This is a genomic window from Streptomyces saintjeani, assembly GCF_055409605.1.
On the sequence record NZ_CP189624.1, the window covers coordinates 8,455,551 to 8,686,236 of the forward strand.

The window sequence follows — 230,686 nt, forward strand, 5'->3', positions numbered from 1 at the left end:
CGTCAACGCCGAGCACGCCGAAGCCGTACGGGAAGCGCTGGAGCGGGGCTGGCACGTCGTCGTCGACAAGCCCGCGCTCTACGACCCTTACGGCGTCGCGGAGTTGGTGGAGCTGGCGCGGCGGTCGTCGCTCGTGCTGGCCGAGGCGACCTGTTACGCGTTCCACCCGATGTTCTCCGTCGTCCGGGAGTTCGCGGCGGACGCGACCAAGGCGGTGGCCGTCTTCACGCCGCCGGTGCCGGCGGGGGACTTCCGGCACGATGCCGTGCGCGGTGGCGGGGCGCTGCTCGACACCGGGCCCTATCTCGCGTCTCTGGGACGGGTGTTGTGGGGGCTGGAGCCGCAGGAGCTGAGCGTCGTGGTGGGGGACCGGGCGGGGGACGGGGCGGTGTTGTCGTACAGCGTGCTCGGCCGGTACGCGGGCGGGCGGACCCTCGTCGGGCACTTCGGGTTCACCAGCGTCTACCGGAACACGCTCCAACTCCTCAGTGCGCGGGCGGCAGTTGACGTCGAGCGGCCCTTCTCGATGCCGCCGGGACCGGAGACGGCGGTCTCGGTGCGGGACGGTGACGGGGAACGGGTGCTGCGGGTGCCGCCCGCCGACAGCATGGCGCTGTTCCTGGACGCGGTCCTGGGCGCCGTCCGCACGGGGTCCAGGGAGTTCGACGCTGCCGTGCTGAGCGACGCGCGTGCGCTTGAGCGGCTCGTGCGCGCCGCCGTGCTCTAGGGCCGGTAGTTGGGCGGGTAGACCTTGAAGCCCGGGTCGGCGCTGGCGGGCCAGTCGCAGTACCGGGTGTGCGCGTTGAAGTCCAGGCCCGCCGGACAGGAGTGGACCACGGCCACCCCCGCGTTGCACTCGACGTACAACTGCGTGCTTTCGGGGTGGGAGTAGTTGGCGTCCGGGGCGCCGTAGCAGTAGTCGCTCGGCAGCGCGGACGACGGCGAGGCGGCTCCCAGTACGAACGCGAGGGCGCCGGCCGTCGCGGCGACTGTGGCACAGAAGGCACGGATCTTCATGCCGGGACAACGAACCGCCCGCACCGGGCGACACGCCCTTTGCGGCTGTGCGAATCCTGTGTCTGCTCCTGTCGATCGGCAGGCAATGAAATTCCCCGCACAGGTTGAAAAGCGTCCCCCGTAATTAAAGTGCCGTCCTCCAGACGATGAGAATTCTCTTGGAGGGTGCTGATTCGGGAGGGTCGGCGTGGCGCGTGACGAACACTGCTGTGCATGGCTACGACAGTCCCCGCGCCGACCGCGCCCTCATGGCGAGCTCCCTGGCGCTCCCCCTCCGACCAGCCCGCCTACGCGCGACCGGCGCTGCTGGGCCTCCTCGCGCTCGCCGCCGTGCTCTACACGTGGGGAATCGACCACAGTTCGTACCACGCGTTCTACGCCGACGCCGCGCGCAGCATGTCGGAGAACTGGAAAGCGTTCTTCTACGGCTCTTTCGACCCCGGGAATTCGATCACGCTCGACAAACTCCCCGGATTCCTCTGGCCACAGGCGCTGTCCGCACGCGTCTTCGGATTCCATCCGTGGGCGCTGGTCCTTCCCCAGGTGATCGAGGGCATGGCGAGCGTGCTCGTGCTGCACCGGCTCGTCTCCCGCTGGGCGGGCGCGAACGCGGCACTCGTCGCCTGCGCGGCCTTCCTGCTGACGCCGGTCTCGGTCGGGTTGTTCCGTACGGCTGTCGAGGACCCGGCGTTCACGCTGTGCGTGCTGCTCGCGGCGGAGGCGACGCAGCGGGCCGCGCGGGACGGGCGGGTGCGGACGCTGGTCGTCGCGGGGGTGTGGGTCGGGGTCGGGTTCCAGAGCAAGATGCTGGAGGCGTGGGCGGTGCTGCCCGCGCTGGCCGTCGTGTATCTGGTGTCGGCGCCGATTCCCTTGCGGCGCAGGGTCGTTCACCTCGGGGTGTCCGGCGTGGTGATGGCCGCCGTGTCGCTGTCGTGGATGGTGGCGGTGACGTTGGTGCCGGCGAAGGACCGGCCCTATGTGGACGGGACGACCGACAACTCCGCGTTCAGCATGGTGGTCGGGTACAACTTCCTGAACCGGTTCTCCTCGTTGGGGGTCAGTGCGGCCTCTACGGGGAGTGTGAGCGGGACTCAGGGGGGTGGGCATCGGGAGGGGGGTGCTCGGCGGGGCGATGAGGCAATGGCGTCTGCGGGTGCGCGTGCAGATGCCGGTGCTTTCGGCGGTGGCGCTCAGGGGAGGGGGCAGGGGCAGGGCCCGGGTCAGGGGCAGGACGGCTGGGCGAAGATGTTCGGGACCTCGCTCGCCTCGCAGACCGGGTGGCTGTATCCGTTCGCCGCCGTGTGTGCCGTGTGCGGGCTGGTGTGGAGCCGGCGACGGCCGCGTACCGACGGGCTGCGTGCCGGGTTCCTGCTCTGGGGGACCTGGCTGGCGACGTTCTTCCTGGTCTTCAGCGCGGGGAGCGTGGGGGGCCACACGTACTACATGGGCGTGATCGCGGTACCGCTGGCCGCGTTGACGGGCGGCGGGACCGTCGTGATGTGGCGGGCGTACCGGGCCGGTGGGCGGCGGGCCTGGGCGCTGCCGGGGGCGGTGGCGGCCACGACGGTGTGGAGTACGTATCTCGCGGGGGAGTTCAGCTCGTTCCTGCCGTGGCTGGCGCCGGTCGTGGCGATGCTGGGTGCGGCGGCCGTCCTCCTGCTGGCGGTGGCGCGTCCTGGTGGGAGGCCGGGGAGGTTCGGGGGGCTGTCGAGTGTGCGGTTCGGCGGGCGCCTCGCTCTCGCCGGGCTCGCCACCGCCCTCGCCGCCGTACTGATCGCGCCGGGCGCGTGGGTGGCGCAGGTGTTCAACCCCTCGTACCGCAGTACCGGTATGGGTGCGGTGGGGCCGTCCGACACGCGGGGTGGACGCGGGGCGGCGGGGACCTTCGTGTCGGCGGGCGGCCGGACGGACCGGCTGCGGTGGGGCGGAGGTGGACGTACGGGTGGGCGTACGGGCGGACTGATGGAGGACGCCGGACGTGCCGGAGGTACCGGCTTCTCCTTCGGCGGCTTCGGGTCGAACGGTGGACTCGCCGCCTCCCAGCGGGAGTTGCTCGCCTACACGACCGCCCGTCAGGGCTCCGCGTCGTACGTCTTCGCCACCACGAACTGGAGCACCGCGTCCCCGTACATCCTCGCCACCGGCGCCCACGTCCTGCCGGTCGGCGGGTTCAGCGGCCGGGTGCCGTTCCCGACCGAGGCGGGGTTCGAGCGGCTCGTCGGGGCGGGTGAGCTGAGGTACGTCCTGGTGGGCGGCGGTCGAGGCTTTGGCGGGGCCGGGTCCGGTACGACGAGCGCCACCCGGATCACCACGTGGGTACGGTCCGCCTGCACCCCCGTACCGGCCTCCGCCTACGGGGGCACGGACACCGGTGAGACGCTGTACCGCTGCGGCGACTGAGGCCGGGCCAGGGCGAGTTCAGGTGGCCGGCATCCCGCCGTCGAGTTCGTCGACGGCGCGGTTGACGAGGGCGGGGGCGCCGCGCCGTACGCTCGCCAACTCGGCGTCGGTGATTCCGAGTCGGCGGGCTGTCAGGGTGTGATGGGCCCACTCGTACCGGCACCGCCGCCGCCAGGCGACGCGCAGGACGGCGAGTTCGGGAGCGTGCCCCGGTGGACGAGGGGAGCGCTGAAGCCGAGGAACGCCTTCGCGGCGACGTAGTGCGCCATGAACGGCTGGCCCGAATGCGCGCTGGACGACGAGACGTTGACGAGCACGGACACCGGCCCGAACCGCTCCTGTACGGCGTCCATCGCCAAGGGTGTCGCCGAGGTCCGCAAGGCCGTCCGTCATCAGATCAAGTACGGCGCGCAGCGGACGGGGGGATCACGGAGAAGGTGGTGTTCGTGATGAAGGGCGGGACGGTCCACCGGGACGACGCGTGACGTGCCGCCGGGACCCGGGAGCTGGCCCATCACGTCATCGCAGGGAGCGCGCCTCCGTCAGGAACGTGTCCAGGACGCCGTCCGCGACCCGTACCGGGCCCTGTGGGCGGGTCTCGCCGGGGATCGTCTGGATGGCGCCGGCGCGCGTGGCGAGGCTGGACGCCTCGGTGAACAGGCGTTGCGCTTCAGGCTCGTTGCCGGAGAGGCGGGCCGTCAGTGCGTCCAGGGTTCGTTCGAAGGCCGGGCCCCAGAGGCGGAGGGCGTTCAGCCAAGGGGTGCAGTCGGCGACAAAACCCGGGTCTGTCACGCCTGTTGTGATGCGGTCCGGGGTGGCGGTGAGGAGTCGGGCGTACGGGCGGAGGCTGCGCAGGGCGGAGCCCTTGGCACCGGATGCCCAGGTTGCGCGGAACTCGCCCAGTCTTGCCGCCAGTTGGGGGGCTTGGGGTTGCCAGGGTGACGCGCCGAACGTTGGCGCCAGGTGTTCTACGTCGAAGAACGCCAGCAGCGCCTCGACGGTCGTCGGGTCGTTGCCCGACAGGTAGGACGCCGCTGCCCGCCACGCTCGTTGGGCGTCGTACGCCGTGTCGTTCCAGGCGAAGTCGGCGCCCCCGAAGAGAGCCACCTTGCTGGCCGCCGCCTGGTTCATGGGGTTGAGGACCAGGCCCGAGAGCTGGGCGTGCAGGCCCGGTTCGCGCGCGGAGTAGGGAGCCAGGAGGAGGCGGCCCTCCGCCTGGCCGTAGTCGTTGACGGGGTAGTTGTCCCACAGGAACACCTTGCGGCCCCACACCGCCGCCGCGCGCGACGCGTCCTGGACGGTGATGCGGGGCGGGACGGTGTCGGTGCCCGTCCACATCACCTCGACGCGGGGGTCCAGTTGCTCGCGGATCGTCTTCTTGTAGGGGGTGTCCGTGACGTCCCCGTACTCGGTCGGGACCATCTGGAGCGGTTGGGTTCCGGGGCGGGTGGCGAGGAACTGCCGTTGCAGGGAGTTGAGCAGACCGGCCTGCGCCTGCGCCGCCGACTGCTGCGAGGGCGCTCCGTACGCCGTCCGGTCGGCCGTGCAGTTCCAGCGCGTGTAGCTGATGTCGTCGAGCGGGACGGAGAAACTGCGCACTCCGAGGTCGTACACGGCCTGGAGCTTGGCCTCCAGGGCCGTGCGGTCGGCGGCCGAGCTGTAGCAGATGGAGACGCCGGGGGAGAGGGCGAAGGTGAAGCGGACATGGTGGTCGGTTGCCTGGCGTACCAACTCGCCGAGCTGGGCGAGGAGTTGGGGAGGGTACGGGTCGCGCCAGCGCTCGCGGTGGTACGGGTCGTCCTTCGGGGCGTACAGGTACGTGTTCATCTTCAGCGCGCCGTAGAAGGCGAGTTGGTCGAGGCGCTCCGCGTGGGTCCAGGGACTGCCGTAGAAGCCCTCGATCGCGCCGCGCAGCGCCATGAGCGGATGGTCGACGACGGAGACGGCCGCGAGGCTTGTGTCGGAGGCGAGTTGGCGCAGGGTCTGCGCGGCGTAGTACATGCCGCTCGCGTCGGCGCCCGCGAGGACCACCGAACCGCCGCCGGGCGCCGCGCGGGAGGCGAGCGCGTAGCCCTCGGCGGGGAGGGTGGTCGGGACCTGTCCGCCGGCCGCGCGCAGGGCGTCGGCGATCCGGGTGTCCTGGATGCCGCCGATCACCACGGTGAGGTCGGCCGGGTCAACTCCCGTTGCGGGCAAGGGGGCTTCGTCGATGTCCGTGGCGCCTGCGGCGCGGAGGGTGGAGACGACGAGGTCGTGGGTGGGGCGGTCCTGTTGTCCGGCGGTGCGGATGTGGACCCGGGGCGGGACGGTGAGGGGGGTGCCGTTCGCTGCCAACTGCTGGGGTTGCGGGGTGACTTGGGGGAGTGCGGGATCGGTTGCGGACGCGGTGTTGGTCGGGGGCGTCGGCGAGGGCGTGGTGTCGGTCGCGGGTGGGGGCGTGGCGAACACGCAGGACACGACGAGCGCGGCGACGGTCAGCCTGAGGCCCATGTCGTTCCCTTCTACCAGGCCAGCGAGGTCGAGGCGGCACAGCTGCGGCGCCCGGTCACGGACACCGCCTCCAGTTCGAGCGTCGTCACCGAGTCACCGCCCCGGTCCAACGGCGACACGCAGTACGCGCCGTCGTACGTCCGCCCCAGCCACCGCCGCCCCTCGGAAGTGCGCCGGAAAATGTCGTACCGAGCCACCTCGGACGGCACGAAATCCCAGGTCAGATAGACACTCGCGGCGTCCCCGGACGTCACCGCCCGCTCGACGGCGAACCCGGTCGGACACCCCGGCGCCGGATCGGGCCCCGAGTCCGCGATCCGCAACTCGCCCAGGTTCACGGCGATCCCGGAGGCGCCCCCGGTCCCGGCCAGCAGGGAGACGTGTACGGCGACGACCGTACGGCCCGCCCATGCACCGAGGTTGCCGGTCCACCGCGTCCAACTCCCGGACACCGAACCGGCGTTGATCCACACCACCTCGGTGGGAGCGTCCTCGAACACCAACCCCAGCCGCAGCGCCGCCGTCCCGGTCGAACCCCGGTGCACCAGCGAGGCGGTCGACGCCGAGGTCAGCGGCAGCCGCGTCTTGTAGAGGCGCACGACAGCCGACGCGGACGCCCCGAGCGCGCCGGTCAGCCGTAGGGAGTTGCCGCCGTCGTACGCGATCGTGTGGTCGTAGTCCGCGCGGACCGCCGTACTCGCAGCGCCCGCGCCGTCGCGGACCCACCACTGCCAGGTCGGCAACAGGTCCTGGACGCCGATGTCGAACCACGGCCGGTCGCCGACCTGCGCGCCGTCCACGAAGAACCGCTCGCCCGTGCCGGTGCAGAACCTTGTGACGAACGGGAGTTGGCCGATCACCGACTTCTCGACGATGTTGTGGGCGGTGCCGTCCCAGCCCGCCGGGTCGAGCGGGCTGCCGCTGCTGGGCTGCCGGGTGCGGCCGGTGCGCGAGGGGTCCTCGGCGGGTCCGCACCACAGTTGGCGTTCACGGGCGTAGACCGGCGCCTGCCTCGCCAGCGTGCTCTTGTCGCCGTCGACCGTGTACCAGACCATCTCGGAGCCGAGGAACGCCCAACTCGTACGCGGCTCACCGCCGTCGGGGAAGATCGCGCGCGGGTCGTAGGGCTGGGCGAAGCGGTACATGCCGATCTCGCTGCCCGCGTACACGACGTGGAACGGGTCGAGGCCCAGGGACTGCGCGTGGGCGCGGGACGCCTGGATCTTGGCCGAACTCCACCAGTAGTTGAGGAACACGCTGCTGTTGACGGGCTGTCCGCCGGACACGATCCAGGGGGAGTTCACCGAGTTGAACTCGTTCTGGTAGGAGATCCGGCCGTCGACCGTGAGGGAGTCGTACCACTGGAGATGGAAGCCGGCCGGGGCCTTGCGGGCGAGGTAGGCGAGCATCTCCATCAGGAGCTTCGCCTGGGCCGCCGTGATGGTGGCCTCCTGGTTGACGAAGTACCCGTCGAAGCCGAAGTAGCCTGCCATCGCGATGAGTTGGTCCGCGAGGGGGAACGTGCCCTGCGGGGTCTTCTCGACGATGTCCGCGAAGTTCTCCGGGCGCGGCCAGAACCAACACCCCAGGCTCAGCACGCCGTTGCGGTGCGCGGCGTCCGTGTAGCCCGGGTTGGGGAGGTTCAACAGGCCGTAGGGCGGGTTGGGTTCGGTGTGGCGGCCGTCCAGCGGGAGGCCGTGCCAGGAGGCGTACAGGTCGGGGTACTGCCAGAAGCGCAGCGCGTACGCCTCGGCGACCGGGCCGTACGGGTAGCCCTCGGTCTCCCAGCTCGGCTGGACGTAGTCGTTGGCGAGCACCGCCAGCCGAGGGCGGGGGTCCAGGCCCCGGCGGGACTGGGTCGGCTCGAAGGGGGCGATGCGCGTCGCGAGGGGGACGCGGGAGCGCAGGTAGCGGGCGTGGCGGTCGGTGTCCGGGTGCCACGACTTGATCTGCGGACCGGAGTAGCCGTGCATCAATGGAGGTTCGGGGCCGAAGCCCGCCGCCGCGAGGGACTGCGCGTGTACGGCTGTCGCGGGGAGGGCGGTGGCCAGCAGTCCGGCACCGGCAGCTTGCAGAAGGCTGCGGCGCCGCAGGGCTCTGGATAACGGGCCTGACGCGTCGACGGGCATGGAATCCCCTCTCCTCGGTAAGGCGAGAGCCGACACTAAAGCGCTAAAGTCGGTGTCGCAAGAGGGAGTTGACGACGTATCAGGCCAATGGGGCGAGGGAGTGCTCGTCGACGTCAGGTTCCCGTGCGAGGGAGCGCCGTACCGACCATCGAGGTTCGCCATGGCCGCCGAAGGCCGCCGTCCCACCCTCCGTGACATCGCCCGGCGCTGCGGTATATCCGAAGCCGCCGCCTCCTTCGCCCTGAACGGCCGCCCCGGCGTCTCCGAGGCCACCCGCAGGCGCGTCCTCGATGTCGTCGAGGAACTGAACTGGACCCCGCACCCGGCCGCCCGCGCCCTCACCGGCGCCGGGTCCTCGACCGTCGGGTTCGTCGTCGCCCGCGACGCCCGGGACGTCGGCACCGAACTCTTCTTCCACCGCCTGATGACCGGCATGCAGACCGTGCTGAGCGGACGCCACTACGGACTGTTGTTCCAGGTGGTGGCCCATGTCGAAGAGGAGATCGCGACCTATCGCCGGTGGCGGCACGAGGGAAGAGTCGACGGCGTCGTCCTGGTCGACCTGCGGCGGGACGACCCGCGCCCGGCGGCCGTCGCCGCCCTCGGCCTGCCCGGCGTCGTCGCGGGCGGCCCCGACCCCGGCGGCCACCTGTCCTCCGTACCCGTCGACGACGCCGCCGCGATGCGCGCCGTCATGAGCCACCTGCGCGAACGCGGCCACGACCACGTCGCCTACCTGTCCGGCACCGCCGCGATGCTGCACGTGCACCGCCGCATCGAATCCTTCCGACGCACCGGCCGTGACCTGGGGTTCACCGGCCTCAGGACCCTGTCCACCGACTTCTCGGCGGCGGCCGGCGAGACCGCGACCGAGACCGCCCTCACCGGCACACATCGCCCCACCGCGCTGATCTACGACAACGAGGTGCTCGCCGTCGCCGGTCTGGACGTCGTCCGCCACCACGCCCTGCGCATCCCGGACGACGTCGCGGTGGTCGTCTGGGAGGACACCCCGGTCTGCACGGCACTCAGGCCCGCGCTCACCGCGCTGCGCCGGGACGCGGTCGGGTTCGGCGCGGACGTGGCCCGGCGGCTGCTGAACCTGCTCGACGGGGAGCCGGTGACGGACCCGGCGGAACTGGTGCCCACGCTGGTCGCCCGCGCCAGCACAGACGTCAACTCACCTGAAGATCAGGAGGATTGACGGACCATCAGCCACATGTACCCACCCTGCCCCGGCCGTTGACACCCTCAACTTAAGCGCCTTAGTGTCGGCTCTCGCCGTCCCCGGCACGACCCGCCGGGGCAGTGAACGCACGGGAACTCGCCGAACCGACCGACCGACGCGAGGGAGTTCACGATGAGACGTCTCGGCATCGCAGGAGCGATCCTGGTACTGGCAGGGTGCGGAGTGGGCGGCGGGGACGACTCCGGCGGCGGCACCGACGGACCGGTCGACGGCAAGGTCACCGGCTCGATCACCTTCCAGACCTGGAACCTCAAGGGCAACTACGCCGGCTACTTCACCGGCCTCGTCGCCGCCTTCGAGAAGGAACACCCCGGCACGAAGGTCAAGTGGATCGACCAGCCCGCCGACGGCTACTCCGAGAAACTCTCCGCCGACGCCGCGGCCGGCACCCTCCCCGACGTCATGGACCTCGGCCCCGAGGCCGGCTACACCCTGGCCGGCGCCGGGAAACTCCTCGACATCGCCAAGGCCGACCCCACCGCGAAGGCCGGCTTCCTCCCCGCCGCCTGGAACGCCATGACCTGGGCGGGCATCGACGGCGGCACCTACGGCTACCCCTTCTACCTCAACACCGGCCCCTCCTTCTTCAACACCGCCCTCCTGACCAAGGCGGGCCTCGACCCGAAGAACCTGCCCAAGACCTACGACGAACTCTTCACCCAGGCCGAGAAGATGGCCGGTTCCGCGAAGGGCGCCTACTCGATGCTCGGCCGCACCCCGGTCATCGAGACCTTCGGGACGTACGGCGTCGAGCTGATGAACAAGGACGCCACCGCGTTCACCTTCAACAGCGCCAAGGGCATCGAACTCCTCACCCGCTACAAGGAGTTGTACGACGCCGGTGCGCTCACCGAGGACATCCTCAACGAGAAGCAGGTCGGCGAGGTCGACAAGTTCAAGGCGGGGGAGCTGGGTTGGCTGCCCGGCAGCGCCTACAACCTCGCCGACTTCAAGAAGAACGCCCCCGACGTCTACCGGAGCGTCGCCATCGGGCCGATCGTCGCGAACGCCGCGCCGAACATGTACATCGAGTCCCTCGCGGTGAGTTCGAGGACCGGCAACGCCGCCACGGCCGTCGCCTTCGCCAAGTTCGCGACGAACAGGGCGAACCAACTCGCCTTCGCCCACAAGGCGGCGATCTTCCCGGCCACGCAACACACCCTGGACGACCCGTACTTCACGAAGGACGACGGCACCGACGAGGGCCGGGTCCGTGTCGAGGCCGCCGCGCAGATCGGGCGGGCCGTCGTGTACTGGCCGCCCGCCTTCTCCCAGGCCATGGTCGACGAGCTGCGCGAACAGGTCGCCCTGGCGCTCAAGGGGGACAAGTCGCCGAAGAAGGCCCTCGACGACACGGTGGCGTTCTGCAACGAGAAGCTCCGCCGGGCGTGACGGCCTCTGTCACCCGTACCCACCGCTGGTGGACCGCCCCCTGGCTCTTCCTCGCCCTCGGGCTCACCGTCACCGCCGTCTTCGTCCTGTTCCCGTTCCTCAACACCGTCGTCCTGTCCTTCACCGACGCGACGATGGTGCGCGGCGGGAGGTTCGTCGGACTCGACAACTACCGCCGCCTGAGCGACGATCCGCGGTTCTGGACGGCGCTGCTCAACTCCAGTCTGTACGTCGTCTGCGTCGTCCCGTTCATGGTCGTGCTCCCGCTGCTGCTGGCGAGCCTCGTCAGCGGGCCCGGCCGGCTCATCGGGGTGTTCCGCAGTGCCTTCTACACGCCGGTCGTCATGTCCGCCGTCGCCGTCGGGCTGATCTGGACCAACCTCCTCGACAGCCGGGGACTCGTCAACGAGGCCCTGTCGTGGCTGGAGTTGGTGTCGAAACCGGTGCCGTTCATCGCGGACCGCTGGCTGCTGCTGATCAGCGCGATGTTCGTGACCGTGTGGACCGGCGTCGGCTACTACATGGTCATCTACCTCGCCGCCCTCGCGCACATCCCGACGGCCCTGTACGACGCCGCGTCCGTCGACGGGGCCGGACCCGTACGGAAGTTCCTGTCGGTGACCGTCCCCGGGCTGCGCTCCACGATGGCGCTGGTCGGGGTGCTGTCGTCGGTCGCCGCGTTCCGGGTGTTCAGCGAGGTGTACGTGCTGTCCGGGAACACGGGCGGTACCGGCGGCAAGGACATGACCATGACCATGCTCATCCAGCGGGAGGGGACGGGGCTCTCGGCGGACACCGGGTACGCGACGGCGATCAGCGTCGTCATGTTCGTGATCACGCTCGCGCTGCTGATCGTGCAACTGCGCATGCGGCGGCGGGACGGGGACGCGGAGTGAGACGCGGGGTGCGGTACGCGCTGCTGGTGCTGGTCTTCGTGATCCTCGTCGGGCCGTTCCTGTGGCAACTGTCCTTGTCCTTCAAGGGCGCTGGGGACGATCTGTACACGCGTCCGCCCCAACTTCTGCCGAGTGATCCGACGTTCGGGAACTACCAGGAGGTCGTGCGCAGGGTCCCCGTACCGGGCTACCTCCTCAACTCCACGATCGTCGCCCTGATCTCGGTCGCCGGGAACGTCGCCGGGGCGACCTGCGCGGGGTTCGCGCTCGCGCGGCTGCGGTTTCGGGGGCGGGGGCTCGCGCTGTCCGTGTTCGTCGCCGCGCTGCTGGTGCCTGGGGAGACCGTCATCGTCGCGCAGTTCCTGCTGATGCGGTCGCTCGGGCTCAACGACACGCTGCTCGGCGTGGCCCTGCCGACAGCGGTCGCCGCCCTCAACGTCCTCCTCATGCGCAACGCGTTCCTCGCGCTGCCGGTCGCGCTGGAGGAGGCCGCCGTCATCGACGGGGCGAACGTGTGGAAACGGTTCGTCCTCATCTGCGTACCGCAGGTCAAGGGTGCGATGGCCGTCGTCGCGATCTTCGCGTTCGTCGGGGCGTGGAACGACTTCCTGTGGCCGCTGATCGTCCTGTCGGACCAGGACAAGTACACGCTGACCGTCGGCCTCAACGCGCTGCGGGGCACGTTCTTCGACAACCCCCGGGTGGTGGCGGCCGGCACGATCGTCGCGGTGGCGCCGGTGCTGGTGTTCTTCTTCGGGTTGCAGCGGTTCTTCTTCCGGGGGGTCGAGGAGGGCGGGGTGAAGGGGTGAGCGGGCGTACGGGGAGTATGGGGTGGGCTGTCCGGCTGGACCGGCGGAAGACCGTGCGGGTTGCCGTGCAGGGGGCTGAGCGGCGGGTCGGTGAGGGAGGCCGTGCCGATGTACGCCAGGGCGCGCAGCCTCAGCGGCAACGCGGCGGCCGACGTCCCGCCGAGCCGCTTGCCCACGAGCGCCACAGGCCCTCGCGCCGCGTACCCATCGGCCACGGCCTCCGGCGCGCCTCCGGCCCGAACGGCCCTTCCTCCACGCGTACTTCACCTGCCACAGGACATCACCTTCTTTGCCGCTTCCCAGTGTTCCTCCGCCACCCACAGCTCCGCGAAGGCGCCGGCTGCCTCGCGCGGCGTAGGCCTCCCGGTCGTCAGCCGTTTGACCTCCTCCGCCTGCCGGTTGGCCGGCGAGAGCGTCAACTCCCGCCATCCACCGGCGAATTCACCGCGAGGTCCACGAGCCCGAACGGCTCCGCCTCCGCCGCACCCAGCCCTCCTCGACCTCGTCGGCGTCCAGCGTGCCCGCATCTTGATCTCTCCCGCCGTGAGCCGCGCCATACAGGTCGCGCAGTCCCCGGCCTCGCAGGAGAACGGCGGCATGAACCCGGCCCGCCGCGCGCTCCGGAGCGGCGTCTCGCCGGGGCGTTGACACGCCAGGCCGGGGACGGCCGCTTCGAGAGCGGCGACCGCCTCGGCCGGGGTGCTGCGTGCCGATGAGGTCTTCCACGCGGTCACGACGCCAGACGGGTACGGGATGATCGTCGGCGTCTCACGAAGGTGAAGGTGACACCCACGAGGACCAGTTGAGCATCCACACCTGCACCCTCGCGTCCTGGGCCGCCGTCGTCAGTGCGCTGCCGTCCGTGCTGAAGTCGACCGTCTGGGTCTTTCCCGAGGTGCTGCTCGGCGGCATGAGGGTCTTCGCCGGGGTGGAACTCGTGTAGTCGAGCAGGCTGACCGTGCCGGTTTCGGAGATGAGGGCCAGGCGTTCGCCGGACGGGCCGAACTCTGCCGTGGTCATGCCGGGGAAGGCGCGTTCGCGTGCGTGGCCGGAGATCCGCCACAGCTGTACGGTGCTGCCGCTGTCCATGAGCGCGAGCAGTTCGCCGTCGCCGCTGAAGCCGAGGGGACGGCCTTCGGCGAGTGCGGCGACGCGTTTTCCGGTCGTGACGTCCCACAGGCTCGCCTTGTGGTCGGCGGCGAACTCGCTGCTCGTGGCGAGCGTCCTGCCGTCCGGGCTGAGGGCGATCACGTAACCGGTGGCGAGCGTGGCGGTGACCTTGCCGGTCGTCACGTTCCAGAGCTTGACCGTGCCGGGACTGCCCGCCGCACCTGCCGCGAGCGTCTTGCCGTCCGGCGTGAACACCATGCTCTGGACGCCGTTGTCGAAGCCGGTGAGGGTGGTGACGAGCTTGCCCGTGCTGGTGTTCCACAGGCGGATCGGGTTGCCGTAGTCCTGGTTGGCGGCGAGACCGGCGGCCGTCGCGAGGAGGTCGCCGCGCGGACTGAACGCCATCGTGACGCTCGACGGAGCGCCGGTGGCGATGTCGGTCCTGCTGTTCGCGGTCAGGTTCCACAGGCGGACCGTCTTCTTCGCGGCGTTGTCCGTCTGCACCGTGGCCAGGAGGCCACCGGCCGGGCTGAACAGGGGGTACGCCTGACCGGGGAACGTGTTGACGGTCCCGGCGTCCGTCGCACGCAGCAGCTGTACGCCTTTGCTGCCGGTCGCCGCGATGAGTTTGCCGTCCGGACTGAACGCCGCTGAACTGCCGACGTCGGACGCAGCCGCGCGGAGGACGGGACCGGGTGCGGGTCTGGATCCGCCTGACGAGGCGGACGAGTTCGAGTCGTCACCCTTGTCCTGGAGGAGGGCCAGGGTCACCGGGACGGACACACCGATCACCAGCACCACGACGGCGGCGAGGATCTTGGCGCGGGTGGAGAGAGCGAGTCTGCGGGGGCGCGAGGGGGATGCGGTGGCTCGGGAGCGGGCGGGCGAGGGGTCGGCGGGCCGGGGAGGGACGGAGGGGAGCGGCGGGATCAGGACAGGTGCCTCGCTCGCGGGTGTGGGTGTGGGTGTGGGTGCGGGTGCGACGGGTGCGTCTGCCGGTGCCGGTGCGGATGTGGATTCGGGTGCCGATGCACGTGCGGCAGCGGACCCCAAAGCCTCAGTGCCCGTCCCCGCCCTGGCCTCCGACCTGGTCTCCGGCTCCGTCCCCGCCACCGTCCCGGTCCCAGCCACCGTCTCGATCCCCGGCTCCGTTCCGGTCACCGTCTCCGTCCCGGTCTCCGTCCTGGCCACCGTCCCCGTCTCGACCTCCGGCTCCCTTTCCACAAGCCCACCAACCACCCCCGCAACCGCTCCCGAAGCCACTTCCGGAGCCACCGGAGCCACAGGAACCTCCGGAACCACCGGCCGAGGCATCAGCGACGTCAGTCGGATCGTCGCCGCCGCAGACACCTGCTTGCTGTCGTCCTCCTCCAGCCGCCGCACCTCCTCCAGCACCGCCGCCCGCACCTGCGCGTTCCCGATCCGGTGCAGATGCATCAGCCCCTCCAGCGCCCCCAGCCGATCACCGACCATCGGACTCGCGAGAGCGTTGCGCAGGTGCAGCGGAAGGCGCCAGTTGATGTTGTGCGCGATGACGATCCGGCCCTCGACGTCGTCCTGCTTCTTGGGCCGCTGCTGAGGCATCGCCTCCACGACCCGGTCATGGACGTACCCGTACAGCTCGTCGAGCGTGATGTCGCCGTCCCCGTCGAGATCCGCGCTCCCGTCGCGCAGGCCCTCCACGAGGTACCGGGTGAACACCGACTGCGCGGCCTGCCCCTGCGCGCGCTCGCCGTCGAAGGAGTACTGCGTGGAGTCCGAGGCGGTGAGGACCGTACGGCCGCGCCCCTGGAACCGCTCCAGCGCGTGCACCTCGGTGTCACCCTTCGTACGCGCCGGGAACGCGCCGCTGTAGCAGCAGTCGAGGATCAGCACCATCCGCCGGGACGCGCACCCCTCCATGGCCTGGTCGATCTGCTCGGCGGACAGCGCGGTGAACAGGAGGCTGTCGTGGCGGGTGTCGGTGGTCGCGAGGTAGAGCCGGCCGTGGTCGTCCTTGAGACCGTGGCCGGTGAAGTACAGCAGGGTGAGGTCGTCGCGGCGCCGGTCGCGGTACAGCTCGCTGATCGCCGAACCGACGCGGTGGTACGGCTCGTTGACGAGGGTGGTGACCTCGAACCCGGCGATGTCCGGGTCCCGCAGCACCGCCGCCAGCGCCTCCGTGTCGTGCGCGGGTGAGGTCAACTGCCGCAGCGTGGCGTCCTGATGGTCGTACGTCGCGACGAGCAGCGCGAGCCGGCGCCCCACGGCCCGCTCACCGGCCTTCGCCGGAGTGGCGGCGCACGAACGCCTCGACCAGCGCCCGCCGTTCGGCGTCCGTCGCGGCCTCCAGCTCGATCGTGTCACCGTCGACGGTGACCGACACCCGGTGCCGTGCGGAGGAGCGGCCGAGCCAGTCCCGTACGGCACCGATGAGCGAGGTGAACACGCCGCCGGACGCGCTGAGCGCCACCACGATCGCGCCGAGCGTCACCGCGTCCGGCCCCTTCGCTCCCCCGGGAGCGGCGGCGCCGGGTGCGAACCGGGCCGACTCGACGTCCAGCGCGGCGAGTTCGGCCCGCAGTCGGCGCAGCAGCCGTTCGGCGGCCTCCGGGTCGAGTTCGGGGTCGGGTGTGACGTCCAGCCGTACGTCCCGCACCCGCTCCGGAGCCGAAGCGTTCTCCCACATGCCGTCCCCCGATGCAGCCGTTTTGCCCCCTTCAGTGTGGCCGTCCACAGGGCTTTGCGGGAGTCTCCGGGGAAACTTCGGGCGGGAAGCCTTCCGGGGTGCTAAGGCGTGTTGCGGAAGTCCCGCCTGCCGCCCGACGCCTGGCACGCACTCTCGCCGCACCGGGCGAAACCCCACGTACAACCAGTACGAGGGCTTCCGCCCGGCACTCCCCCAAGCTCTTCGAGCAGGGGGGACCCCCAGAGCACGCACCAGACGCCGCTCGGCCCGCCCTCCGGGCGGACGACGGGACTTCCGCAACACGCCCTAGAGGTAGTCCTCCAGCCGAGCCACCGTGAAGCCCTGCTCCTCGATGTGCCGCAGCATGTTCACCGTCATCTGTGTGATCGTCCGGCCCTTCAGCTCCGACGGCCCCCGGAAGTGCGCCAGGATGATGTCGCCGGGCCGCAGCTTCTTGCCGGGGAGCTGGTACTGCATGTTCTTGATCTGCATGGACTCGCGCCACAGGATGATCGCCTGGAGTCCGCAGGACGCGGCGGCGCTGCGGGTGGCCTCGTTCCAGTTGCCGTAGGGCGGGCGGAAGAGGCGGGGCGCGGTGCCGTAATGGTCCGTCAACTTCTTCTGCTGGCCGCAGATTTCCCGCTTCTGGGCGTCCGCGCCCAGCGTGGGGAGGTTGGGGTGGGACAGGGTGTGGTTCTCGACGGGGTTGCCGAGGGCCTGGAGCTTCGTGAAGTAGCCGTAGTCCGAGCGGATCGCCGCGTCCGTGAGGAACATGGTGATCGGAAGCTTCAACTCCCGCATCATCGTGATGAATTGGGGGTCCTGCTCGGTCCCGTCGTCGAAGGTGAGGAAGACGATCTTCTCCTTCGTGGGTATCTCGCTGATCACCGGTATCTCGCCGCCGGACTTCAGCGTGACCGGCTTCACGGCGGGCGGCTCCGGCGCCTCGGCGAGCGGCTTCAGCCCCCACTTGCGGTACGCGGCCTCGACGGCGGCCCGGGGATTCACGGAGGGTGCGGCGCTCGACGCGGACGGCGACGCCGACGGCCGGGACACCGCCGAGGACTCGGTCGTACACCCTGTCGCCAGACCCGCGACGAGAAGGGCGCAGACCGCCACCGCTCCCTTGATCCGCCAGTGCATCGCGCTGCTCCCTGAAACCGTGTGATCCGTACGCCGTCCCCGTTCACCTGTTGTGATGTCGAACAGGCGTCCACGGTTCCGTGATCACACGATCGCACAACCCGCTGACTAGGGCATTCCCCCGTCCACCCGCAGCGTCGCCCCGGTCGTGTACGACGACGCGTCGGACAGCGCGGCCCCCACGACCTCGCGCGGCTCCCCGATCCGCCCGTCACCCCCTTGTCCGCCGACCCCGCGGGCGCCTGAGCCCCCACCGGCGTCGTCGTCCTCGGACGTGCCGAGCGACATCCGGTCGACGGTCTGGTCCACGGCGGGCGGCACCTCAACCGCCCTGATCCACGCGACCATCGGCGAACACGAGTTGGCCACCTTCGAGGTGAACGTCAGCAGCGACTCGTCCTCGGATGCCGTGAAGCCGTACGCCCGCTGAGCCCAACGCCCGCTCCCCGGCGTCCCTTTGACCCGCCCGGAATCCCCGGCGGGCCTGTCCTCGCACGACACCGTGCCCCGAGCCCCGGCGCGCACCCCGCGCAGCTCGGGGGCGGTACGGTCGTCAGCCCGCCGGGCAGCGGCGTCACCCCCACGTCACCGCGACGAAGGCCGGCAAGTCCGGGTCCGCGTACCGACATGCCGGGGCGGGGCCGGACAGACTCCGACCCCGCCCGTGAAAAGCCTTACCCGGTAAGGGAGTTCACGCCTTGCGCGCGACCGCCCCGTACGCGTCCACGTACACCCGCTGCGTGTCCTCGGTCGGCCGCCACTCGGTGACCTGCACGACCCCGGGCTCCAGCAGATCGAGGCCGTCGAAGAACCCGCCGATCTCCTCGACGCTGCGCACGTAGTACGGCACGGCCCCGCTCTTGTTGTACGCGTCGGACGCCGCGATCATCCCCTCGCTCGTCGCCGTCGAGTCGCTGATGACGAGGTGGCTCCCGGACGGCAGCCCGGCGACCAGGTCGCGGACCAGCTGACGCGCCTGCTCGTACTCGCCGACGTGCCCGAGCGTGTTGAGGATCATCAGGGCGACCGGCTGCGAGAGGTCCAGCGTCCCGGACGCCTTCTCCAGGATCGCCGCCGGGTCGTACATGTCCGCGTCGAGGTACGCGGTCTCGCCCTCCTTCGTGCTGGTCAGCAGCGCGTTGGCGTGGGCGAGGACGATCGGGTCGTTGTCGACGTACACGATCTTCGTCTCGGGGGCGACGCGCTGGGCGACCTCGTGCGTGTTGTCGGCGGTCGGCAGACCCGTGCCGATGTCCAGGAACTGCCGGATCCCGACCTCACCGGCGAGGTGGGTGACCGCACGCCCGAGGAAGTGGCGGCTCGTCACCGCGACGTCGACCAGCCCGGGGAAGATCTCCTTGATCTGGTCCCCGATCTGCCGGTCGACCTCGTAGTTGTCCTTACCCCCGACGAAGTAGTTCCAGAACCGCGCCGAGTGAGGCGTGGACGTGTCGATCCGCGAGCGGGCCTCCTGGGCCTTGCCCGCGGGGGAGTGGGTGTCCTGGGTGTCCGACACGGCAAAGCCTCCTGCGACTGATGAACAACGCTGATCAGAACGCCACCCTAGGCGAACACCCTTTGGCCGAAAGCCACTTGAGCCCACCGGACGCTACGGACCGTAAGGTTTTGGCCATGAGGCAAGGCTGGGGTCCAACTGGCTTGCAGGCAGGGCGTGTTCGCAATCCGGAGGCACCCCGACCGGCATATGGGCAGGCCAGAATCGGATGCGGGCGGCCCGAGTTCGCGACCGCACCCGACGCGGCACACCCCGGCGCCGCCGTACGGCCGCCGGCACTGGCGAGCGACCCCGGCCCGAACTCGCCGCTACGCGCGGGTAGTCAGACGACCCCTCGCCGGCCGCGCCCCGACACCGACACCGCGAGCACCGCCAGCAGTACCAGCGCCCCCGCAGGCCCCAGCACCGTCCACGGCGCCAGTTCCAGATACGGCTGGTTCTCCGACATCAGGCGCCCCCACTCCGGCGTCGGCGGCTGCTCCCCGAGCCCCAGGAAGCCCAGCGACGCGAGGACGAGGACCGTCGTCGGCAGCCGCAGCAGCGCGTTGCGGATCACGGCGGGCAGGACCGCCGGGATGTGGTGGCGGCGCAGCAGGTACGCGGACCCCGCACCCAGCGAGCGGGACGCCAGCGTGTGCCCGGCGGCCCGTTCCTGGGCCAGCAGCGCCGCCGTCTGGGCCGCGTACGGCGCCCAGCCCACCAGGCACACGGCCAGCGCCGCTCCCCATACCGACGGCCCGGTCACCGCCGTCGTCAGCAACCCGGCGAGCACGGCCGGCAGCGTCGACACGACCTCCGTCAGTCCCGCCCCCACCCGCCCGGCGACCCCCAGCAGCAGCCCCACGAGCACGCTCACCCCCGTCACGGCGAACGCCACAAAAGCCGTCCGCAGCGCCCCGTGCCCCAGGCGTGCCAGCATGTCCCGCCCCAACGAGTCCGTGCCCAGGGGGTGTTGGAACGACGGCGACAGCAGCCGCGCCCCCGTGTCCACCTGCGCCGGATCCCGCAGCAACCCGGCGACGACCAGCGAGACCAGCACGACGCCGCAGACCACCGCGAGCCACCCCCGGGCCCGCACCCCCACCACCGGCACCGCGGGCAACGCCCCGTCCCGCAGCGCGGGCCCGAGCAGCACCCGGCAGACACCCCGGATCGCCAGCCCCGCCCCCACACCCAGCAGCACCAGCACCAGCGTCACCGTCTGGAGCGGCGGCAGATCCTGGGCCAGCGCCGTGTCCAGCGCGAGCCGCCCGAGCCCGGGAATGTTGAAGATCTTCTCGACGGCGACCGACCCGCCCACCAACCCCACGACGGTCGGCAGGAGTTGTGGCAGCACCCCGGGCAGCGCCCGCCGCAGCGCGTTCCGCGCGACATACCCGCGCGACAGCCCGAACGCGCGAGCCGTACGCACCCACGGCTCCCGGAACACCCCCGGCAACGCCTGCTGCAACAACCCCCCGATCATCGCCCCCGACGGCACCCCCAGCGCCAGCGCGGGCAGCACCATCGACTGCGGCCCCTCCCACCCACTGGACGGCAGCCACCCCAGCCACACCCCGCACACCGTCGCGAGCAGCGAGGCCAGCAGGAACTTCGGCAGCGCGGCGAGCACGGCCGCGAACACCCCGCCCCCGGCTCGCCTCAGCCGCCCGCGCGACCCCAGCCACAGGGTCCGCGCACACACCAGCCCGACCACGGCGACGGTCACGACGAGCGCGCCCAGCATCATCGTCACCGACACCGCGAACGCGTCGGAGACCTGCGGCCACACCGCCTCCCCGGACACCCACGAGGTCCCCGCGTCCCCGCCGAGCCACCGCACGAGGTGCGCCAACGGGCCTTCGTCGAGCCCGAGTTGCTCCCGCACGGCCGCCAACTGGCCCGGCGTCGGGTCCTGGTCGCCGGAGCGGGCGCGAAGTACCGTCAGCGCGGGGTCGGTTCCGGAGAGCCAGGGCAGCGAGGTGACGGCGGCGAGGAGAGCGGCGCCGGCCAGGACACGGCCGGCGACCGTACGGGAATCGGTCACTTCAGGTGCGTACCGACGGTGATCAGCGAGCGTTCACGCGGGTCGAGGACGACGCCCTCGACGTCCGCCGAGATCCCCTGCACGACCTTCTCGTGCACGAGCGGCACCACGGCGTCCGTCCGCAGGACCTCCGCCTCGGCCCGCATGATCTTCTTGTGCCGGGCGGCCGAATTCCCTTCCTCGGCGGCGGACTTGATCGCCGCGTCGACCTTCGCGTCCTTCAGCCCGGCGATGTTGTACACCCCGTCGCTCGTGAAGTCGCTCGCGAGGTACGCCACCGCGTCCCCCGTGTCGAGCAGCGTCACCCGCGAGAACACGAGCGCGTCGTACTTCCCGGCGAGGAGGTCGGCCTCCATCTGCGTGTACTCGCGCACGTCCTGCTTCACCGTGAACCCGGCCTTCTCCAGCTGCTGTTGGAGCACGGTCGCGGCCTCGGGCAGCTCGGTACGGTTGGTGTACGTGGCGAGCCGCACGGTGGTTCCCTGGGGGACCTTCACCGCAGCCGCCCGCCCGGTCACCGGGACCCGGTCGGCGGCGGCCCAGGACACGGCGGGCCCGAACAACCCCTGCCCGGCGTCCGCGTACCCGCCGAACACCGACCCGACCAGCGCGGAACCGTCCACGGACTCACGCGCGGCGGCCCGCAGCCCGGCGTTCACGAACGTGCCGGAGCGGGTGTTGAGGACGAGGCTGTCGGTCCGCACCGACGGCACCTCGTGCCGGGTGCCCGCGTCGAGGAGCTTCGCCTGCGAGGTCGGTATCCACTCCGCGACGTCGACGTCCTTGCTGCGCAGGGCGTTCGCGCGGGCCGTGCCGTCCGCGATCCAGGTGACGTCGACGCCGGGCGCCTTCGCCTTGCCGCCCCAGTAGCCGTCGTACCGGTCGAGCGTGGCGCTCGTCTTGCCGGTCAGCTTGGTGATTTCGAAGGGGCCGGTGCCGGTGCCGACCGGGGTGACGGCGCCGTTCGCGCCGTACGCCTTCGCGGAGAGGATGCCGAGCGCGGGGCTCGCCAGACGCAGGGGGAGGACCGGGTCGGGGGTCTTCGTCGTGAGGGTGACGGTGTCGGGGTCGTCGGCCTTCGCGGTGAGGGTGACGTCGCTCAGGACACGCGGCTTGGTCGCGGCCGAGTTGGCGTGGTCGAGGGCGTTCACGACCGAGGCGGCGGTCACCGAAGTGCCGTCCTGGAAGGTCGCCTTGCGCAGGTCGAACGTCCAGGTCGTGGGCGCGGTCTGCTTCCAGGACGTGGCTAGTGCGGGCGCGGCGGCGCCGTTCTTGTCCAGCGCGGTCAGCCCCTCGGTCACCGAGAGCTTGCTCAGGACGGTCGCGTCGTTGCTGTACGGCGACAGCGCCTGCGCCGGCGGCACCGCGAGGGCGACCCGCAGCCGTCCGCCGTCGGAACCCTGCGCGGAACCGGACCCGCCCGAGGAGAAACAGCCGGCCAGCAGCGGGGTGAGAGCGAGCGCCGCGAGCAGACCGCGGGAGGTGGTGCGCATGGATGTCCTGTCGACGGGGAACGAACGCGCCCCCGGCGTACGGACATATGCCTGTACGACGACCGAGGACATGTACACCTTATAAGGCAAGCCTTACCAAGCTCCACCACGGGGCCCCGGACCCGGGACACCCGGCCGTCCCCCGAGCGGAACTCGGTCGTTGACCAGGGCGAGTCGACCCTCCGCAGGAAGGAACCCGCCGTGGACGAGACCGTCACCGTCGAGAACCCGCAGGCATGGCTGCCGAGAGCGGAGTGGGTGAAGACCCAGCCGCAGACCCTGCTGGCGTCCTGCGTCCTCCTCCTGGACGGCGCGGGCCGCGTCCTGCTCCTGCGCTACGCCCCCGGCCAGCCCGCCGCCGGGAACTGGTGGCTAACTGGAGTGCGAGCGGGTTCGTCTGAGCTGCTGGACGACACGTCATCCCATTTCAGCAGGTAGGAGCGTCGTCAGGCTCCGCGAGCCTTCGTCCTGGATTGTAGGTAGTTCGCCTGAATTTCAGGAGTCACTGCTGTAATTTCTTTGTTCGTGGCAGATCCCAGGACTCGCGTGCTATCCCTCGTGCCGCCGCCCGGCGAGCCACCGTCCGCAAGTTCGGTGCTGCTGGACGGCGAGCCGGAACCGAGCGACGTGCTGTTGTTGCAGCGTCGGTACGGCGGTGGCGCGTGCGAGGAAGACGAGCAGTTGTTCTTCATGGACACGCTGGTGGAGTACCAGTGGGCGCGGGATGTGGCGGGGCTGGCGTCCTCCGGGCGTAGGTCGCAGAGCCGTCGCGGCACACGACTTCAACGGCCCGATGTTCGCGTAACCATGCCTCCAGGGTGTCGGCCGTGCGGTCGGGCAGTACGTCGATCCGCTCATGCGTCTCGGCATCGATGATCACGGTGGCGTAGCGGTGCCGCCGGCGCAGAGCGAAGTCGTCGACGCCTATCACTCGAGGCGTGCGTCCTGCGGGCAGCGGGATGCGCAACAGGGTGCGCAGAGCCGTGTGACGCGAGACGCCTGCCGCGAGTATCGCCAGCAGACGTGCCCCCGCCCGGCCCGCTAACTCCTTGACTACGGCCTTGACTTGCCTGGTCAGGCGGGTGGTGCGTCGCTGGTATCGGTCCAGGACTCCGGGCACCTGCCCGCGGAAGGTGCGGTGGCAGCCGCGGGTGGGGCACACCAGGCGCCGCACCCGCACACGGACCACCAACCCGGCGCCCGTCGACCGGCACGTCAGCCACAGTCCGCCAGTGATAGCCGTGCACCCGCCCCGACTGCACACCGCACATCGGACACGGCGCCATGTCCTGCGGCGTCCGCGCCCGCACCACGATCCGCTCACCCTCGTCGACCACGTCATCTATGGCCAGCGGGAACAGACCCGAAAACACCGTCTGCACAAGCTCGTTGACATCCTTCACGCGAAGTTCAACGACCCTCACGACTCTCCGTCACCACCGGAAGCGAGACAGGGCCGTTAAATTGACACACCCGTTCCAGGCGTCGAAGCCGGACCGGAGTTCGTTGCACCAGCCTGTGGCCTGTCGGCACAAACGGTGCCAGCTCTTCGGACGCCTACGTCGCCCGCCTTCGCATCGGACGGCTGGGAGGATCTCCCGCACCACATGATCCATTCTGCGGATCTCGACAGCCCTCTTGCCTAGTCGCTGTTTCTTGAAATACGCTACGCATGCTCTTAAAAGATACAGACATGGCGTTCGCGCCGAGCGCACACCTCCCCTCAGGGCCTCGGAAGGCCCACCCCCGGCCCAGGAGGCCCGTCATGAGGATGTCTCGATCTGTCCGGCGCTCACGAGCCATCGCCGCCGTGGGAACAACGCTGAGCGCGCTCCTGGTGGGCGCTTGCGGTGGGGCGGCGAACGGAGCGGCCGACGGCTCCGTCACCCTCACCTTCGCCACCTACGGCGGCCCCTACGAGGCCGCGCAGCAGAAAGCCTGGATCGACGGCTTCCAGGCGGCCAACCCCGGCATCAAGGTGCTCGTCACCGGCCCCGTGGACTACGGCAAGATCAAGGCGATGACGGAAGCCGGGAACGTCGGCTGGGACGTCGTGGACGTCAACGGCGACTACGGCATGGAAAGCCAGTCGAAGTACCTGACCCCCATCGACTGCGCCCGGGTGACGGCCTGTGCCACTCCGCTGCGCGGCCTGACCAACACCCGGTGGCGGATCGCGGAGAACACCAGCGCGCTCACGCTCGCCTACAACACCGACAAGGTCTCCGGGACGCCCGAGGACTGGGCCGACTTCTTCGACACCGCCAAGTTCCCCGGCAAGCGCGCGCTGCCCAAGTCCGTGGGCTCCGGAGCACTGGAAGCGGCGCTGCTCGCCGACGGAGTGCCCGCGGATCAGCTGTATCCGCTGGACGTGGACAGGGCTCTGAAGAAACTGGACACGATCAAGAAGGACATCGTGTGGTGGGAGACCGGCACACAGTCCGAGCAACTGCTGAGCAGCGGCGAGGTGGTCATGGGCGGCATCTGGTCCCCGCGTGCCTACAACCTCGCCGTGACCTCGAAGAAGCCGGTCGCGATCCAGTGGAACCAGCAAATGGTCTTCGGCAGCTACCTGGTCGTACCGAAGGGCGGCAGGCACACCGCCGAGGCGATGAAACTGATCGACTGGATCACCTCGCCGAAACGCAACGGTGCCATCTCCGCCTACTACCCGGTGGGTCCGGGCACCGCCGACGCGAAGGCCGCCGCGGACTCGACGCTGGTCTCCTGGCTGCCGTCCAGCCATCTGCAAGGATCTGCGGCCCAGAACGACACGTGGTGGGACAAGAACCTCGACGAGGTCGGCGACGGGTTCCAGACCTGGCTGCAGTCATGAGCGCGCAGCAGACCGTCATTCCGGCCGAGCCGGCGATCGAGACGCCCGCCCCGGCCGGCCGTCGACCGCGGCGCCGTATCGACGGATGGCTGTGGGTGGCGCTGCCCGGAGCGCTGTTCCTGCTGGTCATGTTCGGCTTCCCGCTCATCGAGATCGTCCGGCGGAGCCTCACCGACCCCTCGCCCCAGGTGTACCGGGTGTTCATCGACACCCCCCTCTACTGGCAGACCCTGCTGCGCACCTTCCGGGTCGCGGCGCTGGTGACCCTCACGTCGGTGCTGCTGGGCTACCCGTTCGCCTACGTCATGGCTCGGGCCAGACCGGCCTTGCAGGCACTGCTGATCGCGGTCGTCCTGCTGCCCGTCTGGACGAGCTTCCTCGTACGCACCTTCGCCCTGCAGATCTGGCTCCAGGACAGCGGCCTGATCAACAAGCTGCTGATGCGCGTGCATCTGATCGACGATCCCGTCCCACTGATCAGAACCAGTTTCGGGGTCACGGTGGGCATGTCCCAGATCCTGCTTCCCTTCATGATCCTCCCGCTGTACTCGGCCATGCGCCGCGTAGATCCGGAACTCGTCCGGGCCGCGACCGGACTGGGCGCCTCCCCCGTGCGAGCGTTCGTCCGGGTCTTCCTGCCACTCACCCTGTCCGGCGTGTACGCCGGCTGCCTGCTCGTGTTCGTCCTGTCGCTGGGCTTCTACATCGCGCCGGCCATCCTCGGCGGGCCGGAGTCGACGATGATCAGCACTCTCATCGTGGACCTCGTCCAGACGCGGTCCGACTTCGGCACGGCCAGCGCCGTGGCGGTGGTGCTGCTCCTGGCCACGTTCGCCGTCCTTGCCGTGGGCAGCAGATTCGTCCGCATCCGTGACCTCGTCTCGACGGAGGTGGAGCGATGAACGCGCTGCGCAAGGCTCCGCTGGCCGTCGTCACCTTTGGTGTGGCAGCGCTGCTGGCGGCCCCGAGCCTGGTCCTGGTCCCCATGTCGTTCACGTCGGGCGCCCTGCTGGAGTTCCCGCCGCCGGGCTACGACACCCAGTGGTACGAGCGGTATTTCGCCGACGTGCAGTGGCAGCAGGCGACACTGCACAGTCTCTGGATCGCGCTGTGGACAGTACTGCTGTCGGTCGTCCTCGGAACGGCGACCGGACTGGCCCTGGTGCGTGGCAGGTTCCGCGGTGTCGGTCTGCTCAACGCCCTCATCCTGGGGCCCGCGATCGTCCCCACGGTGATCACCGCGATCGCGCTCTATTCCGTGATGGCCAGGTCGGGGCTGACCGGAACGCTGACCGGGCTCGTCCTGGGCCATACCGTCCTGGCCTTCCCCCTGGTCGTGGTGACAGTGTCGGCGAGCGCGCGCACCCTGGACCCGGCGCTCGAACTGGCGGCCGCGAGCCTGGGTGCGGGGCGGCTGGCGACCTTCTGGCACGTCATCCTGCCGGGCCTCGCCCCGGGCATCACGATCGGTGCCGTCTACGCCTTCGTGACCTCCTGGGACGAGCTCATCGTCTCGATCTTCCTGACCAGTCCGATGTACACCACCCTGCCCGTGCAGATGTGGTCGCGGATCCGGCTGGAGAGCGATCCGACCGTCGCGGCGGTCTCCACCCTGCTGGTGGCGCTGAGCACGCTGGGCCTGCTCTTCATCATGTTGTTCCGCTGGATCGACTCCCGGAGGACGAGGACGTGACCATGTTGTCCCTCACTCAGGTCAGGAAGACCTACCACGACTTCGTCGCGGTGGAATCGGTGTCGCTGGACGTGGCAGAAGGCGAGTTCGTCTCGTTTCTGGGGCCGTCGGGTTCGGGCAAGACCACGACACTCCGCATGATCGCCGGGTTCACCGAGCCGGACGCGGGCTCGGTGGTCCTCTCGGGCCGGGAACTCACCAGGGTTCCGGCGTTCCGGCGGGACATCGGCATGGTCTTCCAGCACTACGCCCTGTTCCCCCACATGACGGTGGCCGAGAACGTGGCCTTCTCACTGAAGATGCGGAAGGTCGACCGCACCGCCACCCGCCGACGCGTGGAGGCGGCGCTGGAGCGGGTTCAGCTGGCCGAGCTGGGCGACCGCAAGCCGGCCCAGTTGTCCGGTGGCCAGCAGCAGCGGGTGGCACTGGCCCGGGCCATCGTGTTCGAGCCCAAGCTGCTGCTCATGGACGAGCCGCTCGGTGCGCTGGACAAGAAGCTGCGCGAAGCGCTCCAGGTCGAGATCACCCGGATCAGCCGTGAACTCGGCATGACCGTGGTGTACGTGACGCACGACCAGGACGAGGCGCTGGCCATGAGCGACCGCATCGCGATCTACAACCATGGCCGGATCGAGCAACTCGGCACCGGTCGCGATCTCTACGACCGGCCGACGTCGCTCTTCGTCGCCACCTTCATGGGCGACTCCAACGTCCTCACCGGGACCCTGGACAAGGACGAGGTCTCCTGTCCCAGCGGTCGTATCCAGGTGGATCGGGCGCATGTGGCAGCGCGTTCGCTGCGCGACGGTGACCGCGTCTCGGTGGTCGTCCGGCCGGAGAAACTGTCGGTGTCCACGGCCGCGTCGGAGCGCAACCGGGTGAAGGGGACCGTGGCCGAGGTCGTCTACCTCGGGGCATCGCAGCGTGTACTCGTGGACGTTCCCGGCTGCACCCTCACGGTCAGACAGCCCGCCGCGACTGCCGACGGCGGCCTGCGGCCGGGCGACGTCGTCCAGGTCGGCTGGCCCGCCGACCACGGTGTGGTGGTCGCGGCGGAGGCGTCGTCATGAGGGTGCTCGCGGTGTGCGGCTCCCTCCGGGCCGACAGCCTCAACGCCCGGCTGCTACGGGCGTGCGGGGAGATGTTCCCCCCACAGGTCCGGGTCGAGTACTACGACGGGCTGCGGGACATCCCGCCGTACGACGCCGATCACGACGGGGAAGCCCCTCCGGACGCGGTCGCCCGCCTGCGCCGCGAAATCACCGACGCGGACGCGCTGTTCATCGCCACGCCCGAGTACAACTGGTCGGTCCCCGGCGTACTCAAGAACGCCTTGGACTGGGCCTCCCGGCCGGCCGGCGCCTCCAGTCTGCGAGGAAAACCGGTGGGCATCGTCGGTGCCTCGACGGGTCCCCTGCGGACCGTGCGCGGGCAGATCGTCCTGCGGCAGGTGCTGGCCTGCGCGGACAGCCGTACGCTGACCAAGCCGGAGCTGCTGGTCTTCAACGCCCACGAACGTTTCACCGGCGGGTGCCTGACGGACCCGCGCGCCGAGGCGCTGGCTGCCGCGTACGTCAAGGCGTTCCTCGCCCACGTACGCGCCGGAACTCAGGTGACGATGTGACCGGCGGGGTGCGGAATGGTGTGCACGATCCACACCTCGGCGTCGCGCTTGCCCTGCACCACCCAACGGTGCGGCTCGTCAGCGGCGTAGTTGGCGTAGTCACCCGCCGAAATGATGGCCGGCTGTTCCATCGGGCCGACCTGAATGCTCCCCGACCGCACGAAGACGTGTTCCCTGGCCCCCTGGCCATGGGACATCGAGGTCTCGGTGTGGCCCGACCGGAAGATCTGATGGTGAATCTCGATGAAGACGGAACCCACCAGGGTGCTCTTGACCACCCGACCGATGGAGGCGGAGTCGGATATGTCCAACCCCTCGTTGGCACGCACGACCTCCACGCCGCTCGGCTCCTCGGACCGCAGAAGGCTGATCGGGTCCACCCCGAGCGCTTCCCCGATCGCCGTGATCGTGTCCAACGTGGGGTTGGTGTTCTCACGCTCCACCTTGGAAAGCGTCGCCTTGGCCACGCCGGAACGCTCGGCGAGCTGATTCAGCGATAGGCCGCGGGCCTCGCGAAGGCGCCGCACGTTCTCCGCGAGAGTCGTACCGAGCTTGGTCACGCAAGCACGGTACCCCATACCTACGCCGTCCCTTTTACGAACACGAACGTTCCACTTCAGTAACCAACGAGCGAGAAGGAGAGCTGCGATGGGCGAGATCGTCGGAGCCGGGCTGCTGGCACACGTGCCGTTGATCATGCTCCCTCACGAGGCGCGACTTGAGGAGAACGACGGCAAGGAGATCACTCTTGTCACCGGGCTCCAGGCGCTGCGCCGGGATGTTTTCGAGGTCGCCGACTACGACACCGTCGTGGTCATGGACAGCCACTGGGCCACCACGGTGGAGTTCGTGGTCACCGCCCATGACCGCCGCGCGGGGCTGTTCACCTCCGACGAGCTGCCCCGTGGCATGTGCCGCGTCCCCTACGACTGGCCCGGGGACCCGGAGCTGGCGGGCGAACTGGTCCGCGCGGGCAAGGAACAGGACGCCTGGATCACCGGCATCGACGACCCCTACCTGCCCACCCACTACGCCACGGTGAACCTCTGGCACTACCTGGGCCGCGGCCTGGCCGACAAGCGGTGGGTCTCCATCGGGGTGTGCCAGACCGGCGAGGCCGAGGACCACCTCCGGGTCGGTCGAGCGCTGGCGACAGCCGTGGAGCGCACCGACCGCAAGGTCCTTGTGATCGCCTCAGGCGCGCTCTCCCACGCCTTCTGGCCGCTGCGGCAGACGCCGCTGCACACCGCCGCGGCGATCGAGCACATCAGGACGCCGCAGGCCGCCCGGGCCGACCTCGAACGGATCGCCTGGTTCCAGGAGGGAAACCACGGGAAGGTGCTCGCCACGATGGACGAGTTCCGCGCCTTCAAACCTGAGGCGGGCTTCGCGCACTACCTCATGCTGGCGGGGGCGCTGGGTGGAGCGGAATGCACGGCTGCGGCCCGGCAGTTCGGCGAGTACGAGAACGCGCTCGGCACCGGGCAGGTGCACCTGTGGTTCGACCGGCCCGAGTCGGGCTGGACCGGCCGCTCATGACCATCCCCCTGCCCCGGGACCGGGCCGCGCTGGGGTCGTTCATACTGCTGCCCTCGCCCGAGAGCGCCGAACTGCACGCCCGCTGCGGCTACGACTTCCTGCTGATCGACGCCCAGCACGGGCTGTTCGCGGAGAGTGCCCTGCACGGTCTGATCACCGCGGTCGAACTCGCCGGCGCTCTGCCGATCGTACGGGTCGCCTCCGGGGACCACGCCTGCATCGGCCGGGCCCTCGACCTCGGTGCCCGGGCGGTAGTCGTCCCCATGGTGTCGACGGCCGCCGAGGCCGCCTCGGCGGTGGCCGGCTGTCTCTATCCGCCGCACGGCAGGCGCAGTTACGGGCCGATCCGTCTGCTCCACACCGGCCGCGCCGCCGAACCCGTCGGCTGCTTCGCCATGGTGGAGACCGCCGAAGGAGTGGCCGAGGTGGACGCCATCGCGGCCACCCCCGGGCTGACCGGCGTCTTCGTCGGACCCACCGACCTGGCGATCAGTCTCGGGCTGCCCGCCGACTACCGGGTGGAGGACCCGGTGCACGACGGCGCGATCCAGCGCGTGGCGGACGCGTGCCGTCGCCACGGCATCACGGCCGCCGTTCAGACCTCTTCGGCCGCCGAGGCACAGCACCGGATCTCCCAGGGCTACACCCTGGTCAGCCTGCGCAGCGACGTGGCCCTTCTCACGAGCGCGAGCAAGGACATCGCCAGCAGCGTCCGCACGGCAACCGAGCACACCCGACTCCCGCACAGGAAGAGCGCCCATGTCACGTGACCCGGCCAACGAGCCACCCCCGTCCGATCCACGGGTGCTCCGGCTGATCCACCCGGACCTCTTCGGCCGGGAGCGCTCGAAGCAGTTCCCCGCCTCTCTCCTGCCCTCCCTGCTCCACGGGGTGGCGTACTCCAAGGTGAGCCTGATCGAAGGACTCACCGGAACTCCTCTGGAGGGCGAGGAGTTCCCCGACCAGAAGACGCACCCCGATCTGCTCGCCGTCCCCGACCAGGCCACGGCACGCCGGCCGCCCTGGGAGCCGGACGCCGTCTGGTTCCTGGCCGACCTGGTCGAGGAGGGTCCGTCACGGTTGTGCTCCCGTACCGTGCTGCGCGACGCCTGCACGGCGCTGAAGGAGCGCGGCCTCGACGCCGTGGCAGCCCCGGAGCCGGAGTTCTACCTCCTCCACGGGGCCGACGGGCGGACGCCGTACTCGATGCACGGAACGTCGTACATGATCGGGCGGGAGGTCGACCCGGACGGCGCGTTCGGGCGCCTCCACCGCTCCCTGATGGACTTCGGTGTCGCCGTCACCTGCGCCAACCGGGAGTTCACGCCGGGACAGTTCGAGATCAACATGCATCACGCGGACGCGCTGACCGCGGCCGACAACATGTTCCTGCTGAAGATCGCGGTCAAGGAACTCGCCCTGGGAGAAGGACTCACCGCGACCTTCATGCCCAAGCCCTTCACCGACGGAGAGGGCAGCGGCATGCACGTCCACCTGTCGCTGTGGCGGGACGGTGTCAACGCCTTCGCCTCCGACGACGGCGGCGTCTCGGACCTCTGCCGCGCCTTCATCGGCGGTGTCCAGGCGCACGCCCGGGCCATCAGCGCGTTCGCCTCCCCGACCGTCAACTCCTACAAGCGGTTCGTCCCGGGCAGCCTGACCCCGGCCACCGCCTCCTGGGGCGACGACAACCGCTTCTGCTACCTCCGCATCCCCAGGGAACGGGGAGCGGCGACCCGTGTGGAGGTCCGCGGCGGCGACGCGAGCGCCAACCCCTACCTCCTGCTGGCCGCGATCATCCAGGCCGGCATCGACGGCATCGACAACGACCTGCGACCGCGCGAGAACCCCGACCCCCTGCCCCGCTCCCTGCGCGAGTCACTGGACGCGCTCGCCGACGACGACGTGCTCGCCAAGGCCCTGGCCCCCGAGCTCGTCAGCGTCTTCATCGGACTCAAGAACGACGAGATCGAACGCTCCGAGCGCACCGTGACCGACTGGGAATGGGACCACTACCTCCGCAGGGCCTGACCTGCACCGAGAAAGGACACCGCAATGAAACTGGCGAACGTCAACGGCCGAGCCGCGATCATCGTCGACAACCGGGTGCTCGACATCGAGACCGCCACGAACGGCCGGCTCACGTCGGATCCGGCCATCCTGAGCAACCTGGCGTACCACGCGGAGCTCCGTGCCCTCACCGCCACGGCCACGGCCACGCTGCCGGTGCTGGACGAGGCCCTGCTCGGGCCGCCCGTGCCCAAGCCCGGCAAGGTCATCGCCCTCGCGCTCAACTACCGCACCCACGCCGAGGAGTCCGGAAAGGCCATCCCGGACGAGCCGCACGTGATGGTGAAGTTCCCCAGCAGCATCACCGGCCCGTACGACGAGATCGTCGTCCCCTCCGGGCGCGAGATGATCGACTACGAGGCCGAGATCGTGCTCGTCATCGGCCGCCGGTGCACCAGGCTCACCGAGGAGGAGGCATGGGACGTGGTGGCCGGGATCACGGCCGGCCAGGACATCTCCGACCGTGAGGAGCAGTTCCGCCCACCGATCAAGCAGTTCTCCATGGCCAAGTCGTACGACACCTTCGGGCCCACCGGACCGTACCTGGTCACCCCGGACGAACTGTCCGACCGTGACGACATCGGACTGGTCGGCCGGGTGGACGGCCAGGAGACGCAGCGCACCAGGTCCAGCGACTTCATCTTCTCCGTCCCGCGCCTGCTCGTCTGGCTGACCCGGTTCGTCACCCTGGAGCCCGGCGACCATGTGTGGACGGGCACGCCCGGCGGCGTCGGTGAGGCCCGGACGCCGCCGCTCTACCTGCGCGACGGCACCCTCGTCGAGACCGAGGTCGAAGGCGTCGGTGTCATGCGCAACCGTGCGGTGGTGAAGTGATGCGCATCATCGGCGAGAGCGAACCCACCGGCGTGTACGGCGGGCACTTCATCGGAGACGTCCGGCTCAGCATGCTGCGCGCGGCGCCCGCGGACGGCGAGCCCGACGTCGCCCTGGTGGCCTTCAGTGACGGCGCCGTCACCTGCTGGCACGCCCACCCGGGAGGACAGCTCATCTACGTGGTCCGCGGAACGGGCGTCGTCGGAACCGACGACCAGTCCGGCGTCGTACTGGCCCCGGGCACGCTGGTCGAGGCCCCGGCAGGTGAACGGCACTGGCACGGGGCCGCGCCGGGCCAGGACGCCACGCTGCTCTGCTTCACCTGGGGAGCGACGGAATGGACCGACGAGGCACCACATTCATGACAGAACTCATGCCAGACCTCATACCGGACGCCACGGCCGCAGGAATGACGCACACGGACTGGAAAGCCCTGGCCTCGGCCCTCAGCCCACCGACACGGCACCACGTCGACGGCGGCGAACTGTTCCTCTCCGGGCGGACGTACCCGGTGATCTCCCCACGCGACGAGTCAGTGCTCGCCGAGGTCGCCGACGCCGGACAGGAGGACGTCGACCGGGCGGTGGCGGCCGCCCGGCGGGCGTTCGACCATGGCCCGTGGCCCCGGCTCGACCCACTCGAACGCGGCGGCGTCCTGCTCAGACTGGCCGAACTGGTGGAGACCCACCGCTGCGAACTGGCGCTGCTCATCAGCCTGGAAATGGGCAAACCGATCTCCGACGCGTACGGCATCGAACTGCGCGCGGTCGTCAACACGCTGCGGTACTACGGCTCTCTGGTCGGCCAGCCGGCCGGCGAGATCCCGCAGGCCGGTGCCGACGCACTTGCCCTGGTGACCCGTGAGCCTATCGGCGTGGTGGCCGCGATCGTGCCGTGGAACTTCCCCCTCACCCTCGGCACTTGGAAGATCGCCCCGGCCCTGGCGGCGGGCTGCACGGTGGTGCTGCGGCCCTCCGAGCAGACGCCCCTGTCCGCGCTCCGCCTGGCCGAGCTGGCGTCCGAGGCCGGAGTGCCGCCGGGTGTCCTCAACGTCGTCACGGGTCAGGGCAAGCTCGCCGGCACGGCCCTCGGCCTGCACCCGGACGTCGACGTCGTGGCGTTCACCGGGTCCACCGAGGTCGGCCGCCACTACCTGCGCTACTCGGCCGACTCCAACCTCAAGCGCGTCTGGCTGGAGCTGGGCGGCAAGTCGCCCAACATCGTCTTCCCGGACGCGCCCTCGCTCGATACGGCGGCGGCCACCGCGGCCTGGGGCATCTTCTTCAACTCCGGGGAGATGTGCACCGCACCCTCCCGGCTGCTCGTCCACACCTCCGTCGCCGAGCGGGTCGTGTCGGCCGTCGTGGAACGGGCGCGGTCGCTGCGGATCGGCGACCCGCTGGACCCGGCCACCGAGATGGGCCCGATCGCCACCGCCCGCCAGTTCGCCACGATCAGCACATACCTCTCCGATCCCGAAGGCGCCCGGCTGCGCACCGGCGGGCTCTCACCGGGCGGCCTCTACCTGGAACCCACCGTCTTCGACCAGGTCGCTCCCGCCTCCCGGCTCAGCCGGGAGGAGATCTTCGGCCCCGTCCTGTCGGTGCTGACCTTCGACACGACCGACGAGGCGGTGGCCCTGGCGAACGACACCGACTACGGCCTGGCCGCCGGGCTCTGGACCTCGGACCTGTCCACCGCGCACCTGGTCGGGCGGCAGCTCAAGGCGGGAACCGTCTGGATCAACTGCTACGAGGAAGGCGGCCTCGACGTGCCCTTCGGCGGCTACAAGCAATCGGGCAACGGCCGGGACAAGTCATTGCACGCCCTGGAGAAGTACACCGAGCTCAAGACCACCTGGATTCGGCTGTGAGACCACTCGTCGCCATCCCCGCCCGCGTGGCCGCCACCACCTCGGCCCTGCGGTACTCCGCCGAGGTCGCCGCGCAGGCCCTCGTCGAGGCCGTCTACCGGGCGGGCGGGGAACCGTTCATCATGCATCCCGCCGACAAGGACCGGATCGGAGCACGGATGAGCCGGTGCGACGCCGTGCTGCTGCCCGGCGGCGGCGATCTGGCACCGCACCGTTACGGTGCGCGCACCGTACACGAAGCCGTCTACGACGTGAGTGAAGAATTAGACGCCTTCGACCTGGCCGTGGCCAGGCACGCGCTGGGAGCCGGGATGCCACTGCTGGCGATCTGCCGTGGCCTGCACGTGGTCAACGTGGCCCTCGGCGGCACGCTGCAACAGCATATGGAGCCCGACCACCGGCACCTCGTGCACCCGGTCGTGTTCCGGGGCGAGAAGGTGGTCGTCTCCTGCTACCACCACCAGCGGATCGACGAGCTGGGCACCGGTCTGCGCGTCGTCGCCGGGGCCGAGGACGGCACGATCGAGGCCGTAGAGCTGCGCGGTGCCGAGGGCTGGTTCCTCGGTGTTCAGTGGCACCCCGAGGACACGGCCGCGGACGACCCCGCGAACCAAGCCCTGTTCGAAGAGCTGATCAGGGCCGCTTGAGCCTCTCCACGCGCGCCTCGGACAGGCGGTGAGGCCAAAGGAGACCCGTTGTCCGACCCGGCCCGGCCATGGACTCCTCCCGCCCCGCTGCGGTGAAACCAACGGTGGTGCGGGAGCCGGTCATGCCGTTGGCACCGATCAGGAAGATCTTCCCGGAGGTGCTCCGTTTCCGGGGGTCTTCGCGGCGAAGGGCCGGTCACGGCCCAGCAGGCGTGGCGACCGTGCCGCGCGCGGAGTGGGCGAGCAGCTTGGTCACCAGCGCGCGCAGGATCAACCGCTCGACGACGGTGAGCGGTTCCATCAGGTCGGCGGTCATCTGCGGGACGTGCGCGGCGAGGGCGCGCTCCAGCAGGTCGTTGCCCTTCTCGGTGGCCTCCAGGAGGGAGGCCCTGCGGTCCTCGGGGTGAGGATGCCGGGCGATCAGCCCGGCCTCCTCCATACGGGCGATCAGCCGGGTCAGACCGCCGGAGGTGAAGGAGAGGTCCTCGGCGAGGCGGGCGCTGGTGGTACGGCGTTGCGGATGCCGCGCCAGACGCAGCAGCACCTCGAACTCGGACCCGCCGAGCCCGGCGGCCTCGCGGATCGTGTGCTCGGCCCGTCCACCGAAGGCGTCGGTCAGGCGCAGTATGTCGCCGTACAGGACGACTGCCTCATCGTTCACAAGCTCACTCATAAACCTGACAGTACAGCAATATTCTAGCCCGCCATATGGGTGTTTATGCGGATAATAGACGACCCTTCTGTTCTTGAAGCTTGTAATATCGCTGCCTTTGCAGATACTTTCCCTGTGTCGATCACCCCGCATCACACCGAAGGGACCCCCCCATGTCACTCGGACGACGTCAGGTACTCGTCGCAGGCTCACTCACCGCCGCCGCAGGTGCTCTGGGTGCCGGAACGGCGCACGCCACGGGACGCGGAGAGGAGACGAAGGGCCTGGAGCAGCTGTACCGCGAGGCGAAGGCGGAAGGCGGCGCACTGACCGTCTACGCGGGCGGCGACACCGCGACCCAGCAGGACGGCAACAAGGCCGCCTTCGAGAAGGCGTTCCCCGGCATCACGCTCGACATCGTCGTGGACTACAGCAAGTTCCACGACGCCCGCATCGACAACCAGCTCGCCACCGGCACCCTCGTCCCCGACGTCGTCCAGCTGCAGACGCTGCAGGACTTCCCGCGATGGAAGAGGGAAGGGGTACTGCGCTGCTACAAGCCGGCCGGCTTCTCGCGCGTACACCCCGCCTTCAAGGACCCCGACGGCGCCTGGACCGGCATCTTCGTCGACGCGTTCTCCACGATCTACAACGTCGACAAGGCCGGGGCCGCTGCGCCCGCCTCCGCCCGGGACCTCCTCGACCCCCGCTGGAAGGGGAAGATCGTCTCGACGTTCCCGAACGACGACGACGCCGTCCTCTACCTCTACAAGGTCATCGTCGACACGTACGGCTGGGACTGGCTGCGCCGCTTCGTCGCCCAGGACATCGCCTGGGTACGCGGCACCCAGGAACCCGCCGACCGGGTCGAGGCCGGCACCGCGGCCGTCGCCCTCGGCACCGACGGCATGCTGACCCCGGCTGCCGGAGTCAAGACCCGCTTCGTCCTGCCGAAGAGCGATCCCTTCATGGCCTGGGCCCAGCGCGCAGCCATCTTCAAGGACGCCAAGCACCCGGCCGCCGCCAAGCTGTACCTGAACTGGTGGATCGACAAGCAGACCCAGTCCGACTTCTACATGTGGTCCGTCCGCACCGACGTCGCCCCCCACGCCGGCTACCGCCCCATCTGGGACTACCCCAACGCCAACCTGGACGGCTTCGACACGTTCATGGCCGACCGCGCCCTCGTCGAACGCTTCCGACAGCAGCTGACCCTCTACGTCGGCGAGGTCACCGGAGCACCGTCCCCGGGCTGGCTGGGACTGCACCCCGGACGCCGCTGACATCTAGTCCTAATACTGGGACTCTGTTGGCGTGACGGTGAGCGAGAGCGTCGGCACGCTCCGGGCTATTTCGTGCGGCGCGCGGAGCCTCAGGGGCGGTGGTCGATGCTCACGTCCACCGCCACGTGACAAGGGTGCCTGACGTTAAGACAAGTCACCTTTACGTTTGCCGCATGGAGGAATCGCAGGAGAACCGCCAGAGCCGAAGCGACATAGTCCGCGCCCGCGCCTGGTTCCTCGACTGGTTGCCGGCGGTCATCGGCCTCGTGTTGCTCAGCCTGATCTCGGAGTTCGGCCTCTTCGGTTCGGCGGGCTCATGGAAACTGTTCTGGTCGCTGCTGAATCTCGCGCCGGCGCTGTGGGTCGTCCGGGCCGTGATCAGGAGCCTGCGCCGCGCCGACGAGTACCAGCGCCGTTGCCGGCTCGAGGCCCTGGCGATCGGGTTCGGCGTGCTGGTCGTGTCGATCCACACCGTCGGGCTTCTCCCGGCAGCCGGCGTGGGCGACCTGCGGCAGCTGGTCCAGATCAGCTTCATCGTGAGCATCCTGATCTGGATCGCAGCCCTGCTGTTCAAGACCCCGCGAACCCGATGAAGAACCGGCTCAGGGAACTGCGGGCGATGCGTCGTTGGAGCCAGGCTGACCTCGCCGACCGCCTCGGCGTCTCCCGGCAAACGGTCTACGCCATCGAAACGGGCCGCTACGACCCGAGCCTGCCGCTCGCGTTCAAGATCGCCGTCGTGTTCGGCGAACCGATCGAGGATCTTTTCTCCCCGGACGAGGACACGGACTCCAAGCCGTGAACGCCGGGACGCGTGCAACCCGGGCAGCTGAGGCTGCGGTCTGCGGCTCCTGACACGTCCCTCAGGAACACCAGCAACCCTCATGTGATCGTTTGCCGTCCAATCCAGTCGATGCAGGGCAGTGCGACCCGAGCGACTGACTTCGCTGTCAAAGGACACCGAGCCGTGTTCTCGTACAGCTGCCGCCACCCGTCATGTAGCAGAACGTGATGGTCCTGGGGTGCGGTTCAGCGCTTCCTTACTCTCCCCCGTCGGTGGAATGGAGCTGGAAGTCGACGACGACGCAACCAACCTGTCCGTCATCGGCGCGGCCGATCCAGACGGGGTAGGCTCCGTCGCCCCGGCCGGCACGGAAGGCGATGAGGTTCGGCTCGGGCTCCGTGCTGGGCAGTTCGACGCTGAATTGGCTGTCGAGGGGTATGAACAGGTCCTCGTCCAGCTGGTCTTCGATCACCGTCCGAGTCGCATCCATGAAAGCCGCTGTGCCGGTATCCATGCCAACCCCGTAGAACTGGCCCTCGCCGAGCAGCCCGAGGTCCTCGTCGGGCCGGAGGACCATTTCCCACTCGCGGGGCGGGATGTCCACGAACGTCACCCTGGCCGCGGCGACGCAGCCCCCGCGTGTCGTGCGCAATAGCGACAGCGTGACCGGGAACTCGCCCGGTGGCACAGTGACGGTCCGCGGGTCTCTGGTCCAGCCGGGGTCCGAGACCGCCAGCTGCCCTGACGTGATCCGCAGCACGCCGGCGTCAACGAGCTCGACGACGGCCGGCCCATCCGGGGTGTCACACGCACCCGGGCTGAACAGTTGCTCGATTCCGGTGGCGCGCAGTGGTCCCGACCCTTCGTCCACCGACACGTCGTTCAGGACTACAGTCATGGCGGGCTCGTGGCCCTGCTGGGCGAGGAACGGCGCGAACACCTGCCAGTCGCCGAATTCCGGTACGGGACAGAGGAAGCCTTCGACGGGCGCCGCGAACCGCCGCACGGGGACACTCGACGGGCCGGATGTTCGAGCGTGCAGTGGCTCCGTCGACGCTCCCCTCGGCCCGGCGAACTCGGACCTCACCTCGACCTGCCCATCGGCCGAGACGGTCGTGGTCTCCTGAACATCCCACTTCGAGGACGAGTACTCCTGCTCGTTGGAAAACTGCCATCGGGTGTTCCGCTGAGCCAGCAACATCCCCGTGCTGTGCGGCTTGAGGTCGATCATCTGCATGCACCAGGACCTGTCGTCGAACAGATACACACGCCACATCCGGCGCGGCCAGTATTCGACCAGTGCCAGCGGTCGCTCCCGCGCGGACAGCAGAACCGCGTAATCCATCCCGGCAGCATGCTTGCGTGCCGCGAGCGCGCGCGACATCGGGTCAGGATGGGTCATTCCCCGATAGGAACCCCACATCTCGCCGTACGACACATCAAGACTGTCGAAGATCACAGCCGCACATCTCCCCCTGTGGCACCAGCCACCCCCGAGCAGTGACGCTCGACGGGTGACCCCTGCCGCAACGCCCTGCCCCTCCCAAGCTTCGTTGTGGCGCAGTCTGCCACTGAGGTGTGACACAGAGGACTGTGGGAGGCCTGCAACCTGGGGTTACCGACGCAATGGGCCACCCCAGGTGACGAAACACAGTCGGTTCGGCGGGCCATCGGTGATGCGTGCGTTCGCGCCAGCGCCGACGCTCAGGAGCGGGAACGTGGGCACTCCTGCGCGGGAATCCAACCCGGCGGAAGCCACGTTACGGCTGGTCAACGAATTCCGTCGGTTGCCCCAAAGAGGCGGAGCGACTGACCGCCTGGCTCGCAGGCTGGAAGAGGGCGGCGCCTCCATCCGCTGGAGCGCCCGAAGTTCGGCGACCTGCTGACGTACGCGCGGCCGGGCGACACCGTGCACATCTCCGAGATGTTCCGCCTCGTACGCGGCACCCAGCACATCCTCGACGTGCTCGACGTCCTGCACCAGAGCCGCCTCGCCCTGCGCATCCACGATGGCGCGTTCTCCGCCATGGACCTCACCGCCCGCCACCCGTTGTCACTGACACGTCCAACGGACTACTCGCCCAGCCTGCTCGACCACGAACCCACCACGCTCAGAGCTGCCTATGACGCACTCACGCGCGGGTTCCTACGACCTCTGGTCCAGAAAACAGCGAACCCGCCTGCTTCCCCCGGCGGCATGCTCGACCACGGCGAGGACCCCTGGACGGCGGCCCGCCGCGAACTGCGCGAGGAGGCGGGCCTGACGATCCCCGCCGTGCCCCGCCTGATCGGCATCGACCACCGCGCGGACGTCGAGGACTGCGGCCCCGTCCTCGACTGCTACTTCTACGGCGGCACGCTCCCCGAAGACACCCTCATCGGCCTCAGCGAGGAGCACGACCGCTACGCCTTCCACCACCCCGCCGACCTCGACGGCCTGCTCACCCCGCCCCACCTGCGCACCCTGCGCGCGCTGTACGAGGCGGCGGCGAGCGGCGCGACGCTCTGCCTGCGGGAGGGGACCCCGCTCTAGACGGCCGTCGCGGGGAACGTCGGGTACTCGACGCCCGACACGTGCTGCACGACCCGCACCACCTGGCAGGAGTACCCGAACTCGTTGTCGTACCAGAGGTAGAGGATCGCGTTGTCGCCCTCCACCTTCAGCGCGCCCGCGTCGACGATCGAGGCGTGCCGGGAGCCGATGAAGTCGCTGGAGACGGCGTCGGGCGCGGTCGTGAAGTCGATCTGCCGCCGCAGCGGGGAGGTCAGCGACACCTCACGCAGGTAGTCGTGGACCTCCTCGCGGGTGGTCTCGCGGGCCAGTTGGAGGTTGAGGATCGCGATGGAGACGTCCGGGACGGGCACCCGGATCGAGCTGCCGGTGATCCTCGCCTTCAGGTCCGGCAGCGCCTTCGTGACGGCGGAGGCGGCGCCCGTCTCCGTGATCACCATGTTGAGCGGTGCGGAGCGGCCCCGGCGCTCGGACTTGTGGAAGTTGTCCAGCAGGTTCTGGTCGTTGGTGAACGAGTGCACCGTCTCGACGTGCCCGCGCTCGACGCCGAACGCGTCGTCCATCGCCTTCAGCGGCGGCACGATCGCGTTCGTCGTGCAGGACGCGCAGGACAGGATCCGCTCGTCCGGCTTGATCGTGTGGTGGTTCACGCCGTGCACGATGTTCGGTACGTCGCCCTTGCCGGGCGCGGTCAGCAGCACCTTGTCGATGCCGGGCCGCAGATGCTCGCTCAGCCCCGCGCGGTCGCGCCACTTGCCGGTGTTGTCGATGAGGATCGCGTTGGAGACGCCGTACGCGGTGTAGTCGATCTCGGCGGGGTCGTCCGCGTAGATCACCTTGATCTCGTTGCCGTTGGCGGTGATCGTGCCGGCCGCCTCGTCGACGGTGATCGTGCCGTGGAACTGGCCGTGGATCGAGTCCCGGCGCAGCAGGGAGGCCCGCTTGACGAGGTCGCCGGGGCCGCCGCCGCGTACGACGATCGCGCGCAGGCGCAGGCCGTTGCCGGAGCCGGACTTCTCGATCAGCAGGCGGGCCACGAGCCGTCCGATACGGCCGAAGCCGTACAGGACGACGTCCCGTCCCGAGCCCCGCTGGATCTTGTTTGCGCCGGTCGCCCCGGCCACCGTCTCGGCCGTGAACTCCTCGACGCTCAGGCCGCGTTCGTCGGCGCGGTGGCTCTCGGCGAGCAGCCCGAGGTCGATCTGCGAGGGGCCGAGGTCGAGCGCGGTGAGCGCCTGGAGGAAGGGCATCGTCTCGGTGACCGACAGCTCCTCGCCCGCGATCTGGCGGGCGAACCGGTGGGTCTTCAGGATGCTGACGACCGACTTGTTCACCAGGGAGCGGCTGTGCACGAGGACGGTCACGTCCCGTTCACGGTGCAGCTTCCCGATGACCGGGATCATCGACTCCGCGGTCTCCTCGCGGTTCATCCAGTGGGTGAACGAGTCCTCGTTGAGGGTCACAACGCTCTCTTTCGAGCTAGGCGGCGCTCATGTGCACGAGCGGACGGCGCTCAAATGGTAACCCGGCGTTCATATGAGCGGTCTAGTGGGCCTGGACGTGATCTCGTACACGCTCGGGCCGCTCTTTCGTGCGCTCCGGCCGCGGAATCCCGAGCGCGCACACCGCCCCCGCGAACACCACGACGACCCCGGCCCACACGGCCGGCCTCAGCCCGTCCACGAACCCCTGCGTACTCCCGCTGTCCCCGTGCGCCACGAACACCGTGCCGAGTACGGCGATCCCGAGCGCGCCCCCGACCTCGCGGACCGTGCTGTTCGCACCCGAAGCCTTCCCCGCGTGCTCCTTGGCCACCGAGCCGAGCACCACGGCCGCCGTCGGCGCGAACACGAACCCCATCCCGATCCCGGCGACGACCATCGGCCCCACGAGCGCCGCGTACGCCGTGCCGGTCCCGGCGACGAGGTCGATCCAGCCGAGCCCGACGCCCTGGAGGAACAGCCCGAGCGCCATCAGCCGTCCGCCGCCGACCCGGTCCGTGAGGATCCCGGCGACCGGTGCGACGAACATCGGCATCAGCGTCCACGGCAGCGTGCGGACCCCCGCTTCCAGCGGCGTGCGCGGCGGCGCGATCTGGAGGTACTGGGAGAGCAGGAAGAGGGAGCCGAACACCCCGAAGTACATCGCCGCCGAGACGACGTTGGCCAGCGTGAACGCCCGCACCCGGTAGAACGGCAGCGGCAGCATCGGCTGCGGCGCGCGCGCCTCCCAGGCGACGAACGCCGCGAGCAGGGCGACACCCGCCGCGAACGCGCCCAGCACCGTCCCCGAGGTCCAGCCGTCGGTCTCGCCGTGCACGATCCCCCACACCACCGCGCACAGACCGGTCGCCGCGAGCACCATCCCGCCCAGGTCGAGGCGGGTGCCCGGCAGCCGGCTCTCCTTGAGGGCGACGTACACGAGCGGGATCGCGATCACGCACACCGGCACGTTGACCCAGAAGATCCACCGCCAGTCCAGCCCCTCGACGACCGCCCCGCCGACCACGGGACCCATCGCCACGGCCAGCCCGCTCACCCCGGACCACACACCGAGCGCGAGCCCCCGCAGCCGGTCCGGGACCGCCTGCGACAACAGGGTCAGCGACAGGGGCATCACCGCCGCCGCGCCGAACCCCTGTATCGCCCGGAACGCGATCAACTGCCCACTGGTGCCGGCGAGTCCGCACCCCATCGAGGCGAGCGTGAACAACGCGATCCCGGCGACGAAGACCCGCCGCCGCCCGAAGCGGTCACCGAGCGCGGCGCCGGTCATCAGGAGGCAGGCGAAGCCCAGGACGTACGCGTTGACGAACCACTGGAGTTCCTGGGTGCTCGCCCGGAGGTCGACGGCCAGGGTGCGCAGGGCCGTGGAGACGACCAGGTTGTCGAGGGCGACCATGAACATGGGGACGCTCGCGGCGACGATCGCGAGCCACAGGGGGACGCGGCGGGTCTCGGCGCGCGTCACTTCGCCGCCTCCTCGGCCAGGCGGTTCTTTGCGTCGGTCCAGTCGATCGCGGGCGGGCCCGTCCAGTAGGTGAAGGTGGCGGACTTCATCGTCGACCGCAGGCCGGTCATCGCCGACCTGTGCGGCTCGGCGCGGGCGTACGCGTACAGCGCCTCCTCGCTCTCCCAGGCCGACAGGGTCCAGAACGTGCGCTTCAGGGGCTCGGCGATCAGCGAGGCGCCGTACGCGCCCGGCGCGCCCTTGGCCTGCTTCCAGACCGAGGGGGTCTTCAGCAGGAAGCGCAGGGCGTCGGCGAGGGTGCGGACCTCGAAGCGGGAGGCCATGAGGTGGGCGCCGGTGTCCGGCGGGGTCGGGGTGGTCCAGCGGAGCGTGGGCATGGCTGCGCCCTTCCAGTATTAGATACCTTCACTATCTATGTTAGACAGTAGAGGTATCCAATCGAGAGTCGCAAGACCGTACGGCCGCGAGGCAGAGCGGAGCACCACCGATGCGCATGTCCGAACTGAGCCGCAGCAGTGGCGTCTCCGTCACGACGATCAAGTACTACCTGCGCGAGGGCCTGCTCCCGCCGGGCCGTCAGACCTCCGCCACCCAGGCCGAGTACGACGAACAGCACCTGCGGCGGCTGCGTCTGATCCGTGCGCTCACCGGCGTGCGCGGACTGCCGGTCAGCACCGCCCGCCACGTCATCGACGCCGTCGCCGAGTACGGCGGCGACCCGCACATCCTGCTCGGCCTCGTCATCGGCGCGATCAGCGTCACCGACGAACCGGCCGGGTCGCCCGCGCCCGACGGGGCCGCCGAAGTCGACGCCCTCATCGCCGAGTTGGGCTGGAACGTGCACGCCGGGGCTCCTGCCCGCACCGCCCTCGCCGAGACGATCGCCTCACTGCGCTCGCTCGGCGCCCCTGTCGACCGCCACACCCTCCTGCCGTACGCCCGCCTCGCGGAGCGCACCGCGGAACTCGACCTCGATCAACTCGACGGCATCGACGACCCGTTGGAGAGTGCCGAGCGCGCCCTCCTGCTGACCGTCCTCCTCGAACCGGCGCTCCTCTCGCTCAGGCGCCTGGCGCAGCAGAACGAGTCGGCGCGCAGGCACGGGCACAACTGACAGCAGGCCAACTCCCCTCTCGGTGAGGGGAGCTGACCTGTCGTCAGAGGAATTGCGTCACGGCGTCCGGAACGCCAGCACCACGTTGTGCCCGCCGAAGCCGAACGAGTTGTTCAGCGCCGCGATCCGCCCGTCCGGCAGCGCGCGCGGCTCGTCGCGCACGATGTCGGCCTCCACCTCCGGGTCCAGGTTCTCGATGTTGATCGTCGGCGGGGCGAGCCGGTGGTGCAGCGCCAGCACCGCCGCGACCGTCTCCACGCCGCCCGCGCCGCCGAGCAGATGCCCGGTCATCGACTTGGTCGCGGAGACCGCGAAGTGGTCGGTGGCGTCGCCGAACACCTTCCGCAGCGCCTTGATCTCGGCCACGTCGCCCTTCGGGGTGGACGTCGCGTGCGCGTTGACGTGCACGATCTGCGCGGGCGTGAGGTCCGTCGTGTCGAGCAGCGTGCACAGCGCCGCCGCGATGCCCCGGCCCGACGGCTCGGGCTGCGTGATGTGGTGGCTGTCCGAGGACATCGCCTGTCCCACCGCCTCCGCGTACACCCGCGCGCCGCGCCGCTCGGCGTGCTCCGCCGACTCCAGGACGACGACTCCGCAGCCCTCCGCGATCACGAACCCGTCGCGGTCCGTGTCGTAGGGGCGCGAGGCCCGCTCGGGCGCGTCGTTGCGCTTGGACATCGCCATCATGTTGCCGAACGCGGCCATGTTCAGAGCGCAGATCGCGGCCTCGGTGCCGCCCGCCACCACCACGTCGGCCCGGCCGGTGCGGATCATCTCGATCGCGTAGGCGATGGACTCGGCGCCGGAGGCACAGGCGCTCGAGGCGGAGTGAACCCCGGCACGGGCGTTGAGCTCCAGGCCGACGTTGGCGGCCTGCGTGTTGGACAGCATCATCGGGATCGTGTGCGGGGAGACCTTGCGGAAGCCCTGCTCCTTGAGGATGTCGTACTGGTGGAGCATGGAGGTCACGCCGCCGACGCTGGCCGAGAGCGCGACGCCGACCCGGTCGGGGTCGGCCTCGCCGCCGTCACCGGCGGGGCCGGTGAAACCGGCGTCCGCCCACGCCTCGCGGGCCGCGATCAGCGCGAACTGCGCGGAGCGGTCCAGCTTGCGCAGCTCGGTGCGGGGCAGCACCTTCTCCGGTTCGACGGCGATCTCGGCGCCGATGCGCACGACGACGTCCTCTGTCCAGGCGTGGTCCAGGAGACGGATGGCGCAGCGGCCTTCGATCAGCCCCTGCCAGGTGTCGGAGGCGGTGCCGCCCAGCGGCGTGGTGGCTCCGAGCCCGGTGACGACCACACGACGATCTGACGAGTTCATTGCGAATCACTCCACAGCGGGGAAGGGACGTACGGGTCCGTCAGCGGCTGGCGAGGATGTACTCGATGGTGTCGCCCACCGTCCTGAGGTCGGTGGCGGCCTCGTCGGGGATGGCGACCCCGAAACGCTCCTCGGCGGCGACGACGACCTCGACCAGGGAGAGCGAGTCGACGTCGAGGTCGTCGCGGAACGACTTCTCGCCGAGGACGTCGGCGAGCGGGACTCCGGAGATCTCGCTGACGATGTCGGCGAGGCCGGCGTGGATCTCGTCGCGGGTGGCGATCACGTGGTGCTCCTGTTCCGGGGGACGTGCTCGGTGGGGAGGAGAGCGGGGGAGTGGTGTGCGGGCGATGCCGGCCGGGGTCCGGTTCCGGCGGGCCGGCGTGAGGCGGGTTCCGTTCGGGCGGGGCCTGTCGGGTGACACGTGTGGTCAGGCGCAGCTGGGGCGCGTGATCCTGCGTCCGCGTCCGCCCCGGGAGGCGGTGGCGGGGGCCGGCTCGCTCTCGGGGGAGCGCGGGGCGAGGGCCCGGGTGATGCGGCGGGACGTTTCGAGGGTCAGGGTGATGTGCCGGGGGGTGAGGGCGGCCGAGGAGTCCGTGACGAGTCCGAGGGCTCCGATGCCCACGCCGTTCCCGTCGAGGACGGGCACCGAGATCCCGGCGACGCCCTCGGTCAACTGCTCGCCGCAGACGGCGTATCCGCGCTTCTGGTTCTTGTCGAGCAGGCCCCGCAGGACGTCCGGGTCGGTGACCGTGCTGTCCGTGTACGTGGGGAGTCCGGCGGCGAAGATCTCCTCCCGCACGGTGGCCGGGGCCTGGGCGAGGAGCACCAGACCACAGGCCGTCGCGTGCAGCGGGAAGCGGTTTCCCGCCGACCAGGTCTTGTGTCGCGCGCCGCTCTTGCCCGAGACGGACTCCAGCCAAACGCCCTCACGGCGGTCCCGGACGGAAATCATCACCACGGAATGAGTTTTCGCGTGCAGATCAAGCATAGGCGATATCGCGGCCCCGCGTAAAGCCGCGTGCCTCGGTGCGAGCGAGGCGACCTCCCATAACCGGAGGCCGATGCTGTACCTGTTCGCGCCGATCCGCTCCAGCGCTCCCCAGTCGAGCAGCTTGGAGACTATTCGGTAGGTAGTGGCGACCGGTATTCCGGCGCGCCTGCTTATTTCACTGGCTGAAAGACTCACGTTCCCCGAGTCGAATGCACCGAGGACGTCGAAGGTGCGCTCGATGACCGAGCGTCCTTCGGGGGTGAGGGGTGGTTCCATTGGGCATTTCCCTTCCACGGAAACACCTTGATAATTGCACTTTCAAGGAGCTTAGGGAAGAGCTTGTGAAGGTTGTTCTTCGCGTGTTCACATTTTCCGTGTCCACGGGCGCGTGAATCCAATACGACAGGTAATCGTCGTACGGTGAGGGCGCGAAAGGGACGGGACGTGCCCGTCCCTTTCGCCGCGCACAGCCGCTCAGCGCCGGGGGTGCCGGGGCCGCAGCGCCGGGTCGCTCGCCGGATGGCCGACCCGGAAGAACACCAGCGGACGCTCACCCGGCTCGGCCGCGCACACCCGCGCCAGGTCGTCGTGCGTGCCGGGGCAGTCGATGACATGGCTCTGCGGATGGACGTACACACCCTGCCGGTACAGGTCCAGCCACAGCCGGGTCACCAGCCGGCCCGCCTCGACCTCGTCCGCCGGACCGGCGTCGCGGCCGAGGATCACCAGGACGTCCCCGTCGCCGCTCGTCGCGCTCGACGTCAGCGACGTCAGCAGCTTGACCAGGCCCAGCGGGCGCAGCGCGCGGTAGACGGGACGGGAGAAGAGGAGGCCCATCACCGAGCGCTCCGCCTTGTTGAGGACGAGCATCACGTCGTTCAGCCCGTCCTCGGCGTACGCCGGGTGCTTCGGCGAGAGGCGGGTCCAGGCGAGGAGTTCCGCCGCGATCCCCTCGTGGCCGAAGAACCAGTGGTACGCGCGGATCAGCAGCGGACGCGCGGTCGCCGTCGGCACCACGGCGATCCGGAAACCGGCTTCGAGCGCGGTGGACTGGGCCTGTTCCAGCAGCTCGGGGGCGACCCGGTCCGGCTTCCAGGGGCCGCGCCAGACGCGCCTGCGCTCCACGTCGGCGGCCCGGTCGACGTCCGGTACGGCGCGCTCGGCGGGCACGATCCGGCCCACGCGCTTCGCGCCCGCGTCGTAGTCGGGCACGAAGCGCACGGCCGTGCCCTCGGTGTTCGCGCAGATCAGGAACGTCTCGATGTACGTGCCGAGGGAGAGCCTGAGGTCGCGGTGGGAGGGGTCGCTCGGGCCGAGCGCGTAGCGCGTGTCCCAGCCGACCTCGATGTGGTCGCCCCGGTGGCGCAGCTCCCAGGGCTGGGTGTTGTGCGCGTTGGCGGCGCGGGCGGCGGCTGCCGCCGCGTTGTGCAGCTGGGGCAGGGTGTCGGTCATCGCGCGCTTCCCGTCGGCTCGGGTTCGGGAGCCGCCGTCGCCGTACCGGCGTCCGGGGCTGCTTCGTGCTCCTCTTCCAGCGACTCCTTGATGCCGAAGCGCCGGTGCACGGCCTTGAGGGGCGCCGGGGCCCACCAGTTGTAGTTGCCGGCCGCCCGCATGAAGGCCGGGACCAGCACCCCGCGCACCAGGAACGCGTCGACCACGATCGCGAGGCCCGTCGCCAGGCCGTACATCTTGATCAGGGACACGCCCGAGGTCAGCATCGCGAAGAAGGACACGGCGAGGATGGCCGCCGCGGCGGTGATCACCGGCCCGCTCGCGCCCAGGCCCTCGCGCACCGAGCCCTCCAGCTCGCCGGTGCGGTCGTAGCGCTCCTTGATGCGGGCGACCAGGAACACCTCGTAGTCCATCGACAGGCCGAAGGCGATGCAGAACATCAGCACCGGCATCGACACGGCCAGCGGGGACGCCGTGAAGTCGAGGGCGCCGGAGAGGTGGCCGTCCTGGAAGATCCAGACGGCGACGCCCAGGATGCCCACCAGGCTCAGTGTGTTGAAGACGAGCGCCTTGATCGGCATCAGCACGCTGCCCGTCAGCAGGAACAGGAACAGCAGGCTGAAGACGCTGATCAGGACGATCGCCAGCGGCAGCTTGCCCGCGATGGAGTGCGTGATGTCGACGAGCTGCGCCGCCTGCCCGCCGACCAGGACCTTCCCGCCCTCGGGATCGACCCCCCGGACCGCGCGCGCGAGGTCGCCGCCCTTCTCCGAGTACGGCACGACGTCCGACTGCACCTGGATGCGGACGGCGTCGCCCTTCTGGTACCCGGCGGCAGCGGCGGCCGGCAGCACGGTCACCCGGGCCCCGTCCTTGTACACCCCGGCCGCCCCGATCACCTGCGTCACGCCGGAGACCTTCGACAGCGCGGCCGAGTACTGCTGGAGCTGCGCCTCCGTACCCTTCCAGTCCTCCGAGACGACGTTCAGCGCACGGTCGTCGCCCGCGCCGAAGTCGTTGCGTACGGCCTCGGTGACCACACGGCTCTCGGTCGCCGCCGGGAGCACCCGCTCGTCCGGCACGCCGAACTGGGCGTTCGCGAACGGCACCGCCATGAGCAGCAGCAGCGCGATGACCGGGGTGGCCAGCAGCGCCGGGCGCTTGAAGGCGAGGCCCGCCATCCGGCCCCAGAACGTCTCGGCCGGCTCCTGTCGCGGGCGGGGGCCGCGGCGCTTGAAGGCCAGCTTGTCGATGCGGTCGCCCAGCAGGACGAGGGCCGCGGGAAGGAGGTACAGCGAACCCAGCACCGCGAACAGCACCACGGCGATGCCGGCCAGCGCGAACGAGCGCAGGAAGTACTGGTCGAAGACGAACAGGGTGGCCAGCGCCGCGCCGACCACGCCGCCGCTGACCGCGACCGTACGGCCCGCCGTCACGCGGGTGATCCGCAGGGCCTCGGCGTTGGTGCGGCCGGCCGCGCGCTCCTCGCGGTAGCGGGTGACGATCAGGAGGCTGTAGTCGACCGAGAGGCCGAGGCCCAGCGCCGTGATCAGGTTGACGGCGAACACCGAGAGCGAGGTGAACTGGGCGCCGACGTTCACCGCCGCCAGCGCGCCGACGATCGTCAGGACCGAGAGCAGCATCGGCAGCAGCGCCGCGACCAGGCCCCGGAAGACGAAGACGAGCAGCAGCAGGGTGATCGGGATCGCGATCGTCTCCGCCGCGATGATGTCCTTCTCCACCTGGCTGTTCATGTCGTTGTTGATGGCGGTGATGCCGCCGAAGGAGACCGCGACCGCGCCCTTGGGGTCCGAGAGCTCCTCGTGGAGCTTCTTGGCGGTGCGGATCGACGCGTTCTCGTCGCCGTCCACGCGGACGAGGACCAGGCCCGCGTCCTTCGCGCGCAGGGACGCGTCGCCGGTCGTCCAGTAGGAGGCGACGACGCGCGCGCCGTCCGTCCCCTTGACCGTCGTGGCGATCTCACCGGCCTTGGTGCGGGCGGCGGCCGAGTCGACACCTCCCTTCGCGTCCTTCACCAGGACGACCAGGTTGGGCTGGCTGTCCGGGAAGGAGCGCTCCAGGGCCTCGGCGGCGGCCACCGAGTCCGAGCCGGGGTCGTCGAAGCCGCCCGACTTGAGGTTGTCCAGCACTCCGGCGCTCGCGGCGGCGGTGATGAGCAGGAAAAGCATTCCGGCGAGAAGGGTGAACCACGGCCCGCGGCGGTTCGTCCTGTCGTTCCCGGATGGCACCGAGGTGACCATCACGTGGGTCCTTTCTTCCTCTACGGCTACGGCCTGGAAGGGGTGGGGGAGCCGGGTGCGGGCGGCTGACCTGCGAGGACGCCACGCTGCGAGACCCGGGGAGAAAACGTAGGGAGGCGCTCCCATTCCGGAGCGCTGCTCTTTTCCTGGAGCAGTGTTGCAGTGAGCACCGCCTCAAAGCAAGAGCGCTGCTCTCACTCTTGGTCGGTGCTTCGCGGGATGGCAGACTGCTCGGTATGGACGTGATCCAAGGAGCCAAGGAGCGGGCCCGTGCGGAAGTCGCCCAGGCCATCAAGGAACAGGCCCGCGTGCACCTCGCCACGGAGGGGCCCGGCCGGCTCTCCCTGCGCGCCGTCGCGCGCGAGCTGGGGATGGTGTCGTCGGCCCTCTACCGGTACTTCCCGAGCCGCGACGAGCTGCTGACAGCGCTGATCGTCGACGCGTACGACGCGATCGGAGGCGCCGCGGAGTCCGCGTACGCGCAGGCCGCCGGCTCCTCCCCGTGGGACGCCTGGCACGCCACCTGCAAGGCCGTCCGCGCCTGGGCCCTCGCCCATCCCCACGAGTACGCCCTCATCTACGGCTCGCCCGTCCCCGGGTACGACGCCCCCCAGGACACCGTCGCACCCGCGTCCCGGGTCGCCCTCGTCCTGCTGAGCGTCCTGGAGAAGGCGCACACCGCGGGAGCACTGGCCGTCACCGCGTCGGCCGCCGACGCCGAGGCCGTCCTCAGCCCCGACGTCCTTCCCCTCCTCGCCGCCCGCTCGCTGCCCGCCTGCACGGTGGCCTCCGCCGCAGCCGCCTGGGCCCAGCTCTTCGGGCTCATCAGCTTCGAGGTGCTGGGGCAGTTCAACAGGGTCATCGACGATCGGGAGGCGCTGTTCACGCAGGGCGTCGCGGCGCTGGCGCGGCAGGTGGGACTGTCCGCGGAGAGGTAGGAGAAGGCGGCGGTACGGCTCGGCCGGAGGGGGTGGTCCTGGACGGGGCCACCCCCTCACCGGTTCCGGCATGCGGGCAGGTTTCCTTCGTGCGTGAAGTGGTTTTCGCCCCTCCCGTACCCATTCCCCGGTGGTGCGCGCCGGTTTCTTTTCCGCTCGATGAGAAGGCGGGTTGTGTGCGCTCCAGGGTCGGATGCAAGCTCTGCGTGTCGACGTCGGGAGACCGGGGCGCGGTAATCCTGGTGTTTCTCATGATGTCGCCCGGTGTTTTCCCGCATTTCCCGAGGGACGGGTCTGTCTGTGGCCCGGGGGCATCCGGCGTCGGCTTCTAGGGCATTTACAGAATCGACGCTGGATCGAGGTACCGGTCAATGGCTGGAATGGCTGTCGTCGGCATGTCGTGCCGATTCCCTGGAGCCGCCAATATCGACGAGTTCTGGCAGATCCTGGTGAAAGCGGAACCACAGTTCGCGGCTGTTCCGGCATCTCGCTGGGACCACTCCGTGTATCACCGCCCGGGTGATTTCCGAGATCCGCACTCCGTGTACACGGACCAGGTCGCGTTCCTGGACGAGGTGGACCGCTTCGCCCCCGCGCATTACGGAATCCCGCCGCGCCGGGCGAGAGTGATGGACCCGCAGGCGAAACTGTTCGTCGACCTCTCGCGGGAGGCGCTCCAGGACACCGGCTGGGAGCAGGACGGGTTCGACAGGTCGCGGACCGGGGTCTTCTGCGGCGTCACCTCGCTCGACCACCGGGACATCAGCGTCTCCCGGATCACCGCGAACCTCCTCGCGGACGGCTCCCTGCACGACGGCGAGGGCGACCCGGAGCTGATGGGCCGCCTCCACGAGGCGCTCGGCTCCTCGCTGATGCCGATGAACCCGTTCACGATCCCGGGCTGCCTCGCGAACATGGTCCCGTGCACGGTCAGCGAGGTCCTCGACCTCGGCGGCCCGTCGATGTCCCTGGACGCGGCGTGCTCCTCGGCCCTCGTCGCCCTCGACACGGCGGTCAAGAGCCTCACCACGGGCGCCTGCGACATCGCCCTCGTCGGCGGGGTCTACCTGAGCTTCAGCCCGACGCCCCTGGTCGGCTTCGCACGGGCCGGCGCCGTCTCCCGCGCGGGCCACTGCCGCCCCTTCGACGAACGCGCCGACGGATTCGTCCTCGGAGAGGGCGGCGCCACCCTCGTCCTGCGCCCCGTCGAGGACGCGATCGCGGCCGGCGACCGCATCTACGCCGTCATCACCGGCGTCGGCTCCGCCAACGACGGGCGCGGCGGCGGGCCCATGACCCCGCAGGCCCAGGGACAGCTGGCGGCTCTGCGCGCCGCCTACAAGGACGCCGGGATCGGCATCGGTGACGTCGACCTGCTGGAGGCCCACGGCACCGGCACGCCCGTCGGCGACCGTACCGAGGTCGAGGCGATCGGCATGCTGCGCGCCGAGGAGGGCGCCGACCGGCCCTGCTACCTCGGCTCCTCGAAGGCGCTGATCGGCCACAGCCTCTCCGCCGCGGGCGCGGCCGGCCTCGTCAAGGCGGCCCTCGCCGTCCACCACGGCGTCGTGCCCCCGCAGCCGGCGGAGATGCGCGTCAACCCCGACATCCCCGTCGACCAGGCCGGGCTGAGCCTGACGGTGACCGCGAAGGAATGGCCGCACGACGGCGTCCGCCGGGCCGGCGTCAGCTCCTTCGGCTTCGGCGGCACCAACGTGCACGCCGTCCTGGAGAGCGCCCCGCAGACCGCCAAGACGCAGGACGAACGCCCCGACGAGCCCTGGCTGTTCCTGCTCTCCGCCGGTGACCCGAAGGTCCTCGCCGAGTACGCCGACACCCTGCACGACGCCCTCGTCCGCGACCCGTCCGCCACCCCCGAGGAGGTCGCCCGCACCCTCGCGACGCGTGAACTCCTCACCGCCCGCCTGTCGTTCGTCGCCGCGAACCGCGAGGAACTCCTCGACAAGCTCCGCCAGTCCGCGAGCCGCCTCGCGGACGGCGTCCTCGGGGAACTCGCCCCCGGCATCCACGCCTCGGCGAAGCCGCTGCCGCCGCAGGAGCGCCGGATCGCGTTCGCCTTCCCCGGCCAGGGCTCCCAGCGCCCCGGGATGCTCGCCGACCTCGCCCGCCGCTTCCCGTCCGTCGCCGCCCGGGCCGCCGAACTCGCCGCCGCCACCGCCGAGGACGCCCCGACCGTCGCCGAGTTCCTCCCGGGGCTGTTGTGGGAGGCCCACGGCGAGGACGACACCGAGGCGCAGGCCGCCCTCACCGTCACCGACATGTGCCAGCCCGGCCTCGGCATCACCGGCGTCACCACCGTGGAACTCCTCGCCGCCTGCGGCATCGAACCCGACCTCGCGGTGGGCCACAGCGTCGGCGAGTTCCCCGCCGCCGTCGCCGCCGGCGCCTTCGCGCCCGAGGACGCCGTCCGGTTCATGGCCGTGCGCGGCGCCGCCCTCGCCGCCGCCGTCCCCTCCGGCACCGGCGCCATGCTCGCCGTCCAGGCCCCCGTCGCCGACGCCGAACGCCTCGCCGAAGCCGTCGAGGGCGTCTGGCCCGCCTGCTACAACCACGAGGGCCAGGTCGTGTTCAGCGGCAGCGCCGAGGCCGCCGACGCCCTGCGCGAACACTGCGCCGCGAACGGCACCGCCGCCGTCCTGCTGCGCGTCTCCCACGCCTTCCACTCGCCCCTCGTCGCCGCCGCCGACGAGGTCATGGCCGACACCATCGCCGCCCTCCCGCTCACCGGCCCCGCCCGCCCCTTCGTCTCCGGCGTCAGCGGCGCCGCCGCCGAACACCCCGACGGCATCAAGGAGTTGTGGGCCCGCCACAACACCGCGCCGGTCCGCTTCACCGACGCCGTCCGCACCGTCGCCGACTCCGGCGCGGCCTTCCTCGTGCAGATCTACGGCGGCGACACGCTGCTGCGGATGGCCCGCCGTACGCAGGCGGGCGCCGGGCTCGGCCTCGTACCGCTCACCGTGTCCCGCGCCGACGACGGGCGCGCGCTGCTCACCGGACTCGGGCGGCTCGCCGTCGCGGGGGTCCCGGTGAACACGGCGCCGCTGTTCGCCGGGAGCGCCGGGCGACTGCTGTCGCTGCCGCCGTCGCCGCTCGCGACCGGCGTCTACACCATCCGCACGGGGGCCGGGCGGCCCCGGCGCGAGGCGGCCGGGCAGGTCGCCGTGGCCGCTCAGACCGCCGGGTCCGTCGAGTCTGTCGCGGCGCCGCTGCGCGCTGTCATTCCTTCCCCCGTCCCCGCCACGTCCCACCAGAACGGAGAGCCTCGGATGAGCGGACTCATCGAGTTCCTGCACGCCCAGGTGTCCCTGCTCCAGTCCTTCGACCCGGCCGCCGCGCGCGTCCTGCCGCTCCCGGCGGTCCCGGCGGCGCCCGCGCCCGTCCAGGAGGCCGCGCCCGTCGCCGCCCTCGCTCCGGCCGTCGCGCCGGCCGTCGCACCGGCCGCCCCTTCGGCCGCTGTTCCGGCAGCCCCTCCGGTGCCCGAGGACGTCTTCGGCACCGTCATCGACACGATCACCAAGGTCAGCGCCTACCCGCAGGACTTCCTGCGCTCCGAGCACGTCTTCGCCACCGACCTCGGCTTCGACTCGATCATGCTCGCCGAGCTCGCCACGCGGCTGCGCAAGCAGTGGCCGCACCTGGAGGTCAAGGCCGCCGAGATGATGGAGATCGCGTCCGTCGGCGACCTGGTGCGGACCGTGGAGAGCCGGCTCGGTACGCCGTCCGCCACGCCGTCCGTGCAGCGGACGGTCATCCCGAGCCCCAAGGCGGCGCCCGCGCCCGCCGCGCCCGCGCCCGCTCCGGTGTCCGCCCCGGACCGCCGGGAGTCCGCCGACGTACGGCTCTTCCCCGAGGTCCGCGCCTCCCTGGAGCGCAAGGCGGGACTGGAGGCGGCGGCGACCGTCAACCCGTACTTCCTGCGCCACGAGGGCACCATCCGCGACACCAGCCGGGTCGGTGACCACGAGCTGATCTCCTTCTCCAGCTACAACTACCTCGGCCTGTCCGGGCACCCCGAGGTCGCCGACGCGATCCAGGAGGCCGTGGCCCGCTACGGCTCCTCCGTCTCCGCCGCGCGCATCCTGTCCGGCAACCGGCCCCTGCACGACGAACTCGACCAGGGCCTCGCCGAACTCGTCGGCGCGCAGGACGCGTTGAGCCTCGTCAGCGGACACGCGACCAACGTCACCGTCATCGGGCACCTCATGGGCTCCGAGGACCTGATCCTGCACGACGCGCTCGCGCACGACAGCATCATCCAGGGGTGCCGGCAGTCCGGCGCCGCACGCCAGCCGTTCCCGCACAACGACCTCGTCGCCCTCGACCGGATCCTCGGCCACGTCCGCGGCAACTACCGGCGCGTGCTGATCGTCGTCGAAGGCGTCTACAGCATGGACGGTGACACCGCCGACCTGCCCGCCCTCGTCGCCATCAAGCAGAAGCACGACGCGCTCCTCATGGTCGACGAGGCGCACAGCATCGGCGTCATGGGCAAGACCGGCGGCGGCATGGCCCAGTACTCCGGCGTCCACCCCGACGACGTCGACGTGTGGATGGGCACGCTCTCCAAGTCCCTGGCGAGCTGCGGCGGTTACATCGCCGGACGCCACGAGCTCATCGAGCACTTCCGGTACACGCTCCCCGGCTTCGTCTTCAGCGCGGGGCTGCCGCCGGCGTCCACCGCCGCCGCGCTCACCGCACTGCGCCTGATGCGCAAGGAGCCCGAGCGCGTCACCCGCCTCCACGACAACGCGGCGCTCTTCCTCAAGCTCGCGGGGGAGGCGGGGGTGGACGTCGGCACCAGCTCCGGAACGCCGATCGTCCCGGCCATCACCGGCGACTCGACCAAGGCCCTCCTGCTCGCCGACCGCCTCTACGCCCGCGGCATCAGCGCCAACCCGATCCTCCACCCCGCCGTCGAGGAACGCCTCGCCCGCCTGCGCTTCTTCATCACCTCCGAGCACACGGAGGCGCAGATCACGGAGTCGGTACGGATCCTCGCCGAGGAGCTGTCGGCGCTGTCCTGAGCCGACGGGAGCGCCCCCGGAGGGGTGCCGTCGTGAGGCCGGTCCGGCCGAGCACCGCCACCCGGCACCCCTCCACCGCTCCTCGCCGTCCCCCTCCGCACCCCCCAGACCGGCACCGGGGCAGCCCCACGGGTTCCCCCGCCCCTGGCCCTCGCCCCGGTGCCCCCTCCCTCGTCCGCACCTCCTCCCCAGGAAGCAGCCATGACCGAACCGATCCGCGTGGGCGTCATCGGAGCCTCCCCCGAGCGGGGCTGGGCCACGATGTCCCACCTGCCGGCCCTCACCGCGCTGCCGGACTACGAGATCACCGCCGTGGCCACGACCCGTACGGGCAGCGCCCGCCGGGCGGCCGAACGCTGCGGCGCCGCCCACGCGTTCACCGACCCGGCGCGCCTCAGCGGGCATCCGGACGTCGACCTCGTGGTCGTCGCCGTGAAGACCCCGGACCACGCCGACCTGGTCCTGCCGGCGCTGGACGCGGGCAAGCACGTCTACTGCGAGTGGCCGCTCGCCCGGACCACGAAGGAGGCGGAGGTGATGGCCGGGGCGGCGGCGCGGGCCGGCGTCCACCACGCCGTCGGCCTCCAGGCCCGCCACGCGCCCGCCGTACGGCACGCCCGCGCCCTGCTCACCGGGGGCGCGATCGGCAGGGTCACCGGCGTGAACGTGTACGCGGCGCGCGCCAAGGGCGTCGGCGGCACGATCACCTCCGACGCCGTGTACACCCTGGACCGCAGGAACGGCGCGGGCACCCTGGAGGTGGCCGGCGGCCACACCCTGGACCTCCTGGAGTTCCTGGCCGGACCGGTCACCCGCCTGTCCGCCGACCTGTGCGTGCGCCAGCCCCGGCTGACCGTCTCCGACACCGCCGAGAGCGTCGGCGTCACCAGCCCCGACCACGTCATGGTGCAGGGCCTGCTCGGCACCGGCGTGCCCGTCAGCGTCCACATCCACGACGGCAAGAGCGGCGACGCCCGCACCCGCCTGGAGTTCTCCGGCACCCGCGGCAGCCTCGCCGTCGTCTCCGAGGGCCCCGCAGCAGGGCACGGCATCCAGGTCAGCGACGTCCACCTGTACGAGGCGACCGCGACGGACACCACCTGGCGCCCCGTCGGCACGCCCCCGGAGCACCGCGCCCCCGTCGACGTCCCCGCCACCGCCGTACGCAACGTCGCCGAGCTGTACACCGCCCTCGCCGCCGACATCCGCACCGGCACCCGCACGGTCCCCGACTTCGAGACGGGCCTGCGCCTGCACGGCCTCCTCGACACGGTCCGCACGGCCGACGAGACGGTCTCGGGACAGGTCAGGGGGCTGTAGATGACCACCGCCGGCACCTTCCTCACCGCCCTCCTCGACGGCCGCCCCGACTGGGCCGACTGGACCACCCCGCCCCGCCTCGACCGCGCCGCACAGCTCCGCGCCGACGCCGCCGCCACCCGCCTCCTCACCTTCCTCGACACCGACGCCGACCTCGAAGCCGTCGAGCGGGACGGCGAGTTGCCCGAGGGGTTCCTCAAGGCGCTGCACGACGTGGGGGCGTTCACCCTGGGCGCGGGTGTAGACCTCGGCGGCCTCGGGCTCGGCGCGTACGACGTGTTCCGCGTCGTCGAGGCGGCAGCCACCCGCTCGGCCGCCGTCGGCTTCCTCCTGGGCGTGCACAACGGCATCGGTGTCGGCGCCTCCCTCCTGCCCGCCCTCCCCGAGGGGCCCCTGCGCGACCTGATCCGCCGGCACACCGCAGGCGGCATGATCTCCGGCTGGGCCGACACCGACCCGGAGGGCCAGGGCAACCAGTGGCCGACGGTCACGGCGACCCCCGCGTTCGACGGCGACGGCTACGTCCTGGACGGCGAGAAGCTGTTCATCAGCAACGGCCCCGTCGCGACCCTCCTCGGCGTCACCGTGACGGTCCGGGGCGCCGCGGAGGCGCCGCGCGTGGGCCTCGCGGTCGTCGACACCTCCGACCCCGGCTTCCGCGTCGAGGACGAGCTGGAGCACCTCGGCGTACGGGGCCTGCCGAACGGACGGCTGACCCTGAACGGCGTCCGCGTCCCCGACGCGCATCTCGTGACCGTCCCGGAGGGCGACCCCCGCCGCACCCCGGTGTTCGCGTCGGCGGTGATGACAGCGCGCCTGCTCATCCAGGCGGCCCCCGCGCTGGCGATCGCCCGCAACTGCCTGCGCTGGTCGGTGGAGTTCACCGCGCGCCGCCGGATCGACGGGGCGGGCCTGGGGGAGTACGACCTGACCCGCCGCACCCTCGCGCAGAACGCCGCCGACGTCCGGCTCATGGAGAGCACCACCCGCTGGGCGCTCACCGGACCCGCCCCGCAGGACCGCTTCTTCGAACGCCAGCTGGCCCGCAACATCTGTACGGACGCCTGCACGCGGGTGGTCGACCGCACCCTGTCCCTGATGGGCGGCGAGGGCATGGAGACCGCCCGCTCCAAGCGGGCCCGGGGCGCTCTCCCGGTCCCGGTGGAGCGCGCCTACCGCGACGCCCGCGTCCTGCGCACGGCGGGCGGCGTCGACTCCCTGGCCGACGTACAGACGGCGAGCGCGCTGCTGGCGCGCCGGACACCCGGCACGGCGGAACCGGCCCCCCACCAGGCCCCGGCGCGGGGCGAACTCTCCCCGCGCAACCGGCACCACTTCGACACCCTCACCGACCGCCTCGCCCGCTTCCCGGCCACCGTCGAGGCGGTCGCCGGGGCCGTCGCCGCCGACCCGCGCGCCCGCCAGTACCCGCTGCTGCTCCTCGGCCGCATCGCCCGCGAACTCTTCGGCACCGCCGCCGTCCTGGCCGCCGCCGCGCACGACGGCGAGCAGGCCCTCACGGACGCGCACTGCACCGCCGCCGAGGCCCGCCTGCGCGACCTGACCGCCCGCCTCGACGACCCGGAGGGCCCCGACCACGCGGGGATCGCCGCCGCCCTGCTGGCCGGCTCCGGACCGACGCCCGCGCCCTGACACCCGGCGACCCGCACCCGCCACCCCACCCCCGCAGGAGCCCGCCATGCCCACCTCACCCGCAGCCGAGGTATCACCGCTCCTCCCCGCCCCGCCGCCCCCGGAGCCCGAACTCCGCCCCGCGCACGAGATGTTCCTGGCGGTGATGGCCGCGCCGTACCTGAACCGCCCCGCTCCCACTTCGGGGAGGCATCGGTGACCGTCGGCAGGCTGACCGGCGGGGACGTCGAGGACTACCTGGGCCCCGCCGAGGGCCGCTACTTCGGCAGCGGCTTCCGGCGCGTGCGCCAGCGGCTGACCGCCATCGCCCTGACCGGCGGCCCGGAGGCCACGCGGGCGATGGCGACCGCGTCGGTCGGCTACCCGGGCGACTGGTCCGCGAAGGGCACCGGCGGGCTCGTCCCGCACCTCAGCACCATCGACGCCCTGGTCCTGGCCGCCCGCACCGCCGAACTCCTCCTCACCCACGCCTACGGCCTCGACACGGGCGCCCGCTCCCGGATGTGGCTGCGCCGGGTCGTGATCCGGGCCGGCGACCACCCGCAGGAGGACCTCGCCCGGCTCCCCGTGCACGGCACGGCCCGCCCCGCCGAGTCGGTCGCCGTCGCCGACGGCCTGCGCACCTCCGCCGTAGGCGTCACCATCGGCTCGATGCACGTGCGCTGCGAGGTCCAGCACGAGGACCAAGGCGGCTACCGCCCCTCCCCGAGCGCGCTGTACGAGGACGCCGACACGGCGCTGGGCGCGCCGGACGGCCAGTACTACGCCGAGCTGTTCCGGCGGCGCGGACAGCGCGTCACCCACCTCGCCGTCGACGCCCCGGCGGGAAGCGCGGACGCCGAGGTCACCCTCACGCCCGCGCCCGGCGAGAGCGCCGGCACCGGCCTTGAGGCCGCGTACGCGCCGAGCGCCTCGATGGTCGACGCGATCGCCGTCATGGGCCAGCTCGCCCAGATCCTGATGTACGAACTCGACGGCCTCACCCGCGGGGGCAGCGACACGCTCTGGCTGCGCCGCGCGGAACTCGCCACCGACCTGCCGCTGCGCGCCGTGGACCGCGCCTTCCCCGTGCACGCGCGGGTCGCCGACTCCCGGCTCGTCGACCTCGGCGACCACCAGTGGCGCGTCTGCGACCTGTCCTACGGCTTCCACGGCATCACCGGCACCTTCTCGGTGACCCACCGACTCCCCGACCGAGGAACGCGATGACTCCTCCCGCACGGCCGCGCAGGATCGCCGTCTCCGGCACCTACTGCACCGGCAAGACCACCACCACGATCGCCCTGGCCCACCTCACCGGCATACCCCGCACGCACGCGCGCACGATGCGCGAGATCCTCGCCGACGCCCTGCCCGGCAGGCGACTCGAGGAGTGCACGGCGCCGGAGCTGATCCAGCTCGGCATCCAGCGCTACACCGAACGCGCCGTCCACGAGTCCCGCCTCACCGGCGGCTTCCTCTCCGACGGCTCCTCGCTGCACGAGTGGGTCTACGGCAAGGTCCGCGTCCGCGCCGGCATCCACCCCACCGACGGCTACGACGCGAGCGACACGCCGCCCGACTTCTACGAGGAGGTCGTCGACTCCCTGGGCGCCGTGTTCCGGCGGCACGCGCGCACCGCGTACGACGTCTTCGTGCACCTGCCCGTCGAGTTCGACCTCGTCGAGGACGGCCACCGGCCCGTCTCGGAGCGGTTCCGCCGCATGTCCGACGAACTGCTGCGCACGACCCTGGACGACCTCGCGATCCCCTACCACGTCGTCGGCGGGCCGATCGAGGAGCGCCTCGCGACCATCGTCGACATCTTCGGCCTGCCGACCCGCATGGGTCTCACGCACGCCGTCGACCTCGCCTACGAGCAGACCGCTCGCACCGCCGCTCTCGCCTGACACCACCCGCCGCACCGCCCTCCCCAGGAGCACCCTTATGTCCGAAACGACTGACACCTCCGCGTTGTTCCGGCCTTTTTCCATCGGCTCCCTGAATCTGCCGAACCGGATCGTGATGTCACCGATGACCCGCGACTTCTCGCCCGGCGGCGTGCCCGGCCCGGACGTCGCCGCCTACTACGCGCGCCGCGCCCGGGGCGGGGTCGGCCTGATCGTCACCGAGGGCACGGTCGTCGGCCACCCGGCGTCCGCACCGACCCCGACCGTGCCCCGCTTCCACGGCGAGGACGCCCTCGCGGGCTGGGCGCGGGTCGTCGAGGAGGTCCACGCGGCGGGCGGCCGGATCGTCCCCCAGCTGTGGCACGCGGGCCTGGAACGCAAGGGCGACGGCGTCCCCGACCCGCACGTCCCCGCCGTCGGCCCCGACACGCTCACCGAGCCGGAGATCGCCGAGATCGTCGCCGCCTTCGGCCGGGCCGCCGCCGACGCCCGCCGCCTCGGCTTCGACGGCGTCGCCCTGCACGGCGGCCACGGCTACCTGATCGACCAGTTCCTGCGCCCCGGGACCAACCACCGCACCGACGCGTACGGCGGCGACCTGAAGCGCCGTACCCGGTTCGCCGCCGAGGTCGTCGCCGCCTGCCGCGCCGCCGTCGGCCCCGACTTCCCGGTGATCCTGCGGATCTCGCACTGGACGGTGACCGACTTCGACGCCCAACTCGCCTCAGGACCCGAGGAGTTGGCGGAACTGCTCGACCCGCTGGTACGCGCCGGGGTGGACGTCCTCGACTGCTCGGCCCGCCGCTTCTGGCTGCCCGGCTTCCCCGCCACCGGCTCCGAACTGAGCCTCGCCGGCTGGGTCCGCAAACTCACCGGCCTGCCCACGGTCGCCGTCGGCTCGGTGGGCCTGACCGGCAGCGAGTTCCTCACCACCCTCATCGAGGGCAAGGGCGCCGACAACGCCTCCCTCGGCGGCCTCCTGGAGCGCCTGGAACGCGACGAGTTCGACCTCGTCGCCCTCGGCCGGCTGCTCCTGTCCGACCCCGGCTGGCCGGCCAAGATCCAGGGCGGCCGGCACGACGAACTGCGCCCGTTCACCGCCCAGAGCCTCCTGAGCCTCGACTGACGCCCCCTCACCCGACCGGAGACCTGTCATGCGCGTCCTGTTCACGCTGTTCCCCGCGACCTCCCACCTGCACACGATGGCACCCCTCGCCTGGGCGCTGCACGGCGCCGGCCACGAGGTCGTCGTCGCCTGCGAGGCAGGCGCCCTCGACCCGGAGATCATCAGCAACATCACCGCGGCGGGCCTCACCGCCGTACCGCTCGGCGCCGCCACCGCCGGGCCGCCCCCGGAGGCCATGCAGCAGGGCCTGATGGCCTTCGCCGACGCCTGGCGCTTCGACCCGTCCCACCCCGGCGAGACGGCCGACTGGCACGCCGCGCGCGCCCTGCTCGGCGGGATGTTCTCGTTCGCCTACCCGGAGCCCGGCGAGGACGGCTCGTTCCTGGACGAGCTGATCGCGTTCACCCGCTCCTGGCAGCCCGACCTGATCCTGTGGGACACGCTGATGATCCCGGCGTCGATCGCCGCGCGCGTGACGGGCACCCCGCACGCCCGCATCGTCTGGGGCCTCGACAGCATCGCCGCCCTGCACGAACTCACCGAGGCCGAGACCCCCGGCCGCCACGACTGGCTGAAGTGGCTCGACCCGCTGCTCTCCCGCCACGGCCTCGCCTTCAGCGACGACACCCTCCTCGGCCAGTGGAGCCTCGACCTCGTCCCGCCCGCCATGCGGCCCCCGCTGAAGCTCCCCGCGATCCCCGTGCGCCGCCTGCCCTTCAACGGCTCCTCCGAGCTCCCCGACTGGCTGTACGGCGAACCGGAGCGCCCGCGCGTGGTGCTCACCCTCGGCGTCAGCCGCCGGATGATCGGCGGCGGCACCGTCTTCCCCGCGCCGGAGTTCCTGGAGCGCGTCGCCGAACTCGACGTGGAGGTCGTCGCGACCCTCGGCAGGGGCCAGATCGCCCCCGACGTGACGCTCCCCGCCAACGTCCGCACGGTCGAGTACATCCCCCTCAACCAGGTCCTGCCGACCACGTCCGTGATCGTCCACCAGGGCGGCACCGGGACGTTCACCGCCGCCGTCGCCCACCAGGTGCCCCAGCTCGTCGTCCCGGTCGTCGCCTGGGACGAGCCGCAGAACGCGCGGCACGTCGAGAAGACCGGCGCGGGCCTCGTCGCCGACACCGACGCCCTCGACCCCGACACCCTGAGCAAGCAGGTCGTCCGCCTCCTCGAAGAGCCGTCCTTCAAGGAGGGCGCGCGCCGCCTGTACGAGCAGACGCTCGCCGCGCCGGCCCCCACCGACGTCGTGCCCGTCCTGGAGAAGCTCGTCGCCCGGCACCGGGAGGAGGCCCGCGCGTGAGGATCCTCGTCACCGGAGCCGCCGGGTTCGCCGGCTCCCACTTCGTCCGCTCCCTCCTGGCCGGCGCCTACCGCGGCTGGGAGGGGGCCCGGGTCACCGCCCTCGACAAACGATCCGTACCCGAGCGCCACGCGCGCGTGGAGGCCGTCCGCGGCGACGTCGGCGACCCGTTCCTGCTGCGCGACCTGCTCCCCGGCCACGACGCCGTCGTCCACTTCGCGGACGCCACGCGCGCGGACACCGGGGAACTCGTCCGCACCAACGTCCTGGGCACCCACACCCTCCTCGACGCCGTCCGGGGCAGCGGCGTGGAACGCACGGTGGTCGTCTCCAGCGCCGACGTGTACGGCCCTCCCGAGGGCGACGGCGCCCCGTGGACCGAGGAACACCCCGTGCGCCCCGTCACCCCGTACGCGACCTCCCGGGCCGCCGCCGACCTCGTCGCCCGCTCCGCCTGGCACACCCACGGCGTCGACCTGTCCATCACCCGCTCCGCCGCCTGCTACGGCCCCCGCCAGCAGCCGGACCGCCCGCTCCCGCGCCGCCTCACGGCCCTCCTGGAAGGCACCCGCCCACGCCCGTACGACGACGCGCCGGACGTCACCGAATGGCTGCACGTCGACGACCACTGCCGCGCCGTCCACCTGGTCCTCAACCGGGGCCGCGCGGGCGAGACCTACCACGTCGGAGGCGAGGCGGTCGCCCCCGCCGCCCTCGCCGGACAACTGCACACTTTCACCGGCACGCGCGCGGTGGCGCACGACAGCGCCGTACCCGCGCGCACAGCGCTCGACGACAGCCGTATCCGCGACGAACTCGGGTGGGCGCCCGCCGTCCCCTTCGAGCAGGGGCTCGCGGACACGGTCGACTGGTACCGCGACCACCCCGGCTGGTGGACCGCCGCGCGCCACGCGCGCGAGACGACGACGGCAGCCGCCTGACACGCGAGGCCGAGGGCATGGGGACCCCTCGGCCACGCGCGCATTGCACCGCGCCATTGCCGAAGGTTCGGACTAATGGCACGGACCTTGTTCCCGTGCAACGGAAGGTCGCCCGAAGCACGCAGAGCACAGTCTTGCCACTTCCGGTAATCAGGAACAACCGTTCTTCCGAACAGTGGAAAGAAATCCAGGTTTACGGGCGTAGATCTCCGCCCTTAATAGAGCGACTCAACGACTAAGCGAGTCCGAGGTGCCCGAATCACGCCTGGTGCCCCCCTTTTGACTCACGCCGGAACGCACCCGGTGTCATATTCACGCGGCGCACGAAGAACTTGCCGAAGTTGGTCACCTCGGAGAATCCGAGCTGACGCGCGATCGCGTTGATCGGCAGGTCCGTGTGGACCAGCAGCCGGCGCGCCTCCAGCGCAACCCGCGCGTCGATCACGTCTTTCGTCGACGTCCCCGCGACCGCCCGGCAGGCCCGCGACAGCGCGCGCGTGGAGCAGCGCAGCGCCGCCGCGTACTCCTCGACCAGCCGGGTCGCCGCGAACGAACGGTCCAGCTCGCGGCGGAAACGCAGGAACAACTCGCCGTGCTCGCCGCTGAACGCGGACGCCTTCTCCCTGTGCCGCAGCCGGCACATCTGGTCGATGTGCAGCAGGGCGACGGCCAGCAGATGCTTCAGCAACTCCTCGCCGAGCCCCTGGTCGGGCCGCGTGAACTCCTCTCCCAGCAGGTCGAGGACCCGCCGGAACGCGGCCAGTTCACCCTCCCGCAGACGCCAGTGCGAAGGCCGCAGGACGTCGTCGAGCATTCCCATGTGCGCACTCATGTGCAGCGGGAACGCCTCCGTGAACATGATGACGTCCGCATCCAGCTCCGGGTCCGCGGTGAACTGCACGACCTGATTGGGGCGCGTCCACAACAGCGTTCCCGGCCGGATCGCGAACCGGTCGGAGTCGATGGAATAGTTTCCTCCGCCTTCCGTCACGAGCAGGATCTGATGGAAGTCCAGACGGTGCGGACGGGAGAGGAACTCCACGTCTGCGAAGGTGCACAGCGTGCTCAGCGAGGTGACCGCGAGACCGAGTCCGGGCCGGCAGACGGGCGAGAAGGGGACGACGGGGATCGCTAACGATGCGAAATCGACCATGGGCGTTCCGGAATCGACCTTTCTCACTGCTCTTGAGGGTTCAATCATAGACATGGTCGCCCGATGCCGGATCACTTCTGGTTCCCTCACGTGCTGTCAGGTGCCCGCACGTGTCAACACGCATCCCCGTAAGCACCCTTGTCATGAAGGTGAAAGGAACCTGAACGGGATGACCACTCCCCACTCCTCCCCGGAGCGTTCGGTCGTCGACCGGACGCTGAGCATCCTTGCCGCCTTCGACCCGGACAGCCGGACCCTGTCCCTCAGCGACATCAGCCGGCGCTGCGGCCTGCCCGTCGCCACGGTCTACCGCATCGTGAACAAACTCCACAGCTGGGGCGCCCTCGAACGCTCCCCCGACGGCGGCTACAGCATCGGCCTGCGCCTGTGGGAGACCGCCTGCCTCGCCCCGCGCGTCTCCCACTTCGTCGAGGCCGCCCACCCCCATCTCGTCGCCCTGGCCCAGCAGACCTCGGCCGCCGCGACCATCGCCATCCGCGACGGCCGCGAGAGCCTCTGCCTCGCCTTCGTCTCCGACGACCCCCACCACGCCGCCGGCGGCAACCTGGAGCGCCGCCGCGTCCCCCTGCACGCCACCGCCGTCGGCCTGGTCCTGCTCGCCCACGCCGACGAGACCGTCCAGCAGGAGGCCCTGGCGCCACCCCTGCGCGCGTACACGCAGGCCACCGTCACCGACGCCGGCGAAGTGCGCCGCGGCCTCGTCCGCGTGCGCAGGGAGGGACACGCGTTCCTCCACGGCGCGTACGCGCCGGGCCGCAGCAGCCACGCCGTACCCGTGCGCGACGCGCGCGGGACCGTCGTCGCGGCCCTCGGCGTGATCGGACCGCCCGAGACCGTCCAGCCCGCGCGCACCGCACCCCATCTGCACGCGGCGGCGGGCGCGATCGCCCGGGGGCTGCGCGCGGACGGCTTCACCTGGACCGAGATGGGAGCCTGACATCAGCGCGGTGCGCGAGGGGCTCCGGCCGGGTAGGACTGATCCGGACGACCCCTCGCGCCCGCCCCGGAAGACAGGCAGACAGCAGACGATGACGGACCCTCAGGACTCAAGCACCGCCTCGGCCCGCGTGCGCGCCCGGAAGGACGCGATATGACCCACCTCGCCGTCATCGACATGCAGCACGTCTTCGCCGATCCCACCAGCCCCTGGGCCGCACCCCGCTACCGCGAGGCCGCGACCGGCGTACGGCGCCTGCTGCCGGCCTTCGAGGGCGGGGACGACGTCACGTTCACCCGCTTCGTCGCCCCCGGGGAGCCGGCCGGCGCCTGGCGCGCGTACTACGCGCAGTGGCCGTTCGCCCTCCAGCCGGCGGACGCCGCCCTATGGCATCTGACGGATGGTTTCTGCGCCTTCGCGCCGCAGGTCCTGGACGTCTCCGCCTTCGGCAAGTGGACCCCCGCACTCGCCGCCCGCGTCGCCCCGCACGGCCGCCTCGTCCTCGCCGGCGTCAGCACCGACCGCTCCGTCCTGTCCACCGCGCTCGCCGCGGCCGACGCGGGCGTCGAGGTCCTCGTCGCGGCGGACGCGTGCGCGGGGGCCAACGACACGGCACACGCGAAGGCGCTCGACGTGATGGACCTCTACCAGCCGCTGATCAAGGTGACGACGGTGGCGGGCGTGAGGGCACTGCTGGGACGCTGAGGGGCCGACGGGGCGTCAGGAAGGGTGCTGCTGGGCGGAGGAGGGGGCGCCGCGGGTCGGGACGGAAGAACACGGGGTCTCCCGAGGTTCTTCAGGGGCGCGGGGAACTGCGCGGGCAACCACGACCAACCGGTGGTCACCCGGCGACAGTTCACCCCCTTCGCTCAGGCGGCCTGCGAAGCCGAACCCGCCCGATGGGCCAACTCCTGCCGCACCAGCGGCAATACGAACCGCGCATAGTCGATCGCATCGTTCAGCGGGTCGTACCCCCTGATGGACAGCAGGTCGCACCCGATGTCCACGTAGTCCAACAGCGCCTTGGCGACCGTCTCCGGCGACCCCACCAGCGCGGTGGACGCCCCCGCCGCATTCGTCGCCACCGCCGGTGCGGTCCACAGGCAGCGGTCGTGGACCTCCCCTCGTCCCGCGATGTCGAGAAGCCGCTGCGACCCCACATTCGCAGGCCGCCCCCCGGTCTTGTCATGCCGCGGCAACTCCGTGTTCCTGGCCTGCTCCTTCAGCACCCCGAGTGTCCGGTACGCCTTCTCCCAGGCGAGTTCATCGGTAGCCGCGATGATCGGCCGGAAGGACACCCAGATCCGGGGCCGGGCCCGCCCCGCCGCATCGGCAACGGCATTCACGGAAGCGATCTGCTCGGCGGTCTCCTTCAGCGGCTCACCCCACAACCCGAAGATGTCCCCCTGCTGTCCGCCGACCCGGTACGCATCCCGCGAGGACCCCCCGACAGAGATCGGAATCAGCCCGTTCACCGGCTTGACGTCGGAGTGGTACCCCTCGAACCGGAAGTACTTCCCCTCGTGGGAGACAGGCCCCTCGGCCTCCCACACCTTCCGCAGGATCCGGATGTACTCGTCCGACCGCTCGTACCGCTCGACCTTGCCGAGGTAGTCCCCCTCCCGACGCTGCTCCTCTTCACTCCCCCCGGAAATGATGTGCACGGTCAACCGCCCCCGGCTGATCCGGTCCAGCGTGGCGAGAGCCCGGGACGCGTGGGTCGGGAAGATCACGCCGGGCCGGTGGGCCAGAATGGGCCGCACCCGCTCCGTGTGCGTCGCGACGAACTGCGCGATCTGGAACGCGTCCGGCGAAGCCGAGTGGTACGCGACGAGCGTGTGGTCGAACCCCCCGTCGTCCAACGCCCGCGCGTACCTGCGGAGATGGCCGACATCGAGGCCGGTCCGGCTCGCGGCGGCCGGTCCGGTGGCCCCCGCGTCGGTGTGGACCGCGCTGATGAACTCGACAGGCATGATGGTCAACTCCCTGGAGCGAGAAGGTCACTTGAGGACGGACGTGTCGGCCGCCGAGGCCACCTCGACGTTGGGCTCCAGCACCCCGATCCCGTTCATGAGGTCGGCGACGCCCTGCACGGTCGCGTCGATCTCCGGTGTCACCGGCAGGACTTGGCTGTACGCCGCCGACGCGAGCGTCCTCGCGACCGCCGCGTCCGCGCCGTTGCGGTCCTGGATCGCCCGCGCGTACGCGTCCTGGTGCGTGCTCGTCCACTTCAGCGCCGTACCGAGCCGCTTGAGGAAGTCGCCCAGCGCCGCCTTCTTCGCCGGGTCCGCGAGCGTTTTCTCCGCCGCTCCGATGAAGCCGTAGCCGCTGACCCTGCCGTCCGCGCCGTCGACGATCAGCCTGCCGCCCTGGTCCAGCGCCACCGCCTGGTAGACGCCGAAGATTGCCCAGACCTTGATCTTCCCCGACGCGAACGCCGCCTGCGCGTCCGTCGGCAGGAGGTACTGCACCTGGACGTCCGCGTACCTGAGGCCCGCCTGGCGCAGCGCGTTCGCCAGGAGGTACTCCGCGATGCTGCCCTTCGCCGAGGAGACGACGACCTTCCGCCCCTTCAGGTCCGCGACGCTGGTGATCCCGGAGTCCTTGCGTACGACGATCCCCACGTGCCGGCCGTCGTTCTTCAGCGCGGCGACGTTCTTGAACTTCACACCCCCGCTGAGCGCTTGGAGCGTCGGCAGGTCCGCCGCGTACGTCGTGTCGGCAGCGCCCGCCTGAACCGCCTGGAAGAGCGGGGCCGCGCCCTCGAACTGAGCCCACTTCACCGTGTAGTCCGCGCCCTTGAGCGCGCCCGACGCGGCGGCGATCGTCTGGAGCGTCTTCGCCTGGTCCCCGATCGTCAGGGTGACCTGGCCCTTCGACGAGGACGCGTCCGCGTCCCCGCCGCACGCGGTCAGGGACAGCAGGGCGGTGAACGTCAGAGCGGCGGCTGCGAGTCGGCGGATCACGAGGGGGTTCCTTCCGGAGTGCGGGTGACGCCGAGCCGGCCCAGGAGGCGGGCGCGCAGCGATACGAAGCCGGGGGCCATGAGGTCGCGCGGGCGGGGGAGGTCCACCGTCACCTCGTGCGCCATACGGCCCTCGTCCATCACGAGGACGCGGTCCGCCAGGAGCAGCGCCTCCTCCACGTCGTGCGTGACCAGGAGGATCGCGCAGCCGTGGGAGTGCCAGAGGTCCGCGACCAGTCGCTGCGCCTTGCCGCGCGTCAGCGCGTCCAGCGCGCCGAACGGCTCGTCCAGCAGCAGGAGTTCGGGTTCGCGCACCAACGCCCTTGCCAGCGAAACCCGTTGGGCCTGGCCGCCCGAGAGGGTCTTCGGCCAGACGTCCGCCCGCTCCGCGATCCCGACCTCGCCCAGTGCCCGCAGCGCCAGGTCGCGGTCCGCCCTTCCCGGCAGGCCGAGGACCACGTTGCGCCACACCTTCAACCACGGGAGCAGACGCGGCGACTGGAACGCCGCACTGCGCTTCAGCGGGACCGTCACCTCGCCGTCGATCTCCTCGTCGAGCCCGGCGAGGATCCGCAGCAACGTCGACTTCCCGCACCCGCTGTGCCCGAGCAGCGCCACGAACTCGCCGTCCCGGACGTCGAGTCGCAGGTCGTGCAGGACCGTGTTGCCGTCGAACGACTTCGAAAGCCCCCTGATCTCAACGCTGTTGCCCATCTCTACTCCTCCCCCTCGAAGTTGGCCCGCCACCGCAGCAGCCGCCTCGACAGCACCCGCACCGCGAAGTCGCAGGCGAGCCCCAGCAGCGCGTACACGGCGAGACACAGCACGATCACGTCCGTACGGAAGTACTGCTGCGCGTCGCTCATCAGGTGGCCGAGCCCGGCGTCCGCGTTGACCTGTTCGGCGAAGACCAGCGCCAGCCATGCCGTCGACAGGGCGTACCGGAGCCCCACGAGGGCACCGGGCAGCGCGCTCGGCAGGATCACGTACCGGATCAGCCCCAGCCGCCCGAGCCCCGTCATCCGCGCGGCCTCCACGAGCCCCGCGTCCGTCGAGCGGATGCCGCCGTAGAGGTTGAAGTACAGCGGGTACGTCACACCGAGCGCGACCAGCGCGATCTTCGGGGTCTCCTCGATGCCGAACCACACGATGAACAGCGGGATCAGACCCACCCACGGGATCGCCCGGAACATCCCCATGGAGGAGTCGATGACGTCCTCCCCGAGCCGGAACAGCCCCGCCAGCAGCGCCAGCGTGAGCGCGACCACGGCACCGATCACGAACCCGGTCGCCGCGCGCCGCCCCGACGCCGCGATGGCGCTGGGGAGTTCACCCGACCTGGTCAACTCGACGGCCTGCCCGAGGACATCGACCGGCGACGCCAGCACCGACTCCGGCAGCAGCCCCGTCGCCGACGTGAGGAACCACAGCAGCACGAGCCCGACCGGCCCCGCCGAACGCCGCACGGAACGCGGCACCTTGAACCGCCGCCCCGACCTCGCCGACCCGCGCAGCGTCACGCGGGACGCGGCGGGGGAGGGCACGTCCGAAGCCGCCCCGGCCGTGACCGTCACACTCATGCCAACCCCTCAGCGATCGGGGCGAGTTCGGGGGAGAGGCGCAGGCGTTCCAGGAAGAGGACGACCGTCGCGGCGGCCGTGCGGTGCGGCGCGTCGTTCAGGACGTCGTGCCGCCCGCCCCGGAAGGTCACCAACCGCACGGCGTGGTCGGCGTACACGGCGCGCGCCGACTCCAGCGGGCTCACCGTGTCGTCCGCGCCGTGCAGTGCCAGCACCGGGACGCGCACCAGGTCGAGGCGCGGGGTGTCCGGGGCCTCGCCGAGAGCGCCCCGGCGGAAGTCCGGGTCGTTCGTGAGGCGGCCCCGGTGCGTCGGGCAGGCCGTGCGCGCCTCGGCCTCCTCCTCCCAACTCCCCGCGCTCCAGGGGCGGGTGGGCAGACCCGAGAGGATCAGCGCGGCCACGCCCGGGTGGCCGGCGGCGAGCTGTACGGCGTACGAAGCGCCCGTGTCCGAGCCGACCAGGACCTTCGGGCCCGGCAGCGACTCGTCCGCGAGCAGCTTCGCCGCCTCGTCGAGGACCGCCGGGTCGGTGGAGGCGTCGCCGAGGGCGCGGACCCGGTACGCGTCGAAAGCCAGGCGGCGGCCGAACCGCTCGTACACACCGCCGTGTTCACCACGGCCCGCCAGCATGATCAGCGTGCCGCGCGCCGCGAGACCTTCGGGCTCGTCCCAGGAGAAGGGGGTAGCAGAGGGCATGGGTGGACCACTCCCGTGAAGAAGGAAGAAGGCAGGAGGAAGCGGCCGTCACGCGCCGGTCGGCGCGTACGGATCAGCCGCGGGGGAGAAAGAGGTTCAGCGACAGCGCGCGCTGCACGCGACGCCGAAGTCGATGACTCGGCGCTGCGTCAGAAGGGCAGCGGAAGGGGCCGTGAACAGCATGCGTTCATGATGACCGGACGTGACCGGATGCGTCCAACGACGATTCGATATCGAAACCGATCAGTCATCGCGATCGATCACGTCGAGCGGTTACGGTCACGGCATGTCCCGACCCGTGCTCGACATCGTGGCCCTGCGCAGCCTCACCGCGATCGCCGACCACGGCGGCTTCCACCGCGCGGCCGAGACGCTCGCGCTGAGCCAGTCCGCCGTCAGCCAGCACGTCCGGAAACTGGAGAAGGCCCTCGGCCGGCCGGTCGTCGAACGCGCGGGCCGGGGCACGCGGTTCACCCCGGCCGGGCGCGCCCTCGTCGAACAGGCCCGGCGGATCCTCGCCGTCCACGACGAAGCCGTCCGCACGCTCCTCGACGTCGAGAGCGACACCATCACCATCGGCTCCACCGAACACGCCGCCGACCAGTTCCTGCCCCGCCTCACCGCCGCCGTCCGGGCGATCCGCCCCGGCTGCCGCGTCCGCTACCGCATCGACCGCTCGGCCCGCCTCGTGGAGGCGGTGGAGCGGGGGACGGCCGACGTCGCCGTGTACGTCACGGAGGCGGCGGCGACCGAGGGCACCCCGGTCGGCCGCCTCCCCCTGGCCTGGTACGCCCGCCCCGGCTGGCAACGCCCCCCGGCCCCCGCCCCGATCCCCCTCGTCGCCATCGAGGACCCCTGCGCGATCCGCCGCCGAGCGATCGCGACCCTGGCGGCCCACGGCGTCCCGTCGACGGTGGTCGGCGACGCCGGCTACCTGGCGGGCGTCCTGGACATCGCCCGCACGGGCCAGGGCGTGGCCCTCCTCGCGGCAGTGGGCCAGCCCCCGGACGGCCTCACCCCCTGCCCCGGCCTCCCTCCGGTCCCCCCGATCCCGATGAGCGCCCTCGCGAGCCCCGGCACGGACCCGGCGACGGCACAGGCGGCGTTCGAGGCGGTGCGGGGGCTGCTCACGTGAACCGGCCCATGCCTCCTGCCCCTGCGGAAAACCTCACCCCTGGTCCGGCGCCTGCCCCAACCCCCGCGCCAACGCCGCCCGCTGCAACGGCAGCACCTCCGCATGCACCCCCCGCCCCTTCGCCGTCAGCGACACATACACCCCCCGCCGGTCCTCGGCGCACACCGACCGCTCGACGAGCCCGTCCTTCTCCAGCCGCCCGATGAGCCGCGACAGCGCGCTCTGGCTGAGGTGGATGCGGCCGACGAGGTTCTGTACGCGGCACTGGTCGCCGTGGCGCGGCGTCTCGGCGGCGAGGAGGTCGAGGACCTCGAAGTCGCTGGCGCCGAGGCCGTGGGGGTGCAGGGCGCGGTCGATCTCGCAGAGCGTGCGGGCATGCACCGTCAGGATGTCCCGCCACCGGTCCTCAAGGTCCGCCGCGGTCGCGTTCGCTGCCATGAACCGACCGTAACACCGAAACGAACGGTCAATGATCGTGCAACTTGTGCGGATGCATGTAGTGGTCAGGCAACCGGGTCCTGGAGGAGTCCGACGAGGTTTCCGTCCGCGTCCTTCACCGACGCGACGAGCCGCCCGTTGCCGACGTCCTGCGCGTCCTGGAGGAGTTCGGCGCCCGCGTCCAGCAGGGCGGCGAGGCGCTCGCGCAGGTCGGTGACGTGCCAGTAGGGGACCGGCCCGGTCATGCCCTTGCCGTGGCCGCCCGGGTCGAGGCCGACGTCCTGGCCGACGGCCTTGTACCCGACGTAGTACGGCGTGTCCGCGTACGGCTCGACGCCGAGCAGCGCGCCGAACACGGCCTTCGCGCTGGTCAGGTCCTTGACGGGGTAGATGATCGTCTGGAGTCCGGCGGACATGGGGTGCTCCTCGTGGGTCTGGGCTCGTGCTGTGCCCACCACGCTAGGCCGGGCGCCGGAGATCCGCTTCTCCGATCCTGACCGGTCGTACGGAACACGAAGAAGGGGGTGCGAGCTCCCCCGCGGCCCGCACCCCCTTCCCCCGTCCTGCGGCAGGCGCGTCCCACCCTCCCGGCGGACACGCCCACCCGTCTCACGTCACGTCGAGTCCCGCTTCACCAGCTCCGTCGGCAGGATCACCGCCGCCGGGTCCTCCCCGCCGATCTGCGCGAGCAGCACCCGCACCATCTCGCCGCTGATCCGGTCCCACGGCTGGCGGATCGTCGTCAGCGCCGGGCTGGAGGCGACCGCTGCGGGCGAGTCGTCGAACCCGCCGACCGCGACGTCCTGAGGCACCCGCCGTCCCGCGTCCCGCAGCACGGACAGCACGCCCTGCGCCATGAGGTCGGACGCGACGAACACGGCGTCGAGGTCGGGCGCCCGGTCGAGCAGCGCCCGCGCCCCCGCCTCCCCGCTCGTCCGGCTGTAGTCCCCGGACACGACGAGCCGCTCGTCGTACGCGATGTCCGCCTGCGCGAGCACCTCCCGGTACCCGGCGAGCCGCTCCACACCGCCCGGCGTGTCCAGCGGCCCGGTGACGACACCGATGCGCCGGCGACCGAGGGACAGGAGATGGCGGACCATGTCGCGCGCGCCGTCACGGTCGTCGGCGGCGACGTACGAGACCTTCGAGCCGATCCCGATCGGTTTGCCGCAGGCGACGAGGGGTACGCCGGCCTCCCGCAGCTCCTGCGCGATCGGATCGCCGGAGTGGCTGGAGACGAGGAGCACCCCGTCGACGTGCCCGGCGGTGATGTACCGCGTTATGCGCCGCCGCTCGTCCTCGGTCGCGGCCAGCATCAGCAGCAGCGGCACGTCGTGCGTGGCCAGCGCCTGGGTGCAACCCCGCAGCAGGACATTGAAGTTGGGGTCCTCGAAGAACCGTTCCTGAGGCTCCGTCAGCAGGAAGCCGACGGAGTCGGAGCGGCCGGTGATCAGCGAGCGCGCGTGCCGGTTGACGACGTAACCGGTCCTGCGGATCGCGGCGTTGACCGCCTCCTGTGCCGAAGGGCTCACGTAGTGACCGCCGTTGAGGACCCGCGAGACGGTGCCCCGGGAGACACCGGCCTCGCGCGCCACGTCGTGGATGGTCGGCGGCTTGCGCCTGCCCCCCGGAGTGCTCATGGTCATGACTTTACGGCCCCGGACAGCAGATCCAGGCTCCAGAACCGCTGGATGACCAGGAACAGCGCCACCAGCGGGATCACCGCGAGGAACGCGCCGGTGATCACCAGCGTGTACAGCGCGGGAGCCGCCGCGCCCTGCTTCAGGAGCGTGAACAACCCGAGCGTGATGGGGAACTTGGTGTCGTCGCTGAGCATGATGTACGGCAGCAGGAAGTTGTTCCAGATCGCGACGAACTGGAACAGGAACACCGTCACCAGACCGGGGACCATCATCGGCAGCGCGATCCGCGTGAAGATCCGCCACTCGCTCGCGCCGTCCATCCGCCCGGCCTCGACGACGTCCGCCGGGACGGCCGCGCTCGCGTAGATGCGCGCCAGGTAGACGCCGTACGGGGAGAGGATCTGCGGCAGCATCACCGAGATGTACGAGTCGGTGACACCGGCCTTCGCCATCAGCAGGTACTGCGGGATGGCGAGGATGATCGGCGGCATCAGCACGCCCGCGAGCAGGATGCTGAACATCGACTCGCGGCCCCGGAACCGGTAGACCGCGAGCGCGTACCCGCTGAACGCGGACACGGCCGTCGACAGCAGCGCGCCGACCCCGGCGTAGAGGGCCGAGTTGGCCATCCACTGCCAGTAGACGCCGTCCCGGTAGGCGTTGAGCTCCTTGACGTTGTCGACGAAGCCCGAACCCGGCCAGAACGTGAACGTGGAGAAGAGTTCGCCGCCGGACTTGGTGGACGCGATGACCACCCAGGCGACGGGCAGCAGACAGTAGACCGCCCCGATCAGCAGAGCGACCGTCGGGACCAGCGCGATACGGCTGCGCAGCGGCGGCTTCTTGTGCGCCGTACCCGTCGCGTCGGCGGCCGAGGGGACCTTCTGGACGGCAAGAGAACTCATCGGGCTCCCTCCTCCTGCTTGGAACGGCGGTTCGCGGCGCGCAGGAAGCCGAAGGAGAGCACCAGCGTGGCGAACGCGATGATCACGGCCTGGGCGGCGGCCCGGTAGATGTCACCGTTGCCGAAGGCGTCCTGGTAGACCTTCATCAGCGGACTCCACGTCGTGGACACGGAGTTGGTGAGCGGTTTGAGGGTCGTCGGCTCGTTGAACACCTGGAGCGTGGCGATGATCGAGAAGAAGAACGTCAGCACCAGCGACGGCGCCACCATCGGGATCTTGATCCTCAGCGCGATCTGGAGCGGCGTCGCCCCGTCGAGTTTCGCGGCCTCGTACACCTCGGCCGGGATCGCCTGGAGCGCGGTGTAGATGACGATCATGTTGAAGCCGGTGCCGCCCCACACCGCGATGTTCGACAGCGCGAGGTACAGCGGCCCGCCGTCCAGCAGGTCCGGCTGCGGCATCCCGAGCCTGTCGAGGATCCAGTAGAACGGGCTGACGTCCGGCAGGTACAGGAAGCCCCACAGCAGGGCGGCGACCACACCGGGAATGGCGTACGGCAGGAAGATCGCGAGCCGCGTGAACGGCGTGAACCGCACCTTGTCCGCGTCCAGCATCAGCGCGAACAGCAGCGCGAGGCCCAGCATCACGGGGACGACGATCATACCGTACCCGACGACGCGCAGCGCGCCGTGCAGCAGTTCGCTGTCGGAGAGCGCGTCGGTGTAGTTCTCCAGTCCCGCCCACACCTCTCTCCGCGCACCGGACCCGAGGCCGAGGCCCGAGACGTGCACCTTGCGGAAGCTGAGGTAGACCGCGTACCCGATGGGCAGCGCGAAGAACAGGGCGAACAGGACGATTCCGGGAAGGAGGAAGGCGTACGGGGCCGACTTGACCCCGTACGACTGCCGGCGTGCGGTTTTCACTCGGAGACCTCGAAGCCCTGCTTCTTCATGTCGGCGACGGTGTCGGACTGCATCTTCGCCAGCGCGGCGGAGAAGTCCGACTTGTTCTTGGCGGCGGCGGCGAACGCGTCCTTGAACGTGGTGTACGCGACGTTGACGTTCGGACCCCACGCGGAGGGCGCCGTGGTCTTGGCGACGTTCGCCGCGACCTTGTAGAAGTCGGGCTGGTTCGCGAAGTACTCCGGCGGGGTGGTGAAGGCGCCGGAGAGCTGCGCGGAGGTGGACGCCGGGTAGATGCCGCCCTCCTTGGCGAGCGCGTTGAGGGCGTCGCCGTCCGTGTTCAGCCAGGCGGCGAACTTCGCGGCGGCCGACTTGTGCTTCGAGTCGGTCGTCACGCCGGTCGAGGAACCGCCCCAGCTGCCGGTGGTGTTGTCGCTCGCCGACCACTGGGGGAGCGGGGCCACGGCCCACTTGCCCTTCGTGGAGGGCGCGGCGGAGGCCAGCGTGCCGGGCGCCCACACGGCGGAGACCCAGGCGATCTGCTTGCCGGTGTCGAGCGCCTTGTTCCAGGCGGGCGTGTACATCGGCTGGTTGTCGATCGCGCCCTCCTTGACGAGGCCGCCCCAGAAGTCGGCGACCTTCTTCGTCGCCGCGTCGTCGATGCCGACCTTCCACTTGTTCCCGGAGGTCGTCCACCACTTGGCGCCGGCCTGTTGGGCGAGGCCCGCGAAGAGGCCCGAGTCGTTCGCGGAGAACGTCGTCAGGTCGGTGTCCGGGGACTTCTTCTTCAGCGCGCGGGCCGTCTCGGCGAACTGCTCCCAGGTGGTGGGGACGGTGAGGCCGTACTGCTTGAAGAGGTCCTGGCGGTAGTAGAACATCATCGGGCCGATGTCCTGCGGGATCGCGTAGACCGCGTCCGTGCCCAGCGTCGTCTGCTGCCAGACGCCCTCGGCGAACTTGGACTTCGCGTCGCCGACGTTCTTCGCGATGTCCGCGAGCGCGTCGTTGGAGACCAGCGTGGGCAGCGCCTGGTACTCGGCCTGCACCAGGTCGGGGCCGTTGCCCGCCTTGTGCGCGGTGAGGATCTTGGCGACGAGGTCGTCGCCGGACGCCTGCTTCTGGACGGTGACCTTGATCTGGTCGGCCTTGCCGGGACCGTCGTTCCACAGTTTGACGACCTTGTCCATGCCGGGCGTCCAGGTCCAGTACGTCAGCGAGACCGGACCGGAGGACTCGGATCCACCGTCGTCGTCGGACGATCCGCACGCGGCGAGCGCGGTGGCGCCGAGCGTGACGGCGATGGCGGTTGCCACGAGGCGACGGCGCTTCGTGTTCGGCATGGAACTCTCCCCTGACCTGGGCCCCACGCCTCACGCGGGGGCCTGCCATGCGATGGCACGACCTCGGACACTGCCCGTCGCAGTGCCCCGTCATGCTTCTGTGAGCGTTCACAGTAGAGAAACATCCCGGACACTTGTCAATGGTTGTTGCTGTGCGGTTATGTTGGGCTTCGAACGCCGCAGCGGTCTGTGCACGTTCCCAAATGATCGATTAACCGGGAGAGATCCATGCCGGACACCAGCCCCCAGGGCCTCACCAGGCTCGCCTTCGGCGGGGACTACAACCCCGAGCAGTGGCCGGAGAGCGTCTGGCAGGAGGACGTCCGGCTGATGCGCGAGGCCGGCGTCACCATGGTGAGCGTCGGGATCTTCTCCTGGGCCCTGCTGGAGCCCGCGCGCGGGCAGTACGACTTCGGCTGGCTCGACCGGATCATCGGCCTGCTCCACGACAACGGCATCCGTGTCGACCTCGGCACCCCCACCGTCGTCCCCCCGGTCTGGTTCTACCGCGAGCACCCGGGCGCCCTCCCGGTCGCCGCCGACGGCACCCGCTACGCCTTCGGCTCACGCGGCGCCATCTGCCACAGCAACGCCGACTACCGCGCCGCCGCCGCGAACATCACCACCCGGCTCGCCGAGCGCTACGCCGACCACCCGGCGCTCGCGATGTGGCACGTCCACAACGAGTACGGCGTCCCCGTCTCCGCGTGCTACTGCGACTCCTGCGCCGCCCACTTCCGCCGCTGGCTGGAGACGACGTACGGCGGCATCGAAGCCGTCAACGCCGCCTGGGGCACGGCCTTCTGGGGCCAGCGCTACGCGAGCTTCGAGGACATCACCCCGCCGCGCACCGCGCCGACCGTCGGCAACCCGGGGCAGGCCCTGGACTTCAAGCGGTTCGCGGACGCCACGATGCGCGAGAACTTCACCGCCGAGCGCGACATCCTGCACCGCCTCGCGCCGGGCGTGCCCGTGACGACGAACTTCATGACCGCCCTCAGCCAGTGCGACTCCGTCGACTACTGGGCCTGGGGCCGCGAGGTCGACATCGTCACCAACGACCACTACCTGATCACCGACGGCCGCCGCACCCACGTCAACCTCGCGATGGCCGCCGACCTCACCCGCTCCGTCGGCGGCGGCGCCCCCTGGATCCTCCTGGAGCACTCCACCTCGGGCATCAACTGGCAGCCCCGCAACCCCGCGAAGGCGCCCGGCGAGATGGCCCGCAACTCCCTCGCGCACGTCGCGCGCGGCTCCGAGGGCGCCATGTTCTTCCAGTGGCGCCAGTCCCGGCGCGGCGCCGAGAAGTTCCACTCCGCGATGGTCCCGCACGGCGGCACCGACACGCGCGTGTGGCGCGAGGTCGTCGAACTCGGCGCGTCCCTCGACGCGCTGAACCCGATCCGCGGCTCCCGCACCGAGGCCGACGTCGCCGTCCTGTGGGACTGGCAGTCCTGGTGGGCGCAGAACCTCGCCTGGCGCCCCAGCCAGGACGCCGACCCGCGCGAGCGCGCCGACGCGTTCTACGAGGCCCTCTACGACCGGCACCTCACCGTCGACTTCGCCCACCCGGAGTCCGACCTGTCGACGTACCCGCTGGTCGTCGTCCCCGCCCTCTACCTGATGACCGAGGCCGCCGGGAACAACCTCCGCGCGTACGTCGCCGGCGGCGGCACCCTCGTCGTGTCGTTCTTCTCCGGCATCGTCGACGAGCACGACGCCGTCCACGACGGCGCCTACCCCGGCGCCCTGCGCGACGTCCTCGGCCTCACCGTCGAGGAGTTCTCGCCGCTGCTGGCCGGAGAAACGGTACGGCTGACCGGTGCGGACGGCGCCGAGCTGACCGGCGACGTGTGGAGCGAGTTCGTCGTCCCGCGCGGCGCCGAGACCGTGTGGTCCTTCGCCGACGGCCTCGCCGCCGGCCGGCCCGCCGTCACCCGGCACCGGCTCGGCGAGGGCACCGCCTGGTACGTCTCCACCCGCCTCGGCGCCGAGGGCCTCGACACGGTGCTGGCGCGCGCCGCCGACGACGCCGGGATCACGCCGCGCGACCTGCCCCGGGACATCGAGGTCGTGCGCCGGTCCGGGGAGAACGCGGACTACCTGTTCGCCATCAACCACACCGCCTGTGACGTCAAGGTGCCGCTGGAGTCCGCCGGCACCGAACTCCTCACCGGCGAGAACGCCTCCGGTCACCTCGCCGTTCCGGCGGGCGCCGTGCGCGTCGTACGGCTCGACGGCTGAGCCGGCCACCGACTCCCCCTTCGCCCGTGGAGCCGCGAGCCGCGGGCGGAGGGGGTCCCTCGCACCTGTACGGTCCCGCAAGGGGCTTGAGCCTCGTGAGGGGCTTGAGGTTGTCAGGTGCGGGACACTCCACCCCCATCACGTCGAAGGGACGACGGACGACGATGTTCCATCCCAGACGCACTCTCCAGGCCCTCATGCTGCCGCTGGCCGCGGGCCTCGCCCTCACCGCCCTGCCCGCGCAGACTGCTGCCGCCGCCTCCACGCTCACCAACGGCGGCTTCGAGTCCGACGGCACCGGCACCGCGACCCCCGCCGGGTGGTCCACCTACTCGGCCGGCGGCCAGAACTCCGCCTCCTTCACCGAGTCCGGTGGCCACGGCGGCAGTTACCGGCTCACCCAGTGGGCGTCCAGCGCCTACAAGGTGGAGACGTACCAGTACCTGTCGGGGTTGACCAACGGGAACTACACGTTGACCGCGTGGGTCCGCTCCGGTGGCGGGCAGAACGCGGCGTACATAGCGCTCAAGGGGTGCGGGAGCGCCGAGCAGCGTACCGACATACCGGTGTCGTCCAGTGGTTGGATCCGCATTGTCACGCCGGTCAACGTGACGAACAACCAGTGCACCATCAGCATCAACAGTGACGCCAACGCCGGTAACTGGATCAATGTTGACGACCTGTCGTTCAGTGCAGGGACCACCGGTACATCGATCCATGGTGCCGACATCTCCTCCCTCGCCAAGAGCGAGGCCAAGGGCGGCGTCTACAAGAACGCCTCCGGCACCAGCGGCGACGCCCTCGGCATCCTCCGCGACGCCGGCATGAACTACGCGCGCCTCAAGGTCTGGGTCAACCCCGCCGACGGCTACAACGACAAGGCGCACGTCCTGGCGATGGCCAAGCGGATCAAGGCGTCCGGCATGAAACTGCTGGTCGACTTCCACTACTCGGACACGTGGGCCGACCCGGGCGCGCAGTCCAAGCCGGCCGCATGGGTGGGCCATACATACAGTCAACTCAAGACGGACGTGTACAACCACACGTACGACGTGTTGAACGCGTTGAAGGCTCAAGGCACCACCGCCGACATGGTCCAGGTGGGCAACGAGATCAACGGCGGCATGCTGTGGAACGAGGGATCGACCAGCAACTGGTCCCAGCTCGCCGGACTGCTCAACAGTGGATACGACGCCGTCAAGGCGGTCAACTCGTCCACCACCGTCGCCCTGCACCTCGCCAAGGGCGGCGACCTGTCCGGCACCCGCTGGTGGTTCGACAACGCCGTCTCGGGCGGCGTCAAGTTCGACGTGATCGGCCTGTCGTACTACGGCTACTGGCACGGCCCGCTGTCCGACTTCCAGACGACCCTGGACGACGCGGCGGCGCGGTACGGCAAGCCGGTGTTCGTGGCGGAGACGGCGTACCCGTTCACGCTCGCCCAGGACGACTCGCTGGAGAACCAGATCGACCTGAGCAGCGAGCTGGTGAGCGGCTACCCGGCCACGGTCGCGGGCCAGACGAAGTGGATGAACGACGTCGCCAGTATCGTCGAGGCGGTCCCGAACGGCCGTGGCCTGGGTGTCTTCTACTGGGAGGCCACCTGGACCGCCGTCACCGGCAACGGCTGGGACCCCAAGGACGCCGCCTCGGGCAACGGCTGGGAGAACCAGGCGCTGTTCGGCTACGACGACAAGGCGCTCGGCTCGATGACGTGGTTCAAGCACCGGTAGCCCCTCTTCGGGTACCAGCGGTCACCGGCTGAACCGGTGACGAGCACGCAGGCCCGGCCGCGCACACCCCGCGCGGCCGGGCCTACCGCGTCTGCATCAGCTGGATCAGGTTGCCGCAGGTGTCGTCGAGGACCGCGACGACGACCGGCCCCGCGTCCACCGGCTCCCGCGTGAACCGCACCCCGAGCCCGGAGAGCCGCTCGAACTCGGCGCGCACGTCGTCCACGGCGAACGAGGCCGCCGGGATGCCGTCCGCGAACAGCGCGGCCTTGTACGGGCCCACGGCGGGGTGTCCGGAGGGCTCCAGCAGCAGCTCGGGACCGTCGGGGTCGCCGGCCGCGACGACGGTCAGCCAGCGGTCCGTCCCCACGGGCACGTCGTGCTTCGTCACGAAGCCGAGGACATCGGTGTAGAAGCGCCGGGCCTTCTCCTGGTCGTCGACGAAGACGTTGGTCAGACGGATCCGCACGGGGGCTCCCTGGGGCGTGGACGGGCGTTGGTCCTCTCACCGTAGGACCCCGGCGTCCCCGGGCCGAACGGGCGCGCCCGCAGGTCGGGGCACCGTCGCCGGACGATCTCCGCGCCGATCCGGAACCGTGCCGCACGCCCCGCGCGCGTGCGGCGTCCGTGCAGGCCGGACGGTGTGTCACGGACGGGCACGGCGGAGTCCGGGACGGGGAGGCGTCGACTGCGGGAGAGTGGACAGACGCGGTAGGAGGAGGCCCCGACGCGAGGACGGAGGGACAGGTTCAGATGCTGAGGACTCCCGTGGCCGGGCGGCGCCTGGAGATTCTGGAATGGCTCAAGGAGCCCGCCCTGCACTTTTCCGCGCGGCGGCGCGCCGCGTCCCCCGGGCACGGCGTCACCGCCGACGCGCTCGCCCACAAGCTCGGCATGCGCCGCAAGGCCGCCGAGGCCCATCTCGACCTCCTCGCGCGCGTGGGCCTGCTGCGGGCCGAGAAGGTCGGCCGGCGCACCTACTACCGGCGCGACGAGATCCGTATCGCGGAGGTCGCCCGGATGTTCGAGAAGGGCTGGCAGAGGTAGCGCGGGAGGGCTGCTGGGGCGGGGGAGACGGGCCCGGGGAAAGCCCCGGCAAAGCACCCCGCCCGCGCGCATGGAGACGGGTACCGGCTGAAAGGATTACCCGACTCCGACAGGAAGGGCTCACGTTCATGCACCGTCGCGCGGCTCTCGTCCCCCTCCGGTACGTCACCCTTCCGGGCCACGGCCCCGAGGACGTCGTGGCGGACGGGCACGGCAGAGTCCTGACCGGTGTCGCGGACGGGAGGATCTTCCGGGTATCCGGCCTCGACGACCCGCGCGCGGCCCGCGTCGAGCACGTGGGGGAGATCGGCGGCCGTCCCCTCGGTCTCGAACTCCTCCCGGACGGCGGCCTGCTGGTGTGCGACGCGGAAGGTGCCCTGCTGCGCGTGGACACCGGCGACGGCAGCGTGCGCGTGCTGACCGAGTCGGCCAAGGGCGAGCCGCTGAGGTTCTGTAGCAACGCTGTCGCCGTACCCGACGGGACGGTCTACTTCACCGTCTCCAGCCGGGAGTTCGCGCTGGGGGAGTGGCTCGGCGACCTCGTCGGCCACACCGGCACCGGACGTCTCCTGCGGCTCTCGCCGGGCGCCGACACGCCCGAAGTGCTCCTGGAGGGGCTCCAGTTCGCCAACGGGCTCGCGGTGAGCGGCTGCGGCGCGTTCCTGATCGTCGCCGAGACCGGCGCCCGCCGCCTGACCCGGTACTGGCTCACCGGACCCCGTACGGGCGTCGCCGAGCCCTTCCTGGAGGACCTCCCGGGCTACCCGGACAACCTGTGGCGCGAGGGCCCCGACGGCCCCGTGTGGGTCGCCCTCGCGGGCCCCCGCGTCCCCGCGCTGGACCTCCTGCACCGCGCGTCCCCCACCGTCCGCCGCAGGGCCGCACGCCTCGCCCTGCACGCCCCCTACCGCCCCTCCGGCACGATCGGCGTCCTCGCGGTCGACGACACCGGCCGCACCGTCCACCACCTCACCCGCCGCCGCTCCGGCTTCCGCATGGTCACCAGCGTCTGCCGCACAACGGACGGCCTCCTGGTCCTCGGCGGCCTGAACGAGCCCGGCATCGCCGTCTGCGCGCCCGTATAGGACCTCACCAGCGGCGTTACGCTGAGGCCCGGCCGTGATCACGGCGGCCGGGCAGGAGACGTACGACATGACAGCGCCGAAGGCACAGCGCGTGCGCGGGGGACAGCTTCCGGTGGTCGCGGTGGTGGCCGTCGGAGGCGCCGCCGGGTCCCTGATCCGGTACGGGGCGGGCCAGCTGTGGCCCGCGCGTGCGGGCGGGTTCCCGTGGGCGACCTTCGGGATCAACGTCGTCGGGTGCGCGGTGATCGGCGCGTTCCTGGTCCTCGTGACCGAGATCCTCACCGTGCACCGGCTGGTGCGGCCGTTCTTCGGGACCGGGGTCCTCGGCGGGTTCACGACGTTCTCGACGTACGCCGTCGACGTCCGGAAACTGGTGGGAGAGGGGCATCCCGTCACCGGCTTCGCCTATCTGGCGGGCACCCTGTGCGCGGCCCTGGCCGCCGTATGGCTCGCGGCCGGCACGACACGCCGTCTCTTCGCGAGGAGGCAGACATGACGAGGTTGACCGGCAGCGCTCTGAGATTGACCGTGTTGATCGGGGAGAACGACACCGTCAACCATCGACCGCTGTATGCGGAGATCGTGCACCGCGCGCACGCGGCGGGTCTCGCCGGGGCGAGCGTGTTCCGGGGCATCGAGGGCTTCGGCGCGTCCTCGCGCGTGCACACGACACGGCTGCTGTCCCTCAGCGAGGACCTGCCGGTCGCGGTGGTGGTCGTCGACGCGGAGGAACGGGTCCGCGCCTTCCTGCCGCAGCTCGACGGACTGGTCACCGAGGGGCTGGTGACGCTGGAGCCGTGCGAGATCGTCACGTACACCGGCCGCCCGGCTGAATCGGGTGAATCAGGCAAAGCCGACAAGAAGGGTAAGAACTCGTTGTGAACTGGCTGCTGGTCGCCGTCGGCGGCATGGTCGGGGCGCCCCTGCGCTACCTGACCGACCGCGCGGTGCAGTCCCGGCACGACTCGGTGTTCCCGTGGGGGACGTTCACCGTCAACGTCGTCGGGTGCCTGATCCTCGGCACGCTGACGGGGGCCGCGTCCGCCGGGCCCGATCTGCGGCTGTTGCTGGGCACCGGCCTGTGCGGCGCGCTGACGACGTACTCGACGTTCTCCTACGAGACGCTCAGGCTGGCCGAGACGGGTGCGGGACTGTACGCGCTCGCCAACGTCGCGGGCAGTCTCCTGGCGGGGCTGGGGGCCGCCTTCGGGGGCGTGTGGATCGGGCAGACGTTCTGGTCGTAGCGGGGAAACGGGAGGAACGGCGCCCTACCCGGGGCTGGTAGGACTGTCCCCCACAGTCGTCCCCCCTTCCCGCAGAACTGGATCCCATGAGCGTCACCATCTCTGTCGGCCAAGCCGTCGTCCTCGGAGTCGTCGAGGGAGTGACGGAGTTCCTCCCCGTCTCCTCCACCGGCCATCTGAAGATCACCGAGGGCCTGATGGGCATCTCCGTCGACAACCCGGCGGTCGTCGGCTTCTCGGCCGTGATCCAGGTCGGCGCGATCGCGGCCGTGTTCGTGTACTTCTTCAAGGACATCGTGCGGATCGTCTCCGCGTGGGGCCGGGGGATCGCGAACAAGGAGGAGCGCCACCACCACGACTACAAGTTCGCCTGGTGGGTCATCTACGCGACGATCCCGATCGTGATCGTCGGCCTCGCCGCGAAGCCGCTGATCGACGGCGCCCTCGGCTCGCTGTGGGTGGTCGCCGCCTCCCTGATCGTCGGCAGCGGCGTGATGTGGGCCGCCGACCAGATGGGGCGCCACAAGCGCGGCGAGGACGACACCTCGTTCAAGGACGCGATGCTGGTGGGGAGTTCGCAGATTCTCGCGTTGCTCTTCCCCGGTTTCTCTCGCTCCGGCGCCACCATGTCGACCGCGCTCATCCTCGACCTCGACCGGGTCGCGGCCACCCGCCTGTCGTTCTTCCTGGGCATTCCGGCGCTGACCGGAGCGGGTCTGTACGAGCTGAAGGACGCGCTCGGCGCGGGGGTCGGCGCCGCTCCGCTGGCCGTCGGCACGGTGGTGTCGTTCGCGGTCGCGTACGTCTCGATCGCCTGGCTGCTGAAGTTCGTCGCCAAGCACTCGTTCAACGCGTTCGTCGTCTACCGCATCATCGTCGGCGTCCTGCTCTTCGGCCTGCTCGCGACGGGTGCGCTGAGCGCCTGATCAGATCACCGGGCGTGCGACCGGCTTTCAGCCGGCACGCCCGGTGAATTTTTCTTTTCGTTCGTCTTGACACCACCTGGCGCGCAGCCGCACCATCACTCCCGTGAACCTGTCAGACAGCCAGACAGGTGGTTCGGGGCCCCGTCGCGTGAGCGCGATGGAGGCGGTCCTCACCCACCTCCGCCGCGCCATCGAACGCGGCCAGTACGCCATCGGCGACAAGCTCCCCTCCGAGGCGGAGCTCTGCCGCACCCTGGAGGTGTCCAGGCCCGTGCTCCGCGAGGCCCTGCGCGCCCTCCAGACGATGGGCCTGACGGTCGCCAAGACCGGCAAGGGTACCTTCGTGGTCGCCAACACCGTCGAGGACCCCACCTTCGGCGACTACGCGGCCAGCGACCTCCTCGAAGTGCGCCGCCACATCGAGATCCCGGTCGCCGGGTACGCGGCCCTGCGCCGCACCCCGGAGAACCTGGACCACCTCGCCCACCTCCTGGACCGCATGGAGCGGGAGACGGACACCACCGCGTGGGTCGCGATGGACACCCTCTTCCACCTGGCCGTCGCCGAAGCCGCCCAGAACCCGGTCTTCCGCCGGGTCATCGAGGAGATCCGCGACGCGCTGGCGCGTCAGTCGGCCTTCCTCAACGAACTGGGCGGACGCCGCGAGCAGTCCAACCGCGAGCACCGGGCCATCGTCGAGGCCCTCATGGACGGTTCCGAGTCCGACGCGGTGGAGGCCATGAGCCACCACCTCGACCGCGTCGAGACGACCCTCACCGACATCGTGCGCACCCCGCGCGCGGAAACTCCCCTGGAAGGCGGACCCGAGGCGTGAGCGAACAGCACCTCAAAGACGAGACGCGCCCCTCGTCCCCGCACGTCGACGCCGGAGACGAGGGATACAGCAAGTCCCTCAAGCACCGGCACGTCAACATGATCGCCATCGGCGGCGCCATCGGCACCGGCCTCTTCCTCGGCGCCGGCGGACGCCTCGCCGACGCCGGACCCTCCCTCTTCATCGCCTACGCCGTCTGCGGGATCTTCGCCTTCCTCGTCGTACGAGCCCTCGGCGAACTCGTCCTGTACCGGCCCTCCTCCGGCGCCTTCGTGTCGTACGCCCGCGAGTTCCTCGGCGAGAAGGGCGCCTACACGGCCGGCTGGATGTACTTCCTCAACTGGGCGACGACCGGCATCGCCGACATCACGGCGGTCGCCACCTACACGCACTACTGGGGCATGTTCTCCGACATCCCCCAATGGGTGCTCGCATTGATCGCCCTCGCCGTCGTGCTGACCGTCAACCTCATCTCCGTCAAGATCTTCGGCGAGCTGGAGTTCTGGTTCGCGATCGTCAAGGTGAGCGCGCTCGTCGTCTTCATGCTGATCGGGATCTTCCTGCTGGTCACCCAGCACCAGGTCGACGGCCACACCCCGGGACCGTCCCTGATCACCGACAACGGCGGCGTCTTCCCCAACGGCCTGCTGCCCATGCTGCTGATCATCCAGGGCGTCGTCTTCGCCTACGCCTCCGTCGAACTCGTCGGGGTCGCGGCGGGCGAGACCGAGAACCCCGAGCAGATCATGCCGAAGGCGATCAACGCGATCATGTGGCGCGTCGGCCTCTTCTACGTCGGCTCCGTCGTCCTGCTGTCGATGCTGCTCCCCTGGAACGTCTACAAGGCGGGCGAGTCCCCCTTCGTGACCGTCCTGTCCAACATCGGCATCCCGGCCGCCGGTGGCGTCATGAACCTCGTCGTCCTCACCGCCGCCATGTCCTCCCTCAACTCCGGCCTCTACTCCACCGGCCGCATCCTGCGCTCGATGGCCGTCAACGGCTCCGCCCCCGCCTTCACCGCGAAGATGAGCCGCACCCAGGTCCCCTACGGCGGCATCCTGCTCACCAGCGGCGTCTGCGTCCTCGGCGTCGGCCTCAACTTCGTCGTCCCCGCCGACGCCTTCGAGATCGTCCTCAACTTCGCGGCGATCGGCATCCTCGCCACCTGGGGCATGATCATGATCTGCCACCTGATGTTCTGGCAGAAGACCCAGAAGGGCGAGCTGACCCGCCCGAGCTACCGGCTGCCGGGCTCCCCCTGGACCGAACTCGTGACGCTGGCGTTCCTCGCCTCCGTCCTGGTCCTCATGTACGCCGACGGCGGCGCCGGACGCACCACCGTGCTGTGCCTGCCGCTGATCGTCGGAGCGCTCGTCGCCGGCTGGTACGCCATCCGGGGGCGCATCGCGCGCATCTCCGCCAAGACCGACGCGTGACCCCTGCGCCGGCCCACGACAACCCGCAGGCAGAGTGATGTTCAGCAGCACCCCCACCGACGCCCCCCTCGTCCGCGAACCCCTCCACGCCCCCGTCGCCCACCTGGTGCGCGGCGGGGTCACCGAGGGCGTCCACTACGGCTCCGTCGTCGTCCTCGGCGCGGGCGGCGAGGTCACCCTCCAGCTCGGCGACATCGAGGCCGCCTTCTACCCCCGCTCCGCCCTCAAGCCCGTCCAGGCCGTCGCCATGGTCCGCGCCGGGCTCCCCCTGGACGGCGGACTCCTCGCCCTCGCCGCCGCCAGCCACTCCGGCGAGGAACGCCACCTCGCCGGAACCCGGCGGATCCTGGAGCAGGCCGGCGTCTCCGAGGACGACCTGCGCAACGTCGAGGACATGCCGTACGGCGCCGCCCAGCGCGACCAGTGGATCCGCGAGGGGCGGGGGCCGTCGCGGCTCGCGCAGAACTGCTCCGGGAAGCACGCGGCGATGCTCTACACCTGCAAGCTCAACGGCTGGTCCCTGGAGGGCTACCTCGACCCCGGCCACCCCCTCCAGCAGGCCATCGCCGAGATCGTCGAGGACCTCACCGGGCAGCGCATCGCCCAGGTCACCGTCGACGGGTGCGGAGCGCCCCTGTTCTCCGTCTCCCTGCACGGCCTCGCCCGCGCCGCCGCCCGCATCACCACGGCCGTCCCGGGCACCCCCGAGGCGAAGGTCGCCGCCGCCATGCGGGACTTCCCCGAGATGGCCTCCGGCACCGACCGCGACGTCGCCGCCCTCATGCGAGCCGTCCCCGGACTGCTCGCCAAGGACGGCTTCGAGGGCGTCGAGGTCGCCGCCCTGCCCGACGGGCGCGCCGTCGCCGTCAAGATCTCCGACGGCGCCAACCGCGCGCGCGTACCGGTCACCGCCGCCGCCCTCGCGCGCGCGGGCGTCGACCCGGCCCGCCTCACCGCGTTCGCGGGCGAGCCGCTCCTCGGCGGCGGCGAACCCGTCGGCGAGATCCGCGCGGTGCGCGCGCTGGATCCCGTCGCCTTCCCCGCCTGCGCGTAGGCCCCACCGGACGCCGCGCCCGCCTGTGCGGGGCGCGCGCGGCGTCGGGACAGGGGTACGGCGAGTGTGCGCGCCGTACCCCTGTCCAGCTCCTCCACACCCTCACCCACCCGAAAGAGGACACCCCTCACCATGACCGCCGTCACCCGCAGCGAGCACGACCTCCTCGGCTTCCGTGACATCCCCGCCGACGCCTACTGGGGCGTCCACACCCTGCGCGCCACCGAGAACTTCCCCATCACCGGTACGGCCATCTCCGCCTACCCGCACCTCATCGACGCCCTCGCCGCCGTCAAGGAGGCCGCCGCCCTCGCCAACGAGGAACTCGGGCTGCTCACGCCCGACAAGGCCGCCGCGATCGTCGCCGCGTGCCGGGAGATCCGCGCGGGCAAGCTGCACGAGCAGTTCGTCGTCGACGTCGTCCAGGGGGGCGCCGGGACCTCCACGAACATGAACGCCAACGAGGTCATCGCCAACCGGGCGCTCGAACTGCTGGGGCACGCCAAGGGGGAGTACCAGTTCCTGCACCCCAACGAGGACGTCAACCTCGGCCAGTCGACCAATGACGTCTACCCGACCGCCGTCAAGGTGGCGACGGTCTTCGCGGTACGTGGACTGCTCAAGGCGATGGCCGTGCTCCAGGACGCGTTCGGCCGCAAAGCCGTCGAGTTCCGTGACGTGCTCAAGATGGGCCGTACACAGTTGCAGGACGCGGTTCCCATGACGCTCGGTCAAGAGTTCTCCGCTTATGCCGTCATGATTGACGAGGATCGCAGCCGTCTTGACGAGGCCGTCGAGTTGATCCATGAAATCAACCTGGGCGCCACGGCCATCGGCACGGGCCTCAACGCCCCCGCCGGGTACGCCGAGGCCGCCCGCCGCCACCTCGCCGGCATCACCGGCCTCCCGCTCGTCACCGCCGCCAACCTCGTCGAGGCCACCCAGGACTGCGGCGCGTTCGTCCAGATGTCCGGCGTCCTCAAGCGGATCGCCGTCAAGCTCTCCAAGAGCTGCAACGACCTGCGCCTGCTCTCCTCCGGCCCGCGCGCGGGGCTCGGCGAGATCAACCTGCCGCCCGTCCAGGCCGGTTCGTCGATCATGCCGGGGAAGGTCAACCCGGTCATCCCCGAGGTCGTCAACCAGGTCGCCTTCGAGGTCATCGGCAACGACGTCACCATCACCATGGCGGCGGAGGCGGGACAGCTCCAGCTGAACGCGTTCGAGCCGATCATCCTGCACTCCCTCTCCGAGTCGATCACCCACCTCCGCGCGGCCTGCCTCACCCTCGCCGAGCGCTGCGTGGACGGCATCACCGCGAACACCGAACGCCTGCGCGCGAACGTCGAGAACTCCATCGGCCTCGTCACCGCGCTCAACCCGCACATCGGCTACGAGGCGGCCACCGACATCGCCAAGGAGGCGCTGGAGACCGGCCGGGGCGTCGCCGAACTCGTCCTGGAGAAGGGCCTGTTGCCGGCGGAGTCCCTCGCTGCGCTGCTGCGCCCCGAGGTGGTCGCGGGGAGCGGATCGCCGCTCGCGTAGCCGTGGGGGGTGGTACTGGTGCCACCCCCAAGACGGGTATCAGCGTGATCGATTCAGCACGGTGCCGAACCTGAACATCGACTCAGACGCCGCGCGGCCTCGCGCGGCAGTGAGGGGATTCGATGTCCAGATTTTCGGCGTTCTCGGCGTTCACGGCAGTCGTGCCGTCACCATCAGGCGTCCGCAGGGGAGCCGCTGTCTCCGGAGCCGTGGCCGCGGCCGTAGCGCTGGCGGCAACATGCCTGACCACGGCACAAGCCGCCCCACAGGCGCCGATCCCGCCCCGCTACACCGCCCAGCGCCTCGACTGGCAGCCCTGCCCCGGCACCCCGACCCTGGAGTGCGCCCCGATGACCGTCCCCCGCGACTGGCACCACCCGGGCACCGGCGCCGACCTCACCGTCGAGGTGTCCCGCCACCGCGCACCCGACCCCGCGCAACGACGCGGAGTACTGGTCATGGCCGCCGGCGGACCCGGCGCGTCGGGCCTGAACCGCCCCGCAGGGTTCGTGAAGGCGTCACCGGCGGTCGGCGCCGCGTACGACGTCGTCGGCTTCGACCAGCGCGGCGTCGGCAGCAGCACGCACGCCACCTGCCAGACGGACGCCGAGTTCCAGGACTTCTACGCCGGCGACTTCCGCGACCGCACGCCCGCCGCCCTCCAGGGCGTGATCAACCGTTCCCGTCAATTCGTCAAGAGTTGTCTTGATCGCAGCGGTGATCTCGTCAAGTACTTGACCACCGATCAAGCTGTCCACGACATCGACCTGCTGCGCACCCTGCTCGGCGTACAGAAGATCTCGTACTACGGCCCCTCGTACGCCACCTGGCTGGGCGCGTACTACGCGACCGAGTACCCGCAGCACGTCGAACGCGCCGTCCTGGACAGCAACCTGGCCTTCGACGGGACCTGGGAACAGGCCGAGCTGGGGCAGCCGATGAGCTTCCAGCGCCGCTTCGAGCAGGACTTCCTGCCCTGGCTCGCGCAGCACGACGCGGTCTACCACTACGGGCGTACGGCGGCCGAGGCGAAGGCCACCTGGGAGGCGCGCCGGGCCGCGCTGCACGACCGCCCCCTGACCGCCGGCGCGGTGACGGTCGGGCCCAACCAGCTCGACAACGCCACGATCCAGGGCATGTACAACGCGGGCCTGTGGCCGTCCCTGGCGTCCGTGCTGGCCTCCCTGGAGCACTGGGACACGGCGACGGCGGCCGAGCGGCAGACGGCCGGAAGCACCTTCGCGAACTACCTCTCGCCCGGCTTCGCCGCCACCTACTTCCCGGTCACCTGCAACGACACGCCGTGGAACCGCGACCTCGGCCACTGGCTGCGGCAGAGCGCGGCGGACACACGCAAGCACCCCCTGGTGGGCGCGCGGGAACTCGCGTACGCGACGGTCTGCGCGTTCTGGCCGCAGGCGGACGCCCCGCACGTCAAGGTCACCGGCGAGGGCCTGCCGCCGACCCTGATGCTCAACTCCGTGCACGACCCGGCGACGTACTACGAAGGCGCGCTGCGGGCGCACCGCGCGCTGAAGGGCTCGCGGCTGGTCACGGTCACCGGCGCCGGTGACCACGGCCAGTACCGGAACGGCAACGCGTGCGTGGACGCGGTCGTCGACGCCTACCTGCTCGACGGGAAGGTCCCGGCGCACGACATGACCTGCGCCGCCGCACCCGCGCGCCCCTAACGCGCCGTCACCGTCAGGTACGCCGTCCTCTTCACCCGGCCGTGATGCGCGACGACCGTCACCGGATAGCGGCCGGGCGCGAGAGAGGGCCGGACGGTGGCGGTGCCGAGGAAGCGCGGGTCGTCCCCGTCGGCGCCCTTGCTGTCGTCGTGCCGCAGCCGGACCGTCCCGGTGAACGCCGGGGAGGTGGCGGTCAGCCGCGTCTCCTCGCCCGGGTCCGGGTACACGTCGTGCCACATGACGGCGACCTGCCCTCCGGCGACGGCCCGGAACGTGCTGGGGGCGCCGCCGGAGTAGCCCGCCCCCGGGTCGAAGAACTCGGGGCCGGACGGCTTCCCCCGGTAGTCGCGGTCGCCCGGCCGGGACGCACGGACCGTCAGCCGCTTCTCGGCGATACGGCGGCCGTCCGCGCCGTACAGGGTGAAGGTGTACGTGCCGTCCGCCAGGCGGGTCCTGAGCTCCGGACGCGCCGAGAACGCGCGCGGGTTGTAGAAGTCGGTGTCGTCGTCGTGGACCAGGCGCGCGGGCGCGGGAAGGGCGGCGGACCGTACGGTGAAGCCGGTGCCCCGCTCGCCCGGGTACAGGTCGTCGAAGCCCAGCCACACGGGTTCGCCGGGGCGGGTCGCCTCCTGGGACGCGGAGAGGGTGAAGGAGGGCCGCTGGGAGGCGACGACCTTGACCGTGTCGTGGGCCACGTCGCGGCCGTGGACCGCCACCGTCAGGGGGTACGAGCCGGGCTGGTCCGTCATCTTGAGGGTCGCCACGGCCCAGTAGTGGTCGTCCTCCCAGCTCAGACGCACCGGCTCGGCCAACGCGGCCGACCGCGCGGTCACCGCGTCGCCGCCCCGCGCGCGGGTGACGCCGTAGAGCATCATGTGGACGCGCTCCCCGGGGCGGGCGTCGGTCTGGCCGTTGAGGATCAGCGAGGGCGCGGGAGACGGCGAGGGCGCGGGAGGCGTGGGCTTGGCCGCCGTACGCGAGGGCGGGGCAGCCTTCGGCGTCGCGCTGCCGCCCGTGCCGGTGCACCCGCACAGGACGAGGCCGGCAGCCGCTGCGGCCACGGTCCTGGACCACTTCATCGTTCCCCCAGTAGATCGGTCACAGGGGAAGAGGGAGAAACCGCGCCATCGGTCACAGCCCGCCGGAAATCCGGTTGAGGACCCCCGCCGCCCTCGGGGAGAATCGCACGCATGTTCTCCCGCAAGCCGCGCCGCCCCAAGTCCCCCGACACCCTGAAGGCATGGGAATGCCTGGACCAGGGCGACGTCCCCGGCGCGCTGAGGCTCCTGCGGGCCGCCGCCGGGAGCGCGCCGCTCGCCGAGGTCGCCCTGGTCGCCGGGCGGGCGGCCGAGACGGCCGGGTTCGACGATCTGCGCGAGGCCGCGAAGGCGGTCGTCGCCGGTCCCGGACAGCCGCGCGCGCTCTACGACTTCGGGTACGTGTGCATCGAGCGCGGCGTCGCCGACCTGGCGATCCCCGCGCTGCGCGAGGCGCTGCGGCTGGCACCCGGCGCGAAGCCCCTGCTGCGCGAGCTGGTCGCCGCCTACGAGGACCGCTCGCGCCACCGAGAGGCGGCGGACGTCCTGCTCGCGCACGAGACGGAGCTGGACGACTGGCCCGACCGCTACCTCCTCGTGTTCAACGCCGTCCTCGCGGGCGACCTGCCCCTGGCCCGGCGTCAGCACGCGCTCCTCGGCGACCCCGAGGACGACATGTGGACCTCCGCGCAGGCGCGCCAGCGCGGAGTCCTCAAGCGCGCCGACGCCGCCGGGGCGGTGAGCCCGCTGGACCGCGGCGACCTGCGCGGCTGGCAGTACGTGATGGGCGGGATCGTCCTCGGCACGCTCTCGCCGTACGGCTACGACGCGGGCATGAACGGGCGCTACGCCTGGCTCCAGGACACGTACGACCAGTGCCTGCGCGGCCTGCTGCGGCTCCGGGCGGCGCTGGAGGCGGCCCAGGTGCGCCCGGCGTCCGTGTCGCTGCTCCCGGACCGGTCGAGCCGCGTCCTGGGGCTCGCGGCGGCGCAGGTGCTGGGGCTGCCCGCGGTGCCGTTCGAGGCGGGACGCGAGGACACCGTCGTGATCGCGTACGACCTCAACGAGACCGCCGAGGCCGAGCGGGGCCCCGAGATCCTGGGCGAGCTGTTCGGCCGGACGCCGGGACAGGTCCTCCACGAGCACGCGAGCTGCTGGACCGACCCGCCCGCCGTCACCCCGGACAGCGTGACCCTGCTGCACCAGTCGGTCGTCGCGCCCTGGGGCGACGCCCTGCGCGTGGGCGAGGACGGCGAGGTCGAGCGCGGCGGCCCCGACCCGCGCGCGGAGACCGAACTCGCCGCGGAGATCGTCGCGGCCGATCCCACGCCCGACGAGGGCGACGGCACGACCCCGGACGACCCGCAGGAGCGGTTCACGGAGTTCGTGGCGGCCGTACGCGGGACCTGGCTCACGGGCGACCGCGCGCGGGTACGGAGCACGGGCCCCGTACCGAGCACCCGGTTCGCCTGACTCCCATGAACCCGGGGTGAACTCCCGGCTCCCGTACGGCTCTCCGCGCCGCGATCACGCTCCGGTCATGCACAGACCACCGCCCCGAAGGCGGAACGTCGCCCACCGGCCACCCGGCGTCGCCACGCTGGCAGAGTGCTGGCCAAGGCTTTCCCCGTCGCTCTCCGCCGCTGCCAGGTGCTCGGCCTGGCCGGTACCTCCTGCCTGGCGCTCGGCGGCGAGAGTGCCGGCGCCCTGCCCGCGCGCGAGCTGCTCGCGCCCTCCTCCCCGCACGCCGTGCTCGGCCTGGTCGGCGTCTACTTCGGGCTGGTGCTGCTGACCGCCGCCTGGGTGCTCCTGGGCCGCAGGGTGCGCGGCGACGAACCGCCCTCCCCGCGCGCGCTGGTCCTCGTCCTCGCCGTCTGGGCGGCCCCCCTGATCGTCGCGCCGCCCCTGTTCAGCCGGGACGTCTACAGCTACCTCGCGCAAGGCGCGATGGTCGACGCCCACATCGACGTCTACTCCTACGGCCCCGCCAGCCTCGGCGGGCCGCTCGCCGACGAGGTCGCGCCCCTGTGGCAGCACACCGGGGCGCCGTACGGACCGGCCTTCATGGGCCTCGCCGGGGTCCTCGCGGGCCTCACGCGCGGGGAGCTGCCCGCCGGGCTGTACGGGATGCGGTGCGTGGCCCTCCTCGGCGTCGCGCTGATGGCCGCCGCGCTGCCCCGCCTCGCCCGGCACTGCGGCGCCGACCCGGCGCGCGCGCTCTGGCTGGGGGTGCTGAACCCGCTGGTGCTGCTGCACCTCGTCGCGGGCGCCCACAACGACGCGATCATGCTGGGCCTGCTCGGCATCGGCCTGGTCGCCGCCCTCGGCGGACGCTTCACCCTCGGCGCCGTCCTGGTCACCCTCGCGGCCCTCGTCAAGGCGCCGGCGGCGCTCGGCCTCGCGGTGATCGTGCTGCTCCACTACAGAGAGCACGGCCGGTCCGGCCAGTACGGCGCTCTGCGCGCGTGCGCGACGGCCCTCGCCCCGGCCGCCGTGACAACCGTCGCCGTCACCGCCGCCACCGGCACCGGATACGGCTGGATCCGGGCCCTCAGCACCCCCGTGTCCCCCCAGAACTGGGCCCTCACGAGCCTCCTCGGCCGCGCCACCGGCGCCCTCCTCGAACGCGCCGGGAGCGACCTCGCGCCGCTCGCCGTGCCCGTCTGGCACGCCCTGGGCCTCGCGATCACGGCGGGGCTCGTCGCGGCCATCTGGTGGCGCCTGCGCCCGCGCCCGGTGTACGCGCTCGGCCTCAGCCTCGCCGCCGTCGCCGCCTTCGGCCCCGCGATCCGCCCCTGGTACGCGCTGTGGGGCCTCTTCCTGATCGCCGCCGCCGCACCCGACACGTCGGTACGGCACCGTACCGCCGTCGCCGTGGCCGGGGTGCTCGCCCTCGCCGTCCTGCCCGACGGAGGACCCGCCGACGCCGGACAGGTCCTGCTGGCCGTCTCCGGCGGCGCCCTCGCCGTCGTCGTCCTGTGGCAGGCCCGCCTCGCCACCCGCGCCACCGGCCTCCAGCACGGCCGTACGGCATGACCCCACGAACCCCGAGGACCATGAGACTCCCCGAGACCGACCGCGGTCGCCTGTACCTGTTCCTCGCGCTCGCCGCCGCCGTGACGGCGTTCACCGCGACCGTGCCGCTCCTGCGGGACTGGTTCGACCTGCGCGTCTACTGGGGGACCATCGACCACTGGGTCCACCACGGCGGACGCGTCTACGACTACCGCGTCCCCGACACCCCGTACGGCTTCACCTACCCGCCCTTCGCGGCCGTCGCGATGCTCCCCCTGTCGCTGATGAGCCTGCACACGGCGATCGCCGCCGCCCTCCTGCTCAACCTCGCCGCCCTCGCGCTGGTCCTGCGCCTCCTCGCGGGCCGCGAGTGGAAGCGGCACGGCTGGTACGGCGTCGGCCTCACCCTGTGCGTCCTGGCCCTCTTCGAACCCCTGCGGGACACGATCAGCTTCGGCCAGGTCAACATCCTGCTGCTCGCGCTCGTCCTGGTCGACGCCCACCTCCTCGCGACCGGCCGCGAACGCTGGGCCGGCATCGGCATCGGCCTCGCGGCGGCCGTCAAACTCACGCCCGCGCTGTTCATCGGGCTGCTCCTGGTGACCCGCCGATGGCGCGCGGCCGGGGTCGCCACGGCCGTCGCCGTCGGTGCCACCGGGCTCGCCGGGTTGGTCGCCCCCGGCGCGTCACGGTTCTACTGGACGACCGCCCTGTGGGACACCACGCGCGTGGGACGCCTCGACTACGTCTCCAACCAGTCCCTGCAAGGGGTCCTCGCGCGCCTGGGGGTGGAGAGCAAGGCCGTGTGGGCGCTGGTCGTGCTGGTGGTGCTCGCCGTGTGGGTGTGGCGGGTGCGGCGCGCGGGGGAGTGGCGAACGGCGTTCGCATTGACCGGGTTGACCGCTTGTCTGGTCAGTCCTGTCACTTGGGTGCATCACTTGATCTGGTTGATTCCGTCGTTCGTCGTGTTGATCCGATCCGGGTATGTGCGGATCGCGTCAACTCTGTACGCCGTCATGTGCACCAGTGTTGTATGGATCTGGTTCCATGACGCGTCCGGCCTCGACGGGTTCCTCGGCAGCAACATGTACGTGTGGATCACCCTCGGCCTCCTCCTGTGGCTGCCGACCGGTCAACGCCGCCTCCCCGCGCGCAGCACGAACGACACCCCGCCCGCCCCCAGCGCCGCCGCCCCGGCGACCATCGCCGCCTCCGGCCAGCCGGGCCCGTCGTCCCCCGCCGGGACGGCCGCCGCGACCGCCGGACGCACGTCGGGACCCGGCCTAGGCCGCACCCTCAGCGCGTCCAGCGAACCCACCGGATCCACCCGCCCCGCCGCCGCGAACCCCCAGTCGAGCAGGTCACGCGCCTCCTCGTAGACCGCGAACCCCCCGCCCGCCTGCGGGTTCATCACCGTCACCACCAGCGTCCGGCCACCCCTGCGGGCCGCGGCGACCAGCGTGTTCCCGGCGTTGGTGGTGTAACCGTTCTTCACGCCGACGAGCCCCGGATACGCCGCGACCCCGTCCTCCCCGGTCAGCAGCCGGTTCGTGTTCTCGATCTCGTACGACCAGCCGCCGCCCCCGGGGAACCGGGCCCGCGCGAGCCCGCAGTACCGCGCGAAGTCCGCGTTGCGCAGTCCCGCGCGGCCGAACACGGCGAGGTCGTACGCCGACGACACCTGGCCCGGCGTGTCGTACCCGTCCGGGGACAGCACGTGCGTGTCCAGCGCGCCCAGTGCCCGTGCCTTGGCCTGCATGCGGGTCGCCGTCGTCTCCCAGCCGCCGTTGAGCGAGGCCAGGACGTGCACGGCGTCGTTGCCCGAGTTCAGGAACACGCCGCGCCACAGGTCGGCGACCGTGTACGTACGGCCCTCCGCGACGCCGACCATGCTGCTGCCCGCACCGATGCCCTCCAGCTCCCGGGGGGTGACCCGGTGCCGGGTGCCGGCGGGGAGGACCGGCAGGACGGTCAGCGCGAACAGGGTCTTCAGGGTGCTCGCCGGGGGCAGCTTGCGGTGCGCGTCGGAGGCGGCGAGGACCGCGCCGCTGTCCACGTCGGCGACGACCCAGGAGAGGGCCGAGACGCCGGGGAGCGCGGGGGCGCCGGGGCGGGGGCGGACGTGGGGGCCGGGGCGGTGCAGGAGAGCGGGGGAGAGGGCGCCGGACGTCCGGGGACGATCGGGGGACGACGTCCGGTGCGGATCGGGGGCGCCCGGTCCGGCCGACGCGAACGCCAGCGGTCCCGCCGCCAGGGACACCACGGCACACAGCGCGCAGGCCGACACGGCGGCCCGGGAGGAAAATCCGATCGTCATACGGTCAACGTAGAAACGATCATGCGGATCGGCGTGCTGCCCGTGCCGATCGGGGGGCGGCGAGCACTCGGATGCCGTACGCGCGGGCGGGGGCCGGACGCCGGGGGTGTGCCGCACGACGCAGAGCGCCACCCCTACTCACCCGGCAGCGTCGGCTGTACCTGCCGCAGGAACGTCGCGTTGTCCGGTGTCTTGCGCATCCGCTCCAGCAGGGTCTCCAGGCCCGTGCTGGTGTCCCGGGAGGCCAGTGCCCGGCGCAGGCCGCGCGTTGCCGTCAACTCGGCCGGGGTCAGGAGGAGTTCCTCGCGGCGGGTGCCGGAGGCGTACAGGTCGACGGCGGGGAACAGACGCCGGGACGCGGATTCGCGGTCGAGGCGCAGCTCCATGTTGCCGGTGCCCTTCAGCTCCTCGAAGTAGTAGTCGTCCGCCCGCGACCCCGTCTCGACCAGCGCGGTCGCCAGGATCGTCAGGGAGCCGCCCTCCTCCAGGGCGCGCGCGGCGCCGAAGAACCGCTTCGGGCCGAGCAGGGCGGCGGCGTCGACGCCGCCGCTGAGGGTACGGCCGTTGCCGGGGGCCGCGTTGTTGTGGGCGCGGCACAGGCGGGTCAGGGAGTCGAGGAGGATCACGACGTCCTCGCCGGCCTCGACGAGCCGCTTCGCGCGTTCGACGACCAGCTCGGCGAGCGCCGTGTGCTGGCGGGCCGCCCGGTCGAACGTCGAGGCGTACACCTCGCCGCGCACCGAGCGGCGCATGTCGGTGACCTCCTCGGGGCGCTCGTCGAGCAGGAGGACCATCAGGCGGGCGTCCGGGTGGTTGCCGGCGACGGCCGCCGCGAGCTGCTGGAGCAGGACCGTCTTGCCGGTCTTCGGCGGGGCGACGAGCAGGCCGCGCTGGCCCTTGCCGACGGGGGCGAACAGGTCGGTGACCCGGCCGGCGAGCCCCGAGGCGGGGTGTTCCAGGCGCAGCCGCTCGTACGGGTGCAGAGGCGTCAGCTCGGCGAACGTGCGGCGCCGGGGCGCCACTTCGGGCGTACGGCCCTCCACCGAGGTGACCTCGGTCAGGCCGCGCCGGTCGCGCAGGCCCTCCACGAGGTCGCCGCGGCGCAGGCCGTGACGGCGGATCAGCGCGGCCGGGACCTGCGGATCGTCCGGTTCGGCCAGCAGGCCGGGGCCGCGCAGGTGGCCCTTCCCGCCGCCGTCGACGTCGAGGACGCCGGCCACGAGCCGGGTCGGGGGCTGCTGCTGGGTCGGGGGGTGTTCGAGAGTGGTGGTCATGGGGGTCGGTCCTTTCGCGGACGGACGGGCATGTGGCATGCGGTGGGGAAGGAGAACGCCGCGAAGAATTAGGGAGGCGACACGCGCTCCCGGCGGCTGAGACACCCCGGCTTTCACAGGGTGGAGAAGAAGGGAATTCGCACCGGCGTCCACGACGGGACGTACACAAGTGCTCTCCGCAATATAACACCGGAAGTACCCGGGTCTGTCAACCCCGAACCTTCCCCCGCTATTCCCGGGCCTCCCCGGCCCCCACCCTCTCGGGCTTCGCCGCGTGCCGCACGAGCTTCTCCTCGAACGGCACGGCGAGGTAGGAGCGGCGCGTCGTCCCCCGGCGGTCCGCGACGAGCCGCCCGAACCGCTCCCGGACCGCCGCCGCGACGGACGGCTTCCCCGACGCGGAGTTGCCCCGCGGGACGACGAGCCGGGTCCCGGGTGTGCCCGTCCGTACGCCTACCGCGCCGCGTCCGCCGCGATCTCCGCGAACTTGGCCTCCATCGCGGCCTGGAGAGCCTGGGCCGCCGACAACGGGCGTACCATCACCATGAGTTCGTCGATCCGGCCCGTCCCGTCGACGTGGATGAAGTCGCAGCCGGTCAGGTCGCGGTCGCCGACACGGGCCGTGAAGATGAGGGCGTGGTCGGGGCCGTCGGTCAACTCGCGCTGGTAGTGGAGGTCTTGGAAGACCTGGGCCACGGCGCGGAGGATCGCGGCGGTGATGGGCTTGCCCCGGTAGGGCTTGTGGACGACCGGGCTGGTGAAGACGACGTCCTCGGACAGCAGCGCGACGGCGGCCTCCATGTCGCCGGACTCGACTGCCTCACGAAACGCGCGCACGGGTATCCCCCTCAGGTCAGGACAAGGACCGCCAGGATAGCTACGCTGACCCGGATGTTCAGTCCCGAAGGCCCCAGTCTGCGTGAACTCGCCGTCCAGGCGCTGTCGTCCGTCGAGCACGGCTACGACCTGCTCGCGCCGAAGTTCGACCACACCCCGTTCCGTACGCCCGACTCCGTGCTCGACGCGACCGTCGAGGCGCTGAAGGGGATGGGCCCGTACGGCGACGGCCTCGACCTGTGCTGCGGGACGGGCGCCGGGCTCGGGGTGCTCGGCGAGGTGTGCGGGAGCGTGACCGGCGTCGACTTCAGCGCGGGGATGCTGGAGTGGGCGAAGGAACAGGGCGCCCGGCTCGTACGGGCCGACGCGAGGGCGCTGCCGTTCACCGCCGCGTTCGATCTCGTCGTCAGTTTCGGGGCGTTCGGGCATTTCCTGCCCGGGGAGCTGCCGGGCCTGTTCCGCCAGGTGCACACCGCGCTGCGGCCCGGCGGAACGTTCGCGTTCCCCGTCGGCGCCCCGCCCAAGGCGTCGACTCCCGCGTACTGGGCGCTCCTTGGCTTCGACGGCGTCATGCGGGTCCGCAACGCCCTGTGGCGTCCCCCGTTCGTGATGTACTACCGGACCTTCCGACTCGCCGACGTACGACGGGAGTTGGAGCACGCGGGGTTCGCGGTGAGCCTGCGCGCGCTGCCGGAGTTCGGGACGAGGGGCGACGGGAGCCCGAGGGCGCGGCTGGTCGTCGGCCGCAGACCGGAGCGGACGGCCCCTCACAAGGCCGCGTAAACCGCCTCCACCAACGCCGACTTGCGCGGATCGTCCGCGATCCGGGACCCCATCCGGTTCATCACGTACCCCAGCGACACCCCCGCCTCCGGGTCCGCGAGCCCGCAGGACCCGCCGAACCCGTCGTGCCCGAACGCCCGCGGGTTCGGCCCGTACGACCCGTGCGCCCCGCTCAGCCACAGCCCGAGCCCGATCTCCGTGTCCCGCCCGAACTGCGCCCCGAGGACCAGGTCACGGCACGCGCCCTGCCCCTCGCGGACCCGCTCGACGGACGAGGGGGAGAGGAGCCCCCGGTCACCGGCGAGCAGGCCGTACAGCTCGGCGACGGCCCGCGCGGTGCCGTGGCCACCGGCCGCCGGGATCTCGGCGGCGCGCCAGGCGGGGGAGTTGGCGGCGGGCGCGCCGACGGGCGGGTTGGCGAGCGCGGCGACGGCGATCGGCGTCAACGAGGCGAGCATCGCGGCCTGTTGGGTGCTCGTCAGGGCGGGCGGCGCGACGAGTTCGGCGGCGCGGTCGGCGTCCTTCTCGGGCAGGCCGATCGTGAAGTCGATGCCGAGCGGGCCGGTGATCTCCTGTTCCAGGAAGGCGCTGGGGAGAAGGCCGGTGACGCGCCGGATGACCTCGCCGGTCAAGTGGCCGAAGAGCAGGGCGTGGTACCCGGAGGCGGTGCCGGGCTCCCACAGCGGGGAGGCCGCCGCGAGCCGGGAGACGGTCAGCTCCCAGTCGTACAACTCGGCGACACTGTGCGGGACTTGGAGACCCGAGAGGCCCGAGCGGTGGGACAGCAGATGCCGTACGAGGACGTGTTCCTTGCCGTTCGCCGCGAACTCGGGCCAGTAGTGGGCGACTTCGGCGTCCAGGTCGAGGAGGCCGCGGTCGGCGAGGAGGTGGGCGCACAGGGAGGTGACGCCCTTGGTGGTGGACCAGACGTTGACGACGGTGTCCCGCTCCCAGGGCCGGGTGCGGGCGGCGTCGGCCCAGCCGCCCCAGAGGTCGGCGACCGGTTGCCCGGCCACGAACACGGTGACGGCGGCGCCGAGTTCGCCGCGCTCACGGAAGTTCTCCTCGAACGCCGCGCGCACTCCGGCGAACCGGTCGTCGCAGTGGCCGTGCACCTCGGTCATGGGTCCTCCGCAGGGGGGTCGGGAAGCCGGGCACCCAGAACGTACCGACCGGTCGGACGGAGGGGAAGGGGAGGCTCCGGGGAGACGCGCTGGAAGGAGGCCGAGGACGAGACCAGCCGGGCGCCGTCGCCGACGGCCCGGTGGCCCACGGGGCGGAGCCGCTCAGCGTGCCGTGAGTGCGCGCAGCCAGCGGAGCTTGGTCTCCTCCTGGTACGGGCCGCCGCCCTCGTGGTCGTTGAAGTCGTACACCTCGATCTGCTTGTCGTCGTGCGCCCACGCGTTGAACGCGGCGAAGACCGTCGACGGCGGGCACGTCTGGTCCTCCAGGGCCGCCGAGAACAGGGCGGGCGCATTCGCGCGGGCCGCGAAGTGGACGCCGTCGAAGTAGGCGAGGGTGCGCTGGACGTCGGCCGCGCGGCCCCGGTGCGTCTTCAGGAACAGGCCGATCTCGCGGTACGGGTGCCGGTCCGTGAGGATCGTGGCGCGCGGGAAGTCGCACAGGAACGGTACGTCCGGGGCGGCGCCCGCGAGGTCCGGTACCAGGCCCGCGACCGCGATGCTGATGCCGCCGCCCTGGCTGCCGCCGAGGACCACCGTGCGGGACGCGTCGGCCAGCGGGTGCGCGCGGGCCGCCTCCACCGCGCGCACGCCGTCCGTGAACACGCGCCGGTAGTAGTAGTTCTCCGGTGCGTCGATCCCGCGCGTCATGAACCCCGGGTACGCGGGCGCGGCGCCCACCGGGTCCGCCGTACCGCCACCGCCGCCCCAGGCGCTGCCCTGGCCCCGGGTGTCCATGATCAGGTGGGCGCGGCCCGTCGACGCCCACAGGAGGTGCTCGTGGGGGAGGCCCCGGCCGCCGCCGTAGCCCACGAACTCCACGACCAGCGGCAGGGGGCCGGTCGCGCCGGCGGGGACGGTGAACCACGCCTTCACCGGGTGGCCGCCGTAGCCCGCGAACGTCACGTCGTACACGTCGACCGTCGTCAGGCCCGTGTCGACCGGCTCGAAACGGGCGTCCAGGTCGTGCTCCCGCGCTTCCTGGAGGGTCTTCGTCCAGAACGCGTCGAAGTCCTCCGGGGCCACCGACTCGCTGCGGTACTCCTGGAGTTCTTCGGGGGACAGGTCGAACAGGGGCATCGGGAAACCGCCTTCGGGGAAGTGGCCGGACGATCTCACCGTACGTGGCGTGCGGGAGGGCCACCAGAGGCCGAAAGTTTTCGGTTCCCGCAGGTCATGTGGGGGTGCGACACAGGCTCTCAGGCGCGGCGGCGGGTCCAGCGGGGTTCCGTCAGGGCCCAGTCGCGCTCCCACTCCGCCAGGCGGTGCCGCAGCGCCGTGCGGCGGAAGGCGGCGTACCCGACGACGACCGTCCCGGCCGTGGCGCCGCCCGCGCAGAACGCGACCGAGAGGGACTGCTGCCACACCATCGCCGAGCTGGGCGGCGGGCGCACCCCCCGGCCCCGGGCGTCGAGCCATACGTCGACCCTGTCGCCGGTGCGGGTACCGGCGTCGACGGGTGCCGTCGTCGTACGGGGCTGCCCGCCCGGCGGGGTCCAGCGGACCGTCACCCGGTACGACTGGTCGCGCCCGCCCACCGACGCCGGGGTCTCGGGGATACGGCCGACGACCTCGGCCCGCACCTCGTGGCGCTCGGCCCGCAGCCGGTCGGCGACCGTCTGTCCCTCCCGCTGCGCCCACATCCCCGCCAGCACCCCCACCAGCGGCGCCGCGACCAGCAGCAGGACCGCCAGCGCGAGCACCGTCCACCCCTCGACGACGTCCGACGGACGGCGCAGCGCATTGCTCCGCCACCGCCAGCCGCGCACCCGGGTCCGTGTACGAGCGCCCATACCTTTCTCGTACCCAGTTCGGGGGGTCTTCCCGCACGAAACGGGCGGTATGGCGCGAATCAACCGCCGAAGGGGCCGTCGAGGGCGGCCCACTGGAGCAGCATGATCGTCTTGCCGTCCGCGATCCGGCCGTCGCGGATCATGGCCAGGGCCTCCTTGAAGGGGAGTTCCAGCACGTCGATGTCCTCGCCCTCCTCCTCCAGGCCGCCGCCGGGGCCGGTGCGGTCGGCGGGCGTGTAGGGGGCCGCGTAGAAATGCAGGCGTTCGGTGATCGAGCCGGGGCTCATGTAGGCGTCGAAGACGTGGGTGAGGTGGCCGAGGGTGACGCCGAGTTCCTCCGCGGCCTCGCGGCGGATCGCGGTCAGGGGGGTGTCGTCGTCCAGGAGGCCGGCCGCGGCCTCGACGAGCATGCCGTCGGGGTGGTCGTTGACGTACGCGGGGTAGCGGAACTGGCGGACCAGCAGGACCTGTTGGCGCTCGGGGTCGTAGGGGAGGACCACGGCGCCGTTGCCCCGGTCGTACGTCTCGCGCTGCTGGGTGACCCAACTGCCGTCGCGGCGGCGGTAGTCGTACGTGGTGCGGCGCAGGACGTGCCAGCCCCGGGAGGTCAACTCCACGTCGCGGACGCGGACATCGGGGTTGCGGGTCAGGTCGCGTCCGGCGCGGTCGAGGTGCGTGCGGCCCCGGTGGTCGGGGGTGTCGACGCCGGGAAGGGGGAGGTCGGTGGTCATGGTGCGTTACCGTACACGCAGAAACATGCAAGAACGGGAGAGAGTGTGCATGCTGGCTGCTGAACGGCGGGATCATCTGCTGGGTCTGCTCGCGCGGGAGGGGAAGGTCGTCGCCAAGGAGGTGGCCGCCGGCCTGGGGATCTCCGAGGACAGCGTGCGGCGGGACCTGCGGGATCTCGCGGCGGAGGGGTTGTGCCAGCGGGTGTACGGCGGGGCGCTGCCGGTCTCCCCGGCCGTCGTGGACTACGCCGCCCGGCAGGGCGTCACGCCTGAGGGGAAGCGGAAGGTCGCCGCTGTGGCCGCGGGGCTGGTGCGGCCGGGGGGCGCCGTGATCCTGGACGGGGGGACCACCGCGCTGGCCGTCGCGCGCGCTCTTCCGGCGGACCTGGAGTGCACCGTCATCACGCACAGCCCGACCGTCGCGTCCGCCCTGCTGGAGCATCCTGCCGCCGAGGTGTTCCTCCTCGGGGGACGGCTCTTCAAGCACTCGGCGGTGGCCTGTGGGGCCGCCGCCGTGGAGGCGGCGCAGAACGTCTCGGCCGATCTGTGTCTGCTCGGGGTGACCGGGGTGCATCCCGAGGCGGGGCTGACCACCGGGGACGCCGAAGAGGCAGCCATGAAGCGGGCGTTGGCGGGGCGGGCGGCGGAGACGTACATCCTCGCGTCGTCCGAGAAGATCGGAGCGGCGTCGCGGTTCCGGGTGCTGCCGTGGGAGAACGTGAGCGGGGTGGTGACCGATGCGGATCCGCGGCACGCCGTTCTTGGACAACTCGCGGCGCGCGGGGTGGAAGTGCTGGCGGCGGGCTGAAGCTAGGCTTCCGAACTCCGGTGGCCCAGGCGGGACTTGAGGAGTACCCGCAGCGCTCCCGCCGGCGACGGCTCCGCCGAGCCCTTCAGGAGTCCCGCGCCCCGGGCGAACGCCGCGTCGGAGGTGAGGAGTTCGATGTCGATGAGGGCCAGGAGGAGGGGGCGGTAGGGGGCGGGGGCGAGGTGGGGGAGGCGGGCGGCCCGGTGGAGGTCGGCCCGGGCCCTGGTGATCTCGTGGGTCACCAACTCCCGTACCGCATCCGTCTCCCGGCCCGCCCTCAGGTCGTCCTCCGTCAGCGAGAACCGCTTCAGGGTCTCCGACGGGATGCCCGGGCGTCCCTCGCGCAGGTCCTCCGCGAGGTCGTTGGTGAAGTCGAGGCGCTGGCTGCCGTCGATGTAGGTGCGGCAGGCGGCGCGGAAGTCCCCGTCGTCCTCCTCGGGACCGACCAGGGTGGCGATCAGCATGAAGGCGGGGAACGTGTAGGCGTCGACGTACGCCTGGTAGTCGGCCTCGGTGGTGAAGCCGGCGAAGTCGAGTTCGGCCGTGGCGGTGGCGAGGTACGTCTCCAGGACGCCGCGCAGCCGGGGGCGGGCGGCGACCGTGTGGACCAGCGCGCGCAGGACCGCGTCGGAACTCGTCCCCGTCCGCAGGGCCTCGCGGACCCGCCGCTCCCACTCGGCCCACGCCGCCGCGCGCCGCGCGTGGGGGCCGGTGTCGAGGAGGCCGTCGCTGTGGTGCATGAACGCGGTGGCGGCCAGGACGTGCGGGAGGGCCGGGGCGGGGAGCAGGAGGCGGACGGCGACGTACGAGGCCCGGCGGTACCGGGCCACCGTCCGCCGCTGCGCGCCGTAGTCCCGCCGCAACCCGGGCTCCCGTACACCTGCCGCGTCCAGACTCCGCTTCCACGTGCTCACGCGGTGATCGTAGGGCAGCAGCCGTACGGCCCGGACCGGGGGCCGGGCGAGAGTGAGCGCCGGCAGGGTCAGCCGGTGAAGACCGCTTCGGACCGGTCGCGCTTCTCGTGCGCCTCCCGGTACAGCGGCGAGATCTCCCCCGGCACGGCCACGCTCTCCCGCCGTTCCGCCTCCCGTGGGGACTTCCTCCGGCGTCTGCGCGTTACGTACGGCCGGTGACCGACGTACGGAACCCGACCCCCCGTACCGACTCGATGCGCAGCGCGGCGCCGAGCTTGCGGCGCAGTACCGACACGTGTGTGTCGAGTGTCTTCGTCGAGCCGTACCAGTGGGTGTCCCAGACCGCGGACATGATCGTCTCGCGGGGGACGAGTTCCTCCAGGCGGTCCGTGAGGAAGGCCAGGAGGGTGAACTCCTTGGGGCGCAGAGGGACTTCGGTGCCGTCCAGGTAGACGCGGCGGGCGGGGCGGTGGACGGTGAGGCGGCCGTAGACGTCGGGGGCCGCGCGGGACCGGTCCGGGCGGTGGCGTCTGCGGTCCACCGCCCGCATCCGGGCGACGAGTTCGCGGATCCGGAACGGCTTCACCACGTAGTCGTCCGCGCCGAGTTCGAGGCCCACCACCTTGTCGGTCTCGCTGTCGCGTCCGCTGACGACGACGATCGGTACGTCGCCGCGCGCCCGCAGCTCCTGGCAGACGTCCAGCCCGTCCATGTCGGGCAGGCCGAGGTCCAGCAGGACGATGTCCGCTTCCACGGCCGTCAGGGCGGCGTGCCCGGTGGACGCCCAGGTGACGTGGTAGCCCTGCCGGGTCAGGCCGCGCCGTACGGCGTCGGCGGTGTCCTGGTCGTCCTCGACGAGCAGTACGCGCACGGGGTTCTCCTCGAAGGGGGCCGCGGTGACGGTCACCCGAGGACACCAACCGAGTGTGTCGACGGACCGGCGATCACGTCACAGGTTGCCGAAGGAAACGACGTGCGGTCCCGCTCTCAGCCCCGTACCCCCTCCCACGCCCGCTCGATCGCGGCGGTGTACTGGCTCCTGCTCACCGCGCCGGGGATGCCGAGGCGGCCACCGAGCACGGTGAACGGGACGCCGGTCGCGCCGAGGGCCACGGCCTCCGCGTGGTCCGCGCGTACCGTGTCCGTGTGACGGCCGGTGGAAAGGGTCTCGCGGATCTCCTCGCCGGGAATCCCGAGCCGCTCGCCGAGCCGGACCAGCGTGTCGTGCTCGAAGGCGTCCTCGTTGCCGGTGAACACCTCGGTCTGCATCGCCCGCAGGTACTCCCACGCGAGCCCGTGCTCCTTGCCGAGGTGGACCAGCCGCAGCATGTCCGACGTGTTGCTCACCGGCCGGTCGATCTCGTACCGCAGCCCTTCGACGGCGGCCCGCTGCGCCAGCCCCGCCTCCGTGGCCCTGGCCTGCGCCGGGGAGATGCCGTACGTCCGCGACAGGTGCTCCAGCGTCCGGGAGACGGTGGCGGGCGCGGCCGGGTCGAGCTGGAAGGTGCGGATCCGCAGGTCGACGGCGTCGGCGTGCGAGGAGGTCCGGACGGCCCTGACCAGCCGGTGTCCGCCGATGTAGCACCAGGGGCAGAGGACGTCCGCCCACAGGTCGACCGTCAGCCGGGTCGTGGCGGGGGCTGTTGTCGAGTCCATCGGGGGACCGCCTTCCAGTAACTTGATGTCACCCTCAAGATGAGACTCTAGCACTCAAGTTGAGGGTGCTATCAAGTTGTGCCGACCCTGCCGATCCCGCCGACCCGGCCGACCCCACCAACCCCGCCGGCGCAACGAAAAAGGGGCGGGCACCGGGCCCACCCCTTCTCCGTTTCCGTACGGCTCAGCCGAGCAGCTTCGCCGCCAGCGTCCCCGCGTTGTACGACCCCCACCCGGTCGTGAAGTCCCAGCCGGACCCCGCCGAGTACGCACCGTTGCTGCCGCTGGTCACGTCGTGGAAACCGGTGCCGTTCGCCGCGTACAGGGACGGGTTGGCGAACCCGAGGTTGCCCTTGCCCGCAGCCGCCGCCTGCTGGTTGTAGAGCGCCGCGAAGGCCGCCCACTCCGGCGCCGCCGCGCTGGTGCCGCCGACCGAGGACCAGGAGCCCTGCGAGTAGATGGACAGACCGGGCGTCGGGTTGGCGTGCGCGGCGACGTCCGGGACCTGGCGGAAGCCGCCGCCCGCGCTCTTCTGGACGGAGGTCTGCCAGCTCGGGATCTTGAAGACGGAGGACTTGCCGCCACCGCCGCCGGACCAGGCGACCTCCTTGCTGAAGGCGTTGCCGGAGGTGACCGTCAGCCGCGTGCCGCCGACCCCCGTGACGAACGGGTCGCTCGCCGGGAAGTCGACGGACGTACCGCCGTCCTTCGCGTCGTCGGAGCCGTCGTCACCGGAGGCGGCGTAGAAGCCGAGCCCCTGCGCGGCGCCCGCCTTGAACACGGCGTCCACGGCGTTCATGTTGGACGTGGTGCGCGCCGACTCCGCCGCGCCCCAGCTGATGGAGGTGGTCGGGATGCCGCTGTCGACGATCGCCTGGTACGTGTCGACCTCCCCGGCGTCCGAGTTGGGCCCCTCGAAGACCGTCACGTTCGCCTTGGGCGCGATCGCGTGCAGCACCTCGATGTCCAGCTCGACCTCGACCTGCCCGTCACCGAGCGCCCCGGACCCACCGTCGACCTTCTGCACGGTCGGCGTGGGGGAACCCAGGCTGTAGTTCGTGTCGTACTTCGTGATGTTGGACTGCTGGAACCCGTCGAACTCCAGCAGCGCGATCTTCTGCCCGCTGCCGGTGTACGTGCCGGACACGTTGTAGCCGCCCTTGAGCTGGGCCGGGGTGTAGCCGCCGCCGGGGCCGTCGTGAGGGGAGACCGTCCGCGAGATCGCCTGGTGGTGCAGCTGGGCGCGGTTGTTGAGGCCGGCGACGTCGCTCACGAGGGAGGCGATGGCGGAAGGCAGCGTCGGCGCCGAGGAGTTGGCGTAGAAGGTCCGGCCGGTCGCCGCGTCCTTGTACGTCGCCAGCTCCGTGCCGAACGCCTTCTGCAACTGGGCGGCGGTGCCGCTCGCGTCGACGAGGAGGTTGCCCGCGTGGACCTTGTCCACGGTCAGGCCCTGCCCGCGGAGATAGTCCTTGACCTGCTTGACCTCGGCGTCGCTGCGCCCGAAGCGGGCGGCGAACTGGGCCTTGGTGAGGTAGTGGCGGTACGAACTCGACTTGGGGTCACTGACCTTGGCGACGAACGTGTCCAGCGCCGAGCCGCCTCTGGGCGTCAGGCTCACGGCCACGGATATGCGCTTGCCGGAGGCGACCCGACCCGTACGGGCCGCGTCGTGGCCGAGGCCGTGGACGACGTCACCGGCGATCGCGGCGCGGGCCGTGTGCGGGGCGTCGGACGCGTACGCGGCGGGGATCGCGGCGGTGAGGAGAGCCGGTACGGCGACCAGACCGAGCAGTTTCAGGCGTGACTTCACCGAGTCCTCCGGGGAGTGGGGGGCGTCGTTCCGGAAGCGGAACGGCTTCACCGTAGGAAGATCCGGCCACCCCTCATAAGCGGGGGAACCCTTGCGTCACGTGTTAACAGCGCATGTCATGTCATCGCCGTGTGTCGAAACGCCGGTTGTAGGAGCGGCTCGGCTGACCGACCGTCACCGCCGGTACGACCCGCTCGTCGTCGGGGGCGTCCACCGCCGCGCCCGAGGCCAGCACGGCAACCGCCATCGCGTGCGCGAGCGCCGTCCGCGACCGCACCCCCACCTTCCGGTAGACCCGCGACAGCGCCCCCTCCACGGTCTTGACGCTGATGAACAGCTTCGCGGCGACCTCCCGGTTGGTGGCCCCGCCTCCGACCAGCTCCGCGATCCGCGCCTCCGTCGGCGTCAGCCCGGGACCCTCGCCGCGCTCCCCGGCGTCCAGCCGCGCCAGCTCCGCCCCGGCCCGCACCGCGAGCGCGGCGGCCCCGATCCGGTCCGCCGTCTCCAGCGCCTCCCCGAGCACCGCCCGCGCCGCGCTCCGGTGCCGGGCCCGCCGCTCGACCGTCCCCAGCGCGATCAGCGTCCGCACGAGGTCCACCGGCAACGGCAGCCGCCGCAGCCGCTCGACGGCCGTCCGCAGCCGTACGACCCCCTCCTTCGCGTCGCCGAGGCCCGCCGCGTGCAGCCCCTCCGCCCGCTCCAGGGCCGCCAGCGCACTGCCCGGTACATCACCCGACATGCGTGCGCGGGCCTCGCGCAGCACCGCACCGGCCTCGTCGCTCTCGCCGAGGACCACCAGCGCCTCCGCGAGATCCGCGTACCAGTGCAGCAGCGGCGGATCGGCGGCGCCCATCGCGGCGCCGAGGTCCCGCACCCGCTGGAGTGCCTCGACCGCCGTCGCCGCGCCGCGCGGGTCGCCGGTGAGGAGTTCGGCCTGTCCGAGGACCGCGAGCGCGCGCACCAGGAACAGCCGGTCGCCGTCGGCCTCCGAGGCGCGGACCGCGTCCCCGGCGAGCCGGCGGGCCTCGTCGGCGGTGCCGCCCACGGTCGCCGCGAGGGCCCGCGCGTACAGCACGGGCGCCGTCCCCGCGCCCGCCTCGCAGCGCGCGGCGGTGGCCAGGGCCTCGCGGCAGTCCCCGGCGCGCACCTGGATGCGGGTCAGCGCGACCAGGGTGGCCGTCGTCTCCTCGACCCCGGCGACCTCGCCGATCACCGCGAGGAGCCCGGCGACCTGCGCGCGGGCCTCGCCGACCCGGTCCGAGTCGAGCGCGAGGACGGCCCGCATCCGGATCAGCCCCCAGCCGTCGGGACCGCTGTGACCGCCCGTCAGCGCGAGCGCCTCCGCCAGGGCGGCACCGGCCGCGTCCGGCTCCCCGGCCAGCGACAGCACCCGGCCGAGCGTGGCCAGCGCGCCGACGCGGGTGTCCGTGTCGCCGAGCACGGCGGCCCGGCGCGCGTGGCGGGCCGCCTCGGTCAACTCCCCGCACAGCAGGCCCCGTACGGCGGCCCAGTAGTGCAACCAGCCCTCGGCCTCCGCGTCCCCGGCCGCGTCCCGCAGCCCCTCCGCGATCAGATCGTGCGCCCCCTCCAGCGCCTGCCCCGCGTTGCGCAGCAGCACCACCCGCGCCCGCACCCGCTGCCGGGCGTGCCCCGACCCGGCCAGCACCGCCTCGGCGGCCTCGCCCGCCTCCTCCTGCCGCCCGGCGTCACAGGCGTACCCGGCGGCGGCCAGCAGCCGTTCGGCGCGCGCGTGTTCCCCCGGGGTACGGCGGGCCGCGAGCCGCGCCAGCTCGAACGCGGCGTCGGGCTCCCCGCGCCCGCGCGCGTGCTCCGCCGCCGACTCCAGCGTGCGCGCGGTGTCCTCGGCCTCGTACGGGCGCGCGTACGCGAGATGCCGGGCCCGCTCCACCGGGTCGGCGACCGCGTCCGCCAACAGGGCGTGCGCCTCCCGGCGTTCGTGCGCCGACGCGTCGGCGTAGACGGCGGCCCGTACGGCGGGATGCGCGAACCGGACGACCCCGTCGCCGCCGGCCGCCGCGAGACCGCAGGCCGGGTCGTCGAGCCCGGCGGCCCGCAGCACGGTGAGGCTCGGGTGCTCGGCGGCGCTCGCGACGAGCAGCGTGCGCCGTACGCCTTCCGGCATCCCCGCCAGCAGCCGGGTACGCAGGCCCCGGGGGACGTCCAGTACCGGTCCGAGCAGGGGGGAGTGCTGCAACTCCAGTGCGTACGACGGATTTCCGGCGGCGGCCTCCTGGAGCGCACGCAGCACGTCAGGTGGCAGGTCGGCGCGCACGATCCGCGCCACCTCGTCGTACGACAAAGGCGGCACCCGCAGCACGGCCGTACCCGGCGGACAGCACCCCGCCCGCTCGGGCCGCTCCCCGTCCGCGACCCGCTCGGCGGCCACCACCCGCAGATCGAGCCCGCCCACCCGGCGCACCACGAACGCCAGCACCTCCGCGCTCTCCGCGTCGAGCCACTGCACCCCGTCGACGACCAGCAGCACGGGCCCCTCGCACGCGAGCCCCCGCAGCACGTCGAGCACGGCGACGCGTACGGCGAGCCTGCCTCGGCCGTCGTCCGGTGCCTCGCCCCGCAGCAGCGCGCCCCGCAACGCCTCCCGGAGCGGGGGTGCGAGGGAGTCCAGGCGGCTGTCCGGCACCTGCGCGAACAGGTCGACGAGCCCGGCGTACGGGAGTCCGGCGTCCTCTTCGCCGGGGGAGCAGCGCAGGACCGTCGCGGCCGGGGTGGTCGTCAGGAGCGCGTCCACCAGCGTGGACTTGCCGATTCCGGCGGGCCCGTGGAACAACACCCCGGGGGCGGCGGCCAGTTCGGCCCGTGCGGTGTCGAGCAGGTCCCGGCGGCAGGTCAGGAGCACAGGGGGCGGTGGCCTTCGGCGCCGGGGACGGGTCTGCGGTCGGGGCGGATCATGTGCTCATGACAACCTGACCGGATTCCGCTTGTCAATGACTGTCCACGGCACCGCGCGCGTCCCGTACGGCCGGTTCGAGCAGCGACAGCGTCCGCGCCCCCGCGTCCAGCCCCGCCCGCACCCCCACCGGCATCGGCAGGTTCGCCCCCGCGTGCCCGAAGCCGACGTTGCCGAGCACCGGGACGTCCCGGTCGCCGAGGGCGTCGAGGACGAGGTCGCGCAGGGTCGGGTCCGGCGTACCCGTACCGAGGCCGGCGATGCCGTCCGGGACGCCGACGACCATGCCCGCGATCCGGTCGAGGATGCCGCAGTGCCGCATGACCTGGAGATACGTCCACACGTGCGCCGCGAGGCCGCCCGCCTCCTCCCAGAACAGGACCGCGCCGTCGAACCGTTCGAGGGGGAGCGCGTACGGCGTCGCCTGGTTGAGGGCGATGCGGTTGATCACGCCGCCGACGAGAGGGCCCTCGGCGCGGCCGGGGCGCCAGCACTCCCAGGCCGGCGCGGACGGCAGCGCGCCGATCGGCTCCGTACCGGTCAGCAGCGTCGTGTACAGCCGCTCCAGCTCCGCCCGGCGGGCCGGGGACGTCCGCTGCCAGTGGCCGCCGAGGCCGGGGGTGGCCAGGTCGGTGTGGAAGCCGACCAGGCCCGTGCGGGCGTACAGCACCAGGTGCAGGAGGGAGATGTCGCTGAGGCCGAGGACCGGCTTGGGGTCGGCGGCGACGGCGTCGTAGTCGATGAGGTCGAGGTAGCCGAACACGGTCTGGCCCCCGTCGTGCGCGACGATCGCCCGCACCTCGGGGTCCCGCAGCAGCCCGTTGAACTCCTCGGCGATCTCCGCCGGCCGCGCCGCGCTCCACCAGCGCCGCCGCCCGGCTTCGAGAAGCGGCGCCCGGCGCACCCGGAACCCCATCCCCTCCAGTACGGCCACGGCCCGGCCGAGGTCGGGCTCGTACTCGGCGTGGAGCGGACCGGACAGCGAGGCGACGACGACGAGGTCCCCGGGCGCCAGGGCACGGGGACGCAGCAGTGTGGGACTGATCATCGACGCAGTCTCGCCGTCCTCGTGATCACCCGCCAGCCGATTACCGACCGGCCCCGCTCCTGCCGAGATCGCTCAGCCGTACCGTTCGATCCTGATCCGGTCGACCGGCTGGCCCGCGTCGACCAGCAGGCGGGAGGCGTGCTCGGCGAAGGCGTTGGAGCCGCAGACGTACGCCTCCCAGGCGGTGCCGGTGGCGAAGAGGGGTTCCAGGTGGGACGGGTCGAGGCGGCCCACCGGGGACCCCTCGGGCGCGCTGCGGGTGAACACCGGCGTCGTCTCCGCGCCGTACTCGTCCGCGTAGATCAGGTCCTCGGGGCTGCGCGCGGAGACCAACAGGCGCAGCGGTACGTCGAGTCGGTGCGCCCGGTGGTGGCGGACCATCGACATCAGCGGGACGACCCCGGAGCCCGCGCCGATCAGCAGCGCGGGGCGGTCGCCGGGCCAGGCGAAGAAACCGGAGAGCGGGCCGCGCACCTCGACCTGGTCGCCGGGTTTCGCGACCGTGTGGAACCAGCCCGAGACCTCGCCGTCCTCGACGTGGTCGAGGGTCAGCTCGATGTGGCCCGAGGCGTCCGGCGCGGAGGCGAGCGAGTAGTGGCGCTGCGCGGTGTAGCCGTCCTCGGCGGTGAGGCGGAGCATCAGGTGCTGGCCGGGGAGATGGCCCGGCCAGGCGGGCACGGCGAACCGGAAAGTCGACGCGTACGGGGTCTCCCGGCGTACCTCGGTCAGCGTCGCCGGCTGCCAGACGGCCGCCGCCCGGTTGGACACGGCGATGCGGCCGGGCACGGCGAACCGGGTCTCGAACGGTGTCTCAGTCACCGGAGTACCTCTGCTCCTCCCACGGGTTCCCCCGCGCGTGGTACCCGTTCTGCTCCCAGAACCCCGGCTCGTCGTGGTCGAGGAGCCTGATGCCCGCGACCCACTTCGCGCTCTTCCAGAAGTACAGGTGCGGCACCAGCAGCCGCGCGGGCCCGCCGTGCTCGGCCGCGAGCGGCAGCCCGTCGTACGTGAAGGCGATCCACGCCTTGCCGCCGGTCAGGTCCGCGAGGGGCAGGTTCGTCGTGTAGCCGGTGTGCGAGTAGGCGACCGCGTGCGTGGCGGCCCTGTCCGGGTGTACGGCGGCGAGGAACGCGTCCAGCGAGATCCCGCCGAAGCGGACGCCGAACTTGGACCAGCTCGTCACGCAGTGGATGTCGCCCCGGTACTCGGACCCGGGCAGCGCCCGCGCCTCCTGCCAGGTCCAGGTGCGCGGCTTCGCCACCAGGCCGTCGACGCGGAACGTCCAGTCGGCGGGCGCGAGGTCGGGCGTGACCTCGGCGGACAGGACGGGCCAGTCGTCGCCCGCGTCGTACTGGCCGGGCGGCAGCCCCGGGTTGTGGACGCGGGGACGCCCGGCGAAGCCTCGGGTGACGTTCATGGGTGCCTGTCTCGGAGAAACGTTCGTGCGGCCTCCACGATACGCGGCGCGCGCGGCGGCCGATCATTACGTCCGTATGAACGCTCGCGGTGGCCGGGAATACCCTCCCACCTGGGGTTCTTGGTGACGGATGACACAGCCGAGCCGTAGAGAGGGAGCCATGTCCAAGGCATACGTCTTCACCCGCGACGGAGGTCCGGAGACCCAGGCGCTCATCGACGTCGAGCGCCCGAGCCCCGGCCCCGGGGAGCTGCTGATCGCCGTGCGCGCGGCCGGGGTGAACCCCGTCGACTGGAAGCTGCGCTCGGGCTTCCGGCGGCCCGGCGACACCGGCGAGCGGGTCTTCCCGTCGGTCTTCGGGAGCGAGGCGGCCGGTGAGGTCGTCGCGCTCGGCGAGGGGGTGACCGGGTTCGCCGTCGGCGACGAGGTCTTCGGGACGGCCCTGAACGGCGGGTACGCCGAGTACACGCTGCTGCCCGCCGCCATCGCCGCCCACAAGCCCGCCGCGCTGTCGTACGCCGACGCCGCGACCCTCCCCGTGGCCGCCGCGACCGCCTACGACGGCGTCCACCAGCTCGCCCTGCCCGCCGGGGCGACCCTCCTGATCACCGGCGCGGGCGGCGGCGTCGGTGTGGCCGCCGTCCAGATCGCGCGCGCCCTCGGCCTGAAGGCGGTCGGTGTCGCGGGCGCCGCGAAGAAGGAGTTCGTCGAGTCCCTCGGCGCGGTGCACGTGGAGTCCGGCGACGGCTGGACGACCCGCGTCCCCGGTCCCGTCGACGCCGTGTACGACCTGGTCGGCGGCAAGGTCCTGGCGGAGGCCGCCGGGTTGGTGACCGGGCCGGGGAAGCTGATCACCGCCGGGGACCCGGAGGAGGTCGTCGCCGCGCTGGGCGGGACCCGCGTCGTGCGAGCCCGCAACGCGGCCGTACTGGAGGCGGTCGCCGACCTCGTCTTACAGGGCGCCCTCGATCCGTACGTCACCGCGCGGTTCCCCCTCGACGACGCCGGGGAAGCGCTGCGCAGCGTCGAGGACGGGCACGCCCGCGGCAAGGTCGTGATCGAGATCGGGGGCACGGCGTGAGCCACGTACTGGACAATCCGGCGCTGCACTCCCTCACCGGTCCGCACGCCCGGTTCGCCGAGCGCAGGGGGCGGGTGCTGCGGTACCCCGTCGACGTCTCGCCCTGGCTCGCGCTGCCGGACGAGCCGGACGCGCGGGACTGGGCCGACCTCGCCGCGCTCGCCGGGCCCGGCGCCGAGGTGCCGTTGCCCGGTTACCGGGGCGACGTGCCCGCCGGGTGGGAGGTCACCTTCCAGGTCGAGGGCGTGCAGCTCGTCGACGACGGGCTCGACGCGGCGCCGGACCCGGAGGCCGTACGGCTCGGCGCCGCCGACGTCCCCGAGATCCTGGACCTGGTGGCCCGTACCCGGCCCGGCCCGTTCCTGCCGCGCACCGTCGAACTCGGCACCTACCTCGGCATCCGCCGCGAGGGCGCGCTCGTCGCGCTGGCCGGGGAGCGGCTGCACCCGCCGGGGCACACGGAGATCAGCGCCGTGTGCACCGACCCGGCGTACCGGGGACAGGGCCTGGCCACCCGGCTCGTCCTCGCGGTCGCGCACGGCATCCGGGAGCGCGGCGAGGTGCCGTTCCTGCACACGGGAGCGGGCAACACGAACGCGATCCGCCTCTACGAGTCCCTCGGGTTCACCCTGCGGCGGCGTACGGCGTTCCTCGCCGCGCGGCCCCTGCGGGCGGCCGAGGCCCAGTCCGTGTGACCGAGGCGCGGTCCGTGTGACCGGCGGTCAGGACGCCGGCTGGCGCGCGGGAGCCCCGGTTCTCACCGCCAGCCGGAAACCCACGCCCCGCACCGCCTCGATGCACACCGCGTCCCCCAGCTTGTGCCGCAGCCCGTACACGTGCGTGTCCAGCGTCTTCGTCGGGCCGAACCAGTTGCTGTCCCACACCGCCGCCATGATGTCCTCGCGGGTCACGAGGGCGTCGAGGCGGTCGGCGAGGTAGACGAGGAGCGCGTACTCCTTCGGGCTCAGCGGGATCTCCGTGTCGTCGAGGTACGTGCGGTGCGCGAGCCGGTCGATGGAGAGGCGGCCGTAGCGGTCCAGGGAGCGGCGGGGCAGGCCGATGACGACACCGGAGGCCGGACCGGGGGCGGTGGGCCGGGGCACGGCGGCGGCCGGCGGCGGGGCCAGGCGCCTGCGCTGCACCGCGCGCATACGGGCGATCAACTCCCGTACGGTGAACGGCTTCACGACGTAGTCGTCCGCGCCCAGCTCCAGGCCGACGACCTTGTCCGTCTCCGAACTCCGCGCGCTGATCATGATGAGGGACACCTCGCTGCGGGCCCGCAGCCGGCGGCACACGTCGAGGCCGTCCATGTCCGGCAGACCCAGGTCCAGGAGGACCATCTCCGGGTCGCCGCCCGCGAGCAGCGCGTCCTGCCCGGTGGCGACCCAGTGGACGTCGTGCCCGTAGCGGGCGAGGCCGCGGGCGAGGGGGCCGGCGATCTCGGGATCGTCCTCGACGAGGAGTACGTGCATGATGCTTCTCCTGGTGACTCCGGGCGGAGCTGTCTGTGGGGGGCGGGGGAGTCTCAGGGGCCGGTCAGGGCCGGGCACAGGCCCAGCGCCGGGAACACCAGCGCGTCCAGATGGCGCCGCATCTCGGCGACGGTCAGCGGTTCCTCGCCGAGCAGCGGCCGGGCGAGGACGATGCTCAGCAGCAGCCCGGGGACGAGGTCGAGCGCCGGACAGTCGGCGGGGACCTCGCCGCGCCGCACCGCGCGCCGGAGCACCGTGGCGAGATCGGCCAGCGCGGGCTCCAGCATCGACCGGCGCAGTGAGCGCCGCAGTTCGGGGTTGCCGAGGATCGCGCTGCCGACCCCGAGGTGCAGGAAGGGGCCGCGCGACAGGGCCTCGTCACCGACCCGGTCGACGATCCCGTACAGGTCCCCGGGCAGCGAGCCCGTGTCGACCTCGGTGAGCCGCAGCGGCTCGCGCCGGCCCAGAGCCGCGACGACCAGCTGGGGCTTGCCGCCCCACTGCCGGTACAGCGTGGCCTTCCCGGCGCGGACGCGGGCGGCGACCGCCTCCATCGTGAGCGCCTCGTACCCGACCTCGCGGAGCAGGGCGAGCACGGCCTCGTACACCTGGGCGGCGCGCAGCGGAGTGATCCGGGTGCGGCGGACGGCCATGGGCACCCCTCCTCGGCGTGAACGGCCTCAGGCTAGCCGCGCCGCTAACGGAACGGGCGCGTCTCACTTGTGGCATCAGTCACTTCCGGGGCCGGGGAGGTTTCCGGGGATTCACACGACTACCCTGTCGTGAAAGGCCCGTTGGGGTGCGGGCGGGTGCTGACGATGGCGGACATGAGCACACAGCATCCGTACAGTCACCGCACAAGAACCCGTCGTGTTCTCGCGGTTGGTGCCCTCGCCGCCGCTCTGCTGGGCCAACTCCTCGGCGGGACCACGGCCATGGCGGCGCCGGACGGCTCAACCGAGGCGGCAGCAGGGCGAATAACCTGGAAACCCTGTACCGCGCCCGACGGCACGGGCGGATTCGAGTGCGCCACCCTCAAGGTCCCGGTGGACCGCACCAAGCCCAAGGGCGCGACCATCGACCTCGCCCTCAACCGGCACCGCGCCACCGACCAGGCCCGCCGCATCGGCCCTCTGCTCATCAACCCCGGCGGACCCGGCGGCTCCGGCGTCGACTTCGCCTTCGGCGCGCCGTCCTCCTTCTCGCCCGAACTCCTCGCCCGCTTCGACATCGTGGGCTTCGACCCGCGCGGCGTCGGCCGCAGCCACCCGGTGACCTGCGACTGGGACCTGATCCTGAAACAGGACGAGCTCCTCTACCCCGCCGGTGCACGGGACCTGGCCGCCCTGCGCGCCGCGACCCGCGCCCTCGGCCATGACTGCCGCGCCCGGACCGGCCCCCTGTTCGGGCACATGGACACGGACAGCGTCGTCCGGGACATGGACGCCATCCGTGCCGCCCTCGGCGAGCCGAGGATCAGCTACTACGGAGTTTCCTACGGCACCGCCATCGGCCAGCAGTACGCCGCCCGCTACCCGAACCGCGTCCGCGCGCTCGTCCTCGACTCCAACATGGACCACAGCCTCGGCCGCACGGCGTTCCAGCGGACCGAGGCCGTCGCGATGGAGGAGGTCTACGGCCAGTTCGCGGGCTGGTGCGCCCGCACGCCCGCCTGCGAACTGCACGGCCGTGACGCCCGCGCCCTCTTCGACTCGCTGTACCGGCGCGCGGAGGCCGGTGAGCTGGAGCTGCCGGGCGGCCTCGGACTCCGGCCGCGGGACGTGCAGGCATACGTCATCGGCTTCCTGTACGACCCCGCGTCCTGGTTCGACCTGGCCGACCTCCTGGCCTACCTGGACGACCCGGCCGCACCGGGAACCCGCCGCCCGGCCGCGTTCGGCGAGCCGACGCCGTACCCGTTCCCGGCCGTGATGTGTCAGGACTACGACTTCGCCGTCCCCTCGTACGCCGCGCTCGACCGGCAGGAGCGGGCTCTCGCGCGGGTCGCACCCGTCACCCGGTCCAGCCCGCTCGGCTGGCAGGTCATGACCGGGTGCCAGAACTGGCCGGCCAAGGTCACGAACCCGCCCCGGCCGCTCAAGGTCGACGGGACGCCGCCGATCCTCCTCACCAACAGCCGCTTCGACCCGGCCACTCCGTACGCCTGGGGTGCCAACGCCGCGCGGCAGATCGGGCGGGAGGCCGTGCTGCTGACGTACGACGGTGCCGGGCACGGGGACTACTGGCTCAGCCCGTGCGCGCGTTCTGCCATCGACACGTACCTGTTGACGCTGAGGACGCCGCGGCCCGGGACGCACTGCCCGGCCGTCTGGCCGGTGGAACCCGCGCCCGAACGCAAGGGTGCGCTGGTCAATCCGCTGCCCGAGCTGGTCGGCACACCGGCGTACTGATGACAAGAGGGCCGGTTCCGGACGGATTTCGGGACCGGCCCCCGCGACACTGGTCCCATGACCTCTTCCTTGACTTATGGCGTGCTGGTGCAAAGGGCCGCCGCTCTCGTCCGCCCCGGCCGCCGGGCCGTCCTCGGGATCGCCGGGAGCCCGGGGGCCGGGAAGACGACGCTCGCGCAGCGGCTGGTGCGGGAGCTGGGGCCGGTCGCGGCGCACGTTCCCATGGACGGGTTCCATCTCGCCGACGTCGAGCTGGACCGGCTGGGGCTGCGGGACCGGAAGGGGGCGCCGGAGACGTTCGACCCGGCGGGGTACGCGGCGCTGCTGAAGCGGCTTCGGACGTCGGAGGACCTGGTGTACGCGCCCGGGTTCGAGCGGGTTCTTGAGCAGCCGATCGCCGGTGCCATTCCCGTGCCGCCCACCGCGCGGCTCGTCGTCACGGAGGGCAACTACCTGCTGCTGGGCGCCGGTTCGTGGGTGCGGGTCCGGGCCGAGCTCGACGAGGTGTGGTTCTGCGCGCCGGACGAGGGGGAGCGGGTGCGGCGGCTCGTCGCGCGGCACGAGGAGTTCGGGAAGAGCCACGAGGACGCTGTGGCCTGGGTGTCGCGCAGTGACGAGCGCAACGCCGCGCTGGTGGCGGGGACGCGGGAGCGGGCGGATCTGGTGCTGACGTCCGCCCAGCTCCCGGCGCCGTGAGGGCTATTCGGCTGTTTCCTTGGCGGCGTCGAGGCTGCGGACCAGGCCGCGCAGGACCGGGCCGTACTCGGGGTGCGAGAGCGCGTGCGCCATCTGGGCGACCAGGTAGTCCGCCGGGTTGCCGGTGTCGTACCACTCGCCCTGGATCACCTGGCCGTACACGGCGCGGGTCGCGGCGTACGCGTTGATCGCGTCGGTCAAGTAGATCTCGCCGGTGCGGTGTTCGTGCCAGCGGCGGGTCTGCTCGCGCAGTTCGTCGACGATGCCCGGGGTGATGACGTAGCCGCCGATCGCCGCGTACGAGGAGGGGGCGTCCTGCTGCTTCGGCTTCTCGACCAGGCCCGTGATGCGGAGCTGGCCGTCGCCGAGGTCCTCCTTGACGATCGGGACGCCGTAGCGCTGCGAGTCCTTCGGGTCCATCGGGAGCAGGGCGAGGACCGGGCAGCCGGTCGCCTCGTACGCCCGGATGAGCTGCTGGGCGCGCGGGACCTCGGCCACGAACACGTCGTCCGGCCACAGGACGAGCACCGGCTCGTCGTTGAAGGAGCGCGCCGCGTTGAGCACGGGGGTGCCGTTGCCGTACGGGCCGCGCTGGTCCAGGTAGGTGATGTGGCCGCGCCGGGCCAGCTCGGCGACCTCCTCCACCGCGTCCGCGTACGCCGTCTTGCCGTCCGCCCGCAACTGGTCCACCAGCGCCGGGTTCGGCCGGAAGTGGTCCTGGATCAGGGACTTGCCGCCCGACACGACGATCGTGATGTCCGTGATGCCGGAGTCCACCAGCTCACGCACCGTGTGCTCGACGACCGGCTTGTCACCGACCGGCAGCATCTCCTTCGGGATCGCCTTGGTGAGGGGCAGCAGGCGCGAACCGAGCCCGGCGGCGGGGATGACGGCCCTGCGGATCGTGGGGGAGGACATCTGCTCTCTCTCGTGTGGGTGCGCTGGTTCTTCGAGGTGCGGCTGAGAGGGACGCTACCAACACGCCCTAACCCTTGAGCGCGTCCGAGATCGACTTCACGCCGCCGTGGGCCGTCAGGCCGCCGTCCACCGGGATCTCGGTGCCCGTGATGAACGAGGACTCGTCGGAGAGGAGGAACACGACCAGCGGGGCGATGTCGTCGACCGTGCCGGAGCGGCCCAGGGGGGTCTCGCCGATCGTCGCGTCGCGGAACGCCTGCGAGGCGGCGGCCGTCATCTCCGTCTCGATGTAGCCGGGGAGGACGGAGTTGACGCGGATGCCCTTCGGGCCCAGCTCGGTCGCGGCGATCTTCGAGACGGCGCGCAGGGCCCACTTGCTGGCCGTGTAGGCGACGGGGTAGTAGCCGGTCAGCGCGGTCGCCGAGCCGATGTTGACGATGGACGAGCCCGGCGGCATCAGCGGGGACAGCTTCTGGATGCCGAGGAGGGGACCGGTCGTGTTGACGGCCTGCACGCGGGCCATGTCCTCGGGCCGCACGGTGTCGAGGCGCTGGCGCTCGATGATCCCCGCGTTGTTGACGAGGCCGTGGATCTGGCCGTACGACTCGCGCAGACCGCCGGCCAGCGCGTCCCAGTCGGCCTCGCAGCTGATGTCGAGCTTCAGGCACCCGTCGTCCTCGGGGCGCGCGTCGGTGGCGACGACGGTCGCGCCGGCCCGGGTCAGGGCGTGGGCCTCGGCCAGTCCCTGTCCGCGTGCCGCGCCCGTGACGACGATGACCTTGCCTGCGAGACGGCCCGTGGGCTGCCCGTTCTCCGTGATCGTGCTCATGCCGGACAAGTTACCGTCCCGGCTGCGGGCAGCCCTCGGGAGGCTGCCCGCAGGGGGACTTGGCGGGTCAGGGGCTTGGTGGGTCAGGGCTTCGCCGCGACCCGGCCCAATTCGATCCGTGCGATGTCGGGGGCGGCTGCGGTCGCGTTGCCGAACGTCACCGTGTTGGCCCCCTTCCGCAGGTCGACCGGGACGCCGACCGTCCAGTAGTCGTCGGTGCTCCACGTGTTCTTGAACGTGACCGTGCGCGGCGCGCCGGCGTCGACCGTGACGTCCGCCGTGCGGGACATGATGTCGGTGTTGTAGGCGTGCCCGTTGTCGCGCCGGTCGTTGTGCGCGTAGGTCACGACCAGCAGGTACCGCCCGGACTTCGGCGCGTTCACCCTGAACTCGGCAGTGCTGTCGGGGCTGTTGCCGAGGCTGCCGACGTACGCCCCACCGGGCGCGTACACCGAGTCGACGAGCTTGGCGCCGCCCGCGAGCACGGCATCGGCGGCGCTGTACGTGAGGACGTTCTGGTCGGACCCGTCCCCCGACACGTCGAGCGAGCGCAACGACGCGTGGCTCGACGTCACCGCGACCCGGTTGTTCCCCGCGACCAGGTACAGCCGCAGCGCCCGGTTCGGCACGGCGGCCAACGTCTCCCCGTGCAGGGCGAGTCGGACCGGTTCCGACCCCTTCGGTACGACCGTGTAGTAGCCGTCGCGCGGCGCGTACACGTCGAACACCGCCTTGTCGCCGCCGCGCAGCACGAGCGAACCGGTGCCGGTCCCGGTTCCGGTGGAGTAGTCGAACGCCGGACGCCCGCCGAGGTCCGCGAGGGTCGCCTCGTACGACGCCGTTGTCCTGGTTCGGCGGGTGAGGTCGATCCGGTCGAGCGTGACCTCGGCGTCGCCCTTCGCGAGGCTCAACACGTGGGTGCCGGAGGACAGTTGGAGGCTGACGTCCCGCTTGGCGCGGTAGATCCAGTTCTGGGTGGAGGGGTAGGTCACGGTGACCGGAGCGGCGCCGTCCACCGACAGTTTCTGCGTGGCCGGGCGGCCGGACTGGTTGCCGTACAGGACCGCCAGGTCGTACGTGCCGTCCTCGGGGACGGTCACCGTGAAGTCGACTTTGCTGGCAGGGGTGTTGAGGGAGCCGACGTCCTTGGTGCCGGACGCCGCATAGCCGTTGGCGTTCTGGACCGTGCCCTGCGTGTAGACCGTGCCGCCGGTGATCGCCGCGTCCTCGGCCTCGTACGACGCGGACCAGGGGACTGCGGGTGCGGCGGGGGTGCCGGTGCCGGACGGGGTGAGGACGATCCGGTAGGCCGACATCTTGTGCAGGCCGCGCAGGGGGACGGTGACCGTGCCGTCGGCGGCCACTTGGGTCTTGACGCGGCTCAGGACCTGCGGCGCGGCGTGCTGACCCTCGTACCCGGACCAGCCGGCCTCGGCGACCGTCGCGGTGACCGTACGGCCGAAGAGCCCCCGGGGGACGTTCTGGACGACGACGTCCGCGTCACCCGCCGAGCCGCCCAGCAGCACCTGGGCCTGACGGCGCGAGGTGTCCAGCGAGGCCAACCCCTGGAGCGTGTCGATGGTGTTGGGCTGCGGCGGGGTCACCTTGACGGTGTCGCCCGTGAGGCCCGCGTACCAACGCAGCAGCCACCAGCCGCCGTTGGGGATGTTGGAGCGGACGACGTGGCCGCTGAGGTTGCCCGCCGCGTCCCAGTACGCCATGTTGGCGTACACCTTGTTCCTCTCGAACATCGAGATCCACTGGACGAGTTGGCCCGGCACGGACAGGTCGCGCCGGTTCGCGTACTCGTCGATGTTGATCTTGAGCGGGCCGATACCCAACTCCCGTTCCAGGGCGCGGTAATTGTCGTAGTGGCCCTGGAAGTCGCGCAGGGAGCCCGAGCTGAGTTCGTGCCAGGTCATGATCTGTGGGAGGACGTTCTCGCGCTTCGCGAAGGTGAGGAAGTCCCGCAGGAAACGCGGGTAGTAGCCGGTCTCGTTGGGTCCGGCGATCACCGCGTCCGGGTCGATCGCGCGGATCCGCTCGTACACCGTCTTCCAGTGCGTGAGGAAGCGGTCGCGCTCCACCTCGTACTCCGCCTGGGGGCCGTTGAGCCTGTACCAGATGAAGTCCGGTTCGTTGAACGGGATGTAGACGAACCGCTCGCTGTTCGGGTCGGCGGCTATGCGGCGGGTGATGCTGTCGACCTTGGGGAGGTAGTCGTCGATGCCGAGGTCTTCGTACGGCCACTTGGCGTAGATGTCCTGCATCATGACGTTGATCTCGCCGCCGCCGTTGCGGAAGAACGCCTTCGACACGGCCTGTGCGTCGCCGTTCGGGTGCTGGAGACCCCCGTCCGGCTTCTGCGAGATGCTGGTGATCTTCAGGGGTTCGAGGGCCGCGTCGCTCGGTACGCCGTCGTCGCCGAGGCCGTACAGGGCGCCGTTCGCGCCGAGTTGGACGGGGCCTTCGGAGGCGGCGAGGTCGACGGTCAGGCGCTGGGTGTCGAGGCCGGCCTCGGCGGTCGCGGGCAGGGCACCGGCCATGAGGGCGGCTCCAAGGGCGGTGGTGACAAGGGCGGTTCGGACGCGGGATCTCGTGCGGGTGGGGGCGGTCACGCTGATGGACCTCCGGTCATTTGACGGCTCCACTGGTGATTCCGGACACGATCTTTCGCTGGCCGACGAGGAACACGGCGACCATCGGCAGGCTCATCACCACGACGTACGCGAAGACGAGGTGCCAGTTGTTGAGGTAGAGCTGGGCGCTGGCCACCTGGTAGAGGTTGAGCGGCAGGGTGGCCCGCTCTCCGCCGCCGAGGACGAAGAACGCGTAGAAGACGTCGCTCCACGCATAGAGCGTCACCATGATCGTCGCGGTCGCGATCACGGGTCGCAGCAGCGGCAGGACGATCCGTACGAAGATCCGCGCCGGGCGTGCCCCGTCGATCCGCGCCGCCTCCTCCAGTTCGAAGGGGATCGCGCGGATGAACCCCGTCATGAAGAAGATGGACGTCGACAGATACATGCCGGTGTACACGGCGATCATCCCGGGCCGCGTGTTCGCCAGCCCCAGTTGCCGCAGCTCCATCACGACGGTCACGACCGCCGGAGGCAGCAGCAGCCCGCTGATGCACAGCGCGTAAGCCGCCGACACGAGACGGGACTTACGGCGCGCGAACACCCACGCGGCCCCCGCGCCGAGCACCAGCACGAGGACGACCGAAGGGACCACGACCAGCAGGGAGTTGAGCAGCCCGCGCAGCATCTCCCCCTGGCTGACGGCGTCGTGGTAGTTGCTCGCGGGCTGCCAGTGCCGCGGCAGGTCCAGGTTCGGCTTGACGGCCTCCCCCTGCGGCTTCGCGGAGGTGACGGCGACCAGCCACAGCGGTACGCCGATGGCGAGCGCGGCGATGAGGACGACGAGGGCGGGGCGGACAACGCGCCAGGCGCTCACAGCAGTTGCTCCCTTCGCCTCAGCCCGACGACCAGCGGGATCGCCACCGCGACCACGATCAGGAAGAGGACCAGGCTCATCGCCGTGGCCTGCGCGTACAGGCCCTGGCCGAAGATCCGGAACATGTAGATGTTGAAGACCTCCGTGGAGGCGGCCGGGCCCCCGCCGGTCGTGGCCTGCACGATGTCGAAGGTGTTCATCGAACCGATCAGCGCGGTCGTCACGTTGAAGGTCACGGCCGGTGCGAGCATCGGCCAGCGCACCGACCGGAACGTCCGCCAGGGCCCGGCGCCGTCCATCCGCGCGGCTTCGAGCATGTCGTTCGGGATGCCCTTGAGCCCCGCGAGATAGATCAGCATCGCGAGGCCCATCCACTTCCAGCCGTGGATGACACTCACGATCACCAGCGTCCAGGTCGTCGACCCCAGCCACGGAACGTCCGTCCCCAGCACGGAGTTGAGGGCGCCGTCCTGGTCCAGGAGCGCCTGGAACACGTACCCCGTGGCGAGCGCCGAGATCAGCACCGGCAGGAAGAACACGGCCCGGAAGAACCGGTTGAACCGGGTGTCCGCCTCCAGCAGCAGCGCGAGGCCGAGACCGAAGCCGTTCTGGAACAGCGCGGCGAGGACGGCGTACAGCAGCGTCGTACGGATCGCCCGCAGCAGGGAGCCGTCCTCGGCGACCGTCGTGAAGTTGTCGAGGCCCGTGAACGAGATGTCCGAGTGGTACGACGACCAGTTCGTGAACGGGTAATAGAAGTTGAGCAGGTTGGGGGCGAGGAAGAAGCCCGCGAAGACGAGGATGGCGGGGAGCGCGAACCACCAGGGGTGGTGGACGGCGGCGCGGGGGAGCTTTCCCGGGGTACCGCGTTTCGTGGGGCTGGAGCTGGTGCGTATCGCGGTCTGAGTCATCGTCAGAACCCGGGCGCGCCCTGCGCCTTGGCGACCTGGGCGAACTGGTCCTGGATCGCCTGCGCGACCTGCTGCGGACTCTTCTTGCCGTAGATCATGTCGGCCAGGTAGAGGTGCGTGTCGGGGGCGACGATCGCCTTGGCCTGGAAGACGCCGATCGCCTTGGGCAGCGCGGCCACTTGGGCCGTGGACGTCTCCGGCAGCCCGGCCGGGGTCGGCACCGACGGCTGTACGGACGGGATCTTCATCGCCGCGATGTAGTCGGCGTAGTCGGGGCCGAGCCAGAACGCGAGGAACTGCCGGGCGGCGTTCTCCCGCTTCTCGTCACCGGTGCGGAAGGCGACCACGCCGTTCGTCTGGTCCGGTGAATACAGGCCCGTCGCCGAGGAGTTGGCGACCGGGAACCAGCCGATCCGCCGGTCGATCTCGGCGGTGGAGTACTTGGCCTGCAACTGGCTCTGGAACGACGTGACGTTGAGGACCATCCCCGCCTCGCCCTTCCACAGGGCGTCCGCCTGGCCCGTGAACGTGCCGGTGCGGTAGTTCTTCTGCGCGAGCCCCGCGTCGAGGAGCTTGTCCTTGTACTTCTTGACCGCGGCGACCACGACCGGGTCGGTCCACTTCTTCTCGCCCTTGTTGAGGCCGTCCCACCACGCCGGGGCCAGGTCGGTCAACTGGAGCTGCATCTGCCACTGGAGGGGCCACTTGTCGCCCCCGGCCTCGTAGAAGCCCGCCGCGTCCGTCCTGTCGGTCACCGTGCGGCCGAGGGCGAGGAGCTGGTCGTAGGACTTCGGGAAGTCCTTCTCGCTCAGGCCCGCCCGGCGGAAGACGTCCTTGTTGTAGTAGACGCCGAGCATCGCGGGGCTGGTGACGATCGCCGCGTACCGCTTGCCGTCGATCACGCCCAACTTCTGTTCCGTGCCGCCGAGTTTCGCCACCCACGGTTCGCCGTCCAGCGTGAGCAGGTTCTGCTTCGGCTGGACGAACGGCAGCGTGGAGATGGAGGGCTGCCAGAACATCAGGTCCGGGCGGTCGCCCGAGGCGAGCTTCGTCGGCACGTTCTGCTCGTACAGGTCCGGGACCGCCTGCGTCTCGACCCGCGCGCCGGTCGCCTTCTCGAAGGCGTCGATCACCTGCTTCGGCGCGGTGACCGTGTTCTGCGCGGTCCACATCGTCAGTTTCACGCCGTCCAGGCGCGCGGTCGGGTCGACGGCCGCGCGCTTCGTGCCCTTCGCGTCCGCGCCGGAGTCCCCCGCGGTCGGGTCGCTGCACGCGGTGGCGGCAAGGCCGAGGGCGCAGATCAGCGCCAGGGCCGGGAGAGCTCTTGTCTGCATCACGTGCCTTTCGAGAACGGGGTGGTTCCAGGAAGCAGGATCAGAACAGTGGTGCTCGTGAGGGGTGTTGCGGTGTGCGGGGATTTCAGGGGGCGGTGCGGCGTCGCTCGTGCGGGGAGTTCAGAGCCTGATGTGCGGTGCCGCCGTGCTCTCCCGCACCACCAGCTCCGGTACGGAGACGGGGTGCGGGGCGATCTGTGCCGACTTCTCCAGCACCCCGTGCAGCGAGGCGAACGCCGCTCTGCCGAGGCCGGTGAAGTCGAGGCGGACGGTCGTCAGGGACGGAGTGAGGTAGGCCGCGTGGGGCGCGTCGTCGAAACCGGCCACGCTGACCTCGCCGGGCACACCGCGCCCCGCCTCGTGCAGGGCGCGCAGGACACCGAGCGCCAGGTCGTCGTTGCCGCACAGGATCGCCGTGACGGCGGGGTCGCGGGCCAGCTTCCGGCCCGCCGCGTGTCCGCCGGCCGGTCCCCAACTCCCTTGCAGCGGGCGGGGAACGGCGGCACCGGCCTCGCGCAGTGCCTGACGCCAGCCCTCGGTGCGGGCGGCCGTACGCCGGGTGCTGGAGGGGATCGCCACGTACTGCACCGTGCCGTGGCCCAGCGCGAGGAGGTGGCGCGTCACCTCGTACGCCGCCTGGCGGTCGTCCGTCCACACCCAGGGGCGGTCGCCGTCCGGGGGGCTCGCCGGGGTCTCCACCACGCCCACGACCGGGAGTTCGGCGGGCACGGCCGTCAACGCCCGTACGCCCGCCGGGTCGTATGCGATCACGATGAGACCACCGCTCGCGTCCGCCGCGCGCCGCACCTCTGCGGTGACGGCAGCCTCGTCGGCCGACTCCAGGACGCCGATCCCGACCGCGTACGCCGCCGCGCGGGCCGCCTCCTCGATGCCCTGGAGGATCGCCGCGTACCCGTAGTGCGTCGTGTTCGCCGTCAGCACCGTCACGCTGCGGCTGCGCCCGCTGGCCAGCGCCAGCGCCGTCGCGTTGCGCCGGAAGCCCAGTTCGCCGATCGCCGCGAGCACCCTGTCGCGCGTCTCCTGGCGCACGCTGGGGTGGTCGTTGATCACCCGGGACACGGTCTGGTACGAGACGCCGGCGGCGCTCGCCACATCCCTGATGCTCGCCGGGCGCCTTGTGTGACCGGTCACATCCATGCCAGGATTGTGACCGGTCACACAAGGGTCGTCAAGAGACCGTAACGATGGATTCACACGACGGATTCACGCGGACGGGAGGTGCCGTGACCGGCACGGTGGACGGGCTTGTCTGGGGTCATGAGGGTCTTGAGGTGGAGTTCGGGGTCGCTTCCGACGGGACGCCGAGGGTGGTGCGGGTGGGGGTCGACGGGAAGCGGGTCGATCCCGAAGTCGCGCTGCCGCTGGTCGAGTTGACGGCGTTCGGGCAGGGGAGCGGGTGGTCGGGGCCGCGCTTCACCGGGACGGCTCTCGGTAACCGGCTGCGGTATCAAGGGCATTCGGCGCGGGCCGAAGGGATGACTGTCGAACTCCACGACGCCGGGACCGGATTGACCGCCTTCGTCGAGTTCGGGAGTGTCGCCGGGGTGTCGGTGCTGCGGTCCCGGGTCCGGCTCCGGAACGACGGTCGTGAGCCTCTTGTCGTCCAGTCCGTCAGCAGTCTGCTCCTCGGCGTACTGCCGCCTCCTCACTTGCTGGACGTGCACTGGGCTCGCAACGACTGGCTCGCGGAGTGCCGTTGGGACTGTGCGCCGGTGCGGGACGTCGTCGCCGATATCGGGGCCGCCGTGCACCAGCACGACAGCCGGGCCGCGTTCCGCCTCACCGGGCGCGGGAGTTGGCCCACCGACGGGCACCTCGCCATGGGCGCGCTGACCGAAGTGGGCGACGGGCGGGCCTGGTTGTGGCAGATCGAGTCGCCCGCCGGGTGGCGGTGGGATCTGGGGGAGCGGGACGGGAGGACGTACCTCGCCCTCAACGGGCCCACCGACGCCGAGCATCAGTGGCGGGTGCGGCTCGGGGCGGGGGAGTCGTTCACGACCGTGCCTGTCGCCCTGGCGGCCGGTGCCGGGTTCGACGACGCGATGGGGGCGCTGACCTCGTACCGGCGTGCTGTGCGGCGCCCGCACGCCGACCATGTGGCGCTGCCCGTCGTCTTCAACGACTACATGAACACGCTGATGGGGGACCCGACCACGGCGAAGCTGCTGCCGTTGATCGACGCGGCGGCCGAGGCGGGGGCGGAGTATTTCTGCATCGACTCCGGGTGGTACGACGACGACGCCGACGGGTGGTGGGACAGCGTCGGCGCGTGGGAGCCGTCCGCCCGGCGCTTTCCCGACGGGGGTATTCAGCGGGTGCTGGAGCGGATCCGGGAGCGCGGGATGGTGCCCGGACTCTGGCTGGAGCCCGAGGTCGTGGGCGTACGCAGCCCCGTCGCCCGGTCGCTTCCCGACGACGCCTTCTTCCAGCGGGACGGCATCCGGCTCACCGAACAGGGCCGCCACCAGCTCGACTTGAGGCACCCGGCCGCTCGCGCCCACCTCGACCGGACCGTCGACCGGATCGTCGGGGAGTGGGGGGTGGGGTACCTCAAGCTCGACTACAACATCGTCGTCGACCCCGGGACGGTCGGGCCCGGGGACCTCGCGCCAGGGGCGGGGCTGCTCGGGCACGGCCACGCGTATCTGTCGTGGCTGTCAGGGGTGTTGGACCGGTATCCGGGGTTGGTCGTCGAGAACTGTGCGTCCGGGGGGATGCGCATGGACGGCGCCACCCTCGCCGTCTCCCAACTCCAGTCCACCAGCGACCAACAGGACCCCTTGCGGTATCCGCCCATCGCGGCGTCCGCGCCGACGGCTGCGCCGCCTGAGCAGGGGGCCGTGTGGGCCTACCCCCAGCCGTCGTACTCCGACGAGTTGATCTCGTTCACGTTGGGTGGGGCGCTGTTGGGGCGGGTTCACCTGTCGGGGCATCTGGATCGGATGACTTCTCGTCAGATCGCCTTGGTGCACGGGGCGTTGGACACGTACAAGGCGATTCGGGGCGATCTGGCGCGGGGGTTGCCGTTCTGGCCGGTGGGGTTGCCGGGGTGGGGGGACGAGTGGGTGGTGCTGGGGATGCGGGTGCCGGGCGGGGCGACGTATCTGTCCGTGTGGCGCCGAGGTGGAGAGGACGAACTCCGGGTGCCTGTTGAGCATGTGGCGGGGCCGGAGGTGGGGGTCGAGGTGTTGCATCCGAGTGCTGCGGGGAGTGGGGGCGCGGTGTGGGACGGGGGCGGGGTGGTGGTGTCGGTGCCTCGGGTGCCGGGGGTGGTGTTGGTGCGGTTGAGCTGAGTCGGCGAGCCCTGCGGGGCGGTGACTGGTCCCGGGGTGTGCCCGCCCGGCCGCGCTAGGTCAGGCCCCCTTCGCTGCCTGCGGCCTTGCCCAGGAGGCGCTCACGGTGTCAGCGGTACAGGTACGCCTCCCGCAGGCGGGTGGGCGACGGGGGTTCCGTGGTACGTCACCCACGTGATGATCGCGACGTTCGCCAGCAGCCACAGGCCCGCGAATCCGAGGACCGAGAACTTGACCAGGCGGGTGCGGGAGCGGACCACGTTCTCGACCTCGTCGGCGGTCCTGCCCTCGGACGGCGGGTAGTCACGCCAGCGGCCTGTCGCGATCCAGACGACGGCCAGACCGATCGCGACGTAGACCGTCCCGCCCCCGAGTTCCCCGCCCAACTCGTACGGAGTCATGGTCTCCCCCTGTTTTCCGTGCTGACAGGGGGAGACCCTAACCCATGGCGTTACTCTCCCGACGGTGCTGTCTGTGGGACTCCCAGGCCCACCGGTGTCCCGAAGTTCGGTCCGTTGGGCGACTCCGTCGAGAACTGGCTCTACCCCCTCACCGACGACCTCATGACGAGGATGGCGGCCACGCTCGAAAGCAATTTTCGGAGCGCACTGCGGCACAGCAAGGCCGGCGGGGTCGACCGCATCGTCCGTACTCCGGAGTTCACCGGCAAACTCCGCCAGGACGTCATCTCCCAGAGTCGCTACCACGTCGAACGCTGAGCGGGTTCACACCACCACCCACAGCGCGGCCGTCAACCCGAACCCCGCGAACCCCATCACCGTCGTCAGCACCGTCCACGTACGCAGCCCGGACGCGACGTCCAGCCCCGCGAGGCGGGTGAACATCCAGTACCCGGCGTCGTTGATGTGGGAGAGGGTGAGGGCGCCGGCGCCCATCGACAGGGCCACCAGGGAGAGTTGGCCGGTGGAGAGGGCGGCGCGTTCGAGCAGGGGGGTCAGGATGCCGGCCGTCGTGATCAACGCGACTGTCGCCGAGCCCTGGGCCGCTCGCAGGGCGAGGGCCGTGAAGAAGGCGAGGAACAGGGCCGGGAGGCCGGTGCGTTCGAGGGTGTCGGCGATCGCGTCACCGATGCCGCTCGCCACCAGGACCTTGCCGAAGACGCCGCCCGCCCCGGCGACCAGGATGACCATCGCCACCGGGGGGAGCGCCGAGCCCATCACCTCCGCGATCCTGGACCGGTCCCAGCCGCGCTGCGCGCCCAACAGCCAGCCGCACAGGGCGACATCGACGAGCAGCGCGACCATCGGCGCGCCCAGAACGGTGAGGACGGCCCGTAGCGTCGACCCCTCGGCGAGGGTGTTCTCGCCGATCGTGCCGAGGAGGATCAGGAGGATGGGGGTGACGATGAGGGCCAGGACCATGCCGAAGGAGGGCGGTCGTACGTCGGTCTCCACGGGGGAGGGTTTGGTGAGTACGGCGGTGCCGTGACCGTCACCGGCGCCTGTAGAGGGTGAACCCCCGTCAGGGTCAGCCGAGTTGACCTCCTCCCCGTACACCTCCGCCCGCACCGCCGGGTCCATCGGGTACTCCCGCCGCGTCATCCGCCGCGACACGAAGTACCCCAGCACCACCACGGCCGCCGTCACCGGTATCCCCATCAGCAGCACCAGCCCCTGACTCGCCCCGATCGCCTCGATCCCGGCGACGGCACCCGGGTGCGGCGGCAGGAACGCGTGGACGGTCAGCATCGCCGCGCCCATCGGCAGCGCGTACACCAGCAACGGCTTACGGGACGCCCGCGCGACCCCGTACGCGATCGGCATCAGGATGATGAGCCCGACCTCGAAGAAGACGGGGATGCCGAGGACGAACCCGGCGACGGTGAGTGCGAACGGGGTGCGCCGGGAACCGAAGCGGTCGATGAGGGAGTGGGCGAACGCGTGGGCGCCGCCGGAGAGTTCGATGATGCGGCCGATCATCGCGCCGAGGGCGATGATGGTGGCGATGTGCCCGAGGGTGGCGCCCATCCCCTCCTCGATGGTCTTCACGAGGTCGGCGGCGGGCACCCCGGCCACGAGGGCGACGCCGACGCTGACGACGACCAGCGCGACGAACGGCTGGACCTTGCCCCACAGGATCAGCAGGAGCAGCAGCCCGACCCCGGCCGCCGCGATGCCGAGCAGCGCGCCGTGGCTCACTGTCCGGCCCCTTCCTGGGACGGGGACGTCGACGGGGACAGGACGGTGACGACCGTCGAGTCGTCACGCGCCCCCAACCCGGCCCGCTCGCCCAGGAGATACAGCTGTTCGGCGGCTGCCGCGAGCGGCACGGGTACGTGCGCGTCGCGCGCGACCCCGGTCACGATCCCCATGTCCTTGACGAAGATGTCGAGCCGCGACTTGACCTCGGGTTCGCCGGAACCGTCGTACAACTGGACCATGCGCGGCCCCCGGTCGGCGAACATAAAGGAACCGGCGGCCCCTTGGCCCAGGCTCTCGACGACGGTCGCGGGGTCGAGCCCGAGCCCGCGCGCGAGGGCGATGGCCTCGGCGGCAGCGGCGATGTGCACCCCGGCGAGCAGCTGGTTGACGGCCTTCATCGCCTGCCCGTCCCCGGGCCGCGCACCCACCAATGTGAGGGTGGACGCGAGCCGTTCGAGCACCGGCCGGGCCGTCTTGAGCGCGGTCTCCTCGGCGCCCACGACGATCAGCAGATCCCCGGCCCCGGCCCGCACGGGCCCACCGCTCACCGGCGCGTCGACCGTCAACACCCCACGCTCCGCGAGCCGTCGGGCCGTCGACCGAGCCGCCTCGGGCCCGACCGTGCTGGTGAGGACGACGACGGCTCCCGCCCGCAACGCCTCCACCGCCCCCGCCGTCCCGAACAGCGCGCCCTCCACCTGGAGTTGATCGCGTACGGCGACGAGGACCACGTCGGCGTCCTGTACCGCCTCGGCGGGTGACGCAGCGTCATGTGCGCCTTTGGCGGCGAGGGTTGCCCGGCGCGAGGCGTCGATGTCGTAGACGGAGACGGGGAGTTCGGCGGCGAGGCGGCGGGCCATGGGCAACCCCATGGCACCCAGGCCGAGGACAGCGGTACGGGGCAGGGCGGACATCATCGTCCTTTCTGAAGGCGGCTTCGGGGGCAGCCAGGATGGGGGGGAAGTCGAGTCCCCGATCGGTGAAGGTCCTTAAAAGAAGGGGGAGTTACCGCAGCAGCGCGACCGCGTCGGCCAACGCCTCGTCGTCCCCGACGTTCCCCGCGAACACGACGTACGGAATCCCGGCGGCGGCCCCCTCCACCGGCTCCCACAGCGAGACGATCCCCGGCAGCAGCGTCCCGCGTGCCCACGCGCGGCAGATCCCGAGCCCGTCGGTCGCCGTGTCGCTGGAGGTGATCCCGCCCTTGGCGACCACGAACCCCGGCCGGCGAAGGGAGGTGACCCGGCGGACGGTCTCGACCAGCGCGGCCGAGACCCGGCGCGAGATCGCGAGGCTGGCGTCCGCGTCCGCACCGGTGACCAGCGTGCGGGACGTACGGATCACGACGTCCGACGAGCCCATCCCCGCAGCGGCGGCCGACGCGACCTCGGCGACGTGCGCGTCCCGCCGGTCGTCGTCGAGCAGCGCGGCCACGTCGAGTTCGTACTCGGCGATCCCGCCCCGCTCCCGGAGCCGGTCCACCTGCCGCGTCGTCAGGGAGACATGGGAGCCGACGACGATCAACCCGTGCCGCCCCGCCTCCCGCATCCCGCTCAACTCGCCCCGGGTCAGCGGCGGTCGGCCCTCCTGACCGGCGCGGGCCCGCACGAACGACGGCCCGACCCGGTACAGCAGCCGCGTGTCCTTCGCCTCGGTCGCCGCGACGGCGAGGACGCGCAGATCGTCGTCGCACACGGCGTCCACGACGGCCGTACAGCCACCCCGCAACGAGCCCAACAGGCGCGCGGTGTGGGCTGGTCCGCCACCGCGCAGGTCGTCGAGGGTGATCCGGAGCACCTCGTCGGCACGCACCCGGCCGCCCGTCTTCTCCTCGACCCAGTCGGGCAGGAAGGAGCTGCGGTAGCCGAACGTCGCGTCGCGCGCGAACTCGCTCTCGCCTACGGGGAGCAGACCGTCCGGCGTACGCATCCAGTGCCGGGAGTCGACGGTCAGCCGCCCCGCCTCGATGTAGGCGGGCACCAGGACGACCCCGTCGACGTCCGCCGACTCCTCGGCGAGCACGTCGGTTTCGAGCGGGAAGTGTCCCCGCAGCGTCGAGTCGCCCCGGCTCGCGAGGACGTACGCGACCCCCTCGGCCGCCGACGCCTCCCGCAGGGCGCGCACCACCTCGCGGTTGCGCTCGGCCGCCGAACCGGCGGACAGGCTACGGGTGTTGGTGAGGACGAAGAACGCGGACGTGTCCTGGCGCAGCGCCCAGCGCAGGTCGTCCACCGTCCAGGAGGTGAGGACGGGGACGCCGGCGACGGTCTGGGTCCCGGTCGGGTCGTCGTCGAGGACGACCAGGCGGGGCGCGCCGGACAGCCGGGCGGCGACTTCGGCGGCGGCGACCTCGCGGACCGGGGGGAGACCGGCGAGGACGGCGGCTTCGGGGACGTACGAGGGCATGGGGGTGTCCTCTTCTCTGAAAGATACGACTGAATGGGCTGAACGGGCTGAGGGGGACAGGGGTGTTGGACCGGCTCAGTCCCGCTTGATCACATGCGTCCGCAGGTCGTCCGCGGTCTGCTTCATGTGCCCGTCCATAGCCGCCCGCGCCGCCTCCGCGCTCCCCGACTCCAGCGCGGCCAGCACCCGTTCGTGATGCGCGATGGCGTGTGTCCGGATCTCCGGCACGGCCGACGTCTCCCGCCGCCCCTCCACCAGCAGCGCCCCGAACGGCTCGAACAGCAGCGGCACGAAGAGGTTCCCCGAGGCCCGCATCACGATGTCGTGGAAGTCGATGTCGGCCTGCACGAACAGCTCGGTGTCCGCGCTCTCGGCGGCCTCCCGCATCAGCTCCAACCGCCGCCGCAGTTCCGCGAGATCCTCCTCCGTACGCCGCGTCGCGGCCAGCTCGCACGCGCCGTTCTCGATCAGCCGCCGCGCCTCGATCAGCCGCTCCGACAGCGCCCCGCTCGCCGACCGGGAGGCGGCCCGCACGACGGGTTCGAGCGCCGTCCACCGGTCCGGCGGGTTGACGTACGTGCCGCGCCCGCGCACCACCCGTACGACGTTCTGCGCGCGCAGCGCCTTCACGGCCTCGCGCACGGTCAGCCGGCTCACCCCGCCGATCCCGGACAGCTCGCCCTCGGGCGGGAGGGCGCTGTCCGGCGGGTACTGCCCGTCGATGATCGCGGTCAGCAACTGCTCCGCGAGGTCGTCTGCGAGGGACATGGACGTGTCTTTCGCTCGGCTCCTACATCAGATGTCAGACGTCTGATGTCTCGGTGCCGGAAACGATGGCAGCAGGGATGTGGGCCGTCAAGACAACGGCCCACATCGATCCGTCAGTTGACGATCGCGTGCTGCCCGGGGATCGCCGCGAGCAACTCGCGGGTGTACGCGTGACCGGGCCGCGCGAACAGGTCGTCCGCCGTGCCCGTCTCGACGACCCGGCCTGACCTCATGACGGCGACCTCGTGCGCGAGCTGCCGGACCACGGCCAGGTCGTGCGAGATGAACAGGTACGCCATCCCCGTGTCGGCCTGCAACTGAGCGAGCAGCTCCAGGACTTGGGCCTGCACGGAGACGTCCAGCGCGGACACCGGCTCGTCGCACACCACGAGGTCCGGCGAGAGCGCCAACGCCCGCGCGATCGCGACGCGTTGCCGCTGTCCGCCCGACAACTCCGCCGGGCGGCGCTCCAGGTACGACGCCGGGAGCGCGACCCGGTCCAGCAACTCCCGTGCCCTCGCGAGCCGTTCGGCGCGGTCGCCGACCTTGAACGCGCGCAGCGGCTCGGTGATCGTCTCGCCGATCGAGAAGCGCGGGTCCAGCGAGGCGTACGGGTTCTGGTACACGAGCTGGGCCCGGCGCCGGAGTTGGCGTGTCCCCGCGCCGCGTACGGTCGTCACGTCGGCGCCGTCGAACAGGATCTGCCCGGCCGACGCGTCCGTCAGGCGCAGGGCCAGCCGCGCGGTCGTCGACTTGCCCGAGCCGGACTCACCGACCAGGGCGAGGGTGCGGCCCCGGTGCAGGGTGAGGCTGACGTCGTCCACGGCACGCAGGGTGGTGCCGCCGGAGAGCTTGAACTCCTTGACCGCGCCCCGGAGTTCGAGGAGCGGGGTCGGTGAGGTGAGGGGTGCGGCGGGGCGGGGGCGGGCCTCGGCGAGGCTCGGGGCGCTGGCCAGCAAGCCGCGTGTGTAGGGGTGCTGGGGGTTCGTCAGGATCTCCTGCGTCGGGCCCGCTTCGACGACCTTGCCCTCGGACATGACGACCAACTGGCGTGCCCGGTCCGCCGCCACGCCCAGGTCGTGGGTGACGAGGAGGATCGCCGTACCCGTCTCCTCGGTGAGGTGCTGGAGGTGGTCGAGGATGACGCGCTGCACGGTGACGTCCAGCGCGCTCGTCGGCTCGTCCGCGATGATCAGTTCCGGGCGGGCGGCGATCGCCACGGCGATCAGGGCGCGTTGGCGCATGCCGCCGGAGAGTTCGTGCGGGTACTGCCGGGCGCGCACCGCCGGTTCGGGCAGGCCCGCTTGTGCGAGGACGCCGATCGCCTCGCGGGGTGCTGTACGCCGGGTCGCCAGGCCGTGGATGCGCAGGACCTCGGCGACCTGCTCGCCGATCCGCTTGACCGGGTTCAGCGAGACGGTCGGGTCCTGCGGGACCAGGCCGATCCTGGCACCCCGGATCGTGCGCAACTCCGGTTCGGACAGGGCGGTGAGGTCGTGCCGGCCGAACCGGACCGTCCCCGCGTCGATCCGGCCGTTCGCCGCGAGGAGCCGGGTGACCGCGTGCGCGGTCGTGCTCTTGCCGGACCCCGACTCGCCCACGACGGCGGTGATCTCACCGGCGCGGACGTCGAGGTCGACGCCGCGTACGGCGGGGACGCGGGCGCCGGTGCGGGTGCCGTAGGAGACGGTCAGGCCGCGTATCTCAAGAAGGGGCTCAGTGGTCATACCGGTTGCCGATCTCTGCGAAGTGCCGGGCCGGTCCCGGGAAGCGCCGCGCGCTCACAGGAAGCGGGCCGGTCTCCGGGAAGCGCCGCCCCCTCTCAAGAGGCGTGCCGGTCCTCGGAAAATGCCGCCCGCTCTCGGGAAACGCCCCCTTCACGCCCGCCCCCACTCATCGTCCAACGCCCGCGCGATCCGGTTCGTCGACAGCACCGCCGCCGCGATCACCACCCCCGGCAACACCGTCAACCACCACGCGTTCGCCAGGTAGTTGCGCCCGTCCGAGATCAACGTCCCCCACTCCGGCGCCGGCGGCGGAGCCCCGTACCCGAGGAAGCTCAGCGCCGACACCGCGAGGATCGCGCTGCCCAGCTCGATGGTCGCGAGGACGATCACCGGCCCGGCGGAGCCCGGCACGACATGGCGGCCCAGGACCGAGTACCAGCGGGCCCCGGACGCGTGCGCGGCCTCGACGTACACCGCCTGCCGCACCCGCAGCACCTCGGCCCGGGTCACCCGCGCGAACGGCGCCACACTCGCGATGCCGACCGCGATCGCGACCTTCACCGTGCCGTACCCCAGCGCGGTGACCAGCGCGAGGGACAGGAACAGCGCGGGGATCGACAGCAGGACGTCGACGACCCGCATGAGGATGTCGTCCACCCACCGCCCGACGAACCCGGCGATCAGCCCCAGCGCCCCGCCGACGACGAACGCGACGCCCACGGCGACCAGCGTGCCCTTGAGGGACAACTGGGCGCCGTGCACGACCCGGGTGAACACGTCACGCCCCAACTCGTCCGTGCCGAACCAGTGCTGGGCGCTCGGAGCGCGGAAGTTCTCCGAAGGAACCCCCGTCAAGGGGTCCTTGGACGTGAACAGGTCCGGCCAGAACGCGGCCAGCACCACCAGCACGACGACCACGCCCGAGACGACGAGACCGGGCCGGCGCACCAAGAACCGCACCACGCGCCGGGGTTCGGGCGCGGGCTCGGCCCGCGTCTCGTCGGCCCTCTCCAGGACGGCCTGACTCATACGGCCACCGCCTTCCGGCTCGGCGCGACCACGATCCGGGGATCGAGCAGCGGATAGACGAGGTCGACGAGGAGGTTCGCCAGCACGAACACGAGCGCCCCGAACACGACGACCCCTTGGACCAGCGGAATGTCCTGCGCGGTGACGGCGGCTGCGGTCACCCGCCCGAGCCCGTCGCGCGAGAACACCGTCTCGACGACGACGGACCCGGCGACGAGCTGCCCGACGAGCAGCCCCACGACGGTCAGCGCGGGCAGCGACGCGTTGCGCAGCGCGTGCCGCAGATGGATCCGCCACCGCCCGGCGCCCTTCGCGCGAGCCGTCTCCACGTACGCCTGGTCCAGCGCCGTGAGCAGGCTCTTGGCCAACACCTGCGCGACCAGCGCGCCGGTCGGGACGGCGAGGGTGACGGCGGGCAGGATCAGCCCGTCCAGCCCGTCGTTGCCGAACGCCGGGAACCAGCGCAGCCGGAACGAGAACAGCTCGACGAGGACCAGTCCGACCCAGAACGTCGGCACCGACACCCCGAGCGGCGGCAGCGACAGCAGGGTCTGCCGCAGCCAGCGCGCCCGCGTGTACGTCGCGAGGACCGCGAGAGCGCCCCCGCCGGCCACCGCCAGCAGCAGGGCCAGCGAGGTGAGTTGCAGGGTCTGTGGCAGCGCGTCGGCGATCGTCGAACTCACCGGGCGGCCGGTGGAGATCGCGTCGCCGAAGTCGCCGCGCACCGCCCGCCCCGACGCGTCCAAGTACTGCGCGAGAAGCGGCTTGTCGAACCCGTACTCGTGGCGCAGCGCGGCGAGTTGGGCCGGGTCGATCTGCGCCGAGTCCGCGCCGGCCCCGGCCATCGCCGAGACCGGGTCGCCCGGCAGGTAGTAGAGGATCACGAACGACACCGTGAACGCCGCCCACAGCACGCCCACCGCCTGGGCGAGCCGTTTCAGCACGTATCCGCGCATCGGCTCAGCCGATCCACGTGTCGTGGAGCTGGATACGGCTGGAGGCGTCGAAGGCGAGGCCGTGCACCTTCTTCGCCACGCCGAGCTGTGTCTGGAGTTCGACGACCGGCACGGTGTAGGCGTTGTCGACGATCAACCGCTGTGCCTGGGCGACGAGTTCCTTGCGCTTGGCGGGGTCGGTGGCCGCCGCCTGTCCGGTGAGCACGGTGTCCAGCGGTGTCGCGGGCAGCCGGTAGAGGTTGGCGAGCTTCGTGGAGAACGAGGAGCGCAGGATGTCCGGGTCGGCGCGGGTGATGTTGCCCCACAGGCCGTCGAAGTCGCCGGACTGCTGGACCTGGGCGAGCTGCGAGATCTGGAGCTGCTGGAGGACGATGCCGACACCGGCCTCCTTCAGTTGCTGCTGGATCAGCTCCAGGGCGGGCTGGTTGGCCGCCGAGTTCGCGAACCACTTCACCGTCAGGTTGAGCCTCGCGCCGTCCTTCGTACGGATGCCGTCGCCGCCCGGCTTCCAACCGGCCGCGTCCAGCAGGGACTTGGCCTTCGCCGCGTCGAACGCCAGATCCGTGCCGAGGTCGGTGTAGTCGGGGGTCGTGTGGGCGAGGACACTCGTCGCCGGCCGGGTGCCGGTCGGGAAGACGGTCGTCGCGACCTGCTGCCGGTCGATCGCGGTCCGGATCGCCTGCCGGACGCGGACGTCCTTCAGGACCGGCCGCGCGTTGTTCAGCGACAGGCCGAACACGATCCCCGGGTTGGCCCGCCGCTGGAGGTTCACCGAACCCCCTTGCAGCGCAGCCTCGTTGGCCTTGCCGACGCTGCTGATCGCGTCGACCTGACCGGACTGGAGGCTCCCCGCGCGCACCCCCGCCTCGGGCACCACCTTGAACACCAGCTTGTCGAGATACGCCTCGCCCTGCTTGGTCCACAGCGACGAACCCCACGCGTACGCCGCGCGTCTGGCCAGCGTGACCGACTGGTTCTGCACGTACCGCGTCAGCGTGAACGGACCCGACCCGACGACGCCCTTGGCGCACTTCTCCTGCGGGGTGAGTTTCACGCTCGCCGAGGACTCGATGCCCAGCGAGTGCGTCGAAGTCGCTTGCAGGAACTGGGCGTTGGGGCTCTTGAATGTCACCCGTACGGTCAGCGGGTCGACGGCCGTCGTGCTCTCGACGCCGCTCAGATAACCCTGTGCGAGAGTGCCGAGGGCGCCGAGCTTCGGGACGGCGTCGAAGTTGTCCTTCACCACCTGCGCGGTCAGCGCCGAGCCGTCGCTGAAGGTCACCCCGGGCCGCAGCCGGAACGTGAACTGCCGGGCGTCCGGGCTGACTTCCCAGCTCTTCGCGAGCCACGGCACGATCTTGCCGGTCTTCGGGTCCTGGTCCGTCAGCGAGTCCACGAGCTGCCGTACCGAGTAGATCGTGTCGTTGCTGCCGACCTGCTGCGGGTCGACGCAGCCGGAGTCCGAGCCGACGGCGAAGGTGAGCGTGCCGCCCGGGCGGGGCGCGGTCGCGCCGGAGGCGGCGCTGTCGGTTCCTGAGGAGCAGGCGGCGAGCAGTAGCGCGGAAGTCACCAGTGCCGCCGATCTCGCGGCACGCAGGGGAAGTTGAGCCGTCACGGGACGGGGTCTCCTGTTCGTGTCACCGCGCGCCGCAGAGCAGGAGGGCGCGCGGAGTGAGCACCTCCGGTGGTGGGGGAACGGAGGCGTGAAGGAAGAAAAAAGGGGGGGAGGGTCAGACGGCGACGCGGAACGCGGTCAGCCGCGACACAGGCAGCTGGTGCAGCGCTGAAGGTCGATGTGCCGACGGCGGGAGAGCCCGGAGAAGAGCGCCAGCTCGGCACGCGGGAACCGGAGTTCACTGCTGCACGTCACGCCGGTCCCTCCCTGTCCAGAAGCCTGCCCCACAGGGTCACACACTGAGGGAGCCTCGCTACCGATCACGAGCGTAAGGAGTGGCCTCCGCGAACGTCAACGGGTGATCCGAGGCGTGAGACATGGGCACGGCGACGCCCCGAGTTTCGGCGGCGGAGGCCGGGGAAGGCGGGACACATCCCTCGTGTCTCATATGGGGAGGAACCCATGACCGACGATCAGAAGCCCGCGGACCCGGGCGACGTGATCCGCACCGGGAGCCCCGAGTCCACCGTCGACCGGGTGGCCGACTTCTACGGCGCCTACATCGACGCCGTGTACGACGGGACCGACAACCTCGGCCGGGAACTGCGCGCGCACTACCTCACGGAGGAACTGCGCCGGCGCCTCGCGGACTGGGAGAAGACCAACCACGCCGACGGGGTCCTGCGCGCCCAGAACGTCCCCCTCCAGTGGGAGGTCCGCTACAACGACTCCGGCGCGGGGCACGCGTTCACGGTCGTCACCCTCACCTGGGGCGGCAGCACCGACCCCGAGCGGACGCGGCTGGCGATCCAGAGCGACCTCGCTACCCGGCTCATCTCGGACATCAAGGAGTCGACGGACGGGTGAGCAGGGCCGACCCCGCCGCGCCGGCCCTGAACACCCCCCTCACCTGCGGAAACTGAGCCGGAACAGCAGGGAGTGCGCGTCGTCCTCCGTCAGGCCGAGGGCCTTCGCGACGGTTTCCCAGGAGAGTTCGTCGGCCCGGACGTTGTAGGCGGCCTCGCGGCCCGCGTCGGAGGTGATGCGCTCCAGGGCCGTCACCGCGCGCAGCGCCGCCAAGGGGGCCTGGTCCGCCAAGTTTCCCAGTCTGCGGTCGAGTTCGTCGATCATCGCCTCGACGTCCGTGGGCAGCGGGACCGAGCGGGACTCCACCTCGCGGATGTGCCGGTCCCACTCCTCCTCCAGCGCCGAGGTGTCGTAGTCGTACGGGTGGTGGCGCGGGACCCGGGACCAGTCCAGGGGGTGGCGGGTCTCGCCGCGCCAGCCGCAGGAGCAGGCGGCGCGCAGATGGCTCGCCTCGGGGGCGCGCAGCGTGCCGTCGTACACCCACCACTCGGTCGACTTGGGCATGTCGGCGCCGCTGCCGACGTCGAAGTACACCGGTCCCGGCTCGGTGCCGTCCGGGAGCACGGCACGCGGCCTGCCCTCGTGCGACGTACCGAAGTTCTCCGTCCGCCACTCCACGACCCCTCCAAAGTCCGCGCCGTCACTGGCACCTACCCCAGGCCGGAGCGGTCATGACTGTCAAGGGCGGCGCGGTGCCCGGCGGACGGTGAGGACGGCGACGTCGTCGTGCCGGCCGCCGTGCCCGGCGTACGCGCGGGCGTCGTCGTACAGCGCCTGCGGCAGGGCCGTGGGGGAGAGGTCCGAGAGGGCGGTGAGGCGTTCGTCGGCCGGGTAGAACGTGCCGTCCGCCGCGCGGGTCTCGGTGAGGCCGTCCGTGCTGAGGACGAGCGTCGCGTGCGCCGGGAAGTCGAACCAGCCGACGGTCGTCGGCTCGGCCGCGAGCGCGGACAGGCCGAGGGGGACGCCGGAGTCCAGGTGCGGGGTGGTGACCTTGCCGTCGAGCACGACGTACGGCAGGACGTGGCCGCAGTTGACCGCCTGCGCCTCGTCGTCCAGGTCGATGCCGAGGATCAGCGCGGTGACGAAGCGCTCGTCCTCGCCGGTGTCGGTGGCGTAGGAGTTGTGGCGGACGACGGCCGCGTCCAGCGCGTCGACCAGGGCCGTCAGGGTCGGCTCGCGGTGGGCCGCCTCGCGGAACGCCCCTATCACCGCGAACGCCGCGCCCACCGCCGTGAGGCCCTTGCCCTGGACGTCGCCGATGAGGACGCGGGTTCCCCACGGGGTCGCGACGACGTCGTAGATGTCGCCGCCGACGAGGCGGTCCTCGTGGAGGGGCTCGTACACGCCGTTGACCAGGACGTCGTCCGTGACCAGGGGGAGGGGGTGCAGGATGTGGCGCTGCATCGCGGCGGCCGTCGAGCGCAGGCGGAACATCTCGTGCTCACGCCGGATGCGGTAGCCGCAGGCGTACGTCGACGCGATGCCCAGCGCGATCGTGATCGCCACCAGCAGGATCCGGTCGAGCCAGTGCCCGCCCGGCCCCCGGGTCACCACCGTCGTCGACACGACGACCGCCGTCCACGAGGCGACGAACGCGGTCTGCCGTACGGTGCACAGCGCGGCGGCGGCCCCCGGCAGGAACACCAGCAGCCCCAGCAGCAGCACCGCCGACCCGGACAGCTCCCCCAACGCCTCCACCGACACCGTCACCCCGACAACGGCCAGCGCGAGCTGGACGTTCCCGGGCGGCTCGATGGCCTCGATGGCCTCAACAGGTCTCGTACGACGGCTACCGGACATCGGGACTCCCGGGCAGGTGATGATCTGGTCATACCGTATGCAGTCACACTGCCCTACGAAGAATCGCCCCGCCGCTCTGAAGTGTCCGCGGCGAAGCCGATCGCCGCCGCACCCGACAGGGATCGGGTGCGGCGGCGATCGGAGGCCGGCCCCGGGACCGTACCGGGGCCGACGGATCAGGGGCGGGTGGTGAGGTAGCCGCCCATGGAGGTGAAGTAGTCGGTGGCCGCGAGTTCCCGGCCGTCCGCCGTGCGGACCCGGGTGATCGCGAGGCCGTGGTTGCGGCCCGTGCGGGCGTCGGCGCCGGCGACGATGACCACGCCCTCGCCCTCGCGGTAGAAGATCCGGCCCGGCGTGCCGCCGTAGCGCGCCTGCGAGACGAAGGACGCCAGGATCTCCAGGCGCTCGCCCTTGTGGTACGTGAACGCGCTGGGGTACGGGGCCGACTGGGCGCGGACCAGGCGCTCCAGGACCTCGGCCGGCCAGTCCCAGTCGATGCGGATGTCGTCCTCGGCGCGCTTGTGGAAGAACGTCGCCTGCGAGCGGTCCTGCTTCGTGAACTCCGTTGTCCCGGAGGCGATGTCGGCGAGCGCGGCGACCGTGACGGGGGCGATGAGGTCGACCGTCTTGTGGAAGAGGTCGGTGGTCGTGTCGGTGGGCCCGACGGCCACGGACTCCTGGCGGACGATGTCACCGGCGTCCAGCTCGTCGTTCATCATGTGCGCGGTGACGCCGACTTCGGGCTCCCCGTTGATGAGCGCCCAGATCAGCGGCGAGAACCCGGCGTACTTCGGCAGCAGCGAGTCGTGGATGTTGAGCGTGCCGTACCGGGGCAGTCCGAAGATGCGCGGCGGGATCCACGTACGCCAGTTGTTGGCGACGATGATGTCCGGGTCGGCGTCCTTGAGGCGCTGGAAGAGTTCCTCGTCGTCGGGCCGGTTGCGGATGACGACCGGTACGCCGTGCTCCTCGGCGAGGTCGGCGACCGAGTCGCTCCAGATCTTCTCGTAGGCGTGCTCGCTCCTGGGGTGCGTGACGACCAGCACCACGTCGTGCTCGGAGTCCAGAAGGGCTTGGAGGGTGCGGTGCCCCCAGGTCTGGTAACCGAACATGACGACCCGCATGGGGTTCCTCCTCGAAGCAGGGCTGACCGGATCAAGCGACGTGCGGATCAAGTAAAGCAAGGCTTACCTTAGCTTTCAACGGGCGGTCCCGGATCGCCCGTTGATGCCGGGTGGTTCGCGGCACCCCTATCGACACCGTCACCGGATTAGCTTAGGCTCACCTAAGTTGCCGGTGTGCCGCCGTTCGGCATGCCCGTCATCCCGCACTTTCCCCCACGCCGACACATGGCGACTGCCCCGCACGATGGGAGAGACATGTCACAGGTGCTTCCTGCTGGCTCACCACTGGTCCACGACCTCATTGGGATCGGCTTCGGCCCGTCCAATGTGGCCATGGCGATAGCACTGGAGGAGCACAACGCCCGTGTCGGCGACGGGAAGGCGGTGACCGCCCACTTCTTCGAGCAGCAGCCCCGCTTCGGCTGGCACCGGGGCATGCTCATCGACGACGCGACGATGCAGGTGTCCTTCCTGAAGGACCTGGTGACGCTCCGGAACCCGGCCAGCGAGTACAGCTTCCTGTGCTACCTCCAGAGCAAGGGCCGGATGATCGACTTCATCAACCACAAGAGCCTGTTCCCGCTGCGCGTCGAGTTCCACGACTACTTCGAGTGGGCCGCCGCGAAGGTCGGCGGCATGGTCTCGTACGGTCATGAAGTCGTCGGCGTGGAACCGGTGCTGCGCGACGGCGAGATCGACTACCTCGACGTCACCGTCCGTTCCCCCGAGGGCCTCGCCGTCCACCGCGCCCGCAACCTCGTCATCGGCACCGGCCTGCGCCCCCTCATGCCCGAGGGCGTCGAGCGCGGCGAGCGCCTCTGGCACAACTCCGAACTCCTCGCGAAGGTCGAGGGGCTGGAGGGCACCGACCCGACCCGGTTCGTCGTCGTCGGCGCCGGCCAGTCCGCCGCCGAGAACGTCGCCTACCTGCACCGCAGATTCCCGAACGCCGAGGTCTGCGCGGTGTTCTCGCGCTACGGCTACAGCCCCGCCGACGACAGCGCGTTCGCCAACCGCATCTTCGACCCGCAGGCCGTCGACGAGTACTTCGAGGCGCCCGAGGCCGTCAAGAAACGCCTGATGGACTACCACGGCAACACCAACTACTCCGTGGTGGACATCGACCTGATCGACGACCTGTACCGCCAGTCGTACCAGGAGAAGGTCCTCGGCACCGAGCGCCTGAAGTTCATCAACGTCTCCCGCCTCACCGGCGTCACCGAGACCGAGGAGAAGGCCACGGCCACCGTGACCTCCCTGGTCACCGGCGAGGAGACGGACCTCGACGCGGACGTCGTCGTGTTCGCCACCGGCTACAGCCCCGCCGACCCCCTCGGCCTCCTCGGCGAGGTCGGCAGCCACTGCCTGCGCGACGACGAGGGCCGCGTCCGCGTCGAGCGCGACTACCGCATCGCCACCGCGCCCGGCGTCCACGCCGGCATCTACCTCCAGGGCGGCACCGAGCACACCCACGGCATCACCTCCTCCCTGCTCTCCAACACGGCGATCAGAGTCGGCGAGATCCTCGACTCGCTCCTCGACCGGGGCCTCAAGTCCGCCTCGGACGCGGTCCGTTCGGGCACCACCCGCTGAGCCTTCCGGCCCCGCGCTCCCCGGCGCGGGGCCCGACCGGCCACGATCACCCACAGACCGAAGAGATAACGTACGACGACATGGGCACGACTACTGCTGCGCGCCCCGTGACCGGGGGGGCGGGGCACACCCGCCGACGCCGGGTCGCGGGTCTGGGCACCCTCCTGGCGGTCCTGGTGATCGCCTCGGCGCTCTCCCTGGCCGTCGGGGCGCGGGCGCTGAGCCTGAGCGAGGTGTGGCACGGCCTCCTCGACGCGCCGACCGACGACCAGCGGCTCACCGAGATCCGCCTCATCGTCCGGACGGTACGGGTGCCGCGCACGGTCCTCGCGGTCGTCGCCGGTGTCGCGCTCGGCGTCGGCGGCTCCCTCATCCAGGGCTACACCCGCAACCCCATAGCCGACACAGGGCTGTTGGGCGTCAACGCGGGCGCGTCCTTCGCGGTCGTCACCGCGATCGCCGTGTTCGGGTTCACCAGCCCTTTCGCGTACGTGTGGTTCACGTTCCTCGGCGCCGGGCTCGCCGGAGTCGTCGTGTTCGGACTCGCCAGCATCGGCCGGGGCGCCGGGAACCCGCTCACCCTCGCCCTCGCCGGGCAGGGCATCACCGTCTTCCTCGCCGCCATGACCACCGCGATCTCGCTGGGCAACCAGACCGCGCTCAACGCCCTGCGGTTCTGGAACGCCGGATCGGTCGCCGGGGTCGGCTTCGACGTCATCTGGCCCATCACCGCCTTCGTCGCCGTCGGCCTCCTGCTGGCCGTCGCGACCCTCCCCGCGATGAACCTCCTCAACCTCGGCGACGACGTGGCGCGCGGACTCGGCGTCGACGTCACCCGCAGCCGGATCATCGGCATCACGGCCATCACGCTCCTCGCGGGCGCCGCCACCGCCGCCTGCGGGCCCATCGCGTTCCTCGGCCTGATGGTCGCCCACATCGCCCGCTCCCTCACCGGCCCCGACTACCGCTGGCTCGTCCCGTACGCCGGACTGCTCGGCGCGGTCGTCCTGCTGGTCTGCGACATCGCGGGCCGACTCGTCGTCAGGCCGGGCGAGTTGGACGCCGGAGTCGTCGTATCGCTGCTGGGGGCGCCGTTCTTCGCCGTCCTCGTCTACCGAGGAAAGTTCAAGAGCGCATGAACGGCACGGAGTTGAAGCCCCCGAAGCCCCCGATGGCGCCCGGCATCCGGCTGGGCGGGCTCTCGTTCGTGTGGCGGCCGTGGGTCGCCCTGGTCACCCTCGTCCTCGCGGCGGCGGCCTTCCTGCTGTTCTGCCTCTCCATCGGCACCGGCGACTTCCCGATCGGCCTCTCCCGGGTGATCGCCACGATCTTCGGCGGCGGCGAACAGGTCGACAGGTTCGTCATCATGGACCTGCGGATGCCGCGCGCACTGGCCGGACTCGTCGTCGGCATCGCGCTCGGCGTCTCCGGCGCGATCACCCAGTCCATCGCCCGCAACCCGCTGGCCAGCCCCGACATCCTCGGCATCACCAGCGGCGCCAGCGCGGTCGCCGTGTTCCTCGTCACGGTGTCGGGCGGGGCCGCGACGGCGATCTCCGACACCCTCGGCCTGTCGGCGGCGGCGCTGCTCGGCGGACTCGGCACCGGGCTCCTCGTCTACTTCCTCGCCTGGCGGCGCGGCATCGACGGCTTCCGGCTCATCCTGATCGGCATCTCCGTCAGCGCCGTCATGCAGGCCATCACGACCTGGCTGCTCGTCGGGGCCGACATCAGGGACGTCGCCCGCGCGCAGGCGTGGCTGGTCGGCTCGCTGGACAACCGGTCCTGGAACGAGGTGTGGATCGCCCTGTGGAGCACGCTCGCGCTGGTGGCCGTCGTGACCTGCGTGGCCTTCCAGTTCAAACCCCTCCACTTCGGCGACGACGTGGCAGCGGGACTCGGCGTCCGCTACTCGGCCGTACGGTCCGTGCTGCTGCTGTGCGCGGTCCTGCTGGCCGGGGTCGCGGTGAGCGCGGCGGGCCCCGTGCCGTTCGTCGCGCTGGTCGCGCCGCAGGTGGCGATGCGGCTGGCGCGCTCGGCCACACCCCCGATGGCCGCGTCCGGGCTCTTCGGGGCCGTCCTGCTGCTCGGCTCCGATCTCATCGCGCGGGCCGTGCTGCCGGCCACGCTGCCGGTCGGCGTGATCACCGCCGCGATCGGCGGGCCGTTCCTCGTCTACCTGTTGGTGCGGGCGAACCTGAAGCGGTGACCGGCCCCCGGGACAACAGGCCCCGCAGCGGCCGGGTTTCGCGAAGCACCTGGTACAAAGGTTAGGCACACCTAAATAGGCAAGGGGGCCCTGTGGTCGCTCAGCACATCACCGAGATCGAGTCCCCGGCCGTCGCGGCGACGCGGCTGGCCGCGCGAGGCGTCACGGTCGGGTACGGCAGCCGGACCGTCATCGACGACCTCGACGTGGCCGTACCGCCGGGTGTCATCACCACGATCATCGGGCCCAACGGCTGTGGGAAATCAACCCTGTTGAGGACGCTGTCGCGGCTGCTGAAACCCACCAAGGGCTCGGTCGTGCTGGACGGCGACGACATCGCGCGCCTCAGGACCCGGGACGTCGCCAAGAAGTTGGGGCTGCTCCCGCAGGCGCCGGTCGCACCCGAGGGGCTGACCGTGTCCGACCTGGTCGCACGCGGCAGGCACCCGCATCAGAGCTGGCTGCGGCAATGGTCCTCGGACGACGCCGAGGTCGTCGAGAAAGCCCTCGCGATGACCGGCGTACTCGACCTCGCGGACCGGCCGGTGGACTCGCTGTCGGGCGGTCAGCGGCAGCGCGTATGGATCTCCATGACGCTGGCCCAGGGCACCGACCTGCTGCTTCTCGACGAGCCGACCACCTATCTCGACCTCGCGCACGCCGTCGACGTACTCGATCTCGTGGACGATCTGCACGAGTCGGGGCGGACCGTCGTCATGGTGCTGCACGATCTCAACCTCGCGATCCGCTACAGCGACAACCTCGTGGTGATGCGGGACGGCGCGATCCTCGCGCAGGGGCATCCCCGGGACGTCGTCACCGCCGAACTCCTCGACGACGCCTTCGGGTTGAAGGCGCTGGTCATCGACGACCCGGTGGGGGACCGGCCGATGATCGTGCCGATCGGGCGTACGCATGCCCAACTCGCCGAATGATCCGGATCATTGTGCTGGTTAGGCTAGGCTAACCTCAGTTTTCTGGGTAGGGTTTGCCTGCCCTGTGAACGAGGCGCGCGCTTTCTTCATCGGGCGCCGGACCAGCTGGACAACGCGAAGGCAAGGGATTGCGGGATGCTCCTCCACAGAACGACGCTCATGAAGCCCTGGCGCCGGCTGGCGGCCACGCTGGCCGCCGCGACGCTCGGCGTCGGCCTTCTCGCGGGGTGCGGATCCAGTGACTCCGACAACGCAGACAACTCCGGTGACAGCGTGGGTGCTTCCACGACGCCCAGCGCTTCCGGCGCCTTCCCCGTCACCGTCGACCACTTCTTCGGCTTGACGACCGTCAAGAAGGCCCCCGAGCGCGTCGTCACCGTCGGCTACACCGACGACCAGACCGTCCTCGCGCTCGGCACCAAGCCCGTCGGCATGGTCGACCAGTACCCCAACCCGGCCGGCACGTCCCCCGACATCAACACGCAGTGGCCGTGGGTCAAGGACAAGTGGGGGTCCGCCAAGCCCGAGGTCATCATGAACAACGGTGACTCCGGACCCAACTTCGAGAAGATCGCCGCCCTGCGGCCGGACCTGATCATCGCGGTGTACTCCGAGATCGACAAGGCCGCCTACGACAAGCTCTCGCAGATAGCGCCCACCGTCGGCCGCACGAAGGCGGAGAAGGAGCCCTTCAGCGCCCCCTGGCAGGACAACGCGCTCCAGATCTCCAAGGCCCTCGGCAAGGAGAAGGAGGGCGAGCAGCTCATCCAGGGCGTCCAGGGGCAGCTCGACGCAGCGAAGAAGGCGCACCCCGAGTTCGCGAACCAGACCGCCGTCGCGTTCTCCTGGTACAAGGACTCCATCGCCGCCTTCACCTCCACCGACGTACGCGGCCAGCTCCTGACCGGCATGGGCTTCAAGTACCAGACCGGGATCGACAAGGTCGCCGGCGGCAGCTTCTCCACGCAGCTCTCGCCCGAGCGCGTCGACCTCGTCGACGTCGACCGCGTCGTCGTCATCAACGACAAGGCCGACACCGAGGCGCTGAAGAAGTTCAAGCTCTACACCAACCTCGGCGCCGTCAAGAACGACAAGGTCACCTACCTCCTCGACAGCGAGGGCCCGGCCATCGGCGCCGCCATGTCCCAGGCCACGCTCGCCTCGATGCCGTACGCGATCGACGAACTCGTCAAGGCGGTCAGCCAGTAATGCCCGACGCCGGTGTGAGCACCGCCCCGCGCCCCGCCCCGGCGGCGCTGCGCACGGCGACCGGCCGCGAGGCCGCGCGATGGGTCGCGGACCACTGCCGCGAGGTGCCCGGACTGACCGCGGCCACCGTGCTCACCACGGTGGCCGGGGCCGCGCTCCAGGTCCTGCCCGTCCTGCTCCTCGGCCGCGTGGTCGACGGGGTCGTGGGCGGCGGCGACCGGTCGGTCCTGTTCACCATCGGCGTCACGATGGTGGCCGCCGCGCTGCTCGGCGCGGTGGCCACGGCCGCCTCCACGTATCTCATCGGGCGGCTCGGCGCGGATCTGCTCGCGCGGCTGCGCGAAGGCGCCGTCCGCGCCGTGCTCGGCATGCCGAGTTCCCGTGTCGAGCAGGTCGGGCGCGGGGACGTGCTCTCCCGGGTCGGTGACGACGTCGCCGTGATCTCCCGGGGGATCCGGACCGCCATCCCAACTGTCTTCTCCGCCGGGGCACTTGTCGTCATCGCCACCACCGGGATGTTCGGGCTCGACTGGCGGCTCGGGCTCGCCGGGGCGGCGGCGCTGCCCGCGTACGCGTTCGCGCTGCGGTGGTATCTGCCGCGGTCCGCTCCGCTCTACCGCAAGCAACGAGCCGCGCAGGCCGACCGGGCCCAGGCCCTCATCAGCGGGCTGGACGGGATCGACACCGTCCGCGCCTACCGGCTTGAGGACACCTTCCGCGAGAAGGTCGACACCGAGTCGTGGCGGGTACGGAACTACGGCATCGAGGTGTTCCGGTTCTTCGGGCGGTTCGTCGGGCGGGAGAACCGGGCCGAGTTCATCGGGCTGACCCTCATTCTCCTTGTGGGGTATGCCCTGTTGGAGAACGATGCCGCGACGCTCGGTGATGTCTCCGCCGCTCCGCTGCTTTTCCACCGGCTGTTCACGCCGCTTGGGGCGATCATGTTCACGTTCGACGAGGCTCAGAAGTCCGGGGCCAGTCTTACGCGGCTCGTGGGTGTGTTGGGGGAGGGGACTTCGGGGCGGCTTGTGGGGGATGCGGATGTGGCTGACTCCGGGGCGTACGGGGTGGTTGTGCGGGGAGTTACCTTCAGCTATCCCGATACCGGGCAACCTGTGCTGCGGGACGTCGACTTGACCATTCCTGCTGGGGGTTCGCTCGCGCTCGTGGGTGCCACCGGGGCCGGGAAGACCACCCTTGCCGCGCTCATCGCCGGGATCGGGACGCCGGATTCGGGGTCCGTACGGGTCGGCGGTACCGACCTCGCCTCCGTCGACGAGGCCGGCGCCCGTGCTCTGGTGAGCATCCTCACCCAGGAGAGCCACGTGTTCTCCGGTCCCCTCGCGGAGGACCTGCGGCTCGCCTCCCCCGCCGCCACCGACGAGGAACTCGCCGACGCGCTGCGGACGGTGGGTGCCTGGGAGTGGGCTTCCGCGCTTCCCGAGGGGCTTGATACACCGGTCGGCGAAGGCGGCGAGCGGCTCGATGTGACCAAGGTCGCGCAACTGGCTCTGGCGCGGCTCGTGTTGGCTCGTACGCCGGTCGTCGTACTGGATGAGTCCACCGCCGAGGCCGGTAGCGAAGGGGCTGCCGAGCTGGAGCGGGCCGTGGTGGCGGCCTGTGCGGGGCGGACGACGTTGTTCGTCGCTCACCGGCTGACGCAGGCGATGTCGGCGGACCGGATCGCTGTGCTCGACGCCGGTCGGGTCGTCGAGCAGGGGACGCACGACGAACTCGTAGCCCTGGGCGGACGGTACGCCCGCCTGTGGCGAGCTTGGCGCGAAGGAAGTTAGCCCGTTCAAGGCGAACTGGCCTCGGGGTGAACATCCCTCGGGGCGAACATCCTCGGGGTGAGAAGCCTCAACCCCCACCCTGAAGCCGACGTTCATAACGTGAAAGGGACGCGGAGTCTTCGATGCTGGAATCTGGTACTCGATTTGTACGGCTTTCTTCCGAGCGCCTCGCCGGTGTACGGCGGCGTACCGGGGGCGATCACTCCGACCGGGCCATCAGTGAAGCGTGTGCCATCGGGCTGGAGTTCTGGGCGACCGGGGCCGACCCCGAGGGCATCGAGCTGACTTCGGCGACCCTCTTCACCGACGTACTCGCCTGGGTCGGGAACCGCGACGGGGAGGCGTACGACATTCCCGTCCCCGACGGCGTCGACCCCGGCGATGCTCAACTCGCCCTCGATGACCTCGCCGACTTCCCCGACCGCCCGCTCGGCACGATCACGCCCTCCAGCGTGGCCGCGCGGCTCGCGGCCCTCGCGGAGTGGAACGACAACCGGGCCGACCGGGACCGTCCGACGATCGTCGAGATGTTCCGGGAGCAGGCGCGGACGAGGCCGGACGAGACAGCGATCGTCGACGAGCACCGATCTCTGACGTATCGTCAAGCGGCCGAGCTGTCCAGTCAGTTGGCGCATCACCTCATCGAGCGAGGGCTCACCGAGGAACAGGTCGTCGGTATCTCCCTCGGCCGCTCCGCCGAGATGGTCGTCGGCCTGCTCGCGGTCCTCCAGGCGGGCGGCGCCTTCGTCCCGTTGGACCCGCAGTGGCCGGCCGCACGCCGGGCCGTGGTCATCGAGGACGCGCGGGCCGTCCTCCAGCTCAACCCGACGGGGGAGTACGACGAGGCCGAACCCCCCGCCGTAGCAGTAGATTTGGGGGAGTGGGCGTACGACGCGTACCCCACCGGCGGCACAGGGATCACCGCGCCCGGCAACGGACTCGCGTACGTCATCTTCACCTCCGGCTCCACCGGCCGTCCCAAGGGCGCGATGATCCGGCACGAGGCGATCAGTGAGCGCCTGCTGTGGCAGGTGAACGAGATCCTGCGCTTCGGGCACGACGACGCGTCCCTGTTCAAGGCGCCGCTGTCGTTCGACATCTCCATCAACGAGATCTTTCTCCCCCTGGTGAGCGGCGGACGCCTGGTCGTCCTGCGCCCCGGCGGCGAACGCGACCCCCACCACCTGCTGAGCGTCATCGCCGAACAGCGCGTCACCTTCACCTACTTGGTGTCGTCGATGCTGGACGTCCTCCTGGAGATGGCCGGCGACTCGGGGAAGTTGGACAGCCTGCGGCACGTGTGGTGCGGCGGCGAGGTCCTCACGCCGGAGCTGTACGAACGGTTCCGCACGAAGCTCGACATCCCGATGTACCACGGCTACGGCCCCGCCGAGACGACCATCGGCGTCTCCCACGTCATCTACCGGGGCCGGGCCGGACGCCTCACCACGTCCATCGGCAAGGCCAACCCGAACACGCAACTCTACGTCCTGGACAACGAGTTGCGGCCGGTCCCGGTCGGCGTCGGCGGCGAACTCTACGTCGGCGGCTTCCTGTTGGGACGCGGCTACGTCAACGCGCCCGGCCTGACCGCGTCCCGCTTCGTCGCCAACCCCTTCGCCTCGGACGGCTCCCGCCTCTACCGCACCGGGGACCTGGCGCGCTTCGCCCCCGACGGCTCCCTCGACTTTCTCGGCCGCGTCGACAACCAGATCAAGATCCGGGGCATGCGCCTGGAGATCGAGGACGTCGAGGTCGGCCTCGCCGAACACCCCGGCGTCCGCTACACGTGCGTCGTCGCGAAGAAGAACTCGGCGGGCGGCACCTACCTCGTCGGGTACGTCATCCCCTCGGCCGGACACGAGGAGTTGAGCGCCGACGAGGTCAAGGCGTGGGCGGCCGAGCACATGGTCGAGTACATGGTCCCGACGCACGTCGTCGTGATGACCGAGTTCCCGCTCACCGCGAACGGCAAGCTGGACCGGGGAGCCCTGCCCGAACCCGGGGCCCGCACCGGCACGATCGTGCCGCCCGCCACCGAGAACGAGCGGATCGTCTGCGCCGCCGTCGCGAAGGTGCTGCGCCTCGACGAGGTCGGCGTCAACCAGGACATCTTCCAGCTCGGCGGCGACAGCATCCTCGCCATCTCCCTGCTCGGCGCGCTGCGCGAACAGGGGCTGCACGTCACCGCCCGCCAGATCTTCACGCACAGCGTCGTCGGCGCGCTCGCCGCCGTCGCGAGCCGCGAGGACGTCTCCACGACCGATCACGCGGACGTCCCGACGGGCACCGTCACCGGCTCGCCCATCGTGCGCTGGCTCGGCGAGACGACGGACGCCGTCGACGGGTTCGTGCAGTCCGTCGTTCTCAACACCCCGGCCGAACTCACCGAGGACGCCCTCGACTCGGCGCTCACCGCACTCGCCGAACGCCACGACATGCTGCGCGCGCGGCTGGTGCGCGCGGAGCGGTGGGGCTTCGACGTCCCGCCCGCCCGCAGGGCCGCTGTGGACTGGCAGGAGAGCGACCTGTCGCTTGAGGAGTGCGTCGCCCTCGCCACCGCCGGACTCGACCCCGACGACGGCGTGATGCTGCGCGCGGTCTGGCGCCGCGCGGCACGCCAACTCGTCCTCGTCGCCCACCACGTGATCGTCGACGGCGTCTCCTGGCGCGTCCTGCGCGAGGACCTCGCGACCGCGTGGAGCCAGTACAGCTCCGGGGCGAACATCGAACTCCCGCCGGTGGGTACGTCGTTCAGGCGCTGGACGCAGCTTCTGGAACGCGCCGCCTTCGACGCCGATCGCGCCTACTACGAGCGGGAGTTGCCGGGTCCGGACCAACTCCTCGGCAGGCGCGCCCTGGTGGACACCGACACCGTGGCGGGCGAACGTGTCCGGGTCCTCACCACCGACCCGAAGACCACCGCCGCGCTCCTGGGCGAGATCCCCGCGAAGTTCCACGCGGGCGTCAACGACGTCCTGCTCACCGCCCTCGCCGTCGCGCTGTCCCGGTTCCGTCGGGAGCGCGGCCAGGAGCAGACGTTCGCGCACATCGAGCTGGAGGGACACGGCCGCGAGGCACGCTTCGTCGCGGACTCTGCCGGGTTCGAGCCCGAACTGTCGCGTACGGTCGGGTGGTTCACGACCCTGTTCCCGGTGACCGTCGACCCCGGTACGACCGAGGATCTCGCCGCCGCCCTCAAGGCCGTCAAGGAAGACCTCGCCCGGGTCCCCGGCAACGGCCTCTCCTACGGCGTCCTGCGCCACCTCCACGGCGCCGGCTTCACCGCCCCCGCGCCCCAGGTCCTCTTCAACTACCTGGGCCGCTTCGACGCGGGCGCCGACGGAGACTGGGAACTCGCGGGCACCACCGACCAGTTGGGCGAGAAGCGCGACCCCGCGATGCGGCTGCCGCGCGCCCTGGAGTTCAACGCGATCGCCGAACCCGACGCGGACACCGGCGAGTTCCAGCTCGTGACGACCGTGTCGTGGCCCTCGGAAGTCTTCACCGACGACGACATCACGGCCCTCGGCGACCACTTCCACGCCGCCCTCGCCGGACTCGCCGCGCTGGAGACCGGCGGCCACACGCCCAGCGACTTCGACCTCGTCCCGCTCACGCAGGCCGACGTGGACACGTACGACGGGCCGCAGTTGAGGGACATCCTGCCGCTCACGCCGTTGCAGGAAGGGCTCTACTTCCACTCGGTCTTCGACGATGATTCGTCCGGCGCGTACGTGGAACAGCAACTCCTCACGCTGGAGGGGGAGATCGACCCTTTGAGGCTGGCGGCGGCGGCCACTCGTCTGCTCGACCTCTACCCCAACCTCGCCGCCCGCTTCGCGGCTCTCGCCGACGGTCGCGTGGTCTCCGTCCTGGAGGGCGGCGTGCAGGCGCCGTTCACTGTCCTGGACCGACCCGGCATCACCGACGTCGAACTCCGCGACCTCGCCGAGCGCGACCGGCGAGCCGGATTCGACCTGGCCGCAGGGCCGTTGATGCGGTTCACCCTGGTCCGCGCCACGGACCGCACGGTGCTCGTCCAGACCGTCCACCACATCATCGCCGACGGCTGGTCCGTCCCGCCGATGCTGCGCGCCCTCCTCGCCGAGTACCACGCGCCCGGCAGCGTCTACCCGATCGGCGGCTTCGCCGACTACGTCCGCGCCCTCGCCGGACGCGACGCCGCCGAGACCGACCGGGTCTGGCGCGCGGAGCTGGACGGCTTCACCGGCGCCTCGCTGGTCGCCCAAGGCCACACGCCCTCCGACACGTTCGCCGAGGTCTCCGCACCGGCGGAGGTCGAGACGCCTGGCGTGCCCCTGAGCGTCGCCGTGCACAGCGCCTGGGCCGTGACCCTCGGCACCGTCCTGCACAGCACGGACGTCGTCTTCGGCTCCACGGTCTCCGGCCGCGACGCCGACGTGCCCGGCATCGCGGACATGGTCGGCCTGTTCATCAACACCATTCCGGTGAGGGCGAGTTGGACGCCTTCCACGACTCATGGGGACCTGCTCGCGGCCGTCCGTGAACACCAGAGCGCGGTCCTCGCCCACCAGCACGTCTCCCTGTCCCGGATCGGCGCGGGCGCCCTCTTCGACACGCTCGTCGTGTTCGACATAGCGACCGACGTCACCGCCCTGCGCCGCCCCGGCGACACCCTCGCCGTCACGGAGATCGTCAACGAGGGTGCCCCGCACTACCCGTTGACCCTGGTCGTGGAACGCGACCGCTTCAACCTCATCTACGACGCGGAGGTGCTGGGGGAGCGTGATGCCCGTACCGTCCTGGACACCTTCACCTCGACGCTCACGGCGCTGCTCGCCGATCCGGACGCCCTGGTCGCCGGGCCGCGCTCCACGATGCCTCCGGTCGAACGGACTCCCCTCGGCGTCCGGTTCGACACCGCCGTATGGGGCAACCCGCACGCCACCGCCGTCACCCAGATCGCCCTGGACGGCACGACCCGCTCGCTGTCGTACGGTGAACTCGCCGACGCGAAGATCGAGTTGGCCAGTGCGCTGCGCGCCGCCGGGGTCGGTGCGGGCCGGCGGGTCGCCGTGGCCGTGCCCCGCTCGGTGGAACAGGTTGTCGCGCTGGTCGCGGTCGTCAGTGCGGGCGGCGCGTATGTTCCGCTCGATCTCGCGTATCCGGACGAGCGGTTGGAGCACATCCTTACGGACTCCGCGCCGCAGGTCGTCCTGGTGGACTCCGAACACCGGGAGCGGTTCACGGAGTTGCTGGCTCGGACCGGGGTCGACGCGCGGGTGATCGTGCAGGGTGACGAACTCTCCGGCGAACTCCTCGACGAACTTCCTCTGGACGCCGAGCCGTTCGAGGTCGGCTGGCACGACCCGGCCTACGTCATCTACACGTCCGGCTCGACCGGGCGGCCCAAGGGCGTCGTCGTCCCGCACTCCAGCGTCGTGACGCTGCTCGCCAACACGCGGCCCGCGATGGGGTTCGGGGCCGATGACGTGTGGGTGCAGTTCCACTCGTACTCCTTCGACTTCGCGGTCTGGGAGCTGTGGGGGGCGTTGCTGCACGGGGGTGAACTGCTGGTCCCCGACTACGGGTTGACGAGGTCGCCGGTCGACTTCCATCGGATGGTGCGGGAGCGGGGGGTGACGGTGTTGAACCAGACGCCGTCCGCCTTCTATCAGTTCGTCGAGGCCGACCGGCAGAGCGGGGAGGCGTTGCCCGCTCTGCGCCGGGTCGTCTTCGGGGGCGAGGCGCTCGACCTCGGGCGGCTGCGGGGGTGGGTCCAGCGGCACGGCGTTCAGGCGCCCGAGCTGGTGAACATGTACGGGATCACCGAGACGACCGTGCACGTCACCCATCGGGTGCTGACCGACGAGGACTTCGCGGCCGACGTCAGTCCGATCGGGGGGCCGATCCCGGGGCTGGTGACCTATCTCCTCGACGACCGGTTGAGGCCGGTTCCGCCGGGCAAGGTGGGGGCGATCTATGTCGCCGGGGACCAGGTGGCCCTGGGGTATCTGGGGCGGGCCGGGCTCACGGCGGGGCGGTTCGTCGCCGATCCGTTCGCCGGGGACGGGTCGCGGATGTACCACACCGGGGACCTGGCGCGCCGGACGCTCGGCGGGGAGCTGGAGTTCGCCGGGCGAGCGGACGATCAGGTTCAGCTGAAGGGGTTCAGGATCGAGTTGGGGGAGGTGGAAGCCGCCGTACGCGAGGTCGACGGGGTGACGGATGTCGCCGTGACCGTCGCGGACAGCGGGGATCACCTCGTCGCGCATGTCGTCGGGCGGGTGCCTGGCGATCTGTCCGAGCGGCTTGCCGCGAAGCTGCCGGTGCACATGGTGCCGGGGCGGGTGCTGGCCGTGGACGCGCTGCCGTTGACGGTGAACGGGAAGCTGGACCGGAAGGCGTTGGTGGCGCGGGCGGCCGAGGAATCTGCCGGTGCTTTCGAGGGCTCCGGTGCCGCTGTCGGCCTCGCGGCCTTCGGTGGCACTGTCGGCCTCGCGGCCTCCGGTGGCGCTGTTGGTATCGCTGCCTCCGGGGGGTCCGCCGACGCCCCCGCCCTCCAGGCTCTCGACGCCCTGATCGGCATCTTCGCCGACACGCTCCCCGGCACCGACATCGACGCCGACACCGACTTCTTCCGCGCCGGCGGTGACAGCATCGTCGCCATCACCGTCATCAACCGGGCCAGGGCGCTGGGCCTGGCCATCGCCCCCCGGGACGTCTTCCTCCTGCGGACCCCGCGTGCTCTGGCCGGACGAGTGAGCGTCCCTGTGGCCCCCGCACGCAAGGCCGAGGCCGCGGTGGACGGCCCCCTCACCCCCACCCCGATCATCCTCCGCCAACGCCAACTCGGCGGCTCCCTCACCCGGTTCGCCCAGGCAAGGACCCTCACCACCCCCGAAGGCACCGGCTTCACGGACGTCGAGCGTGCCGTCAAGGCCGTCGTCGCCGCACACCCCACCCTCCGCCTCCGACTGGCGACCGACCACGGCGTCTGGTCGCTCAGCACCGAACCCGACGCCGAACTCACCGTCGTACGCAGCACGTTGACCCCGACGGCCGCAGCCGACGACCTCGCCGACCGCCTCGACCCCGAGGCCGGACGCGTCGCCGGGTTCGCCTGGCTGGAGGAGACCCGGACCCTGGTCGCGGTCGTGCACCACCTCGCCGTGGACGCGGTGTCCTGGCTGGTCCTCCTGGAGGACCTGGCAACGGCCCTGACCGGCAAGGAACTCGCGCCACCGACGACGTCGTACGCGCAGTACGCCGAAGCGCTGGCGGAAAAGGCGCAGCAGGACACCGCCACCCTCGGCGACTGGATCAACACCCTCGAAGCACCCCAACTGATGGACGGAACAGGCGAGTTGCGCGAGAGGACGGCTGTCCTGGACGCGGACACCACCGACCGCCTCACCCGAACCGCCCCCGCCGCGCTCGGAGTCGACCTCACCGAACTCCTCGTCGGCGCCCTGCGCGTCGCGCTGACGGAGATCCAGCCCGAACCGACCGACCTGGCCGTGGAGTTGGAGCGGCACGGCAGGGTCCCCGTCCGTGAGGACCACGACTACACGCGCACCGTCGGCTGGTTCACCTCGATCGCCCCCGTCCGCCTCACCGCCCACACCGACCCCGTCGAAGCCGCCCGCGAGGTCGCCGACCGGCAGCCGGACGAGGAAGGGCACGTCGCGTACGGCCGCCTCAGGTACCTGAACCCTCAGACGGCCCCCCTGCTCACCGCCCGCCCCCAGGTGCTGTTCAACTACCTGGGCCGGGGCAGCGAGTCACAGGCACTCCACATCGCGGGGGCCGACCAGGGCAGCCCGTACGCGGTCGAGGTGAACGCCTGGGTCCAACAGGACGGCCTGCACGCGGAGTTCATCCTCACCGAAGGCATCCCGGACACGATCACCGACGCGTGGACGACGGCACTCACCCGCATCGCCGACACCGCGACGACCGCCGAGCGCACCGCACCCGTCACCCCCCTCCAGCGCGGCCTGTTCTTCCAGGCCCAGTTGGCGGGTCAGGCCGGGCACTACGTCGCGCAGAGCTGGTTCACCTTCGAACGACGGCTCGACGCCGACAAGTTGGCGGACGCGATGGCCCAGGTCATCGACCGGCACCCGGTGGTGGGCGCCGGGTTCACCACCGACGACGACGGCAACCCCGTCCAAGTCCTCAAGGCAGGCAGGCGAGTCGACGTCCGTACCGTCCAACTGGCCTCCGAGGCCGAGGTGGACGCCTTCCGTGCGGCGGACCGCGACGCCGGATTCGACCCCGGGGAACCGCCGCTGATCCGGCTCACGATCGCCCGACTCCCCGACGGCCGGGACGGGTTGCTGCTCAGCTACCACCTCCTGCTGTGGGACGGCTGGTCGCGCGAGATCGTGCTGAGGGACCTGTTCGACGCGTACGCCGGTGAGCTGACCCAGGCGCCCGCGCCCAGCTTCGAGGAGTACGCGCGGACACTGGCGGCTCGCGATACCGCCGTCTCCGAGCGGTTCTGGTCGGATCAGCTGGCCGAGCTGTCCGGACCGACCCTCCTGGCCGGCCCGGCGCCCGAGCTGTCGACGGAGCTGCCGCCAACCCTCCTCCGCACCCTGTCCGTCGAGGACTCCGACCTTCTCCGCGAGGCCGCCAAGGCGCACGGCGTCACCCTCAACTCCGTGCTCACCGGCGCCTTCGGGCTGCTGCTCGGCGCGCACACCGGCCGCAGCGACGCCGTGTTCGGTGTGACCGTGTCCGGACGCGAGGGGGAGGGGCTCGACGAGATCGTGGGCGTCCTCCTCAACACCGTGCCGATGTGGACCCGGGCCCGCCCTCAGGACTCCGTGCGCGCGTACCTGGAGAGCGTGCAGTCCGCGCGGGTCGCCGCGATGGAGCACGAGCACCTCGGACTCGGCGAGATCCAGCGCGCGAGCGGCCACGACACCCTGTTCGACAACCTGTTCGTGCTCCAGAACTTCCTCGACCTGGACGCCTTCGCGGAGATGAACGCGCGGCACGGCATCGTCGAGGTGAAGGCCGACGACTCGACGCACTACCCCTACACGTGGGTCGTGACGCCGGGCGACCGGCTGACGGTCAAGGTCGAGCACCGGTACGGGAGTTCGGACGATGCCCGGCGCCTGCTGGACGACTACCTCCGCGTCCTGCGCGACCTGGCCCGCGCGAGCGGACCCGTCGGCGCGCTGCCGGGGCTCGGCGCTACTCCCGTACCCGGCGAGAAGACCGACATCACCACGGACACGGTCGTCGACCGCTTCGACCAGGCCGCCGGGCGCAATCCGGAGCGGCTCGCGCTCGTCGCCGACGGCAACACGCTGACCTTCGCGCAACTGAGGGACCGCAGCCGCGAGTTGGCGGGCGTGCTCGCCGGGCGCGCGATCGGTCCGGAGACCAACGTCGGACTCGCGATCCCGCGTTCGCTGGACTCGATCGTCGCCCTGTTCGCCGTCCTGCGGGTCGGCGCGGCCTATGTGCCGCTGGAGCTGGACCACCCGGATGAACGGATCGCGGCGATCGTGGCGGACGCGCGGCCGGACGTCATCCTGACCGTGTCCTCGGTGTCACCCCGCCTCAGAGGTGAACTGATCGAGCTGGACCGGCCGTTGCCGCCTGCCGAACCGTTCGTGACGTTCACGCCGGACGACCCCGACCGGCTGCGGCACCCGGCGTACACGATCTACACCTCCGGTTCGACCGGCAGGCCCAAGGGTGTGGTCACCGAGTACGCCGGTCTCACCAACATGCTGATCAACCACCAACGCCGTATCTTCGAGCCGGTGTTGGCGCGGCACGGGCACCGGGTGTTCCGGATCGCGCACACCGTGTCGTTCGCGTTCGACATGTCGTGGGAGGAGCTGCTGTGGCTCGCGGACGGGCATGAGGTCCACATCTGCGACGAGGAGTTGCGCCGGGACGCGCCCCGACTCGTCGAGTACTGCCTGGAGTTCGGGATCGACGTCATCAACGTCACCCCGACCTACGCGCAACAGCTCGTCGCCGAGGGCCTGTTGGACGACCCGGACCGGCGGCCCCCGCTCGTCCTGCTCGGCGGGGAGGCGGTGACGCCGACGCTGTGGCAGCGGCTAGCCGAGACCGAGGGGACCGTCGGCTACAACCTGTACGGGCCGACCGAGTACACCATCAACACCCTCGGCGTCGGCACGTTCGAGTGCGCCGACCCGGTCGTGGGCGTCGCCATCGACAACACCGACGTCTACGTCCTCGACCCCTGGCTGAGGCCCCTGCCCGACGGCGTCCCCGGCGAGCTGTACGTCTCCGGTGTCGGCATCGCGCGCGGCTACCTCGGCCGGCAGGGCGAGACCGCGCACCGGTTCGTGGCCTGCCCGTTCGGGGAACCCGGTGAACGCATGTACCGCACCGGTGACTTGGTGCTGCGGCGGCCCGACGGCAACCTCATGTACCTCGGCCGCACCGACCAGCAGGTCAAGATCCGGGGCCACCGCGTCGAACTCGGCGAGGTGGAGGCCGTGTTCGCAGCGCACCCGGCCGTACGGTTCGTGGCCGCCGTCGCGCAGCGCGATCCGCAGGTCGACGGGGCGTACCGGCTCGCCGCGTATCTCGTCCTGGACGGCGCCGAGTTGGCGGACGTCGCGGCCGAAGTCGGCGCCGGGCTCCCGGACTTCCTGCGGCCCACGCACTACGCGCAGGTCGACGGCATCCCGCTGACCGTCAACGGGAAGGCTGACACGAAGGCGTTGCCCGAGGCCCGGCCGCTCGGCGCGCTGACGACGGCGGGGGAGCGCGGGCCCGAGACCGAGACCGAGACGCTGGTCTGCGAGTTCTTCGCCGAGGCACTGGATCTGGACGACGACGAGGTGAGCGCGGTGAGCGACTTCGTGTCCCTCGGGGGACACTCGATGCTGGCGGTACGCCTGATCGGCCTGCTCCGCCGCGAGTTCGGCCCCGTCGTGACCATCCGAGACCTGTTCACCCTGCGCACCCCCGAAGCGATTGCCCACCACCTCGATGACAACTCCTGACCTCCAGCAGCCCCGCACCGGGGCCGACATCCTGCGCACCGCGCTGCGCCGCAACGTCGGCGCGATGGCCGGCGGCACCCTCCTCATGGGCCTCTACCAGGCCGGGGAGACCGCCTTCCCCATCGCGCTCGGCCTCATCGTCGAACACACGATGCAGGGCCGCAGCCTCGACAAGCTCGGCATCTCCATCGCCGCGCTCGCCGTGATCATCACGACCGTCTCGCTGTCGTGGCGGTTCGGTATGCGCGTCCTCCAGAAGGCCAACACCACCGAGGCGCACCGCTGGCGCGTGGAGGTCGCCGCCTGCGGCCTCCAACCCGTCGCCCGCGACGTCGACCTGAAGTCCGGCGAAGTCCTCACCGTCGCCACCGAGGACGCCGACCAGACCGCCGACATCATCGAGGTCGTCCCCCTCCTCATCAGCTCCGTCGTCTCCCTCCTCATCGCCGCCGTCGCGCTCGGACTCGCCGACCTGCGGCTCGGGTTGCTCGTCATCGCCGGGTCCGCCGCGATCCTGACCGTCCTGTCGGTCATGTCGAAACGGATCGGGTCGAGTACGCAGGAGCAGCAGGCCCGGGTCGCCCGCGCGGGCGCGAAGGTCGCCGACCTCATCACCGGCCTGCGCCCGCTGCACGGCTTCGGCGGCAACCACGCCGCGTTCCGCTCCTACCGGGCGGTCAGCAGCGAGGCCAAGCAGCAGGCGGTCACCGTCGCCCGCGTCAACGGCGTCTACGCGGGCACGGCCCTCGCCCTCAACGCGGTCCTCGCCGCCGCCGTCACCCTCACCGCCGGGTGGCTCGCCTTCGAAGGCCGCATCAACATCGGTGAGTTGGTGATGGCCGTCGGCCTCGCGCAGTTCATCATGGAGCCGCTCAAACTCTTCTCCGAGATGCCGAAGTACGTGATGATCGCGCGCGCCTCGGCGGCCCGCATGTCCCTCGTCCTCTCGGCCCCGCCGACGATGACACCGGGCACCGAAACGCCTTCCGCAGGCGGGGACTTGGAGATCGACTGCGTCCACTACGGCACGCTGCGCGACCTCACGTTCCAGGTGAAGGCGGGCGAGTTCGTCGCCATCGCCGCGTACCAGCCGCGCGCGGCAGCCGACTTGGTGTCCCTGCTCGCGGTGAACGTCCCACCGGACGGCTACGAGGGGGAGGTTCGCGTCGACGGGTCCGCGCTGGAGGAGCTGTCGGTGGAGGGGGTGCGCGAACATCTGCTGGTGAACCCCTACGACGGGGAGATCTTCGCCGGGACCCTGCGCACGAACATCGACCCCTCGGGGACGAGCCGTACGGTCGACGAGGCGGTCGAGGCGTCGCTACTTACGGACGTGGTCGCCCTGCACAAGGAGGGCCTCGACTATCCCGTCCGCGACCGGGGCGCCAACCTGTCCGGCGGCCAGCGTCAACGGCTGTCGCTGGCACGGGCGTTGGCCGCCGACACGGACGTACTCGTCCTGCACAACCCGACGACGGCGGTCGACGCGGTGACCGAACAGCTCATCGCCCGGCGGGTCGCGGATCTACGGAGGGGGCGTACGACGCTGGTGATCACGAGCAGCCCGGCGCTGCTGGACGCCGCCGACCGGGTACTGGTCCTGAACGAGGGCGCGGTCACGGCGGAGGACACACACCGGAATCTGCTGGCGACGGACGAGGAGTACTGCGCGGCCGTGGCGCGGTGAGGAAAGGGCGTTGGGGTGAGGCCGGTCCCTCACCCCAGCAGCCACCCCACGTCCCGCACCAACGCCCCCCGCCACCCCGCCCGATCGTGATCCGCCGCCGCGCGCGACACGCGCACCCGCGCCCCGGCGCTCTCCACCAGCCCCTCCACCAGCTCACAGTGCGGCAGCATCGCCCGCTCGTGCTCCCCGAGGTCGAACGCGACCCGCAGGCCGCCCAGTTGCCCCGCTTCCCGCACCCGGTCCGCCATCACACCCCCGACCACCCCACCCAGCGGATCAGCGGACCCCACAGCCTCCGGCGTCCACCAGAACGACCCCGACTGACACGCCACCCTGGACACCAACTCGGGGAATTCCAGGGCCGCGTACAGCGCGCTGAGCCCCCCGAAGCTCTGGCCGACGGCCACGAGCCGCGAGAGGTCGGCCGGTACCCCCGACCCGGCCACCAGCGGGAGGAGTTCGTCCCGGACCGCCTCCCACAGCTCGGGACGGCACGTGTACTCGGCCTCGCGGTCCTTGGCCGGGAGAAAGGCGAGGGTGACCGGCGGCAGCTCACCGGCCTCGAAAGCCGCGTCGAACGCGGTCGTCGCGGGGTGCAGGTACAGCCAGTCGTCGCCGTCCAGCAACAGCACCAACGGCCCACCCCCGCCCACGGGATGGAGCCGGACGGTACGTCGCCCCCCGAGCCGCTCACTCGCCCACCGCACCCGAGCGCGCGGCACCGGCAGCACCGCGTCCACCCCCACCGCAGGCCAGTACGGCTGCGCCGGGGCGTCCGGCGTCGAGGCGATCGACCGGTCGCCCCCGGCGCCGAAGGGGTTGAAGGGATCGGCGTGCGCGTCCGCGCCGACGAGGAACTGGTAGGTGACGCGCAGGCGTTCAGGCATCGGGACCTCGGCGTACCAGCAGTCCGTGTCGGCCCAGCGGGTCAGCGCGACCGGCCCCGACCAGCTCTCGAACCCGATGCGGGCCTCGTCGCCGCGCCACAGGAACAGGGTGCGCCAACCCCCGTCGGCGGGGACCGACTTGGGCCCGTCGACGGCCGTCCAGAACGCGTCGGTGCCGACCTCGCCGTAGATCCCGTACTCGGTGAAGGCGTTGTCGGTCACGGCAGGTGTCTCCTTGTGAGAGGGGAGGGGACAGACTAGGCTCAGCTTCGATTAGGCGAGCCTAACCTAACGTTGATGTCTGTTTCCAGGAGGCCCGGAACATGAGCACGAACCCGTTCGACGACGCCGAAGGCCGTTTCCTGGTCCTGGTGAACGGTGAGGGCCAGCACTCGCTGTGGCCGTCCTTCGTGGAGGTCCCCGGCGGCTGGACGGTCGCGTTCGGCGAGGAGTCGCGGGAGGCGTGCCTGGCGTACGTCGAGGCCAACTGGACGGACCTGCGCCCGCGTTCACTCGCGGGGTGAGCCGTGGGGGTCGAGTTTGGCCGATGTATTAGGTAAGGCTAACCTTGCTTTTTTCGTCGAGACGGCAGTGCTCGTGCGACGTGACAGAGGAAGGACACGCCTTGACCATGGCCACCCCCCACCCGGCCCCCCTCGCCACCGCTTCGCCGGTCTCCCTCGTGCGCCCCGCACGCCGGGACGACGCCGAGCAACTCGCCGCGCTGTCCCGTCCGTTCGCCCTCTCCGGAGCACTGCGCGAGCGTCCGGCGGACCTGTACGCCACTCATGCCGCCGAGTTCCTCGTCGTCGAGTTCCTCGGGGGTGAACTCGACGGCTGCGTGGGCCTGAAGGCGTGCGGCGAGGCCGGGGTGCTCTACAACTTCTGTGTGGTGGAGGGGCGTCAGGGTGCCGGGGTCGGCGGACGCCTGATGCGCGCCGCTCTGGAACGCGCTCAACTCCTCTCCCTGACCGCGCTGTTCACCGCTACGGCAGGCAGTGGCGCGCTCTTCCTGAGGCACGGCTTCACCCCGGCGCGCATGGGCACGACCCCGCCCGGCTGGCAACCGAGGCAGGGCTCGCGCGTCCTGGTCCACCGCGTCCGGTGAGCCCGCAACCGCAGCCCGCGTAAAGGGACTTACGCGTCCGGCACCACCGTCGTACCCCCCTCCCCCTCCAGCAGACTCCGCACAACGGCATGCGGCACCCGCCCGTCGATCACCTGGGCCCGCCGCACCCCACCCCGCACCGCCCGCAGACACCCCTCCATCTTCGGCAGCATCCCGCTCGCCAACTCCGGCAGCAGCGCCTGGAGTTCACCGGCCGTCAGCCGGGGCACGACCTCCTCGCGGCGCGGCCAGTCCGCGTACAGCCCCGGCACGTCGGTGAGCATCACCAGGCGTTCGGCGTCGAGGGCCGAGGCGAGTGCGGAGGCCGCGAGGTCGGCGTTGACGTTGTAGACCTCGCCGTCGGCGCCACGCGCGACCGGCGAGACGACGGGGATGCGGCCCTGGTCGAGGAGCGCGCGCACGGTGTCCGGGTCGACGTCGACGACCTCCCCGACGAGCCCGATGTCGACCGGACGGCCGTCCACCCACGCGGGCCGCCGTACGGCCGTCATCGTGTGCGCGTCCTCGCCGGTCAGACCGACCGCGAAGGGGCCGTGCGCGTTGATGGCACCGACCAACTCCCGCTGCACGCGCCCGGTGAGGACCATCCGGACGACCTCCATCGTCTCCGGCGTGGTCACCCTCAGCCCCGCCTCGAAACGGGTCTCCAGGCCGAGCCGGTCGAGCATCGCGCTGATCTGCGGTCCACCGCCGTGCACGACGACCGGCCGTACCCCGGCCCGCCACAGCTCGACGACGTCCTCGGCGAAGGTGCGCCGGAGTTCGTCGTCGACCATGGCGTTGCCGCCGAACTTGACGACGACCACACCGCCTCGCAACTCCTGCGGCAGGGTTGCGAGGCTCTCCCGGGCAGCGGTCACACTCACGGGGGCCACTCCATTCATGGACGGGCCCGGCCTCGTGGGCCGGGCTGGAACGGTCGTACCACTCGGTGATGTCCGGATCACGAACGGCGGGGGTCGCACGCCGTCCGTCGTACGGACGACACCCGCCCCGGCGGGATTATTAGGTTAGCCTAAACTAACTAATGCCGGGTGGTTTCTGTCATCCTCCGCGCTGCTCTCGGCGGTGACCGAGGGTCTGAGCGGACGGAGCCTCCCGGAGACAGCCCCGGCCGCCCCCGGGAGCGAGCGAGCACGGAACCTGGGCGGTGAACTCACCCTGGCCGCACCGCCCGAGAGCGGCACCCTTCTGTGTTGGGGCGTACCGCTTCCCGATCGGCGCTAAAGGCTGTCCCGTAAGAGCTCGTAACACGATCTTGTTGTGGTGTCCTGATCGGGCGTGACCGATGCGATGATCCGGCCGTTCGTGTCGTGTGACGACTCGGCCGTGGATCGTGGACCCCGGCTTGTGGGCACGGATCGAACCGCTGCTTCCGCCCTGGCCCGAGCGGTCACCGGGGCGGAAGCCGGTGGATGACCGGCTGTGCCTGCAGCCTGATCTGCTGGCGGCGTCTGAGGAGAGCCACCTGCTGATCGTTAAGACTTGGGCGAGCGCGAGCCGTACGCAGGTCCGAACACCACGAGTAGTACCAGGTCTTCGGCCACTTCTGTAAATCGGTGCTCTTCACCGGCCGGCACGAAGATCACCGTCCCGGGACTCACTATGTCCGTCCGGCCTGGTGTTTCGATCTTGGCGCGTCCGGCTGTGACGACATAGATCTCATCCTCGGTGTGCGGGCTCTGGGCATCTCGCCCGCCGACCGGGATGCAGTACGTCCCCACCGACAGATCCGACGTCCGTAGCTGTTCGATCCAGTCGTTGCCCGCTTCGCCGGGGTGCGTCCACACGCCTGCGCCCTTGATGATCTCCATGACGGGACCCTAATGCTGGGCCCGGGGAGCGCAACACCCTTGATCCTGTTACGAGTTCTAAGCGATCTGGTGCCGCAGCGCCGGTGGAGCCCCCTCGCCTCAGGCGCGGTTCCGTGTCCACTCCCCGGACCCTGGTGACCCCCCAGGCCGGGCCTTTGCCATGATCGCTCGGTGACGGATTACCAGCGGATACACCCTTCCAAGGTGGCCGACGACCGGATGTCGCTCACCTCGTTCCTCGACTATCAGCGTGCCACTTTGGCCATGAAGTGCCAGGGCCTGACTGGTGACCAGCTGAAGCAGAGAGCTGTTCCGACCTCCAGCCTTACCCTCCTCGGCCTCGTCCGGCACGCGGCCGAGGTGGAGACCGGCTGGTTCCGCTTCGTACTGAACCGAGAACAGCTCACGCCCCGGTGGCCGGCGGTCGACGGCGTTCTCGGGGAGTTCCTCGTGACCGACACAGACGACGACGAGGCGTTCACGTTGTGGCGACAGGCGTGTGAAGACTCCCGCGCAGTCACGGAGTCCTTCGACTCCCTCGACGACACGGTTGTTTTCCGGGGCGAGACCATCTCGCTGCGGTATGTCCTGACCCACATGATCGAGGAGTACGCCCGTCACAACGGTCATGCCGACCTGCTGCGCGAAGCGATCGACGGGGCAGTCGGCGAGTAGGGCGACAGGCGGGTCTGATCCGACCCGCCAATCCGACCCGGTGGACCTGGGGTGGCGGCTGTTCCAAGGGTGCGCGCAGTGCGAGATGATCACGCCATGACTGGTGTGACCACAGCGTCGGAACCCTCCTGGATATCCCCGTTCACCGGGCTGGGCCCAGGCCAGTTCCGCAAGCTGGTTACCGCGCTACGGCGCGAAGGGGTGGAGGCGGCGCGGCGGGGCCGGCCGTGGAGTCTGCCGCTGGAAGACCGCGTCCTGCTAGTTGCCGCCTACTGGCGCACGAACTTGGCGATGCGCCAACTCGCTCCGCTGTTCGGTGTCTCGAAGTCTGCTGCCGACCGCATCATCAACCATCTGGGCCCCCTGCTCGCGCTCCAACCACGTCGGCGATTCCGCAAGGACACCGTACTGATCGTGGACGGAACCCTGGTCCCCACTCGCGACCACACGGTGGCCGAGCAGTCGAAGAACTATAGGTATTCCACCAACCACCAAGTCGTCATCGACGCCGACAGCCGCCTGGTCGTCGCAGTCGGCCAGCCCCTGCCGGGCAACCGCAATGACTGCATGGCATGGGAACTATCGGGGGCCAAAGCTGCCGTCGGCAACACCACGGTGATCGCAGACGGCGGCTACCGCGGTACTGGCCTGGTCATCCCACACCGCCGCGAGCCCGGCCAAGCCGAGCTCCCAGCCTGGAAGCAGGAGCACAACCGCCTACATCGCAAGGTCCGCGCCCGCGTCGAGCACACCTTTGCCCGCATGAAAGACTGGAAGATCCTTCGCGACTGCCGCCTCAAAGGAACCGGCGTGCACCACGCCATGCGCGGTGTCGCTCGCCTGCACAATCTCACCCTTGCCGGATAGGCGACGGGTGCCGTGACCGGCGACGTTCGGGCTGTCGGAAAATCATTGCGGGACAGCCCTTAGGCCCTGTCTGACAAATGATCAGTGGGCGGGTTCGCGGAGCCAGAGGATGGGTGCCGCGAGGTGGAGCCCGGCGCGGTAGTGTTCAGCGAGTTTGTCGAAGCGGGTGGCCACTGCGCGGAACTGTTTCAAGCGGCTGAAGCGGCGCTCGATGACGTTGCGACGCTTGTAGGTCTCGGCTCCGAAGGCGGGCGGGCGTCCGCCGTGCGAGCCGCGCCGCAGCCGGTTGGCCACCTGGTCGGTGCGCTCGGGGATCGTCACGGCGACACCGTGCCGTCGGCACCACGCCCGGATAGCGCGGGACGAGTACGCCTTGTCGGCGATCACCCGGTCGGGGCGGGTGCGGGGCCGTCCGCGCCCGCTCCGAGGGATGCGGATGGCCGTCAGTACCTGTTCGAAGACGGTGGAGTCGTTGACGTCACCCGGGGTGAGTACGACCGACATCGGTGGGCTGCGGCCGTCCACCGCGAGGTGGACCTTGGTCGTCAACCCGCTCCGGGACCGGCCGGGGGCCTGCCGCGCCGCCGAGTGTTCCGGATCCGCCAGTTCGCGGGATTCGTCCCTGTCGGCTTCCCCTTTTTGCGGGCGTCGGCGGCGTGCTGGTGAGCCCGGTTGATGGTGGAGTCCACCGACACCGTCCACTCGACGGCGCCGACCGCGTCGTCGCGGACCTGGACGTGCTCCGGCAGCCTGGCCCAGGTCCCGTCCGCCTCCCACCGGGCGAACCGCTCGTACACGGTCTGCCAGGGACCGTAGCGTTCAGGCAGGTCACGCCACGGCGCCCCCGTCCGCAGCCGCCACAGCACTCCGTTGACCACCTGCCGGTGATCCCGCCACGGCCGCCCCCGGCCGTCAACCTGCGGCAACAGCGGAGCTGTCCGCTCCCACGCCCGATCCGTCGACTCGCCGCGACCCGCCACAAGATCAATGATCAGGGTGGTTTCGGTCGGGACCACACACGGGGGCCGGTACGAACAGGCTCAACCGGTAGGCAGTCGGCTGCACCAGTCGCCCGCAGAGCGTGTCGATCCGGGTCATCGCCCAGTCGATCCTCTCCTCCCCTGCACGCAGGGCACGGAGGTGAGCACGCCATTCCGCCTCATCCTGAGTCTCGAAGAGCACTTGCCAACTCCCCGTGTCCGGAGCAGTGCGAGCAGCAGCCTGCCGCCTCACGTCCTGCTGCCGGCGTCTCCTCTTCCTCTGTCCTGGCACCGGCCCAGCATCGCCGGGCCGGGTGACTCGTGAACCGTCTGCCGCTCTTCGGGGCTGGCTCTCCCGGGGTATGTCGCCGGTCCGGTGTCCGTCCGCGGTCTGACTCAACAGAGGCGTGTCGCGGCCGGGCCTCGCCCCAGGGCGGGCTGGGTGCCAGTGCATCTCAGCCAGCTGACTGCCGCTGTGCCCTCCGACAGCCCGCAGTTCTGACCAGCGTTCCGCGCAGTCGGGTGGCTCCGACAGGCCCGGGCTTGCTGCCAGCGTGGAACCTGCCAGTGCCGCACAGCTGCCCCTGTATGCGGAGGCCAGTCCCACCCGTATCCCACTGGTTGACTCACGACCGACCAACAACATTGGCCCCAGAGCTTTTTGGCTCAATAGATCTCTCAGGTGGCGCCGAGGGTGTGGCATATTCGAGTTCGGTGAATCTCGAACGAGAATAGGGGACGACACGGGACTAACGGGTTGTTCAGATCTGTGCGCCCGCGAAGTCAGGAATACGCCTCTGGCATCAAGGAGCTCTCCTTCCCGCGTTCCTTTCCTCTCTGCACCATGGCAGGCACAGCCATTTTGGAGTGCGCTCGAGCAGGGCCGCGAATCAGCTTCAAGGAGCACGAGTTGCCCGTTGTCAGGCGTTTGGTATTGCCCGAGGGAACGATCTGGGAGACGCAGGAAATCGAGGACCGAATACATGATGCCGCTGAGGCTCTGGCGCGGCGCGGTATCGGACCAGGTTCACGTGTCATGGTGAGCGGAGCCAACTCCGAGGAATGGGTCGTCCATCTCCCCGCACTCATTCACCTCGACGCCTCGGTGGTACTGACCGATCACCGGGCAACGCCGGCACAGCGAGCGCGGATCCGGGCTCAGGCGCGCGTGAAGTTCGAGCTCGGCGACGACACGGGCGGCAACGCAGCACCACGCTTCCCCCGTCCTGCGACCGCGCCCGACATCGAGGCATGGTCACGGCGACGGGACGCCGTGATCTCGTGGTCGTCGGGCACGACAGGAGATCCCAAGGGGATCGTCCGCTCCGGGCGTTCGATTCTGCGCAACCTGGAAGTCAGCGCGGAACGCATGGGATATCGGCCTGACGACGTGTTCCTGCCCGTCCTGCCCTACTCCCACCAGTACGGTCTGTCGCTGGTCCTGTGCTGGTGGCTGCGCGGCGGCACACTCGTCGTCTACGGGCCCACCACGCGCCTGGACCGTGCGCTGGTGTGCGGTGCGGACCACGGACTCTCCATCGTCGATGCGGCCCCGTCCACCTACTACAGCCTGCTCAACCTGTTCGACCGCCACCCCGCTCTGGCCGACACCTTGAAACCGGTACGGGCATGGTGCGTGGGCGGCGCACCACTGGGTCGCAGTCTGGCGGCACGCTTTCACGCCCGCACCGGACGTCACCTGCTCGACGGCTACGGAGCGACCGAGGTGGGGAACATCGCCCTGGCGCCCCCCGGTGATCCAGTCGGGTGCGGCACACCGCTGCCCGGTGTCACCGTCGAGGTTCAGGACGAGCACGGCAGGCCCCTGCCCGCCGGCCGACTCGGCGAGCTCGTCATACGCGGCGAAGGCCTGATGACCGGACATCTCAGCGAAGGCGGCGAGATCGTTCCGGTGCCGGGTCCTGTCCACCGCACCGGCGACATCGGCCTGATCGACGACATGGGCCGGGTCTTCCCCGTGGGGCGCAAGAACGCCGTGCACCGTGACGGACACACGCTCTACCCCGACCAGCTCGCCGAGCAGGCCGAGTCGGTCGGCGCACAGACGCAGGTCGTTGCGGTCCCCGACAAACGCTTGGGGAGCCGCCTGGTGTTCGTGGTCGTCGACCCGGACGAGCACGAACCCGCGTACTGGAAGAGTCTGCTGGGCTCGGCGCTCGCCCGCTATGAGCAGCCCGACCACGTCGTCGTGCTTTCCGCGCTGCCTCTGACGAACACGGGCAAGCCCGATCGGACCGCTCTGGAGAAGATCGCCATGACCTCGCTGCCCCCTTCGTACCGCGCCACCACGGACGCGACCGCGCCCGGCCCGACAGCCGACCCGTCCGACTACCGCATTCCCTTCGCCGAGCGCCTCGACGCGCTGCGTGCGGTGCGCCGGTACGTGGCTGACCACGAGGACGCGGTGATGAGGATCCTCACCGAGATCTCGCCCCATCACACCGCCGCAGCGGAGATAGGTTCGTTCCTGGCCACCCTGGACGGGGCAGAGGAGGAGATCCGCCGGGTCCAGCCCTGCCGCGTGCCTCGGGCCGCGATCTTCATGCCCTCCAACATCCCGCTCTACTCTTACGCCCTGTACATGCTCGTGGCATCCCTCTACACCGACAGCGTCGTCTTCCGGCCGTCCACCGAAATAAAAGGCCAAGTGCAACGCCTGCACGACTTACTGTCTCCGGTACACCGATTACCCATCGAGCTGTCCGAACTTAGCCAGCGCAAATTCGTCACGGGGCCGGTGCGCGAGGTGGACGTCATCGTCTTCACCGGAAAATTCACCAATGCCGAGATCGTCCGCGAAGGACTGTCGGAGGACCAGCTCTTCCTCTTCTTCGGTCGAGGCATCAATCCGTTCGTGATCGCACCGGACGCGGTTCTCAGACGAGCCGCCGAGGACGTGGCGAAAATCCGGCTCTGCAATTCCGGTCAGGACTGCTCCGGCCCCGACGTCGTGTTCACACCACAAGGCCGCACCGAGGAATTCGTCGACCTTCTTTCCACACATCTGGATTCGCTGAGTTTCGGGCAGAACAGCGACCCCGACGCCGACTACGGTCCGATCTACTACCACTCGGCGCTGGTCGACTGCTCGGACTACCTGGTGCGCCACGTGAGCCGCATCCGGTACGGCGGACGCATCGACCTGCCGTCCCGCAGAGTCGAGCCGACCGTGCTGCTGTGGGGCTACGACGACAAGTTCCCCGTGGACGAGATGTTCGCCCCGGTGTTCAACGTCGTGGCCTACCCCAGCGCCAGGCGGCTGCGGGAGCGACTGTCGAGCCCGTTCTTCAACGAACGCGCACTGGGGGCGATGGTCTACGGCAACGACCCGGAGACGGTGAAGGTCCTGGCCAAACGTCACCAGATCTGTGTCAACCACACGCTGCTGGACGCCGAGGACGGCAACCGCCCCTTCGGCGGGTACGGCCTGATGGCGAACTACGTCTTCTACGGCGGCGAGCGGCACGCCGAACCACTGCTCATGTCGCAGGCCGTGGCACAGCACCTTCCTGCCTCCGGCTCCATCGCGGCGGGTGCGAAATGACCCAGGGGAGCAGACGGTACGGCGACGCGTGGTCCGCGGTCGTCGACGTGCTGGTGACGAACGGTGTGGACACCTGCTTCGGGCTGCCCGGTGACGACCTGGAGCTGCTGCGCGCCCTGGATGCCGCGGGCGTGGACCTGGTTCCGTGCCGTGACCAGCGCAACGCGATGTACATGGCGACCGGTTACGCGCTCCAGTCGGGCCGCGTCGGCGTGTGCGCGCTGGGGAAGGGCCCGGCCGTCACGCACGCGGCCACGGGGCTTCTGGAGGCGCGCGAGTCCGGCGCGCCGGTCCTCGTGCTCGCCGCCGGTGCGCCCGAAAGGCGGCGGGGCAGCGGTGGGTTCCAGGAACTCGACCAGGTCGCCGTAACAGCGCCGCTCGTGCGCTGGGCCCACCGGGTAGGGCATCCGGACCGGGTCGTCCCCGCGACCGTGACCGCCCTGACCCGTGCCATGGGCCCGCCGTCAGGACCCGTATACCTGGAGATCCCCGACGACGTCCGCACAACGGAGTTCCTTGTGACGGGACCGCAGCCGACTCTGCCCGAGGTGCTGGTCCCGGAGTCCGATGCCGTGCCGTCCGGACCGGCACTGGACGCGATCCGCGCGAGCCGGCGTCCCGTGGTGCTGGTGGGCGGGGGAATGCGCCACCGCAACGACGACGCCGCGGTCGAGTACTTCGCCGAACGCCTCGGTGCGGCGCTCTTCACCACCGCGTCCGGGCGCGGGGCCGTAGACGAACGCCACCCCCTGTTCTGCGGCCTGGCCGGCCTCTACGCGACTGCCCCGGCCCGTGAGTTGTGGGAGTCCTGCGACCTGGTGGTGTCGCTCGCCGGGCGGCTGGAGGAGACGGCCGTCGAGGGCGGAACCCCATGGCCCGAGGTGGAGGTGGTCCAGGTCAACGTCGACCCGGGCGGGCTGTCGGCCGAGTTCGCCGGCCCGCGCGTGCTCGGCGACGCCCGGCAGGCCGTGCTCGGCTGGACTCGGGCACTGAAGGAAGGACGCGAGGACGAGCGCACGGACGCGGCGTGGGCCGACGCGATCACCGTTGCCCGTCACGTCATGTCGCTCGAAGTGACAGCGGAACTGACCCATGCGGCATCCCTGCCGGAGATCCGCATCGCCGAGCTGCTCGCCGCGCTCGACGCGACCTCCGGCGAGCGTCGCGTGCTGGTGCAGGAGAACGGGTTGCAGGACATGTGGTCCTACTGCTTCCCCTTCCACAGCGGCGGCGGATCTGTTGTCCCGTCGGAGCAGACCCCGCTCGGCTTCGGGGCGACAGCGGCCATCGGGGTCAAACGGGCCGCCCCTGACCACGAGGTGACCGCGCTCGTCGGCGACGGAGCGTTCCTCGCAGCCCGCGCGGACATCGCCGTCACCGCCCCGGCGTACGGAGGTGTGCTGTACGTGGTGCTGTGCAACGGCGGCTACGGCTGGCTGGACGCCCAGCGCGCCAAGCTCGGCCTCGACGCCGAACGTCACCCCTTCACCCGCCCCGGAGCACCCCCGCCCGCGGTGGACGGACCGGACATCCACTATCGCGTTCTCCGCGACAAGGCCGCGCTGACCGACGAGATCCGTACCGCGCGGCAGTTCTGCGCACAGGGAGGCACTGCCGTGCTCATGGTGCCGGTCGCCCCGGACGACATCGCCCCGCCCATCCGCGACGCCGAGGTGGTACCGCAGTGACACACGCACGAGGGCTGGGCGACGCCCGGCGCCGGGTGATGGTCACCGGCTACGGGGCCGTGACGCCGCTGGGCCACAGCGTCGAGGAGACGTGGAAGGCGATGCTGGCCGGGCACAGCGGCATCGACACCGTGGAAGCGATCGACGTGACCGATCTCGGGGTGCGGATCGGCGGCCAGGTCCGTGGCTTCACTCCGGGCCGCTACATGCCCCAGCCGGTTGTCCGCCGCGCCGATCCGTACGCGCAGTACGCGCTGGCCGCCGCGCTGGAGGCCGTCGAGCACGCCGGACTCGTCGTCAATGACGATCTGGCGCCGCAGGTCGCCGTGATCATCGGCAGCGGTTACGGCCCGGTCGGATCGATCTACCGTGCCGCGGACAGGCTGCGCGACAAAGGGCCCCGGGCGATCGGGCCGTTCACCCAGATCACGACCGCCATGGACAGCGCCGCCGGTGAGATCAGCATGCGGCTGGGCACCCAGGGTCCCAGCCGCGCCCAGAGCACGGCCTGCGCCAGCGGAACGGACGCGGTGGGCGCAGGAATGCGCATGATCAGCCACGGGGAGGCCGACGTCGTGATCGTCGGCGGCGCCGACGCCTGCGTCACCACCGTCGACCTCGCGGGCAGCGGCAACGCCCTCGCACTGTCCCGGCGCAACGACGACCCGACTGCCGCGTGCCGGCCGTTCGACGTGCGGCGCGACGGGTTCGTGATGAGTGAGGGAGCCGCCGTCCTGGTCCTGGAGGCAGCTGAGGTAGCCGAGGCGCGCGGAGCGACGCCGCTGGCCGAACTCGCGGGTTACGGGGCGAGTTCGGACGCCCACCACTGGACCGCCCCGCATCCGGAAGGGCGGGGTGCGTGCCTCGCCGTCGAAGCGGCACTGCGCGACGCGGGGATCACGGGATGGGAAGTGGACTACGTCAACGCCCACGGCACCGGAACACAGTTGAACGACGCCACCGAGATGGGCGTCCTGCGCAAGGTGCTGGGCGACCGCGTCACCCGGATCCCGGTCAGTTCCACCAAGTCGATGACCGGACACATGATCGGGGCCGCCGGCGCCGTCGAGTTGGTGGCGTCGATCCAGGCCCTGCGCACGGGTGACGTCCCGCCGACGATCAACTGCGACGAGCCGATCGAGCCGGACATCAACTTCGTACCGCAGCAGGCGCAGCACCACGAGCGACTTCGGGTCGCGCTCAGCAACTCGTTCGGATTCGGCGGCCACAACGCGGCACTCGTGGTCCGGACAGCATGAGAGTCCGGGGCACGCATCATGCGGCAGAGCCGCCCCCCGGCCCTGCCGCCGTCGTCCGCAGCGGGCCGCTGACCTGGGTCCAGCAGTGGCACTGGTTCGAACACACCATCCCGGCTGCCCGGCGGGTCAACCCGACTCCGCTCGCCGACCACTGCCACGTCCCGCCCCCGGCGACCGTCGCCGACGTCCACGAGGCGCTCGTGGCCCTCACAGAACGCCACGAGGCTCTGCGCACCACCGTCGACCCCCTCCACCCGGTACAGCATGTCCACCGCGCCGACTGGGCGCCGCTGCCTCTCGACTCCGTCGACGTACCCGCCGTCGACGCCGAAACCCTGGACGCCGCCACCGCGTCACTGGCCGTCCACCCGATCGACCCCGTGCAGCAACCCCCTTGGAGGGCCCGGGTGCTGCTGGAGGCGGGGAAGCCGCGCGCGGTCCTGGTCACCGCCCACCACCTCCTGATCGACGGCTGGGGTCTTGCCGTACTGATCGACCAGCTGCACGCTCTCCTGCGCGGCGACGATGCACCATCCGACGCGCCACCGCATCCGCTCGACCTGATCGACGCCCAGCCCCTGGAACGCGCCCACGCGGCGGAGCGTGAGTGGCTGATGCGCTACGCAAGCAACCCGACCGGCGTGCTGGCCCCGTTCGGCGGGACCCAGGACGGCGAGGGGCGGCACCGTCTCCAGTACCGTTCGACGGAGGCCTACCACGACCTCGACCGCGTCGCCCAGCGCCATCGAGTCAGCCCGGAGACCGTCGTACTCGCTGCACTGGCCCACGATGTGGCCTCCCGCACCGGGGAACACCGGTTCCTCGCCTCGGTGGTGGTCGCCAACCGGGCGCGAGCCGCGCTGCGCGACAGCATCGGAGTGCGGGCCCTGACGGTTCCCGTCCAGATCGACCTCCGGCCTGGCGCTCCCTTCGGCGAGGTGGTGGCCTCGGTCGCCGCAGCCTCAGCCACCGCGTACCGGCACGGCCAGTGGCGACCCGCGGAACTGGTCGCCGCCCAGGCCCGCCTGGACCGCCGCCGCGGCGTCGCGACCGTACCCACCATCGAGTACAACTGCTACGCCTGGCAGCGGGACTACCTGGTACCCGCCTACAACACCCCGCCGGAAGGGTCCGCCAACTGGCTGCGCAGTACACCCGACGAGCCCTGCGAGACGCTCTACGTCGACTTCAGCCACGACGGCGGATTCGTCACGCTGGACGTCACCGTCGGAGACCACCTACTCGACGCAGCGCAGGCACTGGAGCTGCCTGCCCGGCTGTGCGGACTTCTGCGTTCGCTCGCCCAGGGAGCTGATGGCCACCTTCCGGCACGCCCACTTCTACAGGTCGCCCCCGGATGGTGGCGCGCCCCGCAGGGATGGGTACGCCCCGCCGACGTCGAAGACGTACTGCGCCGCCATCCCGGGGTGCACGAGGTGACGGTGTTGCCGAGCGAGGAGGCTGCCGTGCAGGACGAGGAGCCGCATCTCGTCGCGCGTGCCCGCGTCGCTCCCGGCGTCACCACCGACGAGCTGCACCGGCACGTGCTGGACCACCTCGGCGAAGTGCCGTTTCTTGTGGCCCCGGGCCGCTATGTCCTGTCACAGGCAGGACCGGTTCCCTGTGGTCCGCCAGATCGATCGCCTGCCGCCGAGGACGGCACGGACATGTTACGGGTCCCGTCGCGCCTGCCTGCGACAAGTGCTGAACGAGCCCTAGCCGCAGCCGTGTTCGCCGCTGGGCCCGGCGGCTTTGCTGCCGACGCCCTCGGTGGCCCAGACGCCGTGAACATGAACCGCTGTCTCGCCGAACACGGCGTCACGTTGGTCGCCGTGCCCCGGCTGCTGGCGGTGCTCGCCCAGTTCGGCTTCACCGGGATCGCGTCCGACGAACTGGCCGGAACGGCCTCGCTCGGCCACCTCGCTGCAGCCCTGGAACCTCTGTCGCCCCGCGTCTCTCCTGGAGGAGAAACCTCACCATGACCACGTCCCACGTCCGAGCACAGTCCGTGGACCGCCTGGCCCCGTGGGGCTTCGCCGCATTCGTCGAGGCCAACGCCCACGACACCGCGTACCGCCCACCGGTGGTCGAGGGCCCCGTCGGGCCGACCATCGTCCAGGGAGGCCGCGAGCTGGTGAACTTCGCCAGCATCAGCTTCCTCGACCTGGAGCGTCACATCCCGGTACGCCGGCACTTCGCGGAGGGGGCACGCGCCCACGGTCTGACCACCAGCGGCTCCCGGATGACCCAGGGCATCTGCCGCCCGCACCAGGTGCTGGAGGAGACGATCGCCCGCCACACCGGCAAGGAACAGACCATCAGCTTCGCCACCGGGCTGCTGGCCAACATCGGGTTCGTCACCGCCATGAGCAGTTGCGCACACTTCGACACCGGCATCCAGGTGAGCAACCACGACACCGTCTTCGTCGCCGACCGCGACTGCCACTGGAGCATCTGGAAGGGCCTCGAAGGACTCGGCTACGGCCGCAACGTCCACGCGTTCCGGCACAACGACGTCGCCGACCTCGCACGCATCCTCGACCGGATACCGGCCCGCGAGCCCCGCAAGACCGTGGTGATCGCCGAGAGCATCTACTCCGCCGACGGCACCATGGGCCCGATCGTGGAGATCCTCGACGAGTGCGACCGGCACGGCGCGATCAGCATGATCGACGACGCCAACGGCTTCATGGTCTACGGTCCCGAGAACCGTCCTTACGCCCGCGAAGCCGCCGCGATCCGCGAGCGGGCCGACTTCGTCATGGTGTCCCTCTCCAAGGCCATCGGCCTCGAAGGCGGCGCTATCGCCGGACCGGCTGCAGCCATCGACGCCTTCGAACTCCTCTCCGGCACCTCCATGTTCACCGCCGCCATCCAGCCGCCCACCGCCCACGCCGCCACGCACACCATCGAAGCCCTCGCCGCCGAACCCCGGATCGTGGACGACTACCTGGCGCACGCAGACCGCCTGCGCCGCCAGATCCACGAGGCCGGTATCCAGACGACGCCCACTGACTCGTACATGCTCTCGGTCCCGATCGGCAGCGATGCCGCAGCTCTGCAGATGCGGGAGTGGTTCGTCGCGGACGGCTACCTCGTCCCCGTCTTCTCCTACCCGGCAGTCTCCCGCAACCAGGCCCTCCTGCGCCTGTTCCCGCACGCGGGCCACACCGAGGAGCAGATGGACGGCTTCCTGCGTACCCTCCGCACCTACCGACGCCGCCTCGGGCTCTGACTCCCCGTCGGTGCCGCATGACGTCCCCGTCGGGACGCCGAGTCGTCCTCCGTCCACCCGACAAGCAACAAGAAACGAGGAACCCGTGCCCGACAACACCGACGTTCTGCGCACCGTTGCCAAGCTCGTCGAAGAGGTCACCGGAATCCCCTCCACCGAGGTGACCCTGGAGAAGACCTTCACCGAGGACCTCGACATTGACTCCCTGTCGATGGTGGAAATCACCGTCGCTGTCGAAGACGCGTACGGGGTGAAGTTCCCCGAGGGCAGCACCGCATCGCTGAGGACCGTCGGCGACGTGGTGGGCTTCATCACCGAAGACGGCTGACTCCTGCACGGGGCCCTTGCGACGGACCGGACCCACCACGACACCTCCCGGGAGAGCTGACATGCACGGCTTCGTTCCTGGCACAGGCGATCGGTCATGAGCATCCTGGACCGCTTCCGGCTCGACAACCGTGTCGCGGTGGTCACCGGCGCCTCCTCCGGTCTCGGCGTCGCCTTCGCCACCGCCCTGGCCGAGGCCGGTGCCGACGTCGTGCTCGCAGCACGACGCGCCGAAAAACTAGAGGAGGTGCGTGAGACGGTCGAGAATCTCGGCCGCCGGGCCGTTGCCGTACGCACCGACATCGCCAGGCCACAGGACTGCCGCGCGCTGATCGACGCGGCAGTCCACGAGTTTGGGCGAGTGGACATCCTCGTCAACAACGCCGGCATCAGCAGCGAACGGGACGCGACCGAGGAGACGCCGGAACAGTTCCGCGAGGTCATCGACACCAACCTCAACGGCTCCTACTGGATGGCCCAGGCCGCAGGCGCGGTGATGCTCCCCGGCAGCTCCATCGTGAACGTCTCCAGCATCCTCGCGCTGGTCACGGGGGGTCTGCCCCAGGCCGCGTACACGGCGTCGAAAGCCGGACTCCTCGGCCTCACCCGCGACCTTGCCCAGCAGTGGACCCCCACCAAGGGCATCCGCGTGAACGCCCTCGCACCGGGCCTCTTCGACACGGCGATGACCGACGGGTACGCCGACGGCTACCTGGAGGAGATGATGCCCCGGGTGCTGTCGGGCCGCATCGGAGAGCCCGACGAACTCGCCGCGGCCCTGATCTTCCTCGTCTCCGACGCAGCCTCCTACGTCACCGGCACCACGTTGACGATCGACGGAGGCACACACATCGCCTAGCGCAGTGCAGCGTGTGCCGCGTGGCCGTGCTGTCCCTGGCCGAGCGGAGCGTCCCACCGGAAGTCAGTGAGCGGAGAGGTACATGCAGTTGATCAGTGCGCGGTACGGTCGCGTCTGCCTGGCAGCGGGCGGCCCCGACCACCTCGGGGACGACACCGCACACACCGGAAGCAGCCAAGTCTCCGGTTCCAGGTGGGGCGCTGCCCCCGGGAACGCTCCGCGAGGCAGGTCAGGGGGCGGGCGATGACGTCGGAGCCGACCGCCCCTGCCGTGCCGCGCGAACCACTCGGCGAGTCGCACCTGCGCCGCCTGGTCGTGGGCCAGGGGCTGGCAGCCGTCGTTGACGCGCTGTTCCTCGTCTGGCTCACGCTCTTCGTACTCGAACTGTCCGACCCCGGGATGAGTACGGGGTTCGTCCTGGTGGCCGTGGCGCTGCCGAGGGCGGTGCTGCTGGTGCCCGCGGGAGTACTGGTCGACCGCTTGGGCCCCGCCCGCGTCGTGGGCGCTGCCTCCTGGCTACGGGTGGCCGTACTGCTTACGCTCGGCGCGCTGGTCACGTTCACTTCGGCGTCCCTCGCGATGGTCACGGTGCTCGCCGCACTGCTCGGTGTGGCCGATGCCGTGTACTTCCCGGCGGCCCTCGCACTGCTGCCCGTGGTCGTACCGACCGAGAAGCTCTCCCGGGTCAACGCCCTGGTGCAGGGTGCGGAGTCCGGAGGCGATCTGGTCGGCCCGGCGGTGGCCGCCGGAGTCGTCGCCGCCGTCGGCTTCGAAGCGACGCTCGGCGGGATCGCCGTGCTGGCCGCCTCGGCCGCCTTCACCCTCGGGCCGCTCCGCCGCGTGGCACGACCTGGCAGGCGGCCCGAAGACGACGCCGGACCGGATGTCGCCGACGACGAACAGTCGAGCAGCTTCCAGGCCCTCCGGACAGGCCTGCGCTACGTCTGGCGTGAACCGCTGGTACGGGGAATGCTGGGCGCGGTCGCGCTGGTCAACATCGCGGTCGTGGGCCCCGTCATCGTGGGCGGCGCGGTGCTCGCCGACCAACGCCTGGGCGGCGCCTGGGCGTTGGGCATCGTGCTTTCCGGCTTTGGTGCCGGAGCACTGGCCGGTTCGCTGCTGGCCGGATGGCTGTCGTCCGGGCGGCGCGGCTGGATCGTGATCGGTGGGGTCGCCGCGATCGGCGCGGGCGTGGCCGGGCTCACGGCCGTCATGCATGTCGTTACCGCGACGGCCGTCGTCTCCCTCATCGGCATCGGGTCCGGCTTCCTCGGCGTGGTCATCGTGGCCACCCTGCAGGAGCACGTGCCCGAGCATCTGCACGGTCGCGTACTGAGCCTCGTCGTGCTGGCCACGGTGGCGTTCGACCCGCTCTCCTACGCGATTGCAGGGGCCCTGCTGCCGTACGGTACGACGCCGCTGTTCCTGGTCTGCGGCAGCGCCGTACTGGCGTGCGCCGGCCTGGTCGCCGCGAGCCCGACGCTCCGGTCCCTGCGATGAACGGAGCGGATCGGCCCTGCGTACGTGAACGCCTCCCCGAACGGTGACGGTGGTAGGGGGAGATGGTCGCCTGCACATGAATCTCCATGTCCACCACTGCGAGGCTTCCTTCGGCGTCCAGGGGCACGACGCTGTAACTGGCTCCCGTAGCGATGCTCACGGCGGCGGTTCCCAGGAACGGAACGACCGTCAGCCGGCAGGTACAGGGAGCATTCCCGAGCAGGTCGACGAGGTGGACCTGCAATGTGCGCATCGCCGTGAATTCCTGTGGGCGGCTGCCGTGGTGCGGATGTCCGGCGCAAGGTGCTGTGAGCACATCATCGCCAGGGTTGCGGCAGCCGACGGAGAAATCCCGGCCCTCGCCCCGCTGCTGGACACGATCGACCTCGACGCAGCGATCGTTACCGCCGACGCCCTGCACATCCAGCACGACCACGCCCGCTATCTGCGCAGCCGCGGCGCCCACTACCTCGCGACGGAGCCTGTCAACGCGATCAAGGCAGGTAGATCGTTCTATCCCTGTGCCGGGATCGTTTGATCGTCGTGTCGGGGGTCGGGGGGCTTGTTGATCCAGGCGGCCTCGGGGAGTTTCGGGGGTTCGGGTGCCCCGCGGACGAATCGTTCGGGGTGCTGGCGGTAGACGCTCGCGAGGACGTCGGCGCGCATCTCGCGGAGCTGGCCGGCGAGGCCGAAGTGGACATCGAAGGGGGTGTGCATGGCTATTCCGGAGTGCCGGTGGGCGAGGTTGTACCAGTCGAAGAAACCGGTGCACCAGGCGCGGGCGTCCTCGATGCAGCCGAACCGCTCGGGAAAGTCATGCCGGTATTTGAGGGTCTTGTACTGACTCTCCGAGTACGGATTGTCGTTGGAGGTCTTGGGCCGCGAGTGCGACTTGGTGACGCCCAGGTTGTTCAGCATCTGCGCGACATTGTGGGCAATCATCGGTGATCCGCGGTCAGAGTGGATCGTCAACTGGCCCTGCTCCACTGGGTACCTGGTGATCGTCGAGGACAGGAACCGCTCGGCCAGCTCCTTGTTCTCCGAGGCGGCAACCATCCAGCCGACCGTGTAGCGGCTGTAGATGTCGATGATCGTGTAGAGGCAGAAACAGCTGCCCTTGACCGGGCCCTTCAGCTTCGTGATGTCCCACGACCACACCCGGTTCGGTGCGGTGGCGATCAGCTCGGGCTTCTTGCGCGGCGGATGCGTGGCCTGCCGGCGCCGTTCGCGCACCTCGCCGTGCCTGCGCAGGATCCGGTACATCGTCGCCTCCGAGCACAGGCAGATGCCGCGGTCCAGCAGCACCGCACAGATCTCGGCGGGCGCCATGCCGACGAACTCGGCCGAGCGCAGCACGGCCAGGACCTTCGCCTCCTCCGTCTCTGTCAGGGCCCGCGGATGCCACTTGCGCTCCCGCTTCGGCCGCACCGGAGCCGGGGACGTGCGGTGGTGCCGATACCAGGTCGCCCGGCTCAGGCCGAGCGCGGCGCACGCCTGCACCCGTCCCACCAGCAACGACAGCGATTCCAGGGCCTTGGCGCGGGCGGCCTCGAAGACCCCTCCCGCTGCCGTCACGGCTTCTCGCCCGTCGTCCCGTCGCTGCCCGTGGCGAGTTGATCCAGCAGCGCGGAGAGTTTTCCCTGCACCTCGATGACGGTGCGGGCCTTGCCCAACTCGCTGCGGAGCCTGGCGTTTTCGGCTTCGAGCCGGGCGATCTCCTTCTCTCCGGGATCTGCCTTCGGCCGGCCCGCAGGGGCGGCGAGCGCCGCCTTCGCGCCGTTGTCCCGCTGCTGGCGCCAGTTCGTGATCAGCGACGAGTACAGACCCTCGCGCCGCAGCAGGGCACCCTTGCCCTGCTTGTCGAGCGTCTCGTACTCGGCCAGGATCCGCGCCTTGTAATCCGCCGAGTACCGCCGCTGCCCGGCCGACCGGGGTGTCACCTGCGGATCCGGGGCCCCGTGGTCGTTGGTGCTGGCCACTACGGGCACTCCTCCTTCTCCGCCCTCGACTCAATGAATCATCCAGTATGCCTGGCTTGAGTCACTTTGACAGAGAGGGACGCCGGGGCGGCGCGGGTGACCCGGTGGGTTCGTCTCTCGTTTCCCGGTCATGAAGACATGCACGTGCGATCAGGTCATCTGCCACGGTCAGGGACTTCTTGCGGCCGATTTCCAGTACCGCCACCAACTCCGTGTCGCCGAGCAGCGCTCCGGCAGGAAGAAGCGCCGCCGCTCAAGGGACGCGGACAGCATGGTGCACCTAATGGTCCGTCTGGTGGCGAAACTCGAAGGAGACGCTCCCGTGCGCTTCAACTACGCGCAGGAGGCAGCGGAGCTGAGCCTGGACCAGGAGACCCTGCGAGCGAGAATCGCGTGGCTGGTGGAGCACCGCTACGTCGCCCTGGACGGTGAGGCCGATGGCTTCGTCAGGCTCTGGTTGAACCCCTCGGTGGCCTTCCGCGCGGGGAAGACCGATCCCCGGATCGCCGAGGCCCGGCACAAGTTCCCGTACATCGTCATGGACGAGAAGGGGATGGCCGCCGAGCAGCCTGTCCACGTGGCTGAATACGATGAGGAGGGCTGGGAGCTCGTCTATCAGAACAACGCCGAGCAGTTCGAGAACCCGGCACGCTTTTCCTTCGGCTGTCCGCTCCATGACAAGGTCGCGGAGTCTCACTGACGCCCTGCACGACGCAGCCACAGGAGAGTTCGGGCGCCCTGCTCGACGCTTCCTGATGACCATTCAGGGCGGCGGCTGGACCTGGGTGACAGGGCCGGTCCCGGAGCGAGAGCCGGCCCTGTCACCTTGTGTCAGTCCTGGGCTGCGTCAGTTCCAGCTGCCGGTGAGGGCGAGGGTGGTGGGGTCGGCGGGGGTGCCGGGGGGTGTGTCGGCGGGTTCCCAGGTGCCGTCGGTGTGGCGCACGGTGTGCTTGATCCGGCCGCCGGTGATGATCGCGGTGTGGAACTCGTTGTCGACGGCGGCGGCGCTGATGCCGGTGACGGGGGTGGTGCCGAGGATGCCGTTCAGGTTGCCGAAGTCGCCCCAGACGCCGGAGGCCGCGCGGGCGATGTGCTTGATGCCGCCGGTGGGTTCGGTGAGGACGGCCTGGAGGTCGGTGCCGGTCCCGGCGAGAGCGATGCCGCTGACCTTGGCGGGGCTGCCGGGGACCTTGGTGATCTCGCCCCACTTCTCCCACGTGCGGTCGCTGTTGCGGATGGTGTGGAACGCCTTGCCGTCGGCGGTGACGACGCCGATGTGGGTGGCGTTGTCGACGCGGGCGGCGGCGATGTCGACCGGGGCGCTGCCGAGGGTGCCGAGGCTCGCGGTGACATCGCCCCACTTGCTCCACTTTCCGTCGGCGTCGCGGACGGCGTGGTAGACGCGGCTGCCGGTGATGGCGGCGAGGCCGAGGTCGCTGCCGATCGAGGTGACGGCGATCTTCCTGATCCCGGCGAGGGTGCCGAGTTCGGCGGTGAGGGGGCGGAAGGCGACCCAGGTGCCGTTGGCGTTGCGGGTGGCCTCGTAGACGACGCCGTCCGCGCCGAGCGCGAGGACGTGGTTGGTGCCGGAGATCGCGGCGTCGGCGGCGACCGCGATGTCCCCGATGCCGCCGGCGGCGCGCTCGACGTCGCCGAACGCGGACCAGTCCCCGTTGCTGTCGCGGACGGTGTGGAAGAGGTCCTTGTTCGCGGTCGTCACCATCTGGAGGCGCCAGGGGGTGAGCGTCGAGGCGGTGGACTGCCTGATCCAGGCGGCAAGGTCGTCGACGCGGGTGGCGGTGGCGCCGGTGCGGGTCTCCGTCGAGCCGAGGCAACCGCCCTGCCAGGACCCGGTGACCACGGCGGCGAGTTCGCGCTGTCCGTCCTGTTCGCGGACGACGGGGGCGCCGGTGTCGCCCTTGCACAGCGGGGTGCCGTCGATGTCCACGCCGGTGGCGGTGGTCTGGCCGGCCGTCAGGGAACCGGTGCGCAGGGTGTCGGGGACCCAGGTGTCCTTCGTCCTGCCGTATCCGGCGCTCGTGAACGTGTCCCCGGTGGCGGGGGCGATCGTGGTGGCGCGCAGAGGGAGGATGCCGCGCACGGGGGTGGAGAGCTTCGCCAGGACCAGGTCGCGGTCGGTACGGGGGATGAGTTCGACGACGTCGCGGACCTGGCCGGCGGTGGTGGTGAGGTCGGTGCGGCCGATGGTCGCGGTCGTCTTCCACTTCGGCGCACCTGCCGCGACGGTGAAGCCGGCTGACGGGTCGGTGGTGAAGCAGCTGCTCGCGGTCAGCAGCCACTGGGTGTTGACCAGGGTGCCGGTGCAGGAGCGGGCAGTGTCACCGATGGCTCCGAAGGCGCCGATGGACAGCTTCGCGGTGAACGCGTACGACGAGGTTACGGGCACCGTTCCGTCCAGCGCCTGGGCGGGCGCGGCGACGAGGGCGCCTGACGCCACGACGGTGGCTATGGCTCCGCCGAGTACGGCGCGGGCGGGGAAACGGGTCATGAAGAAGTGCTCCTACGGATGGTTGCAGTCAGGGGAAGACTGGCAAGGCGTGACAGGCACAGCAGCGGTGCCGTGGGGGGGGGGAGTCGGGCGAGCGTGGGTGTGGGGCAGCCGGTGACGAGGAGTTCGACGGGGACGAAGCGCAGGCCGGTGCCGTCGGCCTGACCGAAGGGAGTACTCGTCCGCCGAGACCTTGGGAAGGCCTCCCAGGATTTTGAATCAGCCCTGCGCAGTCCTGTGAGGGCGAGGCTCGAAAGAAGCCCCATCGGAGTAAATCGACAGGGCTTTTTTCGGGCCACAGAAGCACAGCTAAAGGTTTAATCGGCTAGCGCTTCGAGATGGTAGTCGTGGGTTGCGAGGTCGAATTTAACATCGACGTGCGCACTGAATTTTCTTGCGTGATCCTCAGTGATCACGTAGACGTCGGTCAGGGAATCGGGATCCAAACCGAGAACCTCGGCGATGAAGGCTGCCCCGAGGTGGGACACATCTGTCACCGCATCTGGCCGGTCCGCGTCCTTCTTGTACGAAGCGATGACAAAGGTCACGGATCCACCTGCCGGGTCGGGTCTTTGGGTTTGGTCTGCTCACCGGTGTTCGGGTCGAACTCACCTAGGTGCTTTCCGCGTTTGTTGTACTTCTCTACAGTTCCGTGCTGAGAGTCCCACTCGTAGATGTTTCCCTTAGGGTCCTTCCAGCGCTTTCTCATCCCGCCGCCTCCCTGGACAGGCGTCTTTTCCCTGGCTCGCGTCGCTTCGGGGAAGGCCTCCAACTTCTTCGGGGCGGCTACGGGGCCCGAGTCGGGACGTCCAGCGGAAGCCGTTCGTTCCTTGGCGTTCCGTAGGGCTGTTCCAAGACCGTCGCTGAATTGACCTATGCCGTCTGCCGTAGTGTAGGCACCTCCGACAACGAGTCCGCTGCTGACGGCGATGGCCGGAGCGCCGGCCAGGCATCCGATTCCGGTGAGACAGATGGCGCCGCCTGCGATGTCGCCAGACGCCCCGACTCCCATCATGACGACGCCGAGACCTGATTCCGCAAGGCCATTCCAGACGTCGGGAGTGGTGAAAATTTCCTCGGCGTAAGTACCGACCGTGTCGGCCGTGTCCTTCAGCCAGTTCGGGATCCAGTCACCGACCCCGCCGCCGGATTCGTCGCCAGGGTCAGGGGCGTTCCTCCAGGCTTCTTCGGTCCGTCGGTACTCGGCCTCTTCCTCCTGCTGTTTCGTCACACTCGTGGCGAAAGCGTCCTTGAATGCTTGACTGGCGGCTGCGGCGTCCTTCTTAGCGGCAGTAGCGGAGGTGCGGGCTTGGTTGGCAGAGGTCCATGCTTGATCTGCGGAGCTCCTTGCCCAGTCCGCGGAATTCTGTGCCAGAGAAGCAGAGTTTACGGCGCGGGTTACTGCCTGCTGAGCGTTGGCTTCCGCCTGCCGGGCTGTCTTCGCGGAGCTGGCGGCGTCCTTGGCGGACTGTTCGGCCTGGGTGGCGTAGCCATCGGCCTGGTCCGCGTCCTTCTTGGCGTCCTTGGCGGACTGTTCGGCCTGTTTGGCGTACCCGGCGGCTTCGGCCGCAGCCTTGGCGGCGGTAGCCGCTGCCTTGCCCGCTTCAGCCGCGTTCTTCTGCGCGGTGGCGGCCACGCTCGCGGCCTGGGCGATGAGCTGCTGGATCTGGGCCTCGTGGGTGGCGGCGAGCTGGTCCTGGCGCTGAGCCTTGTACTGGCCGACGGTGATGAAGGCGTGCAGCAGGTCGGCGGGGCCTTCCAGGGCGACATGCGCTGCGGCCTGCACCTCCGGACCAGGGCTACTGAGGAGCTGGGCGGCGCGGACGCGTTCGTCCTGGGTGCGCGCCTGCGCGTCGCCGGTGGTGATGAACTGGCGCAGGGCGTCGGTGGTGCCGGCGTCCAGTGCGGTGCGGACGGCCTGCTGCTCGATCGGGCCCGCGCCGGTGAAGGTCCGGGCCGCGACCAGGCGCATCTCCTGCTTCATCGCCTCGTACTGACCCGTCGCCAAAAACGCGCTGACTGCGGTGGCATCGCCCTGTAGGGCCTTGGTGGCGGCGGCACGGACGTCGGCGGAGCCCGCGGCTTCCGCGAGATGCCCGACATCCTCGCGATCGTCCTGGCTACTGGCGTCCTTGCGGCCCGTGCGGATGTAGGTGGTGATGTCGGTGTCGGTGTCGGTGTCGGCCAGGGCCACGAGGGCTGCGGACTGGCTCCAGGGTCGGCCGGTCCTGGCCGTCGCCAGAGCCACCTTACGGGCCTCGGGAGCGATCTTCGCTGGGTCGGCGCCGGGCTGAGTTGCCTGGTCGGCGAGCTTGTCCGCCTCGGTCTGAAGGTCCTTGGCCTGCTGCACAACTGCCTGCTGCGCAGCGGTGCGCTGGTTCTCCTGTGCCTTAAGGTCCTTGGCCCGGGCGATCGCCTCGTTGGTCCGCGCGGTCACCTGCTCAGCATCGATACGGACGGCGATGTCATGGACCTTCCTGGCCTTGGCGACGTCCGCGCTGGCCGCGTCGGCGGCCTTCTTCGCCTCGGTGGCGTGGATACGGGCCTGCTTCGCGGCGGTCGCGGCCTGTCCGGCGTGGGCTGCGGCGTCGTCGGCGGCCTTGGCGGCGTTCTCCGCGTGAGTGGCGGCGTCGTTCGCGGCATCCCGGGCTTCGCCTGCGGCGGAGGCTGCCTCGTTCGCCAGGGCAACGGCGGCATCCGCGGCCCGGGTCGCCTCCCGTGCATGACGATGAGCGGCAGCCGCGGCGTTCTGTGCCTGGTCGGAGTGGGCTCCGGCCTGGTCGGCCAGGGTGTTCGCCTGGTCGGCCGCGTCCGCGGCGTTGTCGGCGTCGCTGCCCGCGCCTTTCGCGGACGTCGCCGCGGCGGCGGCCGAAGCAGCTGCGGTGCGCGCCGAGTCGGCGGCCGTGGCGGCGGCGTGGGCGCCTGCGGCGGCGTCCCGCGCGTCCTGGGCCGCCTTGCGTGCGGCGCCTGCCTGCCCCGCGTCGACCGCGGCGTCTGCGGCGGCGTTACGTGCCCGGGACGCCGCCTCGGCGGCGCCAGCCGCAGCGGACGCCGCGGCCGAGGCCGCGTTGGCGGCGACACGGGCGGCGTCGGTGGCCGCGGCAGCCGCGCTGATGGCGGTCTGTGCGGCGTCGGCTGCCTGCTGGGCGGCTGATGCGGCGTGGGAGGCGGCGGCTGCCGCGTTCTGGGTGTCTTTCTGCGCGGCCCGGGTCTGCTCGGCGGCCTCCTGCGCGGCGGCCTTGGCGAGCTGGGCCGCCTTCACCGCGCGGGCGGAGGCTTCCTGGGCGGCCCGGGTCTGCTGCCCGGCCAGTTTGCCCGCCTTCGCCGCCTGGTCGGCGAGCTGCCCGATCGTGGCGTGTTCCTGGTCGTGGGCGCGGGCCACGTACTGGCCGACCTGGAGGAACTCGTGGATGTCGTCCGGCGAGCCGTTCAGTGCGATCCGGGCCGCGGCCCCCACATTCGCGCCCGCACCGGTGAGGAGCTGTGCGACCTGGACGCGTTCGTCCTGTCGGCGCCGGTCGTACTGTCCGTTGGTGAGGAAGTCCCGGATCTTGTCGGGTGAGTCGCTGTCGAGCGCGGCGCGGGCGGCCTTCTGGACTTCGGGGCCGCCCATGCCCATGATCTGTGCGACCCGTACCCGCTGGTCCTGGAACAGCGGGGCCTTCCACCCGTCCTTGAGGAACGTTCTGATCGTGTCCGGCGAATCGCTGTCGAGTGCGGCGCGGGCGGCGTCCTGGAGGCTGGTGCCGCCGAGGCTGGAAACCTGGGCGGTGGCTACACGATCGTCCTGGAACGAGAGATTGGCAGCCTGGGACAGGAATGTCCTGACGTCGTCGTCACCGCCGACGAGCGCGACCTCTGCGGCAACCTTGACTCCCGGACCGCCCGTCTCCCACAGCCGGACGACCTTCGCCCGGTCGGTGTCCGGAAGGGGGGTACCGACACTGGTGTCGGCCGGTGCCGGGTCATCGGCTCGGGCAGGGCTGGGAGCGGGTCCCAGCAGGCCCAGTACGAGCGCACCGGGCAGCAGGCCCAGACACAGCGCGCGCAACGTATGCCGCCGGCCTGTCACCACGCCTCGCACGCGTCGTGGATAGGTCACTGCGAACTCTTCTCGTCTTGTCATTCGATGCAGGTGAGGGACGCGCACCGGCCGGGCCGGGCGCGTGTGAGGGGCGGCTCCAGGGCACGCCAGACGTGGAGCCGCCTTCTTGAGGGGTGTTGCCGGGCGGGCCGTGCCGGTGAGCTGCGGTGTGCTGGATTTCGTTGGTGATGAAGAGACTGAGGCGGCCGTCACTCCAGCGGACGATGGCGCCATCGGCGGGCCTCTTCACCAGATCCGCCGTGGTGGCCGCGGGGCTCTGCATGGAGAAGGCAGCCGCACGCACCTGGCCGGCAGTCCTGCCGGTCATGGGAAGGGGGTGACACCGGTGGCCGACGCCGCCGACCGAGCAAGCACCACGTCACGGTCCGTGCGGGACACCAGATTCACCAACATGCTGCACACCGTCTCCGACCGTGGCCGCGGTCAGCAGCCACTGCGCGGCGACCAGGGTGGCCGAACAGGCGCGCCGGCGACTGATGTCGAGCCGTGCAGGAACAAGAGGGGAGAGAGTGCCACGATGAGGGGCACTGCCTCAGCCGGTGACGCTCAGTTCCAACAGAACGGTCTGTGAGCCACCGGCTACTCCCTCACCGACGTTCTGAAACTTGTTCTTCGCCACGGTCACCTTCTGAGCGGGTGCCTTGGGCTCGTCCTGCGGCCTCAGAGCGGCGACGATGGGGTGGTCGGCGGTCTCCAGCGCGAAAACACGCGGAAGGTTGAGTTCGAGGTAACCGCTCTTCCCGGTCGTGTTGAAGCAGTAGCTGTCCCGGGAGTCCGCGCCCGGACCCTGGACAGTCATGACCTTGATCTGCTGAGCGGTGTCGTCACAGGCCGCGAAGACGATGTGCCCATCGCCCCGGATCAGCTTGATACCCGCCTCACGCTGGATCCGCTCCGCGTCCGGATAAGCGAAATCCTCCACCGCCGACGGCGGCGTGACCGCCGCACCCGTCGTCCCCCCTGACGGCTGAGGGTCAGCACTCGCCAGCACAGGAACCCCCGCCAGGGCCACAACAGCAGCGACCCCCGCCACGGGAAGCAACCTGCGTATCCCAGCCATCACTCGAACATCCCTCCAGGCATGGGTGACAGCACACATGCAGCCCCCGTGCACAGACATAAAGCAAAAGTAAGTGGTCGACCGTGACAGTAAAGCCATATCTGTGCACAAGCAACTTGATTGCAATCACGAGAACTCCACGGAGCGTGCACAAGAGGAACCTCGTCGAGGAGGGAAGATATCTGCTAAAAACAGACAAAATTTTCGCACCGGTGTCCTGATTTTTGGTGCAGTGACTCAAGTGGCGCAGTCTGACGTCATTTCACATTAAGAAAATTTACTCATGTCTTAACGTAAAATAGTGAAGATCGAGGCCGAGGGGGCCACCCGCACTTCCCCGGATCGACCCTGCTTCCCTCCTGGGGGATGGCATTCCCCGGTCGCACGCGCTGGAACAGACCCTCCAGGGCACATGATCCGGGGGCCTGAGTACGTGTATTCAGGCCCCCGGCAACCACCTGGGGAACTCTGTCACCATGAACGCACCTGGTGTTTCGAGGCCCTTCTTCCCCATCTTGCCGGTGTGGTGGTGGAGTTGGTTGAGCGGTCGGTCGGCAGGATCACGATGCATGCCCGGGTGCGTGGGGCCGATGCGCTGTGCCCTCACTGCGGCAGTGCGTCCGGGCGGGTGCACGGCGAGTATCTGCGGTCGTTGTCCGATGCGCCGATCAGCGGTGCCCGTGTAGTGATCGAGTTGCTGGTGCGTCGGTTCCGGTGCCTCAACGCCGCCTGCGCGGCTGTGACGTTCGCCGAGCAGGTATCCGGGCTGACCAGCCCGCATGCCCGCTTCACCCCGTTGTTGCGCGGGATGCTGACCTCGATCGCTGTGGCGCTGGCCGGGCGGCCGGGGAGCCGGCTCGCCATCGCGCTGGGAGTCCCGGTGGCCAAGGACACGCTGTTACGCCTCTTGCGGGCCCTTCCCGAGGAGCCTGTCGGGCAGGTCAGGGTGCTTGGGGTTGATGATTTCGCGCTGCGCAAGGGCGATTCGTACTCGACGATCTTGGTGGACTTGGAACGACGGCGCCCGGTCGACGTACTGCCGGGACGTGAGGCCGAACCGCTGGCTGCCTGGCTCGCGGGCCACCCCGAGGTAGAGATCATCTGCAGGGACCGTGGCGGAGCCTACGCCGAAGGCGCCCGCACCGGCGCCCCGCAGGCGGCGCAAGTTGCCGACGGCTGGCATTTGTGGAAGAACCTCGGCGATGCGGTGGAGAAGACGGTCGGCGCCCATCATGCCTGCGTCCGGACCGTGTTCGCGAAAACCATACCGGTCAACCGGCCGCTCGAAGACGACATCTGGCAGACTCCGCCGCCCGCGGCCGACGCGACGCTCGACGTCTGCGGGCGTGAACGCCGCCTGGTGACGCGGACGAAGGAGCGGTACGCCGCCGTGCAGCAGCTTCTGGCCGATGGCGATTCGCTGGAAGCGATCTGCCGGACACTCATGCTGGACCGGTCCACCGTGCGCCGCTTCGCCCGCGCTACCAGCATCGACGAGTTGCTGGTCAACGCGACGAACAGAGTCAGCATTCTCGACCCGTACACGGCTCACCTCCATCAGCGGTGGAACGACGGGTGCCGCGACAGCGCACAACTCCACGAGGAAATCCGGGCCTTGGGCTTCCGGGGCAGCATCCAGACCACCCGGCGCTACCTTCGCCCATTCAAATCCTTTACCGCCGCACCGGCAGAACCACGTCCGGCTCCTCGGCCTCGCCGCGTCATCAGATGGATCATGACGAATCCCGGCAACCTCCCGGACGAGGACGCCCTCGCGCTCAAAGAGATACGTGCCGGTTGTCGCGAACTGGACGCGGTCACCCAGCACGTCCGCGACTTCGCGATGATGATGCGGGACCTGACCAGCAGCGAACTCCCCGCCTGGATGGAGCGCGTTGAACACGACGACCTGCCCGCGCTGCACTCCCTGATCAACGGCCTGCGCAGGGACCAGGACGCCGTCATCGCCGGCCTGTCCAGCTCCTGGAGCTCCGGCCAGGTCGAGGGCCAGAACACGAGGGTGAAACGGATCAAAAGGGATGGATACGGCCGGGCCAACTTCGACCTCCTCCGCATCCGGATCCTGCACCGATCCTGACACCCACCCGATCGCGAGATCTTGTGACGTAGCGGGTCTACGTGATCAATCGGTCAATCATGAACTCTTGGGTACGGACAGTACTTTCTCGGTCGGGTGCCGGTAACGTAATCCTTCGGGTTCGGGCGGCAAGGGGGATGTCTCATGGATCCGATTGCGCTGGCGGCCGGGACAGCTCTGGTAGGGGCGATAGCCACGGATGCCTGGCAGGGGGCGCGCACCGGTCTCGTTGGACTGTGGCGTCGGGTGCATCCCGAACAGGCTGACGCGGTCGACGCAGAACTCACCGCATCACGTGCCGAAGTACTGGCGGCGCGAGCGGCAGGGGAGGCGGATGTCGAGCAAACATTGGCCGCGGACTGGCAACTGCGGATCCAGGCCCTGTTGCGGGCGAACCCGGCGGTCGCGATCGAGCTGCGCCGACTGCTGGATGAGCAGCTCACCCCGGCGTTGACCGCCGATGAGCGATCCCGGATCGGGACACTGGTCATGAGGGCGGAGGCATCCGGCGGCGGGCGGGTTTATCAGGCCGGCCGGGACCAGCACATCACCGAGTGGTGAGCACACCGGAGTCCTCGCCGCCGAGTGGTGAGGGGATGCGCCTTGAGGCCAGCGCCTCGGATCAGGCCCGGATCTACCAGGCCGGCCGGGACCAGCACATCGCGGAACGGGATCTGCACCTGCACTACGAGGACGGGGTGCGCCGCGCGCGCCGCACCGCGCCGGACACACCCGCGATGGAATGCCCGTATCCGGGCTTGGCGGCGTTCGGCGAGGAGCAGGCCCGCTGGTTCTTCGGCCGGGACGCGGTGATCGCGGACCTACTGGTCCGCCTGGATGAGCGGCTGCGCAGCGGCGGCGCGCTGGCAGTGGTCGCGCCGTCCGGGGCGGGCAAGTCCTCGCTGCTGCATGCCGGTCTGCTACCCGCCCTCGCGCGCGGCGCCTTACCCGCAACCGGTTCGGCCCACTGGCCACGGCTGCTGCTCACCCCCACCGCCCACCCGCTGACGGCGCTGGTCACTCACCTTGCCGAGGCCACCGGCGCTGCCGCGCAAGAGGCGTTGGCGGCCGTAACGGTGGATCCGCCCGACTACGCGGCCCGGTTGCGCACGATGGCCGAGGCTGACGGGCGGGAAGGCGCACGGCTGGTGGTGGTCGTAGACCAGCTGGAAGAACTGTTCACGCTGTGCACGAGCGAGCAGGAGCGGCGGGACTTCCTCGATGTGCTGACCGCTCTGGCGCACGGCGGCCCCGACGAGGCCGGCCCGACCGGGCTGGTGGTGTACGGGCTGCGCTCGGACTTCTATACCCCGTGCGCAAACTACCCACAGATGCGGACCGTGCTGCAGGACGGTCAACTCATGGTCGGGCCCATGACACAAAGCGAACTGCAGGAAGCGATCCTGTTTCCCGCCCGGGCCGCGGACCTGGAGATCGAACCTGGTCTGGTCGAGGTGTTGCTGCGCGACCTGGGTGCGTCTACCGACGGCGGCTCGACCAACCCGCCGCCACAGGGGTACGAGGCCGGACGTCTGCCGCTGCTGGCCCACGCGTTGCGTGCCACCTGGCAGCAACGCCACGGCCACATCCTCACCGTGGACGGTTACCAAGCCACCGGCGGCATTCGCCACGCCGTCGCCACCACCGCCGAACGCCTCTTCACCACTCTGGATCCCGCTGAGGAACAGACGGCACGCGCACTGTTTCTCCGACTCGTCAAGATCGGCGACAGTGTCGAGGACACGCGCCGCCGCATGCCCCATACCGACCTGCTCGAGACGGGCAAAGACCCGTCCGCCACGGCCAACGTCATCGACGCCTACACCCGAGGCCGCTTGCTGACCCGGCACCAGGACTCTGTCGAGATCACCCACGAAGCGCTGCTGCACGCATGGCCCCGCCTGCGCCACTGGATCGATGCCGACCGGGCCGGGCACCTCATCCACCAAGACCTCGAGGAAGCCGCCACCGACTGGGACCGTGCCCACCACGACACCAGCATGCTCTACCGAGGCCACCGCCTCGAAGCAGCCGTCACGTGGGCCAGTCGCCACCAGAACCAGGCCGGTCTCACTGTTTCCGCCTTCCTCGCCGCCTCCACCCGCCACGCGCGCCGTGGCGCACGACTGCGCCGCTCGGTGATCGCCATCCTCACCGCCCTGCTCCTGATCGCCTCCGCGGCAGCCGTCGTCGCCTTCCAGCAGCGCTCCAGTGCGCAAGCCCAGCGGAACGAAGCCGTGTTCAACCAGATCCGGGGCGAGGCGGAAGGGCTACGCGGCAATCAGTCGTCGCTTGCCGCACAGCTCGACATCGTGGCGCATCGTATGCGACCCAGTGGGCCGAGCCTTTACGGGCGCCTGACCACCGATGCAAACACTCCCCTGTCCACTCCACTGACCGGAGGCGCCGGCGACATCACCTCGGTGGCGTACAGCCCGGACGGGCGCACTCTGGCCACCAGCGGGACTGACCGCACGGTGCGCCTGTGGGACCTCGGAGATCCGGCCCGCCCCAAGCCGCTGGGGTCGCCGATCCGGGACACCGGTTGGGTAAATTCAGTGATGTTCAGCCCGGACGGTCATACCCTGGCCAGCGGCGGAGAAGGAGGTGAGCCAGGCGGCCTGGTCCGGCTGTGGGACTTGTCCGACCGGGCTCACCCCACACCGCGAGGCGGCATGAACGTCGGCCGATTCATCCGTGTGCTGTCGGTGGCATTCAGCCCGGACGGACACACCATCGCAGCAGCCGCAGACGACGCGGTACTGCTGTGGAACGTATCCGACACGGCCCGCCCCAAGCGTCTCAGCCGCTCGATTCAAGGCCACACCGGCACCGTCTGGACGGTGGCGTTCAGTCCGGACGGGCACACCTTGGCCAGCGCTGGTGATATAGGCGAAGGATCGGCCGAAGGACTGCGGCTGTGGAACGTGGCCAACCCCGCCCGCCCGAAGTTGCTGGGGCCGCCCATCGCACTTGACAGTGCTTCGTTGGCGTTCAGCCCTCGCGGGAACACACTGGTCGGCTCGGCAGATGGGGCAGTGCGCCTGTGGGACCTGTCCGACCCCCTGCATCCCAGGCAGCTCCGCCGCCCGCTGCGGAGCCCCAACCTCACCTCCGTCGCGTTCAGCCCGGACGGGCGCACCCTGGCCACCGCCGGGGGCGACAGCGTGCAACTGTGGAACCTCTCCTCCCCTGTCTGGCCGCAGAAACTCGGTCCGCCTCTCGGGCACACCAGCCTCGTCAACTCCGTCACGTTCAGCCCTGATGGGCAGAATCTGGCCACCGCCGGAGCCGACCGGACGATCATGCTGTGGGCCCTCCCGCGCACCGTCGTGACCGCCCACCCCGCCACCGTCTATACGGTGGCGTTCAGTCCGGACGGGCACACCCTGGCCAGTGGCGCAGAGGACCGCACAACACGGCTGTGGGACCTGTCCGACCCAGCTCGTCCCGAGGCGCTTGGCCACCCTTTCGGCAATACCGATACACCGCCACGCCAAGGTCCTTACACCGCCGACGAATGCGCCGTCATTTCGGTGGCATTCAGCCCGGACGGGCGCACTCTGGCCACCAACAGCGTGGACGACAGGACACAGTTGTGGGACGTGACCGATCCGAGTCGGCCGAAGCGACTCGGCCGCCCCTTGAACCATGACGACAGCGTCAGCGGCTGGGTCGGGCAGGTGGCGTTCAGCCCGGACGGGCGGATGCTGGCCGTGCCAGGAGTTGGGGGAAAAGCGTGGTTGTGGGATGTCGCCGACCCCGCTCACCCCAAGCTGATGAGTCGTCCCCCCGTCACGGACTCCGGCACCGACTCGGTATGGACCGTGGCATTCAGCCAAGACGGGAAAACCCTGGCCAGCGGCGGCGATGGTGCCAAGGGCGGAACCATACGGTTGTGGGGTGTTGCCGACCCCGCACACCCCAGGCAACTCGGACGGCCCCTGACTACCACCGGATCCGTCTCGACCCTGGCGTTCAGCCCAGACGGGCACACCCTGGCCAGCGGCGGCGAGGACACAACCGTGCGGCTGTGGAACATAGTTGACCCGTCACATCCCAAGCGGCTCGGACAGCCCCTGACCACCGATGGCACTGTCAACGCGGTGGCATTCAGCCAAGACGGGCAGACCTTGGCCAGCGGAGGACTGAGTGGGGCTGTGCGGCTGTGGGACATGACCGACCCCCTGCACCCCCAGCAACTCGGCGAACTCCTCGGACACACGGGTGCCGTCAACGCCCTTGCATTCAACCCGACCGGACACACTCTGGTCAGTGCCGGAGAGGACTTCACGGTACGTGTGTGGGAGATGAACGTCGACAAAGCCATCGAACGGATCTGCCGTGTCACCCACTACAGCCTCACGCGTCAACAATGGGGGCAGCACATCCCAGGACTCCCGTTCAGCCCACCCTGCTCATAGCGCGCACCAAACCAGCCGAAAATTTCGAGAAGAGACTGCGCCTCTATAACCGTGCGGAGGCAGCGAGTTCCACCGGCTGCGCTATTCATGACAGGTTTTCTCATCATCGCCGAAACGTTCAATAGCCCCCTTCACCCTCATTCCAGACGCGCTACCGGTCCGGCCGTCACAAGATCAGCGCCAGACCCGAATTACCTGACCGTCGACACATGCTGATCCTTTGAGAACAAAGAGTGTTCCCAACGGCCCTATCTCTTCAGCTTTTGGCCCAGCTCGGTACCTCAGCTGTCGATTCGACCCAAGCCAGCAGGTGCCCGATGATCACATCAACTTCGCCCTGTGACTCCGGGTGAACCTCTGCCTGCCAAACTGCTTCGGTCAAGTCATCAATCCCCATGAGACGGCCCCAGCCCTCGGCATACACGGCGGCGTTGCCCCACCGGCTGCCCGCTTCGGCCGTCACCCTCACGTCAGCAGTCGGCTTACGGCCTCGACGGTCTGGGGGCCCATCGGGGGGCCTAAGCGACAGCACCATTCTGGTTCCACGCGCTCGACACTCGGCCTCGTTCTCTGTGAACCACAGCTCAAGCCACCGTGGCAGCCCGCCCATGTCGCCCCCTCATTACGGCGTCCGGCACAAGCCCATCCTGGCACCAGTTCGGACTCGAGCATCCACCGGCATCACAAGATCAGCGACAGAGCCGGTAATTCGACTCTGGCGCTGATCTGGGTCAGGGCGTGAGGAGTACGCGCTTACGGAGGAAGCCGAGGTTGGCTCGTCCAAATCCTTGCCTCTTGAGCAGCTTCGTCCTTGTGACTTGCCCTTCGACCTGGCCGGAGCTCCAGGGGGTGGAGAGCCCGGCGGTGACGGCGTCGATGTCGCGGCTCAGTCCGTTGATCAGAGAGTGCAGGGCGGGCAGGTCGTCGGCGAGGACGCGCTCCATCCAGGCGGGCAGTTGGTCGCCCTGCAGTTCGCGCATCATGGTGGCGAAGTCGCGGACGTGGTGGGTGGCGGCGTCGAGTTCGGGGCAGCTGGCCCGAATCTCCTTGAGGTCGGCGGCATCATCGGCGGTCAGGTTTCCGGGGTCGGTCATGATCCAGCGGACGATGCGGCGGGGCCGTGGAGCCAGTCGGCGCGCTGGTGGCGCGGCGGTGACGGCCTTGAACGGGCGGAGGTAACGCTGGACGGTCTGGATGCTTCCGGCGAAGCCCAGGGCAGCAATCTCCTGGTGGAGCTGGGCACTGTTGTGACAGCCCTCGTTCCACCGCTGGTGGAGATGCGGCGTGTATTCGTCCAGGATGGTGGACCGGTCCAGCTGTAGTGTCCGGCAGATGTCCTCCAGCGTGCTGCCGCTGTCCAGGAGCTGTTGCACCGCTGTGTAGCGTTCCCTGGTCCGGGTCACCAGGCGGCGCTCTCGTTCGCAGACGTCGAGCATCCCGGCAGCCGATGCCGGCGGCGGTGGCGTCTGCCAGATGTCGTCGCTCGTTGCTGGGGTGGCCGGTACGGTGTTATCGAACGCGGTCCGGACGCAGGCGTGGTGGGCAGAGACGGTCTTTTCGACGGCTTCGCCGAGGTTGTGCCATAGGTGCCAGGCGTCGGCGACTTGCCGAGCTTGCGGGGCACCGCTACGTGCGCCCTCGGCATAGGCCCCGGCCCGGTCCCGGCAAATGATCTCTACTTCCGGATGGTCCTTCAGCCATGCGGCCAGCGGTTCTGCATCCCGGCCGGGCAGCACGTCCACCGGGCGCCGCCTCTCCAGGTCCACCAGGATCGTCGCGTACGAGTCGCCCTTCCGTAGGGCGAAATCGTCGACACCGAGCACGCGGATCTCCCCGGCGGGTTCTTCCGGCGCGGCGCGGACCAGACGTAACAGGGTGTCCTTGGCGACGCGCAGACCCAGCACTCCGGCCAGACGGACTCCCGCACGGCCGGCCAGCGCGAGAGCGATCGAGGTCAACTGCTCACGCACCATTGGCGTGTAGCGGGCATACGGGCTCGTCAGACCCGCGACCTGCTCGGCGAACGTCACCGCCCGGCACGCGGGGTTCGGGCACTTGAACCGCCGCACCACCAGCTCGATTACCACACTGGCGCCACCGACCGCGGCATCCGCGAGCCGTCGCATGTACCGACCGTGCACCCTGCCCGACGCACTACCGCAGTGCGGACAGTCCGCACCCGCCGAACGGGCGCGCGCATGCATCGTGAGCCCGGCCGCGGCCCGGTCGACCAACTCCACCACGACACCACCAAGATGAGGGAACAGCACCTCAAAACTCTGCGAAGAACACGCGAGTCACGATCACACGCGCCACTGGCACCGACAGCGAGCCTTTTCCATCTTGATCAAGTGGTGAGTTCGAGGGCGACGACGGCCCGGACGACGGCGGTGATCCGGGTGGTGCTGCAACGGAGCTTCCACAGGAGCCGCCAGCATTTGAGGCTGGCCATGGCGCATTCGCCGGGGCTGCGGATCTTGGCGTGATCGTGGTTGTGACGCCGGCGCCAGCCGCGCAGATTCTTGCCGCGGAACGGGACGCGGACAGCAGGGCCTGCGCCCTGGTATGCCTTGTCCGCTCAGCACTTGATCTCGTCGGCGGCGAGAGCGGCGGGAATGCCATGGGTCCGGGCCGCGGTCAGATCGTGCACGGCTCCGGGTAGCGCGTCCGAGGCCCTGATCAGGCAGCCGGCTGGATCCGCGAGGACCTGCACGTTCATCCCGTGGTGCTTCTTCTTCCCCGAGTAGTGCGGGCGGTCGGCGGCGATGCGGTCGATCGGCAGCACGGTGCCGCCGAGGATCACGTACGCCTTCTTCCGCACCGTCCTCATGGCCTTTTCCAGCGTGGGCGCCTGAGCGGCCAGGAGGTCGACGGCCTCGCGTATGTACCGGTAGACCGTCGCGATCCCGACGCGAAAACCCGCTGCGAGGCGGTCGTAGGTGTCGCCGCAGCGCAGGTGGGCCAGGACGAGCAGGGCCTGCCGGCCACAGGTCAGGCGACGCCACCGGGAGCCGATGCGACGGCGGTGGCCTGCGAAGAGACCGGAGAGGTGCCGCAGAGTGCGGCTGGACAGATCGATGCCGGACGGGCAGACAAGCACGCGAAAGCTCCTGGCGGACTGGTGACCTTGGTCGTGAACTCGTCTGCCAGGGGCTTTCTGAGTGGGCCGCTCTGTGACGTTCACTGGCTGGGTGTTGTCAGAGGCTCTGATGTGGGGAGCCAGTTGGCGGCTGGGGTCGGCATCGACAGCCGATGCCGCGGGCCAGGAGCAGGCTCCCAACGGTTTCCACCTCATGGCCTACGACGTGCAGAACTCCTTCGACTACGACCCCGGCACGATTCCCTTCTACGACTCGCTGAGCAGCACCGACGCCGACGAGGTCCCCACGTACTGCAAGGGAAGCTGACCGACCGTTTCGGGGTCACCTGGATCATCGGCGTCGCCATCCCTTACAGCGGCTGACATCGAAGACGCGGCCTCAGGCCGACTGCGCCCGCCGGCCCCCATGGCGCTTGGGGGCCTTTACGCGTGATCCGGCGGGTCATGGCTGCCCTGGAGATCGCCGGTGAGGAACTGCAACCGATGCCGCCCGCGCGCAGGGGCTGAGGGCGTCAGCCGGCGAGGTTCTCCTCGATCCATTGGCGGAGGTCAGTCACGGGGATCGCGTGGCGTGCGTTGTAGGTGTCGTCCTTCGCCCACGCAACGCCGCGGCCCTGTGCGAAGACCGCCCGGTACTTCCGCGTCATGTTGTCCGGGTCGGCGGCCAGTTCGTCGAGCAGCGACGGAACCGTCCACACCGCACGGCGGAACGGACGCTTCAGCACGGTCTCGAGCGTCTCGGCCAGCTCGCCGTAGGTGATGGTGTCACCGGCGAGGTAGACGATCTCGTCGCGGATGCGAGGTTCGGCGAAGAGGATGTCCGCGGTGAGGACGCCGATGTCTTCGGGCGCCGTCACGGTGACCGCCGTCTGGAGACTTCCCAGCGCGTTTACGGTGTCGTCGGGCAGGTCCACCATGCCCGAGCCGGGCTCGAAGAGGTAGTTCATGAACATGCCGGTGGAGATGATGACCCACTCGGTCTGGTCCTGGGACCGGAGCAGGTCACGGACGTCCAGCTGGGAGTCGAAGATGTCCTGCGGGCTTCCTCGGCCGATGACGTCGAAGTCGACGCCGAACTGCCACGGGAAGTACCGCGGGACCCTCGCCTGGAGGGCGGCCTGGGCGACCTTCATGGGAGTTTCGAGGCCGGCGGTGATGCCCGTGCACCCGATGACCGTGTCGTAGTCGGCGAAGAGGGAGGCGAGCTCGTCGACGGTGTTCTTCACGAGGTCGCCTTCGACGATCTTCACGCCCAGGTTCTTGATCTCAGCGACGTCGCGCTGCTTGTCGGGTGCCGTGGACGCGATGGCGCCGGCCCGCAGGAGCACGCTGACGGACGAGCCCTCCATGTCCTTCGCTCGTCGGACGACGTTGCGGATGACGGGCATGCCGAGCTCCCCGGCTCCGATGATGAGGATGTCCCGGGAGGTGGGTGTCGAGCTGCCGCTGGCCATCTGAAGGTCCCTCTCGTGTTCGTCTCTCCCCAGTGCGTCCTGGTCGCCGGGGTCTCGAGAGCCACCGTAAACTTTGACATCAATGTCAAGGTCAAATCGTCGGCTGACGAGGAGGAGCGAGGGATGAAGATCAGTGAAGCCGCCAAAAAGACAGGAGCTCCGGCTCGGATGCTCCGCTACTACGAGCAGCAGGGGCTCATCGAGTCGTCGCGGTCGACCAACGGTTACCGCGACTACTCCGAGGACCAGGTCGAGCATGCACGTCACGTCCGGGCGCTCGTCGAGGCCGGTCTGTCGACGAGGATGATCAAGATCGTGCTGGACATCGAGGCTCCCTCGACCCAGGACGCAGCAGGCGCATGCACCCAGACCCTGGCAGCGGAGCTCGCTCGCGAGCTGCGCGTCGTCGAGAACAGGATCGTGTGCCTGGAGAAGAGCCGAGACGCGGTGATCGACTACCTCCGGCGAACGGGCCACGCAGACCTGCTGACCCGAGCGTGATTCGCAGCCCCTGGACCCGAGGGCGGAGGGGCATGACCCCCGACCTGTGGGCGACGTCGTCCAGGCCGTTCACACCCTACCCCTCTCTGGCAGCCTCGGCTGAGGCACCCGTTTTGTCGGGTTGGCCTGGATAGGCGAGACAGGAGTACAGCCCGGCATGGCCAGCACCACCCCCACCAGTTCCGGATCGGATCCGGCACCGCGTCCGAAGCGGCGCACGTTCACCGCCGAGTACAAGCTGCGCATGGTCGCCGAGTACGACGCCGCCCCACCCGGCGAGAAGGGCGCGGTCCTGCGCCGTGAGCGGCTGTACCACTCGCACATCATCGAGTGGCGCCAGGCCCGCGAGGCCGGTGCGCTCGGTGCGCTGACCGACCGGCGGACCTCGGCGGTGCGGCCGAAGAAGGCGGCCGAACAGGCCGAGATGGAACGGCTGCGCGCGAAGGTGGCACGACTGGAGAAGGACCTGGCCCGCCGCGATGCCGCGCTGGAAGTCATGGGAAAAGCCAACGCGCTCTTGGATCTGCTCTCCGAGAGCGCGGACCGAAGCACGCCGCCGACCCGGTCGTGGACGACGCGTTCACCGGTGTGCAGGGGCAGTTGGGCATCGCCGCTGCCTGCCGGCTGACCGGACGCTCACGCGCCACCCACTACCGTCACCGGCACCCGGTGCCCCGGGTACGCAGACCGCGCCCGACACCGCCCTCGGTCCTGTCGGCCGCCGAGCGGGCCCAGATCCTGGCCCTGCTCAACCGGGCCGAATACGCCGACCTGCCGCCGGCCCAGGTCTGGGCGCGCGAACTGGACGCCGGGCGCTACTGGTGCTCGGAGCGCACGATGTACCGCATCCTCGCGGCGGCCGGGCAGAACGGCGAGCGCCGCCGCCAGGCCACCCCACCCACCCCGCCAAGACCGTCCCGCAGCTGCGGGCAGATGCCCCGTGCCAGGTCCTGACCTGGGACATCACCAAACTCCGCGGCCCCGACAAGGGCGAGTGGTATCACCTCTACGTGATCATCGACATCTTCAGCCGCTACATCTGCGGCTTCACCGTCGAGCGCGCCGAGTCCGCCGAGCGGGCAAGCGAGTTGATACGCGAGAGCATCGAGCGCAACGGGATCGTGCCCGAGACCGTGCACGCCGACCGCGGCACCTCGATGACCTCGAAGAAGGTCTCCCAGCTGCTGATCGATCTCGGGGTGACCCGGTCGCACTCGCGCCCGAAGGTGTCGAACGACAACCCCTTCAGCGAGGCGAACTTCAAGACGGTCAAGTACTGCGGCGAGCACCCGGAATCCTTCAACTCCCTTGCCCACGCGAGGGAATGGTGCGAGGGCTTCATCGCCTACTACAACCACGAACACCGTCATTTCGGCATCGGCCTGCACACCCCCGCCTCCGTCCACTTCGGCACCGCCGGCCTGGTCCGCGAACAACGCGCCGCAACCCTGGCCGAGGCATACGCCCGCACTCCCGCACGCTTCGCCCGCCGACCCGAACCACCCGCGATACCCGAGCAGGTCTGGATCAACGAACCAAAACAGGAAACAGAACCCGCCCGACAGAACACATAGCCTCAAACCATCTCATTTGACTTGACAGCTTCCGGCCTGCTTGCCTGCGGCGAGTGCACCAGCCTTTCAGCTCGTTCTTGCTGTACGAGATCCGGCCGCGTGGCCACGGGGTGTACGTGCGGGGCGATTCGGCTCGTCGAACGTGGGCCGGTGCCCACGATGACCGTTGGGACGCACGGGTGTGTCATCCAGGGGATCAGCATGCCGCACGTGCGGTTCTTGGAGGCGGGCGTGCGGGTGGCGAGGCCGTTGTGTCGTCAGAGCGGCGCCGTTCGTGGGTGACTGTCTCGATCGTTGCCAATGTGAGGCATGCACGGGAAGCCGGGAGGAGGCGGCTGACGCGTACGCTCCGGAGTCCGCCAGATGCTCCCGTCGAACGTGAGGGTTCGTGTTGTCGCCGGGTGTTCGTACGGCGGGCCGATCAGGTGGCTTGGTGCGCTGGATGTGCGAAGCGGTCCGTTTCCTCGGGGGAGGAGACGGACCGCTTGGAGTTCTCGCGGGGTGGGGCTAGCTCAACTCGCCCTCGCTCACGGCGCTGATGAAAGCGGCCCAGGGGGCGGCGGGGACTATGAACGCGGCTCCGTGGGGGAGCGGACGGCCATGGCGCCGGTCGTCCTTCCGCCTTGGACACACTCGCCGCCTTGGTTGTTGCTGTAGCTCGACGAGAACCAGTCGAGGGCCATCGCGCCGGTGATCCTTCCGCCCTGGACGCACTGACCGCCCTGGTTGTTGCTGTAGCTGGACGAGAACCAGTCGACGTTCAGGTCATCGGCTCGGATGGGCACCAAAACTCCTTGCTTGCTGCGTGGATCATGCTCAGGGACTCCTTGTATCCCGGAGCGAGCGCCTGGAGGTCGGTGAACGCCTGTCCGTACTTCTTCACGTCGGGTGCGGAGCACACACGCCTATCGGTCATCGGATGCCCTCTCGTTGGTAGCACCGCGCCGCGAAGACAGTGGTCGCGAACGTGACGTTCCCAGTCCTGTACCGAGCGTTCCACCGGCAGTAGCGACCTTGCGCTGGGCGTCGTTGCTACCGCCGAAGAAACCTGCAAGGCCGATGCGGCGGGAACTTGCCACAGGAATGCACAGGCCAACTTCCGTAGCCGGGTGATCCCCCTCTGTACCCCAGGAGGACCACCCGGTTACGCCCTACAACACCCCGGCGATGACGCCCTGCCGAAAAGCGTCCCACTCGTCTGCGGTGTAGCGCAGCGGCTCCTTCAAGGGGTTCTTGGAGTCGCGGATGGCGATGCCTCCCCCCGGAAGGTCGGTGATCTCGACGCACTGCTCGCCGCCGCTGCTGGCAGGGGACTTGCGCCATATGGCCTGAGTCAGGTCAACGGCGTACAGGTCGGCCTTGGGGTCGGTGGTGCTCACTTGTCTTTCCTCTCCTCCATGATCTTCCTCATGGTTCCTTTGATGGCCTCTCGCGAGACGTCCGGGGGAAGTGCGGCAGCCACGACACGATCGAACGCGGTCTCGAAGACCTTCACGTCGTCAGTGCCTTCGACGAAGTAGCCGCCGCGGATGTTCTCCAGGTTGACCACGGTGGGCCACGGGTGTGGGAAGCGCACCACTTCGAAAGGCCCGAGCATTCCTGGATGCGGGGTGGCCCTCAGCGGCATGATCTGGATCGTGATGTTGGTCAGGTCCGCCATGTCCAGGAGGTGTTGCATCTGCTGGACCATGAGGTTGCTGTTCGAAGCAAAGGTCTGGTGGAGCACGGCCTCGTGGATGACGGCCCAATACGTCAACGGGCCGCCGGAACGGGTGGGGTTGGTGAGGATGCTCTGTCGCGTCTTGCGGATCTCTGCCAGCGCGATGACTTCCTCGGGAGTGCGGGTGATGGCCGTGGCGGCGATGATCTCGCGGGCATACGGCCCCGTCTGCAACAGCCCTGGAAGCAGGTTCGGCGCGTACACGTAAATCTTGTCCGCGTCGGACTCCAGGCTGAGGTAGTCCTTGTAGTTGGCGCCGACGACATCGCCGAACCCCTGCCACCAGCCCTGCTTCCCCGCGTCCTTGGCGAGGGATTCCAGTGCGGAGACAACCTCCGGGTCCGTAACGCCGTACTGCTCCAGGAGCGGAGCGATGTCCTTGGGAAGCATCCGCGCGTTGGCGGTCTCGATGCGGGAGAGCTTGCTCTCGGGCCAGCCCATCGCCCTCGCGGCCACGTCGATGCTCTTGCCTACGCCCTTGCGGTACTGACGCAGGGTTCCACCGAGCCTTCTCCGACGCAGAGTTGGCACTGCGCGAACGTTCGGCATGAATGGCACCTCCCGGGTGCACGATACGGCAGCTCAGGTGCGGTTTGACACCCAAGGGTTGCGGAATCAGCGAAGTAGGGGCGCCACTTCAAGCGAATTCCGGTGACAAGCTTGCCAGTTGAAGTTGAGCATCGGCATCCTTCGTTGCATAGGAGGTAACCGCTCCGAACCTGACGTCACGCTTGGCTTCGGACACACGCAGTCGCGCCTGATGCAGCAAAGAGCGGCTCTCTTGTCCCCCGACGTGCTCCATGCGAAGTCCCGCTCCGGAGAACTCTGATGATCTCGCTCCCCTCAGTCGCCGCCTTGGCTCCCCCACCCGTCCAGCAAGCCGCGATGCGCGCCTTCGCAGGAGCGTCACGTTCCGATGAAAACCGCGCCAAGGCCGATCCACGCGTTCTCATGGAGGTGGCACCGCGCGAACTCCAGGAGCGGGCGACTGCTCTCATCAGGGCGAATGACCGAGTGCCGGAAGTGTGCCTGCACGTCCCGGAGCGGTACCTGAACGGTGTGAGGTCATTCGCCGAGAGGCAGGACTGGCAGGCTCGGCAGCCTTACACGGATGACCGCCCCTGGAGCGCGTGTGCGGGCTGGCCGGGGTGGGGGCTGGTGCGGCAGCAGGTTCGGGCCGGGCGTGCCGACGGGGTCGTGGTGCTGACGCACTCCGACACCGGCGCCGACCGGGGCTGGTGCGCGGAGGAACTGGCCTGGTTTGGCTCGCGCTTGGCGTTCGTCGCGATGGTCGAGGGAGGCCGGCGGTGAGGGCGCAGGGGTCGGCGGTGCGGCCGTCGGCGGCGACCGGTCATGTCCTGGGGCGGTCCCTGATGCTCTGCGCCCGTCTGGTGGGTCTGACCGAAGTATGGCGGCGGGGCGTTGAAGGGGCTGCTGAGGAGTTCGAGATGGAAGTCCCGGCCGAGTGCCAGTACGTCTCGGATGTGCGTCGCAGTGTGCGGGCGTGGCTGACGCGCGGTTGCGAGGTAGGGAGTGGAGCGGTCGGGGAGTTGGAGTTGGTGGTGTCGGAGCTGGTCACCAACTCAATCTTCTCTACAGCGGTGCTGATCCGGTGGTGGTGTGGGGACGGTGTTCGGGTGGGCGGCTGCGGCTGGAGGTGCGTGACGGCTGTCCGGCCGTCGCGGCGGGCGGTGAGCCGGATCTTCTGGCGGACGGTGGTCGGGGTCTGGTCCTGGTCGACGCTGTGGTGCGGGGCTTGGGCGGGCGGTGGGCTGTCGCCGAGGGGGTCGGTGTGTGGGTCGAGGTCCCCCTCGCCGGCCTCCGGGACACCGGCAACTCCCGTTCAGGGGAGGGGCGATGACGCGCTTCGTGTATCACCCGGCGGGGCATGACGACCAACTGCGGGTCGCGCTCGTGGAGCTGCAGTTGGGGCACTGGCGGGCGGTGCGGGATCTGCTGGCGGCGACCGGGGAGCGGTGGGCGTTGCGGACGTCGCGGTCGCAGGTGCTGGCGGTGGCGGCGGCCCGGTCGGACGTGGTGGGGATGTGGCTGCGGGAGGAGCCGGGGTGTTACGACGCGTGGCTTATGAGCGCGCGGGTGGCGGTCGAGCGGGCGTTGCGGGCGCACCTCACGGGGCATCCGCGGACCCTGACGTTCGAGGCGCGGGCCCGGTCCCGGGTGTGGGAGGCGTTGCGTCGGGGGCCGGGTGATCCGGTGGCGTGGGTGTGTCTGCTCGCGCTGGCGCAGCTCGATACGTGTCAGGTGCGGAAGGAACACCGCGTGTTCTCGGGGGAGTCGGGGTTTCCCACCGGTCCGTGGGGGCTGCTGGCCGAGGTGGACCGGCGTGACCCCGGCAACCGGGAGGCGTATCACCGGGTGGTGCAGTTTCTGCTCGCGCGGGAGGCCAGGGTGGGTGCGTCGCTCGCCGCCGTGCATGACTTCGGCCGGCTGGTGGCCGCTCAACGGCTGCCCGCTTCGCCGCTGTTGCTGCTGCCCGCGTACGCGCACATGGAGCAGCGGCGCAAGGGCCCGGTGGACGCCACGTGGCGGTTCTGCTGGTCGGACACGCTGGTCGGCCACTCGCTGACCGCCTTCCACCACTGGTTTCGCAAGGCGCCGCCGCTGGAGCGGTCGGTGGGGGACATGAGTCTGCTCGCGTACGCGCTGTGGGCCGGTGGCCGGCCGGCGGAGGCAGCCGAGGTGTTCGAGGCATTGGAGCCGTACGCGGCCCGGGAGCCGTGGGCGTCGGCCCACACCGGATCGTCGCAGCCGGACCCGGGTGAGGCCCTGCTGGTGCGCGCCCGCGCCGAGTCCTTCTCTTCTCGTCCGTCGAGGGCCGGGGGCCGTCGGTAGCTCCCGCTTCAGCCCGCACATGGCCTGCATCTGTCTTTTTGTTCCGTTGCTTATGTTCTGGAGGTTTACCTGTGGCTCGTCCGAGTCCTGATCGTCGTGAGATTCCCCGCAAGGGCGACGCGGCGTATTTACGGGAGCTGGGTTACAAGCCCGTCCTCGCGCGCCAGATGAAGCCGTTCGGGAACTTCGCGGTCAGCTTCTCCGTGATCAGCGTCCTGAGCGGTTGTATGACGCTGTACGGATTCGGGATGATCACCGGCGGCCCGGCGGTGATGCTGTGGGGCTGGGTAGCCGTCGGCGCGATGGTGATGTTCGTCGGCGCCGGACTGGCCGAGGTCACCTCCGCCTACCCGACCTCGGGTGCCCTGTACTACCAGGCGGAGCGGCTCGGCGGGCGGAAGTGGGGCTGGTACACCGGCTGGCTGAACCTGCTGGGTCTGCTGGGGGCGATCGCCGGGATCGACTACGGCGCCGCCCTGTTCACGGGGGCATTCCTGAACCTCCAGTGGGGTGTCACACCGTCGCCGGGGAAGATCATGCTGGTCTTCCTGTGCATCCTCGCCCTGCACCTCACCCTGAACCTCTTCGGGGTGCGGCTGGTGAGCATCCTCAACAGCATCAGCGTCTGGTGGCACGCCGCCGGCGTCCTGGTCATCGTCGGCGCGCTGGCTGTCGTCCCCTCCCACCACCAGCCCGCGTCCTTCGTGTTCGGGGAGTTCGTCAACAACTCCGGCTGGAACAGCTCTGTCTACGTCGTCGCACTGGGTCTGTTGTTGGCGCAGTACACGTTCTCCGGCTACGACGCTTCCGCGCACCTGAGCGAGGAGACCACCGACGCGCAGGTCTCGGCCCCGCGCGGCATCATCCACGCGATCGGCTGGTCCTGGCTCGCCGGGGCCGTCCTCCTCGCCGGACTGACCTTCGCGATCCAGGACTACGCGGGCACCGTCGGCAGCGCAACGGGGGTTCCTCCGGCTCAGATCTTCCTCGACGCCGTCGGCGTCACCGGTGCCAAACTCCTGCTCCTGGTCGTGATCGTGGCCCAGTTGTTCTGTGGCAACGCCGAGACCGCCGCCGCGTCGAGGATGGTGTTCGCGTTCTCCCGCGACGGTGCCCTGCCCGGCTCCGCGCTGTGGCGGCAGCTCGATTCCCGTGGCACCCCGCGCAAGGCCGTGATGCTCGCCGTCGTCTGCGCCGCGCTCCTCGCGCTCCCGAGTCTCTACAGTCCGGTCGCGTACGCGGCGATCACCAGCATCAACGTGGTCGGGATCACCCCCGCCTACGCGATCCCCATCTACCTGAGGGTGAAGAACCGTGACCGCTTCCGTCCCGGCCCGTGGAACCTGCGGAGTTGGGGCGTGATCGTCGGCGTGGTCGCGGTGGTGTGGGTGGTGTTCGTGACCGTCCTGTTCTGTCTCCCCCAGACGGCCCCGGTCTCCGTCGACACGTTCAACTACGCGCCGGTCGCGCTGTTCGTCGTCCTTCTCCTGGCGTGGGCGTGGTGGCACAAGCAGGGCAGTGCGTACAAGGTCCCCGCAGCGGACCGTTCGGCCGCCGCGTTCGAGGGTGAGGTGGTCTGAATGGCGACCAGTACATTCTCCGACGAGTCCGACGCCGGTTTCCTGCTCGCGCACCAGACGACGGAGGAACAGCAGGCCGCGGCCCCCAAGTCGTTCGACGATCTGTGCACCTGGGTGGCGGCCGGGCACATCGACACGGTGCTCCTCGCCGTTCCTGATCTCCAGGGCCGGCTGAAGGGGAAGCGGTACGACGCGGAGTATTTTGTCCGGCGGGTCGCGAAGCGCGGCGCCGAGGCGTGCTCGTACATCCTGGCCACCGACGTCGGGATGAGTCCGGCGGACGGGTTCGCGCTGACCTCGTGGGAGCACGGCTACCAGGATCTGTCGGTGCGGCCGGAGCTGACGTCGATCCGGGCCCTGCCGTGGGAGGCGCGCACCGCGCTGGTCATGGGGGACGCGCTGATGCCCGACGGCACACCGGTGGAGGTCGCACCGCGGGAGGTCCTGCGCCGTCAGCTGGACCGGCTGGGGCAGCACGGCCATCCCATGGTGGGCATCGAGACGGAGTTCTCCCTCTACCGGGGCACGTACGCCGACGCTGAGGAGACCGGGTACCGGGAGCTGCGTCCGGTGGCGGCGGGCAACCTCGACTACGCCCTCGACCACGACCCCGTCAGCGACCGCTTCTTCCGCCACCTCCAACGCGCCCTGAAAGGCGTCGGGTTACCGGTGGAGGCGATCAAGACCGAGGCCGGGCCCGGCCAGGCCGAGCTGACCTTCCGCTACGGCACCGCCCTCGCCGCCTGTGACCAGCACCTGCTGTTCAAACACGCGGTCCGCGCACTCGGCGCGCGCGCCGGACTGACCCCCACCTTCATGGCCGCCCCCGAAACCGGCCGTGCCAACGGCCTCCACATCCACCTCTCCCTCTGGTCCGGCCCCAACAGCGCGCTGGCCGGATACGACGGGGTCCTGACCGAGACCGGACAGCACGCCATCGCCGGCCTGCTCACCGCCCTCCCCGAACTCGCCCCCTTCTACGCGCCGAACAGCAACTCCTACAAACGCTTCACCCCCGGCTCGTTCGCGCCGACCTCGTTCACCTGGGGATACGACAACCGCACCTGCGCGATACGTGTCGTTGGCGGACGGCGTCTGGGCCTGCGTCGCCTGGAGGTCCGCGTGCCCGGCGCGGACGCCAATCCCTACCTCGCGCTCGCCGCCGTCCTGGCCGCCGTCACCTACGGCGTCGAGCACCGGCTCGACCCCGGCCCGGCGCAGACCGGCAGCGCCTACCGGAGCGCGACCGGCTGCCGTCGCGTGCCGTCCACGCTCACCGACGCCCTCGCCGACTTCCAGGACAGCACCCTCGCCCACGAGGCGTTCGGCCCCGCGGTCGTCGAGCACTACGCCCGCCTCGCCGAGCTCGAACTCGACCACCAGGAGCGTGAGGTCACCGACGTCGAACGACGCCGCTGGCTGGCCAACGCCTGAACCTCCCGTGCACGGCACCCCCGTGGAGATCCTCTCCATCGTGCACGGGTCCCCGGGCCCCGCCGCCGGGCCGCTCCCCGCAGACACGGGCGCGGCGGCGGGGCCACCCCTCCCCTGTCTCCCCATGTCGTCGGTGGCCCGGGAGAACAAGAGGCCAGCCCCGGACGGCCTCGGCCCCTGACCCTGTGTCCGATACCGATCTCGCGAGTGAGAGATGACCGATACCTCCCCGCCCACCACCCAAGCCGCCGTGTGGCAGAAGCACTTGACGGGCCTGCCCGACACCTGGCCGAGGTCCCTCAAGGAGCAGGCAGCCGATCCCAGGGTGCGCACCGCGATCCGCGACGCCTATCAGGCCTACGCCGGCGTCGACGACATCTGCGCCCACACCGGCCGCTCCCGGAGCCTGGTGCGGCTGATCCTCGTCGAGGAAAAAGTGCTGCGCGGCAGGGGCGGCTCGCTGCGGCCCTCCGCCGTACAGGAGGGGCACGCGTCCTGGTTGGACGCGGCGGCCACCGTGCTGCGCGAGCGGATCACCGGCGGACGCTACCCGGTCGGCAGCCCGCTGCCGACCGTGCGGGTGCTGTCCGCCGAACTCAACGTACGCTCCTGGGCGGTGCAGGGGGCGGTCCACCGTCTCAAGGACGAGGAACTGCTGCTCCCGGTCCCGTCGTACGGCACCGTCGTGACCACCCCCGGCCAGGTCCCGGACCTCGTCGTCACCGTCACGGTCGGGGAGCGGACCGAGTACTGGCCCCTGCCGTACACCGCGGCCCGCCGGGCCGAATGGCTCCGGCAGACCTTCCTCCAGCAGCTGGCCGACAACACCCGCACCCCCGGCCCTCTGCCTGAAACAGTCGATCTCGCACGGCAGTTCGCCCTTCCGCAGCGCACGCTCGGCCACGTCCTGGCCCCGCTCGAACGCCAGGATCTGCTGGCCTGGGGACCCCAGGGCCTCCACGTCCACCCCCACGCCCGGCGGCTGGCCGCCGCCCTGCTCCCGCCTGGGCAGGAAGAGGAAGGGGAGGAGCGTGCTGCCTGACCTGGTACTCATCGACTCGGCGGTCCCCTCCTCCGCGCGGACCTGGAACTACTGGACCGGCGGCAAAGACTTCTACGAGGTCGACCGGGTGATCGGCGACGCCTGCCGGGAGATCGCGCCGCAGTGGTGCACGATCGCCCGTGCGTCGCGGGCGTTCGTGAAGCGCGCCGTCACCCACCTCGTCCGGGAACGGGAGGTGCGGCAGTTCCTCGACATCGGCCCCGGGCTGCCCGGAGACGTCAACACGCACGAGGTCGCCCAACGGATCTCCCCGGACGCCCGGATCGTGTACGCCGACCACGATCCGCACGTGGTCACGCATCTCCTCAGCCTGCGCTACAGCACTCCCGAGGGCGCCGTCGACAGCCTCCACGCCGACCTGCGCGAACCCGCCGCGCTCCTCGGCGCCGCGTCCGCCACCCTGGACTTCACCAGGCCCGTCGCGCTGCTCCTCACCAGCGTCCTGGGCCACCTCCCGGACGACGAGGCACTGGCCGCCGTCCGTAACCTGACGGCCGCCCTGCCCGACGGCAGCTGTCTCGTGCACTGCGACGCCACCGACACCAGCCTCAACCTGCGGGTGGCACAAGGGCGTTACGACGCGACCGGCGCCCTCCCGTACGTCCTGCGCAGCCCCGACCGGATCGCCGCGTTCTCCGACGGACTGAGGCTGCTGGAACCCGGGATCGTCTCCTGCCCGCTGTGGCGCCCCGCCCCCACCTCGGCTCCCGCGTGTCCGGTGCCGACTGACCTCTACGGAGGCGTCGCCCGCCTCCAGCGGACCGCGTACGAAAGGAACGTCCGATGATGCCCTCGGCGAAGCCGCTGACGTGCGGCGCCCGCTTCCGTGTCGAGCGCCGCCTCGTGCCCGAGGCCGGTCCCCACACGCCCGGGGGTCTGCTCAGGTGGTCCGTGCAGTGCCCGGTCGCCGCGCACGGCAGCGGCCCGCACTGGGGTGTCCTGCGGGACGCGGCCTGGGCGGGGGCCACGCCCGGCTGGACGACCTGGACCGGCCGGCCCACCGGTCCGCTGCCCGTCCACGTCCTGCCCGAGTGCCCGCGCACCCCGGCGTGCTCCCTGTTCGCCGGCCATCCCGGCGTATGCTCCCCTCTCCTCGACCCCGCCCTCAGTGATGATCCCGGCCGGACCGTACAGATCGACCAGGCGCTCAAGACCCTCGCGGAAGACGCCGGCACCGGATGCGGTACGGACGACGTCGCGCAGGCGGCCCACGACGCGGCCTTCCTGTCCTGGGACGAGCTACGCTCGCGCCCCCGCCTCCTCGGCGCGCTGCCCGAGGGCGACCTGGCGACCGTCCACCGGCTGATCGGCCGCAGCGGATCCGTTCCCGTCCTGGACGCGGCGGGCGTCACGACGTTCGTACGGGACGTCAGGCAGGTCACGCGTTTGTGGGGGCCGGGGCCCCTCCACGGCCGGCGGCTGTCCCACGGGAGGGCTGCCGAGTTCTGGCTCAGCGTCCTCACCGAACTCCCGCCCGCCTGGCAGGCCGCCGTCCTCAGCGGCCGCTACGAGCAGGTCCTGCCCCCGGCCGGGAGCCCTGAAAGGGTCTCCGTCTCGCTGGGGCCCGGGAGTCTCCCCTTCCACGACGTGCTCCAGTACGCCCGCCGCCAGGTGGCCGGCGGCCACCACCCGCCGTCCCCCGCCCCGGACCATGAAACCGGCCGCTACCGCGAAGAGGACCATGCGCTCGGCGCCGACCTCGCCACCCGTCTCGCGGCCCTGCCCTACGGGTGGCAGGCCGACGGCGTACGACGGATCGCCGACGGCATCACCCCGCTCACCGCGGTCGCCGAGGCCATTCAGGCCATCAACTTCCTGCGCCACCACGGCATCCGCCTCGCCGGGAACCAGACATGACCACGTCCGAACCCGCACCGGTGCTCCCCGACTGGCAGCGGGAACTGGAGAGCCTGCCGAGAATCTGGCCGAAATCCCTGAAGGACCAGGCGGCCGAACCGGTGGCGCGGGCCGCTGTCCGCCGCGCCTACGAAGCCGGGGCGCCCGTCGCCGAGATCCACCGCCGCACCGGCCGCTCCCTCAAAACCGTACGCCTGATGCTCGCTTGCGAAGGGGTGCTGCGTGCGTGCGGCGCCCGCGGACGCCGGACCGGTCTGCCGCCGGGCCACCGCAGCTGGGCGGCCTACGTAAAAGCCGAGGTGCGCCGACGCCTCGCGGACGGCACCTACCGCGCCGAATGGCCCCTGCCGCCGCACCGGGTCCTGGCCAGGGAACTGGGCGTGGAACCGGGAGTGGTCTACAAGGTGGTCCGGCAACTGCGGGACGACGGGTGGCTGCGCCGGGAGGGCCGCCGCCTCGTCGTGGTCGCCGCGGACACACCCTCGCACCCGCAGCACGCCGAACCCCGGGGCCGCTCTCCCCCTGCCACCACGGGACGCGTGCTGCCGAGCCGGTGCACGCCTACAGGTGGGACACCTCGCCCCTCTCTTCCGATGCCTTGAACACCGACCTACGGAGACACCGTGAGCAGGAACCTCACTTGTCTTCCGAAACCACCCACCCGACAGGAACACCAGGAAACGTGACCCGCTTCACCGTCCTCGACGAGACCCGCCGCCACCCCGACCTCGTCGAGCAGATCTCCGCCATCCTGCACACCGTCGCACCGGTCGTGACCCGGACGACTGGCCTGGCCGTCCCGCCGGCCGTCCGCTTCCGCCTGCTCACGCCGAAGGAATGGCGCGCCGCTTACCGGTACAACGCCGGGCGCACTCTGACCCGCGACATAGCCGACCTGGAGATGACGCCTAAGGAGGTCATCCAGCTACGCCGCGCCCTCAAGATCAGCGGCATCCTCCCCGTCCTCCTGTGGCCGCTGATCGCCGGGGTGACCATGGAGGCCGCCGACGGCCAGGTCGAGACCGTGATGGTGCCCTGCACGCTCCAGCACGTCGGATACGACACCAACGCGCAGTGTCTGACCCAGATCGTCGCGCACGAACTCGTCCACCAGGCTCAGCTCGCGGCCCGCGCCGGCGTGTGGCAGGAGACCCTGTTCGCCGGCCGCCGGGGACGCGACCCCCAGGCCGGACCGACCGTGCTGGAAGGACACGCCTGCTGGACCGACCGGGAGATCACGACCCGCCTCTACGGCGCACCGGTCGACGCCACCAAGCACGCCAGGCCGTCCCGGCGCTTCCGGCTCCACAAGGCGATCACCGACATCACCAGGCTCAGCCGTCTCAACGCCCACTACGCCCAAGGGCTCCGGCTCATCACCCAGGCCGTCGACATATGCGGCACCGACGTGGTCAACCAGGTCTGGACCGACGCCTCGCTGCTGCCCGCCGCCGAGGAGATCACCGAGCCCGGTACCTGGGCCCGGCGGCTCGCCGCCGCCTCCCCGGCCGGACCCGGCCTCACGACCGAACCGGCCGGACAGAGCTGACCGGCAGCCGGCAGGAGGAGACAGGCAGACGTGAACAAGACCACCCGGACAGAGGCCGATGCCGTCGGGCCGGACGATCGCATCACCACGCCCGCCGACTGGGAGCAGGCCCTGGACAGCCTGCCCGCGGCCTGGCCGAAATCCCTCCAGGCACAGGCGGCCGACCCCGTAGTGCGGGCAGCCGTCCGCCGTGCCTACGAGGAGGGTCTTTCCGTCGCCGAGATCCGCCGCCGCACCGGGCGCTCCTTCAAAGCCCTGAGGCTGATCCTGGAGGGAGTGCTGCGTTGCTCGGGCGGACGGGGCCTGCGGCCGGGCCTGCCCGAGGGATATCCGACCTGGTCGGCCTACACGACGGCAGTGATACGCCGACGGATCGCCGAAGGGATGTACCCGGCCGCGACGCCCTTGCCGCCGTACCGGGTGCTGGCCGCCGACCTGGCGGTCTCGCGGAGCGCCGCCTGCGCGGCGGTGCGGCGGCTGAAAGGCGAGGGGCTGCTGCGCAGGGAGGGACGCCGTCTCGTCGTCGAAGGGCCTGCGGGGCAGCCGGTGGCGCACCGGCCCGCCGCAGGAATGAGGGGCAAGACATGAAAGAAGACACCCGTCCCGAACCGGATCCGGCAGCGGCCTCGTCCAGGACGCGCAATACCCGAGAGACCGTGCTCGACGTGGCGCTCGCCCTGCACCGGGCCGGTACCTGGGAGAAGAAGGGAATGCTGGAGATCGCAGCCGCCGCCCGCGTGACACGCCAGACCCTCTACAACCTCTTCTCCCGCCGGGACGGGATCACTCCGGCGCTCCTGGCCCGCGAGATGGGCCGGCTGCTGGACGGAGGCAGCCGCCGCCGGCACAAGGCCCGCACGCGGGGCGCCGACCCCGCCGACTGCCTCACCGCAGCCGCCGCCTGGATGCTCGCCGCAAGCCGCTCCCATCCCCTGCGCGGCTGCTTCCTCCCCGGCCCCGGACACGCACCGGCAGATACGACCGGCAGCCGGGCCCTGGCCGACCTCCTCACCGAGATCCGCCGGCGCCTGGCCGGCGTCACCGGACCCGACAGCCACTCCCACGCCGTCGAGACCGTCCTGCGCCAGACCCTCTCCTACCTCCTGCTCCCCGCCGAATCCCACCGGCACGTCCGCGTTCAGATCGCGCACACCGCCCGGCGCCTCCTCCCGCCCGGCACCACCCTGGCCGCCACCGACCCGAAGACGACCACCGATGAACCAGGAAAACACCGTGAACGCCACCGGCCAGAAGAATGCGGCTCCGAAGTGGCAGAAACACCTGGAAGGTGTCCGCGCACCCGAGAAGGGAGCACGACTGAAGGGAGCCCAGGCTGAGATTTTCCGGGCAGCGGTCTGTGCCGCCTACAAGGACGGGGCAGCCCTGAGGGAAATCGAAGATCATCTCGGGCGCTCCTACGGGAGTATCCGGAGAATTGTGGATGACGCGGGAATCATGCGTCATCGCGGCGGCTACAACGCAGCCGTTCCGGCTCCCCTCACCGCCCTGGAGTGGGCGATTGAAATCCTCCGGAATCTCGTCGTGAGCGGCACATGCAAGCCGCGCCACAAAATTCCGGCACTCAGCCACCTGGCCCGCGAGTCCGGAATAAGCAGAGGGAACTTCCAGAAAGCTGCACTGAAAGTGCAGATGGACGGCCTTCTGCTCAGATTGCCTGGCAGGGGGATTGTCGCGCTGGATCCCAAGGACCCTCCTGCGGGGGACTTCCTCAAGGTGTGTGTCGAACCTGGGCGATGGGAAACCTGGCTGATCCCGGATCTGAAAATGTCGGATCTTGAATACCTCAGAGAATCCCTCATCGCCAAAATGGAGGACGGGGTTTGGCCCGCCGGCAGCGAAATTCCCACGCAAGCAGCGATAAAGCGCAGGTTCGGTGTCACCCAGCATGCGGTGTGCCTGGCCCTCAAATCGCTGGAAGAAAGCGGATACCTCGTCAGATGCAAGACGAGGCTGTACGTTCAGAAATCGACCCGACGGCAGAAAAGGAAATCGGGTGGAGGACCCCCGGCGGAAATCGTCGACGCCAATCGATCGAGCACCCCGGCCCGGAGAAGTTCGTGACCCCGGCCCCCGGGGCCGACGGCTCTCCGCCGCAGCGGAGGCGCACTCCCGTCTGCCGTGAGCCCCATATGCCGAATTACTGCGCCTAGCCATTTCATGACAACGCTCACGCCATGGAACGCCCCTCTTCCTCCCGTCGGCTGTCAATGAAAACAGCCACCGAAGTATGAAACGAAGACGATTGCAATGAGCCAGGAAAAAACGCCGAGCGCACCCGACGAGAAGACAATGACCCCGAAGTGGCAGAAGCACCTGGAAGGCGTCCACGTCCCCAGGAAGGGACTCCGGCTCAAAGGAACCGAGGGTGAAAAAACGCGGAAGGCGGTCCTTTCAGCCTACGCGGACGGGGCAAGGCTCAGGGAAATAGCATCCTTCCTCGGCCGGTCGTACGGGAGCGTGCACGATATTGTCTCCGACGCGGAAATCCTCAGGCCGAGAGGAGGAGCGAATGAAACTGCGCCAGGTCTCCTTCCTCCTCAGGAAAGAGCCGAGAAAACCCTCCGGGACCTCATCGCGAGCGAAGCCTACAAACCCGGCCATAAACTTCCCCCTCTCGCACACCTCACCCGCGCAGCAGGTGTGACCCGGAAGACCCTCGCGCAGGTCGCCCTGAAACTGCAAACGGAAAACCGCCTGCTTCTGGTGCCCGGAAGGGGATACGTGGTGATCGACCCCTCCAATCCCCCGAAAGGCGACACCCTCCAGGTGTGCATCTGGCCAGGGTGGTGGGAAACGTGGCTGATCGGCAACCAGGACGTCACGAACGCGGATTACCTCAAGAAGATCATCATGGAGCAGATACGGGAGGGCTCCCTGGCGCCCGGTAGCAGAGTGCCGAGCCAAGCCACCATATCCCGCAGATTCGGTACCCCCGTCAGCGCCGTACAGTCGGCCCTTCGCTCGCTCGAAAAAAGGGGACATCTCGTCAGGCGCAAGCGGTCACTCTTCGTCCCCGACCCGCCGTCCCACTCGCCGTCCGCCCAGGGTGTGCCTCCCCGTCGCACCGGCACAGCCCTCTCTCCGCTGCCTACCGCCGAGCAGAGCTGATCGGCCCGCGGCCCACCCCCGCCTCGCCCCTCCCCGCCCCAAGGGGCCCGGTCCCTCTGGCGGCGAAAGGGCGACTCCGGCAAGACCGCTCCCGCTCCGGCCCGGCGGAGGCCAGGGCCACTTCCTCTACCGGATCACCTCCTCCGGTCCCCTGACCCGCACCCGCAGACCCGACAAAGATCACCGACAACAAGGAACCCCCCTTGAACACCGCCGACGAAGATAAATCCGACCTGAAGTGGCAGAAGCACCTGGCCGGAATGCGTGTAACCGGGAAATCGGTCCGGCTGGAGGGAGAGGAAAAGGAGAAGATGCGGGAGGCGATCTGTAAGGCATATTCGACTGGAGGGAGTGTCAGGGAAATAGCGGAATATATCGGCCGCTCCTTCGGGAGTGTCCACAGGGCCCTCCAGGGGAGGGTTACCCTCCGTTCCCGCGGAGGGGCACGCCCTACCCGTAAAACTGGGGCACGCCTCACCCGTAAAGCTCCGACTCCCAGCCTGGACCGAGCGGAGAGAATCCTCCGTCAGGGCATTTCTGAAAAAGTTTACAAAGTGAACCACAGGATCCCGCTCGACTTCCTGGCCGAGAGGAGTGGGGTGACCCGGAAGACCTTCGAAAAGGCCGCCCGGAAACTGGAGTCGGACGGAATTCTGCTCTTCTTCCCCGGAAGGGGGTATGTGGTGGTCGACCCCTCCGATTCCCTCAAGGGTGAAACTCTCCGAGTGTGCATACGGCCCGGACGGTGGGTGAACTGGCTGATCGGGGAGCCGGATGCATCGAATATCGAATACCTCAAGAAGGTCATTATCGAACTGGTGGACGAAGGGTCCTGGAGAGTCGGCCAAAAGATACCCACCCGGCTGGAAATAGGGGCGATGTTCGGCGCCACCGAAAATACTGTGCGTCAGGTTCTGTGCGCCTTGGAAGAGGAAGGGCTCCTCACCAGGAACGGGAGGGCTCTCTATGTCCAGGATCCGAAGCGGAGGACCCAACAGGCCGAAGAACCTCCCGTAAGAGCCGCAGGCGCCGCCCGGACGAGCGGAACCACCACCTCCGTACGGAACCGGCCGTGACCCCGGCCTGCCGTCACCTCGCGCAGACGGACCCGCACAGCGGGCTGGCCCAGCAGAGCGCACGGTTCGGCGTGCGGTCCGACTCCTGGCGGCACCTGCCTGCCTACGACACCGACGACTTCGCTCCTTTCTTGATGGGAGCCCCCTCGTGACCGGCGCCGTCCGTCTTCGGCTTCCGAGAGGCAGCCATGGATTTTCGTTCCGCATCGTTGCCGAGCGGCACCCTCAGCATCGGCAAAGGAACCGAGCTTGCCACCGGCCATCTCCTTCCCTCAGTCGGTCCACGGATGGCCGACGACTCCTCCAGGATGACGTTCCCTCCCGTGAAAAACTTGCCGCCGATGGTCGTCACACTGCGACGGATCACGCGAGTCCTTCCGGGTCAGCCGTACGTCCAGCGTGTGCCGGTTCCCCTGTATTCCTCCACGGGGATCGGGAGGACGCCCGGCTTCATGCGCTCGCGGTAGAGGACACCATCGAGATGGTCGACCTCGTGGGCGACGAGGCGGGCCGTCCCGAGGGAGAAGCGGGACAGCCGGGTGCTTCCGTCGAGGTCGGTGTGGGCGACGACGATGCTCAGCGGCCGGGGAACGAGACCGCGGACGTCGAAGAAGGACAGGCACCCCTCGAACTGTTCGTCCTCCTCGACGGAAAACTCCTCGATCCGGGCGTTGAGCAGGACCAAGGGCTCGGCGCCTGGCTCTGGGGGAAGGACGACGGCGGCGCGGCGGTCGATGCCGATCTGCGCAGCCGCGATCCCCATGCCCTTGCCGAACGTGTGGAGTTGGCGCACCCGCTCGATGGCGGTGAGGAGTTCACCGACGACGTGCTGGGCCTCGTCCGCCTCGGCGGGGAGGTCGAAGTTGCGGGCGGAGCGGGCCAGGACGGGGTCACCGTCCTGGACGATGCCGACGTTCGCCATGGCCTGGCTCGCGGAGAGAGTGTTCACGGGAGCGTTCTCTTTCGTGTCGGAGCCGGTCTTCAGGCGCCATTCGAGGCGGAAGCGGGAGTGCAGGGCTGGATCCAGGGTGGTCCAGGTGAACACCGTCCGGTCGTCCTGTTCGGTGCGCCGGGGAGGGGTGCGCAGGGGTGCAAGGTCGGCGCTGAGGGAGGTCTCGGTTCCCCAGACCTCCGGCTCGACGCCGGTCGGGAAAGCCAGTTGCACGGACAGACGGTGAGTGGGAAGACGGACGGCTCGCTGGAACCAGCGGCCCCACTTGTCCGCGCCGACCCGGTAGGAATAGGTGATCTCCGCGCTCTGGCCCGGATAGAGGGGGAAACGGCGGGTCGGGTTGCGGAACTCGATCCACACCTCTTTGAACGCGTCCCGGTCATGCTTGACCGTCCAGCCCATCGGTTCGCCACCGCACCGGGCTTCGAGAGCGAGTTCTTCCCAGGTGAGCGGGGTGCGCCGGTACAGCTCGTTGGACCGTTCGGGGTCGTCGGGGTAGCGGTCCACGGCGATACGGACAAGGTAGCGGGTGACCGGCTCGGTCCCGTCGTTGCGCAGCAGGCGCCGCATCCGCAGGTGGTAGTGGCTGCCGTCGAAGGTGAGCGCGGCCTCGTCCTCCAGGACCACCAGCCCGGCCCCGGCGGAGGACTCGGACAGTTCGGCGGACGGCGCCGGGGAGTCACCGCTGTTCTGCCATGCCCGCCACAGGGCACCGCCCGCGTCCAGCTCGGCGTCGGCGCTGCGGGCCAGAGCCGGGCTGCCGCGTTCTCGTCCGGCTTCGAGGTGGCTGACGTACGAGGCGTCGACGCTGAGCCGGGCCGCGAGACCTCGCTTGGACAGTCCCCGCGCGGTGCGCCAGTGCGTGAGTGCCGCCGCGAACGAACCCTGCTCCCCGCTCTCCATAGCGCCGCTCCTTTACGGGAGTTGGTTGAGGACGTGAGTGAGTGCTCCTCATCGTCGCCTCATCCTGCCCGTCGAGGGCCGAATAGTGCCAGGCGGCAGCTTCGGGCAGCGCCTCGGGCTTCGTCGTCGGCAGGTCCGTTGTCGTATCAGGGGGAGTTCGGTGTCTGAGGGGATTCGTGCGGAGGGATCGGACCGCATCGTCGTCGTGGGCGGGGGTCCGTGCGGACTAGCGTGTGCTGCTGAACTCGACCGTCTCGGTCACCGGGACTGGGTCCTGCTGGAAGCGGCAGCCGCGCCGGGTGGTCTGGCGTCGTCCGTGACCGATCCGGCGGGTTTCACGTGGGACCTGGGCGGTCATGTCGTGTTCTCCCACTTCGGGGAGTTCGACCGGCTGCTGGACGGACTGTTCGGAGAGGGGGAGTTGCTGCGTCACGACCGGTCGTCGTACATCCGCTTCCGTGACCGATGGGTGCCGTATCCGTTCCAGCAGCACCTTCACCACCTCGGTCCCGGCGACGCCGAACCGTGTCTGCGTGACCTGCTGGCCGCCGCCCGACAGCCGGAGTCCACCGACGCGGGGACGGACTTTGCGGCGTGGTTGCGCGGCAGGTACGGGGACGCGCTCGTCGAGCGGTTCTTCCTTCCCTACAACGCGAAGGTCTGGGCGACCGCGCCGCAGGAGATGGGCTCGTCGTGGGTGGCGGAACGCGTCGCGCCCGTCGACCCCGGTCAGGTGCTGGCGGCGTTGCGCGGAGAGGTTCGTGAGGAGTCCCGGTGGGGTCCCAACGCCACCTTCGGTTTTCCGGCTCGCGGGGGGACGGGGGAGATTTGGCGGCGTCTGGCCGTCCGTCTGGGTTCACGCCTGCGTATGGCGTCCCGGGTCGTGACCGTGGACGTGGCGTCCCGAACGGTGTCCCTGGCCGGCGGCGACCGGATCGCGTACGGACGGCTGGTCGCCACAGGCCCGCTGGACCAGCTCGCCGCGATGACCGTCTCGGTCCCCGCCTCGGTCAAGGCCGCGGCGGAAAAGCTGCGGCACAACTCGGTGGCCATGGTTGGACTCGGCTACCGCACCCCGACCCGGGATGCCCGGTCGTGGCTGTACTTCCCGGAGAGCGATGTGCCGTTCTACCGTGCGACGAATTTCAGCAAGTACGCCGCCGCCAACGTCCCCGAGGCGGACGTCGGTGCCTACAGCGCGTGGATGACCGAGACCGCGCTGCCCGGGGCCCAGTTCGATGAGCCCACCCTGGTCCGTTCCTGCGACGAGGCCGTACGGTGGCACGGGCTCGTCCCGGCGGGGACCGAACTGGTGAGTGCTCACGTGGAGGTCATCCCGTACGCCTACCCCGTGCCGACCCTTTCGCGGGATGCCGCGCTGGCCGAGGTGATGCCCTGGTTCGAGGCGCACGGCGTCTATCCGCGTGGCCGGTTCGGGACGTGGCGGTACGAGATCGGCAACATGGACCACGCCGTCAAGATGGGTGTGGACATCGCCCGCCGCCTGGTGTCCGGGACTCCCGAGGAACTGCTCTCCTCCATGGCTCTGCCGGTTCCAGCGTCGGGGAGTCGGTCGTGAACCAAACTCCTGCCGACATCACCGCCCTGTTCGCGGGCCACCGTTTCCAGGTCCGCGTGGACGCGGCTCTGCACACCGTCCAGCGCCGCTACCTCGACGGCTTCCGGCCGGAGACAGACCTGGTCGCCTCGTGCGGGCACACCACCCGTATCCGCGTCCGAGCTGACACCGGGGTCCTCCGCGACCGCGTCCGGCACCTCGCAGCACGCCCCGAGCAGCGGGTGACCCCGTTCCGGGGTGAGCCCTACCTGTATTCGCGGTCAGCTCCGTACGAGTGGTGGCGGCCCGCCCCGGATGCGCCGCTGCACGACGATCACCTGTACGGCAGGGAGATGACCGGCCGCGTGCAGATCCTGGTACGGCCGGACACCGAACGCCCTGAACGGTACGCCGCCCGGGTCGTCCGCGACGTCGTCATGCGGTGTGCGGAGCACCGGGGGTGGAGTGTCTTCCACGCGGCGGCCGTGGCGGTCGGCGGCCGGGGTGTGCTGATCGCGGGCCCGTCGGGGTCGGGGAAGACCTCGGTGCTGGCCGCCCTGTCCGCTCACCTGTCGGCGGATGTCGTGGCCTGCGACCGGGCGCTGCTCACCGACGGCGCCGGCCGTGTGGTCGGGGTGCCGCTGTCGGTCCGGGTGGCCGGCGGCACCCTCCAGGCCCTGGGCCATCCAGGGCTTCCCGTTCCCGAGGGGTTGCCGAGGGAGTTCGGGGCCGGGCGCAAAGTTGCCCCCCTTCCCCGGGACTTCACCCGTGCCCTCGGTGTGCGGCTTCCGGAGAGCGCGCCGCTCGGTCTCATCGTCCTGCCTCAACTCCACGACGGTGAGGGAGAGGTGCGGGTGGAACGGGTCTCGCCGGATGCGGCTCGGGCCGCGCTGACCGCGGCGTGCTGCACTCCGTACGACGAGGACTGGCTGCTGCCGTGGTTCGCCGACCGCACCCGTTCCGTCGAGGAGCTGGCCCGTCAGTCCGACGCGATCGTCACCGC

General features: G+C 70.6%; 195 protein-coding genes and 7 pseudogenes (2 of these 202 only partly in view). 109 read left to right on the plus strand and 93 right to left on the minus strand.

The window, feature by feature from the left end; translation table 11 throughout:
- Positions 1 to 727: the 3' portion of a Gfo/Idh/MocA family protein gene (locus ACQCO7_RS37775; protein ID WP_464076029.1), read on the plus strand. 209 nt of this gene lie to the left of the window's left edge; the window shows 727 of its 936 coding nt (coding positions 210–936); its start codon lies off the left edge, out of view; it ends in the stop codon at positions 725 to 727.
- Here the strand turns inward: ACQCO7_RS37775 and ACQCO7_RS37780 are convergent.
- Positions 724 to 1,017 carry a carbohydrate-binding module family 14 protein gene (locus ACQCO7_RS37780; RefSeq protein ID WP_464076030.1) on the minus strand — a complete coding sequence of 98 codons (294 nt, stop codon included), beginning with the start codon at positions 1,015 to 1,017 and terminating at the stop codon, positions 724 to 726. The two genes, ACQCO7_RS37775 and ACQCO7_RS37780, sit on opposite strands and share 4 nt — an antisense overlap.
- A 213-nt stretch (positions 1,018 to 1,230) precedes the next feature.
- On the opposite strand from ACQCO7_RS37780, the gene ACQCO7_RS37785 reads away from it, so the two are divergent.
- Positions 1,231 to 3,417: an ArnT family glycosyltransferase gene (locus tag ACQCO7_RS37785; protein ID WP_464076031.1), complete on the plus strand. Its 2,187-nt coding sequence runs from the start codon at positions 1,231 to 1,233 to the stop codon at positions 3,415 to 3,417.
- An 18-nt stretch (positions 3,418 to 3,435) separates the two neighbouring features.
- Here ACQCO7_RS37785 and ACQCO7_RS37790 read toward each other — a convergent pair whose 3' ends face one another.
- The 4 genes from ACQCO7_RS37790 to ACQCO7_RS37805 all read right to left on the minus strand — a co-directional run bounded on the left by ACQCO7_RS37790 (position 3,436) and on the right by ACQCO7_RS37805 (position 8,036).
- Complete coding sequence (locus ACQCO7_RS37790; protein ID WP_464077394.1) at positions 3,436 to 3,603, minus strand: carboxymuconolactone decarboxylase family protein; 168 nt, start codon at positions 3,601 to 3,603, stop codon at positions 3,436 to 3,438.
- On the minus strand, positions 3,549 to 3,770 hold the full coding sequence (locus ACQCO7_RS37795) for a hypothetical protein (RefSeq protein ID WP_464077451.1): 222 nt from the start codon (positions 3,768 to 3,770) through the stop codon (positions 3,549 to 3,551). The genes ACQCO7_RS37790 and ACQCO7_RS37795 overlap by 55 nt, the downstream gene beginning before the upstream one ends.
- A 166-nt stretch (positions 3,771 to 3,936) precedes the next feature.
- On the minus strand, positions 3,937 to 5,907 hold the full coding sequence (locus ACQCO7_RS37800; RefSeq protein WP_464076032.1) for a beta-N-acetylhexosaminidase family protein: 1,971 nt from the start codon (positions 5,905 to 5,907) through the stop codon (positions 3,937 to 3,939).
- An 11-nt stretch (positions 5,908 to 5,918) separates the two neighbouring features.
- Positions 5,919 to 8,036 (minus strand): endo-beta-N-acetylglucosaminidase, encoded by a 2,118-nt coding sequence (locus ACQCO7_RS37805; RefSeq protein ID WP_464076033.1) that lies wholly within the window; start codon positions 8,034 to 8,036, stop codon positions 5,919 to 5,921.
- A gap of 160 nt (positions 8,037 to 8,196) precedes the next feature.
- On the opposite strand from ACQCO7_RS37805, the gene ACQCO7_RS37810 reads away from it, so the two are divergent.
- The 4 genes from ACQCO7_RS37810 (at position 8,197) to ACQCO7_RS37825 (ending at position 12,382) form a co-directional block, all read left to right on the plus strand.
- Positions 8,197 to 9,240 carry a LacI family DNA-binding transcriptional regulator gene (locus ACQCO7_RS37810; RefSeq protein ID WP_464076034.1) on the plus strand — a complete coding sequence of 348 codons (1,044 nt, stop codon included), beginning with the start codon at positions 8,197 to 8,199 and terminating at the stop codon, positions 9,238 to 9,240.
- Positions 9,241 to 9,396: 156 nt separating this feature from the next.
- Positions 9,397 to 10,677 (plus strand): ABC transporter substrate-binding protein, encoded by a 1,281-nt coding sequence (locus tag ACQCO7_RS37815; RefSeq protein ID WP_464076035.1) that lies wholly within the window; start codon positions 9,397 to 9,399, stop codon positions 10,675 to 10,677.
- The gene (locus ACQCO7_RS37820; RefSeq protein ID WP_464076036.1) at positions 10,674 to 11,573 is read left to right on the plus strand and encodes a carbohydrate ABC transporter permease; all 900 of its coding nucleotides are present in this window, start codon (positions 10,674 to 10,676) and stop codon (positions 11,571 to 11,573) included. The genes ACQCO7_RS37815 and ACQCO7_RS37820 overlap by 4 nt, the downstream gene beginning before the upstream one ends.
- Entirely contained in the window at positions 11,570 to 12,382 is an 813-nt protein-coding gene (locus ACQCO7_RS37825; protein WP_464076037.1) for a carbohydrate ABC transporter permease, read from the plus strand. Before ACQCO7_RS37820 ends, ACQCO7_RS37825 begins: the two co-directional genes overlap by 4 nt.
- 263 nt (positions 12,383 to 12,645) lie before the next feature.
- Here ACQCO7_RS37825 and ACQCO7_RS37830 read toward each other — a convergent pair whose 3' ends face one another.
- From ACQCO7_RS37830 to ACQCO7_RS37865, 8 genes are all read right to left on the minus strand, one after another.
- Positions 12,646 to 12,981: a 2Fe-2S iron-sulfur cluster-binding protein gene (locus tag ACQCO7_RS37830; protein WP_464077395.1), complete on the minus strand. Its 336-nt coding sequence runs from the start codon at positions 12,979 to 12,981 to the stop codon at positions 12,646 to 12,648.
- Between the two features lie 169 nt (positions 12,982 to 13,150).
- Positions 13,151 to 15,739, minus strand: a complete 2,589-nt coding sequence (locus tag ACQCO7_RS37835) for a caspase, EACC1-associated type (protein ID WP_464076038.1) — start codon at positions 15,737 to 15,739, stop codon at positions 13,151 to 13,153.
- Positions 15,740 to 15,746: 7 nt separating this feature from the next.
- Positions 15,747 to 16,160, minus strand: coding sequence for an effector-associated constant component EACC1 (locus ACQCO7_RS37840; protein WP_464076039.1), 414 nt, complete (start codon positions 16,158 to 16,160; stop codon positions 15,747 to 15,749).
- A gap of 306 nt (positions 16,161 to 16,466) precedes the next feature.
- Entirely contained in the window at positions 16,467 to 17,303 is an 837-nt protein-coding gene (locus ACQCO7_RS37845) for a polysaccharide deacetylase family protein (RefSeq protein ID WP_464076040.1), read from the minus strand.
- A 108-nt stretch (positions 17,304 to 17,411) separates the two neighbouring features.
- Positions 17,412 to 17,828, minus strand: a complete 417-nt coding sequence (locus ACQCO7_RS37850) for a hypothetical protein (RefSeq protein ID WP_464076041.1) — start codon at positions 17,826 to 17,828, stop codon at positions 17,412 to 17,414.
- Between the two features lie 166 nt (positions 17,829 to 17,994).
- Positions 17,995 to 18,819, minus strand: a complete 825-nt coding sequence (locus ACQCO7_RS37855) for an SAM-dependent methyltransferase (RefSeq protein ID WP_464076042.1) — start codon at positions 18,817 to 18,819, stop codon at positions 17,995 to 17,997.
- 322 nt (positions 18,820 to 19,141) lie between these two features.
- Complete coding sequence (locus tag ACQCO7_RS37860) at positions 19,142 to 20,845, minus strand: ABC transporter permease subunit (protein ID WP_464076043.1); 1,704 nt, start codon at positions 20,843 to 20,845, stop codon at positions 19,142 to 19,144.
- Entirely contained in the window at positions 20,842 to 22,338 is a 1,497-nt protein-coding gene (locus ACQCO7_RS37865) for an ABC transporter substrate-binding protein (RefSeq protein WP_464076044.1), read from the minus strand. The genes ACQCO7_RS37860 and ACQCO7_RS37865 overlap by 4 nt, the downstream gene beginning before the upstream one ends.
- 201 nt (positions 22,339 to 22,539) lie before the next feature.
- On the opposite strand from ACQCO7_RS37865, the gene ACQCO7_RS37870 reads away from it, so the two are divergent.
- Positions 22,540 to 22,776 carry a hypothetical protein gene (locus tag ACQCO7_RS37870; protein ID WP_464076045.1) on the plus strand — a complete coding sequence of 79 codons (237 nt, stop codon included), beginning with the start codon at positions 22,540 to 22,542 and terminating at the stop codon, positions 22,774 to 22,776.
- Positions 22,777 to 23,086: 310 nt separating this feature from the next.
- Here ACQCO7_RS37870 and ACQCO7_RS37875 read toward each other — a convergent pair.
- Positions 23,087 to 23,741 (minus strand): annotated as a pseudogene (locus tag ACQCO7_RS37875) (ISL3 family transposase); the annotation flags it as partial.
- 407 nt (positions 23,742 to 24,148) lie between these two features.
- On the opposite strand from ACQCO7_RS37875, the gene ACQCO7_RS37880 reads away from it, so the two are divergent.
- The 5 genes from ACQCO7_RS37880 to ACQCO7_RS37900 are packed head-to-tail and all read left to right on the plus strand — an operon-like array spanning position 24,149 to position 28,491.
- Positions 24,149 to 25,174, plus strand: a complete 1,026-nt coding sequence (locus ACQCO7_RS37880) for an ABC transporter substrate-binding protein (RefSeq protein WP_464076046.1) — start codon at positions 24,149 to 24,151, stop codon at positions 25,172 to 25,174.
- The gene (locus ACQCO7_RS37885) at positions 25,171 to 26,076 is read left to right on the plus strand and encodes an ABC transporter permease (protein ID WP_464076047.1); all 906 of its coding nucleotides are present in this window, start codon (positions 25,171 to 25,173) and stop codon (positions 26,074 to 26,076) included. Before ACQCO7_RS37880 ends, ACQCO7_RS37885 begins: the two co-directional genes overlap by 4 nt.
- Positions 26,073 to 26,867, plus strand: coding sequence for an ABC transporter permease (locus ACQCO7_RS37890; protein ID WP_464076048.1), 795 nt, complete (start codon positions 26,073 to 26,075; stop codon positions 26,865 to 26,867). Before ACQCO7_RS37885 ends, ACQCO7_RS37890 begins: the two co-directional genes overlap by 4 nt.
- Before the next feature lie 2 nt (positions 26,868 to 26,869).
- The gene (locus tag ACQCO7_RS37895) at positions 26,870 to 27,937 is read left to right on the plus strand and encodes an ABC transporter ATP-binding protein (RefSeq protein ID WP_464076049.1); all 1,068 of its coding nucleotides are present in this window, start codon (positions 26,870 to 26,872) and stop codon (positions 27,935 to 27,937) included.
- On the plus strand, positions 27,934 to 28,491 hold the full coding sequence (locus ACQCO7_RS37900; RefSeq protein WP_464076050.1) for an NADPH-dependent FMN reductase: 558 nt from the start codon (positions 27,934 to 27,936) through the stop codon (positions 28,489 to 28,491). Before ACQCO7_RS37895 ends, ACQCO7_RS37900 begins: the two co-directional genes overlap by 4 nt.
- On the opposite strand, the gene ACQCO7_RS37905 is transcribed toward ACQCO7_RS37900, so the two are convergent.
- On the minus strand, positions 28,476 to 29,051 hold the full coding sequence (locus ACQCO7_RS37905; RefSeq protein ID WP_464076051.1) for a helix-turn-helix domain-containing protein: 576 nt from the start codon (positions 29,049 to 29,051) through the stop codon (positions 28,476 to 28,478). The genes ACQCO7_RS37900 and ACQCO7_RS37905 overlap by 16 nt on opposite strands.
- Positions 29,052 to 29,139: 88 nt before the next feature.
- Between ACQCO7_RS37905 and ACQCO7_RS37910 the strand changes: the two genes are divergently transcribed.
- From ACQCO7_RS37910 to ACQCO7_RS37940, 7 genes are read left to right on the plus strand one after another with little or no spacing between them, the layout of a single operon-like run.
- A complete protein-coding gene (locus ACQCO7_RS37910) occupies positions 29,140 to 30,030 on the plus strand; it encodes a DODA-type extradiol aromatic ring-opening family dioxygenase (RefSeq protein ID WP_464076052.1) in 891 nt (296 codons plus the stop codon).
- Positions 30,027 to 30,800, plus strand: a complete 774-nt coding sequence (locus ACQCO7_RS37915) for an HpcH/HpaI aldolase family protein (protein ID WP_464076053.1) — start codon at positions 30,027 to 30,029, stop codon at positions 30,798 to 30,800. Before ACQCO7_RS37910 ends, ACQCO7_RS37915 begins: the two co-directional genes overlap by 4 nt.
- The gene (locus ACQCO7_RS37920) at positions 30,790 to 32,061 is read left to right on the plus strand and encodes a glutamine synthetase family protein (RefSeq protein WP_464076054.1); all 1,272 of its coding nucleotides are present in this window, start codon (positions 30,790 to 30,792) and stop codon (positions 32,059 to 32,061) included. The genes ACQCO7_RS37915 and ACQCO7_RS37920 overlap by 11 nt, the downstream gene beginning before the upstream one ends.
- 24 nt (positions 32,062 to 32,085) lie before the next feature.
- Positions 32,086 to 32,934, plus strand: coding sequence for a fumarylacetoacetate hydrolase family protein (locus tag ACQCO7_RS37925; RefSeq protein WP_464076055.1), 849 nt, complete (start codon positions 32,086 to 32,088; stop codon positions 32,932 to 32,934).
- On the plus strand, positions 32,934 to 33,299 hold the full coding sequence (locus tag ACQCO7_RS37930; protein WP_464076056.1) for a cupin domain-containing protein: 366 nt from the start codon (positions 32,934 to 32,936) through the stop codon (positions 33,297 to 33,299). Before ACQCO7_RS37925 ends, ACQCO7_RS37930 begins: the two co-directional genes overlap by 1 nt.
- Before the next feature lie 8 nt (positions 33,300 to 33,307).
- The gene (locus ACQCO7_RS37935) at positions 33,308 to 34,807 is read left to right on the plus strand and encodes an aldehyde dehydrogenase (RefSeq protein WP_464076057.1); all 1,500 of its coding nucleotides are present in this window, start codon (positions 33,308 to 33,310) and stop codon (positions 34,805 to 34,807) included.
- The gene (locus ACQCO7_RS37940) at positions 34,804 to 35,454 is read left to right on the plus strand and encodes a gamma-glutamyl-gamma-aminobutyrate hydrolase family protein (protein WP_464076058.1); all 651 of its coding nucleotides are present in this window, start codon (positions 34,804 to 34,806) and stop codon (positions 35,452 to 35,454) included. Before ACQCO7_RS37935 ends, ACQCO7_RS37940 begins: the two co-directional genes overlap by 4 nt.
- Positions 35,455 to 35,650: 196 nt before the next feature.
- Here ACQCO7_RS37940 and ACQCO7_RS37945 read toward each other — a convergent pair whose 3' ends face one another.
- Positions 35,651 to 36,127 (minus strand): MarR family winged helix-turn-helix transcriptional regulator, encoded by a 477-nt coding sequence (locus tag ACQCO7_RS37945; RefSeq protein ID WP_464076059.1) that lies wholly within the window; start codon positions 36,125 to 36,127, stop codon positions 35,651 to 35,653.
- Between the two features lie 152 nt (positions 36,128 to 36,279).
- On the opposite strand from ACQCO7_RS37945, the gene ACQCO7_RS37950 reads away from it, so the two are divergent.
- The 3 genes from ACQCO7_RS37950 to ACQCO7_RS37960 all read left to right on the plus strand — a co-directional run bounded on the left by ACQCO7_RS37950 (position 36,280) and on the right by ACQCO7_RS37960 (position 38,191).
- Positions 36,280 to 37,389 (plus strand): ABC transporter substrate-binding protein, encoded by a 1,110-nt coding sequence (locus ACQCO7_RS37950; RefSeq protein WP_464076060.1) that lies wholly within the window; start codon positions 36,280 to 36,282, stop codon positions 37,387 to 37,389.
- Positions 37,390 to 37,562: 173 nt separating this feature from the next.
- Positions 37,563 to 37,982, plus strand: a complete 420-nt coding sequence (locus ACQCO7_RS37955) for a hypothetical protein (RefSeq protein ID WP_464076061.1) — start codon at positions 37,563 to 37,565, stop codon at positions 37,980 to 37,982.
- The gene (locus ACQCO7_RS37960) at positions 37,979 to 38,191 is read left to right on the plus strand and encodes a helix-turn-helix transcriptional regulator (protein WP_464076062.1); all 213 of its coding nucleotides are present in this window, start codon (positions 37,979 to 37,981) and stop codon (positions 38,189 to 38,191) included. Before ACQCO7_RS37955 ends, ACQCO7_RS37960 begins: the two co-directional genes overlap by 4 nt.
- A gap of 238 nt (positions 38,192 to 38,429) precedes the next feature.
- Here the strand turns inward: ACQCO7_RS37960 and ACQCO7_RS37965 are convergent, their stop codons facing one another.
- On the minus strand, positions 38,430 to 39,632 hold the full coding sequence (locus tag ACQCO7_RS37965) for a DUF4241 domain-containing protein (RefSeq protein WP_464076063.1): 1,203 nt from the start codon (positions 39,630 to 39,632) through the stop codon (positions 38,430 to 38,432).
- 396 nt (positions 39,633 to 40,028) lie between these two features.
- On the opposite strand from ACQCO7_RS37965, the gene ACQCO7_RS37970 reads away from it, so the two are divergent.
- On the plus strand, positions 40,029 to 40,706 hold the full coding sequence (locus tag ACQCO7_RS37970) for an NUDIX domain-containing protein (RefSeq protein WP_464077396.1): 678 nt from the start codon (positions 40,029 to 40,031) through the stop codon (positions 40,704 to 40,706).
- Here ACQCO7_RS37970 and ACQCO7_RS37975 read toward each other — a convergent pair.
- From ACQCO7_RS37975 to ACQCO7_RS37985, 3 genes are all read right to left on the minus strand, one after another.
- Entirely contained in the window at positions 40,703 to 42,148 is a 1,446-nt protein-coding gene (locus tag ACQCO7_RS37975) for a glyceraldehyde-3-phosphate dehydrogenase (RefSeq protein WP_464076064.1), read from the minus strand. The two genes, ACQCO7_RS37970 and ACQCO7_RS37975, sit on opposite strands and share 4 nt — an antisense overlap.
- 82 nt (positions 42,149 to 42,230) lie before the next feature.
- Entirely contained in the window at positions 42,231 to 43,655 is a 1,425-nt protein-coding gene (locus ACQCO7_RS37980) for an MFS transporter (RefSeq protein ID WP_464076065.1), read from the minus strand.
- A complete protein-coding gene (locus ACQCO7_RS37985) occupies positions 43,652 to 44,032 on the minus strand; it encodes a DUF3291 domain-containing protein (RefSeq protein WP_464076066.1) in 381 nt (126 codons plus the stop codon). The genes ACQCO7_RS37980 and ACQCO7_RS37985 overlap by 4 nt, the downstream gene beginning before the upstream one ends.
- Positions 44,033 to 44,142: 110 nt before the next feature.
- Here ACQCO7_RS37985 and ACQCO7_RS37990 point away from each other — a divergent pair, with 110 nt between their 5' ends.
- The gene (locus ACQCO7_RS37990; RefSeq protein ID WP_464076067.1) at positions 44,143 to 44,769 is read left to right on the plus strand and encodes a MerR family transcriptional regulator; all 627 of its coding nucleotides are present in this window, start codon (positions 44,143 to 44,145) and stop codon (positions 44,767 to 44,769) included.
- A 57-nt stretch (positions 44,770 to 44,826) separates the two neighbouring features.
- On the opposite strand, the gene ACQCO7_RS37995 is transcribed toward ACQCO7_RS37990, so the two are convergent.
- The 5 genes from ACQCO7_RS37995 to ACQCO7_RS38015 all read right to left on the minus strand — a co-directional run bounded on the left by ACQCO7_RS37995 (position 44,827) and on the right by ACQCO7_RS38015 (position 50,724).
- The gene (locus ACQCO7_RS37995) at positions 44,827 to 46,089 is read right to left on the minus strand and encodes a beta-ketoacyl-[acyl-carrier-protein] synthase family protein (protein ID WP_464076068.1); all 1,263 of its coding nucleotides are present in this window, start codon (positions 46,087 to 46,089) and stop codon (positions 44,827 to 44,829) included.
- A 40-nt stretch (positions 46,090 to 46,129) separates the two neighbouring features.
- Complete coding sequence (locus tag ACQCO7_RS38000; protein WP_010352884.1) at positions 46,130 to 46,375, minus strand: acyl carrier protein; 246 nt, start codon at positions 46,373 to 46,375, stop codon at positions 46,130 to 46,132.
- Positions 46,376 to 46,519: 144 nt separating this feature from the next.
- Positions 46,520 to 47,359: an IclR family transcriptional regulator gene (locus tag ACQCO7_RS38005; protein ID WP_464076069.1), complete on the minus strand. Its 840-nt coding sequence runs from the start codon at positions 47,357 to 47,359 to the stop codon at positions 46,520 to 46,522.
- A 198-nt stretch (positions 47,360 to 47,557) separates the two neighbouring features.
- Entirely contained in the window at positions 47,558 to 48,535 is a 978-nt protein-coding gene (locus tag ACQCO7_RS38010; protein ID WP_464076070.1) for a hypothetical protein, read from the minus strand.
- Positions 48,532 to 50,724: an MMPL family transporter gene (locus ACQCO7_RS38015; protein ID WP_464076071.1), complete on the minus strand. Its 2,193-nt coding sequence runs from the start codon at positions 50,722 to 50,724 to the stop codon at positions 48,532 to 48,534. The genes ACQCO7_RS38010 and ACQCO7_RS38015 overlap by 4 nt, the downstream gene beginning before the upstream one ends.
- A gap of 308 nt (positions 50,725 to 51,032) precedes the next feature.
- Here ACQCO7_RS38015 and ACQCO7_RS38020 point away from each other — a divergent pair, with 308 nt between their 5' ends.
- The 10 genes from ACQCO7_RS38020 to ACQCO7_RS38065 all read left to right on the plus strand — a co-directional run bounded on the left by ACQCO7_RS38020 (position 51,033) and on the right by ACQCO7_RS38065 (position 65,014).
- Positions 51,033 to 51,734 (plus strand): TetR/AcrR family transcriptional regulator, encoded by a 702-nt coding sequence (locus tag ACQCO7_RS38020; protein ID WP_464076072.1) that lies wholly within the window; start codon positions 51,033 to 51,035, stop codon positions 51,732 to 51,734.
- 395 nt (positions 51,735 to 52,129) lie between these two features.
- Entirely contained in the window at positions 52,130 to 56,782 is a 4,653-nt protein-coding gene (locus ACQCO7_RS38025; RefSeq protein WP_464077397.1) for an aminotransferase class I/II-fold pyridoxal phosphate-dependent enzyme, read from the plus strand.
- Positions 56,783 to 56,983: 201 nt separating this feature from the next.
- A complete protein-coding gene (locus ACQCO7_RS38030) occupies positions 56,984 to 58,102 on the plus strand; it encodes a Gfo/Idh/MocA family protein (RefSeq protein ID WP_464076073.1) in 1,119 nt (372 codons plus the stop codon).
- Entirely contained in the window at positions 58,103 to 59,755 is a 1,653-nt protein-coding gene (locus tag ACQCO7_RS38035; RefSeq protein ID WP_464076074.1) for an acyl-CoA dehydrogenase family protein, read from the plus strand. It begins immediately after the preceding gene.
- 46 nt (positions 59,756 to 59,801) lie between these two features.
- Positions 59,802 to 59,954, plus strand: a complete 153-nt coding sequence (locus tag ACQCO7_RS38040) for a hypothetical protein (protein WP_464076075.1) — start codon at positions 59,802 to 59,804, stop codon at positions 59,952 to 59,954.
- A complete protein-coding gene (locus ACQCO7_RS38045; protein WP_464076076.1) occupies positions 59,951 to 60,964 on the plus strand; it encodes an AvrD family protein in 1,014 nt (337 codons plus the stop codon). Before ACQCO7_RS38040 ends, ACQCO7_RS38045 begins: the two co-directional genes overlap by 4 nt.
- The gene (locus ACQCO7_RS38050; protein WP_464076077.1) at positions 60,961 to 61,644 is read left to right on the plus strand and encodes an AAA family ATPase; all 684 of its coding nucleotides are present in this window, start codon (positions 60,961 to 60,963) and stop codon (positions 61,642 to 61,644) included. The genes ACQCO7_RS38045 and ACQCO7_RS38050 overlap by 4 nt, the downstream gene beginning before the upstream one ends.
- A 37-nt stretch (positions 61,645 to 61,681) precedes the next feature.
- Entirely contained in the window at positions 61,682 to 62,770 is a 1,089-nt protein-coding gene (locus ACQCO7_RS38055; RefSeq protein ID WP_464076078.1) for an NADH:flavin oxidoreductase, read from the plus strand.
- 28 nt (positions 62,771 to 62,798) lie between these two features.
- Positions 62,799 to 64,073, plus strand: a complete 1,275-nt coding sequence (locus tag ACQCO7_RS38060; RefSeq protein WP_464076079.1) for a nucleotide disphospho-sugar-binding domain-containing protein — start codon at positions 62,799 to 62,801, stop codon at positions 64,071 to 64,073.
- Complete coding sequence (locus tag ACQCO7_RS38065; protein WP_464076080.1) at positions 64,070 to 65,014, plus strand: dTDP-glucose 4,6-dehydratase; 945 nt, start codon at positions 64,070 to 64,072, stop codon at positions 65,012 to 65,014. The genes ACQCO7_RS38060 and ACQCO7_RS38065 overlap by 4 nt, the downstream gene beginning before the upstream one ends.
- 259 nt (positions 65,015 to 65,273) lie before the next feature.
- Here the strand turns inward: ACQCO7_RS38065 and ACQCO7_RS38070 are convergent, their stop codons facing one another.
- Positions 65,274 to 66,167 (minus strand): helix-turn-helix domain-containing protein, encoded by an 894-nt coding sequence (locus ACQCO7_RS38070; RefSeq protein ID WP_464076081.1) that lies wholly within the window; start codon positions 66,165 to 66,167, stop codon positions 65,274 to 65,276.
- Positions 66,168 to 66,336: 169 nt separating this feature from the next.
- Here ACQCO7_RS38070 and ACQCO7_RS38075 point away from each other — a divergent pair, with 169 nt between their 5' ends.
- Both ACQCO7_RS38075 and ACQCO7_RS38080 read left to right on the plus strand, forming a co-directional pair.
- Positions 66,337 to 67,125 (plus strand): IclR family transcriptional regulator, encoded by a 789-nt coding sequence (locus ACQCO7_RS38075; RefSeq protein ID WP_464076082.1) that lies wholly within the window; start codon positions 66,337 to 66,339, stop codon positions 67,123 to 67,125.
- 153 nt (positions 67,126 to 67,278) lie between these two features.
- Positions 67,279 to 67,830, plus strand: a complete 552-nt coding sequence (locus ACQCO7_RS38080) for a cysteine hydrolase family protein (protein WP_464076083.1) — start codon at positions 67,279 to 67,281, stop codon at positions 67,828 to 67,830.
- Between the two features lie 164 nt (positions 67,831 to 67,994).
- On the opposite strand, the gene ACQCO7_RS38085 is transcribed toward ACQCO7_RS38080, so the two are convergent.
- The 5 genes from ACQCO7_RS38085 to ACQCO7_RS38105 are packed head-to-tail and all read right to left on the minus strand — an operon-like array spanning position 67,995 to position 72,365.
- Complete coding sequence (locus ACQCO7_RS38085; RefSeq protein WP_464076084.1) at positions 67,995 to 69,098, minus strand: LLM class flavin-dependent oxidoreductase; 1,104 nt, start codon at positions 69,096 to 69,098, stop codon at positions 67,995 to 67,997.
- A 27-nt stretch (positions 69,099 to 69,125) separates the two neighbouring features.
- Positions 69,126 to 70,091 (minus strand): ABC transporter substrate-binding protein, encoded by a 966-nt coding sequence (locus tag ACQCO7_RS38090; protein WP_464076085.1) that lies wholly within the window; start codon positions 70,089 to 70,091, stop codon positions 69,126 to 69,128.
- Entirely contained in the window at positions 70,088 to 70,804 is a 717-nt protein-coding gene (locus ACQCO7_RS38095; RefSeq protein ID WP_464076086.1) for an ABC transporter ATP-binding protein, read from the minus strand. Before ACQCO7_RS38095 ends, ACQCO7_RS38090 begins: the two co-directional genes overlap by 4 nt.
- 2 nt (positions 70,805 to 70,806) lie before the next feature.
- Positions 70,807 to 71,670 (minus strand): ABC transporter permease, encoded by an 864-nt coding sequence (locus tag ACQCO7_RS38100; protein ID WP_464076087.1) that lies wholly within the window; start codon positions 71,668 to 71,670, stop codon positions 70,807 to 70,809.
- Positions 71,667 to 72,365 carry an alpha/beta hydrolase gene (locus tag ACQCO7_RS38105; RefSeq protein WP_464076088.1) on the minus strand — a complete coding sequence of 233 codons (699 nt, stop codon included), beginning with the start codon at positions 72,363 to 72,365 and terminating at the stop codon, positions 71,667 to 71,669. The genes ACQCO7_RS38100 and ACQCO7_RS38105 overlap by 4 nt, the downstream gene beginning before the upstream one ends.
- Positions 72,366 to 72,651: 286 nt before the next feature.
- On the opposite strand from ACQCO7_RS38105, the gene ACQCO7_RS38110 reads away from it, so the two are divergent.
- Positions 72,652 to 73,500 carry a LysR family transcriptional regulator gene (locus tag ACQCO7_RS38110; protein WP_464076089.1) on the plus strand — a complete coding sequence of 283 codons (849 nt, stop codon included), beginning with the start codon at positions 72,652 to 72,654 and terminating at the stop codon, positions 73,498 to 73,500.
- Between the two features lie 33 nt (positions 73,501 to 73,533).
- Here the strand turns inward: ACQCO7_RS38110 and ACQCO7_RS38115 are convergent, their stop codons facing one another.
- From ACQCO7_RS38115 to ACQCO7_RS38140, 6 genes are all read right to left on the minus strand, one after another.
- The gene (locus tag ACQCO7_RS38115) at positions 73,534 to 73,938 is read right to left on the minus strand and encodes a MarR family winged helix-turn-helix transcriptional regulator (protein WP_464076090.1); all 405 of its coding nucleotides are present in this window, start codon (positions 73,936 to 73,938) and stop codon (positions 73,534 to 73,536) included.
- A 65-nt stretch (positions 73,939 to 74,003) separates the two neighbouring features.
- Positions 74,004 to 74,354 carry a VOC family protein gene (locus ACQCO7_RS38120; protein ID WP_464076091.1) on the minus strand — a complete coding sequence of 117 codons (351 nt, stop codon included), beginning with the start codon at positions 74,352 to 74,354 and terminating at the stop codon, positions 74,004 to 74,006.
- 198 nt (positions 74,355 to 74,552) lie between these two features.
- Positions 74,553 to 75,584 (minus strand): LacI family DNA-binding transcriptional regulator, encoded by a 1,032-nt coding sequence (locus ACQCO7_RS38125; RefSeq protein WP_464076092.1) that lies wholly within the window; start codon positions 75,582 to 75,584, stop codon positions 74,553 to 74,555.
- Positions 75,581 to 76,486 (minus strand): carbohydrate ABC transporter permease, encoded by a 906-nt coding sequence (locus tag ACQCO7_RS38130; protein ID WP_464076093.1) that lies wholly within the window; start codon positions 76,484 to 76,486, stop codon positions 75,581 to 75,583. Before ACQCO7_RS38130 ends, ACQCO7_RS38125 begins: the two co-directional genes overlap by 4 nt.
- Positions 76,483 to 77,409, minus strand: coding sequence for a carbohydrate ABC transporter permease (locus ACQCO7_RS38135; protein ID WP_409116149.1), 927 nt, complete (start codon positions 77,407 to 77,409; stop codon positions 76,483 to 76,485). Before ACQCO7_RS38135 ends, ACQCO7_RS38130 begins: the two co-directional genes overlap by 4 nt.
- Positions 77,406 to 78,728, minus strand: coding sequence for an ABC transporter substrate-binding protein (locus ACQCO7_RS38140; RefSeq protein WP_464076094.1), 1,323 nt, complete (start codon positions 78,726 to 78,728; stop codon positions 77,406 to 77,408). Before ACQCO7_RS38140 ends, ACQCO7_RS38135 begins: the two co-directional genes overlap by 4 nt.
- A gap of 228 nt (positions 78,729 to 78,956) precedes the next feature.
- Here ACQCO7_RS38140 and ACQCO7_RS38145 point away from each other — a divergent pair, with 228 nt between their 5' ends.
- Both ACQCO7_RS38145 and ACQCO7_RS38150 read left to right on the plus strand, forming a co-directional pair.
- Positions 78,957 to 80,975 (plus strand): beta-galactosidase, encoded by a 2,019-nt coding sequence (locus tag ACQCO7_RS38145; protein WP_464076095.1) that lies wholly within the window; start codon positions 78,957 to 78,959, stop codon positions 80,973 to 80,975.
- Positions 80,976 to 81,139: 164 nt separating this feature from the next.
- Positions 81,140 to 82,708, plus strand: coding sequence for a glycoside hydrolase family 53 protein (locus ACQCO7_RS38150; protein WP_464076096.1), 1,569 nt, complete (start codon positions 81,140 to 81,142; stop codon positions 82,706 to 82,708).
- A gap of 82 nt (positions 82,709 to 82,790) precedes the next feature.
- Here ACQCO7_RS38150 and ACQCO7_RS38155 read toward each other — a convergent pair whose 3' ends face one another.
- Complete coding sequence (locus tag ACQCO7_RS38155; RefSeq protein WP_464076097.1) at positions 82,791 to 83,177, minus strand: VOC family protein; 387 nt, start codon at positions 83,175 to 83,177, stop codon at positions 82,791 to 82,793.
- A gap of 284 nt (positions 83,178 to 83,461) precedes the next feature.
- Between ACQCO7_RS38155 and ACQCO7_RS38160 the strand changes: the two genes are divergently transcribed.
- The 11 genes from ACQCO7_RS38160 to ACQCO7_RS38210 all read left to right on the plus strand — a co-directional run bounded on the left by ACQCO7_RS38160 (position 83,462) and on the right by ACQCO7_RS38210 (position 93,568).
- Positions 83,462 to 83,755 carry an ArsR/SmtB family transcription factor gene (locus tag ACQCO7_RS38160; RefSeq protein WP_464076098.1) on the plus strand — a complete coding sequence of 98 codons (294 nt, stop codon included), beginning with the start codon at positions 83,462 to 83,464 and terminating at the stop codon, positions 83,753 to 83,755.
- Between the two features lie 128 nt (positions 83,756 to 83,883).
- Positions 83,884 to 84,840, plus strand: a complete 957-nt coding sequence (locus tag ACQCO7_RS38165) for an SMP-30/gluconolactonase/LRE family protein (protein ID WP_464076099.1) — start codon at positions 83,884 to 83,886, stop codon at positions 84,838 to 84,840.
- A 67-nt stretch (positions 84,841 to 84,907) separates the two neighbouring features.
- Positions 84,908 to 85,336 carry a fluoride efflux transporter CrcB gene (crcB, locus tag ACQCO7_RS38170; RefSeq protein ID WP_464076100.1) on the plus strand — a complete coding sequence of 143 codons (429 nt, stop codon included), beginning with the start codon at positions 84,908 to 84,910 and terminating at the stop codon, positions 85,334 to 85,336.
- A complete protein-coding gene (locus ACQCO7_RS38175) occupies positions 85,333 to 85,722 on the plus strand; it encodes a DUF190 domain-containing protein (RefSeq protein ID WP_464076101.1) in 390 nt (129 codons plus the stop codon). The genes crcB (ACQCO7_RS38170) and ACQCO7_RS38175 overlap by 4 nt, the downstream gene beginning before the upstream one ends.
- Positions 85,719 to 86,084, plus strand: coding sequence for a fluoride efflux transporter CrcB (crcB, locus tag ACQCO7_RS38180; RefSeq protein ID WP_464076102.1), 366 nt, complete (start codon positions 85,719 to 85,721; stop codon positions 86,082 to 86,084). Before ACQCO7_RS38175 ends, crcB (ACQCO7_RS38180) begins: the two co-directional genes overlap by 4 nt.
- 86 nt (positions 86,085 to 86,170) lie before the next feature.
- Positions 86,171 to 87,010: an undecaprenyl-diphosphate phosphatase gene (locus tag ACQCO7_RS38185; RefSeq protein ID WP_050375516.1), complete on the plus strand. Its 840-nt coding sequence runs from the start codon at positions 86,171 to 86,173 to the stop codon at positions 87,008 to 87,010.
- Between the two features lie 157 nt (positions 87,011 to 87,167).
- Positions 87,168 to 87,845: a FadR/GntR family transcriptional regulator gene (locus ACQCO7_RS38190; RefSeq protein WP_464077398.1), complete on the plus strand. Its 678-nt coding sequence runs from the start codon at positions 87,168 to 87,170 to the stop codon at positions 87,843 to 87,845.
- A complete protein-coding gene (locus ACQCO7_RS38195) occupies positions 87,842 to 89,281 on the plus strand; it encodes an amino acid permease (protein WP_464076103.1) in 1,440 nt (479 codons plus the stop codon). Before ACQCO7_RS38190 ends, ACQCO7_RS38195 begins: the two co-directional genes overlap by 4 nt.
- Before the next feature lie 37 nt (positions 89,282 to 89,318).
- Positions 89,319 to 90,335 (plus strand): asparaginase, encoded by a 1,017-nt coding sequence (locus tag ACQCO7_RS38200; RefSeq protein ID WP_464076104.1) that lies wholly within the window; start codon positions 89,319 to 89,321, stop codon positions 90,333 to 90,335.
- A gap of 132 nt (positions 90,336 to 90,467) precedes the next feature.
- Positions 90,468 to 91,877, plus strand: a complete 1,410-nt coding sequence (aspA, locus tag ACQCO7_RS38205) for an aspartate ammonia-lyase (RefSeq protein WP_464076105.1) — start codon at positions 90,468 to 90,470, stop codon at positions 91,875 to 91,877.
- Between the two features lie 122 nt (positions 91,878 to 91,999).
- Entirely contained in the window at positions 92,000 to 93,568 is a 1,569-nt protein-coding gene (locus tag ACQCO7_RS38210; RefSeq protein WP_464076106.1) for an alpha/beta hydrolase, read from the plus strand.
- Here the strand turns inward: ACQCO7_RS38210 and ACQCO7_RS38215 are convergent.
- The gene (locus ACQCO7_RS38215) at positions 93,565 to 94,647 is read right to left on the minus strand and encodes a hypothetical protein (protein WP_464076107.1); all 1,083 of its coding nucleotides are present in this window, start codon (positions 94,645 to 94,647) and stop codon (positions 93,565 to 93,567) included. The two genes, ACQCO7_RS38210 and ACQCO7_RS38215, sit on opposite strands and share 4 nt — an antisense overlap.
- A gap of 111 nt (positions 94,648 to 94,758) precedes the next feature.
- Here ACQCO7_RS38215 and ACQCO7_RS38220 point away from each other — a divergent pair, with 111 nt between their 5' ends.
- The 3 genes and pseudogenes from ACQCO7_RS38220 (at position 94,759) to ACQCO7_RS38230 (ending at position 98,999) form a co-directional block, all read left to right on the plus strand.
- On the plus strand, positions 94,759 to 96,078 hold the full coding sequence (locus tag ACQCO7_RS38220) for a hypothetical protein (protein WP_464076108.1): 1,320 nt from the start codon (positions 94,759 to 94,761) through the stop codon (positions 96,076 to 96,078).
- 108 nt (positions 96,079 to 96,186) lie between these two features.
- Positions 96,187 to 97,641, plus strand: a pseudogene (gene mptB / locus ACQCO7_RS38225) (polyprenol phosphomannose-dependent alpha 1,6 mannosyltransferase MptB); the annotation flags it as partial.
- A 20-nt stretch (positions 97,642 to 97,661) separates the two neighbouring features.
- Positions 97,662 to 98,999, plus strand: coding sequence for a glycosyltransferase 87 family protein (locus ACQCO7_RS38230; RefSeq protein WP_464076109.1), 1,338 nt, complete (start codon positions 97,662 to 97,664; stop codon positions 98,997 to 98,999).
- Between the two features lie 83 nt (positions 99,000 to 99,082).
- On the opposite strand, the pseudogene ACQCO7_RS38235 reads toward ACQCO7_RS38230, so the two are convergent.
- The 4 genes and pseudogenes from ACQCO7_RS38235 to ACQCO7_RS38250 form a co-directional block, all read right to left on the minus strand.
- Positions 99,083 to 99,937, minus strand: a pseudogene (locus tag ACQCO7_RS38235) (D-alanyl-D-alanine carboxypeptidase family protein); the annotation flags it as partial.
- Positions 99,938 to 100,071: 134 nt separating this feature from the next.
- Entirely contained in the window at positions 100,072 to 101,211 is a 1,140-nt protein-coding gene (gene rho, locus ACQCO7_RS38240) for a transcription termination factor Rho (protein ID WP_464076110.1), read from the minus strand.
- A gap of 259 nt (positions 101,212 to 101,470) precedes the next feature.
- Positions 101,471 to 101,653 (minus strand): annotated as a pseudogene (locus tag ACQCO7_RS38245) (hypothetical protein); the annotation flags it as partial.
- Between the two features lie 11 nt (positions 101,654 to 101,664).
- A complete protein-coding gene (locus tag ACQCO7_RS38250; protein ID WP_464076111.1) occupies positions 101,665 to 102,048 on the minus strand; it encodes a nuclear transport factor 2 family protein in 384 nt (127 codons plus the stop codon).
- 54 nt (positions 102,049 to 102,102) lie between these two features.
- On the opposite strand from ACQCO7_RS38250, the gene ACQCO7_RS38255 reads away from it, so the two are divergent.
- Positions 102,103 to 102,831 (plus strand): class I SAM-dependent DNA methyltransferase, encoded by a 729-nt coding sequence (locus ACQCO7_RS38255; protein WP_464076112.1) that lies wholly within the window; start codon positions 102,103 to 102,105, stop codon positions 102,829 to 102,831.
- Here ACQCO7_RS38255 and ACQCO7_RS38260 read toward each other — a convergent pair.
- From ACQCO7_RS38260 to ACQCO7_RS38275, 4 genes are all read right to left on the minus strand, one after another.
- Positions 102,816 to 103,955, minus strand: coding sequence for a serine hydrolase domain-containing protein (locus tag ACQCO7_RS38260; RefSeq protein WP_464076113.1), 1,140 nt, complete (start codon positions 103,953 to 103,955; stop codon positions 102,816 to 102,818). The two genes, ACQCO7_RS38255 and ACQCO7_RS38260, sit on opposite strands and share 16 nt — an antisense overlap.
- Positions 103,956 to 104,117: 162 nt before the next feature.
- Positions 104,118 to 105,092, minus strand: a complete 975-nt coding sequence (locus ACQCO7_RS38265) for an acetylxylan esterase (RefSeq protein WP_464076114.1) — start codon at positions 105,090 to 105,092, stop codon at positions 104,118 to 104,120.
- Between the two features lie 119 nt (positions 105,093 to 105,211).
- A complete protein-coding gene (locus ACQCO7_RS38270) occupies positions 105,212 to 105,805 on the minus strand; it encodes an Rv1733c family protein (RefSeq protein ID WP_464076115.1) in 594 nt (197 codons plus the stop codon).
- 59 nt (positions 105,806 to 105,864) lie between these two features.
- Positions 105,865 to 106,536 carry an NUDIX domain-containing protein gene (locus ACQCO7_RS38275; protein ID WP_464076116.1) on the minus strand — a complete coding sequence of 224 codons (672 nt, stop codon included), beginning with the start codon at positions 106,534 to 106,536 and terminating at the stop codon, positions 105,865 to 105,867.
- Positions 106,537 to 106,585: 49 nt separating this feature from the next.
- Here ACQCO7_RS38275 and ACQCO7_RS38280 point away from each other — a divergent pair, with 49 nt between their 5' ends.
- On the plus strand, positions 106,586 to 107,344 hold the full coding sequence (locus ACQCO7_RS38280) for a DeoR/GlpR family DNA-binding transcription regulator (RefSeq protein ID WP_464076117.1): 759 nt from the start codon (positions 106,586 to 106,588) through the stop codon (positions 107,342 to 107,344).
- 2 nt (positions 107,345 to 107,346) lie between these two features.
- Here the strand turns inward: ACQCO7_RS38280 and ACQCO7_RS38285 are convergent, their stop codons facing one another.
- The 8 genes from ACQCO7_RS38285 to ACQCO7_RS38320 all read right to left on the minus strand — a co-directional run bounded on the left by ACQCO7_RS38285 (position 107,347) and on the right by ACQCO7_RS38320 (position 117,118).
- A complete protein-coding gene (locus ACQCO7_RS38285; protein ID WP_464076118.1) occupies positions 107,347 to 108,258 on the minus strand; it encodes a squalene/phytoene synthase family protein in 912 nt (303 codons plus the stop codon).
- A gap of 202 nt (positions 108,259 to 108,460) precedes the next feature.
- Complete coding sequence (locus ACQCO7_RS38290; RefSeq protein WP_464077399.1) at positions 108,461 to 109,129, minus strand: response regulator transcription factor; 669 nt, start codon at positions 109,127 to 109,129, stop codon at positions 108,461 to 108,463.
- 116 nt (positions 109,130 to 109,245) lie between these two features.
- Positions 109,246 to 109,914: a DsbA family oxidoreductase gene (locus ACQCO7_RS38295; protein ID WP_464076119.1), complete on the minus strand. Its 669-nt coding sequence runs from the start codon at positions 109,912 to 109,914 to the stop codon at positions 109,246 to 109,248.
- Between the two features lie 184 nt (positions 109,915 to 110,098).
- A complete protein-coding gene (locus ACQCO7_RS38300) occupies positions 110,099 to 111,775 on the minus strand; it encodes a S53 family peptidase (protein ID WP_464076120.1) in 1,677 nt (558 codons plus the stop codon).
- Positions 111,776 to 111,845: 70 nt separating this feature from the next.
- Positions 111,846 to 114,602 (minus strand): AAA family ATPase, encoded by a 2,757-nt coding sequence (locus ACQCO7_RS38305; RefSeq protein ID WP_464076121.1) that lies wholly within the window; start codon positions 114,600 to 114,602, stop codon positions 111,846 to 111,848.
- Between the two features lie 85 nt (positions 114,603 to 114,687).
- Positions 114,688 to 115,701 (minus strand): S66 peptidase family protein, encoded by a 1,014-nt coding sequence (locus ACQCO7_RS38310; protein ID WP_464076122.1) that lies wholly within the window; start codon positions 115,699 to 115,701, stop codon positions 114,688 to 114,690.
- A 72-nt stretch (positions 115,702 to 115,773) separates the two neighbouring features.
- Positions 115,774 to 116,520 carry a ferredoxin reductase gene (locus tag ACQCO7_RS38315; protein WP_464076123.1) on the minus strand — a complete coding sequence of 249 codons (747 nt, stop codon included), beginning with the start codon at positions 116,518 to 116,520 and terminating at the stop codon, positions 115,774 to 115,776.
- A complete protein-coding gene (locus tag ACQCO7_RS38320; RefSeq protein WP_464076124.1) occupies positions 116,513 to 117,118 on the minus strand; it encodes a sulfite oxidase-like oxidoreductase in 606 nt (201 codons plus the stop codon). The genes ACQCO7_RS38315 and ACQCO7_RS38320 overlap by 8 nt, the downstream gene beginning before the upstream one ends.
- Positions 117,119 to 117,278: 160 nt before the next feature.
- Between ACQCO7_RS38320 and ACQCO7_RS38325 the strand changes: the two genes are divergently transcribed.
- Positions 117,279 to 118,199 (plus strand): NADP-dependent oxidoreductase, encoded by a 921-nt coding sequence (locus ACQCO7_RS38325; protein WP_464076125.1) that lies wholly within the window; start codon positions 117,279 to 117,281, stop codon positions 118,197 to 118,199.
- Positions 118,196 to 118,894 carry a GNAT family N-acetyltransferase gene (locus ACQCO7_RS38330; protein WP_464076126.1) on the plus strand — a complete coding sequence of 233 codons (699 nt, stop codon included), beginning with the start codon at positions 118,196 to 118,198 and terminating at the stop codon, positions 118,892 to 118,894. Before ACQCO7_RS38325 ends, ACQCO7_RS38330 begins: the two co-directional genes overlap by 4 nt.
- Before the next feature lie 27 nt (positions 118,895 to 118,921).
- Here ACQCO7_RS38330 and ACQCO7_RS38335 read toward each other — a convergent pair whose 3' ends face one another.
- Together ACQCO7_RS38335 and ACQCO7_RS38340 are read right to left on the minus strand one after the other, a co-directional pair.
- On the minus strand, positions 118,922 to 119,674 hold the full coding sequence (locus ACQCO7_RS38335; RefSeq protein WP_464076127.1) for a response regulator transcription factor: 753 nt from the start codon (positions 119,672 to 119,674) through the stop codon (positions 118,922 to 118,924).
- Between the two features lie 53 nt (positions 119,675 to 119,727).
- On the minus strand, positions 119,728 to 120,327 hold the full coding sequence (locus ACQCO7_RS38340; RefSeq protein ID WP_464076128.1) for a TetR/AcrR family transcriptional regulator: 600 nt from the start codon (positions 120,325 to 120,327) through the stop codon (positions 119,728 to 119,730).
- Between the two features lie 174 nt (positions 120,328 to 120,501).
- Between ACQCO7_RS38340 and ACQCO7_RS38345 the strand changes: the two genes are divergently transcribed.
- Together ACQCO7_RS38345 and ACQCO7_RS38350 are read left to right on the plus strand one after the other, a co-directional pair.
- On the plus strand, positions 120,502 to 122,085 hold the full coding sequence (locus ACQCO7_RS38345; protein ID WP_464076129.1) for an alpha/beta hydrolase: 1,584 nt from the start codon (positions 120,502 to 120,504) through the stop codon (positions 122,083 to 122,085).
- Positions 122,086 to 122,142: 57 nt separating this feature from the next.
- Positions 122,143 to 122,781 carry a nucleoside/nucleotide kinase family protein gene (locus ACQCO7_RS38350; RefSeq protein ID WP_464076130.1) on the plus strand — a complete coding sequence of 213 codons (639 nt, stop codon included), beginning with the start codon at positions 122,143 to 122,145 and terminating at the stop codon, positions 122,779 to 122,781.
- 3 nt (positions 122,782 to 122,784) lie between these two features.
- On the opposite strand, the gene ACQCO7_RS38355 is transcribed toward ACQCO7_RS38350, so the two are convergent.
- The 7 genes from ACQCO7_RS38355 to ACQCO7_RS38385 form a co-directional block, all read right to left on the minus strand.
- Positions 122,785 to 123,699 carry a UTP--glucose-1-phosphate uridylyltransferase gene (locus ACQCO7_RS38355; RefSeq protein WP_464076131.1) on the minus strand — a complete coding sequence of 305 codons (915 nt, stop codon included), beginning with the start codon at positions 123,697 to 123,699 and terminating at the stop codon, positions 122,785 to 122,787.
- A gap of 67 nt (positions 123,700 to 123,766) precedes the next feature.
- Entirely contained in the window at positions 123,767 to 124,528 is a 762-nt protein-coding gene (locus ACQCO7_RS38360) for an SDR family NAD(P)-dependent oxidoreductase (RefSeq protein WP_464076132.1), read from the minus strand.
- A gap of 83 nt (positions 124,529 to 124,611) precedes the next feature.
- Positions 124,612 to 127,074: a CBM35 domain-containing protein gene (locus ACQCO7_RS38365; RefSeq protein WP_464076133.1), complete on the minus strand. Its 2,463-nt coding sequence runs from the start codon at positions 127,072 to 127,074 to the stop codon at positions 124,612 to 124,614.
- An 88-nt stretch (positions 127,075 to 127,162) separates the two neighbouring features.
- Positions 127,163 to 127,984 (minus strand): carbohydrate ABC transporter permease, encoded by an 822-nt coding sequence (locus ACQCO7_RS38370; protein ID WP_464076134.1) that lies wholly within the window; start codon positions 127,982 to 127,984, stop codon positions 127,163 to 127,165.
- A complete protein-coding gene (locus ACQCO7_RS38375; RefSeq protein ID WP_464076135.1) occupies positions 127,981 to 128,895 on the minus strand; it encodes a carbohydrate ABC transporter permease in 915 nt (304 codons plus the stop codon). The genes ACQCO7_RS38370 and ACQCO7_RS38375 overlap by 4 nt, the downstream gene beginning before the upstream one ends.
- Positions 128,896 to 128,897: 2 nt before the next feature.
- Positions 128,898 to 130,229, minus strand: a complete 1,332-nt coding sequence (locus ACQCO7_RS38380; protein ID WP_464076136.1) for an ABC transporter substrate-binding protein — start codon at positions 130,227 to 130,229, stop codon at positions 128,898 to 128,900.
- Between the two features lie 120 nt (positions 130,230 to 130,349).
- On the minus strand, positions 130,350 to 131,387 hold the full coding sequence (locus ACQCO7_RS38385) for a LacI family DNA-binding transcriptional regulator (protein ID WP_464076137.1): 1,038 nt from the start codon (positions 131,385 to 131,387) through the stop codon (positions 130,350 to 130,352).
- A 47-nt stretch (positions 131,388 to 131,434) separates the two neighbouring features.
- Between ACQCO7_RS38385 and ACQCO7_RS38390 the strand changes: the two genes are divergently transcribed.
- Positions 131,435 to 133,543 (plus strand): glycoside hydrolase family 36 protein, encoded by a 2,109-nt coding sequence (locus ACQCO7_RS38390; protein ID WP_464076138.1) that lies wholly within the window; start codon positions 131,435 to 131,437, stop codon positions 133,541 to 133,543.
- Between the two features lie 101 nt (positions 133,544 to 133,644).
- Here the strand turns inward: ACQCO7_RS38390 and ACQCO7_RS38395 are convergent, their stop codons facing one another.
- Positions 133,645 to 133,944, minus strand: a complete 300-nt coding sequence (locus tag ACQCO7_RS38395; RefSeq protein ID WP_464076139.1) for a hypothetical protein — start codon at positions 133,942 to 133,944, stop codon at positions 133,645 to 133,647.
- A gap of 114 nt (positions 133,945 to 134,058) precedes the next feature.
- Between ACQCO7_RS38395 and ACQCO7_RS38400 the strand changes: the two genes are divergently transcribed.
- The gene (locus ACQCO7_RS38400; RefSeq protein WP_464076140.1) at positions 134,059 to 134,262 is read left to right on the plus strand and encodes a hypothetical protein; all 204 of its coding nucleotides are present in this window, start codon (positions 134,059 to 134,061) and stop codon (positions 134,260 to 134,262) included.
- A 6-nt stretch (positions 134,263 to 134,268) separates the two neighbouring features.
- Here ACQCO7_RS38400 and ACQCO7_RS38405 read toward each other — a convergent pair whose 3' ends face one another.
- The 9 genes from ACQCO7_RS38405 to ACQCO7_RS38445 form a co-directional block, all read right to left on the minus strand.
- Complete coding sequence (locus tag ACQCO7_RS38405; RefSeq protein ID WP_464076141.1) at positions 134,269 to 135,702, minus strand: GntT/GntP/DsdX family permease; 1,434 nt, start codon at positions 135,700 to 135,702, stop codon at positions 134,269 to 134,271.
- Positions 135,699 to 136,619 carry an NAD(P)-dependent oxidoreductase gene (locus ACQCO7_RS38410; protein ID WP_464076142.1) on the minus strand — a complete coding sequence of 307 codons (921 nt, stop codon included), beginning with the start codon at positions 136,617 to 136,619 and terminating at the stop codon, positions 135,699 to 135,701. Before ACQCO7_RS38410 ends, ACQCO7_RS38405 begins: the two co-directional genes overlap by 4 nt.
- A 91-nt stretch (positions 136,620 to 136,710) precedes the next feature.
- The gene (locus ACQCO7_RS38415) at positions 136,711 to 138,111 is read right to left on the minus strand and encodes a four-carbon acid sugar kinase family protein (protein WP_464076143.1); all 1,401 of its coding nucleotides are present in this window, start codon (positions 138,109 to 138,111) and stop codon (positions 136,711 to 136,713) included.
- A gap of 75 nt (positions 138,112 to 138,186) precedes the next feature.
- On the minus strand, positions 138,187 to 138,879 hold the full coding sequence (locus tag ACQCO7_RS38420) for a FadR/GntR family transcriptional regulator (RefSeq protein WP_464076144.1): 693 nt from the start codon (positions 138,877 to 138,879) through the stop codon (positions 138,187 to 138,189).
- A 113-nt stretch (positions 138,880 to 138,992) separates the two neighbouring features.
- Positions 138,993 to 140,606 (minus strand): dipeptide ABC transporter ATP-binding protein, encoded by a 1,614-nt coding sequence (locus tag ACQCO7_RS38425; protein WP_464076145.1) that lies wholly within the window; start codon positions 140,604 to 140,606, stop codon positions 138,993 to 138,995.
- 150 nt (positions 140,607 to 140,756) lie between these two features.
- A complete protein-coding gene (locus ACQCO7_RS38430; protein ID WP_464076146.1) occupies positions 140,757 to 141,635 on the minus strand; it encodes an ABC transporter permease in 879 nt (292 codons plus the stop codon).
- Positions 141,632 to 142,591, minus strand: coding sequence for an ABC transporter permease (locus ACQCO7_RS38435; RefSeq protein WP_464076147.1), 960 nt, complete (start codon positions 142,589 to 142,591; stop codon positions 141,632 to 141,634). The genes ACQCO7_RS38430 and ACQCO7_RS38435 overlap by 4 nt, the downstream gene beginning before the upstream one ends.
- Positions 142,592 to 142,595: 4 nt before the next feature.
- Positions 142,596 to 144,206, minus strand: coding sequence for an ABC transporter substrate-binding protein (locus ACQCO7_RS38440; RefSeq protein ID WP_464076148.1), 1,611 nt, complete (start codon positions 144,204 to 144,206; stop codon positions 142,596 to 142,598).
- A gap of 138 nt (positions 144,207 to 144,344) precedes the next feature.
- Positions 144,345 to 144,461 (minus strand): putative leader peptide, encoded by a 117-nt coding sequence (locus ACQCO7_RS38445; RefSeq protein WP_464076149.1) that lies wholly within the window; start codon positions 144,459 to 144,461, stop codon positions 144,345 to 144,347.
- A gap of 207 nt (positions 144,462 to 144,668) precedes the next feature.
- Between ACQCO7_RS38445 and ACQCO7_RS38450 the strand changes: the two genes are divergently transcribed.
- Positions 144,669 to 145,073 (plus strand): hypothetical protein, encoded by a 405-nt coding sequence (locus ACQCO7_RS38450; RefSeq protein ID WP_464076150.1) that lies wholly within the window; start codon positions 144,669 to 144,671, stop codon positions 145,071 to 145,073.
- Positions 145,074 to 145,112: 39 nt separating this feature from the next.
- On the opposite strand, the gene ACQCO7_RS38455 is transcribed toward ACQCO7_RS38450, so the two are convergent.
- From ACQCO7_RS38455 to ACQCO7_RS38465, 3 genes are all read right to left on the minus strand, one after another.
- Positions 145,113 to 145,691: a hypothetical protein gene (locus ACQCO7_RS38455; RefSeq protein WP_464076151.1), complete on the minus strand. Its 579-nt coding sequence runs from the start codon at positions 145,689 to 145,691 to the stop codon at positions 145,113 to 145,115.
- A 60-nt stretch (positions 145,692 to 145,751) separates the two neighbouring features.
- Positions 145,752 to 146,873: a PP2C family protein-serine/threonine phosphatase gene (locus ACQCO7_RS38460; RefSeq protein WP_464076152.1), complete on the minus strand. Its 1,122-nt coding sequence runs from the start codon at positions 146,871 to 146,873 to the stop codon at positions 145,752 to 145,754.
- A 176-nt stretch (positions 146,874 to 147,049) separates the two neighbouring features.
- Complete coding sequence (locus ACQCO7_RS38465; protein ID WP_464076153.1) at positions 147,050 to 147,997, minus strand: methionyl-tRNA formyltransferase; 948 nt, start codon at positions 147,995 to 147,997, stop codon at positions 147,050 to 147,052.
- A 255-nt stretch (positions 147,998 to 148,252) separates the two neighbouring features.
- Between ACQCO7_RS38465 and ACQCO7_RS38470 the strand changes: the two genes are divergently transcribed.
- From ACQCO7_RS38470 to ACQCO7_RS38505, 8 genes are all read left to right on the plus strand, one after another.
- Complete coding sequence (locus ACQCO7_RS38470; RefSeq protein ID WP_464076154.1) at positions 148,253 to 149,590, plus strand: lysine N(6)-hydroxylase/L-ornithine N(5)-oxygenase family protein; 1,338 nt, start codon at positions 148,253 to 148,255, stop codon at positions 149,588 to 149,590.
- 80 nt (positions 149,591 to 149,670) lie between these two features.
- Complete coding sequence (locus tag ACQCO7_RS38475) at positions 149,671 to 150,729, plus strand: FecCD family ABC transporter permease (protein ID WP_464076155.1); 1,059 nt, start codon at positions 149,671 to 149,673, stop codon at positions 150,727 to 150,729.
- Positions 150,726 to 151,799 carry a FecCD family ABC transporter permease gene (locus ACQCO7_RS38480; RefSeq protein WP_464076156.1) on the plus strand — a complete coding sequence of 358 codons (1,074 nt, stop codon included), beginning with the start codon at positions 150,726 to 150,728 and terminating at the stop codon, positions 151,797 to 151,799. The genes ACQCO7_RS38475 and ACQCO7_RS38480 overlap by 4 nt, the downstream gene beginning before the upstream one ends.
- Positions 151,800 to 151,891: 92 nt before the next feature.
- Positions 151,892 to 152,734: an ABC transporter ATP-binding protein gene (locus ACQCO7_RS38485; protein ID WP_464076157.1), complete on the plus strand. Its 843-nt coding sequence runs from the start codon at positions 151,892 to 151,894 to the stop codon at positions 152,732 to 152,734.
- 135 nt (positions 152,735 to 152,869) lie between these two features.
- Positions 152,870 to 153,943: an iron-siderophore ABC transporter substrate-binding protein gene (locus ACQCO7_RS38490; protein ID WP_464076158.1), complete on the plus strand. Its 1,074-nt coding sequence runs from the start codon at positions 152,870 to 152,872 to the stop codon at positions 153,941 to 153,943.
- Positions 153,943 to 155,736, plus strand: coding sequence for an ABC transporter ATP-binding protein (locus ACQCO7_RS38495; protein WP_464076159.1), 1,794 nt, complete (start codon positions 153,943 to 153,945; stop codon positions 155,734 to 155,736). The genes ACQCO7_RS38490 and ACQCO7_RS38495 overlap by 1 nt, the downstream gene beginning before the upstream one ends.
- Positions 155,737 to 155,858: 122 nt before the next feature.
- A complete protein-coding gene (locus ACQCO7_RS38500; protein ID WP_464076160.1) occupies positions 155,859 to 166,733 on the plus strand; it encodes an amino acid adenylation domain-containing protein in 10,875 nt (3,624 codons plus the stop codon).
- The gene (locus ACQCO7_RS38505) at positions 166,720 to 168,420 is read left to right on the plus strand and encodes an ABC transporter ATP-binding protein (protein WP_464076161.1); all 1,701 of its coding nucleotides are present in this window, start codon (positions 166,720 to 166,722) and stop codon (positions 168,418 to 168,420) included. Before ACQCO7_RS38500 ends, ACQCO7_RS38505 begins: the two co-directional genes overlap by 14 nt.
- Before the next feature lie 29 nt (positions 168,421 to 168,449).
- On the opposite strand, the gene ACQCO7_RS38510 is transcribed toward ACQCO7_RS38505, so the two are convergent.
- A complete protein-coding gene (locus ACQCO7_RS38510) occupies positions 168,450 to 169,529 on the minus strand; it encodes an alpha/beta hydrolase-fold protein (protein ID WP_464076162.1) in 1,080 nt (359 codons plus the stop codon).
- Positions 169,530 to 169,630: 101 nt separating this feature from the next.
- On the opposite strand from ACQCO7_RS38510, the gene ACQCO7_RS38515 reads away from it, so the two are divergent.
- Together ACQCO7_RS38515 and ACQCO7_RS38520 are read left to right on the plus strand one after the other, a co-directional pair.
- Positions 169,631 to 169,831, plus strand: a complete 201-nt coding sequence (locus ACQCO7_RS38515; protein WP_464076163.1) for an MbtH family protein — start codon at positions 169,631 to 169,633, stop codon at positions 169,829 to 169,831.
- A 107-nt stretch (positions 169,832 to 169,938) separates the two neighbouring features.
- Positions 169,939 to 170,415 carry a GNAT family N-acetyltransferase gene (locus ACQCO7_RS38520; RefSeq protein ID WP_464076164.1) on the plus strand — a complete coding sequence of 159 codons (477 nt, stop codon included), beginning with the start codon at positions 169,939 to 169,941 and terminating at the stop codon, positions 170,413 to 170,415.
- A 29-nt stretch (positions 170,416 to 170,444) separates the two neighbouring features.
- Here ACQCO7_RS38520 and argB read toward each other — a convergent pair whose 3' ends face one another.
- Positions 170,445 to 171,320, minus strand: a complete 876-nt coding sequence (gene argB, locus ACQCO7_RS38525) for an acetylglutamate kinase (RefSeq protein WP_464076165.1) — start codon at positions 171,318 to 171,320, stop codon at positions 170,445 to 170,447.
- Between the two features lie 594 nt (positions 171,321 to 171,914).
- Positions 171,915 to 172,250 (minus strand): cupin domain-containing protein, encoded by a 336-nt coding sequence (locus ACQCO7_RS38530; RefSeq protein WP_464076166.1) that lies wholly within the window; start codon positions 172,248 to 172,250, stop codon positions 171,915 to 171,917.
- Positions 172,251 to 172,421: 171 nt separating this feature from the next.
- On the opposite strand from ACQCO7_RS38530, the gene ACQCO7_RS38535 reads away from it, so the two are divergent.
- Together ACQCO7_RS38535 and ACQCO7_RS38540 are read left to right on the plus strand one after the other, a co-directional pair.
- Positions 172,422 to 172,925 carry a DinB family protein gene (locus ACQCO7_RS38535; RefSeq protein WP_464076167.1) on the plus strand — a complete coding sequence of 168 codons (504 nt, stop codon included), beginning with the start codon at positions 172,422 to 172,424 and terminating at the stop codon, positions 172,923 to 172,925.
- A 96-nt stretch (positions 172,926 to 173,021) separates the two neighbouring features.
- Positions 173,022 to 173,792: a transposase gene (locus ACQCO7_RS38540; RefSeq protein WP_464076168.1), complete on the plus strand. Its 771-nt coding sequence runs from the start codon at positions 173,022 to 173,024 to the stop codon at positions 173,790 to 173,792.
- Between the two features lie 59 nt (positions 173,793 to 173,851).
- Here the strand turns inward: ACQCO7_RS38540 and ACQCO7_RS38545 are convergent.
- A pseudogene (locus ACQCO7_RS38545) lies at positions 173,852 to 174,772 on the minus strand (IS5 family transposase).
- Positions 174,773 to 175,616: 844 nt separating this feature from the next.
- Between ACQCO7_RS38545 and ACQCO7_RS38550 the strand changes: the two are divergent.
- From ACQCO7_RS38550 to ACQCO7_RS38590, 9 genes and pseudogenes are all read left to right on the plus strand, one after another.
- On the plus strand, positions 175,617 to 178,337 hold the full coding sequence (locus ACQCO7_RS38550; protein ID WP_464076169.1) for an aldehyde dehydrogenase family protein: 2,721 nt from the start codon (positions 175,617 to 175,619) through the stop codon (positions 178,335 to 178,337).
- Positions 178,334 to 180,025, plus strand: coding sequence for a thiamine pyrophosphate-binding protein (locus tag ACQCO7_RS38555; protein ID WP_464076170.1), 1,692 nt, complete (start codon positions 178,334 to 178,336; stop codon positions 180,023 to 180,025). Before ACQCO7_RS38550 ends, ACQCO7_RS38555 begins: the two co-directional genes overlap by 4 nt.
- A complete protein-coding gene (gene fabF / locus ACQCO7_RS38560; protein ID WP_464076171.1) occupies positions 180,022 to 181,284 on the plus strand; it encodes a beta-ketoacyl-ACP synthase II in 1,263 nt (420 codons plus the stop codon). The genes ACQCO7_RS38555 and fabF overlap by 4 nt, the downstream gene beginning before the upstream one ends.
- Positions 181,281 to 183,266, plus strand: coding sequence for a condensation domain-containing protein (locus tag ACQCO7_RS38565; protein ID WP_464076172.1), 1,986 nt, complete (start codon positions 181,281 to 181,283; stop codon positions 183,264 to 183,266). The genes fabF and ACQCO7_RS38565 overlap by 4 nt, the downstream gene beginning before the upstream one ends.
- A complete protein-coding gene (locus ACQCO7_RS38570) occupies positions 183,263 to 184,519 on the plus strand; it encodes an aminotransferase class I/II-fold pyridoxal phosphate-dependent enzyme (protein WP_464076173.1) in 1,257 nt (418 codons plus the stop codon). Before ACQCO7_RS38565 ends, ACQCO7_RS38570 begins: the two co-directional genes overlap by 4 nt.
- Positions 184,520 to 184,604: 85 nt before the next feature.
- Complete coding sequence (locus ACQCO7_RS38575) at positions 184,605 to 184,847, plus strand: acyl carrier protein (protein WP_464076174.1); 243 nt, start codon at positions 184,605 to 184,607, stop codon at positions 184,845 to 184,847.
- 96 nt (positions 184,848 to 184,943) lie between these two features.
- On the plus strand, positions 184,944 to 185,705 hold the full coding sequence (locus ACQCO7_RS38580; RefSeq protein WP_464076175.1) for an SDR family NAD(P)-dependent oxidoreductase: 762 nt from the start codon (positions 184,944 to 184,946) through the stop codon (positions 185,703 to 185,705).
- Between the two features lie 243 nt (positions 185,706 to 185,948).
- Positions 185,949 to 187,205, plus strand: a complete 1,257-nt coding sequence (locus ACQCO7_RS38585) for an MFS transporter (protein ID WP_464076176.1) — start codon at positions 185,949 to 185,951, stop codon at positions 187,203 to 187,205.
- A 340-nt stretch (positions 187,206 to 187,545) separates the two neighbouring features.
- A pseudogene (locus ACQCO7_RS38590) lies at positions 187,546 to 187,683 on the plus strand (ISAs1 family transposase); the annotation flags it as partial.
- 35 nt (positions 187,684 to 187,718) lie between these two features.
- Here the strand turns inward: ACQCO7_RS38590 and ACQCO7_RS38595 are convergent.
- A protein-coding gene (locus tag ACQCO7_RS38595) for an IS3 family transposase (protein WP_464069764.1) occupies positions 187,719 to 189,193 on the minus strand; the annotation gives its coding sequence in 2 pieces (ribosomal slippage) (positions 187,719 to 188,845 and positions 188,845 to 189,193; 1,476 coding nt in all).
- Positions 189,194 to 189,506: 313 nt separating this feature from the next.
- On the opposite strand from ACQCO7_RS38595, the gene ACQCO7_RS38600 reads away from it, so the two are divergent.
- Positions 189,507 to 189,884 carry a hypothetical protein gene (locus ACQCO7_RS38600; protein WP_464076177.1) on the plus strand — a complete coding sequence of 126 codons (378 nt, stop codon included), beginning with the start codon at positions 189,507 to 189,509 and terminating at the stop codon, positions 189,882 to 189,884.
- A gap of 147 nt (positions 189,885 to 190,031) precedes the next feature.
- On the opposite strand, the gene ACQCO7_RS38605 is transcribed toward ACQCO7_RS38600, so the two are convergent.
- From ACQCO7_RS38605 to ACQCO7_RS38620, 4 genes are all read right to left on the minus strand, one after another.
- A complete protein-coding gene (locus tag ACQCO7_RS38605) occupies positions 190,032 to 191,693 on the minus strand; it encodes a S1 family peptidase (RefSeq protein WP_464076178.1) in 1,662 nt (553 codons plus the stop codon).
- 317 nt (positions 191,694 to 192,010) lie between these two features.
- A complete protein-coding gene (locus tag ACQCO7_RS38610; RefSeq protein ID WP_464076179.1) occupies positions 192,011 to 192,241 on the minus strand; it encodes a DUF7683 domain-containing protein in 231 nt (76 codons plus the stop codon).
- Positions 192,238 to 195,795 carry a colicin E3/pyocin S6 family cytotoxin gene (locus tag ACQCO7_RS38615; protein ID WP_464076180.1) on the minus strand — a complete coding sequence of 1,186 codons (3,558 nt, stop codon included), beginning with the start codon at positions 195,793 to 195,795 and terminating at the stop codon, positions 192,238 to 192,240. Before ACQCO7_RS38615 ends, ACQCO7_RS38610 begins: the two co-directional genes overlap by 4 nt.
- A 535-nt stretch (positions 195,796 to 196,330) precedes the next feature.
- The gene (locus ACQCO7_RS38620; RefSeq protein ID WP_464076181.1) at positions 196,331 to 196,897 is read right to left on the minus strand and encodes a hypothetical protein; all 567 of its coding nucleotides are present in this window, start codon (positions 196,895 to 196,897) and stop codon (positions 196,331 to 196,333) included.
- Between the two features lie 484 nt (positions 196,898 to 197,381).
- Here ACQCO7_RS38620 and ACQCO7_RS38625 point away from each other — a divergent pair, with 484 nt between their 5' ends.
- The 3 genes from ACQCO7_RS38625 (at position 197,382) to ACQCO7_RS38635 (ending at position 203,380) form a co-directional block, all read left to right on the plus strand.
- Complete coding sequence (locus ACQCO7_RS38625) at positions 197,382 to 198,956, plus strand: ISL3 family transposase (protein ID WP_464076182.1); 1,575 nt, start codon at positions 197,382 to 197,384, stop codon at positions 198,954 to 198,956.
- Between the two features lie 144 nt (positions 198,957 to 199,100).
- Entirely contained in the window at positions 199,101 to 199,517 is a 417-nt protein-coding gene (locus ACQCO7_RS38630; protein WP_464076183.1) for a hypothetical protein, read from the plus strand.
- Between the two features lie 35 nt (positions 199,518 to 199,552).
- Positions 199,553 to 203,380 (plus strand): NACHT and WD repeat domain-containing protein, encoded by a 3,828-nt coding sequence (locus tag ACQCO7_RS38635; RefSeq protein ID WP_464076184.1) that lies wholly within the window; start codon positions 199,553 to 199,555, stop codon positions 203,378 to 203,380.
- Positions 203,381 to 204,111: 731 nt separating this feature from the next.
- On the opposite strand, the gene ACQCO7_RS38640 is transcribed toward ACQCO7_RS38635, so the two are convergent.
- The gene (locus ACQCO7_RS38640) at positions 204,112 to 205,650 is read right to left on the minus strand and encodes an ISL3 family transposase (protein ID WP_464076185.1); all 1,539 of its coding nucleotides are present in this window, start codon (positions 205,648 to 205,650) and stop codon (positions 204,112 to 204,114) included.
- Positions 205,651 to 205,727: 77 nt separating this feature from the next.
- Positions 205,728 to 206,480 (minus strand): annotated as a pseudogene (locus ACQCO7_RS38645) (transposase family protein).
- Between the two features lie 91 nt (positions 206,481 to 206,571).
- On the opposite strand from ACQCO7_RS38645, the gene ACQCO7_RS38650 reads away from it, so the two are divergent.
- Positions 206,572 to 206,787, plus strand: coding sequence for a hypothetical protein (locus ACQCO7_RS38650; RefSeq protein ID WP_464076186.1), 216 nt, complete (start codon positions 206,572 to 206,574; stop codon positions 206,785 to 206,787).
- Positions 206,788 to 206,992: 205 nt separating this feature from the next.
- Here ACQCO7_RS38650 and ACQCO7_RS38655 read toward each other — a convergent pair whose 3' ends face one another.
- Positions 206,993 to 207,934, minus strand: coding sequence for an aromatic alcohol reductase (locus tag ACQCO7_RS38655; protein ID WP_464076187.1), 942 nt, complete (start codon positions 207,932 to 207,934; stop codon positions 206,993 to 206,995).
- 15 nt (positions 207,935 to 207,949) lie between these two features.
- On the opposite strand from ACQCO7_RS38655, the gene ACQCO7_RS38660 reads away from it, so the two are divergent.
- The 4 genes from ACQCO7_RS38660 (at position 207,950) to ACQCO7_RS38675 (ending at position 210,009) form a co-directional block, all read left to right on the plus strand.
- A complete protein-coding gene (locus ACQCO7_RS38660) occupies positions 207,950 to 208,435 on the plus strand; it encodes a MerR family transcriptional regulator (protein ID WP_464076188.1) in 486 nt (161 codons plus the stop codon).
- Positions 208,436 to 208,592: 157 nt separating this feature from the next.
- Positions 208,593 to 209,063 carry a transposase gene (locus ACQCO7_RS38665; RefSeq protein WP_464076189.1) on the plus strand — a complete coding sequence of 157 codons (471 nt, stop codon included), beginning with the start codon at positions 208,593 to 208,595 and terminating at the stop codon, positions 209,061 to 209,063.
- A gap of 41 nt (positions 209,064 to 209,104) precedes the next feature.
- Entirely contained in the window at positions 209,105 to 209,389 is a 285-nt protein-coding gene (locus ACQCO7_RS38670; RefSeq protein ID WP_464077452.1) for a hypothetical protein, read from the plus strand.
- 8 nt (positions 209,390 to 209,397) lie between these two features.
- Entirely contained in the window at positions 209,398 to 210,009 is a 612-nt protein-coding gene (locus ACQCO7_RS38675) for a transposase (RefSeq protein WP_464077400.1), read from the plus strand.
- A gap of 566 nt (positions 210,010 to 210,575) precedes the next feature.
- Here the strand turns inward: ACQCO7_RS38675 and ACQCO7_RS38680 are convergent.
- The 3 genes from ACQCO7_RS38680 to ACQCO7_RS38690 form a co-directional block, all read right to left on the minus strand.
- Complete coding sequence (locus tag ACQCO7_RS38680) at positions 210,576 to 210,794, minus strand: DUF397 domain-containing protein (RefSeq protein WP_464076190.1); 219 nt, start codon at positions 210,792 to 210,794, stop codon at positions 210,576 to 210,578.
- A 366-nt stretch (positions 210,795 to 211,160) separates the two neighbouring features.
- Positions 211,161 to 211,388 (minus strand): DUF397 domain-containing protein, encoded by a 228-nt coding sequence (locus tag ACQCO7_RS38685; protein ID WP_464076191.1) that lies wholly within the window; start codon positions 211,386 to 211,388, stop codon positions 211,161 to 211,163.
- On the minus strand, positions 211,385 to 212,278 hold the full coding sequence (locus ACQCO7_RS38690) for a helix-turn-helix domain-containing protein (RefSeq protein WP_464076192.1): 894 nt from the start codon (positions 212,276 to 212,278) through the stop codon (positions 211,385 to 211,387). Before ACQCO7_RS38690 ends, ACQCO7_RS38685 begins: the two co-directional genes overlap by 4 nt.
- A gap of 609 nt (positions 212,279 to 212,887) precedes the next feature.
- On the opposite strand from ACQCO7_RS38690, the gene ACQCO7_RS38695 reads away from it, so the two are divergent.
- The 15 genes from ACQCO7_RS38695 (at position 212,888) to ACQCO7_RS38765 (ending at position 226,422) form a co-directional block, all read left to right on the plus strand.
- A complete protein-coding gene (locus tag ACQCO7_RS38695) occupies positions 212,888 to 213,040 on the plus strand; it encodes a hypothetical protein (protein ID WP_464076193.1) in 153 nt (50 codons plus the stop codon).
- A 546-nt stretch (positions 213,041 to 213,586) separates the two neighbouring features.
- On the plus strand, positions 213,587 to 214,582 hold the full coding sequence (locus ACQCO7_RS38700) for a hypothetical protein (RefSeq protein ID WP_464076194.1): 996 nt from the start codon (positions 213,587 to 213,589) through the stop codon (positions 214,580 to 214,582).
- Between the two features lie 167 nt (positions 214,583 to 214,749).
- Positions 214,750 to 216,162 (plus strand): amino acid permease, encoded by a 1,413-nt coding sequence (locus ACQCO7_RS38705; protein WP_464077401.1) that lies wholly within the window; start codon positions 214,750 to 214,752, stop codon positions 216,160 to 216,162.
- A complete protein-coding gene (locus ACQCO7_RS38710) occupies positions 216,163 to 217,596 on the plus strand; it encodes a glutamine synthetase family protein (protein ID WP_464076195.1) in 1,434 nt (477 codons plus the stop codon).
- A gap of 214 nt (positions 217,597 to 217,810) precedes the next feature.
- Complete coding sequence (locus tag ACQCO7_RS38715; protein WP_464076196.1) at positions 217,811 to 218,638, plus strand: GntR family transcriptional regulator; 828 nt, start codon at positions 217,811 to 217,813, stop codon at positions 218,636 to 218,638.
- On the plus strand, positions 218,631 to 219,446 hold the full coding sequence (locus ACQCO7_RS38720; protein WP_464077402.1) for an SAM-dependent methyltransferase: 816 nt from the start codon (positions 218,631 to 218,633) through the stop codon (positions 219,444 to 219,446). The genes ACQCO7_RS38715 and ACQCO7_RS38720 overlap by 8 nt, the downstream gene beginning before the upstream one ends.
- Positions 219,446 to 220,516 carry a hypothetical protein gene (locus tag ACQCO7_RS38725; protein WP_464076197.1) on the plus strand — a complete coding sequence of 357 codons (1,071 nt, stop codon included), beginning with the start codon at positions 219,446 to 219,448 and terminating at the stop codon, positions 220,514 to 220,516. The genes ACQCO7_RS38720 and ACQCO7_RS38725 overlap by 1 nt, the downstream gene beginning before the upstream one ends.
- Positions 220,513 to 221,118, plus strand: coding sequence for a GntR family transcriptional regulator (locus tag ACQCO7_RS38730; protein ID WP_464076198.1), 606 nt, complete (start codon positions 220,513 to 220,515; stop codon positions 221,116 to 221,118). The genes ACQCO7_RS38725 and ACQCO7_RS38730 overlap by 4 nt, the downstream gene beginning before the upstream one ends.
- Positions 221,119 to 221,198: 80 nt before the next feature.
- Positions 221,199 to 222,065 carry a zinc-dependent metalloprotease gene (locus ACQCO7_RS38735; RefSeq protein ID WP_464076199.1) on the plus strand — a complete coding sequence of 289 codons (867 nt, stop codon included), beginning with the start codon at positions 221,199 to 221,201 and terminating at the stop codon, positions 222,063 to 222,065.
- Positions 222,066 to 222,095: 30 nt separating this feature from the next.
- Positions 222,096 to 222,653: a GntR family transcriptional regulator gene (locus ACQCO7_RS38740; protein WP_464076200.1), complete on the plus strand. Its 558-nt coding sequence runs from the start codon at positions 222,096 to 222,098 to the stop codon at positions 222,651 to 222,653.
- Complete coding sequence (locus ACQCO7_RS38745; RefSeq protein WP_464076201.1) at positions 222,650 to 223,402, plus strand: TetR/AcrR family transcriptional regulator; 753 nt, start codon at positions 222,650 to 222,652, stop codon at positions 223,400 to 223,402. Before ACQCO7_RS38740 ends, ACQCO7_RS38745 begins: the two co-directional genes overlap by 4 nt.
- Entirely contained in the window at positions 223,299 to 224,147 is an 849-nt protein-coding gene (locus ACQCO7_RS38750) for a helix-turn-helix domain-containing protein (protein ID WP_464076202.1), read from the plus strand. The genes ACQCO7_RS38745 and ACQCO7_RS38750 overlap by 104 nt, the downstream gene beginning before the upstream one ends.
- Positions 224,148 to 224,333: 186 nt before the next feature.
- Positions 224,334 to 225,194, plus strand: coding sequence for a GntR family transcriptional regulator (locus ACQCO7_RS38755; RefSeq protein WP_464076203.1), 861 nt, complete (start codon positions 224,334 to 224,336; stop codon positions 225,192 to 225,194).
- Between the two features lie 203 nt (positions 225,195 to 225,397).
- Positions 225,398 to 226,270: a GntR family transcriptional regulator gene (locus ACQCO7_RS38760; RefSeq protein ID WP_464076204.1), complete on the plus strand. Its 873-nt coding sequence runs from the start codon at positions 225,398 to 225,400 to the stop codon at positions 226,268 to 226,270.
- A complete protein-coding gene (locus tag ACQCO7_RS38765) occupies positions 226,267 to 226,422 on the plus strand; it encodes a hypothetical protein (protein WP_464076205.1) in 156 nt (51 codons plus the stop codon). Before ACQCO7_RS38760 ends, ACQCO7_RS38765 begins: the two co-directional genes overlap by 4 nt.
- Positions 226,423 to 226,652: 230 nt before the next feature.
- Here ACQCO7_RS38765 and ACQCO7_RS38770 read toward each other — a convergent pair whose 3' ends face one another.
- On the minus strand, positions 226,653 to 228,125 hold the full coding sequence (locus ACQCO7_RS38770; protein WP_464076206.1) for a peptide deformylase: 1,473 nt from the start codon (positions 228,123 to 228,125) through the stop codon (positions 226,653 to 226,655).
- A 160-nt stretch (positions 228,126 to 228,285) separates the two neighbouring features.
- Between ACQCO7_RS38770 and ACQCO7_RS38775 the strand changes: the two genes are divergently transcribed.
- Positions 228,286 to 229,704, plus strand: a complete 1,419-nt coding sequence (locus tag ACQCO7_RS38775; RefSeq protein WP_464076207.1) for a protoporphyrinogen/coproporphyrinogen oxidase — start codon at positions 228,286 to 228,288, stop codon at positions 229,702 to 229,704.
- Positions 229,701 to 230,686, plus strand: partial view of a hypothetical protein gene (locus tag ACQCO7_RS38780; RefSeq protein ID WP_464076208.1) — the 5' portion only. The gene runs 100 nt beyond the window's last position; 986 of the gene's 1,086 nt are visible here — the first part of the coding sequence; the start codon lies at positions 229,701 to 229,703; its stop codon lies beyond the right edge, outside the window. Before ACQCO7_RS38775 ends, ACQCO7_RS38780 begins: the two co-directional genes overlap by 4 nt.

Coding starts and splice junctions, on each gene's coding strand:
- ACQCO7_RS38495 (WP_464076159.1), top strand. CDS start 153,943: ATGCCCGACGCCGGTGTGAGCACCGCCCCGCGCCCCGCCCCGGCGGCG.
- ACQCO7_RS37930 (WP_464076056.1), top strand. CDS start 32,934: ATGCGCATCATCGGCGAGAGCGAACCCACCGGCGTGTACGGCGGGCAC.
- ACQCO7_RS38425 (WP_464076145.1), bottom strand. CDS start 140,606: ATGACCACTGAGCCCCTTCTTGAGATACGCGGCCTGACCGTCTCCTAC.
- argB (WP_464076165.1), bottom strand. CDS start 171,320: ATGAATGGAGTGGCCCCCGTGAGTGTGACCGCTGCCCGGGAGAGCCTC.
- ACQCO7_RS38340 (WP_464076128.1), bottom strand. CDS start 120,327: ATGGCCGTCCGCCGCACCCGGATCACTCCGCTGCGCGCCGCCCAGGTG.
- ACQCO7_RS37865 (WP_464076044.1), bottom strand. CDS start 22,338: ATGCGCACCACCTCCCGCGGTCTGCTCGCGGCGCTCGCTCTCACCCCG.
- ACQCO7_RS38320 (WP_464076124.1), bottom strand. CDS start 117,118: ATGAACGTCACCCGAGGCTTCGCCGGGCGTCCCCGCGTCCACAACCCG.
- ACQCO7_RS38460 (WP_464076152.1), bottom strand. CDS start 146,873: ATGTCCGGTAGCCGTCGTACGAGACCTGTTGAGGCCATCGAGGCCATC.
- ACQCO7_RS38095 (WP_464076086.1), bottom strand. CDS start 70,804: ATGGGCAACAGCGTTGAGATCAGGGGGCTTTCGAAGTCGTTCGACGGC.
- ACQCO7_RS38110 (WP_464076089.1), top strand. CDS start 72,652: ATGTCCCGACCCGTGCTCGACATCGTGGCCCTGCGCAGCCTCACCGCG.
- ACQCO7_RS38450 (WP_464076150.1), top strand. CDS start 144,669: ATGACCGACGATCAGAAGCCCGCGGACCCGGGCGACGTGATCCGCACC.
- ACQCO7_RS38040 (WP_464076075.1), top strand. CDS start 59,802: ATGCCCACCTCACCCGCAGCCGAGGTATCACCGCTCCTCCCCGCCCCG.
- ACQCO7_RS38275 (WP_464076116.1), bottom strand. CDS start 106,536: ATGACCACCGACCTCCCCCTTCCCGGCGTCGACACCCCCGACCACCGG.
- ACQCO7_RS37810 (WP_464076034.1), top strand. CDS start 8,197: ATGGCCGCCGAAGGCCGCCGTCCCACCCTCCGTGACATCGCCCGGCGC.
- ACQCO7_RS38200 (WP_464076104.1), top strand. CDS start 89,319: ATGTTCAGCAGCACCCCCACCGACGCCCCCCTCGTCCGCGAACCCCTC.
- ACQCO7_RS38165 (WP_464076099.1), top strand. CDS start 83,884: ATGCACCGTCGCGCGGCTCTCGTCCCCCTCCGGTACGTCACCCTTCCG.
- ACQCO7_RS38160 (WP_464076098.1), top strand. CDS start 83,462: ATGCTGAGGACTCCCGTGGCCGGGCGGCGCCTGGAGATTCTGGAATGG.
- ACQCO7_RS38325 (WP_464076125.1), top strand. CDS start 117,279: ATGTCCAAGGCATACGTCTTCACCCGCGACGGAGGTCCGGAGACCCAG.
- ACQCO7_RS38255 (WP_464076112.1), top strand. CDS start 102,103: ATGTTCAGTCCCGAAGGCCCCAGTCTGCGTGAACTCGCCGTCCAGGCG.
- ACQCO7_RS38655 (WP_464076187.1), bottom strand. CDS start 207,934: ATGGCCAGCGGCAGCTCGACACCCACCTCCCGGGACATCCTCATCATC.
- ACQCO7_RS38410 (WP_464076142.1), bottom strand. CDS start 136,619: ATGTCCGCCCTGCCCCGTACCGCTGTCCTCGGCCTGGGTGCCATGGGG.
- ACQCO7_RS38260 (WP_464076113.1), bottom strand. CDS start 103,955: ATGACCGAGGTGCACGGCCACTGCGACGACCGGTTCGCCGGAGTGCGC.
- ACQCO7_RS38265 (WP_464076114.1), bottom strand. CDS start 105,092: ATGCCCCTGTTCGACCTGTCCCCCGAAGAACTCCAGGAGTACCGCAGC.
- ACQCO7_RS38100 (WP_464076087.1), bottom strand. CDS start 71,670: ATGAGTGTGACGGTCACGGCCGGGGCGGCTTCGGACGTGCCCTCCCCC.
- ACQCO7_RS38710 (WP_464076195.1), top strand. CDS start 216,163: ATGGCGACCAGTACATTCTCCGACGAGTCCGACGCCGGTTTCCTGCTC.
- ACQCO7_RS38605 (WP_464076178.1), bottom strand. CDS start 191,693: ATGACCCGTTTCCCCGCCCGCGCCGTACTCGGCGGAGCCATAGCCACC.
- ACQCO7_RS37910 (WP_464076052.1), top strand. CDS start 29,140: ATGGGCGAGATCGTCGGAGCCGGGCTGCTGGCACACGTGCCGTTGATC.
- ACQCO7_RS37780 (WP_464076030.1), bottom strand. CDS start 1,017: ATGAAGATCCGTGCCTTCTGTGCCACAGTCGCCGCGACGGCCGGCGCC.
- ACQCO7_RS38725 (WP_464076197.1), top strand. CDS start 219,446: ATGCCCTCGGCGAAGCCGCTGACGTGCGGCGCCCGCTTCCGTGTCGAG.
- ACQCO7_RS38745 (WP_464076201.1), top strand. CDS start 222,650: ATGAAAGAAGACACCCGTCCCGAACCGGATCCGGCAGCGGCCTCGTCC.
- ACQCO7_RS38150 (WP_464076096.1), top strand. CDS start 81,140: ATGTTCCATCCCAGACGCACTCTCCAGGCCCTCATGCTGCCGCTGGCC.
- ACQCO7_RS38580 (WP_464076175.1), top strand. CDS start 184,944: ATGAGCATCCTGGACCGCTTCCGGCTCGACAACCGTGTCGCGGTGGTC.
- ACQCO7_RS38705 (WP_464077401.1), top strand. CDS start 214,750: ATGAAGCCGTTCGGGAACTTCGCGGTCAGCTTCTCCGTGATCAGCGTC.
- ACQCO7_RS38715 (WP_464076196.1), top strand. CDS start 217,811: ATGACCGATACCTCCCCGCCCACCACCCAAGCCGCCGTGTGGCAGAAG.
- ACQCO7_RS38380 (WP_464076136.1), bottom strand. CDS start 130,229: ATGCAGACAAGAGCTCTCCCGGCCCTGGCGCTGATCTGCGCCCTCGGC.
- ACQCO7_RS37945 (WP_464076059.1), bottom strand. CDS start 36,127: ATGAGTGAGCTTGTGAACGATGAGGCAGTCGTCCTGTACGGCGACATA.
- ACQCO7_RS37895 (WP_464076049.1), top strand. CDS start 26,870: ATGTTGTCCCTCACTCAGGTCAGGAAGACCTACCACGACTTCGTCGCG.
- ACQCO7_RS38190 (WP_464077398.1), top strand. CDS start 87,168: ATGGAGGCGGTCCTCACCCACCTCCGCCGCGCCATCGAACGCGGCCAG.
- ACQCO7_RS37995 (WP_464076068.1), bottom strand. CDS start 46,089: ATGAACTCGTCAGATCGTCGTGTGGTCGTCACCGGGCTCGGAGCCACC.
- ACQCO7_RS38080 (WP_464076083.1), top strand. CDS start 67,279: ATGACCCACCTCGCCGTCATCGACATGCAGCACGTCTTCGCCGATCCC.
- ACQCO7_RS37985 (WP_464076066.1), bottom strand. CDS start 44,032: ATGCCCACGCTCCGCTGGACCACCCCGACCCCGCCGGACACCGGCGCC.
- ACQCO7_RS38390 (WP_464076138.1), top strand. CDS start 131,435: ATGGATTCACACGACGGATTCACGCGGACGGGAGGTGCCGTGACCGGC.
- ACQCO7_RS38075 (WP_464076082.1), top strand. CDS start 66,337: ATGACCACTCCCCACTCCTCCCCGGAGCGTTCGGTCGTCGACCGGACG.
- ACQCO7_RS38585 (WP_464076176.1), top strand. CDS start 185,949: ATGACGTCGGAGCCGACCGCCCCTGCCGTGCCGCGCGAACCACTCGGC.
- ACQCO7_RS38520 (WP_464076164.1), top strand. CDS start 169,939: ATGGCCACCCCCCACCCGGCCCCCCTCGCCACCGCTTCGCCGGTCTCC.
- ACQCO7_RS38130 (WP_464076093.1), bottom strand. CDS start 76,486: ATGAGTTCTCTTGCCGTCCAGAAGGTCCCCTCGGCCGCCGACGCGACG.
- ACQCO7_RS38620 (WP_464076181.1), bottom strand. CDS start 196,897: ATGTGTGCTGTCACCCATGCCTGGAGGGATGTTCGAGTGATGGCTGGG.
- ACQCO7_RS38755 (WP_464076203.1), top strand. CDS start 224,334: ATGAGCCAGGAAAAAACGCCGAGCGCACCCGACGAGAAGACAATGACC.
- ACQCO7_RS37960 (WP_464076062.1), top strand. CDS start 37,979: ATGAAGAACCGGCTCAGGGAACTGCGGGCGATGCGTCGTTGGAGCCAG.
- ACQCO7_RS38395 (WP_464076139.1), bottom strand. CDS start 133,944: ATGACTCCGTACGAGTTGGGCGGGGAACTCGGGGGCGGGACGGTCTAC.
- ACQCO7_RS38210 (WP_464076106.1), top strand. CDS start 92,000: ATGTCCAGATTTTCGGCGTTCTCGGCGTTCACGGCAGTCGTGCCGTCA.
- crcB (WP_464076100.1), top strand. CDS start 84,908: ATGACAGCGCCGAAGGCACAGCGCGTGCGCGGGGGACAGCTTCCGGTG.
- ACQCO7_RS38070 (WP_464076081.1), bottom strand. CDS start 66,167: ATGGTCGATTTCGCATCGTTAGCGATCCCCGTCGTCCCCTTCTCGCCC.
- ACQCO7_RS38280 (WP_464076117.1), top strand. CDS start 106,586: ATGCTGGCTGCTGAACGGCGGGATCATCTGCTGGGTCTGCTCGCGCGG.
- ACQCO7_RS38185 (WP_050375516.1), top strand. CDS start 86,171: ATGAGCGTCACCATCTCTGTCGGCCAAGCCGTCGTCCTCGGAGTCGTC.
- ACQCO7_RS38220 (WP_464076108.1), top strand. CDS start 94,759: ATGTTCTCCCGCAAGCCGCGCCGCCCCAAGTCCCCCGACACCCTGAAG.
- ACQCO7_RS38010 (WP_464076070.1), bottom strand. CDS start 48,535: ATGACCGACACCCTGCCCCAGCTGCACAACGCGGCGGCAGCCGCCGCC.
- ACQCO7_RS38700 (WP_464076194.1), top strand. CDS start 213,587: ATGACGCGCTTCGTGTATCACCCGGCGGGGCATGACGACCAACTGCGG.
- ACQCO7_RS37800 (WP_464076032.1), bottom strand. CDS start 5,907: ATGGGCCTCAGGCTGACCGTCGCCGCGCTCGTCGTGTCCTGCGTGTTC.
- ACQCO7_RS38115 (WP_464076090.1), bottom strand. CDS start 73,938: ATGGCAGCGAACGCGACCGCGGCGGACCTTGAGGACCGGTGGCGGGAC.
- ACQCO7_RS38555 (WP_464076170.1), top strand. CDS start 178,334: ATGACCCAGGGGAGCAGACGGTACGGCGACGCGTGGTCCGCGGTCGTC.
- ACQCO7_RS38230 (WP_464076109.1), top strand. CDS start 97,662: ATGAGACTCCCCGAGACCGACCGCGGTCGCCTGTACCTGTTCCTCGCG.
- ACQCO7_RS38120 (WP_464076091.1), bottom strand. CDS start 74,354: ATGTCCGCCGGACTCCAGACGATCATCTACCCCGTCAAGGACCTGACC.
- ACQCO7_RS38465 (WP_464076153.1), bottom strand. CDS start 147,997: ATGCGGGTCGTCATGTTCGGTTACCAGACCTGGGGGCACCGCACCCTC.
- ACQCO7_RS38350 (WP_464076130.1), top strand. CDS start 122,143: ATGACCTCTTCCTTGACTTATGGCGTGCTGGTGCAAAGGGCCGCCGCT.
- ACQCO7_RS38490 (WP_464076158.1), top strand. CDS start 152,870: ATGCTCCTCCACAGAACGACGCTCATGAAGCCCTGGCGCCGGCTGGCG.
- ACQCO7_RS38475 (WP_464076155.1), top strand. CDS start 149,671: ATGGGCACGACTACTGCTGCGCGCCCCGTGACCGGGGGGGCGGGGCAC.
- ACQCO7_RS38360 (WP_464076132.1), bottom strand. CDS start 124,528: ATGAGCACGATCACGGAGAACGGGCAGCCCACGGGCCGTCTCGCAGGC.
- ACQCO7_RS38665 (WP_464076189.1), top strand. CDS start 208,593: ATGGCCAGCACCACCCCCACCAGTTCCGGATCGGATCCGGCACCGCGT.
- ACQCO7_RS37815 (WP_464076035.1), top strand. CDS start 9,397: ATGAGACGTCTCGGCATCGCAGGAGCGATCCTGGTACTGGCAGGGTGC.
- ACQCO7_RS38435 (WP_464076147.1), bottom strand. CDS start 142,591: ATGCGCGGATACGTGCTGAAACGGCTCGCCCAGGCGGTGGGCGTGCTG.
- ACQCO7_RS38060 (WP_464076079.1), top strand. CDS start 62,799: ATGCGCGTCCTGTTCACGCTGTTCCCCGCGACCTCCCACCTGCACACG.
- ACQCO7_RS38530 (WP_464076166.1), bottom strand. CDS start 172,250: ATGGAGATCATCAAGGGCGCAGGCGTGTGGACGCACCCCGGCGAAGCG.
- ACQCO7_RS37795 (WP_464077451.1), bottom strand. CDS start 3,770: ATGGACGCCGTACAGGAGCGGTTCGGGCCGGTGTCCGTGCTCGTCAAC.
- ACQCO7_RS37950 (WP_464076060.1), top strand. CDS start 36,280: ATGTCACTCGGACGACGTCAGGTACTCGTCGCAGGCTCACTCACCGCC.
- ACQCO7_RS38175 (WP_464076101.1), top strand. CDS start 85,333: ATGACGAGGTTGACCGGCAGCGCTCTGAGATTGACCGTGTTGATCGGG.
- ACQCO7_RS37840 (WP_464076039.1), bottom strand. CDS start 16,160: ATGTGGGAGAACGCTTCGGCTCCGGAGCGGGTGCGGGACGTACGGCTG.
- ACQCO7_RS38085 (WP_464076084.1), bottom strand. CDS start 69,098: ATGCCTGTCGAGTTCATCAGCGCGGTCCACACCGACGCGGGGGCCACC.
- ACQCO7_RS38270 (WP_464076115.1), bottom strand. CDS start 105,805: ATGGGCGCTCGTACACGGACCCGGGTGCGCGGCTGGCGGTGGCGGAGC.
- ACQCO7_RS38035 (WP_464076074.1), top strand. CDS start 58,103: ATGACCACCGCCGGCACCTTCCTCACCGCCCTCCTCGACGGCCGCCCC.
- ACQCO7_RS38770 (WP_464076206.1), bottom strand. CDS start 228,125: ATGGAGAGCGGGGAGCAGGGTTCGTTCGCGGCGGCACTCACGCACTGG.
- ACQCO7_RS37920 (WP_464076054.1), top strand. CDS start 30,790: ATGTCACGTGACCCGGCCAACGAGCCACCCCCGTCCGATCCACGGGTG.
- ACQCO7_RS38415 (WP_464076143.1), bottom strand. CDS start 138,111: ATGCCCTCGTACGTCCCCGAAGCCGCCGTCCTCGCCGGTCTCCCCCCG.
- ACQCO7_RS38515 (WP_464076163.1), top strand. CDS start 169,631: ATGAGCACGAACCCGTTCGACGACGCCGAAGGCCGTTTCCTGGTCCTG.
- ACQCO7_RS37830 (WP_464077395.1), bottom strand. CDS start 12,981: ATGCCGCCGTTCTCCTGCGAGGCCGGGGACTGCGCGACCTGTATGGCG.
- ACQCO7_RS38005 (WP_464076069.1), bottom strand. CDS start 47,359: ATGGAACCACCCCTCACCCCCGAAGGACGCTCGGTCATCGAGCGCACC.
- ACQCO7_RS38635 (WP_464076184.1), top strand. CDS start 199,553: ATGCGCCTTGAGGCCAGCGCCTCGGATCAGGCCCGGATCTACCAGGCC.
- ACQCO7_RS38055 (WP_464076078.1), top strand. CDS start 61,682: ATGTCCGAAACGACTGACACCTCCGCGTTGTTCCGGCCTTTTTCCATC.
- ACQCO7_RS38215 (WP_464076107.1), bottom strand. CDS start 94,647: ATGAAGTGGTCCAGGACCGTGGCCGCAGCGGCTGCCGGCCTCGTCCTG.
- ACQCO7_RS38145 (WP_464076095.1), top strand. CDS start 78,957: ATGCCGGACACCAGCCCCCAGGGCCTCACCAGGCTCGCCTTCGGCGGG.
- ACQCO7_RS37885 (WP_464076047.1), top strand. CDS start 25,171: ATGAGCGCGCAGCAGACCGTCATTCCGGCCGAGCCGGCGATCGAGACG.
- ACQCO7_RS37955 (WP_464076061.1), top strand. CDS start 37,563: ATGGAGGAATCGCAGGAGAACCGCCAGAGCCGAAGCGACATAGTCCGC.
- ACQCO7_RS38375 (WP_464076135.1), bottom strand. CDS start 128,895: ATGACTCAGACCGCGATACGCACCAGCTCCAGCCCCACGAAACGCGGT.
- ACQCO7_RS38345 (WP_464076129.1), top strand. CDS start 120,502: ATGAGCACACAGCATCCGTACAGTCACCGCACAAGAACCCGTCGTGTT.
- ACQCO7_RS38050 (WP_464076077.1), top strand. CDS start 60,961: ATGACTCCTCCCGCACGGCCGCGCAGGATCGCCGTCTCCGGCACCTAC.
- ACQCO7_RS37990 (WP_464076067.1), top strand. CDS start 44,143: ATGCGCATGTCCGAACTGAGCCGCAGCAGTGGCGTCTCCGTCACGACG.
- ACQCO7_RS38020 (WP_464076072.1), top strand. CDS start 51,033: ATGGACGTGATCCAAGGAGCCAAGGAGCGGGCCCGTGCGGAAGTCGCC.
- ACQCO7_RS38420 (WP_464076144.1), bottom strand. CDS start 138,879: ATGTCCCTCGCAGACGACCTCGCGGAGCAGTTGCTGACCGCGATCATC.
- ACQCO7_RS38295 (WP_464076119.1), bottom strand. CDS start 109,914: ATGGACTCGACAACAGCCCCCGCCACGACCCGGCTGACGGTCGACCTG.
- ACQCO7_RS38570 (WP_464076173.1), top strand. CDS start 183,263: ATGACCACGTCCCACGTCCGAGCACAGTCCGTGGACCGCCTGGCCCCG.
- ACQCO7_RS37890 (WP_464076048.1), top strand. CDS start 26,073: ATGAACGCGCTGCGCAAGGCTCCGCTGGCCGTCGTCACCTTTGGTGTG.
- ACQCO7_RS38125 (WP_464076092.1), bottom strand. CDS start 75,584: ATGACCATGAGCACTCCGGGGGGCAGGCGCAAGCCGCCGACCATCCAC.
- ACQCO7_RS38385 (WP_464076137.1), bottom strand. CDS start 131,387: ATGGATGTGACCGGTCACACAAGGCGCCCGGCGAGCATCAGGGATGTG.
- ACQCO7_RS38630 (WP_464076183.1), top strand. CDS start 199,101: ATGGATCCGATTGCGCTGGCGGCCGGGACAGCTCTGGTAGGGGCGATA.
- ACQCO7_RS38310 (WP_464076122.1), bottom strand. CDS start 115,701: ATGATCAGTCCCACACTGCTGCGTCCCCGTGCCCTGGCGCCCGGGGAC.
- ACQCO7_RS38480 (WP_464076156.1), top strand. CDS start 150,726: ATGAACGGCACGGAGTTGAAGCCCCCGAAGCCCCCGATGGCGCCCGGC.
- ACQCO7_RS37915 (WP_464076053.1), top strand. CDS start 30,027: ATGACCATCCCCCTGCCCCGGGACCGGGCCGCGCTGGGGTCGTTCATA.
- ACQCO7_RS38105 (WP_464076088.1), bottom strand. CDS start 72,365: ATGCCCTCTGCTACCCCCTTCTCCTGGGACGAGCCCGAAGGTCTCGCG.
- ACQCO7_RS38690 (WP_464076192.1), bottom strand. CDS start 212,278: ATGCCGAACGTTCGCGCAGTGCCAACTCTGCGTCGGAGAAGGCTCGGT.
- ACQCO7_RS38470 (WP_464076154.1), top strand. CDS start 148,253: ATGTCACAGGTGCTTCCTGCTGGCTCACCACTGGTCCACGACCTCATT.
- ACQCO7_RS38355 (WP_464076131.1), bottom strand. CDS start 123,699: ATGTCCTCCCCCACGATCCGCAGGGCCGTCATCCCCGCCGCCGGGCTC.
- ACQCO7_RS37925 (WP_464076055.1), top strand. CDS start 32,086: ATGAAACTGGCGAACGTCAACGGCCGAGCCGCGATCATCGTCGACAAC.
- ACQCO7_RS38540 (WP_464076168.1), top strand. CDS start 173,022: ATGACTGGTGTGACCACAGCGTCGGAACCCTCCTGGATATCCCCGTTC.
- ACQCO7_RS38550 (WP_464076169.1), top strand. CDS start 175,617: ATGGCAGGCACAGCCATTTTGGAGTGCGCTCGAGCAGGGCCGCGAATC.
- ACQCO7_RS38430 (WP_464076146.1), bottom strand. CDS start 141,635: ATGAGTCAGGCCGTCCTGGAGAGGGCCGACGAGACGCGGGCCGAGCCC.
- ACQCO7_RS38565 (WP_464076172.1), top strand. CDS start 181,281: ATGAGAGTCCGGGGCACGCATCATGCGGCAGAGCCGCCCCCCGGCCCT.
- ACQCO7_RS38025 (WP_464077397.1), top strand. CDS start 52,130: ATGTCGTGCCGATTCCCTGGAGCCGCCAATATCGACGAGTTCTGGCAG.
- ACQCO7_RS38730 (WP_464076198.1), top strand. CDS start 220,513: ATGACCACGTCCGAACCCGCACCGGTGCTCCCCGACTGGCAGCGGGAA.
- ACQCO7_RS37900 (WP_464076050.1), top strand. CDS start 27,934: ATGAGGGTGCTCGCGGTGTGCGGCTCCCTCCGGGCCGACAGCCTCAAC.
- ACQCO7_RS38505 (WP_464076161.1), top strand. CDS start 166,720: ATGACAACTCCTGACCTCCAGCAGCCCCGCACCGGGGCCGACATCCTG.
- rho (WP_464076110.1), bottom strand. CDS start 101,211: ATGACCACCACTCTCGAACACCCCCCGACCCAGCAGCAGCCCCCGACC.
- ACQCO7_RS37805 (WP_464076033.1), bottom strand. CDS start 8,036: ATGCCCGTCGACGCGTCAGGCCCGTTATCCAGAGCCCTGCGGCGCCGC.
- ACQCO7_RS38140 (WP_464076094.1), bottom strand. CDS start 78,728: ATGCCGAACACGAAGCGCCGTCGCCTCGTGGCAACCGCCATCGCCGTC.
- ACQCO7_RS37935 (WP_464076057.1), top strand. CDS start 33,308: ATGCCAGACCTCATACCGGACGCCACGGCCGCAGGAATGACGCACACG.
- aspA (WP_464076105.1), top strand. CDS start 90,468: ATGACCGCCGTCACCCGCAGCGAGCACGACCTCCTCGGCTTCCGTGAC.
- ACQCO7_RS38500 (WP_464076160.1), top strand. CDS start 155,859: ATGCTGGAATCTGGTACTCGATTTGTACGGCTTTCTTCCGAGCGCCTC.
- ACQCO7_RS38015 (WP_464076071.1), bottom strand. CDS start 50,724: ATGCTTTTCCTGCTCATCACCGCCGCCGCGAGCGCCGGAGTGCTGGAC.
- ACQCO7_RS38365 (WP_464076133.1), bottom strand. CDS start 127,074: ATGGCCGGTGCCCTGCCCGCGACCGCCGAGGCCGGCCTCGACACCCAG.
- ACQCO7_RS38335 (WP_464076127.1), bottom strand. CDS start 119,674: ATGCACGTACTCCTCGTCGAGGACGATCCCGAGATCGCCGGCCCCCTC.
- ACQCO7_RS37845 (WP_464076040.1), bottom strand. CDS start 17,303: ATGCACTGGCGGATCAAGGGAGCGGTGGCGGTCTGCGCCCTTCTCGTC.
- ACQCO7_RS37785 (WP_464076031.1), top strand. CDS start 1,231: ATGGCTACGACAGTCCCCGCGCCGACCGCGCCCTCATGGCGAGCTCCC.
- ACQCO7_RS38030 (WP_464076073.1), top strand. CDS start 56,984: ATGACCGAACCGATCCGCGTGGGCGTCATCGGAGCCTCCCCCGAGCGG.